Source organism: Paenibacillus sp. NAIST15-1, from assembly GCF_001894745.1.
GTDB lineage: Bacteria > Bacillota > Bacilli > Paenibacillales > Paenibacillaceae > Paenibacillus_B > Paenibacillus_B suaedae.
In genome coordinates this window covers 115344-346029 of sequence record NZ_BBYF01000003.1, presented here as the reverse complement: position 1 = coordinate 346029, position 230686 = coordinate 115344, and the positions used below count along the sequence as shown (strand labels likewise).

Sequence of the window (230686 nt, the reverse complement as noted above, 5' to 3'; positions counted from 1 at the left end):
ATTATGTCCGGCTGTGAGAAAGGCGAATTCTTCGAGACCGTACTTAACAAGTCGGTGGAGGAAGCCGAGCAAGTAGCAGAGTTTTATGACGTCCTTGAAATTCAGCCTTTGACGATGTATATGCATTTGGTAGAGAAGGGTTTGGTTGGATCGACGGCCGAGATCGAAGGCGCTATTCGCAAAATTGTTCAGATTGGCGAGAAGCAGAATAAGCTCGTCGTCGCAACAGGCAATGTGCATTACCTGCATCCACGAGACAAGATGTTCCGTGATATTACCATTCATGGAATTACGGGCTTCAGTCCACTGAAGGATATTCGCAAACCGGATGCGCATTTCCGCACGACGAATGAAATGCTTCAAGAATTTGAATTTTTGGGTAAGGAACAAGCTTACAAGTTTGTTGTGGAGAATACGAACACGCTGTTGGAACGATTTGAAGATTTCGATCTGTTCCCGAAGGAATTATTCACACCGAACATCGAGGGTGCAGATCAGGAAATTCGTGATAAGTGCTACAATAAGGCAATGAGCATTTACGGGGAACCGTTGAACGATATTATTGTGCAGCGTCTGGAGAAGGAACTGGTACCAATCATTAAATTCGGATTCTCCGCGAACTATCTGATCTCAGAGCGTCTTGTGAAGAAGTCCAATGAAGATGGTTACTTGGTTGGTTCACGGGGATCCGTAGGTTCTTCCGTCGTTGCGATGTTCCTTGGTATCTCAGAAGTTAATCCGCTGCCACCGCATTATTCGTGTCGCAATCCGGAATGCAAGCACAGCGAATGGTTCACGGACGGCAGTGTGCCGAGTGGATTTGACCTGCCGAACAAGGATTGTCCGGAGTGTGGCCAGCCAATGAAGGGCGATGGACAAGATATTCCGTTCGAGACGTTCCTTGGATTTAAGGGGGATAAGGTTCCCGATATCGACTTGAACTTCTCGGGGGACTATCAGCCTGTCGCACACAACTACACGAAGGTGCTGTTCGGTGAAAAGAGTGTATTTCGTGCGGGAACGATTGGTACGGTAGCGGAGAAGACGGCTTATGGATTCGCGAAGAAATATGAAGAAGACCACGGCAAGCGATGGCGCGGAGCAGAGCTTAACCGTCTAGCAGCAGGATGTACCGGCGTAAAACGCAGCACAGGTCAGCATCCGGGCGGTATCGTCGTTGTGCCAGACTATATTGAAGTGGAAGACGTAACACCCGTTCAATATCCGGCGGATGATACAACGGCTGAATGGAAGACGACGCACTTCGATTATCATGCCTTCGAAGATAACCTGTTGAAGCTTGATATTCTGGGTCACGATGATCCGACGATGATGCGGATGCTGCAGGATTTGACAGGCGTTGATCCGACGACGATTCCGATGAATGATCCGAAGGTCATGAGTATGTTCAACTCCGTTGACGCACTCGGCGTAACGCCGCAGCAGATCCGGACACCGGTTGCGACCTTTGGCGTACCGGAGATGGGAACACGCTTCGTGCGCCAGATGCTTGTGGAAGCACAGCCAAGCACGTTCGCCGATTTGCTGCAGATCTCTGGGTTGTCCCATGGCACGGGCGTATGGCTCGGTAATGCACAGGAACTGATTAAGAATGGGATCTGTACGATTAAGACCGTAATCGGTTGTCGTGACGAGATCATGTTGTACTTAATCTACAAAGCCGGTATGGACGCTGGGCTTGCATTTAAAATTACGGAGAGCGTTCGTAAGGGCCGAGGTCTTAGTGATGAATGGATTCAAGAGATGAAAAACTGCAATGTGCCGCAATGGTACATTGATTCCTGCTTGAAGATTCAATACATGTTCCCGAAAGCCCATGCTGCTGCTTATGTTATTTCCGCGGTACGTACAGCTTACTTCAAGCTGTACCATCCAATCGAGTTCTATGCGACTTACTTTACTGTTCGTGCGGAGGACTTCGATATCGAACTATGCTGCCAAGGTTATGATGCGATCAATAAGAAGATCGATGAGATCGAGGCAAAGGGCTTCCAAGCAACAACGAAAGAGAAGGCCATGATCTCGATCTTGGAGATGGCGGTTGAAATGACAGCCCGTGGGTTCTCATTCAAGCCAATCGATCTATATCGATCAGATGCAACGAAATTCCTTGTTGATGGCAACTCGCTCATCCCGCCATTCTCTGCAGTACAAGGGATCGGGGATAATGCGGCACGCAATATTGCGGCTTCTCGCGATGGGGTGGAGTACTTGTCCATCGAGGATTTCCAGATGCGTTCCAAGGCAACGAAGACGATTGTCGAGCTCCTGAATCAGATGGGGTGCTTCCGGGGACTGCCGGAGACGAACCAATTGTCTCTGTTTTAGTGCATGATCGGAGACACCCTTGCCATATTGTAGATGGCTATGATATAATTTTTTTGGTAATCATGTGGATAAATCCGTTACGTAAAGAGTGGGGAAACCCACTCTTTCATGTTTAGTATCGGGTTCTAACATAGAGGAACATCATTATTCCTAACATTCAGGAGGTTCTTGAATTTGAGCTCAGCCAATATCAAATCGACAGTTGAGGATATGATCACACCCTATTTGGAAGAGAACAACTTCGAACTTGTCGATGTGGAATATGTGAAGGAAGGCAGCAGTTGGTTTCTTCGCGTATTTGTGGACAAGGAAGGCGGCATTGACATTGAGGATTGCGGCCGTATTAGTGAAGTATTAAGCCAGAAGCTGGACGAAAACGATCCGATTACAGACGCGTACTTCTTGGAAGTATCGTCTCCAGGTGCGGAACGCCCGCTGAAGAAGACGAAGGATTTCGTTAAGGCGGTAGGCAAGCATGTGTATGTGACTACATACGAACCCATTGGCGCATTGAAGGAGTTCGAAGGGGTTCTCACTTCCTTCGATGAACAGACGGTTGTCGTTCAAGTCGGCAAGAAGGAACATGCAATTCCGTATGAGAAGGTAGCGAGCGCACGTCTTGCTATCGTTTTTTAGGACGATTGTAATCAACGATTGGATATCGTTCTGCTGAATGTAACATTATTGGAATGAAGCCGGATTCGGCTGAAAGGGGGAACTCACCAAATGAGTATGGATTTTATTGACGCGTTGTCGGAAATCGAAAGAGAAAAAGGAATTAGCAAGGAAGTACTCATTGATGCGATTGAAGCGGCTCTGATCTCGAGCTATAAGCGCAACTTCAATACTGCACAAAATGTACGTGTAGACATCAATCGGGCAACTGGAGTAATTAAAGTATATGCACGCAAGAACGTAGTGGACGAGGTGTTGGACCCACGTCTTGAAATTTCACTTCATGCTGCTCGCGAACATAATCCGAACTACCAAATGGATGATATTTGTGAGATTGAGGTTACACCACGTGATTTTGGCCGTATCGCTGCGCAAACAGCGAAACAAGTTGTGACACAGCGTATTCGGGAAGCTGAGCGTGGTCTTATCTATAACGCGTTCATCGACAAGTCGGATGATATCGTAACAGGTATTGTACAACGTCAGGACATGCGTAATGTGTATGTAGATTTGGGTAAAGTGGAAGCAGTTCTTCCATTGAATGAATTGATGCCGAATGAAAAGTTCAAGCACGGTGATCGCACCAAAGCATACATTACGAAAGTGGAGAACACGACCAAGGGGCCGCAAATTATTTTGTCCCGCACGCATCCTGGACTGCTAAAGCGCTTGTTCGAGCTGGAAGTGCCTGAAATCTTCGACGGCGTCGTTGAAATCAAATCGGTAGCTCGTGAAGCGGGTCAACGTTCTAAAATTGCGGTATACTCCCGCAACGAGGAAGTTGATCCAGTTGGTTCATGCGTTGGCCCTAAAGGTATGCGTGTCCAGACAATTGTTAATGAGCTGCGCGGCGAGAAAATTGATATCGTGCGCTGGTCAGAAGATGTAAGTGAGTATGTAGCGAATGCACTGAGCCCATCCAAAGTTGTTGATGTGGAAGTTCGTGAAGCTGAGAAAATGGCTCGTGTCATCGTGCCTGATTATCAGTTGTCACTGGCAATTGGGATTAAGGGTCAGAACGCTCGACTTGCTGCAAAATTGACTGGCTGGAAAATTGATATTAAAAGCGAGACTCAAGCTGATGAAGAAGGGCTTCCAATGTCTTCTGATGAGCACACACCAGATGACAGCATGGAAGTAAGCGAATAAACACTGAAGGCGCGACCAACGCCATATGAAGCGGTCGTCTCCTTCAATCAGGGATGTATGACCGAATCGTAAGGGGGGATTGAGTCATGAGAACAAGGAAAGTTCCACTTCGCAAGTGTGTCGCATGTCAAGAAATGATGCCGAAGAAAGAGCTAATCCGTGTTGTGAAGACACCACAGGACGAGGTTCTAATCGATTTGACAGGGAAGAAGTCTGGACGCGGCGCATACCTATGTGGGAAGTTGTCCTGCTTCAGACTTGCACATAAGTCTCGTGCGCTTGATCGGGCTTTGAAGCATCAGGTGAACTCTGCCATCTATGAACAGCTTGCTCAAGACTTCATCAAGGTGGAGGATGAATTCCACGCCTTGAAGGAGCAGGAGGACGATCATGAGTAAGGTCAAGTCGCAGCTAGGTCTTGCCCAGCGGGCAGGGAAGCTTGCGACTGGTGATGAGATAGTCCTCAAGGCGATTCGCAATAAGCAAGCACGCTTGGTGATTGTTGCGGCGGACGCTTCTGACAACACGAAGAAGAAGTTTCGAGATAAATGTAAGTCGTACGGGGTGCCACTTGCTATCGGATTTACGCGAACCGAACTCGGTGAGAGCATCGGGAAATTGCAACGGGTAGTATTGGCGGTAACGGATGATGGATTTGCGACCATGATGACGAACGGGCTGAAAACGATGTCGGAGGTGGAGTATATTGAGCAAACAAGAGAACACTAAGGACAAAACAAGAGTTTACGAATATGCCAAATCGCTTAATATGAGCAGCAAAGAAATTATTACGATACTCAAACGTCTTAACATACCAGTTAACAATCATATGAGCGTAATGGAGAATGATGCCGTGGGGAAAGTCGAATCGTACATGCGCACGATTAAGGAGAATGCGCAGGCGAAGCGGGAAAGCAATAGCACCCCACACCCGAAAGTGAACATCAGCCAGTCAAAAACAACAGAAGTACCAGATAGAACAGCTGGCCAATCGGCAGGAAATTCAAGTCAGGGCCGGTCGGATCAGCGCGACTCACGTGCTGGACAGCAGCAAATGCAACGTGACGGTCGCGACCATCAGCGCGAAGATAACCGAGGCGGGCGTGATGAACGTCAGGATCGCAGTAATCGCGGTGAAGGTCGTGACGGTCAAAAAGACCATAATAGACAGGGCGAGATAAACATTAATATGGATAATAGACAAGGAAACCAACAGGGGAATATGAACGGACAAGAACAACGTCGATCAGGTGAACAACAGCAAAACCAAGGTAACAGATCTAACGGCCAGCAAAGATCAGGCCAAGGCGCACCGCGTCAAGGCGGCGGCCCGCGTCAAGGACAGGGCGGATCGCGTCCAGGTCAAGGTGGCGGCCCTCGCCAAGGAGGCCAAGGTGGCGGTTCACGTCCAGGCCAAGGCGGACAACAACGTCCGGGTCAAGGTGGCGGCTCGCGCCCAGGCCAAGGCGGACAACAACGTCCAGGTCAAGGCGGCGGCTCGCGTCCAGGCCAAGGTGGCGGTTCACGTCCAGGTCAAGGCAGCCAACAAAGCAGTGGTCAAGCGCGCTTTGCACAAGGCGGCCAGCAGCGTCAAGGTGATCAAGCACGTACGGGGGGGCAAGGCGCTCAGCAACGTCCGAACAGAAACTTCGGTGAGCGTAGCGATGATTTCTCCGGTGGAAGAAATCAATCAAGAAACAACAATAATAATAATAAGAGACGCTTCGATGACAACCGTAATGGCGGAGGCATGCGCGGCCGCGGCGGCAAGAACAGAGGCAGAAATAATCAACAGCAGGTACAGCGTGAGAAGATTGACAATACGCCGAAAAAGATTATTGTACGCGGTGCAATGACAGTAGGTGAATTGGCAAAATTGCTTCATAAAGACGCTTCCGAGGTTATTAAGAAGTTCTTGCTCATGGGCGTTATGGCAACAATCAACCAAGAAGTTGATTTGGATACAATCCAATTGATTGCAGACGAATTCAAGGTTGAAGTTGATTTGAAGCTGCCTGTATCCGAAGATCCGTTCGAGGAAACAGAAGAAAAAGAAGAAGATGCAGCAGACTTGGTTGAACGTCCAGCAGTTGTTACGATTATGGGTCACGTTGACCATGGTAAAACGACATTGCTTGATTCGATCCGCAAGACGAACGTTACGGGTGGAGAAGCAGGCGGTATTACGCAGCATATTGGTGCATACCAAGTTGAGTTCAACTCGAAGAAGATAACATTCCTGGATACACCAGGCCACGAAGCGTTTACGCTGATGCGTGCCCGCGGTGCTCAAGTAACGGACATTACGATTATCGTCGTTGCTGCTGATGATGGTGTTATGCCGCAAACGGTTGAGGCAATCAGCCACGCAAAGGCGGCGAACTGCCCAATTATCGTAGCTGTTAACAAGGTCGATAAGCCAGAAGCCAATGTCGATCGCGTGAAGCAGGAATTGACAGAATATGAATTGGTTCCAGAAGAGTGGGGCGGAGATACTATCTTCGTTAACGTTTCTGCGAAGCAGCGTACGGGCTTAGAAGAATTGCTCGAAATGATTCTGCTCGTGTCCGAAGTAAATGAGTTCAAGGCCAACCCGAACAAGGAAGCTCGCGGTACTGTACTCGAGGCTGAGTTGGACAAAGGCCGTGGACCTGTTGCACGTATACTCGTTCAACAAGGTACATTGAAAGTCGGAGATCCATTCGTTGCTGGCACATGCTTCGGCCGTGTTCGCGCAATGGTGAACGACCGGGGTCGTCGCTTGAAAGAAGCCGGTCCATCTACACCGATCGAAATTACAGGTCTTACAGATGTTCCACAAGCTGGCGATATGTTTGTCGCGTTCGATGATGAGCGTAAGGCTCGTTCCATTGCTGAGAAGCGTTCGACAACTTATAGAGAGAGCCAATTGGGTGCGAATACTCGTGTAACGTTGGATGACTTGTTCAAGCACATTAAAGACGGCGAGATGAAAGAATTGAACGTAATCATCAAGGGTGACGTTCAAGGTTCTGTTGAAGCACTTCGCGGCTCGCTCGAGAAGATTGAAGTTGAAGGAGTTCGCGTTAAGATTATTCACTCCGGCGCTGGTGCAATTACAGAGTCGGACATCATCTTGGCAACAGCGTCCAACGCTATCGTTATCGGCTTTAACGTTCGTCCAGACGCACAAGCGAAGATTACTGCTGATCAAGAGAAGGTTGATGTTCGCTTGCATCGTGTCATCTACTCGATCGTTGAAGAAATCGAGCAGGCGATGAAGGGTATGCTTGATCCAGAATATAAAGAAGTTGTGATCGGTCATGCTGAAGTACGCAATACGTTCAAAATCAGCAAAGTCGGTACAATCGCAGGATGTATGGTTACAGAAGGTAAGATTTCCCGCTCTGCAGAAGTACGCCTTGTTCGTGAGGGCATTGTTGTTCACGAAGGCAAAATCGACTCGCTCAAGCGCTTCAAGGATGATGCGAAGGAAGTTGCGCAAGGCTACGAGTGTGGTATTATGCTTGAGAAGTACAATGACATGAAGGAAGGCGACATCATCGAAGCCTTTGTCATGGAAACCATCGAACGCAAATAGAATGGTTTCAACTCAGATGATGTTGTAAGCTATATATGAAATGAGGTGTTTCCCATGGCGAACTTTCGCTCCGGACGTGTTGGCGAGCAGATGAAGAAGGAACTTAGCCAGTTGATCCAAACCGAGATTAAGGATCCTCGAATCGGCTTCATTACGGTGACAGGCGTTGATGTAACGAACGATTTGTCACAAGCCAAAGTGTACTTGAGTGTCATGGGCAATGAAGAACAAAAGGAACAATCCATAAAAGCATTGGAGAAGGCGAGCGGATTCCTTCGTTCCGAGATTGGCAAGCGAATTCGTCTTCGTCATACTCCAGAGCTGCTGTTCAAGATCGATTCTTCAATCGAATACGGTAGCCATATTGAAAAGCTGCTTGGTGAAATTCGCGATCGCGACAATAACTAAGTCAGCAGCATAAGAACGCACAAGTGAATCGGGCCAAGGCTCGATTCACTTGTCTGTATGGAGGTTATTAATGACTGGACTAACGACGCAATCTTATGCACAGCAGATCGAGAGAGCTAGAAACTTTATTCAAGAGGGCAATCATTTTCTTGTGGTTGCACATGTTCAGCCTGACGGAGATGCGATAAGCTCAACGTTGGCGGTAGGCTGGCTGCTTCGTCAATGGAACAAATCCTATGTCATGGTGAATGAGAATGGAGTTCCTAATAAGCTAAATTATTTGCCGGGCTCTGATCAAATCAACGTACATGCAGAACTTGAAAACATTGCTGCCAAGCCATTTGATACCGTAATTTGTGTGGATTGTGCGGACTATGCGCGCATCGGAAAAATAGCAGAATGGATCGATAAGGATGCTCGTATTTTAAATATTGATCATCATCCAACGAATGACCACTATGGGGAAGTTGCAGTCATCCGCGAGGATGCTGCGGCGACCGTTGAGATATTATTCGATATGATTGCTTCCTACGGGCTTACACTCGATTTAGAGGTAGCGACAGTACTGTATACTGGCTTGCTAACTGACACGGGGGGATTCCGGTACAGCAACACGACACCACATGTGATGACGATCGCATCTGAGCTGCTTAAGCAGGGTGTTAACGGCAATGACATTGCGGATCGATTGCTTGAGAAGATGTCGATGGCACAGATGCAGCTTATACAACGCGGCCTGTCGAGATTGGCATTTAGCGAGGATCATCGAATTGCCTGGTTGTACGTGACTCCTCAGGATATGCAAGAGACCGGGGCGCTTAATGAAGATCTGGAAGGCTTGGTCAATTATCCACGCAATATCGATGGTGTAGAAGTTGGTCTCTTATTTAAGCAAGTAGATGACACAGGAGTAAAAGTGAGTATGCGTTCCGCAGGGCTTGCTAATGTGGCTGAGATTGCTCAATCCTTTAGTGGAGGCGGTCATGTCCGTGCAGCAGGCTGCAAGCTTACTGGTACTTTAGAAGAAGTCATTACCATTGTAATAGAACGGGTGAAGCAAGCTTTATGAGTAACTATCATGGTGTATTACCCGTATGGAAGCCTGAGGACTGGACGTCCCATGACGTAGTTGCCAAAGTACGCCGCCTTATTTGGGAGAAGCGTATTGGTCATACGGGAACATTGGATCCGAAGGTTGTTGGAGTGCTGCCGCTATGTATAGGCAAGGCGACACGGATCGTTGAGTATTTGCAGGAGATGCCTAAGCAGTATGAGGCAACCCTCCGATTCGGTGTATCAACAGATACCGAGGATCTAAGTGGAGAGGTACTGGAGCGCTCGGACGCTTCGCATTTGACGGAAGAGATGATTCGAGAGACGATTCTATCCTTTATCGGGGATATCGAACAAGTGCCTCCGATGTACTCCGCTGTTAAGGTAGACGGAAAGCGACTGTATGATCTAGCGCGTGAGGGGAAGACGGTGGAGCGTAAAGCGCGCCAAGTTACGATCCATAACATTGATCTTCTAGATGTACAGTTAGGCACCTCTGAACCGGAAGTACGTTTTCTAGTTGAGTGCTCCAAAGGAACTTATATCCGAACACTATGTGTTGATATCGGTCGTAAGCTTGGCGTTCCATCTACAATGGCGAAGCTGATGCGAACGGTATCTGCCGGGTTTGTTCCTTCACAATGTGTAACCTTCGATCAGATTGAGCAGGCTGTCGCGGATGGAACATTTGAAACGATGCTTCTATCTGTGGAGGATGCAATCTCAGATATGCCTAGAATTCAGGTCTCTGAGAAGTTTGCCCACTATGCATTGACCGGCCGATCAATTCCTTTGCATGCTTTACAGCCGAAACCTTTGACGAATGGTACGATTCGATTGTATGATGAACAAGGAACGTTCTATGGGATATTCCAAGTTCCACAGGGGCAATCGGTATTGCGTCCTGTGAAGGTATTTCTTCCGAACGAGTAATGTATATAATGCTGTGCGCGATTCGAGCAGGCAATTGACTCGGCTTGCGCTAGCTTTTGTCTACTCTTGTGAAAGGGAGAACATACTAGTAGGTAGGAACTTTGGTTTACTGTCCGTGTAACTGGATTGGGAGTTTAACCACAAATCGATAATACGCAGGGGCTCTGATTACAATGGAAACGATAGCATTACATGCAGCGCTCGATGATTCGAGCTGGCGACTGCAGGAGCAGCCGCAAGTATTAATATTAGGACATTTTGACGGTATTCATGAGGGACATGTACAGGTCATTCGGCATGCGTTGGACTACGGGAAGCAGCATCAATTGCCCGTAGGTCTGATGACTTTCCATCCACATCCCAAGGGAGTATTCGGCAAGCCGGAGTATGAACGATTCATTACGCCATTGTCGGAGAAAAAACGGATTTTGAGTCAGCTTGGGCTTGACCGTTTGTATGTTGTACATTTTGATTTGTCATTCGCTAAGGTTACCGCGCAGCAGTTCGCAGAAGCGATCTGCCGTATGAAGGTAAAACACGTCGTTGTCGGCTTCGACTATCGCTTTGGTCATGGTGGAGAAGGCACTGCTCAATTGCTGCAGGAATGGGGCAAGGGATGCTTTACTGTGGATATCATACCGGCACATAATGATGTTGAGACCGCAGTGAAGGTGAGCAGCACACGGATTCGCGAGAGTCTGCTGCAAGGTGATGTTGTCAATGCGAATCGACTGCTAGGCCGAACGTATATCATTCGCGGCGAGGTTGTTCACGGTGACGCCCGTGGTCGTACGATGGGCTTCCCAACTGCGAATGTCCGGGCAGAAGAAGCATATGTCATCCCAGCGAATGGCGTATATGCAGTGAAGGTGCTGGTTCACGGGACGTGGCATGATGGTGTGCTGAATATTGGCTTGAAGCCGACATTCAAGACGGGAGAAACCGTTCAATCGGTTGAAGCGCATCTGTTTGATTTTGATCAAGATATATACGGGGAGACCGTAACGGTTGCCCTGATGAGCTACATTCGTCCAGAGCGCAAGTTCAGCTCCATACAAGAGCTGATCGCACAGATTACTGCGGATTCAGAGGAAGCGCGCCAACGTCTAAGCACGATGGATAAGGCGCCTGCAGTAACAATTGGCGTCTAATATTGTGCACAATATTCTTAGCCTTCTATCTTTGTACGAATTGATTGCTAAGACTTGTTTTACTTTTGTAGATGGAGATGCTATACTAATAACGTTGTCGTGAAAAACGACCTGTCCATAGCTTGGTTATTCGATCTCACCGTCGATGACGAGGCTAATGGCGTAAACTAACACATATTTTAGGAGGTGAATAGGATGGCTATGACTCAAGAGCGTAAACAACAGCTTATTGAAGAACATAAGACGCACGCTACGGATACAGGTTCTCCGGAGGTGCAAGTCGCTATCCTTACTGAAAACATCGTAAACTTGACGGACCATCTTCGTACACACAAGAAGGATCATCATTCCCGTCGTGGTTTGATGAAAATGGTAGGTCAACGCCGTAAGTTGTTGGCTTATGTGAAGAACAAAGATGTTAAACGCTACAGCGCATTGATCGCAAAACTCGGTCTTCGCCGTTAATAGCACGAACCAAAGCAGCCTGGTTGTTCATTGCCGCTTCTTATCGCGGCATGCAACCGGGTTGCTTTTTAGTGATTGCATATGATGCTACATATTGTGATAGTAGACAAGCTTCCATCAGGACGGTATTTCAAATGAAATGCAGGAAATAATGGGAGTAGTAACGAAGAATATAAACTGAACCACTTAAGGAGGGATCCGATGAACCGCATCGAGATGGAACTTGGCGGCAGAACGCTTGTCCTGGAAACGGGTCGTTTGGCTAAGCAAGCAAATGCCGCAGTCAAAGTCGAGTACGGTGATACAGTCGTATTGTGTACCGTTACCGCATCGAAGGAACCTAAAGATCTAGATTTCTTCCCATTGACTGTCAATTACGAAGAACGATTATATGCTGTAGGTAAAATTCCTGGAGGATTCATCAAGCGCGAAGGTCGTCCAAGTGAGAAAGCGATTCTTGCCAGCCGCCTTATTGACCGCCCAATCCGCCCATTGTTCCCGGAAGGTTTCCGCAATGATGTGCAGATCGTGGATTTGGTTATGAGCGTGGATCAAGACTGCCCACCAGAAATCGCGGCAATGATCGGAACATCCGCTGCATTGACGATATCTGATGTGCCATTTAATGGCCCTATCGGCGGCGTGATTGTAGGTCGTATTGACGGTCAATTTATTATCAACCCAACCGTTGAACAAGAGGAAAAGAGCGATATTCACCTTGTTGTATCGGGTACAAAAGATGCGATCATGATGGTTGAAGCAGAAGCGAACGAAGTACCAGAATCGGTTATGCTTGAAGCAATCATGTTCGGTCACGATGAAATTAAGAAAATTGTAGCGAAGATTGAAGAATTCGCTGCGATCGCAGCTAAACCGAAGATGGAAGTGAAGCTGCATGCAGTTGATACAGATGTGAATACTGCTGTTCGTGCGTTCGCGCAGGAACGTCTCGTTGAAGCGATTCGTATTCCTGAAAAGCATGCGCGTCAAGATGCGATTGATGCAATCAATCAGGAAGCAGCTGCACACTTCGAACAATTGTATGTGGAAACGCCTGAGAATATGAGCGATGTGAGCGAAACCTTGTACGATATCGTGAAGGAAGAAGTTCGACGCTTGATTACACATGACAAAGTTCGTCCAGACGGCAGACAGCTTGAGGAGATTCGTCCGATCGATTGTGATACAGGACTCTTGCCCCGTACTCACGGATCTGGCTTGTTCACACGTGGACAAACGCAAGCACTCAGCATCTGTACGCTAGGCGCGCTTGGAGATGTGCAAATTTTGGATGGTCTTGGCTTGGAAGAGTCGAAACGCTTCATGCATCACTACAACTTCCCTCCATTCTCCGTAGGGGAAGCTCGTCCGCTTCGTGCTCCTGGACGCCGCGAGATTGGTCACGGTGCACTCGGTGAACGTGCCTTGTCCAAGGTGATTCCGCCAGAGAGCGAATTCCCGTATACAATCCGACTTGTATCCGAGGTCATAGAATCTAACGGTTCTACTTCCCAAGCAAGTATTTGTGCAAGCACACTTGCGATGATGGATGCAGGGGTTCCGATCAAGGCACCAGTTGCAGGTATTGCAATGGGTCTGATCAAAGACGGGGAACACTTCTCCATCTTGTCCGATATTCAAGGTATGGAAGACCACCTCGGTGACATGGACTTCAAGGTTGCTGGTACAGCTGAAGGTGTTACAGCCATTCAAATGGATATCAAAATTGATGGTATCGACCGCAGCATCTTGACACAAGCGTTGGATCAAGCACGTGCAGGACGTATGCACATCTTGGGTAAAATGAATGAAGTTATCCAAACTCCACGTGAATCCTTGTCACAGTATGCGCCTAAGATCTTGACGATGCATATTAATCCAGATAAGATCCGTGATGTTATTGGTGCCGGCGGTAAAGTCGTCAACAAAATCATCGAGGAAACAGGTGTCAAAATTGACATCGAGCAGGATGGCCGCATCTTCATCGCATCTACAAATGCAGAGTCCAATGAGCGTGCCCGTGAAATTATCGAGGGTATCGTGAAGGAAGTTGTCGTTGGTGAAGTATACACAGGAACAGTGAAACGCGTTGAGAAGTTCGGTGCATTTGTTGAAGTGCTTCCAGGCAAGGAAGGACTTGTGCATATTTCTCAATTGTCAACTGAGCGTGTAGAGAAAGTCGAAGATGTCGTGAAAATTGGCGATAAGCTTGAGGTTAAGGTTGTCGAGATCGACCAACAGGGACGCATCAATTTGTCCCACAAAGTGCTGCTTCAGCCTGCACAGACAGAAGGAACTGCAAGCTCCGAAGCTGCAGCTACAGAACGTCCACGCAGCAGCAGACCACCACAAGGGGGCGGCAATCGTCCACCTCGCGGACCGCGTCCGTCTAAGCCGCAAAGCTAAGTCGGATACAGCGAGCAAGACAAGCCTGAGAAGGCAACATACGTAGCAAGGAAAGAGGCAGACTGGTTTCTGGCTCTTTTTTTGATGCAAAAAATAGGTATTGATTGCATGATAGGCATTGATTGCTTCCAGACCGAATAACTCGTCCCGAAATCGCATAGAATCAAAAGGACTATCTTGGAAGGGAATGGACTGGATGCAGCCAATGTTAAAGAAATGGTTCGCCGTAACAGCAGGAGTTGTCATCGTGCTGGCAGCAGTAGCGCAGCCCGATGTGAGAAGCTATTTGCAGGAGAAGAAGGCAGAGCTCGCCGTGAGCTATGCTTACCAATCGGGGGTAGAGGATAAGGCTGCGAATGATCCATTAATGGCTCGAATCAAGGAGGAAGCAGCCAAACGATATATTGCTCCAATTAATGCCCGCATTGATCGGGTGTGGAAGGCAATACCCGGATACAATGGGCAGGAAGTAGATATTGAGCGAACGTACACTGCCAATTCGGGGAAAGATCGTTCGGCTGAATTGAAAATGGTCATGCGCGAGGTGAAGCCGGAGGTCTCCTTGACGAGTCTAGATCCACAGCCGATCTATCGAGGGAATCCGAATAAGCCGATGGCAGCGCTTATGATCAATGTCGCTTGGGGGAACGAGTACATCGATCCAATGCTGAAAGTGCTAGCAGATGAGAAGGTGCATGCGACATTTTTCTTAGACGGCAGCTGGTTGAAGAAAAATCCTGACATTGCGAAGCGGATTCAGGCGGCGGGACATGAGATGGAGAATCATGCATACTCTCATCCGAATATGAGCGAGCTAAGCGAGGGGCACCAGACGCAGCAAATTGAGAAGACGAAGCAATTGCTGAAGCAAACGCTTGGCGTAGAGAATAAATGGTTCGCTCCACCATCAGGAGATTTCAATATGTTGACGGTACGTACAGCACATGCACTCGGATTGAAGACAGTGCTGTGGACCTTTGATACGAGAGACTGGATGAAGCCCTCTGTGGCTACGATACTGCGTAGATTTCAAGAGAAGACAGAACCGGGATCACTGATCCTCATGCATCCAACGGAGCCATCCAGTACGGCCTTGAAGGAAATGATTCGGATATTGAAGCAAAAGGGCATTGTACCAGGTACGGTAGGAGAAACACTTTCTGAGAAGCGGGTGCCTCCGATTGAAGTTGAGAGGTGATCAGATTTCTGGTAGGATTAGAAAGGCATACTTGGAATGTACTTGGACGAGGAGGAATTGCCGGTGGAAAAAGTGCAGCTGTCTAACGGCCTTCGTGTCGTGATGGAGAAAATACCAACCTGCCGTTCCGTTTCATTTGGGATATGGGTTAAGACAGGTTCACGCAATGAGGATGAAACGACCAACGGGATTTCCCATTTTATCGAACATATGATGTTCAAAGGAACAGAACGGTTTGATGCGAAAGCAATCGCAGACTCCTTCGATGCGATCGGAGGAAGTGTTAATGCGTTCACTTCCAAAGAATATACCTGTTATTATGCAAAAGTATTGGATGAGCATTTGCCGATAGCGGTTGATGTGCTGTCCGATATGTTTTTCCGGTCATCCATGCTGGACGAGGAGTTGCAGAAAGAGAAAAATGTAATCCTTGAAGAAATTGCGATGTATGAGGATACACCGGATGATACGGTGCATGATCTGGTTACTCGTGCTGCCTTTGGCACGCACCCGCTCGCATATCCGATATTAGGAACGAAGGAACGCCTGACACCAATGGGGCCTGATCATCTCCGCGCATATATGAAGAATCATTATACGGTCTCGAATACGGTCATTGCAGTAGCAGGTAACTTTGATGACTCGATCATCGAATTGCTGGAGAAGCACTTCGGACAATTCACGAATGATGAGCCTGCGGCCATATTAACGGAACCAAGCTTCCATAGTGAATTCATATATCATAAGAAGAAGACAGAACAGAATCATATTTGTCTCAGCCTGCCAGGATGTTCGATGACAGATCCGCGCCTTTACGCTATGATATTGCTCAACAACTTGATCGGTGGCGGCATGAGCTCTCGCCTGTTCCAGGAAATTCGCGAGAAGCGTGGACTTGCCTATTCTGTTTACTCCTATCATTCGTCACATGCAGATAGCGGTCTATTCACGCTCTATGCAGGAACCGCACCGAAGCAGACGAAGGAAGTGCTTGATTTAACCTTGGATATGTTAGGTGAACTGGCAGTGAAGGGCTTGTCTGAGGAAGAGCTTCACAAAGGCAAGGAGCAGTTGAAGGGAAGCCTTATCCTCGGCCTTGAGAGCACAGGCAGCCGAATGAATCGATTAGGGAAAAATGAGCTGATGCTAGGCAAGCATTTCACGCTGGATGAGATCATCGCTCGAATTGAATCGATTAAGCTAGAAGACGTTACCTTTGTATTGAACCGTATGCTTTCCCATCCATTCGCAGGTTCAATGGTCGGAGCAAATGATAAAGCAATATCGGCTTTCAGGAGGGATCAACTTGTTACAACAATCACACCAAGTTCAAATTAAACGCCTGCCAGGCAATGAGGATGTACCGCTCCCTCAAAAAATGTCCGAACTCGCAGCAGGCTTCGATCTATATGCAGCGGTAGAAGAGCCGCTTACATTAGCACCCGGCCATCGCGCACTCGTGCCTACTGGATTTTGCATGGCAATGCCTGGATACTTAGAGGCCCAGATTCGTCCACGCAGCGGACTTGCCTATAAGCATGGCATTACTTGCTTGAATTCACCAGGAACGATTGATGCCGATTACCGCGGCGAGGTGAAGGTCTTGCTAGCCAACCTTGGACAGACTCACTTCACGATTGAGCGCAATGAGCGTATTGCGCAAATGGTGATTCAATTCGTTCCTTCTATTCAACTTGTCGAGGTAGACGAGTTGACTGATACGGAACGCGGAGATGGCGGCTTCGGTCATACCGGTACGAAGTAAAATAATGATCAAATAGGACGCAGTTGAATTACCGTTTTGGTAAATCAGCTGCGTTTTTTTGCGTCTTGAGATGGGCTTGCACATGGCTGCACCCTTTTTAGGCGTGCGCATAAGATGTTTTATACGCTGTGTGCACGTTTGTGAAAGGAGTGATCAGCGAGGATGTTGACTGGAGTTCAGGTCGTGTTTATTGGCGGAGATGCTCGCCAGCTTGAGATCATCCATAAGCTGACTGAATTAGATGCCAGTGTCACGATCGTTGGGTACGATCAACTGCAAAACCCATATCATGGCGTACAGCGCCAATCCCTCTCTATCGAGCTGTTGAAGCAGGCGGATGCTCTTGTGCTTCCTGCTGTAGGAACTGATGACAGTGGGAAGGTTCATGCCATCTTTACATCGGATGAATTGGTGCTGACGGAAGAGCATATTGCGGTACTGCCGGAGCATTGTGTTGTCTTTACGGGGATGGCCAAACCATATTTAAGCAAGCTGTGTGCGAAATACCGCCTCTCGCTTGTTGAATTGTTCGATCGGGATGATGTTGCAATATACAATTCCATTCCGACGGCCGAAGGCGCGATTATGATGGCGATTCAGAACACCGATATCACCCTTCATGGTTCTGAATCGGTCGTTCTTGGGATGGGGAGAACAGGGTTCACATTGGCACGCACCCTTCTTGGCTTAGGGGCTAATGTGCGGATTGGGGTGCGCAGAGATGAACATTTTGCCAGAGCGACAGAAATGGGTTTCAAGCCTTTTTTCATAGCAGATCTCGCGCGTCAGGCGGCAAATATCGACTTGCTTTTTAATACGATACCGACTATGATAGTCACAGCGCAGGTCATAGCGCAAATCCCTAACCGTGCCGTGATTATCGACCTTGCTTCCCTGCCGGGTGGCGTGGATTTCCGATTCGCGGAGAAGCGGGGGATCAAGGCTATGCTGGCACCAGGATTGCCAGGCATTGTCGCACCGAAGTCTGCTGGACGAATATTGGCACAGAGTATCACGCAGCTGTTGCTTGAGGACATGCGGAATCGGGGGAATGGACAATGAACTTCACGGGGAAGACAGTTGGCTATGCACTAACAGGCTCACACTGCACATTAGAAGAAGTAATGCCTCAGGTGAAACGCTTCGTAGATGCTGGAGCGCGCGTTATCCCGATTGCATCACATTCGGTCATGACGACCGATACACGCTTCGGGGAATCCGATCACTGGCAGAAACAGTTGAAAGAGATTACTGGTAATGATATCATTTCTACAATTGTGGACGCAGAACCGCTCGGGCCATCCAAATTGCTGGATGTGATGGTGATCGCGCCTTGCACAGGCAATACGACGAGTAAGCTGGCAAATGCATTGACAGAAAGCCCTGTCCTTATGGCAGCCAAAGCACAAATGCGCAACCAGCGCCCTCTTGTGCTTGCGATTTCGACTAATGATGGACTCGGTTTAAACGCAGCCAATATAGCCAAACTCCTTGTAGCCAAGAACATATACTTCGTTCCGTTCGGCCAAGATAATCCACAGCAGAAACCGAATTCATTGGTGGCGCGCATGGACTTGGTACCAGAGGCATGCTATGCAGCATTAGAAGGCAAGCAACTTCAACCGGTATTAATTGAACGGTTCTTATACTGAACATAGCATACCACGCAAATTATCATAATATAGATGTTTGAAAGATTGTGGGTATAGAGGGGAGAAACGACAGATGACGAATCAGAAGCGGTATAATGTTGCTGTAGTCGGTGCTACGGGTGCAGTAGGGGAACAAATCATTGCATTATTGGAACAACGTCAATTCCCCATTCAATCTTTGAAGTTGTTGTCTTCGGCACGTTCAGCCGGTAAGAAGATCGTATTTGACGGTCAAGAAATTACGGTTGAGGAAGCGAAACCGGAGAGCTTCGAAGGCGTTGATATTGCCCTGTTCAGCGCAGGCGGCGACGTTAGTAAAGAGTTGGCTCCAGCAGCTGTAGAACGCGGAGCGGTATGTATTGACAATACCAATGCATTCCGTATGGATCCCAACACACCACTCGTAGTTCCAGAAGTGAACATCGAGAAAGTGAAGGAACACCAAGGCATTATTGCCAATCCGAACTGTTCCACGATTCAAATGGTAGCAGCCTTGAAGCCGCTCTATGATCGCTACGGTATTTCCCGCATCATCGTGTCTACGTATCAAGCAGTGTCAGGCGCTGGCAGCAAAGCGATTAGCGAGCTGTTGCGTCAATCTACAGAAGTGCTTGCAGGCAATGAAGTTGAGCCGGACATTCTTCCAGTTGGTTCTTTGCCCGTGAAGCATCAAATCGCATTCAATGCTATTCCTCAAATCGATAAGTTCCAAGATAATGGATTCACGCTCGAGGAAATGAAAATGATCCGTGAAACCAAGAAGATCATGAATGATGATAGCCTTCAAGTGACGGCAACATGCGTCCGAATTCCGGTCGTATATGGCCACTCTGAATCTGTATATGTTGAGTTGAAGGACGACTTCCAAATGGAGGATGTGCGCGAGCTGTTGGCAAACGCGCCAGGATTGACGCTCGTCGATGAGCCTTCTGAACAGATGTACCCGCTTGCTACCGAATCTGCAGGCAAGCCAGATGTTTTCGTTGGCCGTTTGCGTCGTGATCTGTCTCAGCCACGCGCATTGAATATGTGGGTCGTATCCGACAATTTAATGAAAGGCGCTGCATGGAACGCGGTACAAATCGCAGAGTACATCGCTTCGGAGCGGCAGTAATTGGCAGGCCGCTCCTGCCTTTTTGTCTTACTTGACAAGGTGTGTTCAGCTTGGTCACTGCGTGATTCGTTGAATAGCCTTTTATTTCGTTCTGGCAGTCAGTCTTCATTAGTTGGGGGAAATAACACATGCGAATATTAGTACAAAAATTTGGTGGAACTTCCTTGTCTACACCCGAAGCCAGAGAAAGAGTCATACACCATATCCGTCGGGAACTGGCGCAGGGTTACCAATTAGCTGTGGTTGTATCAGCAATGGGAAGACGAGGAGAACCATATGCAACCGATACATTACTTGATTGGGCCGGTCAGAACGGGGACAGTTTGCCAGCACGTGAGAAGGATATGCTATTGTGCTGCGGCGAGATTATCTCGGCTACAACCCTGTGCAGCTTGTTGAACAGTGAGGGGATTACATCTACTGTGCTAACAGGTGCTCAAGCTGGTTTCAAGACAGATAGCCACTTCAATAATGCCCGTATTCTGGATGTTACTCCGGATCGGGTCGTTGATGCGTGGAAAGATGTACAGGTTGTAATTGTAACAGGATTCCAAGGCCAAACAGAAACAGGTGACTTTACGACTCTTGGCCGTGGTGGCAGTGATACATCTGCAACAGCATTGGGTGCGGCGCTGCACGCAGAAATTGTCGATATTTATACGGATGTTAACGGCATCCTAACGGCAGATCCTCGACTGGTAGAGGACGCGAAGCCGCTTACGATCGTTAGTTATGCAGAAATATGCAACATGGCACATCACGGCGCCAAAGTTATTCATCCGCGCGCGGTGGAAATTGCGATGCAAGCGCAGGTGCCTGTTCGCGTTCGTTCTACATTCAGCGATGAAGAAGGAACGCTCGTTACGAATCCGGAAGGGTTCCGAGATATGCAGCCTGACATCGTTGATCGCTATGTAACGGGAATTGCCTATGTCGGCAATGTAACGCAAATCACGGTGGAATCGCGCGAAGGCGTATATGATTTGCAATTAAAAGTGTTCAAGGCAATGGCACAAAATCAAATTAGCGTTGATTTTATTAATGTAACCCCTTCTGGCGCGGTTTATACGGTATTTGATAGCGATGCGCCGCGGGCACTGCATGTGCTCAAAGAGATGGGATTCGAGCCAAAATCGTTATCGGGTTGTGCGAAAGTATCTGTAATCGGTGGAGGCATCAATGGGGTGCCAGGTATTATGGCACACATCGTAGAAGCCTTGACAGAGCAAGAAATTCAGATTCTTCAATCCGCCGACTCCAATACAACGATTTGGGTTCTTGTACGCAAGGAAGATATGGTTCGGGCTTTGCGAGCGCTGCATGCGAAGTTCCATCTGAATCGATAGCACGCAGCGCTAGGGATGTCCGGGCCTTGCGCATAATGTCGCAGGAGGAGGAGTCTTTAGTGGATTTTGGTAGATTAATTACGGCGATGGTGACGCCTTTCAATGAACATAATGAGGTAAACTGGTCTGAGTTCGAGCGTTTGCTGAATGCTTTGATTGAAGAACAGAAGAGCGACAGTATCGTTGTGTGTGGGACGACAGGGGAATCTCCTACATTGACAGACGACGAGAAGATTGCGCTATTCCGTTTTGCAGCTCAGAAGGCAAATGGACGTGCACGCATTATTGCTGGTACAGGTAGCAATAATACAGCTCATTCCATTCATTTGACGAAGGCAGCAGAGGAAGCGGGCGTTGATGGCATCCTCCTTGTCGCCCCTTACTATAATCGTCCGACACAAGAAGGCATGTATCGACATTTTGAGGCCATTGCGAACTCTACCTCTTTGCCAATCATGCTGTACAATGTTCCAGGACGGACTGCATCGAGCATTTCTGTCGAGACGACGCTACGTTTGGCTGAACTGCCGAATGTAGTTGCTACGAAGGAGTGTGCTGGTCTTGAGCAAACATCGCTGATCGTTGCTGGTGCGCCCGCTTCATTTAGAGTGTACAGCGGCGAGGATTTTTTGACATTGCCTACTTTGTCCGTTGGTGCGTATGGAGTTGTCAGTGTTGCTAGCCATCTCGTAGGTGCACAGATGAAAGCGATGATTGAACATTATCTAGCTGGTCAGCATGAAGAAGCAGCTAGACTGCATCATGAACTGTTCCCTGTATTTAAGGGACTGTTCTTATGCCCTAATCCAGTTGGAGTGAAGTATGCTCTCCAGTTAGCTGGTTTCGAGGTAGGGAGCGTCCGTTTGCCGCTTGTTGAGGCAACTTCGGATGAGGCTGCAGCGATTCGTGAGCTTGTTCAATCCATTAAGAAATAATAGGGAAATAGAACTTTTACAATGTGCATAATAGCGCACTTACGAAGCCGATGCTGAGAACCAGCATCGGTTTTGTGTTTTTCGGCAACAATAGGAGGACAAATCGCCGACTTGTGTTTTTTACTTTTGTTCATGTATAATGGATATCAAGTGACTGGGTGCGGTATATTTTTCAAAAGAAGGATGTTCATTGGTACGACGGCCAATTGAATATAGGAGGTTAAGATCCAATTGTCGAAGAAAAACAACGTTGATAAATTGTCCATCTTCGCATTGGGCGGCGTAGGTGAAATCGGAAAAAATATGTACGTCGTCCAATACGGTAACGATATCGTCGTCGTAGACGCAGGGTTGAAGTTCCCGGAAGAAGACATGCTCGGAATAGATATTGTCATCCCGGATATTTCATACCTCACGGAGAATCGAGATAAAGTAAGAGCAATCTTGATTACGCACGGACATGAAGATCATATTGGCGGGTTGCCATATGTACTGAAGCATTTGAACGTTCCGGTATACGGAACAAGATTAACGCTCGGATTGATTGAGAGCAAATTGCGGGAAGCGAATTTGCTAGGTGAAACGAAGCGAATTCTAATTACAGCTGACTCGGAAATTCAGCTCGGAGCTATTCGTGCAAGCTTTTTCAAGACGAACCACTCCATCCCGGATTCGGTTGGTGTATGTCTTGATACACCCGAAGGATGCGTCGTTCATACAGGAGACTTTAAGTTTGACCATACGCCGGTCAACGGTCAGTATGCTGACCTGCAGCGTATGGCGGAAATTGGCCAGAGAGGAGTTCTTGCACTGCTGTCCGACAGTACGAATGCAGAACGCCCAGGCTTTACACCATCAGAAAGTAGTGTGGGTGTCGTTCTGGAAGATATCTTCCGGAAGGCAGAGCAGCGTGTAGTTGTTGCGACATTCGCTTCAAATATTCACCGTATTCAACAAGTCATTGATGCAGCATATGCAACAAACCGTAAATTAACAGTCATTGGTCGGAGCATGGTGAACGTCGTCACGATCGCTTCGGAACTTGGCTACTTGAACATACCTGATGGAATGCTGATCGAACCTGAAGAAGTGAACAAGATGGCTGCTGACCGGGTAGTAATCCTGTCCACAGGCTCCCAAGGCGAGCCGATGTCAGCCTTGACGCGCATGGCGCGTTCTACGCACCGCAAGGTTGATATTCTGCCAGGTGATACCGTAGTTATCGCAGCTACACCAATTCCAGGCAACGAAAAATACGTAGGTAGAACTGTCGATGAATTGTGCCGACTAGGCGCACATGTCATCTATGGCGGATCGAAGACTGGCGTCCATGTATCTGGTCACGGCAGTCAAGAAGAATTGAAACTGATGTTGAATCTGATGAGACCGAAGTACTTTATTCCGATTCACGGTGAATACCGTATGTTGCGCAACCACGCTGATTTGGCGGAAGCAGTCGGAATTGAGCGCGAGAATATCTTCATTACAGATATCGGTGATACTGTTGAAATTACAAATGGTGTTGCACGCCGTGGCTCTAAGGTTCAATCCGGTTATGTACTTATCGATGGTCTTGGTGTCGGAGATGTCGGCAATATCGTATTGCGCGATCGGAAGCTGCTTTCCCAAGACGGGATTTTGGTTGTTGTTGTTACACTCAGCAAGCAGGAAGGTACGATTTTGTCAGGACCAGACATCATCTCTCGCGGATTTGTCTATGTTCGGGAATCGGAAGGACTGCTTGATGAAGCGAACCGCATCGTCACTTCAACACTGCATAAGCTAATGAATGAAAATGTGAACGAATGGGCATCACTGAAGACGAATGTGAAGGATGCGCTTGGACGTTTCTTGTACGAACAAACGCGCCGTCGTCCGATGATTTTGCCAATCATTATGGAAGTATAGAACGAAGTGAGCGAGAATCCCAGTCACCAGTCATTCTCGCTCACGAACGTTATCAGCCGCCGTTCCTGCCGTAAGGTAGGGACGGCGGCTTTTTATGTTCCCGCTGCTGTATAAAACATCGCAGGGTGAAGCATGCTATGACGGCATTGTACCGGTCAATTGGAGGTAATGGAACATGATGAACGAACAGCCTTTAGATCCACAGGGACAGCCGCAGCAGCTACCCAAGGGTCCGCCAACGGTAGAAACGATCCAACAGCTGGGGACGGCATCGATTCCGTCAACTGGTGAGTCAAATATTTATTGCTTGAATATCATCGGTCAGATTGAGGGGCATATCGTATTGCCTCCACAGAACAAGACGACGAAATACGAACATGTCATTCCTCAGCTTATCGCAGTGGAGCAAAATCATAAAATTGAGGGTGTACTTATCGTATTAAACACGGTTGGTGGTGATGTAGAGGCAGGTCTGGCTATCGCAGAGATGATATCCTCCCTGTCCAAGCCGTCGGTGACCTTGGTACTTGGAGGAGGGCACAGTATAGGAGTGCCGATTGCTGTGTCTGCCAATGTGAGTGTAATCGCGGAGACAGCGACGATGACGATTCATCCGATTCGATTAACGGGTCTTGTCATTGGCGTTCCGCAAACCTTTGAGTACTTAGAGAAAATGCAGGAACGTGTCGTTCGTTTCGTTAAAGCTCATTCGAATATTTCGGAACACAAATTCAAGGACTTAATGTTCACAACTGGCGAGCTGACCCGCGACATTGGGACGACGGTAATCGGACAGGATGCTGTCAAGCATGGCCTAATTGATGAAGTCGGCGGAATTGGGACTGCATTGGAGCATTTGAATCGCTTGATTGAAGAGAAGCGTGCAGAGAGATGTTCGAAGGAGGGGCACCATGATCAAGGCCAACATAATCAAGGTCATCATGAGCACGTCCAGCCTGAACAAGCACAACATAATCAAGGTCATCATGAGCATGCCCAGCATGAACAAATACAACATGATCAAGGCCATCATGAGCATGCCCAGCATGGAGCACATTCGAATCATTGTGAACATCAGGCCAACACGTCTGAGCAGCCAATGCTATTAGGTGGACAGTGCGGGGCTAATCCGCAGCATACTGGTACACAGGCAATGTATGTGCCAGCAAAGGAGCGAGGATAATGCTGCACACAATTATTCCGATGGAGCAAGTGCTGCAAGGGATTGACAAGGAGCCGTCTTTTTTTGAAATGCAGTGGCAGGGACGCACCTTGCTTGTACAGCAGGTCGACAATACGACGGTTCGTATCGAACGATTGCTGAAAGACACAAGTATGCATGATTTTCTGGATCCGGGGTTTTCACCCGGTACGATTATTCCTCTACGCTAAGTGTTATCTTGTGCGATGTGGTCACGTGATCCATACTGATCCATATTTCTCATTTAGACAGAGCCTACCCGGACTCTGTCTTTTTATTTTTCTCAATTCCCTTGTTATGGAATGGTCATAGGAAGAACGGTTGTTCTGTGTTATAATGAGGGATGGAGGTGACGGCATTTTGGCCCGTAAGAAGAAGAAAAAGCAATCCTTCAGCAAGAGCCTGAAATACGAAATCTATGGCATATTGCTGATTACCTGTTCCGTCATTGCGCTGGCTGGCGGGGCGGCGTTCGGGCGCTCCTTATCTAAAATATCAGGCTTGCTGCTTGGTAAATGGTACTTTTTCATACCGCTCGTGTTCATATATATTGGATTGTCGGTAATGATTAAACGCCAGTGGCCTTCAGGCTGGAACTCCCGCAAGAGCGGCATCATGGTCATTATTCTTGCTTTGACGATGATAAGTACCGTGCACGCGGTAGAACAACGTATTTTGCCAACTGCAACGGATGAAGTAAGTGCTGGATACATATTGAAAGACATACATAATGCTTTGAACTTAGAACTCGTGCAAGCAACCGATACAGGCACGGCTGGAACGATGCTGCAGAAAGACATTAGCGGCGGATATATAGGTGCAATTCTTTATTGTACCTTATTTGTATTATTTGGTGCATTAGGAACAAAACTGCTCACCATCGTCATGCTCTTCATTGGTTTCATGCTGGCTACACAGCTTTCCTATGTTGAGCTTGTGAGGCTGATTCGTACCCAAGTGAAGAAATTCGCGGCTGTCATGAAGAAGAAGCGCAAAGCGCGTATCAATGAGCGCAAACGAATGGAAAGCAAGCAGCGTAAATCGGCGAAGAAGGACGCAGACGACGATTACATGCTCGATGATGCGCTTGATGATGAAGAAGATGATGGGAATTTACAAGGCCGCACACCTGTATTTATGCAGATATTCGGCAAAATCAGTGAGGCAAGCAAGAAGCGATTCCTCTCCACCAAAGAAGATGATGAAGAATACAACGAAGGTTCTGCTGTATATACAAGCAAGCCGCACGCGGCTAGATTGAATGAAGAGCACACTATACAGCCAGAGGCTGGAGCCGCTGCAATGAATACGGTAAGCAAAGCTTCGAAGCTGAACGCACTCCTTGCTCGTATTGAACAGGATGACGAACAATCCCATGCTCCATTGTTCCGTGATTTTACAGCAACTGCGGACGTCGATCATATTGATGATTCGGATTCCCAAGAGGATGTAGCAATCAGTGGATTTACCAAGCCGCACACTTCTCCTATTGATGAGGCAGCAGACGACATTGAAGATGATTGGAACAATGAGAACCAAGCTAAGTCGAAAGACATGAAGCACGGGCAGATTGAGCATAACCATGCGGATGAGCTTACAGGTGATGAGGGTGATATCCATCTGGAGACAGAAGGATTGCTCAGTGACGGTGAAGTCTCAGGGCAGGCAGTCGTTGTCCAAAAGCCGCCTCCGAAGCCGTACAAGATGCCTCCATTCAACCTGCTTGCGAAGCAGCAGGGAAATGGGAAGGGCGGCGATCAAGCCGACTTCATGCAGACAGCTCGCAAGCTGGAAGCTACGTTGGAGAGCTTCGGCGTTCGAGCGAAGGTACTGGAGGTCGTTCGAGGGCCGGCAGTTACCCGCTATGAAATCCAACCTGACATCGGGGTTAAGGTTAGCCGCATTGTCAGCCTGTCTGATGATATCGCACTTGCCTTAGCAGCGAAGGACATTCGGATGGAAGCACCCATACCAGGGAAATCCGCGATTGGAATCGAGGTTCCGAATAATGAAGTATCAATCGTTACGATGCGAGAGGTCATGGAGACACCAACTTTCATTGATGCTCCGTCACGGTTGTCCATTACATTAGGCCGTGATATTGCCGGGACGCCGATTGTAGGCAACCTTGCTCGAATGCCTCACTTGCTCGTTGCAGGTGCTACAGGTTCGGGGAAATCGGTATGTATCAACGGGATTATTACGAGTATCTTGTATAAGGCGAAGCCGGATGAAGTGAAGTTCCTCATGGTCGACCCGAAAATGGTGGAACTGAATGTATACAATGGCATCCCGCATCTTCTTGCGCCAGTCGTTACTGATCCAAGACGCGCTTCGCTTGCTTTGAAGAAAATCGTTGTTGAAATGGAAAAGCGTTATGAGTTGTTCTCCAAATCGGCGACTCGGAATATTGAAGGGTATAACAAGCTGGTTGCAGATGAGCCGGACAAGGTACTTCCTTATATCGTCATTATTGTCGATGAGCTCGCGGACTTGATGATGGTCGCTGCCAATGATGTAGAGGATTCAATATGCCGATTAGCTCAAATGGCGCGTGCAGCTGGTATCCATCTGATTATCGCGACCCAGCGCCCATCGGTTGACGTTATTACCGGGGTTATTAAAGCTAATATTCCGTCTCGTATCGCGTTCGGTGTATCGTCCCAGGTGGATTCACGAACGATTCTGGATATGGCAGGCGCCGAGAAGCTGCTCGGACGTGGGGACATGCTATTCCTACCGATGGGTTCATCCAAGCCGATTCGTGTGCAGGGCGCATTCCTGTCCGACCAAGAGGTCGAGGCAGTCGTTGGATTCGTAAGCGGTCAAGCGCAAGCGGAATACAACGAAGAGCTGGTGCCGGAAATCGATGAGAGTGGACACGCTTCTGATGAACCGGTCGATGAGTTGTATGATCAAGCGATTCAAATCGTGCTCGAAGCGCAGCAAGCCTCGGCATCGCTGCTGCAGCGCCGGATGCGCATCGGATATAACCGCGCCAGTCGTCTGATTGATCATATGCATATGCAGGGCTTGATTGGCGCGCATGAGGGCAGTAAGCCGCGTGAAGTGCTGATCACATTGGAACAATATCAACAAAGCAAAATTTCATCCTAAATAGGATACAGAAAGAGAGCGCCCTGCGCTCTCTTTTGCTTATGCAGTAGGTGTTGGCTGTAAGTGCATAGATCTCTATCCGTTATCTCATAATAAAGTTGCCAATCCTGTTAAATTCACAAGAGAGAGGTAGACGTTAGGCATGAGAAAACGGATGATTTGGATCACGATATGTATTGTATTCATGCTAATTGGAGCGTTCCAGTACAAGCATATGGGCAAGACGGAAGCCACATTTAGCAATGCAACACTGCAGCAAGGCTCCCAAGGCCAAGATGTGAAGGAGTTACAAGGTCGATTGAAATTCCTTGGTTACTATGATGGCAAGACAGATGGAATCTTTGGTCCCGCGACGAAGAATGCAGTGACCTGGTTCCAATGGAAGTTCGGCATGAAGTCAGACGGAATCGTTGGATCGAAAACCAAAGAAATGCTAGTAAAAGCTTCGAAAAATTGGAAGCCTGAAACTTCGGGCGGAACGGCACCTAACAAGCCATCTGGCTCAACAAATAATAATGTTAGCGGCTCCAACAATTTAGGGTTGTCGGAGAATGATTTAAAATTTATGGCCAATGCCGTGTATGGCGAAGCGCGCGGTGAGCCTTATGAGGGACAAGTAGCTGTAGCCGCGGTAATATTGAACCGTGTGAAGTCGCCAAGCTTTCCGAAGACAGCATATGGCGTAATTTTTCAACCAGGGGCATTTACTGCAGTAGCGGATGGACAGATTTGGCTGGAACCGAACGAGAATGCCAAACGAGCGGTGAAGGATGCCATTAATGGCTGGGATCCTTCTGGTGGCTGTCTGTACTATTTCAACCCTGAGACGGCAACTTCGAAGTGGATTTGGACTCGACCTCAAGTCAAAACAATTGGCAAACATATCTTCTGTATGTAATCAAGTGACCGAAAAGCGACGGTTGAGATGAGACGGTACGGGATGCTACATACAGAAGCGGGATGAAGAAGCAATGGCGTTCAGTCCATTTGCTTCTTTGTTTCCATTTCGGTATGTTAGGGATGTTGAACGATTGATCATATGTGTACGGAAGCGAGAAGGTATACATTGGATTATCACTGAATATAACATGCAACATGGTTGCAATTCACCGTGACAATCACGGAAGAAATGGGGTTAGATATGGTGAGCAAACCGACATTTGAACGGGGAAAGGTTAAAGGCATGCGTGTTCATGTTATGCCGACAAAGCGCTTCAAAACGTTCGCCATCTCTGTGTATGTGGGCATTCCACTTCAAGAGGATACCGTAACGAGTACGGCACTTACGCCTTTTGTATTACGGAGAGGGACGGCTTCTTATCCAGAGACGATTCGGTTCCGCGAGCGACTTGATGAGCTGTATGGAGCGGGCTTCGGCTTCGATGTGTTCAAGCGAGCAGATTATCAAATTATCCAGTTCCGCATGGACGTTATTAATGATGCATTTGTAAGTTCATCTGAGTCTTTGCTTGCCCAAGCATTTCAGTTTATGGGTGAAGCCATTACAGCACCAGTTATGGACAATGGAACATTGCGCAATAAGTATGTAGAAGAAGAGAAGCAGACAGTGCGTCAGCGGATTGAATCTATTGTCAACGATAAAATTCGCTACGCAGCAGAACGATGTGTGGAAGAAATGTGCAAGAATGAACCGTATCGACTGCATGCGCTTGGTAATCGGGACGATCTGGATGGAATTGATGCAGCGACCTTAACCGATAAGTATCGCTGGCTGCTTGAGCATGCGGCGATTGACGTATATGTTGTTGGAGATACGTCCTATGAAGAAGTAGAACGCTGTGTCGAGGCTTCATTCCGTATCGATCGAAACGTGGAGACACCATATGCACGTTCTATTCCAGTACCAAGTATTGGTGAACCGAACACCGTCATTGAACGTTTGGAGGTAAGCCAGGGCAAATTGAATATGGGGCTTCGATCTACGATTACGTATGCGGACGATGCTTACCCTGCCGTGCTTATGTACAATGGCATATTAGGCGGTTACCCGCATTCAAAGCTGTTTATAAATGTACGGGAGAAAAACAGCCTTGCATACTATGCAGCTTCTCGCTTTGAAGGCCACAAGGGTATTTGTACCATTCAGTCAGGTATTGAGTTCGAGAACTTCGACAAAGCCCGTCAAATTATTATCGAGCAGCTGGATGCGATGAAGGCTGGGCAGCTGCAATTGCTTGAAATTAGTCAGACGAAGGCCATGATTGCGAATCAATTGCGGGAGATTGATGATTCTTCGTTTGAGATGATTGGCTTTGATTTCAATCGAGTGTTATCGGGAAGAGAGCGCACAACATCCCAGCTCATTGATGAGGTAGAGCATATTGAAGCTGCACATATTCAAGAAGTCGCGCAGACCTTCCACTTGGATACCATTTATTTCTTGCGCAATAAGGAGGAGGCCTAATCGATGGAACAACGTCAATACTCCAATTTGCAAGAAACTATATATTATGAGCGGATGGACAATGGTCTAGATGTGTATGTTCTGCCAAAAGCGGGATTCCAGAAAACATACGCAACATTCTCTACAAAATATGGCTCCATCGACAATCACTTTCAAGTAGAAGGACAAGAAGAGGTTCAAGTCCCCGATGGGATTGCCCATTTTTTAGAACATAAAATGTTCGAAGAGCCAGAAGGGGATATATTCGCGAAGTTCGCTGAACAGGGGGCATCTGCGAATGCCTTCACTTCATTTGATCGTACGGTCTATTTGTTCTCTTCCACTTCACACATTGAAGAGAGCCTGCAGACATTGATTGATTTCGTGCAGAGACCTTATTTTACAGATGAAAATGTAGAAAAAGAAAAAGGCATTATTGGCCAAGAGATTAACATGTATCGCGACAATGCAGCGTGGCGAGTGTACTTCGGCCTCATTGAGGCAATGTACCACATCCATCCTGTACATATCGACATAGCAGGCACAATCGAATCGATTGGAACCATTACGAAGGAGACGCTCTATACGTGCTACCATACCTTCTATCATCCTTCCAATATGCTGCTGTTCGTTGTAGGCGGTGTTGATCCGAAGGGCATCTTCGAACTTGTTCGGAGCAATCAAGCGGCCAAATCATTCGAGCCACAGGGCGACATTCGCCGGATCTTTGAAGAGGAGCCTGTTGAGGTTAAGGAAGCAAGACGTGTGGCGAAGCTGCCCGTTTCTCTGCCGCGTTGTCTATTTGGCTGCAAGGAACCGCGTCCGGGCTTAGAGGGCAGAGCGCTTTTGGAATACGAAGTGACAACCCGCCTCATGCTGGATTTGATGATGGGCAGTAGTTCGCCGTTGTATCAGACCCTGTATGAGGAGGGTTTGACGACGGATTCATTTGGCAGCGAATACACCTGCAGTCCGGACTATGCATTCTCCATTATCGGCGGTGAATCAAAAGACCCTGATGGTCTAGTGAAGCGGGTGCAGGAGCTAATTGATGAACGCAAGGCGTCGGGCTTTGAGCAGGCAGCATTTGAGCGTATTCGCAACAAATCGATTGGCTCATACTTGCGCATGCTTAATTCACCTGAAGCAATTGCCAATGAATTTACGAAGTATAAGTTCCGTGATACCGATTTATTTGATATACTTTCGGTATACGAGACGCTAACGTTAGAACAAGTTCATCAACGGTTGAAAGATCATTTTGATTGGAATCGGCTGGCAGTATCTATTGTCGAACAACCGTAACATACGAAGGCGTGCCTATCAATAGGTGCGTCTTCTTTTTTTATCTAAAGAGAATACTTGTCCATAGGGGGAGAACATGTATGAAAGCATTGTCAGATACTTCTGTTCTTATTACCGGAGCAAGCCGAGGAATTGGGGCTGCGATTGCGGAGCGCTTCGCCCAAGTCGGCATGAAAATTGTTATTCATTATTTGCATTCACATGAAGCAGCAAATGAGGTAGCCCGTAAATGCATCAATCACGGGGCGCAAGTAATGACGATTTCAGCTGATTTAAGAGATATGGAACAGCTAGATCGAATGAAGGACAAGCTTGATGAACTGGGGTTTACACCCGACATCTTGGTTAATAATGCTGGGGTTGCCTATTACGGATTGTTCACGGATGTGACAGAACAAGAATGGACGGACTGCATGGATATCAATCTGAAGGGGATGTTTATGTGCACCCAGCGGTTCGCGCCTCACATGATTACGCAGAAGTACGGTCGAATTATCAACGTATCTTCAATCTGGGGAATCACTGGAGCATCTTGTGAAGTCATGTATTCGATGGCCAAAGGCGGGGTTAATGCGTTTACGAAAGCTTTGGCCAAAGAGCTGGCTCCTTCTGGTGTAACCGTAAATGCAGTAGCTCCAGGGGTAGTGGATACCGATATGGTGAAGCATCTGGATAAACAAGAGCGAATGGCATTGCAAGAAGATATTCCGTTAGGACGGCTTGGAACCCCTGAAGAAATAGCCTCCCTTATCTACTATTTGGCATTGCCGGAATCCGGTTATATTACAGGACAGATTATTAGTCCCAACGGTGGATGGCAGATGTAAGCAATCTGTTTGCAGACAGAACGTATAATTCCGGCGGCAGAGGCACATATTACGACTGATGAATTCACACTAGCCACAAGGAGGGCGTTCTCATGTCATCAGTACTTGAAAACTTCGACTCGTGGAAAAAGTTTCTTGGTGAGCGTGTCAAGCAAGCAAAAGGGCTAGGCATGTCTGAAGAAACAATTTCCAAGCTTGCTTTTGAGATCGGATCATTTCTGGAAGAAAAGGTTGATCCTAAAAATGCAGAAGAAAGTGCATTGAGGGAGTTATGGAATGTAGGCTCTGATGAAGAGCGGCAAACGATTGCTCGTTTGATGGTAAAATTGGCTGATCAAAACGGGTAATTCGTCATTTTGTCCATATATCTAAAGAAAGGAAGTTCTGGTACGAACTTTCTTTCTTTTCATACCCACAACCAGGCGCAAACGACATGAATACATGCTCAGAACCTGCTATAATGGTACTTAATCGGAGAAAATAAGAAAGTATTGCGTTTTTTCTCGTTTTTTAGCCATACTCCGGTGGAATTTGTGTCCCATGTATTGTAGAATGGAAAACGGCGGATAACCGTGGATGAGGTGTGTCATGGAGTACAAACAGTGGTATATGGAATATAAGATACATAAGAACCGACCTGGTCTTCTTGGAGACATTGCTTCGCTGCTTGGTATGCTTGAAGTGAATATCTTGACGATTAATGGTGTGGAAGACAAGACAAGAGGAATGCTTCTACAAACCGATGATGATGAGAAGATCGAAATCATGGGACAGATGCTGAAAAAGGTTGACAATATTACAGTGTCCGCATTACGGCAGCCGAAGTTGGTTGATATTCTGGCTGTACGCCATGGCAGATATATTGAACGCGATTCTGATGATCGGAAGACGTTCCGCTTTACAAGGGATGAGCTTGGCTTGCTGGTTGATTTTCTGGGGGAAATATTCAAGCGGGATGGCCATCAGGTTATCGGACTTCGAGGAATGCCCCGGGTTGGCAAGACAGAGTCCATCATTGCTGGAAGTGTGTGTGCGATGAAGCGCTGGACGTTTGTATCTTCGACGCTGCTAAGGCAGACCGTACGCAGCCAAATGTCGGATGAAGAATTGAATCCAAACAATATCTTTATTATCGATGGTATTGTCAGTACAATTCGTTCAAATGAGAAGCATGCTGGATTGCTAGATGAAATTATCAACATGCCATCCACAAAGGTCATAGAGCATCCAGACATATTTGTTCAAGAAACCGGCTATAGTTATGATTTCTTCGATTATATTATTGAATTGCGCAGTAACCCGGATGAGGAAATTACGTATGAATCGTTTACGATAAATTATAACGAAATTTAACATAAAGCAGTACGCAAGTGCAGCTTGGATTAAGGACAGGAGGTGAAGTTGTGTCAGAATTAGGGCAATTATTGAAAAAAGCAAGAGTGGAGAAGAATCTCTCTCTGGATGATGTGCAAGAAGCAACGAAGATACGTAAACGTTACTTGGAAGCGATTGAAGAAGGGGACTATAAGGTTCTGCCGGGTTCGTTCTATGTACGTGCTTTCGTGAAGACGTATGCAGAGACGGTAGGCTTGAATCCTGATGAAGTATTGCAGTATTACCGCAATGACATCCCAACGCCGGAACCAGAGCCAACAATTGAACCGCTAATGCGTACGAAGAAACGTAGTGTACAAGCGCCGTCTGATCGATTCGGACGCTGGGCATCGACGCTGCTTCTATGGGCATTCATCATTCTTATTGGTGTCATAGTATATTTCTTCGTCGTGATGAAAGTGAATCCGAGCACAACGGATAACACTTCTGATGATACGAATATTACAGAGACACAAAATCCATCAACAGGCTCAGATGGAGCGGCGAATGGCGACAAAGCAGGACAAAACAATGCAGGTGGAGCGGTTCAGCAGCCGGTTAAGCCTGCTACGCCGGAACCTCCAAAACAGGTGGAGAAGCCAATCGTCATGTTGGAATCCTCCAAGCGTTCTGAGGATGTATACACCGTATCGGCTCCAGCAAACACGCCAGTGAAGGTAGAGATTAAAGCGGCAGGCGACAGAAGCTGGCTGGCTGTTCATGAGAAGAGCAGCAGCGGGAAGAAGCTTCATTATGCAACATTGGAGAAAGATCAGACCGTTACGTTCGATATGACCGAACAAGGTATGTTCATTCGTGCAGGCTATGCCAAAGCAATTGAAGTGACAGTTGCTGGCGAAGCATTGACGAAATCCGATAACGAAGGCTCCAAAAATATTCGTCTGCAGTGGGTATCTTATGAGGAAGCTCAGAAGCTGCAAACGGAGAAGCAAGGTCAAGCCTCAACGAACAATGCGAACCAAGGCTCACGTTAAGTAAGCGGTCTTTCCTTAGGTACTTGGTGTGAATTTCATCATGATACATGACATATTCACTTTGCGAGAGGAGACAATAATAGCTGCGGCGATCATTGTTGTTCTCCAATAAAATAAAGTGAGGTGTCGAGCGATGGCAACCAGTTGGATCGTTACCGGAGCAGGTATTGTGGTCAGCTTGTTAGGGTATTACTTGACGCCAAGTGTTTGGGGGTACGGTGTGTTAGGCTTCGGACTGGCTCATATTTTGCTGGGCATTATTGATATGTTCCGAGCGCCAGCACGTGTCCGTTTTTAGACAATCGCATGCTACTGGGGCATTCTTTTGCAGGCTTAGGTCTGTGTAAGAATGCCTTTGTGTATATACATAACTATGATCATACAAAGGGTTTGATTTGACAGCAGTATTTTGTAAAGGGGGAGCTAATGATGGCGGACAGTTCATTTGATATTGTATCCAAGTTGGATCTACAGGAAATGAATAACGCGATTACACAAGCAATGAAGGAGATCGAATCTCGATACGATTTCAAAGGGAGCAAAAGTAAAATTACACTTGAGAAGGATGAAGTGATAATTGTCTCGGATGACGAGTACAAACTGAAAAATGTCATTGATATTTTACAGTCCAAAATGGCCAAGCGCGGCGTAGCCATTAAAAATATGGAGTTCGGCAAAATTGAACCTGCAGCTTCTGCTGCGGTACGGCAGCGAGCGAAATGCAAACAAGGAATCGACCAGGATGTAGCAAAGAAAATTAACATTATGATCCGTGATTCGAAGTTAAAAGTAAAGAGTCAAATCCAAGGTGATCAGATTCGGGTTACTGGGAAAAGTAAAGATGATTTGCAAGCTGTTATGACGCTGTTACGAGGTGCAAATCTGCCGCTAGATCTACAGTTTACGAATTATCGCTAAACGATAGCCCATCATCACTAAGCTGCAAGAGGGAAGGATGCTGGGCTCTTTTTGTTTTTTTGACTCCAAAGTCATGCCTGTATTATACTTGATGAGGTACATAGACATACGGATGTGAAAATACTCCAATGGGAGTCTGCCTTATGGGGGATGTAAAATGACAGAAAAGATTAAAATCGTAACGTTGGGCTGCGACAAAAACTTGGTTGATTCCGAGATTATGTCCGGCTTAATTTATGAGCGTGGATATGAACTGGTGGAAAACGAAGAAGAAGCAACGGTAATCATCGTCAACACATGTGGATTCATTGATGCTGCTAAGGAAGAATCGGTTAATACGATCTTAAGACTAGCAGATTTGAAGGAAACTGCTGACTTGAAGGCACTTATTGTATCCGGATGCTTAACGCAGCGATACAAGGAGCAGCTGCTTGATGAAATGCCGGAGATTGACGGTATCGTTGGTACCGGTGATTTTGACAAAATCAATGATATTGTTGATGAAGCCCTGCAAGGAAGCAGGCCGATTCGTGTTGGCAATCCCGTATTCGATTATGATCGCATCCTTCCACGCAAAGTGGCGACTCCGCGCTATACGGCATATGTCAAAATAGCCGAAGGCTGCGACAATAACTGCACATTTTGCAGTATACCAATCATGAGAGGCAAGTTCCGCAGCCGTACAATGGAATCCATTCTTGCTGAGGTAGCTCAGCTTGCAGGACAAGGGGTCAAGGAGATTAGCCTAATTGCCCAAGATTCCACGAATTATGGTGTAGATTTATACGACGGTTTCAAGCTGCCGGAGTTAATGAATAAAGTAAGCGAAATTCCGGGTGTGGAATGGGTTCGTCTGCACTATGCGTACCCTGGATTTTTTACTGAGGAGCTTATGGATGCGATTGCGAGCAATCCGAAGATTTGCAAGTATATCGACATGCCATTGCAGCATAGTGAAGATAGCATTTTGAAGCGCATGAGACGTCCTGGTCGCCAGCGTGATTCCCGAGAGCTGGTGAACAAAATTCGTGAACGAATTCCTGGTGTAGCGTTGCGTACGTCTATTATCGTAGGGTTCCCTGGAGAAACAGACGAAGACTTTGACAGACTATGCGACTTCATCAGGGAGATGAAGTTCGATCGGCTTGGCGTATTTACCTATTCTTCCGAAGAGGACACGCCTGCAACGAGGCTGCCAGACCATGTGTCTGATGATGTTAAGGAGTGGCGTGCGAATACCCTTATGGAAATTCAGCGCCAAGTATCTAAAGAAGTAAGTGAAAAGCGTATTGGTGATATATTGGAAGTCCTTGTTGAGCGTTACGATGGCCGCAATGATGTGTTCATTGGCCGCTCGCAATTCGACGCCCCTGAAATTGACGGGGAAGTATTTATTTCCGGCCAGCCATTGAGTATTGGGGAAATTGCCAAGGTAAGGATTACTCATGCGCTTGAATTTGACTTAGCCGGGGAGGGTCTCGCGTGAATCTGGCGAACAAGATAACGTTAGTCCGTATTTTTCTTGTGCCAATAATGATGTTCTTCCTATTGGTGAACTTTGATTATTTGCCTGCGATTGAACTAGAGGGTTTCTCGATTACTTACAACCAGATTATTGCGGCCTTGATCTTCATTATTGCTGCAAGTACCGATGGATTGGATGGTTATATCGCCCGTAAACGCAAAATGGTTACAAATTTAGGAAAGCTTCTTGATCCACTTGCAGACAAGCTGCTCGTAGCGGCGGTTCTTATCTCACTTGTTGAGATGCAAAAATGTGATGCGTGGATTGCGGTTGTTATTATTAGCCGTGAATTTGCGGTTACTGGCCTAAGGCAAGTTGCCTTGCTCGAAGGAACTGTTGTTGCTGCAAGCAAGTGGGGGAAATGGAAAACAGCAACCCAAATTACGGCGATTGCAGCGATGCTGCTGAACAATTTCCCATTTGCGTTCGTTCATTTCCGGTTTGACATCTTGGCGACTTGGGTCGCTGCGTTAATTACCGTATACTCGGGAATTGACTACTTTGTAAAAAATAAAAATGTGCTTCACCTTTCGGATTGATAACGGAAGCTGATAGGTCAATAGGTGCTTTTTCCATAGTTCCGGCTCTCCGGGCAGGAAGGGGCACCTATTCGCATGTATAGACTAGTAAAATGCTTGATAACGACTTATAGGGATGGTGGTTGGCATGAAAGCAGAGATCATTGCAGTTGGGACAGAACTGCTGCTGGGACAAATCGTCAATACGAATGCGCAATATATTTCGCAGCGACTGGCAGTGGTTGGTGTAGATGTGTTCTATCATACGGTTGTTGGGGATAATGCTGTGCGGATTCGACAATGTATTGAAACGGCATGCAAGCGTTCCGATCTGCTTATCTTCACGGGTGGTCTAGGACCGACGATGGATGATCTGACGAAGGATGTGCTAGCGGAGATGTTGGGCCGCAAGATGACCTATGATGAGCCCGCAATGGCCAAGATGACCGAGATGTTTGCGGGGCGCGGCATACAAATGGTCGAAAGCAATAAGCGTCAGGCGAATGTGATAGACGGCGCTGATGTGCTGAAGAACTCGACTGGGCTTGCTGTAGGAAATGCCCTGCGGCATGATGGTACTACATATGTACTGCTTCCTGGACCACCTCGTGAAATGAAGCCGATGCTCGATGATGAGGCGATTCCGTGGTTGAAGAGACAGCAGCTCATTGATCAATCTTCATTATATACACGGATGCTGAAATTCGCAGGCATCGGTGAATCTGGGCTTGAGAATGCTCTTCTAGATCTCATTGAACAGCAGACGGACACAACGATTGCCACCTATGCTAAGGAAGGCGAGGTTCTCGTTCGATTAGCCGTCAAAGGGACAGATCAGCACGAGGCAGATGTGAAGCTTGATCAGGTTGAACGGGAAATTCACAACCGATTGGGGATGCATTTATATGCTGCCAAGGATGTATCTTTGCCAGAGGTGTTGGTGGAGCAGTTATCGCAGCTTGGCCTGACCTTGGCCGCAGCAGAGAGCTGTACGGGCGGGATGTTCGCGGACATGATCACAGCTGTTCCGGGAAGCTCGCAAGTATTTGCGGGCGGGGCGGTAACCTATTCGAATGAGATGAAAGAGCGCATTCTAGGCGTGCCTCATGAACTGCTCGAGGGTGAAAATGCGCCTGGTGCGGTCAGTGAGCCAACAGCCAAGGCAATGGCTGAAGGGATGCATGATATTGCAGATACGGATTTCACGGTTGCCATAACAGGCGTAGCAGGACCAGCTCACTCCGAGCGGAAGCCTGTAGGCCTCGTTTATATTGCGATTGCGGAGAAGGGCCGGGAAATCGTAGTGGAGGAGCTTCGTTTGAACGGAGATCGAGAAGGAATCCGCCGCCGTACTGTATATGCTATTATGTATCGATTGTGGAGAAGGCTGCAGGATCGAACTGTACATATCTTTTAACAAATGTTGACAAATGTAGTGGTGGAGGATACAATCGAATCATAAGATACGGAAGAACCGTAACGAAGTGTATATACACGCTTTGTTGCGGTTTTTTTGTTGTCGCACCAGATGTTGGTATATGGATAATGTGTAAATAAAAGTAATAAACGTTCGTAAAAAACGAATGTATGTTCGAAAAAATGCTTGGCAAACTGAATAAAACACGTTATGATGTATATATCAAACGAATCAGTGAAGGAAGTGAGTTTGTGTCAGATCGTCGCGCTGCGTTAGAAATGGCTTTGCGTCAAATTGAGAAACAATTCGGTAAAGGTTCGATCATGAAACTTGGCGAATCCAATCACATGCAAGTGGAGATTGTGCCAAGTGGATCGCTTGCATTAGATATAGCTCTAGGAATCGGTGGTTTGCCGAGAGGTCGTATTATTGAAGTATATGGACCGGAATCTTCCGGTAAGACAACGGTTGCACTTCATGCGATCGCAGAAGTACAGAAGACAGGTGGACAAGCTGCATTTATTGATGCGGAGCACGCATTGGATCCAGCATATGCGAACAAGCTTGGCGTTAATATCGATGAGCTCCTGTTATCCCAACCGGACACAGGGGAGCAGGCGCTTGAAATCGCGGAAGCATTGGTACGAAGTGGTGCAGTAGACATTATCGTTATTGACTCTGTTGCTGCACTTGTGCCGAAAGCGGAGATTGAAGGCGAGATGGGTGATTCCCATGTCGGCCTGCAAGCACGTCTAATGTCGCAGGCTTTGCGCAAATTGTCTGGTGCAATCAGCAAGTCGAAGACGATTGCGATCTTCATTAACCAGCTTCGCGAGAAGGTTGGCGTTATGTTCGGTAACCCTGAGACGACTCCTGGTGGCCGTGCCTTGAAGTTCTATTCCAGCGTTCGTCTTGATGTGCGTCGTGTTGAGACCATTAAGCAAGGTACGGACATGATTGGTAACCGCACTCGGATTAAGGTCGTTAAGAATAAGGTTGCGCCTCCATTCAAACAGGCGGACATCGATATTATGTATGGTGAAGGTATTTCTCGTGAGGGAAGCATCGTCGATATTGGTACAGAGATGGATATCGTGCAGAAGAGCGGTGCATGGTACTCCTTCGAAGGTGAGCGTCTGGGTCAAGGCCGCGAGAATGCCAAGCAATTCTTGAAGGAACATTCGGAGATTGCCCTTACAATCGAAAATCAAATTCGTGCAGCAAGCAATCTGACTACAACAATCCCTGATAAGGGTGTCAGTGAAGATGACGATGATGCATTTGAATTGGAATTAGGTGACGACGAATAATTTGTTGTTAGCTCAAGCACCTTCGCGTTAAGCGAAGGTGCTTCTATGTATTTGTATGGAGGAGAGTCGTTTGAAGGATAGCGAACGCATCGTAACGATTACTCGTGTAGAGCGAATCGAGAGGCAGGCAGGCCGTTATAAGATTCATTTCGATGGAGCGGAACCGCTAGAAGTGCATGAAGATGTGATGGTAAAGTTTCGGTTATTGAAAGGTACTGAGTTGTCTCTGGACTCGCTCACGGAGATATTGCGCGCAGACGAAGGGAATAAGGCCTACGTGCAGGCGATCAAGTATTTGCAACGCAAACCACGTACTCGCATTGAACTCGCCCGTAACCTAGCTCAGAAGGGCTATGAGGATGGGATTGTGCAAGAGGTGCTTGATCGTCTGGAACGTGAGTGGCTTGTCGATGATAAATCATATGCGATGCAATGGGCGCATCAGCGCTTGAATCGACATATGAAGGGGCGCCGATGGATTCAGCATGAGCTGAAGCAGAAGGGAGTACAAGAGCGGCATATTGAGACAGCTCTTCATTCGATAGACCCAGATGAAGAGTGGAACAGTGCATTGTCCGCAGCTCGCAAAAAATGGCGGCAGACAAAGGGAGAGCTGCATCTGCGCAAGCAGAAGGTCGCCGCATTCCTTGCACGTAGAGGCTATCCAATGGATATGGCTAGGCGCGCAGCTTACACTACAGCAGATGAGCGCAGTGAAGAAGAGGAAGTTTCCCCCGACATCGAGGAATAATAAAATGACCACTCACGTCATTTGCTTGACAATATCTTTTCTTGAATAATAAAATGAACATGTATCTTTATTTTCACGAGATCAATCTCCTCTTCCAGAGATTGATTTCTAATGATTCATTTCGCCAATTTACTGATTTCCGATTGTCGCCTCAAGGCGACGCCCGTGTATGCGCAATGCATACACATAAGCTGGCGTATTCGCGCCAGTCCATTGAGTTAATTGATGAATAGGGAAACTTGAAAACCACAAATGTAACCTGTCCCAAGCAGTGCTTGGAGGAACCAACGGGGAGGTGAGGCAATGAACGTTCAACTTTGGCTCGCGATCGTTCTCGTTGTGGCCGCATTGTTCTTGGGGTTTGGAATCGGATACCTGATTCGCAAATCGCTTGCCGAAGCGAAGATAACGAGTGCTGAACACGCCGCGGAACAAATTATGGATGGCGCACGCAAGGAAGCTGAAGCACTGAAGAAAGAAACGGTGCTTGAAGCAAAAGACGAAATCCATAAGCTTCGCAATGAAGCGGAGAAGGACATCCGCGAACGACGGAACGAAGTTCAACGACTCGAAAGACGCTTATTGCAAAAAGAAGAGTCGTTGGATAAAAAGTTAGAAGCGCTGGAACGTAAAGAAGAACAAGTAGCTGCTAAAGAGAGACGAATCGAAGAAACACAAGAACAGGTCGATCAAATTTGTCAGCAGCAAGTTACAGAATTGGAACGCATTTCGAATCTGACGATGGAAGATGCGCGTACAATTATTTTGACGAATGTAGAGCAAGAAGTGCGTCATGAAACGGCACAAATGATTAAAGAAATCGAGCAGCAGGCTCGTGAGGAATCGGACAAGCGCTCTCGTGAGATTATTACGATGGCTATCCAACGTTGCGCTGCAGATCATGTCGCAGAAACGACGGTATCCGTTGTTGCATTGCCGAACGAAGAGATGAAGGGCCGCATCATCGGACGCGAAGGACGCAATATCCGCGCGCTTGAGACATTGACAGGAATCGATCTCATCATTGACGATACACCTGAAGCGGTTATTCTGTCCGGATTCGACCCGATTCGCCGTGAAATTGCAAGAACATCTCTTGAGAAGCTCGTTGCGGATGGACGTATTCATCCAGCACGCATCGAGGAAATGGTGGAGAAATCGCGCAAGGAAGTGGACGAGCGTATTCGCGAATACGGAGAACAAGCTACGTTCGAAGTCGGTGTGCACGGATTGCATCCTGATTTGATCAAAATATTGGGACGTTTGAAGTTCCGTACAAGCTACGGACAAAACGTACTGAAGCATTCTATGGAAGTGGCTTATCTTGCCGGTTTGATGGCAGGAGAGCTCGGAGTGGATGTAACGTTAGCCAAACGTGCCGGGCTGTTGCATGACATCGGAAAAGCGTTGGATCATGAAGTGGAAGGATCTCACGTCGAAATTGGCGTAGAGTTGGCGAAGAAGTATAAAGAACATCCTGTAGTCATTAACAGTATCGCATCCCACCATGGCGATTGTGAAGCAACATCCGTTATCGCTATGCTGGTCGCTGCGGCTGATGCCTTGTCAGCAGCTAGACCGGGAGCTCGTAGGGAAACGCTTGAAACATACATCAAACGACTTGAAAAACTGGAAGAGATTTCGGAGTCGTTCGAAGGCGTTGAGAAATCATACGCGATTCAGGCGGGACGTGAGGTTCGCGTAATGGTACAGCCGGATAAGATTGATGATGCGGAAGCGTATCGCCTCGCTCGCGAGATTACGAAGACAATTGAGGGCGAATTGGATTATCCGGGGCATATTAAAGTTACGGTCATTCGCGAAACCCGAGCGGTTGAATATGCGAAGTAAGATGCACATATAGGATTTGGAGAAGTGGCCTTATTAGGCCACTTCTCCCTTTTAGGAGATATAAAGCGGCCTCTGCGATCGATCGTACCGATCAGACTCGAATAGAGGTTGCTGCAAGGAGGACTCAGGCTAGATGAAAGTAATGTTTATCGGTGATATCGTCGGAAATACAGGACGCAAGGCTTTGAAGCAGCTTCTTCCGTCGCTCAAGCAAAAGCATAACCCGCATATTATCATTGCGAATGCTGAAAATGCAGCAGGAGGCAGAGGCGTTACGGCGGCCATTGTCAAGGAATTCGCTGATTTAGGCGTGCATGGTTTTACGATGGGAAACCATACATGGGACAACAAGGATATATTCGAATGGATTGACGACGAGAAGCGCATGATTCGCCCTGCGAACTTCCCGCCAGGAACACCAGGTCAAGGCCATGCGGTCATTAAGGCCAACGGCAAGGAGCTGGTGATTGTCAACGTGCAAGGGCGCACATTCCTGCCGGCGATTGATTGCCCCTTCCGCAAGACTGACGAGATCCTTGAGTCACTCGGCAAGAAGCCGCGTGCCATTCTTGTTGACTTCCACGCTGAGGCTACATCGGAGAAAATCGCGATGGGATGGCATCTGGATGGCCGTGCATCACTCGTTGTAGGAACGCACACGCATGTTCAGACGAATGATGATACAATCCTGCCAGGTGGAACGGCATACTTAACAGATGTCGGCATGGTTGGATCCAAGGAAGGCGTACTCGGCATGGAACGGGAAGCTGTACTGCGCAAGTTCAAGACACAGCTGCCTGTCCGCTTCGTTGTTGACGAAGGGAAATGGCAGTTCCATGGACTTGTCGTCGAGATCGATGAGACAACCGGCAAGGCAGTTAAGCTTGAGAAGATCCGCGTCCGCGAAGACGACTGGATCATGGAATAGGAATACGAAAGCGTAAGCGAGGTGAGTGCGTTAGCACTGGGCCTCGCTTTTTTATGTACAGAACCTGTTTCGTTATCTGAACGGACTATGTCGCTGACTTGATGATTTGCCGATTACTTAGATGGGAATTTGCTGATTATCGCTAGGAAGTGAAGGAATCTGCATTGTGAAGGAATTTTTAGGACTTTCACGAATATGTTTTAATAATGGAGTCTAACCTTAACAATCCCGAGGAGGTACTTTCCATGGAAGTATTAAAAGTTTCAGCAAAGTCCAATCCTAATTCGGTAGCTGGAGCGTTAGCAGGGGTTTTGCGTGAACGGGGAGCAGCCGAACTGCAAGCAATTGGCGCAGGTGCCTTGAATCAGGCGATTAAAGCCGTTGCCATTGCACGGGGATTCGTTGCGCCGAGCGGTGTGGATCTGATTTGTGTTCCCGCTTTCACGGATATTGTCATCGATGGAGAAGATCGGACTGCAATCAAACTGATAGTTGAACCCAGATAATATACGTCGACAGTGGTGCGTAAGTAATGAATTTATTCAGCCTGTTTACAACGTAAGCAGGTTTTTTGCTTTGTTCTACCTCGGGAGCAGATGGGTTAGAGATGAGATGCAATGGGACAAGCGCAGCTTGGTAACTAGAACTGGAACATAAACAGCTGCCTTCACCGGATTACGAATAAAGAAGCTGAGAAGGGGACGTAGAATTATGAGCCAACGGATTATTGATTTTCATTGTGATGTTCTGTACAAGATGCTGTATGAAGGCAAGTTGGATTTTATGAGCAAGGATGCATTAGATATTACGCTGCCGCGCATGCAGGCCGGTCAGGTAAGCATGCAAGTATTTGCGGTATTTCTGGAAGAAGCATTAATTAGCGGTCAGCCACAATTTTCTCAAATCTTGCGCTGTATTGACCTGCTGCGTGAACGGATATGCTCGCTGCCTGATGTGTCCCTCATTCGATGGCGTGAAGATGTAGAGCATTGGGAGCGTTCGCCACAGTTAACGGGTGCTCTGCTGTCTATAGAAGGCGCTGATGGGCTGGAAGGCGACATGGTGTATGTGCGGACTGCATATGAGCTTGGGGTTCGCTTTCTTGGCTTGACATGGAATCATTCGAACTGGGCTGTGGACGGAACAATGGAGCCAAGGCAGGCTGGGTTTACGAACAAAGGGCGGCAGCTTATTCGCGAATGCGACAAGCTGGGGATACTCGTTGATGTATCCCATTTGAATGAAAGAGCATTCTGGGAACTGCTAGAGCTTACTGAGCGTCCAGTGTTCGCTTCCCATTCCAATTCGGCACATGTGCGTAAGCACCCAAGAAATCTAAGTGATGAACAGATCAGAGCCATAATCGATCGGAATGGTAGAATCGGAATCACCTTTGTACCTGCCTTTATTGCAGATAGCCAGCAAGTGACTATTGAGCATCTGCTTAGCCATATTGATCGGATCTGCGAGCTCGGCGGTGAACAGCATATTATGTTCGGCTCGGACTTCGATGGCATTGATGACAAAGTTCAAGGTCTGGAGCATGCTGGACAGTACGGAAATTTGCTGGAAGCAATAGAGCGTAGATATTCGTCGGAATTTGTCAATCGAATTGCTCATAGCAATGCTCTGCAATTTCTGAAGACGAACCTTCCTGCCCGAGAAGGATAATTGTCCATTCATCTCATGAAGGTATCATATCCATCGAATCTTGCTATCGTGGACATCGGCGAAAACGCTTGCTTTTTCCAACCTCTGCACATAGAATGAGAGTGACTCAACCATTACAATATTTTACTTGTTACAATTTAGCGAATTTTGGTGGCATCCGTCGTGGTGCATATGCGAGTCACCTTTCAAAAGGAGTGGGCGAGCTTGATTAGTCAATTGTCTTGGAAAATCGGGGGTCAGCAAGGGGAAGGCGTAGAAAGTACGGACCGTATTTTCTCGACGGCATTGAATCGTCTTGGATACTATTTATATGGGTACCGTCATTTTTCTTCTCGTATTAAGGGTGGTCATACGAACAACAAGATTCGAATCAGCACGAAGCCAATTCGCGCAATTTCGGACGACTTGGACATTTTGGTTGCATTCGATCAGGAATCCATTGATTTGAACGTTGGTGAACTTCGTCCAGGCGGCGTTATCGTCGCAGATGCCAAGTTCAATCCATCCGTTCCAGAAGGTGTGGATGCACGTCTCTTCGCGGTTCCTTTCACATCGATTGCTGAGGAACTCGGTGCTTCTCTCATGAAGAACATGGTTGCTTCGGGCGCATCTTGGGCATTGCTTGGATTGCCGCTGGAAGTCTTCAACAAAGCTCTTGAAGAGGAATTCAGCCGCAAGGGTCCAGCAGTTGTGGAGAAGAACGTTGAAGCTGCACGTAGAGGTGCGGAGTTCGTACTGGAGCAAGCAGGCGGTCCGCTTGACGATTTCAAGCTGGAGCCGGCTGACGGCAAGCAGAAGCTGTTCATGATTGGTAACGATGCAATTGGCTTGGGTGCGGTAGCGGCAGGATGCCGTCTGATGGCAGCATATCCGATTACGCCTGCATCCGAGATTATGGAATATTTGATTAAGCGTCTGCCGAAGTTCGGCGGCACGGTTATTCAAACAGAGGATGAGATTGCGGCAGTTACGATGGCGATAGGCGCCAACTATGGCGGCGTACGTGCACTGACTGCATCCGCAGGTCCTGGTCTTTCCCTGAAGACGGAAGCAATCGGTCTTGCTGGCATGACGGAGACTCCGATTGTTATCGTGAATACACAGCGCGGCGGTCCAAGTACTGGACTTCCGACGAAGCAGGAACAAAGTGATATGAACGCGATGATCTACGGAACGCATGGTGAGATTCCGAAGATTGTAATTGCGCCAAGTTCAATAGAAGAGTGCTTCTTCGATACAGTAGAGGCATTCAACCTGGCTGAGCAGTACCAATGTCCGGTTATCGTCTTGACGGATTTGCAGTTGTCTCTCGGTAAGCAAACTTGTGAGATGCTTGATTATGAGCAAATTACAATCGATCGAGGTAAGCTGATGAGCGATGTTCCTCCATTAGAGGCGAATCAACAGTTTAAGCGCTATGAACTTACGGAAGACGGAATTTCTCCACGTGTTGTTCCGGGGGAGAAAGGCGGACTTCACCACGTAACTGGCGTTGAGCACGACGAGATCGGCAGACCGTCTGAGAGTGCAGTGAACCGCAAGAAGATGATGGACAAACGGTTGAACAAACTAAATGGACTGCAGGTGACGAATGCGATTCACGCAGATGTGCCGCATGAAGAACCAGATCTACTTATCGTAGGCATGGGCTCCACTGGCGGTACAATTGATGAAGCACGCAGACACTTGGAAGCGGATGGGGTAAAGACCAACCATATTACGGTTCGTCAAATTTATCCATTCCCAACAGAGCTGTTCACACCGCATGCGCAGAAGGCGAAGCAAATCGTCGTTGTTGAGAACAATGCTACCGGCCAACTGGCTGATCAAGTAAAATTGAACGTTGGATTCGGAGAGAAGCTTCGCCGAATTAATAAATATGATGGAACTCCGTTCCTGCCTTTGGAATTGTACAAACAAAGCAAGGAGTTGGTCTAGTATGGCAACGTTCAAAGAGTTTCGCAACAATGTGAAGCCGAACTGGTGCCCTGGCTGCGGCGACTTCTCGATTCAGGCAGCCATTCAACGCGCAGCAGCCAACGTCGGACTGGAACCTGAGAATTTGGCTGTTGTATCCGGGATTGGATGTTCTGGCCGGATTTCCGGTTATATCAATGCATATGGCTTCCACAGCATTCACGGCCGTGCGCTGCCAATTGCACAAGGGTTGAAGCTAGCTAACCGTGACCTGACTGTTATTGCATCCGGTGGAGATGGAGACGGCTTCGCAATAGGGATGGGACATACCGTACATGCGATTCGCCGGAACATCAACGTTACTTATATCGTCATGGATAACCAAATCTATGGATTGACGAAAGGTCAGACTTCGCCACGTAGTGCGGTTGGGTTCAAGACGAAGAGTACACCAGATGGCGCAATCGAGAACACATTAAGTCCGCTTGAGATTGCACTGTCTGCGGGAGCTACCTTCGTAGCACAGTCGTTCTCTAGTGATTTGAAGCAGTTGACTTCTCTGATTGAGGAAGGCATTAAGCACGAAGGCTTCTCTTTAATCAACGTATTCAGCCCTTGCGTAACATTCAACAAGATCAATACGTATGACTGGTTCAAGGAAAACATCATCAATCTGGAATCCGTAGAAGGCTATGATCCGTCCAATCGGATCGCAGCAATGACGAAGTTAATGGAAACAGATGGAATGATAACAGGTCTTATCTATCAAGATAAATCGAAGAAGAGCTACGAGAATCTTGTATCTGGATTCCGTGATGAACCGTTAGCGAAGCAAAATATTCGCCTTTCTTCTGAAGAATTTGACAAATTGGTGGCAGAATTCAAATAATTGTTGAAAAGGCATGCGTCTTTAGGCGCATGCCTTGTTGCATTTCGTAGTATAATATGATTTGGTACTAGCTAGAGAGAACACATACGTGAGGTGGAAGAGAAATGAAAAACGTACCTGTCGGCGTATCCGCTCGCCATATTCATTTGACTCAAGAACATATCGAGATTTTGTTCGGTAAAGGTTATCAATTGACGGAGTTCAAGCCATTGTCCCAACCAGGACAATTTGCTGCGAACGAAACAGTTGAAGTTGTAGGCTCCAAAGGATCCTTCAATAAAGTTCGTATTTTGGGACCAGCACGTCCTGCATCCCAATTGGAAATTTCTCGCACTGACTCCTTCGCAATTGGTGTAAAAGCACCTGTTCGCGAATCTGGAGATATCGAAGGTACACCAGGCGTTCTTGTAAAAGGACCTGCAGGTGAAGTTGAATTGCAAGACGGCGTTATCGTAGCTGCTCGTCACATTCACTTCCATACTTCTGATGCAGAAAAATGGGGGATTAAAGACAAGCAAAAGCTTCGCGTACGTGTAGGTGGAGAGCGCGGTGTTGTATTTGAACACGTGGTTGCACGCGTATCTGAGAATTTTGCATTGGACATGCATATCGACACAGACGAAGCGAATGCTTCTGGCGTGAAAAACGGCGATACTGCTGAGATCATTGATTAATTATTGAATCATACTTTTCAAAATGAAAGGTGCAGTCCTTATAGGGCTGCGCCTTTTTGCATGGAGTCTCTTCTTCGTTCGCATAAGAGTCATACTAATTATGGTAAGTCATCTGTCCGGACGGCAGACGGATCCCTGAACCGGGATCGTGTGGCTGTTAAGCGACAGATTGACATGACTTGTGGCGTACTAAGCGAAAAGCAGATATCAAGCATATTAAAAGCCATGTCGAATGTATTTTTCGATTTCACATTCCCAGACCCAATGGCAGGGGGGAGCCTCATGAAGAAAATGTATATCGGCAACCGGCCAGACCGGGAATTTATCGTCAAGGCAACCGTAGGATCAGAGGAATTTGATAATACCAGGTTCGTAGATTTTAGTATCGAGAATAGCTTGAGCCTGACAGGTGGGTTCCAGCTCGGAACGGCCATTACGTCCAAACTCACCATTAAGCTACGAACAAATTATATTGTGCCGCCGAATGCACGAATCGTGCCGTATCTGTCCTTGTCTATGTCGGGCTTAACCTGTATCCTTGGCAGGACGTGGACATTAACTGGAATGGCACTAGTACAAACTGGCTGCCGCTTGGTGAGTTTTATGTAGATTTCCGTGAACGAGTTAACGACGTTGGGGCTTACGTCTGCTATGACAAGCTAGTTTTTGCAGATGTACCTTATATATCCGCTTTGAAATATCCAGCAAGCCAGAAAGCAGTTTTTGATGAAATATGCGGTCGGCTAGGCTGGCCCTATGACAGCAGTGTGGTGATTAATCCGTCATACAAGATTGGGGTCGGATCAGCAGGCTACAGTATGCGTCAGGTGCTGAGTTACATCGCTGCTGCCAATAGTGCAAGCATCTACATCGATAAAGCCGGCACAATCAAATTTAAGCGGTTTATGGCCAACGATGAGCCTGTCTTTGCGATGACTACGGCTGATTATGTCAGCGCGAAGCAGACCAATCCAGTTAAGACGTATACCAGAATAGTGGCCACGTACAGCAGGTGGAACACTTACTGGTACTCTTCGTGGAGTTGATGGAGACTTCAGCTGCGAGCTGCGAGCCTCGCCTTTAGACTTGGACAAGGGAGAATTTCTAAACAGGAAAATCACTTTTCACCAAATGGCAGAAGCGATCAGTTGTACTATGATCATTATCATGGCGGAGATGATTCTAACCGAGTAACAGGTCATATTTTCTTTGGTCCATACGGTCGACCGGGTATTAAACCGTAATCTGTGATAAGGTATAGCTAATACTAAAAAACCTCTAGTACCTACTCAAGTAAATTCATTTAAGAAGGGGACAGAAAATTGCGGCCAGACATCTTAACTTTATATGAAAAATTCTTGTTATTAAGCATTCCTAACCCATTTACATTGAGTGATATTGATAGACGGTTGAAGACAAAATATTTTGCTGAAGATGTCGATTTAGGTCAGTTTGAAGGATTAAAGAAAGATCCATATGCTCATTATGAGTCTATTGTTAAAGCTTATACATTTCGTGATGAAAGAGGATTTAATCAGCTTGTTAAGCTTAATCCTTCAGAATATTTGAGTTCAGAAGAAATCAACCTGCTTATTAATTCTGACGACAACATTTATATGTCAGGGGGAACTACGCAAGGAACATCGTTTTTACTGGCTCTTGAAACAAACATATTTGGTGGAATAAAAAAGGAAAGCATGGTCTTAGGGAATGAGGAATTTGAAGACTATTTAAAAGCTCTATATTTAACAGGATATATTGATCTTGAAGATGATTTCTTGTTGGAAAAGGCTCATGAGCGGTACAGAGAGGGGAATGTGTTAAAGTATTTCGGGTACACACAAGGAGAATCAAAATTTTGAGTTACATGAGCAAGTGCCGTTGAGGAAAGAATCCCACGGCACTTTGTTGTTTATAATTTTTAGAAACCTATGTCTTCTACTTTCTTCAACGAAAAACACCGATAGTTGTTGGCTCGAATGCCAACCTGCTGATTTAATGAGACATGTTCCTGATAACGCTTGAAAGCCCCGGATTGCTCCGAGGCTTTTTTATAATTAGCTATTTATCATTCACATCTCCGGCACTAAACATAATTCCGATTTCTTCAGAGCCTTTAACACGATATTTTATACCATTTCTAACAGTGTTATTGTCTATCGTTGTGAAATCGACACCTTCATCAAGTAGACCAAGTTCTTTGAGTATCTTACCACGATCTTCTGTCGATATTTCGGGATTGGTTACAGTAATGATTAATCCCATAGAAATAATAATGTCAGCAGCGGATTCCTGATCCCCGAAACCGTTTCCTATTAGCAAAACGTCCCGGATTTTCCCGCCGTTTTTATTGACGGTGCCAACGATTCCGAGTTTATTTGTAAACATGTATTTGAATGTGTCCTGAAGTTCTCCCTTTTCGACCGAAATTTTATTTATCCGAAGATCAGATTTAAATTCTTTTGCGCTATTGTTAAATGCTTTTTTAAACTCTTCTGGTGATAAGCCGATGGTTGCAGGAGGAGCTTCTTTCTTTACATCATTTTCTTTATTATCATTGTCCTTATTTTTGTTTGTATTTACTTGTTTTTGAGGTGTTGCAACCTTATTCTCTATTGGTTCCTTTTTGTTCGTATCAACAGAAGCGGCAACAGGTTGTACATTCTCAGTCTTTTTTACAGATTGATCCGACTTAGTATTTCCAAATACCCCAGCTACAATAATTAGGGCTAGGATCCAGAACCACCAACGTTTGTAGATAGGTTTTTTAGCTTTACTAGCAGTCATTAGTACTTTCCTCCCGATATTATTTTCAAGGCATATTGTACCATCTTTAGGTCGGTGGAACTATGTAATAACTGGTAAATAAATTAAAAAGAGCTAGAATTTCTCCGAGGCTCATTTCCATTAAAACAACTTTTTGAGAAGTGCTTTATAAATCTTATCATCGACTTCCAGTAATGATTTCTTCCCGTCTTTAAACTCCAACGCAATTATGTAAACACCTTTCTTTTTAGCAGAAAGTCCGGCCAAAAGTCCAACCCACACTATACCCACAAAATCGATGTCAAACATTGGATCACGTTGTCCAACTTTGTCTATAGCGAAAGCTCAGAAAACCGCACCATTTCAGTGTTTTGGACAACATAGGGCAATATTGTACACCCCGTAATAACTAATTATGGAAGTTCATTCTTGGCTCTCCACTTCGGATGATGGTATAATTTGAAGTAATGTTCATGTACATAGATAACCTACAGACTACAGAATCGAATGAGAAGAAGGAGTGCCGACCAATGAACAAAGAGTCGAAAGATTACTCCAAATATTTTGATTTCTCGAATGCCAAAGTCATTTCCGAGGATGAACAAGGTAAACGGATTCGTATAAATGGTCGTGAAATCAACATTATTTCGGAGCCTAACCAACGTCAGGAGAAGCAGAGGGGCAAGCAGGATATTCAGGTACACTATGATCAGGCCGTGCCTGAGGAGCTGCAGGGACTAGGCGTTGGGAAGAAATATATTATTTATACATTTGGCTGCCAAATGAACGAGCATGATTCCGAGACGATGAGCGGCTTGCTTGAACAGATGGGCTATGAAAAAACGGAAGACCGAAAACAAGCAGATATTATCTTATTAAATACATGCGCGATTCGTGAAAATGCAGAAGATAAAGTATTTGGTGAGCTTGGACATTTGAAGACATTGAAGCTGCAAAGACCGGGGCTTATTCTTGGCGTGTGCGGTTGTATGTCCCAAGAAGAAAATGTCGTGAATCGCATTATGCAGAAGCATCAATTTGTTGATATCGTATTCGGTACGCATAATATTCACCGCTTGCCGATCTTGGTGCGCGATGCCTTGTTCAACAAGGAAATGGTCGTGGAAGTGTGGTCTAAGGAAGGCGACATCATCGAGAATTTGCCGAAGAAGCGGGAAGGGATGCGAGCATGGGTCAACATTATGTATGGTTGTGATAAGTTCTGTACATATTGCATCGTTCCTTATACCCGTGGCAAAGAACGCAGCCGCCGTCCGGAAGATGTAATTGCCGAAGTAAGAGACTTGGCTCGTCAAGGATTCAAGGAAATTACACTGCTTGGTCAAAACGTCAACGCTTACGGCAAAGACTTTACGGACATCGATTACTCGTTCGGCGATCTGATGGACGAAATTCGAACGATTGATGTGCCGCGTATCCGCTTCACTACTTCACATCCAAGAGACTTTGACGATCGATTAATTGAAGTGCTCGCGAAGCGCGGCAACCTGGTTGAGCATATTCATCTTCCTGTACAATCGGGAAGCACGGAAATATTGAAGAAGATGAGCCGCAAGTATGATCGGGAGCGCTTCCTGGAGCTGGCATTTAAAATCAAACAGGCGATACCGGATGTTGTCTTTACAACGGATATTATTGTAGGGTTCCCTGGCGAGACGGACGAACAGTTCGAAGAAACGATGTCACTTGTACGGGAGGTAGAGTTCGACTTTGCCTATACATTCATCTATTCCCCGCGCGAAGGCACACCGGCGGCAGGGATGGAAGACAATGTTCCGATGGAAGTGAAGAAGGAGCGCCTGCAGCGCCTGAACGCCCTGCTGCAGGATCAGAGCCGTCGAAGCAATGAAAGGCTGCAAGATCAAGTGGTGGAGGTGCTAGTGGAAGGGGAGAGCAAGAATAACCCGGACATTTTATCCGCTCGGACGCGCACGAATAAGCTTGTCCATTTTGCAGGATCGGCGTCGTTGATCGGTCAAATTGTTCATGTTAAGATTACAGATGTGATGTCCTATTACATCAAGGGTGTGCTTGTCACACAACCGATGCAAATGACTTCTTAACCTTTTCTTTATTTTCGGATACAATAAACGAGAAGAGATAGATTTTACCAATATAATTCAGGCCGAATAGATGGGAGAGGTTCTCATTGACGCAACAATCACAATCTTCGAAGGTGAATTCGGAACACGCAGAACACTCGGAGCATGAGGAGCACGTCCATCGATCGGGATGCGGTATACCGAAGTTCAATACGCGGGATTTGCTAGTACGAGAAGATATTATGGCGAAGGCGAAGCAGTTGTCTGAACTCATCATTACAACGGATGAGGTTCGGCAATATCAGCAAGCTGAGAAGCAAATTCAAACGCATACTAGGGTACAAGAGCTGATCTCAACGATTAAGAAGAAGCAGAAGGAACTGGTTGCGTTCCAATCGTTCCAAAACGCGAAGATGGTAGATAAAATCGAGAATGAGATTAGTGAGCTCCAGGATGAACTGGACAATATTCCACTCGTTGTGGAATTCCAGCAGAGTCAGAGCGATGTGAATTACATGCTGCAACTGGTTATGTCGGTTATTCGTGATACGGTATCTGATAAGATTGAAGTAGAAGCAGCAACCCCTGAAGCGCCAGAATCATGCGACTAAGCACGGATGAATAGAAGAAGGTTTCCTACAGATGATGTGGGAAACCTTCTTTTTCTTATGCACGGAGAGGGGATCATAGATTATCTTTCATAGTAGGCAGCATTGCTCCAAGGTACACAGACGACGTATGCGGCATAGGAGCAGTATAGTCGTCAGCGAGATAGAGCCGTTGGCAGCCTGCGAAACAATCAGGAGAGCAGCTTGCGGAATTGTTCGGTAAGCAGCGGCACCACCTCGAATAAATCACCGACGATCCCGTAATTCGCTACTTTAAAGATAGGGGCTTCAGGATCGATATTAATGGCAACAATGATTCGAGCTTGACTCATTCCTGCGATATGCTGGATGGCTCCACTAATCCCGCAGGCAAAATAAATCTCAGGTGTAACAACCTTACCCGTCTGTCCGATCTGCAACGAGTAGTCGCAATAGCCCGCATCACAAGCTCCGCGCGAAGCGCCGACTGCTCCATTCAGCACACGTGCCAGCTGTTCCAGGGGCTTGAACCCTTCGGCACTTTTCACACCTCGACCGCCAGAAATAATAATTTTGGCCTCTGACAAATCAACGGAGCCGCTCATCTTCGTGACGACTTCGTGGACAACCGTCCGTAGGGATGGGGCGGGGGCAAGCAAGGAATCAACTTGCGGCTGCTGAATGCTCTCGTGAGTCGGAAGTAAACCCGCTTGTTGAGTAACAGGAGTGAAGTTGTTAGGTCTAACCGTGATGATCCAAGGTCGTGCTTGATTGGCGAAGCGTCTAGTTTCGAATGCTTTGCCTGCATAGACAGGCCTTAGGAAGGTCGTGTCGGAGTCATCCGCACGAATCGATACGACATCGGATATTTGACCTGTATGGAGCTGAGCTGCTAGCATCGGCGCGAGATCACGTCCCATCGCTGTATGCCCAAGCAGCACGACGTCCGGCGATTGCTGCTCTGTAAAGGCATGCAGTGCCGCGAAATACGTCTCCGCCTCGTAATATTTATACCTCTCATCATCTGCGCAGCTAACTTGCGCAATTCCTGGAATCATCAAGGACTGGATTGTGTCCTCTGCAAGTTGAAACCCAATGACAAGCACAATAATTCGATCATCAGGCTTCGCCATTTGCGCGGCAGCACCAAGCGCTTCGAATGTAACCTGGCGCAATCGATCTCCGCGTATTTCAGCAATAACAGCATATGTGCGGCTCATAGCAGCACTCCTTTCCAGTCGATAGCACGCTTGCGGCTTCATGTTAAGGCTCAATCGTTACAAGTAAGTGCATGTTCAATTTGCAACCTAGTTAGAAAGAGTTAGAAGAGAGAGGAAGTATCGCGTAGCGATTGAACCAATTGCTCTACTTGCTCCGATACAGTGCCCTTCAATATCTGCCCCTCCTGTCTTGGGGGAGGAAGCTCGAGGGCTACTCGCTCTGTGGCAGGAGCATAAGATTCATTCTGAAGCTGTTCGGTAGCCGACCGCTTTTCGATAGGCTTCCGCTTCGCCTTCATAATGCCTGGTAGAGTCGGATATCTGGGCTCGTTCAATCCTTGCTGTGCCGTAAATAATGCAGGCAAGGTCACTTTGAGATTCTCGTTATCACCTTCTGCGTCACGACTGACCGTTACCTGCGAATCATCGATACGCTCGATCGAAGTGATCGCAGCGACATGTGGCAGGTCGAGCAGGCTGGCGACACGGACAGCAACCTGGGCACTGCCTTGATCAACAGAGAAGTGACCAGAGAAGATTAGATCCGGCTGTTTCTCCTGCAATGTCTTTGCGAGCAAGTGAGAGATTGTGAATTCATCCATCTTCCCTGTTTCACTTGGCGACAGAACAAGATGTACGGCTTCGTCTGCTCCCATTGCGAGCGCTATGCGAAGCGCTTCCTCGGAACGATCAGGACCGGCAGTCACTACGGTGACTACGCCGCCATGATTTTCTTTCCATCGTACGGCTTCTTCGATGGCATATTCATCATAGGGATTTATTATCCATTTTACTCCGTCTTCAGAGAGCAGACCATCTGTAATTATGACTTTTTCTTCTGTGTCGAACGTTTGCTTCATAAGCACCACTAAATTCAAGGTCATCACCCCAAGTTCCGGCTTCATTACGATTATTGTATGGAGAAATCTTCGGACTTATCTCTACTACTTTTATTCGAATTTCATTAACCAGTGGTCATAAAAGGCAAGAACGTATTTTTTCATGTCCCAACTCATATCCATCAAACATAGTTCATTACGAACAGCTATGTTGAGCAAAACGAGATCAGGCATGTATCACCCAAAAGGGAGGGGAGGTATGGTGCTGATTTATGTAAAATGGCTTGTCTTTCTCTTCGTTGTTGCGATAGGCATCGGCTTGACCGCTGCTGCAATTCGACGACGAGTCAGCTACATAGGCTTGGGGCTGGCAGGCACGAAGCCAACCGAGCAGGCGAGGCGAACCATGCGTGCCATAGGACAGACGTTCGGTCAAGGCAAGCTGTGGAAGGATCCGCGAAGTGGGTTTATGCATGCAGTAATGTTCTACGGATTCCTCCATTTGCAGGTCGGAGCACTAGATTTGATTTGGAAGGGGTTGACTGGCCACTCACTGCCCCTGCCAGCCCATCATGTCTTCATCGTGGCTCAGGAATGGACAGTGCTCATGGTGCTCGCAGCAGTATTGTTTGCAGTCTATCGACGCTACGTGGAGAGGCTGCCACGCTTGAAGCGGGGGTGGAAGCCCTCAATTGTACTGTTCTTCATCGGCGGATTGATGGTGACTGTCATTGGCACCATGACATTCGATTATGCGCTAGAGGCCATGAATGGAGTTGGAGGGCCTAATGGTTCGATTTCGGCAGGAATTGCATCGGCTATCGTAATGCCCTTGTCAGTTGGCGCACATGCAGAACTGTGGCTCACCGTCGGATATGAATTATTTTGGTGGTTACATTTGCTGATTTTGTTTTCATTTCTCATATATGTGCCACAATCGAAGCATTTCCACTTGATAACTGCACCGATCAATCTCTGGCTGAAGCGTCCAGAGGAAGAGACAGGGAAGTTGAAAATGATCAATTTGGAAGACGAGGAGGCAGAATCATTCGGGGTTGGAGCAATCGAGCAATTCGAGCGGAAGCAGCTGCTTGATCTGTATGCCTGCGTGGAATGTGGGCGCTGTACGAATGTGTGTCCTGCATCGCATACGGGCAAGCTGCTCTCTCCTATGCATCTCATCTCGAAGCTGCGTGATCACTTAACCGAGAAAGAGGCAGCCGTAACTTCGACCAACCCGTGGGTACCAAGCTTGGCAGCACCTGGGTCGCTGCCGTTCCATCGCATGGCGGAGGAAGGTGAGCAGCAGGCCGGAGGCGCATTTGACGAGCCAGCTGCGTTGCAGCGATTTCAGTCAGGGATGCAGGGGACGATGGCTAAGCAGCAGGAGAGATGGCAGAGAAACATGCCTGATGGGCGGCAACAGTCTGCTCAGTCAATCGAGTTGATCGGTGATGTTATTACCGAGGAAGAACTGTGGGCATGTACAACATGCCGCAACTGCGAGGATCAGTGCCCAGTCGGAAATGAGCATGTCGATAAAATTGTAGACATGAGGCGCTATCTGGTGCTGACACAAGGGAAAATGCCTGTGGACGGACAACGAGCGCTGCAAAATATTGAGCGTCAGGGCAACCCATGGGGGATCAGTCGCAATGACAGATTCAAATGGGCCGCAGAGTGGACGAAGGAAACAGGCATAACTGTGCCGACGGTTAAGGAGCGTCCAGATTTCGAGGTGCTGCTGTTCGTGGGAGCTATGGGTTCCTATGATATGCGTACACAGCACGTAACGAAGGCACTAATTCGTCTTTTCCATGCAGCTGATGTGGCATTTGCTGTTCTTGGCAATGAAGAGCGGAGCTCAGGAGATACCGCGCGGCGTATGGGCAATGAATTTTTGTTTCAGCAGATGTGCGCAGAGAATATTGCAACGTTCCACAAATATGGTGTCCGAAGGATCGTTACCGCTTGTCCGCATACGTATCACACATTGAAGAAAGAGTATCCGGATTTTGGGTTGGATTCAGAAGTGCAGGTATATCATCACACAGAATGGCTGTATCAGTTGTGGCAGGCGGGGCGTATTCGCTTCGTTCATCCGGTTCACGAGAGCGTCGCTTGGCATGACTCCTGCTATTTGGCACGTTACAACGGGATTATTGACGTCCCTAGAGAACTGCTGCGTGCAGTGCCGGAACTAACGGTGCTTGAATTGGAACGAAGTGGGGCTAATGCGATGTGCTGCGGGGCAGGCGGTGGTCAGATGTGGATGGAGGAAACGTCTGGGACGCGCGTCAATGTGGCGCGGGTAGAGCAGGCGCTTCAGGTTCAGCCTTCTGTGATTGGGTCTGCATGTCCATATTGCCTCGCGATGATGGAGGATGGTGTCAAGGCGAAAGAGCGAAGCGATGTGCGCAGTGCCGATATTGCTGAGCTGCTCGTCAAGTCTGTATGTGGAACCTAATGTTCAGGGAGGTGGAGTGAAGCATGGCATGCTTGTATGGCCGTTCTTCTACGCTGCGTTAGCTGATTAACAATTAACATACGAGGCTTGCTTATGGTGGCCTGGGGTGCGTCTGAGAAGGAGTGAGGCATATAGAAGGACAGATTGCGGGGAAGTGTGTCCGTGCAAATGAAAGGCAGCTAGGCTATACCATGCACATGCAGTAGGAGGGGTACCGAGGTGAAACGATGGAATGAGGTTCAACGGGCAGCTGTTATTGGCTCAGGGGTAATGGGAGCCGCCATCGCAGCTCATTTGGCGAATGCAGGCATACGATGTCTGTTATTAGATATCGTGCCAGAAGAGCTGACGGAGGACGAAGTGGAGGCAGGCAAGACTCTGGAGCATCCGGATGTCCGCAGCCGCCACGCTAATCAAGCGATTGCGCGATTGAAGAAGTCGAGTCCAGCACCGCTCTATATGGAAGCGTTCGCAGAGCGTATCATACCGGGTAATACAGCGGATCATTTGCAGGAACTTGCGCAGGTAGATTGGATTATTGAGGCGGTCACGGAACGAGTGGACGTGAAGCGCACGGTGCTGGCGCAAATAGAGCGCCACTGGCAAGAAGGGACGCTGATCAGCTCGAATACGTCAGGCATTTCCCTTGAATCCATGTTGGAAGGGCGATCAGAAGCATTTAGGCGTTCATTTGTCGGCACTCATTTCTTTAATCCGCCACGATACATGCATCTGGTGGAGCTTATACCGAATGCATTGTCGGATCAGTCGGTATTAGAAGGGGCCAAGGAATGGTGTGAGCGCAGACTGGGCAAGGGAGTAGTCATTGCCAAAGACACGCCTAACTTCATTGCCAATCGAATTGGGACGTACGGCTTGGTGATCACGCTTCAAGAAATGGAACGGTACGGTCTTACCATCGAGGAGGTCGATGCCTTAACAGGGCCGATTATCGGGCGGCCGAAGAGTGCTACATTCCGAACGCTGGATATCGTCGGACTAGATACATTCCTCCATGTAGCGAACAATGTGGCTGAGCATGCTGAGACAGAAGCGGAGCGGAATACGTTTACTCTGCCGCATTGGTTCAAAGAAATGGTAGAACGAGGCTGGCTAGGAGAGAAGAGCGGCCAAGGATTCTACCGCAAGGTACGCAGCGGTTCACCTGGAGAAGATCCGATCCATGCACTGCGTTGGCAGGATTGGACGTATGAGCCGAGGCAGCAGGTTGCTTCGGTGACGCTGCAGCAGGCGAAGCGGGAGAAGGGAACGGCAGCCAAGCTGAGAGCTGCAATCAGCGGCCGTGACCAAGGTTCACAGTTCATCTGGAGCATGATGAAGCAGGTATTGTGCTATGCAGCTTCCAAGGTAGGGGAAATTGCAGATCATATCGAGGATATTGATAAAGCAATGCGATGGGGCTTCAATTGGGAGCTGGGCCCATTTGAATGCTGGGATGCGATTGGTCTTCGGGACAGTGTCGCACGCATGAGGGCAGAGGACACAGAAGTTCCGGTCTGGGTGGAGGCATGGCTGGAACAAGGTCACGAGCGGTTCTATGAGCAGCGAAGCAGCGGATTGTTCTTCGCCGCGGCAGGAGAATGGCAGCAATCCGTAGAGAGTGAACAATCGATATTGCTTCGCTCTTTGAAGGAACAGGGAAGGACAATCGCACGCAATAGCGGTGCAAGTCTTATTGATGTCGGCGATGATGTGGCCTGTCTGGAATTCCATTCTCCGAACAATGCCATCGGGGAAGATATTTTATCCATGATCGAGAAGAGCGTAGATATCGTAGCGCGTGACTACCGAGGTCTTATTGTTGCGAATGAGGGACGCAACTTCTGCGTTGGGGCAAATGTGATGCTTCTGCTCGGCGAGGCTCAGGCCGAGGAATGGGACGAAATCGACTTCATTATCCGCCAATTCCAGCGAGCGATGATGAAGCTGAAGGGCTTGCAGCGGCCCGTCGTTGCTGCACCGCACCGAATGACACTTGGCGGAGGTGTGGAGGCGTGCCTGCCGGCCGATATGATTGTGTTCAGTCCAGAGACATACTTCGGACTAGTGGAGACCGGAGTTGGACTGATTCCTGGTGGGGGAGGCTGCAAGGAAACGGCGATTGCGCTCTCACATCGGCTGCCGCATCCCGATGATGATCTGAACGCATCACTTGTGCGCGCATTCGAGACGATCGCCATGGCCAAAGTGTCGAACAGTGGTCATGATGCACTGCGACTCGCCTATGTACGATCCCAAGATCGTGTGCTATTCGCGGAGCAGCGCCGCATCTATGAAGCGAAGCAGGCCGTTCTCGCTATGGATTCGGCAGGGTATGTAGGGCAAGTGCAGGAAGCTGGTCGACCATCTATACGCGTAGCTGGACGGGAAGGCTTTGGCGTTCTGCAGTTAGCCGTATCCAATATGCTGGAGGGCGGCTACATAAGTGAGCACGATGCGTTAATTGCTCGCAAGCTCGCACGTGTACTTACAGGTGGAGACGTGCCTGCCAATCGCCTCTTATCTGAATCGCATCTGCTCGACTTGGAGCGGGAAGCTTTCTTATCTCTTTGCGGAGAACGGAAAACACAGCAGCGGATGCAGCACATGCTGAGCAAGGGGAAGCCGCTGCGCAATTAGGGCATATCGAATTAGACATCATACTGGCAAGCAGGGTCGGAGCAGTGTTTGGATAGCAGCAAAGAAACAAAGAAGCAACCAGTAATGGAACAACAGAACAGTAGAACAACAGAACAGTAGAACAACAGAACAACAGAACAGCAAAACAGCAAAACAGCAAAACAGCAGAACAGCAGAACAGCGAGAGATGGCATTGGTTTCTGTTGCTGGAAGGCAATTGGGTGAGAGGGGGATATGCATGGTAGCGGATACGCCTGCAAAAGCATTAAGAGAAGTGGTCATCGTTGCGGCAGCAAGAACAGCAGTAGGCAAGGGAAAGCGTGGAGCACTGGCTGACACGAGAGCGGAGGATTTGGGACGAACCGTCATTGAGGCGGTGCTGGAGCGAACCCCAGGACTAGAGAAGCATGACATAGATGATGTCATTCTAGGTTGTGCGATGCCGGAGGGGGAGCAGGGGCTGAATGTAGCGAGGACAATCGCGCTTTATGCAGGGCTTCCCCATACGGTTCCCGGGGTCACCATCAATCGATTCTGCTCATCCGGTTTGCAGGCAATTGCCTATGCAGCGGAGCGGATTATGACAGGAGCTGCGGATGTCATTATCGCCGGAGGCGTAGAGAGCATGTCACATGTTCCTATGACAGGCTTCAAGCTGTCTCCTCATCCGGTTATCTCTGAAGAACGTCCTGAGATCTATATCAGTATGGGTCACACAGCGGAACGGGTCGCCAAGCAATTTGGCATAACCCGCGAGATGCAGGATGCATATGCGACAAGGAGCCACCAACGTGCCGTTCAAGCCTATGCGGACGGGAAATTCAACGATGAAGTGGTGACCGTTCAGGCTAAGCGAACTTGGGAGGAAGCAGGCGGCAAACTGAAGAGTACGACCATCGATTTTCGAATAGATGAATGCATTCGCCCAGAGACAAATGAGGATACGTTGCGCAAGCTGAAGCCGTCTTTTGCCGCACAGGGCTCTGTAACAGCTGGCAATTCCTCGCCGTATAGCGATGGAGCGGCCGCGGTCATGGTAATGAGCCGGGAGCGGGCAGAAGAACTAGGGTTGGAACCGCTCGCGGTATACCGTTCGTTTGCCGTTGCGGGCGTCCCGCCTGAAGTGATGGGCATCGGACCAGTTGAAGCTATCCCGAAGGCGCTTCGCCTTGCAGGAATCACGAAGGAAGACGTAGCGCTCTATGAGGTAAATGAGGCATTTGCCGCACAGTGCCTTGCGGTCATTCAGGAGCTGGGACTTGATGACAGCATTGTGAATGTAAATGGTGGAGCGATTGCGCTTGGTCATCCGCTTGGCTGCACGGGCGCGAAGCTGACCACAAGTCTCATTTATGAGCTGCGCCGCAGAGGTGGTGGTCTGGGTGTTGTGTCCATGTGCATCGGCGGCGGGATGGGGGCTGCAGGCGTATTTGAGGTTTTGCCGCCGCGTGAGGAGAATGGTGAGGATTTTGCAGTCGCATCGAAAGATACCGTTGGGGATTAACGGCACATAGACTTGTCTGCATGAATTGTACCAGACGGGAAGATGGCGGGTACAAGAATGAGGATGGATCGGAGGAATGAAGCATGGAAGCTGCGTCTACGACGCGTGTAAGAGGCGGTGGCTTCGTCATTGACGAGCCGAATCTGGAGTGGGTAGTGACACCAGAGGATTTCACTTCGGAGCAGCGATTGTTCGCGGACACGACCCAGGCATTTGTTGAGGGAGATGTGCTGCCGCATGATGAGGATATTGAACATCTTAATTATGAGCTGACTGTTCAATTGATGCGGAAGGCAGGAGAGCTTGGACTGTTAGCGACAGATATCCCAGAAGCCTATGGGGGGCTTGGTCTCGATAAGGTAAGTTCTACGATTGTCAATGAGAACTTGGCCCGTGCATCTTCCTTCGCATTGTCCATTGGCGCTCATGTTGGCATCGGCACTCTGCCGATTGTGTACTTTGGAACGGATCAGCAGAAGCGTACGTATTTGCCTGAATTGGCGACAGGCGCTAAGATCGCTGCCTATTGTCTAACAGAACCAGCATCCGGTTCTGATGCGCTCGGCGCACGAACAACGGCTAAGCTGTCTGATGATGGTACTCATTACATTCTGAGCGGATCGAAGTTGTATATTACGAATGCAGGTTTTGCAGATATTTTCATTGTGTATGCCAAGGTAGATGGTGTGAAATTTACAGCATTTATTGTGGAGCGAAGCATGGAAGGATTTACGGTTGGGCCGGAAGAGAAAAAGATGGGGATCAAGGGCTCATCCACCTGCCCGATTTACTTCGATAATGTCCGTGTTCCGATTGAAAATGTGCTTGGCGAAATCGGCAAGGGGCATCTGATCGCATTTAATATTTTGAACATAGGCAGATTCAAGCTGGGGGCAGGTTGTTTGGGTGCGGCGAAGGAGACGATCCAGTTGGCTTCCGCATATGCGAATGCTCGCACACAGTTCGGCAAGCCAATCAGCAGTTTCCCGCTTATTGGGAAGAAGCTCGCGGAGATGAATACGCTGACCTACGTGTTAGAGAGCATGGTATATCGAACATCAGGATATATTGATGCGATGCTGCAAGACGTCAATGATGGCTCTTCTAGTACGGGAGCGCAAGATTCAGCCCATGCAGGCGTATCTCCGGCCAAAGCAATCGCGGAGTTTGCGCTTGAATGCTCCATTATTAAGGTATTTGGCAGTGAAGCACTGAACACGATTGCGGATGAGGGCGTGCAAATCCATGGCGGTTATGGCTACATCCAAGAATACAAGGTCGAGCGGATCTATCGCGATGCACGCATTAATCGGATATTCGAGGGCACGAATGAGATCAATCGACTGCTTATTCCTGGAACCTTGTTGAAAAAAGCATTAAAGGGCGAGCTTCCGTTAATGGAGCGCCTAGAGCGGCTGCAGGAAGAGGTTCTGGCATTCAGCCCTTCACTTGGCGATGAAGAAGATGGCCCAATGGCTGAACTTTATAAGTTGTTGAACCAAATGAAAACTGCGTTTCTCGTTGTGGGCGGAACGGCGGTTCAGAAGTATGGTACGCGCATCGAGCAAGAGCAGGAGGTTCTTTCCGCTCTCGCAGACATGATGATTTATATTTACGCAGCAGAAAGTGCGATTCTACGAACGGATAAGCTGGTTAGCCGCTTAGGTGAAGAGAAGGCTGAACTTGCTCTGCAAATGACACAGGTGTTCGTTCGTGATGCGCTTCAGGTAATTGAACAGAGAGCCAAAGAAACGCTTCAAGAAGCAGCATCAGGAGATACCCTTCGCACGCAGTTATCGCTGCTCAAGAAATTCAGCCGCGCCACTCCATTATCCTTGACCTCGCGGAAGCGGGCTATCGCTGCACGCATTATTGCGAACGAGCGTTACACCGTTGTCTAGATTAACAATGAGCAGCAATGCAATCAATATGCGCTGATGCATGCTGAAGCGCAACTAGAACGAGGAAGGGGAGTAGCATCATGAATGCCTATTCTGATGAAAGGCCATGGCTGCGCCATTATCCCGAAGAAGTAGCACCGTCGTTCGACTATCCGAAGCATAATGTGGCCCACCTTCTAGAGAAGGCTGCGGCAGAATTCCCCGAGCGCGCAGCTATTGAGTTTATGGGAAAGACGCTTACGTATCGTGAACTACTCGCTTCTGTCTATCAATTTGCTGGAGGCCTGCGCTCACTTGGTGTGAGTGCAGGAGAGCGGGTTGCCATCATGCTGCCGAATTGCCCGCAAATGATCATAGCCTATTACGGCACATTGATGATGGGTGGAATTGCGGTGATGACGAGTCCGCTGTACATGGAGGGAGAATTGACCCACCAACTGGAGGATTCCGGAGCAACCGCGATCATTACATTGGATTTGCTGTTTGCTCGTGTACTTCATGTGAGGCAGAAGACGAAGCTGAATCACATGATTGTTACTTCTATTCGGGATTATTTGCCATTCCCAAAAAATTGGTTGTATCCATTGAAGATGAAGAAGGATGGCCAATCGCTCGCAATTCCTGATGTTCCGGGTGTTGTTCGCTATAAGCGATGGCTCGCATCAAGTGCGCCCCTAACGAAGGCGCATTCTGTGGATGCCGAACAGGATGTCGCCATGATTCAATATACAGGAGGCACAACCGGAAGAGCGAAGGGAGTGATGCTGACGCATTATAATTTGATTGCCAATACGGTGCAGACGTCAAATTGGTTCTATCGCGCGCAGCGCGGCAAGGAAACGTTCCTTGCGGCACTCCCATGCTTTCATGTGTTCGGCTTGACGGTACTGCTCAATTTAGGAATTCATCTGGCAAGCAAGCTTATTCTGCTGCCTCGGTTCGATACGATGCAGGTGCTCGAGTGCATTCATAAGGAAAGAGCAACGATCTTCCCAGGAGCTCCGACGATGTACATTGCAATTAACCACCATAAGGAGGTAGCACGGTACGACCTATCGTCTGTGCAGGCGTGCGTGTCTGGCTCTGCACCACTCCCATTGGAGGTGCAAGAGCGGTTCGAAGCCATTACAGGAGGCCGGTTGATTGAAGGTTATGGCTTAACGGAAGCTTCACCGGTTACACATGCGAATCCGCTCTGGGGATATCGGAAGATCGGAACCATTGGCATTCCATTTCCCGATACAGATGCTAAGATCGTCAATCCAGACACTGGAGAGTCGATGCCAGTCGGCGCCATTGGCGAACTGGCTGTACGAGGGCCGCAGATCATGAAGGGATACTGGAATCGACCTGAGGAGACGGCAGATGTGTTGAAAGAGGGGTGGCTGCATACTGGCGACATGGCCAAGATGGATGCCGACGGGTTCTTCTCAATCGTCGATCGGATGAAGGAAATGATCAATGCAAGCGGATTTAAAGTGTTCCCGCGCGATGTGGAAGAAGTGCTGTTCGAGCACCCGCAGGTAAAAGAGGCAGCTGTCATCGGTGTGCCGGATCCTTATCGGGGGGAGACAGTCAAGGCCTTCATCGTGCCAGTGGAAGGAGCTGCGATTACAGAGAAGGAACTGGAAGGATGGTGCCGGGCTAAGCTCGCTGCATTCAAGATTCCGCGGCAAATTGAATTCCGAGCGGAGCTGCCTAAAACAATGGTTGGCAAGGTGCTAAGGCGCAAGCTAGTGGAGGAAGAGGCCCAGCGCCGGCTGCAGCGCGATGGCCATCGGGATGGGATCGCATCAGATGATACAGACAAGGACAAAGAGTAGATGCTGCGCAATATGCATGCATTGTGATAAGATAGAAGGGGAAGGCCGGTCGTTGATAGAGATCGGCCTTCTCTACTTTTAACATTTTGTTAGTGAAGTAAGGGCATAATGTTAGTATACTATTAGGTAAATAATGGCGGAAGAATCGAGAGGTGGCTAACATGAGCAATGAGCAGAATCTGCAGTGGGATGAATTAGAGGCACGTGCGCAGTCTTCGTTCTGGGGATATTTGGGTTGTGAGCTCGTTCAAGCGGATGAGAAGGAAGTGATCCTCCGGCTAGATGCGAAGGCTCACCATTTGAATATGATAGGCATTGTACATGGGGGCGTGTTGTCCTCCCTGCTTGATAATGCGATGGGAATCGCCGCTTCCGCATACAAGCAAGATCCGAATATTGTTACCGGAAGCCTGAATGTGAACTTTCTGCGACCAATGAAGGCAGGCATATTGGAAGTAAGGGCGCATGTCGTTCATGCAACGAAGCGCGTGCTCACGCTTCAAGGCACGGTAGTGAATGAGCAAGGGGAGCTTGGCACGATGGCAACGGGGACTTTCCACGTGAGAGGTCAACGCGCGGGAGGTTGACATTTAGCACCGATTTGTCATAATGACGTTAAGCTAACTATCGGATATCAGGTCTCGGAGAGGAGATGGATTCGGAATTGAAGGCATTGATTGTCATAGATTATACGTATGATTTTGTATGGGGCCGACTTCCATGCGGGGAACCGGCCGTACATATTGAGAATCGTGTTGCGGAGTTGGTAGATTCCTTCGTGAATGCTGGAGATTTCGTGACGATGGCGGTTGATCTGCACGAAGAACAAGATCCCTACCATCCTGAAACGGCTCTGTTCCCGCCGCATAATATTAGGGGCACGGATGGGCGCAATCTATACGGTCAAGTAGCTGAAGTATACGAACGCCATCAATCCGAAGTATACTGGATGGATAAGACCAGATACAGCTCATTCTGCGGCACGGATCTTGATATGAGACTGCGAGCAAGACAGATTGAAGAAGTCCATTTAGTTGGAGTATGTACGGACATCTGCGTGCTTCATACAGCTGTAGATGCTTATAATATGGGATATAAGATTATTGTCCATGAGGATGCTGTCGCCACCTTCAATGAGCATGCGCATGAATGGGCGCTACAGCACTTCCGCAATTCACTCGGTGCTCAGATTATAAGTGGGTACCGCACAGAATAGTTAATGCCGCATACTGTATGACTGGTAAGTGGTAGAAAGAGAGATGACCTGATGAATACATCAATGGCCCTACACACAGATAAATATCAAATTAATATGATGTATGCACACTGGAAGAATGGCACTCACAATCAGCAGACTGTGTTCGAAGCTTTTTTCCGCAAGCTGCCCTTCCATAACGGGTATGCTGTGTTCGCTGGCCTTGAGCGCATCGTTGAATATATTGAACGCTTGCATTTTACAACAGAAGATATTGAGTATCTCGGCATGCAGGAGGAGCAGTACGAGGAAGCATTTCTGGAGGAACTGCGCAACTTCCGCTTTACGGGACAGATCGATGCGGTTCGGGAAGGTACGCTTGTATTTGCGAATGAACCGCTTATTCGTGTTGAAGGACGCGTGTTCGAGACTCAGCTGATTGAGACGGCACTGCTGAACTTCATGAACTTCCAGACACTCATTGCAACGAAGGCATCGCGCATTAAGCATGTTGCCTCCACTGATATTCTGATGGAATTCGGCACACGTCGTGCACAGGAAGCCGACGCAGCTCTATGGGGGGCACGCGCCGCTTACTTGGCTGGCTTCCATGCAACGTCCAACATGCTGGCAGGCCGCAGATTCGGCATTCCGACAAAAGGTACGCATGCACACGCATGGGTGCAGAGCTTCGAGAGCGAGGAAGAGGCATTCCAAGTGTTCGCTGAAGCATTGCCTGATCAGGTGACGCTGCTCGTTGATACGTATGATACGCTGCACAGTGGAATACCGAATGCCATTCAGATTGGTATGGAGTTGGAGAAGAAAGGGAAGAAGCTGCAAGCCATCCGACTCGATAGCGGCGATATTGCCTATTTGTCGATTCAAGCCCGCAAGTTGTTGGATGATGCTGGTTTGAAGGATGTACAAATATGTGCGTCCAATGACCTGGATGAATATACCATCTCAGACTTGAAATCACAGGGTGCCCGCGTGGATATGTGGGGAGTTGGTACGCAGCTTATTACTGCAGCGGATCAGCCATCTCTTGGCGGAGTGTACAAGCTCGTATCGCGTGAAGTGAACGGCGAGATGAAGCCGACAATCAAGATTTCGGCTAATCCTGAGAAGGTAACGACACCAGGCAAGAAAGATGTATACCGCATTATTCATAAGAAGAAGAAAAAAGCAATTGCGGATTACATTTGCCTCTCTGAAGAAGATGAGGTAAAACGTCGGGCAAAGATTAAGTTATTCGATCCGATTCATCCATATTTGCACAAGTATGTAGAGCACTATGAAGCAGAACTGCTGCTTCAACCTGTATACCGGGACGGCAAACTAGTCTATGAGCGTCCGAATCTGGAAGAAATCCGTAATTACCATAAGGAGCAGCTTCAGCTGTTCTGGCCGGAATATTTGCGTAAGTCGAATCCGGAGCAGTATCATGTTGACGTAAGCACGAAGGCTTGGGAACTGAAGCGCGACATGATTGAATCACATGTTCAAGAGAAGGAAAAATGGCGTACATTCCAAATGGATGCCGGTGATATGGAAGATCATGATTAATTAGCGGGAACAATTGTTGGACAAGTATCATTCATTGATTCATTTATACAATCTTTACAAGCTTCTAGAAGTTCGTGTTGAGAGTAATGTAGATTCAGGCTAGGAAGCGGGGATAGAATCGCTGTCATGCTGCCAGGGCAACTGTGATAGCGATTTGCTTCTGTTCAGTCCTATCACTTGCAAGATCGTTAACGTTGTAATGATGTACATGCGAATAGGGAGAGTGAGATTGCATGAATCAGACGTTTGATGGATCCGGAATTCAGATGCGAAGCAGTGAGGTATTTACGCCACAGCATGGATTTACACAGGGCATAGAGGGGCCAGCTTGCGATAAGGAAGGCAACTTGTATGCTGTCAATTATGAACGACAAGGCACGATTGGCAAGGTAACGCCAGAAGGCGAATGCTCCGTATTCTTGGAGCTGCCTGAGGGATGCATTGGCAATGGTATACGCTTTACTCGCAATGGGGACATGTGCATTGCGGATTATGCAGGGCATCACGTATTCCGCTATTCCTTCGTGACGAAGGAACTGCACGTTCTGGCACATGATCCAACGATGAATCAACCGAACGATATTGCGATCATGGCAAATGATATTGTGTTTGCCAGCGATCCGAAGTGGGCCGATGATACAGGGCAAATCTGGCGTATTCGTCCAGATGGAGAAATGACTCTCCTGGAATCAGGGATGGGCACGACCAATGGCATCGAGGTTAGCCCAGATGAACGCTTGCTCTATGTCAATGAATCGGTTCAACGACGGATCTGGGTATATGATCTCCAGGAGGATGGCAGCATCTCGAATAAGCGTCTGCACCATCAGTTCCCTGATTTTGGATTGGATGGCATGCGATGTGATGTTGACGGCAACCTGTATGTCGCACGCTTCGGCAAAGGAACAGTCGCGGTTCTTGCTCCAGACGGAACCGTGACAGAAGAGATCCGCCTCCATGGAAGCAACTGCACGAATGTAACATTCGGCGGCGAAGACGGCTGTACGGTATACGTCACGATCATGGATCAAGGTAATGTCGAGCGATTTCGAGCGAATCGTCCTGGCCGCTGCCGACGTCTATTCGGACTCGTATAATTAATTCATAATAAGAGGAGCCCTAGCAGCGGGCTCCTCTCTCTTCTTGTGAACGGAATGGGGCTTGGGTAATAACTTGTAGATGATAGTTGCGGCTTAGACAGAACTCGAGGATTGTAAAGCCTATTATTTCTCGGGAAAGCGCAGAATTAGGCATGAATCGGCATGAATGTACAAAGTTCGACGAGTCACCTGCGAGGTACGGGCATCATGTATGTCGTATGATTCTCACAGCGGGTCGCTTCATGCATCATCGAATCATGAGAACCGGATATAGACATCTAACAACGGTGACAGAAAAGGGTGCGAATATGCAATCTTCCCATTGGAATATCAAACCTGGGGGCAAGCCTGCTCGCTATCCTGGCGCAATCACGGATGTACCAGGTATTGTTGTCGGGCATGCGCATGATAATGAGGCACATACAGGCTGTACAGTCATTGTAGCAGAACAAGGGGCTGTATGCGGCGTTGATGTCAGGGGATCAGCGCCTGGCACCCGTGAAACGGAGTTACTGCAGCCAACCGCTCTCGTTCAGCATATTCATGCATTGTGTCTCAGCGGCGGAAGCGCATTTGGACTCGCTGCTGCACAAGGGGTTATGCAGCGCTTGCAGGAGCAGGGGATTGGGCTTGATGTCGGCGTTGCCAAGGTGCCAATTGTTCCATCAGCTATTTTATTTGACTTGGCGATAGGCAATCCGACAGTCGTACCAACTGCAGAGATGGGTTATTCGGCTGTTGAGAATGCGACGTCTGAAGCGATTGCCGAAGGCAATGTAGGTGCTGGCGCAGGTGCAACGCTTGGCAAGTTCGCGGGAGTGGAACGAGCAATGAAGGGCGGATTTGGTACGGCTTCTGTACAATTGCCAAATGGTCTTGTTATTGGTGCGGCTGTTGCTGTCAATGCAGTTGGCGAAGTGAGACATCCGAAGCATGGTATAACATTAGCTGGGGCAAGAGCGGATGAGAAGGGACAGTTCATTGATCCGTTGTCTTTCCTAACGCAATTGGCTAATCCCTTCCAAGCGACGATGAAGCCGGGGACAAATACGACAATTGCCGCAGTCGCTTGCAATGGAACATTCACAAAGACCGAAATGACGAAAATTGCACAAATGGCGCATAATGGCTTGGCTCGTACCATTTATCCTGTCCATACGATGTATGACGGAGATACAGTGTTCGCGATGACAACAGGCGGAATAGACGCCTCTGTTGATCTGGCGGGCATGTGGGCAGCAGAGGTGCTCGCTTATGCCGTCCATAATGCCATCATTGCAGCGAACTCCGTTGAGGGTGTGCCTTGCTCACAAGAGTGGCTTGATTGACTGGTTTGATAGAATAGCTTGATAGTCTAGCTTGATGTGCATAACAGGAATGATTTAATAATGGCATTTTACATCGATACGTTGTAGAGGGGAATTACATCACATCATGAAATTCATACGAACATTGATTTGGTTTATTTATTTTTGGCTTTATTTACTTTTCATTATTCCTGGGATGTGGAAGGCCAATCGACTATACAAGCAAGGTCGGTATGAAGAACTGGATGCGTACACGGCCAAGCAGGTCGGAAGATGGGCGCGGTCATTGCTGCGTGTAGCCGGTGCGAAGGTAACGGTTCGTGGATTGGAGCATATCCCAGAAGGCGGAGCCGTCTTTATCTCGAATCATCAAGGGAATTTCGATGTGCCGATCATGCTTGGGCATGTTGGCAAGCCGAAGGCGCTGATGGCCAAGGCAGAGCTGGCGAAGCTGCCGTTCATTCGTGTGTGGATGAAGTACTTGCGCTGCATTTTCGTTGACCGCAGCAACGTACGCCAAGCCATGAACAGTCTGAATGAGGCGGGCAAGCTCGTAGAAAGCGGGCATCCGATCGTCATCTTCCCTGAAGGAACACGAAGCAAGAGTGAACACATCGGTGAGTTCAAAAATGGCGGCTTCCGCGTCGCTACGAAGACAGGGTTCCCTATTGTGCCTGTTCGGATATCTGGTTCTTACAAGCTGATGGAGGCGAATGGGAATTGGATTAGTCCTGCTCATGTGGAGGTAACCGTTCTTCCTCCAGTATCGACAGCTGGCCTGTCGAAGGAGGAGGCTGCGGAGCTTCCAGAGCAAGTACGTACAATGATTGTGAATGCGTAATAGAAAGGCGCACCGTCTACGGACAGTGCGCCTTTCGTTTATTCAGAATCAACTACCAACACTATTTCGGGAATACCGATGATATTGCTTGCTTAAGCACGCCTGCGGAATGATGAAGCTTCTGCATCTCGTCTTCAGACAGGTGAAGCTCGTATATATCGCGGATTCCTTGGCGATTTACGACGGCAGGAACGCCGATGTACACATCATCCAGACCATATTGTCCGGTCAGCAAGGCAGATACGGACAACACAGAGTTCTCATTCTTCAGAATAGCCTTTGTCAAGCGAGCCAAGCCCATTGCGATTCCGTAGTAGGTAGCCCCTTTACGCTCGATGATGTGATAAGCAGCATCGCGTACATTCAGGAAGATATCATCCAATTCTTCCTGTGTCGGCTCTCCATGCGTCTTGCGATAGTGCTCGAGCGGTTGGCCGCCAATGCTGACATTGCTCCACGCAGGGAGCTCAGTGTCTCCATGTTCGCCCATAATGTAGGCATGGACGTTGCGCGGATCAACGCCGATTTTTTCGCCGAGCAAATAACGCAGACGTGCGGTATCCAAAATTGTACCAGAGCCGATGACGCGGTGAGCAGGCAGACCTGAGTATTTCCAGGTTGCATATGTAAGAACATCGACTGGATTTGTTGCAACCAGGAACAATCCATCAAAGCCGCTCTCCATGACGGAAGTAACGATCGATTTGAAGATGTTCGCATTCTTGCCGATTAGATCAAGACGTGTTTCTCCTGGTGCTTGGTTCGCACCTGCTGTAATGACAACGAGGTCAGCATCCTTGCAATCGCTATAGTCTCCAGCCCATATGCGCATATTGGATGCGAACGGAAGACCATGATTCAAGTCCATCGCATCTCCTTCTGCTTTTTTGCGGTTAGCGTCGATAATGACTAGCTCAGCGGCCAACCCTTGATTGAACAACGCGAACGCGTAACTGGAGCCAACAAAGCCCGATCCGATCAACGCGACGCGGGACACTTTTGTCATTTGGGTCATAATAAGTGTGCCTCCTCGAAAGTAATAACAATAAGTTCATCTGTTAGACAATGGGCCTGAAGCCAGACTAACACTTAAATTTTAACCATTTTCCGAAGAAATAACCAACCCTAATTTACCATAGCGAGAAATTTGAGTTAGCTGAAGAAGCAACCTTCAAAAAAAGGGCTTGCATAGGGTAGGGGGGTATAGTATAGTTGATGCATGAGGTGGTGATACACAAATGTCAAACGAACGTATCGATGAACAAGTCGATGACGTGATGACCGCTGCTTTTGGTACAGAAGATGCTTGCCATGCAAGTGAAGAAGGGTGCGAGCACCACACTCCAGACGGGAAGCGGAAGAGTCATCACTCGGATGAGATGAAGAAGAAGCTGGTTCACCGCTTGAATCGCATTGAAGGTCAGGTGCGAGGCGTGAAATCCATGATTGAAAAAGATACCTACTGTGACGATGTGCTGAATCAAATCGCATCCATCCAGTCTGCACTTCATTCAGTTGGCAAATTGCTGCTCGAAGGGCATATGAAGAGTTGTGTCGTTGAGCGATTGCAAGACGGGGAGCCGGAAGTCATTGACGAGCTGCTAACAACGATTCATAAATTACTAAAATAAGAACATGGCCTGTTCCCTTAAGGAATGGACGACAGAGGAGGAAGTATGATGGTTAACGAAACATGGACAGTAGAAGGGATGACATGCGGGCACTGCAAGCAAGCAGTAGAACGTGCAGTAGAAGGTACAGGTGCAACTGCACAGGTTGATTTGGCTGCGAAGCAAGTAACCGTATCTTATGATGAGTCCAAAGTAAAGCCGGAACAAATCCGTGAGGCAATTGAGGATCAAGGTTATGACGTCGTTTAATGATTAGGCGCCGATTCTCATATTATGCTGAATACGCTGATTGATTACTGCAAAGAACACTCCTTCAGAGGAGTTTTCTTTTGGAATCAAATATAGGGTATAGGGGTATGTTTGAGAAGGATAAGGAGGACATGACAATGGCAGAAAAGCAAGCAACGTTGCCGATTGAAGGAATGACCTGTGCCGCATGTGCAACACGAATTGAAAAAGGCTTGAATCGTATGGACGGCATCGCAGAAGCATCTGTCAATCTTGCTTCAGAACGAGCGGCCGTGCAATATGACGGTGATGCAGTAACCTTGCAGCAAGTCGTTGATAAGATCGAGCATCTCGGATACAAGGTTCCGGTAGAAACGTTGGATTTGCAAATTGAAGGAATGACTTGTGCCGCTTGCTCCACTCGCATTGAGAAGGGGCTGAGCCGTATGCAGGGAATACAGACGGCAGCAGTCAATTTAGCAACGGAGACGGCGAAGGTCACCTATATCGGACTGAAGCAAGAAGATATATTGAATAAGATCTCCCAGCTAGGTTATACGGGGCGGCTGAAGAAGGAAGAAGGCGAGAGTGAACAGGAATCGCCAACACAGCGGAATATGCGTCGATTGCGTAATACGTTCCTCGTCTCTGCCCTATTGTCCATTCCACTACTGTGGTCCATGGTGGGACATTTTTCTTTCACTTCATGGATTTGGGTGCCGGAATGGTTCATGCACCCTTGGGTGCAAATGGTACTGGCAGCGCCGGTTCAATTTATTATAGGGGCACGCTTCTACGTTGGGGCATTTAAGGCACTCCGCAGTGGGAGCGCCAATATGGATGTGCTTGTTGCGCTCGGTACGACCTCAGCCTATGTGTACAGTGTGTACTTGGCGTGGCAATGGCAGATTGGCGAGCTTCACCATCCTGCGATGTATTTTGAGACGAGTGCTGTTCTCATTACGCTCATTCTTCTGGGGAAATGGCTGGAGGCTTCAGCTAAAGGGCGGTCTTCTCAAGCGATCCGAGCTTTGATGGGGCTGCGTGCCAAAACGGCAACCGTTGTGCGCGACGGTGAACAAGTGGAAGTGCCTGTGGAAGATGTGGCAAGTGGGGATCTCGTACTTGTTCGCCCAGGTGAGAAAGTACCGGTAGACGGCATTGTAGTTAGCGGGACATCGACCGTGGATGAATCCATGCTTACCGGTGAAAGCGTCCCTGTTGAGAAGCAAGCTGGCGATAATGTATATGGGGCTACCGTGAATGCGCAGGGGGCATTTACGATGAGAGCGACTCAGGTCGGCTCCGAGACGGCGCTCTCGCAAATTATTAAAATCGTTGAGGAGGCGCAGGGCTCCAAGGCTCCGATTCAGCGGATCGCTGATAAAATATCAGGCATCTTCGTGCCGATAGTCGTTGGAATTGCGGTGCTTGTATTCTTAATTTGGTATTTCGCTGTTGAACCAGGCAACTTCGGTGTAGCCTTGTCTCGTACCATTGCCGTACTCGTAATTGCTTGCCCGTGTGCGCTCGGCTTGGCAACGCCAACGTCGATTATGGCGGGAACCGGACGTGCTGCGGAATATGGTGTACTATTCCGTGGCGGCGAACATCTGGAAGGTGCCTATCGGGTGCAGACGGTTGTGCTCGACAAGACAGGAACCGTAACAGAAGGGGCTCCTTCGCTTACAGATGTTGTACTGCATGATGGGAATGAAGACGAGAAGACAGAACTCTTGACCTTACTGGCATCTGCTGAGAAGCAGTCCGAGCATCCATTGGCACAGGCGATTGTGAAGGGATTGTCGGAGCAAGGAATCAGCACGGTTGAACCGGATTCATTCCGAGCTGAACCTGGATATGGAATAGCGGCTGAGGTGAATGGGCATCAGATCATTGTCGGCACACGCAGATGGATGGAGAAGAACGGGGTAGCAAGCGGCGATGCGGAGGAAGCATTGCAAGACATGGAGCAGGCAGGCAAGACGGCAATGCTCATTGCGGTTGATGGCAGCTGGAAAGGCATAGTTGCCGTTGCCGATCAAGTGAAGGCTTCCTCGAAGAAGGCCATCGAGCGGCTGCATCAAATGGGGATACGCGTTGTTATGATGACAGGAGACAACACCCGCACGGCCAGAGCAATCGCGTCACAAGTAGGGATTGATGATGTATTTGCAGAGGTGCTGCCTGAACAGAAGGCACAGCATGTGCGCGAGCTGCAGCAGAGAGGCAGTGTCGTCGCCATGGTAGGCGATGGAATTAATGATGCGCCAGCTCTGGCAGCAGCGGACATTGGGTTCGCGATCGGTACAGGTACGGATGTAGCAATGGAGACGGCAGGCGTAACCTTAATGCGTGGCGACTTGAACGGCATTGCGGATGCGATGGAGATGAGCCGCCGTACCATGCGCAACATTAAGCAGAACTTGTTCTGGGCACTCGTATACAATACGATAGGCATCCCGATTGCAGCAATCGGATTGCTTGCCCCGTGGCTTGCAGGAGCGGCTATGGCCTTCAGCTCGGTATCCGTTGTACTGAATGCACTGCGGCTTCAACGCATCAAGCTGTAACCTGGCACAATTTCTCGGTAGAGATCGTGATGTTCCTAAACAGAAGGTAGCATATAAACATATCGCCGAACGTATTATGCGGTAATGATGATGCGGATCATTGACGAACTGTCAACTTTGGTGTTAACAAAAGTGGCGGCCACATGGTATGATCAAATCGGATGAAAGGTATGATTAAGGAGGTCTGAACATGCAATTACGCGTTACAGCGAAGGCAGTCGAGCGTTTTTTGGCTGATTGGGGATTCACAGCAGGAGACTCAGTACGCATATTCGTCCGCTACAGCGGATTCAGTGCTTCAGGACCTTATTCATTCGGCATCATGAAAGACAGTCCGCAATATCCAGCAGTGACGGAAGTTGTGAACGGCATTACGTTCTTTATGGAGCAAAATGATGTATGGTTCTTGGATAATCGTGAATTGACGCTAGATGAGAAAGGTGAAGATATTGTCTTTCTGCATGAAGGAATGGTCATCTAGCGCATCAACCCGTAATCATCAATAGGCGAGCCGAGAGGCTCGCCTATTGTGCATGGATAGAAGCTTAGTGAATCGGAGTTTAATGAAGATAATGTGACAGCTCCGGGATTTGTTTATTTTGGTTAGAGATGAGAAAAAATCCTTGTCATTCGTTCTGGTTAGATATATAATCGTTCTCAATTGGGGGAAGCGTGACTGCGACTTTCAATGCAATTGAATAGGAGGAAACAGGTGCTTCGGGTAACGTCGAAGCTTAATAGGGAAGCCGGTTGAAAATCCGGCGCGGTCCCGCCACTGTGACAGTTGAGGTATTGCGAGAGAGCCACTGGTCGTAATCGATCGGGAAGGCTGCAAAGGCCAATGAAGCTGAAGCCAGGAGACCTGCCTGTTTTGACAACACTGTTCGTACCTACGGGAGATAGGGAAGTGTTCGTAAGCATGGATATCGGTTTTCGATTCCTCTTAGCATGAGGGCAGTCTGCTAATGAGACGGAAGGATCGATCTATTCCACTATGACTTCATGGACGTTTACGAGACATTTCTGTTGTTGGACAGGAATGTCTTTTTTGCATATTGGGATGCAATGAAATTCTGAAGTCTGAGTGATAAAGTCACATATGGTGGGATAGAGCGCTCAACTGCAATCTTAATTCCGTGTTAAGCGATGGAAATTGTCCAATTATATCCCGTACGGCAAAATGACTCATGGAGAGGGGCAGTATGATGACAGTTCATTCAATCAAGACAAGCACAGCAGGTTACCCTCGGATCGGATACGACCGGGAATGGAAGAAGGCATTGGAGCAATATTGGGCTGGGAATAGTTCTGTTCAGCAGCTGGAAGAAGAATTGGCGCGCATCAATGATGTTCGGCTGAAGACGATGCAGGACGCTGGCATTGACCTGATTCCAGTAAATGATTACTCCTGGTATGATCATGTGCTTGATATGACGGCCACATTCGGATTGATTCCGTCACGGTTTGCATATGATGGTGGAGAAGTTAACGCAGATTTGCTGTTCGCCTTGGCTCGCGGTACACAGGATGCGGTAGCTTGCGAGATGACGAAGTGGTTTAATACGAACTATCACTACATTGTGCCGGAATGGGAAGGCAAGGCGCCGCAGCTTACGGTCAATCGCCCGCTGCAAGCCTATCGCCAAGCGAAGCAGATTCATGGCATTGAAGGTAAGCCAGTCATCATCGGGCCATATACTTATGTCCGCTTTATTAAAGGGATTAAACCGGAAGAGCGCCTGAACGTTCTTCGCCAATTCGTAGGGGTATACGGACAGTTGCTTAGCGAGTTGGAGGGTGAAGGTGTGCAGGCTGTGCAATTGGATGAACCTGCATTCGTGCTGGAAATGCCAAGTGAGCATTGGGCTGCTGTGAAGGAAGTCTATGCCGAATTGCGCAAGGCAGCACCAAGCTTATCGTTCTGGGTTCAGACCTACTTCGATGCGGTGTCCGACTACGAAGCGTTCGTATCGCTTCCGGTGGATACGCTCGGATTAGACTTTGTTCATGATAAAGGGAGAAATGAAGCAGCGCTTCGTCAATTCGGATTCCCTGCGCAGAAGCAGCTTGCTGTCGGCATTATTGATGGCCGCAATATTTGGCGTACGGACTTGGCGGCTGCTGCAGTATGGCTGGAGTCTGTGGAAGAGATTGTACCGAAGGAACGCTGGATTATTCAGCCATCATGCAGCCTGCTTCATGTACCACTCACGGCGGAGCGGGAAACTGAGCTGCCAGCACCAGTGCGCGAGGCATTGGCATTCGCGGATGAGAAACTGGATGAGACTGCTCTGCTTGCGCGCCATTTCTCAAGCCCGAGTGAAGAGACACGTGCAGCGTTAGCAGAGAGCGGTGCTCGTGTTCAAGCATGGCGGACGGAGCCGTCAAGACAGCGTCCGCAAGTCGTTCAAGCGTTGGAAGAACTGCTTCGTACGGAGAAGGAAAAAGGAATTGAACGTCTTCCATTCGAGGAACGCAAGGAGCTTCAGCGCAAGCGCTGGCCATCGCTTCCGCTGCTGCCGACCACAACGATTGGCAGTATGCCGCAATCGGCGGATATCCGGCGCGCGCGCCTTCGCTTCCGCAAGGGAGAATGGGATGCGAAGACGTATGAAACCTATTTGGAAGAGGAAATGACACGCTGGATTCGCATTCAGGAAGAGATCGGCATTGACGTGCTGGTACATGGTGAATTCGAACGCACGGACATGGTCGAATACTTTGGCGAGAAGCTGGACGGATTCGCATTCACGAAGTTCGGCTGGGTTCAATCCTATGGCTCGCGCTGTGTAAAACCACCGGTTCTGTACGGAGATGTGGCGTTCACAGAGGCGATGACGGTGAAGGAAACGGCATTTGCACAGTCCTTGACGTCTCAGCCGGTTAAGGGGATGCTTACGGGCCCTGTAACGATCTTGAACTGGTCGTTCGTTCGTGACGACATTCCTCGCGAGCAGGCGGCATTCCAGCTGGCGTACGCGCTTCGCCAAGAGATTGCAGCACTGGAGAATGCAGGCATTGGCATGATCCAGGTCGATGAGCCCGCAGTGAAGGAAGGTATGCCGCTTAAGGCGGAGGATGCTGTCTATTATACGGATTGGGCAGTGCTTGCTTTCCGGCTTGCAACATGCGGAGCAGCGCCTGAGACGCAAGTACACACGCACATGTGCTATTGCGACTTCTCCGACATGGTCGATACGATCCGCAAGATGGATGCGGACGTGATCTCGCTCGAAACGGCACGCAGCGGCGGCGATATGATTGCTACACTGGAGGAGCAGAGCTATGAGCTTGGCATTGGTCTGGGTGTATATGATATTCACAGTCCACGTGTGCCTGCTGTAGAAGAGATTGATCGGATCATCGAGCAGGCGCTTCGTGTCCTGCCGGTTGAGACGTTCTGGATTAACCCAGACTGTGGTCTGAAGACGCGCCGCGAGCCGGAGACGGTAGCTGCACTGCGCAACATGGTAGAAGCAACGAAGCTTGCTCGCGCACGCCATGAAGCGGCAGTATCGACTGAAGCATAAGAACTGATCCTCGCTAGTTTTCATCGCCGCACATAGACCTTCCATATTTCTTCATTATCATAGGGAAAGGCCATCTCTTGCAGTCATCGCGACTGCCATGCAGAGATGGTCTTTTTTTATAACGTGAAACCTTCAAATTTAAAATACGTAATATATGGTAAATCGACATTTTTCTTTTCCTGCACGTGAGTGAATGAGATGAACATTGGTTATTCATATGTTAAAGGAATACCGGAGCAACCAAACATGTCGATTAATGAAAATTATGTTATAATAGAGATGTAAGCGGATACATGATTCCTGCTTCCATCTTCCTTATCATACGGAGGCAGAAAGGTGGGATCTGATATGCGTTGGTTCACACAATGGTTCAAACGGGATAAGAAAAACTCTAAGGTAGCTCTTGAAGCGGTGCATGTAACGTTAGAAGATGTCCGCAGAGCGGTGCTTCAATACGAGAAAGATATGCCAAAAGAGATTAAACGAACGACCCTGCTCCTAGGGGATCAAAGCATTGATTTGAAACGCCTGCGCCGTTATTTAGGTGGAGAATCGGATCAGAAGTTCTATATGTCCCATTACACGTACGAAATATTTGAAGAGAAAGACAAGCACATTCCGATATATCTAGATATGGTTCAGGCGGCGGTCGATGATTATTTGGATGAACATGATGATCTTCCTGTACTCACGGGAACACGCAACCGCCAAGTCCATTATGACCTGCTCATGCAGCGCCATTATTTAAAAGAGAAGCCGCCTATCTCTTTCTACTTAACGACAGAGCAATTTTTACTGACTCACGAAGAGGATTGGCATAAATCACAAGCAGCGATTCCAATTGATTTGTAATTGAATTGGCACGAATAACAAGAGCTTGCCCTCATTGGCTGAGGGTGAGTTCTTTTTGTTTATTTTCCAGTTAAAATTCTGGGGTGATTAGTGGTATCCTATTACAGGGTATGTCTACATTAGATGTAGTCGAATAGCGAGGTGTGCAATCATGGATATTATCGGATGGATGGCAGAGCAGAAGATTCAAGAGGCAATGAATGAAGGTGGATTCGATGAGCTGCCAGGCAAGGGGAAGCCTCTGGTGCTCAAAGACTTGTCGCATGTTCCTGAGGAATTGAGACCAGCTTATTTGATGATGCAGAATGCGGGCCTGTTGCCGGAAGAGCTGCATGTAGGACGCGAAGTCGTTCGCTTGGAACAGCTTCTCGCTGCATGCACTCCCGAAGATGAACAGAAGATTGGTGACACACGCAGGCAGCTGAATGAACGGAAGCTGCGGCTGCAAATGATGATGGAGGAGCGGGGATGGGCTGTTGTACCTGCGTTCGCCCAGTATGAATCACAGATTGTGAACAAGGTTTCGCGTGTTAAGGAGCCTCAGCGTGAGGACTAGAGTACAGGCTGGACAGCATAACATGCTGACGCATGTGAACCCGCTAACCAAGAAACGATAGATATAACCATATATATCTCATCAGCGAGATGCTGATATGTTCATCGCAATGTTGGTTGAAGGAAGGAAAGGTGTACATTACGTATGACGACCTATTGGCAGCAACTTAGAAGAGAGCTCCCTCATTGGGTAGAGGAGAGCCGGACAGTATCACAGGATGGAGAGGTCGCTTCATATATACCGGGGCTTGCAAATGCTCCGAAGGATGGGCTGTGCATATCCTTGTTCGGTATTCAAGGTGAACAGGTGCATGCAGGCGATTGCAAGTTCAAGTTTACAATGCAAAGCATATCCAAGGTCTTCTCACTGCTCTTGGCCTTGCTCGATAGCGGCGAGGCAGTTGTATTTAATAAGGTAGGGATGGAGCCCACCGGTGATGATTTCAACTCGATCTTGAAGCTTGAGCTCGTTGACCCTGGGAAGCCGTTCAATCCCTTTATCAATGCAGGGGCGATTACTATCGCCTCGTTAATTGAGGGGGGAACGCCTGAGGAAAAATCAATGCGCATGCTTGAATTCATTCGAGAATTGGCGGATGACCCTACCATCACGTGGAATGAGGAAGTATACCAATCCGAGAAGGATACGGCACATCGGAATCGTTCATTGGCTTATTTCTTGAAGGATAATGGTGTACTTGAAGCGGATGTGGAGGATACGCTGGAGGTGTATTTCCGCCAATGCGCAATTGAGGTAAATACCGATCATCTTGCGCGTATGGCTCTTGTATTGGCAAATGGCGGCTGCAATCCACAGACAGGACGCTGCTACATTCCGAAGCATTATGTGCAAATTGCGAATTCGTTCATGGTGACGTGCGGCATGTACAATGCCTCGGGAGAATTTGCGATTCAAGTGGGCATCCCGGCCAAGAGCGGTGTGTCTGGCGGTATTCTTGCAGTCATTCCTGGCAAGATGGGAATCGGTGTCGTTGGGCCTTCCCTGAATAAGAAAGGCAATAGTGTAGCAGGGGTACATCTGCTTGGCGCTTTGTCCGAACGATACGATTGGAGCATTTTTTAGCACGCCGCTAAGCCGCAATGAAGAACACGAAATGTGCTCCTCTTACATAGGCTGACATAGTACCTTCTTCGTACGGACTACTTAGAAACGAGGGATGTGTAAGATGTCGTCTAATGAACCAGAGATTACGTGTCGGGTAGGATCATTGCAATCCATCATACGAGTGCCTTCTGTCCGACCGGTATCGGGTAAGCGGGATCGTATTCCAGAAACCTATCCGCCTATGGATTCGAGCCTATTTGTAACCTCAGCAGCCAGTACCTATTCCCTAGCGGAGCAGGCGGTACGTGTGCTTGATCGACTGAGGAGCTCGCATTCTCTGGCGACTGCCGTTATGGACGCAGCGCAGCGGGGCAACAAGGCTGAGGTGATACGGCTTATACGCGAGATTGGGGTACAGTCGAGGTTGGATGTGAAATTTACGCCAGATGGTATCCAAATCATTTTTAATACGGATCCTGCGGCGGGACGATGCTGCGAGCTGGAAGTGAAGATGCGCTGGAATCCGAGCTAATCCTAAGCAATAGAGAAAAGCGCCACATCCATGGGATGGGCGCTTTTGTATTTCATTGTGCTCAAAAAATAAGGATCATATCTTATTGATTCGCTGGGAATGATTCATGGAACACCGTACGCTGCAATGGCAAGCGGCTTGTTGCATGTGCAGGTGCAGCTGCTTTGCCAAGTGTAATAAGCATCACCGGCACATAGCGGGACGGGATGTTGAATTCCGTAACGAACTGCTCCTTGCTAAAGCCGCCCATTGAGCAAGTGTCCCAGCCTTTAGCTTTGGCAGCAAGCATCAATTGCATGGCAGCAAGTGAACTGTTGAGGATCGCTGCTTCGGTGCCAACCTGCTCGGAAGATGCATAGGCGCGGTTAATGTTGCCTACCAGTGTATCATGCACTTGCTGCGAGATGTTGCCTGCTTGCAGCTGCTCGCCATACAATTCTGACGCCATCAGGTTCGCTTGTGTGTCGCCAAGCACGGCAATGACAGCCGAGCAGTCAACAACCTGCTGCTGATTATAGGCGATGGGCAGTAGCTTCTGCTTCGTATCTTCCTGTTGGAAGACGAGGAAGCGCCAATGCTGCAAGTTCCAAGCAGATGGTGCGGATCCGGCAAGCTCCAAGATCTCGTTCAATTCGGAAGAGGCAATTGGTGTATGTGGAACATATTTGCGAACAGAGTGGCGTGACAGCATAGCTTCGCTTGCATTCATTGATGTAGTCATCGTATTTAGTCATCCTTTCAAGGCGATATACGCATATAGGGTATAATATTCTATTTCTAGCTTTTGCTAACAAATATATAGTAGCATAATTATCGTTATTGAAGCAACGATTCAACGATCAAGATGTTGAATGCGGAGACCGCTTATCTCACTTATAGCGTGTACATTTGTTATCTTGTTATGAGTATATTTTTCAGAAGAAGGTTGTTTTGGCACGAAGGGGCGTAATGTACATAAGTTGCAGAACTGAAATTGATATGTATCATGATGAGTAAGGAAATATTGTCCGATGGTTAGACGTTTATGAAGAAGACATGAATAAGGCGTGTACATAAGAGCAATTGAAAGGTATGAAAGGAGTCGGGGATGGAGCATCATCAGATTGAAGTTGGTCTAGCGGGCTGGGGGGATCAAGATGCGCTGTATGGGCCGGGGACAAGAGCTGCTGAGAAGTTAAGTGAATATGCACGGCATTTTTCCATCGTCGAATTGGACAGTTCTTTCTATGCAGTTCCTTCTCCTGAGCGAATGCTGGGTTGGTGCGAACAGACACCTGAGCACTTCGGATTTATCGTTAAGGCGTATCAGGGGATGACAGGGCATTCTCGCGGTAAGCATCCTTATACGAGTACGAAGGAGATGTTTCACGTGTTCCGTCAATCCGTCGAGGCGCTCCAAGAAGCGGGCAAGCTTAGAACAGTGCTGTTTCAGTATCCTCCCTGGTTCCATTGCGACCGCAGAAATGTAGACATCTTACGGCGTACGCGGAAATGGATGGAGGGCTTGCCTGTTGCTCTTGAATTCAGACATCAGAGCTGGTTTGTGGAACCAGTGCGTGAGCGGACGCTTGCATTTATGCGCGAGGAAGGCTGGATTCATAGTATTTGCGATGAACCACAGGCAGGTGAAGGAAGTGTGCCAACGGTACTTGTACCGACACAGGCAGAGGCTACCATGATTCGGATGCACGGCCGCAATGAATCTGGCTGGAATGCAAGCGGTCAGCCGAATTGGCGAGATGTTCGTTATTTGTACCGTTATGATGAGCAAGAGCTTACAGAGTGGAAAGGACATATCCAATCTCTCTTGATGAATACGAACCGCTGCTGGATGATCTTCAACAATAATTCGGGAGGCGATGCAGCGCACAATGGGAAGCAGTTCAAGCGTATGCTTGGACTGGAAGATCCGCCGCTCCCAGCTGAGCAGCTGACATTATTTGATTAAGAAGATAGGAACAGTTATTTTCAGAAATTGTTACTTCCTTTCAGTAAAAAAATGAGGTATACTTACCGCTACAATCATAAAGCAGCGTCTTCTCGTATAGGTGCAGGAATTGGCCTGCATGTTTCTACCCAATCACCGGAATGATTGGACTACGGGGAACCAGCGTGCCGCACATTATGTCGTGGATTTGGGTGAATACGTCCGTATTCCGTAATACTGCAGCGCGGCCGTTTCTTTCAGTGATTCTGCTGGGAAACGAGGTTCACAGTCGATAGCTTGCATGTTTGTTAGGCTGACGATTCGAATCGTACAAGCACTAACCAGCATTCAGGTTTCGTACAACCCGATTCCAATCACCTTCCTGCAGCGGAGGGGATTGGAATCGGGTTGTTGTCGTATTAGAGAAGAGAGACGTTCAACTGTATACGTCGAAAGGGGAACTGGACATGAAACAGCTTCAGGATAAGATTACTCAAGAGGGATTAGTGCTCGGCAACAATGTATTGAAGGTGGACTCGTTCCTTAATCATCAGATGGATCCAGCGCTTATGCAAGCGGTTGGTCAAGAATTCGTGCGTCGTTATGCAGGTGAACGTATTACGAAGGTACTTACCATTGAATCTTCCGGGATCGCCCCAGGTTTGATGACAGCACTGGAGTTGAATGTACCGCTCATCTTCGCTCGCAAGCAGAAGTCATTGACACTGCGCGAAGACATTATTGTGGAGAAGGTATATTCCTTCACGAAGCAAGAGACAAATGAGGTGACTGTGTCGAAGCGCTTCTTGTCTGCTGATGATCGTGTACTGATCATTGATGATTTCCTTGCAAATGGTGAAGCGGCTTCTGGTCTGGCTCGAATTGTGGAACAGGTAGGAGCAAGTGTAGCTGGTTTTGGAATCGTTATTGAGAAGTCATTCCAACCAGGACGCCAAATGCTGCTCGATGCAGGATACCGTGTTGAATCCTTGGCTCGCATTGCTTCCCTGTCAAATGAGGGCGTAACATTCGTGGATGAAGCTGCGGAAACGACATCGGAAGCGGTGCAGCAATGAGCCGAGTCGATAACCGTATTTTTGTAAAAAATCGGCATCCGCTGCAAACCTTCTCGCTCGGCTTGCAGCATGTGCTCGCTATGTATGCCGGAGCGGTTATCGTTCCGCTCATCGTGGGCGGCAATTTAGGATTCAATCAAGAGCAAATTACGTACTTGGTTGCCATTGATTTATTTATGTGCGGGATCGCCACACTGCTGCAAGTATTTGCGAATCGGTGGTTCGGCATTGGGATGCCTGTCGTGTTAGGCTGTGCGTTCCAAGCCGTTACGCCAATGATCGCAATCGGGAAGGATTTTGGCATTTCGTATATTTACGGAGCCATCATTGCAATGGGCATATTCGTCATCTTGTTCGGGGGCTTATTCGGCAAGTTAATTCGTTTATTCCCGCCTGTCGTAACGGGCTCTGTTGTAACGATTATCGGTGTAACGCTAATTCCTGTTGCATTCACGGATTTAGGAGGAGGCCAAGGCAATCCGGACTTCGGCAGTCCAACGAACTTGCTGCTTGGCTTCGGTGTACTCATATTTATCGTTATTATGAACAAGCTGTCCGCTGGATTTATCCGTGCGGTATCGATCTTATTAGGGCTTGTCATTGGCACAACGATCGCAGCGCTCATGGGTCAGGTTGATTTCACTCCCGTAGCGGAGGCATCCTGGTTCCATGCAGTACAGCCATTTTATTTCGGCGTTCCGAAATTTAATATGACGGCTATCCTGACTATGATTATTGTAGCAATGGTCGGCATTGCTGAATCTACAGGCGTGTTCATGGCTCTAGGCAAAATTATAGACCGCGACGTGGATTCGAAGGATCTGGCACGCGGCTATCGGGCAGAAGGCCTGGCGATAACGATTGGCGGTATCTTCAATGCTTTTCCATATACAACGTATTCGCAAAATGTCGGGCTTATCCAAATGAGCCGTGTGAAAACACGTGATGTGATCGTGGTAGCGGGCGGATTGCTGATGCTGCTTGGACTTGTACCGAAAATTGCTGCATTAACGACGCTGATTCCGAGTTCAGTGCTCGGCGGCGCCATGGTTGCCATGTTCGGTATGGTTGTGTCGAGCGGTCTGCGGATGCTCGGCTCTCAAGTTGATATGAATCGGCATGAGAACCTGCTCATTATTGCCTGCTCGGTAGGGATGGGACTGGGTGTAACGGTAGTGCCTCAATTGTTCGCGAGCCTGCCGTCAACAGTTCGAATCTTAACGGATAACGGAATCGTAGCAGGAACATTTACCGCGCTGGTAATGAACCTGCTCTTCAACGGTACGAAGCAGCAATCTGATGGAACGCAGAGCGAGGAAGAAACTGAACATTCTGTAGCTTCTTAGGCTCTGAACAAGCTAGTCTGACAATAACCAATAGTTACGGCCCATTGGATGAATTCCAATGGGTTTTTTGCTATGCGGTATGTGTGCTCAATCATCGCCATAAGGCTCGAGCCTTTGGTTTCATGCAGGTCATTAACAATGATATTCAATAAAGCAATTCATAAAGCTGTGTAATTAATACATGCAATTAAGCTATTCATCACAAGCATTTTACATAAGCCACTCAAACCGTACTCGCACGAAATTGTCACATTTAAAGGATGGTGCATACTAGACAAAATTGTGAAGAAGATTGGATAATTATGTTATTCATGTGATTGGGGGGATCGCAATGGGTTGGTTCCGAAAGGAAAGTAAGCAGTCAGCAGAAGTTAAGCCGATCAAATCGGAAATCGCAGAGGACGCACCGCAAACGATAGCAACTGAACGAATGATGAGCAATTGGTTGGATGATGTCTTTACCCAATATGAGAAGAAGGGCGGATTGGAAGGTTTGCCTGGCAAGGGCAAGCCGCTAGAGGTACGAGGCGGAGATCCGTTGAATGGGGTGCTGCACAACGCGAATGTTGTCCCTTCCTGGCTTGCGCTTCAGCATGAGATTAGAGATGAACTGCAGCGTATTATGAAGCTGAGGAAGGATCAGCCCCAAGCCGACGTATCGGCTGCGATGTCCGATGTGAATCAGAAAATCGTGAAATATAACGCGAGCGTGCCATCTACATTATTCCAGAAATCCAAGGTTACATTAGATACGATAGAGGATCAATTGGCGAAATGGATGTAACAATAGTCCAGAAGCTGACATAAGAAGCAGATGCCCGCAGGATCGGTTAGCGCCGATTGTGCGGGCATCTTTATTGTTCAAGGAGCGAGTGGATTCGTCTCCTGCATCTTCAATTCCAGGGCAGCTGTTGAAACCTTTATGCGGAATAGGATTTATTCGGGAAGAAGAGCGCTAATGTTCCTGGGCCTGAATGAGCGCCAACTGCGCAGCCAATGGAACTAATCAGGAAGTTCGTCATCCCGAAGCGTTCAGTAATCATCGACTTCAACTGCTCCATCGCTTCTGCGTCATCACCATGGGCGATGCCGATGACCTGCTGCTTATCTTCGAGATTCGCTCGCTCCTCCATCAGCTCGACAAGGCGCTGAATGGATTTCTTTCTGCCTCTTACTTTATCGACGGGAATGAGTTTTCCATCCTCAACATGAAGCACGGGCTTAATATTGAGCAGTCCGCCAATGATGGCTGATGACTTGCTGACACGTCCACCACGATACAAATATTGCAGGTCATCGACCGTGAACACATGCTCCATTTGCCGGGCAAGCGATTGTGTGCGTGTAATAATCTCTTCCCTAGGCAATCCCTCATGAGCCCAGAGCGCAGCCTGTCGAACAACAAGGCCAAACCCAAGTGAAGCGCATTTGGAATCGATAATACTGCAAGTGAAGGACGGGAAGTCATCTTGTACCATATCATGCATAATGCGGGAAGAGGCATACGTTCCTGACAGTTCCGACGAGAACGCAATATAGATAGCTTCCTCGTTCGCTTCGGCAATCGATTGGAAGGTTGTCTGCAATACTTCCATCGAGAGTTGAGAAGTCTTATATACATTGCCTTCGCGCATGCCATCGAGCATGGCTTTCGGCGTAATAGTTACTCCGTCCTCATATTGTTCATTGTCTATAGTAACGATTAGCGGCATGACCGTAATCCCCAACTCGTCAATGACAGATTGAGGGAGGTCAACCGCGCTGTCGGTAAGAATGCGAATTGCCATAATCATTCTCCTTTTCTTCTTTCATGTTCATACCGAAGTACTTATCTCCATCATACCATGAGTTGCAGGGAAAGCGGTGAAGGAATGTGTCTATCATGCATTGTGAGATGTTGGGATTTATTAGTAATAATGAAGCTGAATCATCAGTCATATTTCCCCTCCTTCATACATAAGGGTAGGAGAACGAATGAATTGACAGGAAATGAGGGGATAGAATGGCGAAGAACAAACGCGGTAAATCATTGTGGAATCTGCCTTCACGTGGCCGAGGTACATGTCCGGTCTGCGCCAGCACTCGCATTAAGCTGCTGTATAATCGGACAAGAGGGAATGGTGTACAGATTAAGGTATGCAAGAAATGCTTTCAAGCACCGCAGGAACGAATTGATGCTTCATAATGGCAAGTCCAGATCCGATCGTAAAATGCCATTGATTAAGAATAAATATTCTTCCTTTAGCTTCGCTTCTTAGGGATCGCTGTTCTTATCGATGTGCCTACAATAGGTTGCCGCCCAGCGGGGGAGTGATTGACTGCCTGCGCTAGGGCGGCTTCTTCATGTGAGGCATGCCTTCACTTCCATGCTCTACTTCCTGTACAATAGACAGTAATGGAGCAAAGCGCGAGGAGGAGAAGATATGATATTAACTATCCAGGAACGGGATGAGATGTTATCGCAGCTCAATGACAACCAACGTGAGTTCCTGAATCACTATCTCGTTCGCTCTCGCCGCACGGCGTTCGCCAATGCGATGGCGAAGGAGAAGGGGCATCATGTTCCAGATCATGCGGCACCAGAGGACATCGAGGCGCTGTTAGATGATTGGATTTATACGGGGTATAAAGATGCGGGGACGATAAATCCAGAGCTGCGATGCGAATGCGGCCGTTCTCTTCGATATCAGCATGAGGTGAAAAACAGGAAAACAGGCGAGATCAAAAAATTCGGCATTGAGCACTTGAAGGAGCACTTAGGGATTGATGCTGCAATCGTGGCGACAATTAAGAAGGGATTCGAGGCTATTGATTATGAGCTTGATGAAATCTTATTAAAAATAGCCAACGATTGGCGACCTGCTCCAGATGCCTATTCTGTGGCAGATTTGCCTGAACAGCTACAACGGCAAATGTCGCTTGGACTGCCCTTGTTGGACAAGCAGATCAATATGCTGCGACGCAAGCCGGTGGTGAGGAATGCATCACCTTCGCCTAAGATAAGCGAATCGAGCGCTGCACCTGCTCCTGAACCTGAACCTGCTCCTGCACCAATTCTAGAGGAGTTCGACTTATGGTCATGGACGGAGCCCGAGCCTGCTGCTGCGGTTCAAGAAGGTAGTAATGCTGAGAATGGGCTTACTGCTGCTGAACAGGCGGCCGTGAAGCAATATGTGGAGAACGGTGTTGGCAGTGCGAGAGTAATCAGTGAATTGTTAATACGTGATCATGGTACGCCAGATCGCCGGTATATAACAGGCAAGCCTCTAATCTATCCGGATGTGTGCCAATTTATTGAGCAATCTTATCTAGACATTTCGGTCGAATTGAATGGAACTGAGGATCGCAAGTATACAATGCGGTAATCGAAGCTGGACGGATAGTAGTAGAATGAGTCTCGGATTTGATGTGAATCTCAACTGGTTATGACGTTATGTACTCGAATGGCGGCAGAGTAAGGAATATTTTTCTGAAGTAATACATGTGATAGGTTGATTTTTCCTAATTGTTCTGGATATAATGTGTAAAATGAAAATCGACGCAACAACGATGAACGGGAGAGTACTCTGCACAATCCGTGCTGCAGCGAATCGGGATGGTGGAAGCCGATACGGAATGGAGAGGAAGCGGACCCGGGAGTTGGTTCTGTGAACTGCCTCATATGAGGCCGTAGGAGAGCCCGGCGACAGCCGTTATTTATCGAGTGGACTCTTTTCGGAGCAGCAAGTTTCCGGGTAGGGTCAAGTAGAGTGGTACCACGGGGATTCAAGCCTCCGTCTCTTTGTAGACGGGGGCTTTTTGACGTGTTGCGAACCGTAACCAACAACAGGAGGAGAACGAACTTATGCTAAAAGAAATTGCCGCGCAAGTACTAGAACCTATTATGAACATGAACGGGGCAGACATCGAACGTGCCTTGGAAGTACCTCCGCAGAGCGAGCTCGGCGACTTGGCGTTCCCTTGCTTTCCATTGGCGAAGCAGTGGAGACGTTCTCCACAGCAGATTGCGGTGGAGCTTGCAGAACGCATCAATCAAGAGAGCGATAACATTCGGATACGAGCGGAAGCCTCTGGCGGATATGTGAATGTATGTTTTGATCAAGATTACTATGGCGAGGCTTGTCTTGCCCGCATGCAGGAGCCGTTGTTCGGCAAGTTGTCGATCGGAGAGGGGCAGCGTGTCGTTATTGATATGTCGTCCCCGAATATTGCGAAGCCGTTCAGTGTCGGTCATCTGCGTTCTACGATGATTGGAAATGCGCTTGCGCACCTGTACGAAGCTGCAGGATACGAGGTGTTGAAGGTGAATCACCTTGGGGATTGGGGTACCCAATTCGGCAAGCTGATTACGGCCTATAAGCTGTGGGGGGATGAGGACACGCTGCGCCAAGATCCAATCCGTGAGAGCTTGAAGCTGTATGTAAGATTCCACGAGGAGGCGGTTCAGCGGCCGGAGCTGGAAGACGAGGCGCGCGAATGGTTCCGCAAACTTGAAGCGGGCGATGCAGAGACCGTACAGCTGTGGACGTATTTCGTTAACGCAAGTATGGTCGAATTCAACCGCATGTACGAACGACTCGGCGTTCACTTTGACCACGTTCTTGGCGAGAGCTTCTACAATGACAAGATGGATGCGGTTGTCGCTCATTTGCAGCAGCTTCAATTGCTCGAAGAAAGTGATGGGGCGATGGTCGTTCGTTTGGATGATGAGGGTATGCCGCCATGCTTGATTTTGAAATCAAACGGCACAACGATTTACCCGACACGTGATTTGGCAACGGCGATCTATCGTAAGGAAGTCATGAAGGCTGACAAGCTGATTTATGTAGTTGGCGCGGAGCAGCAGCTGCACTTTCAGCAGGTATTCGCCGTGCTTGGCAAGATGGGATATGAGTGGGCACAGGAATGTACTCATGTTCCGTTCGGCTTAATGACATTTGAAGGGAAGAAGATGTCTACGCGCAAGGGCAAGGTTATCTTCCTTGATGAGGTATTGAATGAGGCAGAGAATCGCGCGCTGCAAATTATCGAAGACAAGAATCCATCTCTGCAAGAGAAAGGCAAGGTGGCATCGAAGGTTGGGATTGGTGCGATCATCTTCGGTGACCTGAAGAGCAGCCGTATGCTGTCTGTTGACTTCAACCTGGAGGATGCGCTGCGCTATGAAGGCGAAACCGGCCCTTATGTACAGTTCACACTCGTTAGAGCGAAGAGCTTGCTCGTCAAAGGGGGATGGACGTCATACTCTGATTGTCTAGCGGATACCGCGGTGCTTGGCAAGGATGCAGCGGAGTGCGAAGGTGAGCTGCTGGGCAAGAAATCAATTGCAACAGGAGGAGTAAGTCAAGAAGCATGGATCTGCTTGAAGTCTCTCAGCAAGTATGAGCGTGCTCTTCAGATGGCGGTGGCTAGCAATGAGCCATCCATCTTCGCCCGGTATTTGCTTGATGCAGCCAAGCAGTTCAACCGTTATTACCATCAGGAGCAGATTCTCGTGGAGAATGAGATCGAGCGCCGCCACAAATTGCGTATCGTCGCAGCGGTGGCACATGTGCTTGAAGCGGGGCTGAACCTGCTTGGCATTGAAGCGCCGGAACATATGTAGGGCGTTATATCGATGTGAGTTGTGAAAAAGAGAATCGCATCATCTGTATCACTTCATTGATTATGCGTATGTTAGGCATGAATTTCGTAGGGGTGGTGGGTTGGTTTGTACTCGCAATCTGAACCTGTCTATCTGTAGACGACAGAAGAGCCGCGGAGATAGCGTCTCCCGGCTCACGCACAGGTCACATACAGGGGTCATGTACAGGTCACGCACAGATCATTTATAGATCATTTACAGGTCACTTGCAGATTAGGCTTGATGCTACTGTTATTATCGCAATTTTTCTAAATTCTGGAGCGAGAAGCGGGAGGTTCATCTGTTCAATGGCTGCTGTTGTATCCTATATAGCGTTCAGTCCCTTTTTATCGGAAAATGGGATCAGGTTTTGCTTCGCACTTTTGGATGTCATTAGGATAAACATTTGAACTTTCTGTTCGTCATTTGTAGGCAGAGTTGCTTTATCCTTTTCTCGATAAGCCTTGTGAAGTTCTGATAGAGAAGATGTATCGTATTTAAAATATATAAAAGGATATTTAACTATCGAACTCGTGATTGACAAAGGAGAAGAGATGTGAAAAGATGTACCTAACGAATATTAGTTAGGGGGGGTGTGTCATCGTATTATATGTGTGGAATGTTGCATGCATTGCCTAACGAATATTAGTTAGTCTGAAGGAGATGAGTAGAATGACAGCTAACCGAATTATTGAGGTCGCGTTGAATCATTTTGCAGAACATGGCTATGAAGGGGCTTCCCTTGCGAATATCGCGGAACAGGTAGGCATCAAGACGCCATCTATTTACGCTCATTTCAAAAATAAAGATGATCTGTTTGTTAGCATAATCCGCCGTGCAGTACAAGAGGAAATGGGACACTTGCAGCGGTACATTCAGACACACCGCGAGCATCCGATTAAGGATGTGCTGTACGGATTGATTCAACAATATGAGGCACGCTATGAAACGAGCAATCAATTGAAATTCTTGCTGCGGGTGATGTTCTTTCCGCCTGTTATCATGCAGGAGCGAGTTATGGAACTGGTCAACGCCCATCTGGATCAGATGGAACGGGAGCTTATGGCCGTGTTCAAGCTAGGAGTGGAGCGAGCGGAGATTGATCAATTGGATATGGAGATGATGACCGCTTCTTATATGTGTCTTGTTGATGGCATTCTCGTTGAAATGCTGCTTGGCGGCCCGGACAGATTCCGACGCCGCTTCGATGCTTCATGGCGCATATATTGGCGCAGCCTGACACGAGACTAGTTCGTGAAGTGGTATGAACAATGAATCTCTTGTTGAGAAGAAATATAGAAAAAAATAAGAATGGTGTAAGCTGCATCTGTGGGATGCAGTGCATGGAATAGTGCTCGTTATAGAGATAGCAAGGAAGGGAGAGAACAACAAATGAATAAGCATTGGATCTACGTATTTATCGCAGCCTTCTTCGAGGTTTTCTGGGTGATCGGATTGAAGCACGCGAACAATGTATGGGAATGGGGAGGTACGGCCATTTCAATTATTGTCAGCTTCTATGTGATGATTATGGCAGGCAAGAAGCTCCCTGTAGGGACGGTATATGCCGTATTCGTTGGACTTGGAACTGCTGGAACTGTATTGGCAGAGATGGCTTTCTTTGGAGAACCGTTCAAGATGATCAAGGTGCTGCTTATCCTTGTGATGCTAGCAGGTGTGATGGGATTAAAGCTGGTGACGAATGAGAACGAAGCGAAGGGAGCTGAATCCTAATGGCTTGGATAAGTCTCATTGCAGCAGGATTATGTGAAATGCTTGGTGTGGCGATGATTAGTAAACTGAACAAGGATCGCAACTGGCAATCCTTCGTCTTTATGGCGGCAGCATTCAGCGCTAGCTTCATTTGTCTGTCTATTGCGATGAAGTCGCTCCCGATGGGGACGGCGTATGCGATATGGACGGGAATTGGCGCATCTGGGGGTGCCATCCTCGGGATGCTCTTCTACGGGGAGTCCCGCGATTGGAAGAGAATCTTATTCATCTCCATGGTACTCGGAGCAGCAATTGGGCTGAAGCTAGTTTCTTAATGTTGAAGCTGACAGGGCAGCGTCGGGGCATTTGTGCAATTGGAATAGTCAGATCGTGATCCGTCACAAATGAGGAACAACTCCATACCTTAATTAATCTTGTAAAGCGCCTCTCGCTATCAGCATGGGAGGCGTTTTTGTGACGTTGATTAGAAAATGAAGGAAACCCTGCCATAGATATCGAAGTCAGTAACGACGTAGTACTCACTAGTAGAGTTCATCTTCAGAGCAGCAAGCTGTGAAGAACATGGGAAGGGGATAAGACCGTTATGGAGTTGGCAGCTTGGGTGGATCAATTGTTAGAGAAGCAGGGATATAACGGATCGATCTTGCTGGCGTCACAGGGTAAGATTGTCATAAGTAAAGGGTACGGCCTAGCGAACGTGGAAGAGAGGCAGCCCATTAATAAGGATACAGTATTCAAAATTGCATCAATTGCCAAGCAATTTACGGCAACAGCCATTATGAAGCTGCAGGAGCAAGGGCTGCTTCGTGTAGAAGATAAGCTTGCGAAGTATGTACCTGAGTGTACAAGGCTTGCAGATGTTACGCTCCATGAGCTGCTCACTCACTCCTCTGGATTGGACGAAGATGCGTTAATTGATTGGAATGTACATGAGGATCTAAGGCCATTGCATACGCTGGCGCTCGATACCGTCACGCCATCCGGTGCAAAAGGGGCGTATCGTTATAGCAACTTCGGTTATGCGCTGCTTGGACTGATTGTAGAGAGACTGTCGGATCAACCGTATGAAGCGTATATCGAGAAGGAATTCTTCGAGCCATTCGGTATGACAAGAACAGGCGGACGTATGGATATACTTCGCAGTGAGCCGAACATGGGGATCGGCTATAGAGGGGGAGAACTCGCTTGGAAGGAAGATATACCAAGCCATAACAGTGCAGGAAGCATTGTCTTCTCCACTACCGAAGACCTGTTCCGCTGGGATCGTGCCCTTCGCTCAGGCCAAGTGGCGAATGCGGAGTCAATCGATGCGATCTTCACGCCGCAAGCTCGAATTGATGAGGAACGCAGTTATGGCTACGGATGGGTCGTATATCCGGATCGACCGCATATCTCGTATCATAATGGGGGATTATCGGGCTACAGCTGTACGATGATTCGGGATGCGAAGTCGGATTCGGTGCTTATTGCCTTGAGTAATTTAGCGGATATCGGCATGCAGCCTATTGATGTACTGAAGCAGGGCTTGCAGGAGCATTTCCCAGCGTTCATGCAGCTGTAGCAGTAGCAGTAGCCTAGCTGCTAAAGGAGCGTACAGGTTATTCGGAACGGATTGTGTCAATTTGCAATTGCTTTACAACGGAATCAGTGCGTATTCAAGATTTGGCTGGGTAACGGAAGGAGTGCATCGCGCATGGCGATCCAAATATGCAGCAACTGTGGGTATTCGAACGAAAAGTCCGCATCAGTATGCATCGTCTGCAGTCACTCCCTGAAGGACGCCTCCTTACAGGGAACGCCAGAGGAAGATAAGCAATACAACGGCATCTTGGCTGTGAAGCAAGTGGAGCTTACATGCTCTGAGTGTAATGGAAATGTAGAGCAAGGCTCCACGGAGTGTAAAAATTGTGGTTCCATGATTTCGAATCAGATTGCCAGTGAGAAGTCAGATGATCAACCTAGCGAAGAGCAAGCGTCAGAGCGCAATATAGGCTGCACTTCACTCTTGATCGTACTCATAGCCACCGCTATTTATCCAATTGTCGGAATCTTAGTGGGAGGCGTATATGCCTTCAACAACGACAAAGAGAAGCGGGGAGTCGGTATCGCGTTATTGGTACTGGGTTTATTGTTGAAGTTGGGCTACTGGGTGATGCGGTAATCGGGTATCAGTGGATGAGATACTTGACACCGAGTAACAGAACATGTAATTTATTTAGAAAATATAACCGCGAAAAGCGACGACCAAAGACATGAGAGTGAACGAGATGCACGTACAGAGAGGAGTCAACTTGGTGCAATGATTCCCTTGCAGCTTCATTCTTCCTACTTTGCAGCTGCAGATTCGATCTGCCGGGCGCAAGCCCGTTATGGAACATGTGAGAGCTGTCGGTATATGCCGACTGCTGAATTAGGGTGGTACCACGACAACGCATTCGTCCCTTATGGGATGGGTGCGTTGTTTTATTATGGAGAGAAGAAGAGGGGGATTGAGATGAAACAGAGTGAATTGTTCCTATCTACGATGCGGGATATGCCTTCAGATGCGGAGACTGCCAGTCATCGGCTGCTGCTGAGAGGCGGTTACATGCGGCAAGTTGCGGCGGGCGTATACTCGTATTTGCCGCTTGGATGGAAGGTGCTTCGGAATTTACAGGAGCTGATTCGAGAAGAGATGGAGCGGGCAGGTGCTCAGGAGATGCTCATGCCAGCGATGCAGCCTGCAGAACTGTGGCGGCAATCGGAACGGTATGCGGTATATGGTGAAGAGCTAATGCGGCTGTGTGATCGCCATGAACGTGAGTTCGTACTCGGCCCGACACATGAAGAAGTCGTTACGGCACTGGTGCGAGATGAAGTCAATTCGTATAAGAGACTGCCGCTTACACTGTATCAAATTCAGACGAAATATCGTGACGAACGACGGCCTAGACATGGCTTATTACGATGCAGGGAATTCATCATGAAGGATGCTTACTCCTTCCATCTGGATGCAGATTCGCTTCAAGCTCAATATGATCGAATGGTTGACGCATACCATCGGGTGATGCAGCGTCTGAATCTAACGTATTGTGCAGTGGAGGCAGATGCAGGAGCGATTGGCGGAAGCGGACGAACACATGAATTTATGGCACTGACCAATATTGGTGAAGATACGATTGTGTCTTGTGGGCATTGCGGATACGCCGCGAACCTTGAGAAGGCTGTTAGTCAGTCTGACTCTGCATCTGCGGCGAATATCGAAGCTCCCGATTCGGTCGAAGCTGGACATACGAAGGATGTCGACACGAAGGCTGTCCAAATTGAGGAAGCACGTTTAACAGGAGAGGCATCGACAGCAAATATGCCTGCACGTATCCATACCCCTGGGGTGAAGACAATTGATGAGTTGACAGCCTATTTGCAAGTGGAACCGTCCCAAACGATAAAGACATTGTTATATGTGGCAGATGGTGAGCCAGTTGCAGTGCTCGTTCGCGGGGATCATGAAGTAAATGAAACGAAAGTCATGCGAGCATTGACAGCCAATCAGCTGGAACTCGCAGATGCCGAGACGGTAATGCGATTAACAGGCGCTCCCACAGGATTTGCAGGGCCAGTTGGTTTGACGATCAAGTGCATAGTCGATAAGGATGCGGCTCATGTGGAAGACGCGATTGTGGGAGCGAATGAGCAGGATTACCATCTGATGCATGTGATGGCTGGGAGAGATTATGAACTCACTATGGTAGGCGATTATCGGAATATCGTGGAGGGAGAACGGTGCGTACATTGTGGTCATGTACTGTCGTTCCATCTTGGAATTGAGCTAGGACATGTCTTCGAGCTCGGAACGAAGTATACGGATAAGCTGGGCGCACAGGTGATGAACAAGTCGGGTCAAATGCAGACACTTCTGATGGGTTGCTATGGTATTGGCGTTTCCCGCATGATGAGCGCAATGGTGGAGCAGATGCAGCATGAACGAGGGCTGCGCTGGCCGGTGTCTATCGCGCCATACTTGGTGCATGTCATTCCAGTATCAATGAAGGATGCGGCACAAGCTGAAGCAGCATTGAGATTGGCTGAGGATATGAGCAGCTTCGGTGCGACTGTGCTGTGGGATGATCGCGATGAGCGGTTCGGTGTGAAACTGGCCGATGCGGATCTAATTGGCTGTCCAATGCGTATCGTTATCGGCAAGCATATTGCTGAAGGGAAGGTAGAACTTGTACATCCAGACGCCAGCACATCAGCTCTGGTAACGATGGAGCAGGCGGTTCATACGGTGAGAATGTATGCAAATCGGTCATGATCGGACGGTATGAGACATAAGGTGGAAGTGTGTGACATTCGAACAGAATGGAGGTCGTATGCTATGAATGCTTCGAAGCCATCATCCGATCAGCCGCTTCCATCTCAAACCGAGCCGCAAGTTATATATCAAGCGGATGGCTCTCACTTGCAGTGCTTGCGAGATACTCGTGAAAAGTTGCATCATATATGCCATTCGTATATGAATCGACCCGTCCGTATTCAGACAATAGACGGATTTATCTGTGATGGTGTTATTGTAAATGTGGATCGGGGAATTGTGTACGTACAGACGCAGCAGCCGGTTATGCAGCGAGGATTATACAATGCTTACATGTATAATAACGTTATCTTGCCGCTGGTGCTGTATGAATTATTGGTCATTACGCTGATGGTTACATAAGTCCACTTGCGCTTAACAGGCTGTCTGCATCCGTGAACAATTACAATTAGCCCTTGCTGTCGAAGCAAGGGCTGTTCGTGTATGGAAAGATAAAAACCGTGAATAGAGGTTGTAAATATTGGTTTAGTACTGTATAGTACTAATTATGAATGAGAGAAAACGAATACCACCATTATCGAATCGAGATCGAGTCATTGGCACGGCTGCAGCGCTATTTTTGCGCCAAGGGTATGCCTATACGAGCATGGATGAGATTATGCATGCGAGCAATGTGTCTAAGTCGAACATCTATTACCATTTCAAAAGCAAGGAGGAACTACTTGGTTCAGTGCTCGTCTATTGGATGGGACAATATGAACAGCTGTTAGGAAGCCTGCTTGAACGAACCGATCTAACCGTAGAGGAGCGAGTGGTGGCATTCGTGGATGCTGTTTCGCAGCAGCATGAGCAGTGTGATGTTCAAGTGGGATGCCCCTTCATGTCGTTATTCATGCAGAGCCCGCTTGATGCGGTTCAGGTTCGTCAGCAGATCGGACAATTCTTCGCTCAGCAGCTGCCTTTGTTCGAGCGGATGTTCGAGCAGGCAAGAGCAAGCGGAGAGATTGCAAGCCATCATCATCCGTATGGATTGGCAGTTGTACTGCTATCCGCGATAGAAGGGGCACTGCTGCTAGGTGATACAGAACCAAGCCTGCCGCGTGTCCGGCATACGGTTGCACATTTTTTTCAACTGCTTCGCTGAGGCGAGGCTTTTTTTTGACGTGAATTAGAACTGAGTAGTACTAATTATCAGAGGGGGCAATAACATGATGTACAACAAGGAAACGATCTTGATTACGGGGGCAACGGGGTTTATTGGGAGAGAGGTAATCCGGCAGTTGAAGGATGGTGATGAAAGGCTGCTTCTTCTCGTACGTTCCGCGACACGAGCAGAAAAGCTGTTCCAGCAGTACTCAGAATCGGTAAGAAGCCGTATTGTATTCATCGAGGGGGATTTGGAGCAGGAATGTCTGGGATTGAAGAAGGAGGATTGGCAATTAGCGAGGCAATCAGATGTATTAATCCATGCCGGTGGAGCGATGCAGATTACTCAATCAAGTTCAACAGCAGAGCGAACCTTCCTTCACGGTGCTCAGGCAATAAGTCGGTTAGCGGAAGAGATTCATGGTAGCAAGGGACTTCGACGCTTCATTCATGTAGTTGGCTATATGAGCCCCTTTCAACAAGACACGAATGTTAGCGGGCTTTCCATTGATGATGTGAGTCGGTTCGTGCCGCCCGATGCTGCCCCTTACGAACGTATGAAGTTCATGGCGGATCTGTGGATTCGTCAAGAGGCTTCTCGCGTTGGCTATTCGCTATCTGTTGTCAATCCTAGCACCGTTATTGGTGCTAGGCCAACTGGAAGTACGCCGCAGCTGGATGGCCTTGGGATCTTAGTGAAGGCGGTTCGCAGCAGATTGATGCCGGTCGTTCCAGGAGGGAAGCATTATTGGCTGCCTCTTGTAACGAATGACGAGGTCGCAGAAACTATTGTGTTGCTGGCTAGGGATCAGGCGAATTCAACTCGTCAATCAGCAACATACAATCTTGTTGGTGATAAGGCCGAACAACCAAATATGAAGGAGCTATTACGCGAAATTGCTCGGCAGCTCCACGTAGGAGCGCCAGTGATGTCTATGCCAATCCGGTTGCTATCGGCCATTATGAGATATGGTGGGGAAAAACTGACGGGCATTCCGACGCAATCATTGGCGTTCGTAACAGATCGCAGCTTCAATAATGATTCGGCGAAGCAACTGCTGCGTCAGAGCTCGATACGTCAGGGTTCGAATCGTACACCGCTGGATTGCAGAGACATATTACCGTTTGCTATTGCAGATATGGATTACCGTCTCACATTTCCGGAAGACAAAGGGGAGAGAAGCTTCGCCAGAGGTCGCTTCGGTTCGATGGCTGCGTGGATAAGGGAAGGATGCGGAGTGCCGATTGTACTGCTGCATGGCTGGCTTAGTCAAGCAGACGATCTGCTTCCGTTGGCAGCTGAACTGTATCAGCGAACGGGCCGTCCACTAATTGTTCCTGACTTGCCGGGGTTCGGTCGCTCACCTTCAATTGATGGGGCTGACCGAAATCTGGCTGCGGGCATTGTGGACAGCGTTGCGGCGGCCATTCAGCTTCAAGAGCCCGTAACCCTGATAGGTCATTCTTATGGTGCGTGGGTAGCGAATGAATGTGCCATTCGGTTACATGGCAGTGTGGAGGAGCTGATTATGCTGCAGCCTGTGCTGCAGCGGCCGCGTGGTGCTGTAAGGGCGTTTATCAGCCGCGGACGCACACTTGCAGCTTTTATGCTGAAGCACATGCCTGCTTCGTTAATGAATAAGGCAATGCTACGCGAGGGAGTGTTCGAACATGCATCGTCAATTCCACACGGGTATGTGTCAAGAATGAAGGCTAGTTTTCGTTCTCCTCGGATTGCTAATGCGAATGCTTCTATCATGCAAGCCATCTATCATCAATTGCCGAAAACGATGACTTCGCCCAAAGAAGTAAAGCTGGCTAGTTCGCTCGTAGGAATCGTATGGGGGGAGAAGGAGAGGCTGCATCAGCTGCCTGCCTTACTCGAGGGAGATGAGCGTCTAGTTCGCTTGCCGTACGGGCATCATTTTCCCTTATCGCATTCAGAAGCAGCTGCGTCGACTATCGCTGCGGTGCTGGGCGAAGAAACAACAACAGAGCAGAATATTTAGGCGTGATCCATTTTATTAGCCGCTTACCTTGTCTTGAAGCAGGATGGATTCGTGTATACAATAAGGGAGTGTGAGTGCCGTCTAGCAGAATGGAGGGATTGAGGATGGCATTCGGAGCCAGAGTGCTGAAGACAGGGATTGCGGTTACGCTAGCGTTGTTCATTAGTCAAATATTCCAGTTCAAAACCCCGGTCATCGCCGCCGTTGCCGCGATATTTGCGATGCAGCCTTCGATTTATCGTTCATGGAGGTATTTTCTTGAACAGCTCCAGACGAATACATTGGGCGCTGCAATCGCCTTATTGGCAGGGATGTATTTCTCGCATGAGCCGATAGCCGTCGGTATTGTATGCGTACTGGTCATTATGATTTGTCTGAAAATGAAAATGGAAGAGACAGTAGGGTTGACGCTCGTGACCGTCATTGCCGTTATGGAAGCATCAGGTCAATGGGATTTCGCCCTGCTTCGCTTCGCGCAGATATTGATCGGGATTGGTTCTGCTTGTCTTATTAATATTTTGTTCTTCCCGCCGAATCCGAAGGCACAGTTCATTACGTTGATTGAATCATGCTTCAGTCGAATGTCGCTGCTGCTGAGAACCGTCATCTCAGATGAAATGAAGGAATCCGTGTTCCAGGAAGAGAAGCAAAGTCTGGTGGATTCATTGAAGGTACTCGCCGATAAGTATAAGCTGTTCGAAGAAGAGACGAAGAAGCTGAAGCGAGCGAAGTATAGCCGCTCACGCGAGTTGGTTGTATATAAGCAGCTGCTGCATACGCTCCGCAGCGGAATTGAGGTGCTGGAAGCTATCGATGAACATTACTTCCAAGCAGCCCGTGAGCCGGAAACGAATCAAATGTTCGATCAACACTTGGAAATGTTGATTAAATGTCATGAGCATGTACTGTTGAAGTTCGAAGACAAGGTAAAGCCGAACAGCTTGGAACTGGATAAGATGGAGGAAGATAATGAGCAGTTCATGCAGATCACGATGAAGCTATGTTCCCAAGATGGCAGTGAGATGCTAAGGTTGTCCATTGTTGCCGCGGCCATGTATGAATACGGCTTCCAAATTGCAAGATTGGATCGCCTTGTCGGCCACGTCGAGAAAGATTCAGATGCGTAGCGGCAGATGGTGTGCAGCATATTGAATCTTTTCGCACCGTGCGAGCTCCCAGTGCGCGGTATTCCGCTGCATGACGGCGGTCAGTCGACCACAAGGTTCACATGAATAGCAGAATAAATAACCGATGATCGTACCAAGGGGGAAGACGGCTGATGACAGCTGTCTTCTTTCTTTTTTCATCAGCAGGATTCAATAACGCTGTACTCCCATGCTTTTGTGCCGCGCGAATGAATTTCACACAGGACAGCTTGGATATATTGATGTGAGACACAAGGACGGAACATGCAATCAATTTTAGGAAAGCTTAGGAAGGATTTCATTGTAAATTCATAATTTTAGGCATTGAACTGATGGCAAGAGCGATATATGTAAGGAGAAAGGTTGACTCTTTTATTCAGATTGGAGTGAAGTGTAGTGGAATCGGTTCATTTGGAGCATGAGGTGCTAAATAGTTTCCAAACTTGGAGAGGATGGGTAATCGAAGTTTTGAATAAGGTAGACGTGGAAATTGTCGATACGATCCCAGCAGGGTGCAATAACTCTATCCGTTGGCATGCGGGTCACCTTGCTGTGGCATGGGATCAAGGAATTTTCCAGAATGTCTTTAAGGAAAAGCACTTGCCTGAACATTATGTGGGCTATTTCGCCAATGGAACAAGTCCTTCGCAATGGAATGGGGATGCTCCTGCACTGGCGGAGATCATCACCCATTTTGAGGCACAGCGTCATATGATCGGTGAGCGAATTGTGGGAAACTGGGATCTCGACTTGGTCAATCCTTTTCTTCAATTTACGAAGGCTAGCCAAATGTTCTTCTTCTTGTTAAGTCATGAAGCCATGCATTTCGGCCAGATCAGGACATTTATCAAGACGCTTGAAGCATCCCAGCCGAATCCAATCTAAGTACTTCGTCGATAAAAGCATATACCGATGGGCAATGTCATTATGCATGTCAGAAAGGGATCAAAGAAAAAAGAGCCGTGTATCGGCTCTTTTGACAATAAACCTGTCAAATAGGAAGATGCGTAGTTAGGTAGTTAGGTGATTCCGATTGTAATGTTATTTGCGCTTTGTTTTTGGACGAACGCCGCGAGTGCCAACAGTACGCTTGCCATTTTTCACGCTTCTGATTTCTACAGGGCCTACAACTTCCTCTCTTTCGACAACCGTGAATACATGCTTAGGAATCGGGCAGCAATGATGACGGTTGATCACTTCGATCGGATGAATGATAGGCAGTATTTGAGGATGGAAGAAATCACGAATTACTGGTCTTGGCGGACATACGATTGGTTCTGCTGGCGGGCAGAACGGACGAGGACATGTCATGAATAACAACTCCTTCTGTTAAGATGGTACATTATATTGGGGAACTTGGAATTGAGTCTGTACACCTGTACTGTCTCGTGAGAAAAATGCACAAATATGGGTGGGAGACCAGCAGTGCATTTGTGTATGTCGGCTCGCTTTGAGCGTGTTATTGAACAGCGGGTAAACGTGCAAATGTGCATAGATCGAGCGGAGAAAGGGTATCTTTACCTCTATATTCGTTACGAGGTGAGACTGATGCCCAAGAGGCTTATTAATGGAATTCATCTGCACTACCATACGTATGGCACAGGTACACCCATATTGTTTATTCATCCGCCACTGTTGACCTCGGCCAACTTTCGATATCAAGCGGCGCAATTATCGTCTACTCATCAAGTCATCACCTTCGATATTCGCGGCCATGGGGAGAGTGATGCTTCCAAGGAACCCATTACGTATCCGCTCATTGTCCAAGATATGGTGAAGCTGCTTGACGAGCTTGGCATTAAGCAGGCCTATATTTGTGGATACTCGACTGGCGGAGCCGTAGCGCTTCAGGCGCTACAATCACATCCGCATCGATTCAAGGGCGGCATTCTTGTGAGTACGATGGCGGAAGCAAGCGATTACTGGCTAAGAGGAAGAATTGCGCTTGCGATCGCACTGACGGCGATGAGGGCCAAGTCATTGCTTGCGTGGGCTATTTCGTTCGGAAATGCGGACAGCCGGACGACATACCGGAACTTGAAACGTACGGCGATGCGTGGGGATGTATCGAATTGGAAGCAGTATTATCAAGCGTCATTGAAGCATCGCTGCACAGAGCAGTTGAAGAGCATTCAGGCGCCTATGCTGCTGATTTATGGCGAGAAGGACAAAGGTTTCCATCGTTATGCGGTCAAGCTCCAGCGATATTTGCCGCATTATCATTTGTATTGGCTGAAGGGGGCCAAGCACCAAATTCCGACGAAGCAAGCGCGTGAGATGAACGGGATTATTGCACGGTGGGTGCGGAATCAAGAGCTGGCATCGGAAGTGAAGGAGGAGCTTCTTGCGAAGCGGACTGTGAAATCAATGCCGAAGCAGGAGGATGCGAATACTCAGTCTGAATGGGATGGAGCCGCAAGCGAGGTGAACTCTGCAAATGCGGTGGAACCACCCTGGTACATGGAGGAAGAAGACTTGCGTACAGCTGATGCACTGCATGTTCTAACTGCAGCGGAAGCAGGAGAAGTAGATGATCATCATGCGGATGAACTGCATTGATTGGCAAGCATAAGTTGGAGATCGAGCAATGGGAAATAGAAGTGAGATATGGACTGCGACTGGATCATGGCTTATACAAATAAATGTTGGAGAAGACGCGCAGCTGTGCTTGGGGCATTGGCGCGTCTTTTTTGCTGCATATGGAAGGTCAGAGCACGAGAAAAGGATGAATGGCAGCTAGCACATTCCTTCAATAATAATAGATTTCTTTTAATAGTTATTCCAAATATAGTGAGTTGAAGGTATAATTTATGGAAATATGCAGCAGTACTATGTTTCTATTACTCCATGAAATCAGGTGACGACTATGATTGCAGTGAAGAAGGTACGATGTGAGAACAAAGAGAATCCCATTGGGATTGGACTAGGATTGGTGTCGATAAGCTGGCAGTTAGATTCAGATCGTAGAAAGGTGCTGCAGGCTGCTTATCATATTCAGGTCGCGTTGGATGATAGTTTTGCAGTTATTTTGCTGGATACAGGGAAGGTAGAGTCTGAACAGTGTCTGTGTATTCCATTAGAAGAACTGCAGCTAGAGCCAGTGACACGTTACTATTACCGGGTAAGCGTGTGGGATCAATATGGTGAATCATCAGCTTGGTCTGATTTGGCTTATTGGGAGACAGGATTGGAAGCTGAAGAAGGCTGGGTTGCCGACTGGATTGCGTCTCCACAGGAACAGACGCAGGTAATGTCATTTGAGAAAGATATTGCTGTTCATAAGCCGATACGGCAGGCACGTCTCTATATAAGTAGTCTAGGAGTATATGAAGCTTCATTAAATGGGGAGCGTATCGGAGACAGCTACTTCACGCCAGGCTGGACAAGCTACGATCGTCATTTGCAATATCAGACCTATGAAGTGACGCAGCAGTTGGGGCAAAATAATAGATTGCACGTACTGATCGGCAATGGTTGGTACAAAGGGCGACTCACGGTGCGCAGCGGCCGCAACAATTATGGGGAACGGCGGGCATTGATCGCACAGCTTCATATTTGGTACGAGGATGGAACTGAAGAAATCATTGTTACGGATGAGAGCTGGACAGTTGCGGAATCACCGATATTGATGTCGGAAATCTATGATGGGGAAGTATATGATGCGCGACTAGAACAGCAGGTTCATCGATCCTCTGCGTGTGTAGAAGTAATTGACCATGCCAAACACATATTAACGCCCCAAGTGAATGAGCCGATTCGCGTCACGAAACGGCTGAAGCCTGTTACAATCACGAAGCTGCCGAACCATGAATGGTTAATTGATATGGGTCAGAATATGGTGGGTTGGGTTCGTTTCACAGTTTCCCATGTTTATGCTGGCGCTCGCATTGTACTACAGCATGCTGAGATATTGGACAACAACGGAGTATTCTATACAGGCAATCTTCGGAAGGCGAGACAGCAGATCGTCTATATCGCCAAGGGGGTAGAGGAGGAAACCTTTGAGCCGCATTTTACGTATCAAGGCTTTCGTTATGTGAAGGTCAGCGGCATGTTCCAGCCTCCGAAGCTTGAGGATTTCGAAGGGGTGGTGCTGCATTCGGATATGCCTGTGGCCACTGCTTTCGAGACATCGAATCCGCTGCTGAATCAGCTCCATCATAATGTGGAATGGTCGCAGCGGGGAAACTTCTTCGATGTGCCAACAGACTGCCCGCAGCGGGATGATCGGCTTGGTTGGACGGGGGATGCTCAAGTCTTCATCGGTACAGGCGCACATCTAATGGATGTCAATTTGTTCTTCGCTAAGTGGTTTAAGGATGTTCGTCTGGAGCAGCATGAGAATGGCGCCGTTCCGGTTACGATACCGGATATTTTCAGCAAGTGGGAGGATTTCGATTGGGATACCTCGGCTGGCTGGGGGGATGCCGTAGTAATTATTCCATGGGTGCACTATTTGCACTATGGGGACAAGTCCGTACTGAAGCAGAACTATCATAGTATGAAAAGGTATATCGACTACATACGCGAGCAAGGAGACAACGAGTATATATGGGATACCGGCTATCATTTGGGAGATTGGCTTGCACTGGATGCGAAGCCCGATACTTATGATGGCGCCACGGATAAGAGTTTTATCGCGACTGCTTACTATGCATATTCGACCTCCTTGGTGCAGCGGATTGCGGTTATTCTGGGCGAGGTGGAGGATGCTCAATACTATAGCAGCTTGCACGGGCATATTCTTCAAGCGCTTCAGGATGAGTTCATTACGCCGAATGGCAGACTGGCGTCTGATACGCAGACCGCACATGTACTGGTATTGATGTTCAATCTAGCTGGTGAGCGCGTGAAGGAACGCGCTGTGAAACGCTTGGTAGAATTGTTGAAGCATGAGAAGGATCATTTGACGACCGGATTTCTAGGGACACCGTACTTGAACCTCGTCTTGAGTCAATGGGGACATCACGAGCTTGCGTACAAGCTCTTATTCCAAGAGGATTATCCGTCATGGTTCTATCCGATCAAGAAAGGCGCAACCACCATATGGGAGCATTGGGACGGCATTAAGGAGGATGGCTCGTTATGGAATGACAGTATGAATTCCTACAACCATTACGCCTACGGTTCCATTATCGAGTGGGTGTACCGCTATGTAGTAGGCCTGGAAATCGATGAGGCGCAGCCTGCGTATAAGCATTTCTATTTGCAACCGCACTTCGGTTATGGGCTAGATTGGCTGCGAGTGAAGCGGGAGACAGCCTACGGTGAGATTGCAATCGAGTGGAAGCTGGAGGATGGTATGGTCGAACTGACAGTGAGCATTCCAGCCAATACGACTGCGACACTGCGAATCGACAACCAGATCTGGGAGCCTGTTGAAGAATATGAAACGACGCTCGGTTCAGGGACGCATCGGTTGCAGTACCGTCATCTAGATGACCGGATTTGATCGAGGAAGTTATGTATATTGGGGGTAGGTGGATGTGCCCTTTTGTTCTGTGAGGATTATATTTCCAATAAGAGGTTTCGAAGTTATACTTAGAAAAAGGAAATTCTTGAAGTCCTATTATTGAGGTGAATCTGAGATGTCAGTAGTCAACGTTGAGTTGAATCAGAAAATAATTTTAAAACACCTGATGACATTGTTTCTTCATGACTTATCGGAATTTAACGAAGAACAGGAATTTAATCAAGAGAGTGGTTTATTTGAATTTGATGCTTTTGAATGGTTTTTTGAGAAGGAAGGTTTATTTCCATTTTTTATTAAGCATGAGGATGATATTATCGGTTTCATTTTACTTCAAAGCTCTCCATATACGAATCCAGAACGATATGATTATTTGATTAATTCGTTTTTCATTTTAAAGAAATATCGTAGGAAAGGCTTAGGGAAACAGGCTGTTCAAGATTTATTTCAACAATGTCCTGGAAGGTATGCAATAGGCCAACTATCTAATAATATTCCCGCAATTCAATTTTGGAGAAAAATTTATGAATATATGAATGTCGAATTTCAAGAAAAAGAAGAGATGGAAGAAGGTCTTAAGATAAGATATCAATATTTTGAGATCTGATTTTGTAAAAAAGATTATTACGAATATCAGGAAGGCATAGATGCCAAAAGGTTATAAGAAATCATCGTAAATAAATTTCAACAGAAGAGATGTTACTACTCATTATATATAGTTATGGATAAGTGTTTGTAATATCTGCATTAATTAATCCTAAGAGGTGATGATATTATGCGAATAAGAAAAGCAACGATAAACGATGCAGAAGGAATTGCAAAAGTTCATGTGGATAGTTGGAGAACAACTTACAAAGGTATTATCCCAGATGAGTTCTTGTCTAAATTATCATATATAAAAAGAACTGATTTATGGATCGAAAATATTGAAAAAGAAGATAATTTTGTAGTTCTAGCAGAGAACCCAGAAGGAGAAATTATTGGATTTGCAGCTTGTGGTAAGAGAGAAACAAATACAGTTCCTAATGCAGGTAACTTAACATCTATATACATACTTAAGGAATATCACGGAAGAAGTTTAGGAAAAGAACTACTCAGACAACTGTTTCTACAGTTTAAATTTTTAGGATATCACAACATTTATGTTGATGTTCTAGAAGATAACAAGACCCGTTATTTTTATGAACATTATGGTGCTAAATTATGTGATTCAACTCAGATAATAATTGGGGGAAAAGTTCTGAATGAATTAATTTATGAATGGGATAACATTGACGAGGTTATAGCGAAATTATTAAGCCTCTCGGTTCGTGAATACTGAGGCCGCTAGGTTAAATCTGTGTTGAGTAGTAAAAGGACAAGTAAAACAAAAGGGACAAAACTCATGCAAGCATATAATTTGTATTATCTAGATGATAGTGAACGCGGTATCTGGGAAGCTGAAAGTAAAGGATACAGAAGTGATGTATATATAGAGCTTCAAGATGATGTATTTCATATAAACGTGTATGATCAAATACGATTGATTCAAGACTTTGAAGAAGAAATTAAACAGTATGGATACTATCAGATCGAACCAAACATAGTATTGGTTCAGACAGTTAATGAAAAAGAAATACTGAACACTATAAATAATTTAATAAGAACGGACTATTTTCAAAACATAAAACCAGTGGAAAAAGAAGAAATAAAAAAAATGAATTTAATAAAGAGAATAAAATGAAGTTTCTGGAGCATTTCGGGGATGACACAGACTGCAGATAACATGATTTTCACGCTGCGGGGCTACGCTCCTTGATCCGCTTCGAGGAATTTCCGAGAAGTTGGATCAGGCGGACACATTTGTACCGACTAACCGCATCGCGCCCAGGGACTTTGTCGTCTCAAGTCGGTGGGGTCGTGAATACAAGAACGTTATAAGTAATTGCCTAATGCAAAGCATGATAAAAGAAGAAAGGAACATAAACGTATGTGGGTTCCTTATGAGACATTAAGAAAACATCCTCCAGATTTTCTTGTTAAGTATCGATTTTTTATGCCTGAAGAAGGTGGAAGACAAAATCTTCCTTATCAAGGTTATCGAAGTGATTTTGCTATAGAATCAGATTTTATGAATAATACAATAGATTTAAGGGTGATACACCCTGAATTTGAAGATGAGTTTGGAAATCTTATTATGGACGAATCAAAGCAAGTAAATATAAGTGGAACAGCAAGGATGTGGATTCTATTTCCTAGTTCTAGAGCACGTCATAGAAAAACATTAGAAGTAGGAATGAAGGGATATTTTATGGAAGGACCTAAAAAGGTAGCAGAAGCAGAAATAGTTCAAATCATCGGACTATTAACAAATTCTTGTATTGAAGATCATTGAATTTTGGAAGCTGGATTTACGAACACATCTGACTTCATCGGACGTCCTGAATACAGGAACGTTAGTATGAATTGGGGGGATATACAGTTAAGATCCCATTGAATAGTCTAAAAGCAATTATTATTCCCATTGTTCTATTAGTGGTAATATATCTCTGGTTTGTTGATTCGAACAATGTCACAAAGGAGATTCAAATAAAACAAATCACAAGTACTGAGATGTCCAAAGCGGTATATACAAAAGAAGGATCTGGTGCATTCATCAATTGGGTAGATATTAAATTAAGGCAAGACGAAGTTGAAAATATTGCAAACTGGATTAATTCCGTACCTGAATCAGAAATTATAGAGTTGAACCAAATACCTTCAAATAGAAGCATTAATGCAGGGATTGTGTTTAAATTAAAGACCAATAAAGAGATACGAATTCAATACGATCTTGAAAAGATATATATAACGAGAACAGATCTGAAAAAAAGCCAGGTTGTTTATTCAATTAATCAAGAAGAATTAAAGAAATTCTTTGATACACAGCTTAAGGGTTTTTATTTTGGAGAAGACAAAGTAAAGGATTTCTGAAAGAATATCACCCAATAGAGAACTTTTTATTTGAGAGGTAAAGAATGAACAAAAAACTAAGTAGAGATGAATTGATTATTCTCGTAAGAAAAATTATGAATTGTGAAGGATCAGAGCACGAAATAGATGAGATGATGAATTTACTTGAAAGTAATGTGCCAGATCCTCATGTCTCAGATTTAATATTTTGGAGTGATATCGAATATAGCCCAGAAGAGATAGTCGATAAAGCAATGAGCTACAAACCTATTATTTTGTAAAGTATATATTATTTTGCGATACTAGAAGTAATTGATGGCTATAGTAACATAAGTTTCGAAATAGATTTGATTGATAAAGAGACCAAAAGCTCAATAAGAGAGGGTATCGAACTGCATGATAAATATATGGAAATGACTTAACGGGGTATCTTACACATTTCGTGATTTCTTAAATGAGCCAGCGTTTGTATTTGAAGAAACAACATGTATTATTTGGACTCAATATGAGAAAGAACAGTGGTTGGGTAGTAAGGATTATAGTGAAGAATATTGTGGCTTATTACAGATCTTGTTAGGTGGGACCGAATATTATCATTCTTGGGCATCTCAGTATTATGAAATTGATTTAGAATTAGCTCTAGTTAGAAGGTTGTTTGAATTAGAACCAATAGATAATAGTGTGCTTAAGCAACTTAATAAAGATCTAGAGATAGCAGATATTGTAGATGATCTTGAAGAGATTGGGTACCCGTATGTTAAATAGGCATTGAAATCAATCAAAAATAGAGGTGATTTTTGTGCTTGTGATCCGAGGGACTAAAAAATTATTACAAGACTTGAAAATGGAAAGAACAATAACAAAAATAGACAGTTCTGATTCTTTTTTTAGCTGGCATGCGAATGTAGTTGTAGTAAATAGGAGAAAGCACCTTATCTTTATGAATGATTTATCAAGACTTAGTTTGACGATAGTAGGAGTAAGGAGTACTCAATATAAAAACCTAAAAAATATCTTTTTGAAAGAATTAACCGACTATTTAATTAGTGAAAACCTTGATGAGGCAAGAATAAATCAATATATAAATGATTGTGCAGATATTATATTTACAACCACAAATAACAGAAGTGTAATAAGCACAATGAATGACGTAGTGTTAATAATGCAGAATATAAGTTTCGATTTTGCAAATTATATTGAGCTAAATAAATGGAATAATGATAGTTTTTATAAACCGATTAATTACTCCAAGCCAATAGAAGTATTTAAACAAGAGATCGAAAATCGATATTCGAGGGAATGATAGAGTTGGATTTGTTTTTTTGTTTCCAATATAGGAACACTTGTACGCAGATGTGAAAAAAGGTAAAATATAACTACAGTTGAATCTTAGGTGGGCGTAGCTTTACTTCGGATAATTGTGGGCTAAAATATGTACCAATCCAGGTACACGGAGGGGAAATATGCTATACGGACAACGAGTAACATTAAGGCCAGTTGTTGAAGAGGATTGGGAACAACGATATGCATGGCTGTCTGATCCTGTAGTTAACCGAACGTTACCATCAGGGAGTGGTATGCCCCTAACACCTGAAGTGGTAAGAGAACGTACACGGAGGTACGCACAAACAGATCTATCAGCTGTCTATTTTACCATAATAAAAGAAGACTGCATCGCGATTGGCAATACCCAATTGTTTAACATCCATCCTTGGTCCAAGCATGCTGAATTTGGTATTTGGATTGGGGACAAAACGGTATGGGGGCAAGGGTACGCTACAGAAGTGACAGGTGTTCTCCTGGGTTTTGCGTTCGAGCGTTTAAACCTTCATAAGGTGTATTTGACGGTAGATGCTGATAATCCTGGTGCTATTCGGAGTTATGAAAAGGCTGGTTTCAAGAAGGATGGCATACTAAGAGACGAAGTCTATAAAAATGGCCAATATGTAGATCGTATAATGATGAGTATTTTGAAGCATGAATATTTAAAGCTATCTAATTGTTCCAAGTAACAAAGCGTTCAGGATACTTAAAAAGGATATACAGGAATATGAATTATAATGAGTAGAATAAAAGCAATCATTATTCCCATTTTTCTATGAGTTGTAATATATCTCTACTAAAAAAAGCCAAGTTTTTTATTGAAAGAATATCACCCACATCATATAGCACTGTATTCACATTGCAGGGCTATCGCCCTTCGGTTATCAGATGTATAATCATGGAAGTCGGTCAGACAACAAACGCCCCACCCTAAGATATGAGCTTTCTAGGGCTGGGGCGTTTCGTGAATATAAAACGTTAGATAAGACCACATTTTAGGAGTGAAGAGGATGAGCGATGCTTTTCTAACGAAATTAGAACACATGCAAATTCCAGTCAAAGACTTGGATGAATCAATTGAGTGGTATGTATCGCACCTTGGATTTAAATTATCAGGGAAATCTAAAGAGCATCATCATGCCTTTTTAACATTGCAAGAAGGGCCAATGTTAATGTTGTGGGAAACCAATGAGATAACAAGTGCTAACTTCATATTTAATGGACAAGAGATGCCTGTATTGCTCTACAACACCAAGCAAATTCATCAGTTCCATGATTATCTGAAAGAAATTGGAGCTGAAATTACTTTTTATAAAGATGAAGGATTCGGATGGGTTCTTAAATTCGTAGATCTCAATGGGAACATGTGGGGAGCAATTCAATTAAATGAATAGCAAATGAAATTGAAAGCGGAGTCTGAGTGGGGTCGTCTAACAACACAATATCCACGCTTTGGGCCATTCGACCCTTGGTTCACCCGGAGTTAGATGCGGATTCGGATGTAGTTGGCAAGGAAGCGTAATTAGCGGCACCTTTCGCTCCACCTAACCGCATCGCGGTTAAGGTGAAGGCACGTCGTGAATACAACGTTATCTGAAAGCCCCAAGAGCGAATTACTAACGAAAGGAGATTCATATGAAACAAACTAGAATTATTCTTTCTATAGTTTCAATATTCTTAGGAATCATTATTATTTCAATTTCAAAGATTGTTGAAGAATTCGTAATCAAACTCGGTCGAGTTGCATACCAAGCAGCAGCCGCAGGATCATACAATCCGCAAGACTATGAAATAAATCTAACTATCAATTATTGGTTAGGATTTTTTTGTATTATTGTTGGATTAATATTTCTTTTTAAGGAATCAATCCAGAAATATTTTAATAAAGTTCTAGAGTCTTCGGAGCCGTAAGGTAGTGAGGTATCGTGAATACAATCACGTTATCTGAAATTCAAAACATTCACTTTAAGCAATTCAAGGATGGAGATCTCAATTTGAAAGAAGTTTATCAAACGCTTGTAATCGAAGAAGTAAGTAAAGACACACAAGAAGATGCTAAACGTATTGTTTTAGCTGGACTAAGGGAGAGGTTTGGAGCGTTGGATGAATCATTAAATCAAGATCTCAATGAAATCGTCCTTAATTATAGTAGTAGGGGAAATCACTTTTTGGTTGGCAGAATAAATACAAAAGTTATTTGCACTGGTGCATTAATTCGTGAAGAGGTTGATACAGGGAGAATTGTTAGAATGTCGGTACAAAAAGAATATCGAAGACATGGATTAGCTCAAAAAATGTTAAAAGAGCTTGAAAGAAGATCACAAGCTAAAGGATTCAAGAGAATTGTGTTAGAAACGACAAATTCCTGGCACGATGCAATTTCTTTTTATAAGAAAAATGAGTATAAAGAAATTGCTAGAAATGAATATGAAGTACATATGGTAAAAAATTTATTCGGCCGACTTCGGCCTTAAGGTAGTGAGGCGTCGCGAATACCTAACTATGAAACTAGCGCAAACCATAAAACAAAATTGAGAGGTAAGTTCAAAGATGAGAATCATAGTAACAGGAGGAGCCATAATTCGGGACAAAGATAACAGAATATTACTTCAAATGCGTTCTGATTATGGTGATTGGGGTTTACCAGGTGGGGGAATGGAGCCAGGAGAAACGATTGAAGAAACAATGAAACGAGAAGTTCTTGAAGAAACAGGTTTAGAAGTTTGTAAAAATGAACTTTACGGGGTATATAGTGGACCTAGAATGCAGTATCGGTATCCCGATGGGAATGAAGTCGTATTTGTAATGTTTATATTCAATGCACTGGTAGATCTCACTGGGAAGATAGGGAATGATGGAAATACCGTAAAATTCAATGATCCTAAAAAGGAATCTTTAAGACTTGAATTTAAAGCGTTAGAAGAAATCGACATTTCAAACATTAGTACAGTACAAAGACCTATTTTTGAAGATTTACTGATAATGAAAAAAGAAATATTAAGGGCCTAATATTGTCAGAACAATTAATTTGGAGGGAGCTAACAATGATTTTTGAGATGACTACTCAATTTCGGGTATCAAATATGGAAGAAGGACAGAAGTGGTATGAAACACTCTTACATAGAAAGCCTGATTTTATTCCACATGAAGGGTTTGCGGAGTGGGAACTGATTCCCGGATGTTGGCTGCAGATTGCAGAAGGAACACCTACTGAAGGTAATGGGCCATTACGTTTGGGAACAACGAATATTGAAGCTGAAAAAGATAGACTTGCTGAAGTGTTAGAAATAGATGATTTTGAAATTTACTCAAGACCAGAGGTTCCGGTCAAATGGGGAACCTTTACAGATCCTTGGGGGAATCGACTTGGATTTTTTGAGTACCTGGATAAGAACGAAGAACGAGAACGTATAAAGATGATCATTGGAACGAAAGATTCTTAATTAAAGAATCTGGGACAGTAAATAAAGGAACTGATTCGTGAGCGATCGAAGAAGTAGGGGAAATCTGCCAACAACGTATTCACACATCGGTGCTACCGCCCATTGATTATTAGATGTATAATCATGGAAGATGATCAGACGACAAACGCTCCAGCCTAAGATAAGAGTTATCGGCTGGGGCGTTTTACGAATACAGAAACGCTAGCTGAAATGCGGTGGTAAGTTCGAAATGAGGATGAAGTCTTGAAAGATACGAAGATCTATAAAGAAGTAAATAGTTGCTCTATAAGTGCAGATATTTATTATCAAGGTAGAAAATCCCCAGTGATCTTGTATATCCATGGAGGAGCGTTAATTTTTGGGGCAAGATCATGGCTTTCCTCCGCTCAAATTGAATATTTCAGACGATCTGGCTTTAGTATAGTCAATATTGATTATCGACTTGCTCCTGAAACTGGATTAGAGGAGATCATTGAAGACATAAAAGACGCAATTAATTGGGTAAGAACGAAAGCAATCGAATGGTTTGATTTCGATGTAAGTAATATTGCAGTTATGGGTAGCTCAGCTGGTGGCTATCTCAGCTTATTAATTGGAACAATGGATATTAGACCTAAAGTGATCGTTTCATTTTATGGTTATGGGGATATTCTTGGGGAATGGCTCTCTAAACCGAGTGAATACTACTGTCAGAAACCGACTATAAATAAGGAGACAGCTTGTCAGCATGTCGGGGATCGTGAAGTTACGAATGGCCAATGGGAACGATTTAATTATTATTTATATTGCCGACAGCATGGTGTCTGGTTAAAAGAAGTAACGGGAATCAACAATGAACATGATTATACTAAATTAATTCAATATAACCCAATCAATAATATAACGGTAGAATTTCCCCCAACATTATTTCTTCATGGTGATCAAGATACAGATGTTCCCTACGAACAATCAGTATTAATGCACAAGAAGTTAAAGGAAAAGGGAGTAGCTACAAAGTTAATAACTATAAAAGGAGCGGATCATGTTTTTGATCAGAACTTTAGTGACCTACAAGTTCAAAGCGCCTTTGAAAATGTGATTGATTTTTTAAGAACACATCTTTGTAAATGAGGTATCCTATGAGGCATCAATTAAAAGGCATTGTATTTGATATGGATAATACGATTTTAAGCTCAAAAATTGACTTCCAAGCCATGAAGTATGAAACCTATCAATTTCTCGTATCGAAAGAGATCCTACCCGCTGGATATAATCTTGATTACCATACAACATCAACAATTGTTGAGGAAGCAATACAAACGAATCGAATGACTGAAGAGTTACTGAATGAAATGTGGGATATTGCGAAGAAGCATGAAGTGTGTGGAATGCAGGGGGCAGATTTGGAGCCCGGTGCAGTGGAGATCCTTAATAAACTTCAAGGTAGATATCACCTTGCAATTGTAACAAATAATTCTGTTGAAGCTGCAGAAATCGCATTAAGAGATAATGGTATTTATGAATATTTTGATTTCATTATTGGTAGGGAGTTAATGAAATCATTGAAGCCTTCACCGGATGGATATTTGCGAGTGTTGGATGAATTTAAGAACTCAGCGAATGAATGGCTCTCTATAGGCGATTCATGGATAGATGGTATGGCATCTATTAGCGCAGGGATAAGGTTTATAGCTTATCGATCCGATAAAGAAATGTTGAAGCAGATGAAGGTGAACCCGACTGCAGAACTGTCCGATCTCTTGGAATTGATGAGTCTGATTGAGCAAATCGAAGAAGGCTCAGTGTGAAAACTTGTGCAAGAGCTACTAAATATGATAGGAGGATATGATTTGACCTTAGAGTACTTAATGAGATCGAAAAACATTCAATTTAGGAGAGCCAAAATAGAGGACTTAGACTTCATTATCTCATTAGAAAAACATCCAGATAGCAAGAAATATATTATTTCTTGGACCAGGGATAAACACCAGGATGCATTGGGAAGAAGCAATGATTTTATATATATGATTGTAGAGAACTCAAATAGTCAGAAGATTGGGTATTTCATATTATCAGGACTATCAAATCAAAATGGTTGTATTGAATTAGTTAGAATTAATATAGGTGAAAAGGGTAAAGGTTATGGGAAGGAAACAATGAAGCTGGTACAAGAATACGTGTTTAATCATCTTAAAGCGCATAGGCTTTGGTTGGATGTTAAAGAACATAATAATAGAGCAAGACACGTATATGAGTGGGCCGGATTTAAGGTAGAAGGCTTGTTAAGGGAATGTATTAAATCAGAAGAAAATTATGAGTCCTTGGTGATAATGGGAATGTTGGAGAATGAATATAGAGGAAGACTTTCGGCTTCGATCTCTAGTTAGTTTCATTATAATGTGTGGAGGTATTTTGTCTCCGACAGGACTTGCACCTAAATGGATATATTTTATTACGTTTTTACCAGGTAGTATCTTATTCTTGATCATATATTGGTATGAATTAAAGACATTCAAAGGCATCCGGAGGGAGTAATAAAATGGACATCACGTTAATCAAATCAGGTCTTAATGAAGCAACGATGATTCACGAAATGCAAATCAAAGCATTTATGCCGCTGTTAAATACATATCAGGATTATGAAACCAGCCCTGCTAATGAATCTGTGGAACAAATAATAGATCGATTAAATCAATCGTTTACGGATTACTACATTATAAAAAGTTCAAATATTTCAATAGGTGCAATTAGAATTGTAAGGAAAGAGAATAAAATCTATCGCGTCAGCCCAATATTTATTTTGCCTGAACATCAAGGGAAAGGAATTGCACAAAAGGTATTTTCTATAATCGAAGATATATATAACGATGCGCGAATTTGGGAACTGGATACCATATTACAAGAGCAGGGGAATTGTTATCTCTATGAAAAATTAGGTTATCAAAAGACAGGGGAACTCATACAAATTAACGATAAAATGACAATTGTGTTTTACGAAAAACGTTTGATTTAGCATTAAGACGCAACATCAATCAAAGCCCCAGCCTGAAGAGCTATCTAAGGCTGGGGTTTTTCGTGAATAGATGTACATTATCGGAAATTAATACGTGAGGAAGTGAAAGAGGGATTCGAAAGTTCAACTTGACACTGTAAAGATTGTTTATTATGATCTTTACAGTGTCAAGTTATGTGAAAGGAAGTATATATCAAATGAAAGAAAAACCATATCACCACGGTGATTTGCGAAATAAACTTATAGAAGCTGGTATAGGGCTTATTAATGAAGATGGGTTAAAAGGTTTTTCCCTGCGTAAGGTCGCAGCGAAATGCAACGTCAGTCATGCCGCACCATACAGTCATTTTAAAGATATAGACGAGTTAATTTATGCTATGGGCGAGCATGTAACGGAGCGATTTATGGATAAGATGCGTACATCAATTCGTGGACAGGAAAACAGTCTCGAAGCAACCTCGCTGCTAGGGCAGGCTTATATTTCTTTTTTCATTGAAAATCCGCAATATTTTCAGTTCCTTTTCTATCACTCAGGATTAACCATTGATTTGGACAATGAGAACGCCAATGATTATCCGCCATTTGCTTTATTCAGGACAACGGCGTATCAAATGTTTCACAGCATAGGATTGCCAGAGGAAGCTTACTCAGAAAAACTGATTGTTCTTTGGTCAATGGTACACGGCATAGCCTCGCTGCTTACCAATCAGGGTATTCGATATTCCGGGGACTGGATTCATGTTTTTATAAACAATTGTATTAAGGAGATAGAATGATGAAAATGATTATCCATGATTTGAATCAACAAGAATTCATGGCGTTGTATGATAACCCAAATACAGACGTAACGGTTATATCAGACAATGGCACAATCCGTAAATGCATTGGTTGCTTTGGATGCTGGATCAGAACACCGGGAGAATGCGTTATAAAGGATGGTTATGACAATATGGGCGAGCTTCTTTCAAAATGTCATGAGCTGGTTATTATCAGTAAATGTGTTTATGGGAGCTACAGCCCCTTTGTGTGCAATATTGTGGATAGGAGCTTGCCATATCTCCTTCCTTATTTTGCAATCAAAAATGGAGAAACCCATCACCGATTCCGGTATGATAACAAATTTACTCTATCGGTTCATTTTTATGGAAATGACATAACCAAAGCAGAAAAGGAAACCGCACAAGCTCTGGTTGCGGCGAATAGCGTGAACTTAAATTCCATAGGAAACAAGACGTATTTCCATAACAGCTTACAAACAATTAAGGGGGTTATATAATGAGAATCGCTATGATAAATGGAAGCCCCAAGTTAGGAAAGAGCAATTCGGGCAGGATGCTCAAAGCACTCGAACCCCTGATAAACTCTGAGTATGAAATATCACACTATAACATGAATAAAAAACCGCTTACCGATGAGCAATACATCGAGCTTTGCCACATGGATACACTGATTATTGCATTTCCTCTATACTTCGATGCAATACCGTCGCATTTATTAAGGATGCTGACTACGCTTGAAGGGTATATGAAGGCAGAACGGAAAAAGGAAATTTACGTTTATGCCCTTGTAAACAATGGATTTTATGAGGGGAAGCAAACTTGCATTGCTCTTGAAATCATCAAAAATTGGTGTATACGATCCGGCCTTCATTTTGGACAAGGAATCGGACAAGGCGCTGGTGAAATGATGGGTTTTATCGAAAAGGTACCACTTGGCCAGGGCCCTTTAAAAAATCTAGGAAGGGCAATGGAGAGTCTGGCAAAAAATATACATTCGCAGGGAAGTGATGAATCCTTGCTGTTCAGCCCCAATTTCCCACGCTTTGCCTGGCGATTTGCAGCGACACACTCTTTTTGGCATGCAAAAGCTAAAAAGAATGGTCTAAAGAAGAAGGATATTATGAAAAGGCTTTAAGAAGGCACAGTTCTCCCTGCGTTATCGATTTGGAACAGCTTTTCTTATTTATAAACCAAATCGGAAAGACAAAGCGAAGACGTCAGCCCGTAGATGGTCTGACGTCTTGTGCGTGTCTATGAATTGCAATACTCAAACTCGTTGTCGAGCGCGTCGAAACTAATCTCCTGTTTTAACACCTGTTCTAATTCATCGTTTGAGATTAACCCTTCCAGTTGCAACTCAAGCCCTGTTGAGGTCGTTTCTATGTATTCAAGAACATCTCTACCATATATTTCTTCCAACTTTTCAACTTGACTATGCTTCAAATACTTTCGGTGTGTTCTTAATATGTTGGCAGAATTGACTTTCAAATCGCCACTTGCTGTATGGGAATACTTCATACTCGTTAAATCTTCAAGCAAGTCCCGAAAAATAAAATCCTGTAAATTTTTCGCCAAAACAACAGCGGTAATATCATCGTGGTAAACCAACGTAACAGGTACATCCTCACCGTTTTGTCTATCAAATTGGAACACATACAAATCTCCGTTTTTTTGTCGACCAAATGGAACAAACTGAAACTCTGGTTTCGTCTGACGATAATCGTTAGGGTCTTTGAATGCTTCGATTTCTTCAACGATACTGTTCCATTTCAGCAACTCAAAGTCAAAGCCGAAAAACAGCATAGGCGGGTTTTGGGCTAATTTGGCATAATACTTTGCGTTCCAATCCTGCCCATATTCTCCGCCCGAATCCAACATACCGTCTAAATACAACTGTCTATATAGTTTCGGGTACGTAAAATTGTACTTATGTTCAATCTGCTCTAATTCGTTCATACTATCCTCCCAAAACCACGATATTTGCTATCAGTATAGCAAACGCGAACTTGTTATTAAATACCACAGAAAAACATTGTGCCGATTGCATGGAAAGGAGCGCGAACGTGGCTATCAGCCATCACAGTATGATAATCATCAGCCGAGGCAACGTTATCCGAAATTAAAGTCTCGTTACCAAACGAAGTAATAATTGACGTTCAAGGAGTCTAAGGATTAAGTGCTATTTCGAGCTCAGAGTCCCTTTGAATTCTAAAGGAAGATCAACGCTCGCTGTGGGTTTTCGTTAGATTTAAATCGTCTTTCAAGTGAGGTGGGGTTGAAAATGATGAAGGCAAATCGAGATCAGCGCATTCCCTATGCAGTTTTCGAGAATGATACTCAATTACCTATACTGGATATTACTCATCCCCTTTTCACCGGAAGTATTGATGAACAGGCGTATCATTTGAACTGTCTCAAGTCAGCCCGGAGTATTGAATCATTAAAGAAGATGCCTCGCTTTATTCAGAACATATTTGTGAAAATGTCGAGTGTTGACAATTCATATCTTAGCGGCATGCGTACCCTGGTGTACAAACTTGGTCCCGAGTTAAGCCGGGGAACGCTTCTATGGTCTGGACATTACCCTCAATATCATTCATTATGACTGGAGCCAACCAGAGGAACTGCTGAAGTTGAGTTTGGAACGAGCCGGATGGATTCAGATCTGTTCATCGGAGGGCGGGCTATTTGAGTACGGTTCGGATTCAGATATCATTGAGAATCTAAACCATTTGTTTACCACCTCCCCAGCAGATGCCCGGGTCACGGGTTCCTTAATTTTCGATCGGGCACATGTAAATCCGGGATACCTTGGATTTACAGAGTTTATTGGCGTGCAAATCCGCTATCTTGGGCTGGAGGGGTTGCAGCAAATTTTAACTAAAACCTCGTGGGTTTTGGAAGAATTCCATGAAATTGAATCGATCTATATTCTATTTTCATTGAGGAAAGCGTGACTCACGATTGGTGCATTCGCCCCACGATACGGTTGGCGGTTGAAGAGTATCCGACTGGCAACTGAGATGCAGAGAAGCGAGAGCAGCTGGACACATCGATTTTCCTAAGATAGAAGCGCTATCCAAGGGAGATTGATGTCATGAATACTGATACCAGTGCAAGTGCCTAAAAGAAGATTTAGAATATAAAACAGAACATACATTCTTGTATTGTGGTATAATTTCCCTAGATGAATTTACAAAGGGGAAAGAAAATGAGACTACAATTAATTTCTGAATTAGATGAATTTGTGTCGTTCGTAGAATCTTTAGATAACGTAAAGGATGAAATATGGTTTTCACCCCTTGGTGAAGGGAAATGGAGAATTCATGATGTTATTACCCATATCATGAAATGGGATGATTATTTTAATAACGTCACATTCCCAAATTTATTAAAAAGTAAATCTCCTGAATTAAGAGAACATCCAGACTATTTAGGATTTAATGAACAATCCATTATTTATGGAGAGGGAAGAAATAAGAAAGAAATCATCGAAGAAACAATTAAGAATCGCCAAATAATGATAAATAATTTAATGAAGCTGGAAGACAATCAATTTTCTGTAGTTTACCCGGGAGATCGGGGATTCACTATTGGAACATACTTAACAGAATTCTTTATATCTCATGAAAGATATCATATGAAACAAATTCAAGATTTTTTGATGACGAAACAGATAATGTAAGATCTTTCAAAGTCGATCCGAAGAAGGCACTAGCTTCTTTATTGGGGAGGAACCTCAAACAATGGCACATCAGCCTTGTTCGAGGTTCTTTATTTGTCTAATCAATTGAAATGTAAATGAAAGAAACACATGAAAATGGGACGATTTTTTCATTAATTCCCTAAAAATTAAATAGAATTGAGCCGATAAATGGAGAGGTTACACTTTTATGGACATCTGTCCATATTTTCTTGGCAGCTAAGAGTAACAGGAGGGCAATATGTATAAAAAGGTTAGGTCAGAAGAAGATTTGTATGAATGGCATCGGATCAAAAAGATTTCTTGGGACGAAAAAGGTTTTGACATGGAGTATGCAAAACCAAATTCAGACCAGTACCTATTCTTCATTGACGGGAAAGCAGGCGGGACTTTTGAGTTTACACCTTATGAATATGTTTCAGATTATATAAGAGGCATATTTGATGATGTATTAACGCCTAATATGAGAGTTGTTGAGACAGATAGTTTTGCTGTATTACCAGAGTTTAGAGGGAGACTAGGGCGTGAAATCATTTGCATGATGGTAGCTTACGCGGGGTGGCATGGATTTACGCACTCAATAGGACTTTCTGATCCTGGAGTGTTTCATTCTTTTAACAACAGCTATCATATTGAGGCAGAGCGCGTAGGGGAAAACTTGTTTTACAAAGGTGCCACGGCAATACCGACTGTATTCCATTTGGGAAAGGCGTATTCAAATCTATCATTGTCTCAATATTCCTGGTACACACAACCTAAAGAATTACAAGGAGACTTACTTCATGCTAAATAAAACAGAATTAGTTAGAAAGAGAAACAACTGGGTTGGTTTAGTATTTGCTCTGATTATTACATTTAACCAAGTTGTAAATTTAATCATAGGGATACCACCTTCATTTGTATTTTCAGTTCTAGGTATCATATATTTACTTATGCTACCCGTTCTATATATAGCGAATCGGCCGCGTTTTAGAGGGAAAATAGAGAGCTATGTTACTTATTATATTCTCGCAGTAATCGGTGGCTTTATGTTCTATATCAATAAATTAGATCCACATATGATCAATATAATGACGATATTCTTTTTTGTTGCTGTCATGGGGATTTATCAAAGCAAACGCATCAATTTTTTGACTATATTTATTACTCTATCTATTGTAAGTTATTACTTTGTGACGCAAGGTGAAATCATTTTTCATTCAACGGCCTATCTAGATTTATATTTCTACTTAGTAACATTTTGTTTTGTTGCTATCACAAATCTCTTGCAAGCAAGATTCAATAATACACTTCAAAAAACTGCAGATGAAAAGACACATGAAGCAATAAAGAGTAGGGAAGAAACGGTAGAGGTACTCAGACTTATCAATGAGTCTATTAACACATTAAAAGAGTACCAAACTGAATTGAACCAAACCACCGGCAACGCAAACACGCGATCAATAGAGTTAGTATCCAGCATTGAAAATATGTTGGCTTCATTTGAGATGCTGAACAAACAGGCCTTAAACTTGCGCACCGAAATGAATGAGACTACCGATAATATCGATAATGCTACACAGTCTGTAGTTGAAATGCATACATATGTCGTTTCTACAAAAGAGGCAACTGCAGAGAGTGGAAAGTGGATTGGCTATTTGGAGAATGACCTTGTTGAATACAATAGCAACATCGAGAGTACCTCACAAATCATGGACAAATTAAATTCTGAAACTGAGGAGATTGAAAGAATACTCTCTGTTATTGGAGAATTGGCCAATCAGACAAATCTTTTGGCCCTTAATGCTGGTATTGAAGCAGCTCGAGCTGGAGAGCAAGGTAAAGGTTTTTCAGTAGTGGCCCAAGAAGTTAAAAAGCTCGCAGAACAGACTAAGGTGTCGTCGGAATCTATTACTGGTGTTCTTCTTCGAATAAGAGAGTATGTTGGGTCTGCAACAGACAAGGTTCGAAGTTCGCAAGGGGCTATATCCAAAAATCGTGATGGTATGCGTGAAGTTAAAACCATCTTCTTAGAAATCGAGCAATATATAAATAACTTCTCTGACCGAACAAAAGTCCTTCAGAACTTTATGGAGAATGTTCGAGGAATGGTGCAGGAGACTGGCACATCGGTTGAAGAAAGTGCTGAAATTACTGAAAAGAATACTGAGAACCTTAAGGAAATATTGTCATTAGTGACTACACAACAAGCGGAGATAGAAGGAATATCAGAAGGGTTTGAAGTGTTGGAAAAACAGGTATCTGCTATAGCGAGAAACTAAAACGATGAATAAGTCCCCTCATGGAGATGTCAGTTTGGACTAGCTTACACAGGAGCTCATGCCATATCTCAATGGGGGATTTTTTGATTCAGGCTCATCTAAGGAATCAGTCTTTCATTCATCCATCCCCTCAATCATTTTCTAAATGATTCCTCTAGTATCCACAAGAGGGTACTGCTAGTAAATTAAGAAGCATGCTAGAATGAAGGTATGTTCAACAAGAGAGTAACAGATTTTATTAGACATAACTCCTGAAGAAAGGAAGCAATAAAATGAAATTAGTCTTATTTGGTGACAGCATTACTGCGAGAACGGAAGGTCATGAACGTCCCCTAATATCAATAAAACTGGAAGATAAATTAAGAGGAAATTGGGAAATCATTAACGCTGGCGTGCCAGGTAACACTACGTCCGATGCTCTCGAAAGAATCGAGAAAGATGTGTTAATTCATAATCCAGATTTCGTGACGGTTTTATTCGGAGCGAACGATGCTGCATCCCACACTAGGGTTCAACTGAATGACTTTGAAAGGAACCTGACTAATATTGTAACGGCGATAACTCCTCAAAAAACGATACTTATAAGTCCAGCACCAGTTGACGAAGGATTACAGCATACGAGAACCAATGCCGTACTTAAGCAGTATGCAGAGGTCGTGAGAGCAATCAGTCTAGCAACTGGCAGTCATCATATAGATTTGTTCACAAGCATGGTCAGTCTTCAAAATTTGTCAGAAATTTTGAGAGGACTTTTGAATGATGGACTTCATTTTGGTGAGCTTGGTTATGACTATTTATCCAATATAATAAGTGACGAGTTACTGATAATTTCTGGGAAATCATCAGCTAGCGGGATACAATAAATTAATAACACATCTTGTTGAGCAGGCTACCGCAGCCTGCTCATTTTACTAGCTTACGGACAGTTTAGTTATAAATTGTTTACTACCTTCTATATCATTTGTGAGATGCTATAATTGTAAAATATAAGTAAATGCGTGGGGTTTTTAATGAGTTATTGAATCCCAACATAGTTAATGTCACAGATTTGGATAGGGGCGTATGTAGGTTAAATGGTGGAAAAATTTTGATTTCCGTGTAATTATGAAAGTGGAGAACATTCTTCTAGCAGCCGGAGGAGCGTATATTATCCAAGATTAAGAGAATGAAGAAAAGGGGAGCATTTATGATAGCACTTAAGGAAATAGATCGTAGTAATTTTTTTGATGTCATTAAGTTGAGTGTCGCTGATGAACAAAGTGACTTTGTAGCGACAAATTTGTTTTCGCTCGCACAGGCTAAGGCATTCCCAGAGTGTGTCTGCTTGGCTATTTATCATGATGAAGTTCTAGTGGGATTTACGATGTATTGTATAGATGAAGAAGATCATGAATATTGGATTTATCGGTTAATGATAGATACTAAGTATCAATCAAAAGGTTATGGGAAGGCTGCTATGCAGCTGCTCATTGAAAGGATTAAAGAAGACATACAGCATCGGGTTATATACATAAGCTTTGAACCAGAGAATACTTGGGCAAAACAGCTATATGGAAAATTAGGATTTGAAGAAGATGGCCGAGTAATAGATGGGGAAATTGTTTATAAACTGGAGTATTAAGAGTGTTCAAAGCCCATACTAAGATGGTGGGGCGTCATGAATAAGAGAGACGTTATCGGAGATCTTCGAAATATATTAATATGGAGGGCTATTCAAGTTGGGTTTGAGACCAGTGATTATTGAAGATTATAATGATGCATGGCCTGTGATGTTTAATGAATTGAAAAATATATTAGGAAATAAATTAGGAGAGTTAGCTTTAACCATAGAGCATGTTGGAAGCACCTCTGTTCCAGGCCTTTCTGCCAAACCAATTCTTGATATAGATATTGTAATAGACTCTATGACATTACTTCCTCAGGTAATTGGAAAGTTGAGTGAATTAGGTTACTTTCATGAGGGTAATTTAGGGGTAGAGAACAGGGAGGCTTTTGCAAGAACTGATGACATAGTTCCCCATAATGAAGAGATGAATCAAAAACCGAAACATCATCTTTATGTCTGCAACAAGGAAAGTGATGCATTACAGAAGCACATAACATTCAGAGATATATTAAGACAACAGCCGGATTTAGTAGCCGCTTACTCATCTTTAAAGAAAGAACTCGCAGAGAGATTTACTAATAATCGTACGGCATATACGGATGGAAAAACCCATTTTGTGAATACTGTTTTGGACAAATACAAGAGTATTTTGTAGGTGACTAAGCCGCGAGCTTCACATAACACTGTATTCGCGTATTGGGACTACTGCATCTTGGTTTCTAGATGTATAATATCAGAAGATCTCAGTCAACAAACGACCCAGCCTAAGATAAGAGCTATCTAAGGCTGGGTCGTTTTGTGAACACTCGAACATTATTAGATATTGCCACGAACCATAAATGAAAGGATGAAGGGGATGAAAAGATATGCCTAGAGAGACCCAACAGGGTTAACAAGGCAATCTGTCTTGCGAGACGAATCCCTTCTTGTCAATTTGAAGTAATTTCAAAAATGATCATAGCCTTTTTACGGAGGCATTATTTCCATCAAAAAGGGTTCGTAGATACCAGAACGATAGGCGAAATCATTTTAGAAGGAAAGGGAAACCAAATCAATGAACATTAAAGGAGTAATTCTCGAAGGATATTCCAATGCTGGTAAGACATCGCTACTCAAAGCGATAAAACAATCTCAAGCACTCGATGAATCCGCGGAGTTGAGTGTCATAATACTTGGGGAACATTACTCTCAGATTCTGAATAATGTTCAAGGCGAATTTGTTCGATTATCAAGAGGCCAGCATCTCGAACTTCTGCGAAATAGAGTTGGTATGCTAAAGAATCTAAATGAATGGGCAGCCTATTTAGGTCCAGGGAAAAGAAAATCAAGAGGTCTATTCTTTATCTTAGAGCGGTTCCATCTAAATCACCGAGTCGCATTCTCGGATTCAGACGATGCAGAAATAACAAGTATAGAGCATGATTTAATCAAATTAGGAGCTAAGTGTTTATTGCTGACTGTTTCCGACGATATAGTCGAGGAAAGAATAAAAAGTAGAAACCCTGAGGTTTGGATTAACAAATCAAGGGAAGAAATCGATCTGGCATGCAAAGAATTGATTGATACGCAAAATAGTCTTAGGATTCAAGCGTCCAAATCAATGGTACCGACAATCGAAATAAATACGGATAATAAAGAATGGGACAAGTATGCAGGATTAATCATGGAAGACAATGACTTCGCCTAACAAAGTAGTCTCGAATACAAAGGAGAGTTAATGAATGACAATCGTTGGTCTTCTTGGGACGATTCATAATGAAGAAATTAGAAACCGGGTGAGTTGCACTTTAAGCCTATATAGGGACATAAGAAAGGATGATCTATTATGACAATCACATTGGGTAACAAGATTGGGGAAGGAGGCTGCTCTGAAGTTTTCGAAATTGGAAACAATCAAATCATTAAACTTGCCAAGGAAAATACGAGTATTGAAGCTGCAAAGAGGGAATATCTCAATAATTCCATCGCTTGGGAATGTGGTCTCTCTGTGCCTCAACCTTTTGATGTAACAGAAGTGGATGGCAGACCAGGGATTATAGTTGAACAAATTATTGGTGAGACAATTATGGAACGTATTATGAAACAGGCTGGCTATAACGCTGAAATTATCCAGGATGATATTCGACGGACAGCTCAACAATTATATAGCGTACACAAAATTTTATGTGATGGGCACGAATTGCCGAATCAAAAAAGGGTTATTAAATCGCACATTTTGAGTGTGAACTACTTAACAGCTCATGAAAAAGAGAGTGTAATCTCATTACTTGATTCTTTGCCAACCAGACAATGTATGTGTCATGGTGATCCGAATCCAGGAAATATAATCATTGAGAACGATGGGAAGGCGGTCATGATAGACTGGAGTAATGCTACAGTTGGCAATCCTGAGGCTGATATAGCGGAATATATTCTTATGATTCGTTATGCGATTTTACCTCCTCATTTTCCAGAGGCGCTAATTCATGAATTTGAATTCATCCGAGAGAAATTAATTACTTTTTTTATGGATGAATACACAAAATTATCAGGGATTACTTATGATGATGTGGCTCCTTGGTTAACACCGATTGCTGCTAGAAAATTATCTGCAGATGCTGTATCCGATTTGGAAAAAGAGAAGCTTCTTGAAGAGATTAGAAGGACTCTAATGGAGAAAAAAGAGTAGTTATATCAATGAAGATGCGACATCAGCTAACACAACGAGATATTCGATCAATTAAGTGAACAGGAGTGCACAAAGTGAAAGAATCATGGGAAAGATCAAGTAAGAGTAGTATGCACATCGAATATGAGACTCTTAATAGTATGATTAGCCAAGTTTTCGATGGCAAACGACTCATAAAAGCTGAACGAACACAAACGGGACTTAGTAATGGTACCTATAAAGTGGAGATTGAAGGAACTACTACACCCTACTTTTTAAGGATCTTTGCTAGAGGTTCAGACGTAGCTTCAAAAGAAAAAGCAATCGCTGAGAGATTGCGCGGCGTCGTGCCAGTTGCCGATTATATATATCTGGATGCGAGCAGAAAGCTAATTGAATATGATTGGGCAATAATAGAGTGGAAAGAGGGAGTGTTGCTGCGTGATCTTCTACAAAGAGGAGATGAACGCCAGATTGCAAAAGTTGCGGAATCTGTCGGCAGTGTACTAGCTCGTATTCACAGTCATGCATTTGGATGTCCAGGTTTTTTTGCAGGGGATCTTACCATCTCCACCCCATTTAACATGGATGAGAACGAATTTATCTCTTTTATTTCCGAAAGCTTGGATAAGGGGGAAACTGGGGAATGGCTGGGAGCGGAAGCAACGGAGAAGGTTCGATTATTCTGTGAGTCGCACCGTTCACTAATATCCGAAATTCATGAACCGCCAGTCCTCGTTCATTCGGACTTCAATGGTCTAAATCTTTTGGTGATTGAAAGGCCAGATGGGTTCGAAGTATCGGCGGTATTGGATTGGGAGTTCGCCTTCTCAGGAAGACGCTATGTTGATATCGGGAACATGCTTCGGTATGAAGACGACAATTCCTTGTTCGAACGTCATTTTATAAAGGCATACCGGGGTTCAGGTGGATTCCTGCATGAGAATTGGGTTCTATTATCTAAGCTGGAGGATTTGATTGCCTTGTGTGATTTACTGAATCGTTCGACTCCAGAAATGCCGAACAGAATCGCGGATGTGAGGCAACTTATCATTAAGACTGTACAATAAAATTCGACTAACGGAAACATGATAATAACTTCCCTAAAGGATTGAAAAGGGGGCTAAACCCATTAATAAGCTAAATACAATCAATTTATTTGTACTTTTTATTGTAATGAATTTGATATCAGGATGCAGTTTACAAAATAACAGTGATCGCAACAATCAAGACGTTAGTAGTATTAAGCTGGAATGTATACAACTTTGTTTAAGGATGAATGAAAAGCCATTTGAAGAAAAACAGTTTAAAGACTTAGATTCAATAGCTCTTTTTATGCAGGCTATTAATGAATCGAACAAAATGAATGGAATTCTGGATTATGGAGCAATATTTCTTATGACCGTGTATTCTGTAGATGGAACTCAACGTACCTATCATTTGAATATAGAGAATATTGAATATCCGCAAAAAGGTCTCCTATTAAAGCTTCCCAATACGGAACAAGGTTATGAAATCCCAGAGAACTTAAGTAAAGATTTGAAAGACCTAATATACAAAAGGTGATGACAAGTGAGAAAAGCAACGGATGAAGAAGTTTCAAATCTGATAGAAACTTTTAGTGTATTGGAAGTTGAAGAAATTGAAAATCCAAATTCTTTATTTACAAACGTGGGGATTCTAGATGTGTACCCTAAATGCTTATCGATTGAAGATGCGGCCATGTTGCTAGGTGCAGAACATAATGCTAGATATGAGCATAGATTTGTGGAGTTCTTTCAACGTTGTGTAGAAATGATTCCTGGATCAGTATATGTATTACAGCGTCCCATTTTTAGTGAACCAAAGCATTCTGAAAAAGCAATCTTCAGAATTGAAGAAAGTAATGATTTATTGAATATCCTTACTTTTATGACGAGAGAACAGTGTTTCTACAATATTTATTTTATTGAAGCCAAGACTGCAATTATAGGGAACTTTGATTTATCTTGGCCAATATATAGCAACTCAGATAATTATAATATATTCAATGAAGTAGCCAGAGATGTAAATTTATATATTAGAACTAGTTGAAGAGATCAGAATATTAATACCTGAACGAGGATGATGGATATGTATATTGTCAAAGCATCGAACCAGCGGCATCAATGGATATCAGGAATATTCAAAGAGGACTCGATACCAAATGATTTAAAAAACAATCAGATCATTATTGAGCTTCCGAATACGAATTATCCATTTTACATTATTGAAAAAGAGAATCAATTTGATTTCATAGAAGTAGAAGAGTTGTTACAGAGGATTAATGGAATTGAGACAACAGAAGAAGAAAATAGAGTTTATTTCAATGTTTATGTAATAGAAACGGATTTTGTACCTAATAAGCCAGGGACAGATTATATGGGGATAATTAAGCACGAACATGTAACTAATGATTTTATTGGATGGTACAAGAGAAAGGGGAATAGTTTCTTAATACAAAGAGGTATCTTGTAAGTTGATAAGTGAATATGTGGAAGATCGAACCCCTCAAATTTGAACATAATTGGAGGTCATAGTTATGACAGCAACAACATTAATTGATAACAAGTTTTTACCGTTAATTTCATATACAGAAGAAGCGGGAAAAAAGTTTGGATCTTCCGCTGCTTCGATAGTGATTATTCAGGACAACAAAGTGTTAGCAGAATGGTATGCGGGACATCATCATTTTAAGAAGGGAGCTCTCGCCGTAGCAACTGATTCTATGTTTAACTTATATTCACTAAGAAAGACATATGTCGGACTTGCTACAGCAATCGCGGTTGTAGAAGGCAAGTTGTCCGTAGACTGTAAGGTTTCTGAAGCTCTCAAGAATAAACCTGAATACGAGTTGGGCAGTACGACAATAAGAGATTTAGCAACCAAGTCAGGCGCTAAATATTTTGGACCAAACCGTATTGAGCGTGAGGAAGTAGCTTGCGACCTCATTAGAGAACTGACGGGATGTAATATTGCGGAACTGCTTACAGAACGTATATTTAAACCGATGGAGTTAACGGATACAGAATGGGCTTCGGTACCAAAAGAGAAATTAGTTTGTGATTTTCAAGCTGCAGACGGCTATGCGTCCGTTCGAATTGAGTCCAATGAGGGTCATGAAAGAAATCTGTATTCAAGTACGAGAGACCTGGCACAGTGGGGAAATTTACATCTCAATAGAGGTTTCATCAATCATAGTCAGTTAATACCTGCTGACGTATTCACATTCATTGAACGATTGCGGATGGATACGGAGGATAAGAAGCGTATTTTTGGATGGTACTATCAGGATAAGTGGTATTATGCATCAGGTGCAGCAGGTTGCCACTGTGTAGTTGTGCCAGAGTATCAAGCGGTAGCGGTTCGAATGTTCAATAAATATACGGTGGACTACACGGAAGATCAGAATTCATTTAATGAAATATTCTATACTTGTCTTCAAGGGTCTAAACGAAAGTGAAACAATAAATGGTCGAGGGTGTGAATCATATGCAGAAAATACGGAGAACAAAAGTAGTAGAAGGTGTAACAGTTCCTGGGATCATAAATAATGGTGGTTCTTATTTTTATATTAATGTTGATTTGTATGAGGATGGGATGTCAAATTGCTGGGAACTTGTAGATTTGAATGGGCTTCAAGAAAAGCTTCGTTCTGATTGGTTAACTCCAACAATCCCAGAACAGGAAGAACTCTCTATACATGGTCTAGGAATGTATATCGTTCAAGAAGCCGAATGGAAATTTGATAAGCCCGCATACTACAAGCACATAGAAAGCAAAATTAGAACGATTAATCCTAACTTCGAAAATATCTATGAAATCACTTCTTGGCAAAAAGAATTGGCGGAGAAACGACGAATTACGTATTCGCCTACAGCTATTAATTTTTATGTTGTTCGTGAAATGTTCTATGAAACAATAACTGGCGATGAGTTCTCTATCTTCATGAAGTACGAAGATAATAATCATTTGGTAAATCTAGTTATTTACGAAAATGGGGTAGTGGTTTGCTATTTCCAGGAGAATGAACTGACTTATCGTTTAGAGGAGATTGCTGAACTTTTTAGAAATGGCACCTTCTTCACTGACTTTAATGAACCAACAAAAGTTATATTATCTGATTTAGGTGAAGTAACCTTCTCACAAGCCATCTATCCAACAAATATCGAGGATAAATATAACGAGCTGATCGATATGTATAAAAAAGCTAAAGGCGAGAAGACATCTTTAGAAGAGTGTAGAGAAGCATATTACCAATATCTAGAGGATCCGATTGAGTTTTACCGCCAAAATCTAAAAGTAAAATATGAGCTTGTACCAGAGCATGAGAGAATGTACTTAGGTGATATGGATAGTAAAGATTGGGATTATCGGAGAATCATCTACAGACCCGATGAGAAGCGTGAAGTGTAATTGAGCATGTACAAGCTATTGAAACACTGCAAGTGATATACCGAGAGTATGAAAGAGTACATATGTAGGGAATACATGCATGAGAATGAGGAGCTAGTTTTCCTTCCTTCAGGATGGTTGTTGAGCAATGCGGTAGGAAAATACAATCATGTAAATAAGGCGCTGAGTGAGATGGATAAAGAAATGGCATATGGAGGAATTGTATTTAATACAGAAGGTAAAGTGCTCATGCGGAGCCCGAAGAATCATTGGGGTGGATATGTATGGACATTTGCAAAGGGAGGCCCGGATGTAGAAGATATGACTCCCGAAGAAACAGCAAGAAGAGAGGTGCAAGAAGAAACGGGGTATGCATGTAATATTATAGCTTCAGTTCCTGGGGAATATGAATCGGATACGTGTAGGACAAAATATTTCATGATGGAACCAACAGGCGTGGTGACGGAGCATGATACTGAGACTCAAGAGGTACGCTGGGTTGATGTAGAAGAAGCATTTGAGATGATTCATCTGACAAAATCCATTAAAGGAAGAAACAGAGATAAGAGTGCTTTAGAAAGTGCAATAAGAGTAAGAGATGCTTTGAAAAGATAAAGGGATTTTTGTATCGTGATTCCCTGTGGTGAAGTGGTAGTAGGGCTACGTGTTTGGGTCTATCCTCCTTTGGATTTAGGATGTATAATCATGGAAGCAGCGCAGAGAAACAGCGCCTCAGCCTAAGATAAAAGCTATCTAGGGTTGGGGCGTTTCGCAAATTCAAACGTTTTATGAATGTATTGCTCCATAAATATACTTCGAAGGAGTGTCTCCGATGAAAATTGGATTTCTAGTCATTGATATGCAAGCCATTCACCTGCAAGACGTTGAAGAGAAAGTTGTAAACAGAGCATGCGAGTATATCAATTATGTAGCGGGTATGATTCGTTCTCATGAGCATGTTGTCGTTCATATTCAAGACATCGAAGGGATTACGGATACAAATCGTGATGACTATCGTACGATTTCGGAAATTGAAATTCAAGATCAGGATATCATTTTGACAAAAGAGAATCCCAATGCTTTTTGGGACACAGAACTTGAGCAGATTCTTAAGAATCATGAAATTGAATTCATCGTCCTGGCAGGGTATGCGGCAGAACATTGCGTATTGTTTACCTATAATGGCGCTCGTGAAAGAGGCTTTAATGCGGTGATATTACAAAATGGAATTGTAAGCAGACATCAGGATGTAATCACATCAACGTATAGAGATCGGGATATCATTTCGTACCCCGTAATTCAATATATGATCAATAAATGAAATAAGGGTATTTAATGAATCCCCCGACTTTGGACAGATTGATGGATACAACTACTCTAGGAAAAAACGGCTATTAAGAAACCTAAGAAAGACGGTAATGTTATGGCATTCTGTATTGAATTCAAATTACTTGAAATGAATGATAACAAAGCCATCTATGTGTATGGGGATTGTTCAGAGAATTTTGAGGGGATATTTGAATTAGAGTTAGAAAAGTTATTCACTGGTGAGATTCCTAGTGATACGAGCATGACACAAATAGTGAAAGTAATTCGACCCTGTCTAAGTGACGGAGCTTATCAGCATAAAGCAAACAGGGCATTTAGTAAGATCTATAAGCATTATAAAGAGACAGGAACCTATTTAATAGAAGGCGGCTATTACGCATAGCATAGAAGTAGGAAATTACTAATTTCACAAATTAGTACATCATAAGCCTAAGGAGATCATCATTATGATTCAGAACTTATATGAGACACATTTACAAGTGAAGAACCTGGATAAATCGATTGAATTCTATAAGAATCTAGGTCTTGAACTATCTTTACTCGATGGAGAAAGAAGAGTTGCCTTTTTTTATATCGGGAAGGATCGACAATTGCTTGGGCTTTGGGAAGTTCCGGAGAGTAATGAGGTGCAAAGAAGACATTTTGCATTCGGAACAGATGTGGAGCTATTAACAACAGCAATTGACTGGTTAAAGGAAAAAGGGATAGAGCCGATTCAAGCTTTTGGCAAAGAGCCAACGGAACCGATCGTACATACATGGATGCCAGCGGCAGCCATTTATTTCAATGATCCTGATCATAATGAACTTGAACTGATTGCATGGCTGCCAGATCAGCCTCAAGATATCGGATATGTACCTTATTTAAGTGAGTGGAATAAAATTGCGAAAACAAGCAAAATTACATTGTTACAATCATAATTGAAGGTAAAAAGGTTCATTCTGGATGAACTTAGGTCAATACAAATAACGCCCCAGTCCGAGATAACAGCTATCAAAGGCTGGGTCGTGTTGTATTTACAGCACCGATATAGTCAATTAAGAAGTGAGGATGCTAATGGAAATAATGTACCGCCGTCACAATTGATTGAAAAGCAGTTTGAACCCTCCATGTTGCAAGAATTTATTGAATTATTTGATCGGGGATACCTCCAATTACAGCTGGAAAATGCTCAGATAACGGATTGGCATAGCTCTAATCGGGTAGAGTTCCTTAACTTGCTTCAAAACAAGACACGCAGCGATGAACTTCGTTCATTTTGGCTAGAGAATCAATTGATCGGTTCTTATCTCATCCATAACAATTACATTCAAGACTTGGTAGTGAATCCAGATTACCAGAATTGTGGGTATGGCGGTGTGATATTGGCACACTGTGTTGCACATATGAGAGCGAACAAGGGGATAGATAGTGTTTGTCTGCGTGTGGCGAAATCCAACTGGAGAGCTAAACGATTCTATGAACGAAATCACTTTGAAGAACTGGCCAGTTTTGCAGAGCATACTTACATTCCAGGTTAAGCAGAAACAATTTGCAAGCGATAAATTCTAGCTGAGGGAGCGTGTATGATGGCGACTTGGGTTACGCATTTTAGAATTGCTGAAGCATTGATCAGTAGAAATCTACCGGTATCAAAAATTGATTTTCTAGTAGGGAATATCGGCCCAGACTGTGGGCTCATTGGTGAGGATGGAAAACCTACGCCCCCGAAGGAAATTACTCATTTTAAAATTAATCGTGTCATAACCGCCGAGTCATTTTATGAGCAGTATCTTGCAGATCCTATTGATATCTCATCCCCCAAGGACTCCTATTATTTAGGCTATTATTTTCACTTGGTGACGGATGAAGAGTGGATCAAACTCACCAATCATAAGAAGAAGGAAGAGGTATTTCAATCCATAATAAATACACCAGAATATACTTCATTAGTTAAGAAAGATTGGTACGGGCATGACTTCGTATATCTTAAAGAGAATAAAGAGAGTATTTTTTGGACTGACTTTCAGCATATAGATGAATATCCAGAGTATTTGAGCTTTTTTCCTGCAGGTCAAACGAGTCAGCAGATCAAAAATATAACGGAGTTTTATCATGAGAACTCAATTGCTGAAGATCATGAGTTTATCTATCTGACACGAGAAGATATTGATGGGTTTGTGAATCATACCGTTCATTTGTTATGCGAAATCGTGAGTCAGAGGATGAATATGGGAGGCTGTATGTATGAATAAGACATGGTCGAAGGATATGCCTGCTGTTCAATTTCGAGTGGCAAGGCCCACCCATCAATTACAGAAGATTGTTGAATTCTACTCGGAAGGTCTTGGTCTCGAAGTTGTAGGTTCATTTGTAAATCATAATGGCTACGATGGCGTAATGATCGGTCTTCCGGATGTTCACTATCATTTGGAATTTACGCAGGAAGTACATGCAGTGCCTGTACCGCCCCCCTCTTCAGATAATTTGCTGGTGTTCTATATACCAGACGTACAGGAACGGGATGATATCGTTTCTAGATTAGTCACCATGGGCTACCCAATTGTGGAACCAGAAAATCCTTACTGGCAGCAAAATGGGATAACCATTTGTGACCCAGATGGATGGAGAATTGTGTTGCAAAATACGACAGGGCTTTCATAAGGCGGATGGAGATGAGTGATGTAGTGGTGATCAGATTAATTCCGACTACACGTGAGAATTGGAAAGATGTATTAAACTTGCAAGTTCAAGCACATCAAAACCATTTGTCCCATCAGTAGCAGTGTCTTTAGCCAAGGTACATATCCGTCCAGATGGCGATGAATATCAATATCTACCATTTTGTGTGTATAATGCAGAGGGTCGATTAGTGGGCTTTGTCATGATTACGGTAGATGATACAACAACCCAATCCTATTGGCTAAATGGATTGATCATTGATAAAAATGAACAAGGTAAGGGATATGGAAAGGAAACGATCAATTCTGCAATTCGTTACATAAAAGAAAATTACTCGCAAAGCGTGTGTGTGAATCTAACAGTATGTGTAGATAATGTAGCAGCTAGAAAGCTATATGAAAAGCTCGGGTTTTGTGAGACTAGGGTTGTATATGAGGATGAGATTGTTTATCGATTCACTTTTTAATTACATCGATAGATAAATGAAGAAAACGTTGAACGAATCTAAGATGCGCTTAGAAATTGTGACGAAGTGAACAGTTAAATAGACTAGTGACATTTCGAGAGAAATGGGGCAGGAGAATGAATATACGAGTTCTTCAAGAGAGTGATGCACAGGCTTATCAGGAGCTTAGATTGACAGGGCTGCAGACAAATCCTGAAGCATTTGGTTCTACTTATGAGTGGGAAGCGAATTTCACACTGGAAACGGTAATGGAGCGAGTCAAATCAAGTAAGGACAAATTTGTGATGGGTGCGTTTGATAACGAAGGATTGTTACTAGGAATAGCTGCTTTTGTACGAGAGAATGGGATGAAAACTGCCCACAAAGGAAATGTGTTCGGGATGTATGTGAGAGAAGAAATGCGTGGGAAAGGGGTATCGAAAAACTTGCTGCTTGCTTTAATTGCGAGGGCGAGCGAAATTCATGGCGTAGAGCAGATCAATTTAACAGTGGTATCAAGCAATGAACCAGCTAAGAGGCTGTATTCCACGGTCGGATTCCAGACCTATGGCATTGAGCGCCGTGCCTTAAAATATAATGGGCAATATTTCGATGAAGACTGGATGGTCTTGCAGCTACCTTAAGAGTAACTAGCAAGCGCTGTGAATGGCAAGCGAAATAATATTGTTCCTCATGTCGATCGGATGGTGACCATAACTTAGATGGAAGGTGTGAAGAGCATTGTTATTGGCGATTGGCATATCTCTGTTATTGACGTTCTCTTTCATAATCGTTCAGAGCATTTTGAAAGTAGTAACTCAAGTTGATGTCGAGAAATCAACAATCATTTTTTGGGGAATGACCGTAATTGTAGTATCTGTACTATCTCTATGGTATGGGGAGCAGTATATTTACAAAATACCAGAACGCGTCATGCCAGTTATGACATTATTCTTCATTGTTGCAATCGTAAATGTATTCTTGGCTCAAAGATCAGGATATCGTCCGATCGGGATTTACGATACCATTCACTTTTGTTTAACTTACCCTCTGCTTGAAGAGATGGTATTTCGAGGATTAGTGCTTCCGCTATTAAGCAGCAGCTTGCCCACAAGCTCATCTTTAACCATAATGGGGTTATCTGTTACCCCTGCTGTTCTGATAACAGCTTTTCTTTTTGCCATCTGCCACCTTCAATATTATAGGTTGTCACGCATGAGTATCCGATTTATGCTATTTGCATTCTTTGGCGGTATTTTCTTCGGCATAATCGCTGATCATACCCATTCCATATGGTTGCCTCTTATGCTGCATATCGAGTTTAATGTACTAAGTGTCTATTTTAGCAGAAGAAGAATGTCGGTAGGCAGTTGAAAAGGAGAATGATAGATGATATACCCAGAACTTGAAACGGAAAGATTGAGTATGCGGGAATTAACGATGGAAGATGCGGATGCCGTATATAGACATTTTTCCATCCCAGAAGTTACGAGATTTATGGAGATAATATTCAATCGCAGAGGCTGCTTAAGAAAATGGGATTTGATCAAACGAGTCAATTGAAGGACAATCTCATGTACTTTACATTAAGAGCAGCTATAGATTGATCCAAGGCGTAAGCTGTTGAAGTTCACATACGATTTGAGTAATATGCAGTGAAAATAGGAGTGATCCCTGATGAATCAGTTGGATAAACGATACCCCATTGGTAGCTTTGAGCACACCGGAGAGATTTCGTCTTCGCAACGCGATCTTTGGATCAACGAGATTGAAGAGTTCCCTGTCAGACTGAAGGATGCCGTAAGAGACTTATCTGAAGAGCAGTTAGACCTGGAATATCGCGAAGGTGGATGGACAATACGCCAAGTTGTACACCATCTTGCAGATAGTCATATGAATAGTTTTATCAGATTCAAGCTTGCTCTTACGGAAGATACACCTGAGATTAAGCCCTATTATGAAGAACGATGGGCTGAACTGCCGGACTCGGTACATACAAATATCCAATTATCGATTCAGTTGCTCGAAGCATTGCATCAGAGATGGGTTGTGTTACTGCGATCGTTATCTGAGGCTGATTTTCAAAAACAGTTTTACCACCCGGGTTCCAAAGAAGTAATTCGATTAGATTATAATGTGGGATTGTACGCTTGGCATGGCAATCATCATATCGCCCATATTACCGGATTGAGAAAAATACATAATATATAAGTGTACATGATGCAAGAAGATGAAACGTATCCAAGTAACCGTACTATCGGGTTATCGGGGTACGTTTTCTATTTGATAGAGGAAAATGAGAGTGAGGATCGAACATGTTCTATAGGAATATAATGGGTATCGATGGCCAGTGAGTGTTGCCACTTCATGGAGGACGAATATGGAACTGTTGGTTGTTGGTGATGTGCATGGTTCACATCCAGACAGCGTGTTGTGGAATCGAGGGAAACTCAAGAATATTGGTAAATTGCAAATTATCGGACACACGCCTTGCAAGTTAGGGAAAGCGGAATTTGATCGTATAAGCAGTACGTTGATTACAGGGGCATATCGACCTGTTGGGCTTACAGCAGTCAAAGAGGATCAAGATGGCGAAATCGAAGAAATCATATTCGAACCAACGCTCTTGATTGATGTGATGAGCGAGAAAGGCTGAAGGTGTAATCATGAATAGAACTGTAATGTTTCCCGATCCATCGCTGCATCCTGAGTGGATACAACCGCATAGCCCTGAGTGGTATGCAGAGCTGAATGATATCGTAGGAGAATACCAGTATCCGTGGAAATCTACCTTTGAAGAGCCAACAGCGGAAATGATTTATGAAAAGGAGATAATGTCGCATCTCACTAGTGATTCACGGATATTAGATGTTGGATGTGGGCACGGTGAATTTACTAGACGTTGGAATCATAGAGTGAAGGAAGCTGTTGGGATCGATAATCGAGAGAATTTTATCCGACAAGCGCGGCAGCTTAATGAAAGTGAATCGGTACATTTCATGCTCGTAAATGTGGAGGATGCATTGCTGCCCTTTGGAGACAACACGTTCGACCTCGTTTATACGAAGAAAGGGCCTTGGTTATACGAGGAGGCATCTCGAATTCTAAAGCCGAATGGGATGATGATGGGTTTATATCATGGAGGGACAGATGGTGGGCTTAGAAGCCTGTTCCCTGGATTGTTTACCCCGCTATCTTATGATCCTTACGATTTGGATGATTTGGTCACGAGATATCAGTTTCAGCGAACAGCCGGATTGACCGATTTTCAGGTTCAACTGGTTGAGGAAGTAGAGTATTTGACAAGGCCAGAAGATGTGCTCATGAAGAAGTGCTTTGGACAGAGGAAGGAAGTTCGTGAATATGTCTGGTCAGCTTGTCTTCGGGGCGTTGAACAGGTATTTGCAGAGCATGCAACTGACAAAGGATTAAGAGTAATCAATTTTCATTATGTAGTTAAGGCAAGAAAATCGTGACAGGTAACTCCGTTTACATGAATGGCAGAATCATGACCAGCTGCTAGTTGGACAGACTGATGTGGAGTATCAAGAGTGAAACAAGATGAAGAATATATCATGTGCATGGAAAATGCATGGCAAACTCTTATTTTTAATCGATTCGTGAGAATCGATTTTTTTTGTTCTATTTTGTCCCACGCAATAAAAATCGATTTACATAAAATAAAAGGAGCGATAGCGATATTGTTCAATCGCTAGGTAGTAGATTCCTATTACATGGTACGTTTTCACAATCTATCAGGAACTACTTTCCTGAGGGAGGGAAGCTGGATGTCAAATCCCAATATACCGAACATTACACCCCAAATAAGTATTACTAGAGACGATGCAATCAATTTATTGCTTATTTCAATGGCTATGGAAGAACTCTCGCTTAGTCATCTAGTGAACGCGGAGGCAGAGAAAATTCAATATGTCCTTGGGACGCTTCCTGGGTTAGAAGCTCCTGCAACGATTAGCGATGTATTGCAAACCAATGCCAGCGTTCGCAGCGTGTTGGCGGCGACGATTCAAAAGGAATTGATTATTGAGGACAAACTGGAGCAGGTACTGAATGCGGCAGCTGCTCCGCAAATGGGGGCGACGGGGGCTACTGGCCCAACAGGGCCTACCGGCTTATCGCCTACCGGAGCTACCGGAAGCACGGGGGCAACAGGCGAGACTGGTTCAGCGGGGGCATTGGGCCCGACAGGGCCAACTGGGCTGACCGGAGCGACAGGGGCAACTGGATTAACAGGTGGAACTGGAGCCACCGGGGCTGCGGGTACGGCTGGATCAACAGGCGAGACTGGCCCTACAGGGGCCATCGGAGCGACTGGTGCAGCTGGAGCAACGGGAACGACCGGGCCAACAGGTGTTACTGGAGCAACGGGCGATACGGGTGCAACAGGAGCAACAGGAGTCGCCGGTGCAACCGGAGAAACGGGAATTACCGGGCCGTGTCCGGTTTGTCCACCAGGGCCGACCGGAGCGACGGGTCCTAATGGGGTTGGCGCTACAGGAGCAACGGGAGCGGCAGGTGTGACTGGAGCAGTCGGTGCGACTGGAAGCACCGGAGCCACCGGAGTAGCTGGAGCCACCGGAGGCTTGATTACGGTGAACAACGCCGACTTTGTCACTGTCGGAACACAAACGGTAGCGGACGGCGCTCCGCTTATATTAGAAACGAATTTAACTGTAAATGGTACATTAATCACACATGTACCTTTGACACCCACAATCGTACTTGCTCCAAATCATACGTACTTCGTTGATTACGAGACGCAGGCTACGACTGCTGGAACGACAGCATCCGCGACTCTGCAATTCAATGGAATTAATGTCATCGTCACGACTGCAAGTTACGATACCGTTGCAGGTGTAATCGTAGAGTTGTCCTCACACACGATCATTCAAACCGGGGGGACTCCAGGTACGTTAGAGCTTATCAATACGTCAGGTGTGGCAACGGATTTTACGAATGTGTCGATATCGGTAATTGCTATATTGTGATTTATAGATGAGGCTCAGTATTTTCCCATATGGCGAGCACATCAGCTATGATGGTAGGTCTCTTATTATGGCACTTCATAAGGGGTGAGTGAAATGTCGCAAGCAAACATACCCAATATTACACCTACTATTTCGATTTCCAGGGATCAAATAATTCCTCTATTGCTCTCTTCGATCGCATTGGAGGAATTAGGGCTAAGTCATATTCTTAACGCTGAAGGCGAGAAAATTCAATTTGCATTGGGAACAATTCCAGGCTTGACCACAGTGCCTACAATTCCAGAACTGCTAGCGCTGAACAGCAGTACACTAGATACATTAAAAGTGGTCGTGCAGCAGGAAATTGTGTCACAGATGAAACTCGATAGAATTGTAGAGGGGCTTGTTCCCTTGCTAAGCTCTGGTGCTACGGGATCCATAGGATCCACAGGGGTTAATGGACCGACTGGTGCAACTGGGGTTACAGGTCCATCTGGAGCAACTGGGCTTACTGGCATCACAGGGCCTGTCGGTGCGACTGGAGCAACTGGAGCAACCGGTTCTTCTGGTGTAACCGGAGCAATCGGCACGATAGGTGCTACTGGGCCAACAGGTCCAACGGGAGCGACCGGAGCAACGGGCTCGATCGGAGCAACCGGCACTACAGGCGTGATAGGTGCAACTGGCTCTACTGGTCTAGCCGGATCAATCGGGCTCACTGGTAATACAGGAGCTGCAGGTCCGGTCGGTCCTACTGGCCCTACCGGTATAACAGGCAACGCCGGCCCTGTGGGCCCTACAGGTGTCTGCCCTACTGGCTGCCCAACGGGAGCGACAGGGGCAACAGGAATACCGGGTTCAACCGGAGCAACGGGAGCAACGGGTGTGATCGGAGATGTGGGTTCCACTGGAGCCACCGGAGCGACAGGGGCAACAGGGGTAACTGGGGCGATGGCGCTAGCTACGGCGAATTTCGCGAGTATCATTACACCTGGACCTGCTGGAACGTTAGGATTTTTGGAGTTCGCTACGGCAAGATTGCTGAGCGGCAGCTTAATCTCGTTCACTCCGGGTTCGAGCACGATATTGCTTCAACCCGATCATACGTACTATATCGTGGCACAAGTTGATATTGATGCGAGCAACCCTTCAGGAGGACTCGATGTGATTCTGACTTTTAATGGGGAAAGCATCCTAACGATATTTATGAGTACCGTTGCGGGGGATTTCGCAACGTTAAAGGGGAGCGTTATCGTGAATGCACCATCCGGAGCACCGTCCAGCATCATGCTGTTCTCACGCTCCAACAGCAATCGAAACGTAAATATAAGCATTATTGCGCTAAATTAGCAATCTGATGATGTCAGCAAGGGAGTGAGAAATCGTGTCGCAAGCCAATATCCCTAATATTACGCCGAATATTTCTGTGTCGACGAACGAAGCGGTGAATTTGCTGTTAGCCTCAATAGCGTTAGAGGAGTTAGGACTAAGCCACATTGTTAATGCGGAGGCAGAAAAGCTCCAATTCACGCTAGGAACGCTGCCGGGATTAACTACGCCTGCTACAGTGAGTGATGTACTGGCAGTAAACGACAGTATCGTGAATACGTTGCGAGAAGCGATTAAGCTCGAATTCGTGCTTAATAACAAGCTGGAAGAGGTGCTGCAGATACCAGTCGGTACAAGAGGGCCAACCGGAGCAACCGGAGCAGCGGGCTCGACGGGTTCAACTGGCGCAACCGGAGCTACTGGCCCTACTGGGTCAATTGGGGTGCCCGGAGCGACCGGAGCAACGGGCGATACAGGTGCAGCTGGCATTGCTGGATCGACGGGCTCAACCGGAGCTACTGGCAGTACGGGGGCGGGAGGCGCTGCAGGAGCAGCTGGTTCTACTGGGGTAACCGGAGCAACTGGACTTCCTGGCAGCACAGGCTCAACGGGGCCAACCGGAGCAACCGGAGCAACTGGCGCACAAGGTGCCGTAGGTATCACAGGTAGTACAGGCCCAACTGGCGGTACAGGCCCGATTGGAGCGACAGGCTCAACTGGGCCAACTGGAGTATGCCCTTGTGTTACTGGGCCAACCGGAGCGACTGGGGCAAGTGTGACTGGAGCAACAGGAGCTACAGGGGCGACCGGAGCAACCGGAAGTACCGGGGCAACAGGGGCAACTGGAGCAGCCGGAGCGACCGGAGCAACCGGAGTGCAGATTACGGCGAACAACGCATTCATCCGTTCCCCTGGTTCTATTCTGGTTGCGTCTGGCAGCGCAATTCCATTCGAGGAGAATTTCACGTTGAACGGCACCTCCATTACGCATACTCCTGCCTCGACGGATATCGTGTTGGCACCGAATCAAACCTATTATATCGCCTACCGGACGAAGGCAGAGCTGCTCACAGCGGGTAACATTACCGCACATGTTGCTCTGCAATTGGACGGAACGACGATTCCGGGAACAGATTCACAGATGCAGTCCTTGCCAGGAGCTTCTCAAGCCATTACGTCATTGTTATCGAATACGATCATTAATACAGGAGCTAGTTCAAGTATTCTGACTTTAGTTAATCTTGAACCCAATGATAGAACCTTCGACCAGACGTCGATTACGATCATTAAGCTACAATAGCAGCTGGGGGCGAATAGAGATGGGAAGCAGTGCGAATATCGGTTGTTCGGCCGGCTGTGGATCGATTCCGGTCAATGGCGCCCCTGCGATGTTATCAGTCATTGTCCAGAACGGTACCTCCATACGGCTGCAAGGAATGACAAACATTCTTCTTGATGCGAGTAAAGCTTATTTAGTCGAATATAATGCTGATTTTACCACGGCATCGAGCAACCACATCATCGCTACAGAGCTTAAATTGAACGGAAAGCTAATACCAGGGTCGCAAAGCTTCTCATTTCCTACCACAATTCCATTCGGACAAAATACGCCTACTGCGAATGCGACCGGAGGAGCTATTTTCAACACTCCTTCCAGTCCGAACCCGAGTATTTTGCAGCTGATTGGCTTTTCACCAGTTGAAGCTTCTGGATCGAATTTTAGCGGCGTTAACATACGTGTGACGGAAATCGACAATTTTGCATCTGCTGGGGTGACAAGGAATAACGCTGCAATTTTTAGCTATGGCTATGAAAATGTAGGGCCGGTTTCACCGGTTCCCTTCTTAGCGGCGAAGGTGACGAATGGCAGCGGCATAACGTTCTCTACGAACAATCGGACAGTGATTGATTTGGCTCCGAATGCAACCTACTTTGCATCCTATAGCTTCATCGAGAGTCCATTAATGGCTAACTTGTCTGTCCTTGTTCAGTTGACATTGAACGGGATTCCATTGGATCAGAGCTTATCGGTCGCCCCATCATTAGCGGACGGAGTATCCCGATCAGGTGGAGCGGGCAGCGCCGTATTCAATACAGGGCCAGGAACTAATAAACTGCAGCTTATGAATATGAATGTACAGGAGATTAAGTTTGTCTCTGCAAATGTAAACATTATCCAAATTGGTTAAACAAATTTCAAGTTCTACATCAGTAGTTTTTATTACTCTTGTGGGATGATTTCTGAAATGGAACAAGGTCGAGTTTAGGAGAGCGGTATCCTCCGAACTTGGCCTTGTTCTTTTTGTTGCCATATGCGTATACCTCTTATTTTTGACGTGAGATCAAGGTCATGGAAGCGAGTGGTCTCCCGCAACAAGTATTGTCATGTTGGATGGAATCGTGTTGGCGAATATTGGCAAGGCAAATATAATAGAGACAAGGATATTCATTGATGAGAGGAGGGGAGGAATGCGCACGATAAAAATCATCTTTGTTGCGGCTATGTTCCTCGTAATTACCTCTTGCACCTTTCTGAAATATGATCAGCTCTTTATTGTTCAGCAAGGCGATACAGCAGACGTTCCATTTCAGGAAAAGAAGAATGGCAGAGTTACCGTTGTTTACAATGGAGCTACTGTAGATTTTGTTGTGTCGGCCAGAGGACTTCAGGCAGGGAAGGGATATAACATATCGGTAGCAGATGCCAATGAGAAAGGGGTAATGTTTGGCCCGAAAGAAAATGTAGTGATACGGCTAGGAACCATCGAAGATGAAACGATATTTAAGTCGAATGGAAAAGGGAATCTGTTTGTTTCCATGATCAATCCCGTTCGAATTGCTGAGGCCCGAGAAATGGTGCTGCAGATTAAGGCTGCAGATGGAACAGAAATCATAAAGTCCCGCCCATTTCGGTTGGAAAATTGAGAGACTATAGTTGAGGCGGAGGATTGAAAATTGTTTGTTATGCGTAAATTTAGACGTACGGGAGTAGGTCAGATTGCAGCGGAGCATATATTTCAGCAATATGGCGGCGAGTGGGAACTGCATCAATTAGAGAATAACGTTCCCGCACAGAGGTTCTGGGACAAAGTTATCGACGAGATATCTAATGGCACAATAACGGTAAAAATGGAGAACGGAAAAAGATATCAACGCTTTGCCTGCAAGTAGTTGTACAGGTTGTGCTGGTTCGTGTTGGCTATATGACGTAGCAGAGAATACGCTTGGAATGCGGGGAACATGTGGACAAAAATCTTAGTGAGGTGGGATGTTGATGGCAGCGAACATAGTGCAGCTCATTGATTATCATGTATGGGCGAATGCTAGAATCATGAATCATCTTGCCGGATTACCTAGTGAAGCTTTTATCAAACCAGTGGATCTTGGATTCGCAACGATTGCAGCTGTAATCCATCATATGATGTCTGCTGATGCCCTCTGGTTTGCCCGGATTAGGGGAGATCGCACATCTCCTGAGGAGGGTAACCAATTTGCTTCGCTTCAGGAAGCAATTGATTACATGAATAACATATACACTCAAATGCGTGCATATGTAGGTTCGATTCCTGATCCAGAGAAGATCATGACCTACCGAACACGGAGGGGAGTAGAGGTTCACAACACGATTTCCGACATCGTGTACCAAATCGTGAATCACGGTTCTTACCATAGAGGCAACATTTCTATCATGCTAAGACTGTTGGGACACGAAGGGGTATTGACTGATTACATTGCTTACATCCATTCGAGGGAACAGAAGTAGAAACGTATGTTGACTATAGATTCGAACATTGAGGTGAGAGAAATGATCGTAACAGAGTCAGTCCGCATTCCAAAGCATATCGCCATTATGATGGACGGGAATGGAAGGTGGGCCACGAAGCGGGGATTGCCCCGGACGGCTGGGCATTATGCGGGAATGAAAGCCATGAGAAAAGCAATTCGAAATTGCAGCGCTATAGGGATTAAGTGTGTGACGCTATATGCCTTTTCAACGGAAAATTGGACGCGTCCTGAGGAAGAAGTCAATTATTTGATTCACTTACCCAAACTATTTTTTCAAGACGAAATGATTCGGGAGCTAGTATCGAATGACATATGTATTCGATTTATTGGTGATTTATCTCGTTTTCCAGCTTCCATACAAGACATTATGCAGCATGCAGTTGAACTGACTGCAAATCATACAGGGATGATTGTGAACTTCGCTATGAATTATGGAGGTAAGGCGGACATTGTTCAAGCAATTCAGCGATGTATTCGAGATGGGATTGCCTATGAGGATATTACAGAAGAGAATTTTCAAGTATTATTATACACGAAGGATTGGTCTGAACCTGAGCTTGTCATCAGAACGAGTGGAGAGCGAAGATTAAGTAATTTTCTGTTGTGGCAGTCGGCTAAATCAGAGCTTATGTTCATTGATAGTCTATGGCCGGATTTTAACGAAGCACATTTGAAACAGGCGATAGTGGAGTACCAAGAGCGGCTGCAGAGAGCGTAATTAATATGAGGAATGTCAGGACATCCTGCTTATACAAGGAGGTACTCGTATGTCTTATGAACCCAACAGATTTACCAAATATCCGATGGTGCAAATTCCAGGCGGAGAGGAAGATTTGCGAGATGATCGCAAAAAGCTTCAATGGAAAGTAACCATTCCACCCTTTCTTCTTGGAGCTTATCCGGTTACGAACGGGTTATATGAGGCGGTTGTAGGAGAATCGGATACCGCTGCTAATTCTTCACATTCTCATCACATGCCCGTAGTGAATATTTCGTGGAAGGACGCTGTTGTCTTTTGTAATCTACTATCACAAAGATCCGGATTGACGCCATGCTACTCGATAGGGAGCGATGGGGAGACGGTTCAATGGAATGTGGAGGCAGACGGCTATCGCCTACCGAACGAAGCAGAGTGGCAATATGCATGTAAAGCAGGGAATTCTGGCTACCAGTATGGCAAGCTAGATCAGATTGCTTGGTACAATGATAATTCACAAGGCTTGCTCCATGAGGTTGGGAACAAGGAGCCGAATGCATGGGGATTGTACGATATGCTCGGCAATGTATGGGAATGGTGCTGGGATATTTATGATGAGCAGGTGTACGGCTCTTATCGAGTCTTTCGAGGTGGAAGCTGGGCTGAAGAAGCAAGAGGATGTGGAGCAACCTGCCGTCGGCGCAGCCATCCCGCATTCCGTATCGAGGATCTTGGATTCCGCCTAGCAAGGTCGTTGAACCGTTAGCACCCCTGTGTGATGCAAGCGTATGATGGCAGCTGTATTCAGCATGAATGAGAAGGAATAGCGGATTGAGCGAACATGTGGAGGTTCAAATGGGAAATTACTGGTTGCTGCTGGTGATTATTGCTTCATTATCGCATGCATTCTGGAACATCATGTTGAAGCAAAGTGAGGACAAAACGATATTTCTGTGGTCGCTACGGGTATGGTCTGTCATCTTATTTCTACCCGTTAGTATAGTGTTGTGGCCTATGGACGAACACATAACTTGGGAATGGGTACTTATGGGGCTCGGTAGTATTTTGCTCCATAGCTTCTATGCCCTTATCCTCTCTAAGGCATACGAGAAGAATGACTTTACCTTAACATATCCTATAGCTAGGGGGCTAGGCCCGCTAATCGTTGTGGCAGTTGGGGTTATGCTGCTCAAAGAACCTTTTACATGGATGAGTATCGTAGGAAGTGTACTTATTTTTACAGGGATCTTTGTGTTGTACACTGGTCTTGGCCGCGGGGGACAGTCGATTCGTTCCATGTTCACTTCGCCCTATCCGCTACTAGTCGGCCTTTCCATTGCTGGTTACACCTTATTCGATAAGCTGGCGGTCTCTATCATACACCCGGTATCCTTAAATGTAATCGAAAATATGGGACAGGTGCTCTTACTAGGGAGTCTGCAAGTGAGAGGGTGGGAAAGAGTTCGTACACATTGGAAAAAATACTGGGGCAGTATGGCGATTGCAGGGGGATTAGCTGGATTATCGTATGTTCTCGTATTGATCGTTCTGACTGAAATTCCTGTTAGTTATGTAGCGCCAGTGCGAGAAACCAGCATTGTTATCGGCTCCTTCCTTGGCATTTATTTCTTGAAGGAACGATTTCAATCGCAGAAAATATGGGGGGCCGTTCTTATTTTTGCTGGTGTAGTGTGTATTGTGATGTGAGAAAGCTTATTTTCATTAATGACACGACTGGGAGGAGTTATGGAGGAAGTAATTACAACGATATACATGGTTCGTCATGGAGAATCGCCTAAGACGGAAGGAACTGAAAGATCGCGTGGCTTGACAGAGAAAGGCAAGGAAGATGCTCGTATTGTCGCGGATATCCTACAAGAAGAGGGGATAGATACGTTCGTATCTAGTCCATATTCGAGAGCAGTCCTCACTTTGGAAGGTCTGGCGAAGTCCCAAGGGAAAGAGATTCACGTCTTTGAAGATTTGAGAGAAATGGTGTTTGTCCCTGGTGATCGCATTGTAGCGAACGATGAGCTGTATCCTGTGGTCAGAAGGCTGTTTGCGGATGCCGCTTATTCGCTGCCTGGAGGAGAAACGATTGCGGTTTGTCAGGAGCGGGCTATGCGTGTATTACAACAAATCGTACATACCCATAGAGGCAAAAAGATTGCGATTGGCACGCATGGAGCTATCATGACATTGATGATGGGCGGCTTCGATAGTCGATATGATGTAGATTTTCTGTTCCAGACTTCTAAGCCCGACATTTACAGAATGGAATTGAATGAGAAAGATGAGTGTATAGGTGTTCAGAGAATGTGGAAGGTTGCTGCACGTTGAGCTATGAAGTAGAGCAGTATTAACAATCACTTAATCAAAACGAGTTCCTTGAACATGTTAAAATAATATGTTGACACGGATTATCTGGAGCGATAGAATCGATTTGAACATGTTAAACAATAGAGGGGAGGTGTTTATGATGGACAAAACAAAATCTGCAATACTTCATTCCGCGCTGACCCTCTTTCTTGAAAATGGATATAAAAAAACCACAATACGGGAAATTGTAAATCACTCAGGTGTATTGATTGGCAGCATCTACTATTACTTTAAAAACAAGGATGATATATTTCGCTCATTGATTGTGGATCTTTTTAGTTTAGTTGATGAATATACAAATATATATATATCGCCTATCAATAGCCCTGTATGCAAATATGCCGTTTCCTGCACTCTGGAGTTGTATATCGTTGATATGAACGAGCGCGCTGCAGAATTAATATTTGAAGGGTATAATTCTCCTAGCATATTAGATAGTTTGGTGAAGCACGCAGCAATGCGTTCGGAAAAGATATTTGAGGAATACAACCCTGCATTTAACTCTTCCGATTATCGCCGTCTGACATTGGCTATTAAAGGTGTAACCCGCAACTTTGTCGAAAATCGGTGGAGCAATGATTCATTTTCACTGGAATCCGTTATTGATACTTTGTTGGATATTAGCCTTCGTGCATATAACGTTCCGGCGGATGAAATAGTGCAGACCAAGCAATACATAAAAAACAATGAAGAACAAATTAGGAAGGCGGCAAATGCCTTGATCCACCAAGCCTTGCCGAGCAAATAATGAGGGTCTAACTGCACATCAGCGTTATACAACGCCTTGGGCAGTTTTTTTACCAATTAATTTGAACATGTTCAACGATCATTATCCCGAAAGGATGGCGGCTGGTCTAATGATGAAATAGAACAGATGGGCGTACATGCCGTCACTCATGCCTGAAACGATGATAATAAGAAGGGAGCAGTTGATATGAAGCTAGTAACTTTTGTCCTTAAAAATGACCCTACACAAACAGAAATCGTTGGCGCTTTGACCCAAGACGAACAGCAAATTGTTGAATTGCAAAAGGCATGTAAGATTCATACGGGCAAGCTGAGCAAGTATTTTGATAATATGATTGAATTTCTGACCGGTGCTGAGGAAGCGCGCGCTTTGGCTGCTGAATTGTTGGAAGATGCTGGTGCTGACTACAAGGTGAGTATGGAGGATGTGCAGTTATTGGCTCCGGTTCCACGGCCTCGTGTAATGCGGGACTGTGCCTGTTTTGAGGAACATCTTATTGGGTGTAATCGCCGTGGGCGCATGATGCAGGGTGAGGATCCCGCAAGTATTGACCCTGAAAGCGTTAAGCCGGATGCCGGCTGGTATGCCGAACCCCGTTTTTACAAAGTGAATGTCAATTCCATTGTCGGCCCCGGTGTGGACATCGCTTTCCCGGGCGGAGAGATGTTTAAGGACTATGAACTGGAACTGGCCTTCTACATTTGTAAGGAGGGCAAAAATATCAGCCACCACAACGCCATGGATTATGTTGGCGGCTACACCATATTTAATGATTTTTCGGCAAGAATGATTCAAATGAACGAAATGGCTCCAAATAGTTTCAATGTTGGACCCGGCATCGGCAAGGATTTTGCTAATGCAATGGGGCCTTGTATGGTGACGCCAGATGCTTTTGACTATACCGATGCAAAGATGACTGTTCGAGTGAATGGTGAGGTGCGTGGTGGCGGAAACCATGGTGCAGCTTACCACAAAATCCCTGATGTCATTGAATACATCTCAAACGCGACAACCTTATATCCTGGCGATGTCATTGCGACAGGAACAGTGGGAACAGGGGCTGGCATTGAAACAGGTATTCCATTGAAAATTGATGATGTTGTTGAATTGGAGATTGAAGGGATTGGCAAGTTAGCGAACCGGATTATTATTCCAGACGCCACCAAACAAAGGAATAAGGGCGAGGCGTTCAAACGCTTGGTGTGCGGGCCAGTTGATGGTAAGTCATCCTTTGTTATTGACGATTATCCCGACAAATGGAGAGGCGGCGCTTCTAAGAAGCCGACGGTTGATGTCTGGAGGATAAATGAAATGCCTGCGAAAGAATCGGCTACTGCCAATGTGGATATGGGGAACCTGCCTATCGAACATGAACCACAGGCCGGCAGGGGTCAATCCATTTTCCGACATGTTCCTCTTGATATTCCGCAAGGTCCTAGATTTGAGAATTTGCCACCTAATGTTCGGAATTTGCATAGAGGGATGTGGGTGGAGGCACACAAAACCATTGGCACTAAGTATATTCCCACCGAAGAAGATATGAAAAAACATGCGTCCATGCATTGGACTGAGACAATAAATATGTTCTTCTGTGCTGATGCAGAACTCGAATTGGTATCACTTAATGATTTGGATGATGCGCCCCTGAAAACGGGGGATGCACTTGTGCAGATGGCTTGTATGCATGGTTGGACAGGCACCGGGGTTATTGGTGGTATTCTGGCTTCTGCTGACATGAGCACCCACATACAACTGATTGACAAGCCCAAGCCAGCATTGGTATCCAAACTTAACCGCTTCAAGCGATATGTAGCTGCAAACATGAAGAGCAATGAAAAAGAAATTGGGATGTCGGATGTTGTGATAGATGACTATTCTCCGAATGAGAGTGAGATTTTCGACAATGAGGGAAAACAGATCGGCTATGCGGGTGACATTTGGCGGATGTTAGCCCCAAATGCAGATGTATCGGTAAGTGCTGATACGATTGTTGGTCCTATGGAGCCAACACCACCTAAAAATGGCATTACATTCCGGATGGTGGATTTGTTGCCCGGTTGCACATTTGAAACTGACGCCAGTTTCATGAGTTACTATTCGGTCATCATCGGCCAGCTGGAGGCTGTTTGTGATGAAGGCCGTGCCACAGTGCCGACCACGGGTGATTTGGTACAGTTGAAAAACGCAAGTCTGAAACTGGTAAACACGACCGATGAAATTGTGCGCTTTGCATACTACATGATCGATACCGAATAGCCGAAAGATGTAAAAATCGTTTTTGGTCTGTTTATTATCTCCCACCAGCAAGGAATGAGGGTTACAATCCATATACGGATGCGACGATTATCCAGCATTCCACCTAGAAAATAGAGCAGCATGTGTGAGGGATGACAAGGAGCATCGCAAGTATATAAATGATTTGTAAAGCACGATCAGAGTGAAAATATTCTTGCGTGTTCCATTGCAAATATCGAACATCATTCCGTGCTCCCGGCGGGCATTACGCTCAAAAGTTTGGATGCAGAAACAGACGTATATAAGCACAAGACCGTGCTGTGGAAAGGCTTCGATCACGATGGCCCAGTTTCCATAGATGATGTAACCATACAGAAGCAGAAAGCGATGCTATCTGCAACTCATATGAACCCATCCTTGCATATTGTTGCGGTTAATGAGGACGGGGAATTTGTGGCTTATTGCGGATTATGGTATAGTCCCCAAACCGATTATGCGTATGTCGAACCTGTAGTCACTATTCCGAGTTATCGGGGGATGGGACTTGGTGCTGCGGTTGTAGTAGAAGCATTAAAGCGCAGCAGTGTATTAGGAGCGAACAAAGCGTATGTCATTTCGGATCATCCCTTTTACAAGGCGATAGGATTTGTTCAGCATTCACAGTACTCCTTCTATTGGCACAATAACTAACGGACAGCGTACAGCGTAACGTAATCGTTTCATGCGGGTTTAGCAGTACAGATGAATGGGCTGGGCATATCATACATATTCATGTCATGAAGGGAAGGGCTGTGATTTTAGGGACGGCAAGCAGATGCGGGGAGCAGTGAGTGACCAGTTATTATCATTTTGTGCTACAACGACAGTAAGGGGATCGCATTGAAAAAATATATGGGAATCGGTAGGAAAGAAGGATAACGATGATTACAATAAGGTCAATTAAGGAAAATGAGCTGTTGGCATTAAGCCGACTCTATCAAGAGCTAATGGGGCAGCAGACGAACCAAGCGAAGCTGGAGCAGGTATACCGAACGATTCAGCATAATGAACAATACATCATTCTGGGAGCATTTGACGAGGAGCAGTTAGTAGGTTCCTTGATGGGCATTATTTGTCATGATCTTGTGGGAGATTGTAAGCCATTCATGGTAATTGAGAATGTGATTGTATCCCCATTGGTTCGCAGACAAGGTGTCGGTAAGAAGCTGATGCAGGAAATTGAAAATATGGCAAGACAGCGTGATTGTTACTACATCATCTTTGTATCTGGCGAGCAGCGCAAAGAGGCGCATCAATTCTATGAACGGCTCGGCTTCAAGGATGAGAAGGTAGAAGGGTATCGGAAGCATCTAACTTAGAGCGCTGATATCGTACATGAGAGAATGTTTTGGCAAATAAAGTGCGTTATTGTTACGATCTCACAAGGTAAGAAGAAGAAGCGATTCATGGCTGACTGTCTGAAGATTGATATTCACGTATTAATCATGAAACAGGAGTGATCTGGTATGGGTATGGCTATGTTTTTTTCTTTTTTATCTTTTGTCTTCTACATAGGAGCATTTGTCATCTCAATCTATTGTCTTGTTCTCTTTATTAAGCTAGCACGGCGGGGAATCAGAGCATTGGATCTGTACATTCAGGAAAAGGAAAACGGGATCGAATGAAAGGACAAATGAGTCCGCGAAGAGAATGGTGATGGGATTGCAAAACACAGCAGCTCTATATGGTGGAACAGAGCGGAAAGGAGCGATTCACAGATGAATGCATCACCTAGGCATACACTTGTTGCAGCCGTGATTGTAAGGAACAGCAATCATGACATTTTGCTCATTCGTGGTGCGAAGCGGGGATGGGAGATTCCAGCTGGACGGGTGGAAGAAGGGGAATCTATTACAGCTGCAGCCGTTCGCGAAGCTAGGGAAGAAACAGGCATCGACATTGAGATTATCAAGTACTGTGGACTATTTCAACATGTAAGGGATTCCGTGTGTACAGCGCTGTTTATCGCGAAGCCTATTGGAGGAATGCCCCAAACGTCCGAGGAAAGTGACGAGGTCGGGTTCTATTCTGTAGAGGAAGCGCGAAGCAAGATCACTTGGCCAGGGTTTCGAGATCAGATTGATCTCTGCTTGAATCAAGAGGAGCCATTCATGATAGAGTTTCATCGTTGATATTGAATTGATATGCATACCGATTCCTACGCACCATTTTACATCACGAAATGAGCAGGCGTATGAATGGAAAAATAAATTGGCTAAGAGAGAGGAGTGATTCAACATGACAACTTATCATTTCCACCCAATGACGAAGGAGCAGGCAGCTATCATTTGTACATGGAAATATGAGGGTATCTATTCCTTGTACAGTATGGATGGGGATGACGAGTCCATCAATGAGATGCTAGAAGAAGAATTCTATTATACCGTCGATGACGAGAATGAACTAATCGGCTACATCTGTATTGGCAACTCTGCACGTGTTCCGGGAGGCTATGCGGCTGGTATCTATGAAGATGAGCAAGCAATTGATATCGGACTCGGACTTCGACCCGACTATACAGGGCGGGGAAAAGGGGTGGAGTTCCTAGCTCAGGTTATGGACTACATTCGGAAGCTGAATCGAGGAGAGAAGATTCAATTGGTTGTCGCTGCCTTCAACGAAAGAGCGATTAAAGTGTATGAGCGTACTGGGTTTGTTAGGGGAATCTCGTTCACAAGTAAAATAGGGGAGCAGGACACTGAATTTGTAGTGATGAGATATTCTCTTGCATAGTAAAGCCAAATAGAGCGAGTGAAGGAATGATACAGCTTTTATGATTGAAGATTCGCTGCATGTCAACTGGCAATAGAATCGCAACTGGAGGGGATGCAATGCAAGCTACAGTGGTTACACTACAGGCCATGCAACTTATAGGATATCAGATTGAGGCCACGATAGAGGAGTTCGAATCGGGTCTTGGCAGGCGTACCTATCAAAAGCTAGTGACACAAAAAGATGAAATTCAATATCGCAACAATGATGATGTGCTTATGGTGCAGATCTATCCTGAGAAATCCGACTTTGATCCACTCAAGGATCGGTTTATTCAAATTTTTGGATATGAAGTGGCGAGTCTGGGAACGATTCCTCCGCAAATGATAAGCCATAACATCCCTGAGAGTAAGTATGTGACTTGCACACACTATGGTCTCGAATCCGAATTAAGTCGGACGTATGAGTTCTTATATGGCGAATGGATGCGTGAGACAGGCAATGCAGCGCGCTTCTATGATTTTGAGAAATGGGATGAACGTTACAAGCCTAACAGTCAGGACAATGAAATTGATATATTTATCGCATTGGTATGATCTGTTCCTTCGCAGATTCGCCATCTGCTTCGTGAAAATGGTATAGTAGAGATACTACTCTATTCGACGAAAAGGAATGCTGACAGATGAACTATAAAATGATCGTACTTGATTTGGATGATACATTGCTGCGTGATGATCGGACGATATCCCCGCGCACGAAGCAAGCGCTTCTTGATGCGCAAGCCGCCGGGGTGAAGGTAGTGCTGGCCTCAGGGCGACCAACCTATGCCATGATCGCCATTGCAGAGGAATTGGAGCTGGATCGATTCGGCAGCTTTATTTTATCGTTTAACGGTGCCAAGATTACGAATTTCTCGACGAAAGAAGAACTGTTCAGCAGTACACTGCCAGTAGAAACAGTTCGTGATATATACGCGCTTAGCCAGCAAGAGGAAATGTCTGTCTTGACCTATGTGGGCGATGATATTGTAACGGAAGCTTGCAATGAATACGTCGAGAAGGAATCCGAAATTACTGGCATGCCGATCTTGGAAGTGGATAGCTTCGTAGATGCAGTCCAACAGCCTGTTGTAAAGGTGTTGATGGTCGGGAATGCGGACAAGCTTGCCATTATCGAGAAGAAACTGCAGAAGCAGCTGGAGGGGCAATTAAGTGTCATGCGCTCTAAACCGTTCTTCTTGGAATTCACCGAGCATGGTGTGGACAAGGGCACGAGCCTTCATGAGCTGATTCAGAAATTAGGAATTCGGCAGGAAGAAGTCATTGCAATGGGTGACAGTTATAACGATGTTGCCATGATTAAGTTTGCTGGTCTCGGTGTAGCCATGGGAAATGCTCCGGCAGATATTCAAGCGTTAGCGGATTATGTAACGGATACGAATATGAACGATGGCGTAGCCAAGGTTGTTGAGAAGTATGTGCTTGGCGAGCTTGTTGCGAAGTAAGGGTCAGCGTATCGAAGGAGAACCTTGTGAGGGTTCTCTTTTTTTTATCACCCTTAAACTAAAAACTGAGATTTTGGTTCTGTCGGTAATTATGGTACCATTCATAAGATAGATTCGGTTACGATTGCCGTGCCAACAAGGAGTAAGTTGTAGATGATTGGCACGGTTACTATGACATATAGAGAGCAGGGTTGCAAGGAATGGAAGATAGACAACAACGATACCGCTTTAGCGAAGCACCAATATGGGATTTGCAGCGTGCATACTATGAACGCAAAGGGCTCAAGGCATGGAATAATGATCAAGTCCCCCAATACATCACAAGCAATCCGATGATTGCTACTGGATATGCGGACATTATATTCGGTTTTCTTCGGGATCGGGCTGAACGAGGAGAGCGCTCGGAACCCGTTTTCATTATGGAACTGGGAGCGGGAGCAGGAAGGCTTGCCTTTCATATTCTTCACAAGCTGTGTGAACTTCGTGATGATGCAGGAATCTCGCTGCCTCCATTCCGGTATGTAATGACGGATTTGGCAGCCAAGAATGTGGAAGGTTGGCGGGAGCATCCTCAATTGAAGCGCTTCGTGGAACAGGGGATACTCGACTTTGCCACATTCGACGCAGTTCATGATAAGGAACTGAATCTCACCATTGCTCAAGAAACGATTCGTCCAGGCGATTTGACACAGCCGCTGCTTATTTTGGCGAATTATTTCTTTGACAGTATCCCGCAAGAGCTGATTTATGTAGGGAATGGCGAGATCTATGAATGTGATGTTCTCGTTGAGTTCAAGGAAGAGGACGATGCTGTTCAAGTAGATCCGCTTAGAAATATGACGCTGACCTATGAGCATCGCCGTGCTCCGGCATACGAAGATGAAGCCTATCCTTATCGAGAAGTAATCGCGCTGTACCAGCAGGAGCTTGAGGATTCTCATGTCTTGTTCCCAGAGGTAGGATTGAGATGCTTGGATAGACTAAATAAGTTGTCCCAGCAGGGATTTGTGCTGCTTACTGCAGATAAAGGCGATCACAGACTGGATAACTGGAAGTTTAATGAACCGCCTGAAATCGTTCACCACGGCGGCAGCTTCTCACTGACAGCGAACTATCATGCGTTCCAATATGCATTTGAGCAGAGAGGCGCTCTGGCGCTGTTCCCGCCAAATCATTATAAGGATATTAATGTCGGTTGCATCTTCATGCTGGAGGATCCCAACAATTATGTGAATACCCGATTAGCGTATCGTCAAGGAATTGAACGATTTGGGCCGGATGATTTCTTCAGTCTGAAGGTATGGGTGGATCGGCATCTGGATACGATGGACTTGCAGCATATTTTAGCCTTCTGGAGACTAGGCGGCTATGACGCAGAATTCTTCATACAGAGCGCGAAGCAAATTTCAAGCTTGCTCCCTGATGCAAATGATGAGGAGATGCTCGATATTCAGCAGGGTATTCACATCATGTGGTCCGCTTTTTATTTCATGGAACAGAAGTATGACGTGGCTCTGGATTCAGGACTGATCCTCTTTGAAATGGGGATGTATGAGGATGCGAAGCAGTTTTTGGAGACGTCTGTAGCAAGTGATGATGATCCTGTTGCGACTGTAATATTCTGCTTGGCGATTTGCTGCTATGAGCTCGGTCAGGAGGACACAGCGCTGAAGTACACTCGCGAGGCACTTGTACTGGAGCCAGATCATGAAGAAGCACTGGAACTGCTGAGATGCTTCGAGTAAGGAAAGCTTGCTTCATGAATAGAGTATACGTAAGGTGAAGTAGCAGTGCATGATAGTAAGATGGGAAGAATTCCATGTACCATTTGAGGATAAAGGGAAAACGTTTATGATGAGCCGGATCAGTCGCTCCGTTGGAGGAGTGGACTGATCCGGTTATTTGGTTAGGACTTCTAGTAAGCGATTGCATATTGAGTGTATAATATTGTTAATTCGATAGAGAGGTGAGGGTGGTCACCGATGAACATATCTAACATTTCCAATGAAGAATATGAGTTAAGTGGATTAACGTTTAAGGGTCTTATGAATCAGCAGTATTGTGTGTTTGATTTTGAAGGAACCGGCATCGACCATCATCTCGACCATATTACTCAAATAGGTGCATTGAAGATGGATGCAAGGGGGATTCAGGAGGAGGAACCCTTTGTAACACTTGTGCGTTCGCCGAAGCCAATCCCTGAGCATATTGCAGAACTTACGGGAATCACGAATGAGGCGATTCATGAAGCGCCAGATTTTGCTCAGGTCTATGAGGCATTTACGCAGTTCATTGGCGAACGAATTCTCGTGACGCAGGCGGGTTATGAATACGATATTCCTCTGTTGCGCAAGGAATGTGAACTAGCCGGATTACCGATGATTAACAATGTCGTATTGGATACGAAGGCCATGTTCACGAACATTCATGCAGAGCTTGCCGATATCCCCTCAACTGATTTCCTCATCCAGTACTATCAGATTGACGATACGGACATAGCCAGACATGATGCAGTGGGAGACAGCGTTCTAATCAGTCGACTTTTCGTCAAGATTCTTGAAGAGTATAAGGAACGAGGACTGGATGATTTGATTATAGAAGATGCTCTGCGGGTGAAGAGGTTTAGGAGACCGTATTAAGGTCACTAGGGTTATATACATATCTATCATTGAGTAGTAAATTGCTGCATACGAGAAAGAGGAGATTGTAAGTATGTCCAAGGTTAAGTTGACGAATATGTGCATGATCTATAATCCTGACACAAATCAGGTGTTGGTGCAGGAACGTGTGAAATCGTGGAAAGGCCTTTCGTTTCCAGGAGGACATGTGGAAGAAGGCGAGAGTCTGGTAGATTCCACGATTCGAGAAGTGAGAGAAGAGACAGGACTTACGGTATCCGACTTGAAACTATGTGGAATCGTCTATTGGTACAACAATGAAACAGGCGATAAATACTTCGTCTTCAGCTATCGGACGAGTGTGTATGAAGGACAACTGATAGAGCGGACGGAGGAAGGCCCTATATATTGGGTGGACAAGGATGAACTGCCGAATTTGCCGCTGTCAGAAGGGTTGAAGGAGAGGCTCCCGATGTTTTGGGATGATAACCTCTCTGAGGCATTCGGGGTGTGGAATGAGCAGGATGCAGGAGTATTGAAGCTGCGATAAGAAGCTGCGATAAAGCAGATTCGAGCGAATCGTTGATAGCAGGTGCAGCCCGGTTAGATATTGCAGAACTTGTCAATGAATAGGATTGAACCTGATAAGAGTTAACAGGGTAGTCAGTCTCTGCAGAAATGATTTATTTATTGGTGTGCGGGTGTGTTATGACGAATCTGTGGGATGGGTATGCATAAAGGAGGCGGTAGAATGATTTACGTAGTTCGGCATGGTCAAACGGATGCTAATAAACATGGAAGAATTCAGGGGAGAATGGGACTCCCGTTAAATGAAATTGGGGTGAGACAAGCGAAAGAGCTGCGAGACATTCTTCAACCGATTACATTTGATTACGTATTCTCCTCGCCGCAAGAGAGAGCTGTGCAGACCGCAGAGATTGCGACAGGGATAAATCCCACAATTGATTCAAGACTGGATGTGTATGATTTAGGGGAAGCCGATGGTCTGCTAAAGAATGAGGTAAAGCTGCTAGGGGGGATTCCTGATCCCAATGTATATGGAGGAGTCGAAGAACCACGCAGTTATGCGAAGAGGGTATTTGCATTCATGAATGAGCTGATGGAGGACGAAAGTCTCCAAGAAGTGAATATTTTAATTGCTGGTCATCGCTGTACGACTGGATGCATTGGCGCGTATTACAATGGGGTGCCGGATGATTGGAACATCTTGAAATATTCATCTGGTAATGGCGAGTACAAGATGTATCCGTTTCAGGCTAAGCGAAAGGTGCATATTTAAACGTACGCGGAGCCCATACCTGTTAAGGGTTGCCGACACTTGGGGGAGCAAGTGATGTTGAGAACAACCATTTATGTCGATTGGAACGGACATCATATGAAGCTGACGTGGATTCCTTATGAAGAAGCACCGGATATTACGAAGTTCATCCGTTCTCTAGAGAGAATGAAACGACAACACGAATCTGGGTGAGCCGACCGAAGTTCCCTTCGCCATTCAGGAGTATGAATGAGCCTTGCTCGTGCTTCAAGAGGCTCTAGCAATTGATGCGTCTGTAAACTGAATAATAAGCATCAAAACGTGATCAAGAACATAATCAAGGACGTAATCTAGAACGTGATCAAGAACTTTATTAAGCATGTAATCGAACCCAAGCGTTGCGCAGTCTGCAAGATTGCAAAATGCTTGGGTTTAATCATGTAAGCAGCTCCCAATCGCTTATTGCGGGACTGATTAGTATTTCATTCATTGGATTAGCGATGTACACCATGACCTCAACGATCCAGCTGTACTTTATTGATCTGGCTAATCAACAATTTCCGTCTGCTAAAGATTTCGCATCATCGTTAGCTCCCGTATCTGTGAATGTCGGGATCGCAATCGGATCGGCATTGGGTGGCTTCGTTTCGACGAACATGAAGCTTATCGATGTCTCATGGGTTGGAGGAATTGTAGCAATCGCTGCCTCACTTCTCGCCTTTATTAGCTACTCGCTTGATCATAAAGCGTTATCGATGCGTGCGAAAAGCCTTCCTGTGCAGGGCCATTGTGATTCAAAATGTTAATGAAATGAATCGGCTGAAGGTTATTTTCATAACTAGTCAATAAAATAAGGACTATCCACAGAAGCGGGATTTGTAATCCTAACGCTTGAGGGGTAGTCCCTTTCGAATTTTACTAATTTTCAATTATAGGAATCGCGTAGGATGTTGAACGTTCGATCTCTTGTTGTTGTCGAACATGATGATCGATATCGAAACAACTGCCATTACAACAGCAGTGATGATCGCTGCCATTACGGATGATTTTACGATAAATACATTCGCTAAGGCGTTGGAACAGCTATGGAATAACACACAGAGCCAGACGCTATTGCTTATCTTTCGAATACATGCCAATGCGAAGCTTAGACCGATGATTTGAAAAGTAAATACAAGAAAACTTTTTCCGTATTGTCCTGTTCCTACGATAAAAAAGAGTGGCAAATGCCATACCGCCCAGATCACACTAGTTACAAGCGTTGCAGGAATAAAGGACATCCTCTTCTCGAGTGCGGGCTGCAAAATATATCTCCATCCGGCTTCTTCCAAGCCACCTCCAATCACCATCGCAGGTATCAAAAGCATGACATAATACCAAGGCATCACGATATCAACATCTGAAAGAAATCCTCGAATACCGAAATGGAGAAGCAAAAATAATGGCAGCAGTAAATACAACTTTAGACTATGCTTAACGTCAAAAAGATTGCGCAGCCATTCTCTCAAGGAAGAGACTTGCCCGTCTCGTTTTAAAACATAATACGAGACGATCGTAGGAGACCATCCTCCGATAAGAATAAATAGATACATCCACGAAGCTGTTTTGGTCGTGAACCCCGAGTAACCGAGAGCAATTGCGAGTCCGCCTGCAAGTGCCATCAGCATATAGGTGAAGAGAACAAACTTTACGTATGTCTCACTGCCTTTTATTCTGGTAGGTAACACATCATCCCTCCGTAGTCATTCATTCGACTTGTCCGAAATCAATTGCATTTGTTGAAATAGGAAAAATTTGCGCACTTAATCAAGTATATGAATATCTATCAATATTTCAAGGTCTATCTGCAAGTGTGCGCAGAAGGAGATTTAGAATAAGGGGCGAATGGAAGAAGATAGAATAAGGAAGCTGGTAAGCTGGAATCCTCTCATCAAGAGTAGAAAGGTAGAAATGAAATGACTGAAATCAATGAAATATTGGAGCAGCTAAAAGCGGTTGGTGTGCATCATCTGAAAAGCGATGCTGCTGTCATGCTGGAAATGTTACATAGCACACAGGATGCGGATACAATCGATACTCTGATCAATAAGCTATTGTCTAGCATGACAAGCAATAAACTGCAATCCATATTGCTTGAATGTCCTCACACTTTATTACATGAGCTGCCCATCGTTAAGCAAAAAATGAGCGTCATTGGTGAACGAGCGATGTATACTAGGGAACTTAGAGAACAGTTAGGCATATCTATTCCCGCCTATGAAGTTTGGTCCATAACGGAACCTAAGGCTATCGCGTTTCTCGCTGAAGTTATGAATAAGAGTAGTTATGATGCAGCAAAATTCCTTGACACTATGAAGATTGAACTGCCATCTCAAGTTGATAACATGTATACCGTTTACATGCTCAATAATGAGCCCGTAGGCGTCGTGTTTCCTCATATCGAACCAAATACGAATCAAGAAGGACGCCTATTTTGGATAGGCATTCATCCTTCGTATAAGGGGAAGGGATTGGGGAGAGGGTTACATACAATCGGGCTGTATCGTTTGCAGCATGATTTTCAAGCAAAATCGTACCTCGGGGCAACGCAAATCGAGAATGCACCGATGCGAAAGATTATGGAAGCCAATGGATGCGTGCAGCAAGCAACGGTGGTCTCGCTGAAGTATTCCATTGCATAACTCAAAGCGAGAAGGTGGAAATAAATATGATTCTCGAAATGGCCGCTTTACATATCATTCCGGGGCAAGACTCAGCGTTTGAGCAAAGCTTTAAACAGGCTTCCAAGATCATCTCTCGTATGAAGGGATACATCGATCATGAGCTGCAGAAGTGTATGGAGCAAGAGAATAAATTTATATTGCTAGTCAGATGGGAGACGCTTGAGGATCATACGGTCGGATTTAGAGGCTCTGAGGAATATCAGGAATGGAAGTCTCTCTTGCATCATTATTATGATCCATTCCCGGTAGTCGAGCATTACGAGAAGATCGAGCTCGGATAACGTTTACGCACATTGAGAATAAAGAACAGGCCTTTCGGAATATATATGCTTCACTAAAACTCGGCGGATATTTGATTTTGTCGGTAAGCAAGGATTCGGAATGGTTTGAGTTCAACGATAGGAAATTGCAGCTCTATCCTGCTAGCGTTGATACGTACAGGCAGTTGTATGAGCAGACAGGGTTCCTACTAGAGATGGTAGAAGAGACAGAGAGCAAGTATGCAACTATAATGAAGGGCAAGAAGATATAGAAAGGAATGGACGAACATGACCGCATACGCTGTAAAGCTAGCCACAATCGAAGATTTGCATGAGCTTGCGGAGATATTTAATTTGTATCGCGTTTTCTATGGTCAGGACTCAAATGTAGAGCAAGCCAGTCGTTTTTTATTCGAGCGGTTTGAGCATCGGGAATCGGTTGTTTTTATAGCCCGAGATCATGATACGAAGGAAATAGCTGGTTTCACGCAATTATATCCCTCCTTCTCATCGATTTCGATGGAGAGAACTTATATTCTGAATGATCTATTTGTGCGGTCTGAACATCGGAAGCAAGGGATTGGACAACTCCTGTTGAAGGCAGCGGAGAAGTATGCACAACAGATGTATGCCAAAGGACTTGGACTGTCGACAGCCATTGATAATGAACAGGCACAGAGATTGTATGAGCGTAATGGGTTCGAGAGAGATGAAGAGTATTTTCATTATTTTCTGCGAGTTAGGAAATAAAGGGAAAGCGAACAGATCGCGGCCTAGAATGAACAGGGGTTCCACGAAATAAAATGGCTGTATGACATAAAGATCAGCAAGACTCAAACGGAGTTAGTCTTTAATGAAGAGAGGGATGTCGGTGAATAGGAAAGAAGAAGTTGCTTCTATTGAGGAATATGTGAGAGCTTATAATTCATTCGATATAGAAGGGATAGTCGAGCTGCTGCATCCAGACATCGTATTCCGGAATGTTGCCAATGGAGAAGTAACCGTAGAGACACATGGAATCGAACCCTTCCAACAGCTCGCGCAACAATCAGCGGGATTATTTTCGAGTCGCCGACAAACCATTTTACAGTATATAGAGAGTGATGGCAGCATTGAAATAGAGATTGACTACGAAGGCACCTTGGCTCTTGATCTTCCGAACGGATTGAAGGCTGGAGATAAGATTCAGCTAACAGGGAAATCCATTTTTACATTCACTAACGGGAAAATATCAAGTATTGAAGATCATAGTTGACGATGGTATATGGGCAATTAATCGCATTTAACTTTGAAAAAGTCGTCTCTTTCAAGTTGTGCTGAGCAATTCGTGCAGCCGATTTCGGAAAGGCGGCTTTTATGTGTGAAAGTCAAAAAAATGCATATAGGGGTCAGAATTATATCCTGTGCCAAGGCATGTTCTCTACTATAGTAGAAGAAATCAATATGCTTAGTAATCAGTGACGGAGGTTGGCGTACATGAGGCAGAAATGCTTTATGTGTGCTGATCTATTTCTCATTGGGCAAAATTATGCACAATGAAGTCAAAATAAGACACACACTCCTTTTGGTCAGATCGCTTATAGTTGAGCTATCTATTCATGATAACGCTTACAAATAAATCATCAAACCATTGGGAGGAAATACATAATGAAACAATGGCCACATCGCGTTATTCGTGTCACGTTAGCGGTGTTCTTGCTGTGCTCTCTTATTCCCGTTATGGGACTGCCAAATGCTAGAGCGGAAGCAGGCAATCTGCTTAACGGCAGCTTTGAAGCGGGACAGCCTCCAGGGGGACCTTGGAGCGCATTGCAGCCCAGCTACTGGAGTGAGTGGGTTCCATCCGGAAAGCCGATCCTGTCCTTAGATTCGGATATCTATTATGAAGGGGAGCGGTCGCTTACTATCAGCAGTGCTGAATCTGCGCGGGCAGACGTTCTGCAAACCGTTGACGTAACGCCAGGCGAATCGTACACACTTACGGGGTGGCTGCGGACTAAGGACTTGCAGTCGAGTGTTACTTACGGCGGAGCCTTTATTCGCACGCAATATTTGAACAGCTCGAATGATAAAATCAGTTCGGGTCCATCTTCATCGCCGCTGCTCGGAACGCATGATTGGACGGAGCAGCGTTTGGAGCTGTCCATTCCGCAGCAGGCAACCCGCTTGAAGGTGGAGCTGTTCTATGAGAGTGCGGCTGGGGAGGCATGGTATGATGCGATTCACCTAAGCAATAACGGCAGCGAAGCTGCCAATCCTCCAGCAGATGCAGCACAATTCAAGGCTGTGCGCGACAAGCGCATTCAGCAATTGACCGGCAATGCCAGTTATCATTCGGCGGATTCGGATATGAACGCGGCGATTGCTTCTTTAGTGGAGAATGTAAGCAATGGCAGCGGCACTGGATTCTGGAATACGATGAACAAGCAGGCAGATCGCAGCTCGCTATGGAGTGATCTGTCCAGCCGCACTGAATCGTCTCATGTAACGGGCGCATTTCAACGCCTGCGGCAAATGGCGCTGGCATACGCGACACAAGGCTCATCGCTGTATCACGATCCGCAGCTGCGAGCCGATCTCATAAGCGGACTCGATTGGATGTATGCCAATCGCTACAATGAGCGTGTCGCTCCTTATAAAAACTGGTGGGATTGGGAGATCGGCTCTCCACAATATTTGAACGATATTACGGTGTTGCTGTTCGATGATCTGTCTGCCGCTCAAATCAACAGCTACAATCGCGCGATTGATGCGTTTGTCCCAGACCCGACAAGAAGAACGGTGCAGCCCAGCCTTATCGAAACGGGCGCTAACCTAGTAGACAAGGCCTTCGTTGTGATCCTAAGAGGAGCGACGGGTGCTTCGGATGCGAAGCTGATGCAAGGCCGAGACGCGATAAATCCGGTATTCCCATATGTAACTCGGGGGGACGGTTTCTATGCGGATGGCTCATTCGTGCAGCACGATGTCATTGCATATACAGGCAGCTATGGGACGGTATTGCTGGATCGGCTGTCCGAGATGCTCTATTTGCTGAATGGATCGCCATGGCAGGTTATCGATCCGCAGGCGGCGAACATATTCCGCTGGATTGAGAATTCCTTCGAGCCGCTTATATACAAGGGCGCTATGATGGATATGGTACGCGGCCGTGCAATATCCCGCGAACTGTCGACCGATCACACTGCCGGCCGCGGCGCGATCAAGAGCATCCTGCGGCTGTCCGAGGCTGCTCCTGCTGCGGAGTCTACTCGCATGAAGTCTGCCGTCAAGGCCTGGCTACAGCAGGATGATTCCTTCGACAATTACTATGTTGGCTTAGGAACGTACGATATCGCTTTAATGAAGAACCTGCTGCAAGATTCCTCCATTTCACCGCGGGAAGATTTGGTCAAGCATCAGGTTTTTGCGGGCATGGATAGAGTCATTCATTTGCGGCCAGACTTTGGCTTCGGTATCAGTATGTCTTCCAAGCGAATAGCGAGCTATGAGTACGGCAATGGAGAGAACAAGAAAGCATGGCATACGGGGAACGGTATGACCTACTTATATAATGATGACATTACCCAATACAGCGACGGTTACTGGGCTACTGCAGACATGCTGCGATTGCCGGGCACGACCACAGACGGTTCATCCAGTGCCTTGCGCGACTGGAAATATTACCTTAGTTCGAAATCATGGGTAGGCGGAGCCTCCCTCGATGGTCAGTATGGGGCAACCGGGATGGAGTTTGCTGTGGAGAACAGTTCTTTAACGGGGAAAAAGTCATGGTTTGCCTTCGACAATGAAATCGTGGCGCTTGGTACAGGCATTACGGGCGGGGATGGACGTCAAGTCGAGACGATTGTCGATAACCGCAAAGTAAGTGAAGGTAGTGGGGCACTAACTGTAAATGGTACCGTTCTACCGGTACAACCAGGGTGGTCGGAGAAGTTTTCTGACGTGTCATGGGCTCATTTAAATGGGAACGGAAAGGGGGATATTGGCTACTATTTCCCGAAAGCAGCTATGCTTCAAGGCAAGCGCGAGGCTCGTACGGGAGCGTGGAAGGACGTCAATAACGGCGGCTCCGCATCACCAATTACGAGAGACTATGTCAGTCTTGCCTTCGATCATGGCGCGAATCCGAATATCGGCTCCTATTCGTATGTGCTGCTGCCGAATCATGATGCGCAAGCGACGCTTCACTACAGCCAAGCACCGGACATTACCGTGCTGAGCAATGGCACGAGCGTGCAGTCTGTTCGCGAGCATAAGCTGGGTATAACTGCGATCAACTATTGGCTGCCTGCGGTTGTGGACGGAATAGCGTCCAAGCAACCGGCCTCCGCACTGGTGAAGGAGACGGATTCGGAGCTAATCATTGCCGTATCCGATCCTACCCAGAACCAGTCGCAAGTCGTGATGGAATTGAATCGCAAGGGATGGAAGCTAGCGTCAGCAGATTCGACGATTACGGTGCAGCAGACAGAGCCTTCGATTAAACTGACGGTGAATACTGCGGGAGCCAAGGGGCGAACACATACTGTTCGTTTTACGAAGTAGAGACCTCGGTTCAGTAGCATCAACTGCAAGCGGCAATAGAGCAAGTTCTAATCTGCAACGAAAGTAACTTCATATGCGTAAATCCAAAAGTCCTTACGTACATCAAGCATCGCTGATGTGTGTAGGGACTTTTTTCAATGCAACAAGGTGATAGGCAAAGAATTGGAAATATGAACGTTAAGCGGATGGTAGCACTCAAATCTACCACCTATGCCCCCAAATCCGCTGATCCCGTTGTTGCTACTGCTTAGGAATGCCAATTGGCATTATAAATACCTCTTAGGGATAACTGTTAAATATGAATGATACCTCCGTCATCGTTTGCACAAATAAGAGTCGCCCTCATCTGCCTTATATATGCTTGACCTTAACGCTGGGATAAAGTGTATGTTGTAAACAAGAAATATCGTCGGCAATTGGAAGGAATGAGGGGACGAAATTTCTTAGTATAATGACATCCTATTAATGAGGTGAGAGGGAATGAATGAAAAGCAGGTTGTTCGAATCGGAAGTAGAGTTCGTTTACGCAATATTACATTAGACGATATACATCAATTATACTCGTTCATATACGGTGAAGCAGCGCCGGAATGGAAGAAGTGGGACGCTCCGTACTATCCTCTTGAGCGCAAGAGTTATGAAGAATATCAATAAGAGATGACGAGATTTTTAGATATGGATCCGAAGCCTACGCCTGAAATGTTAATAGAAGTGAACGGCGAGATAATCGGCTTTGTGAGCTATTACTGGGAACACAAGCCATCCAATTGGCTGGAGATCGGCATTGTAATCTATAATCCACAGTATTGGAATGGAGGATACGGAACAGAAGCATTGCGTTTATGGATCGATCATTTATTTGCCGAACTGCCGCTCGTAAGAATCGGTCTGACGACCTGGTCCGGGAACGAGAGGATGATAAGGGTCGCCGAAAAGCTTGGCATGACATGCGAAGGGAGACTTCGAAAGTGCCGGTTATACAATGGGTTATATTACGATTCTATTCGTATGGGCATGCTACGCGAAGAGTGGGAGCAACAGGGCTGAGCTCAGAATCGATCATTTTCTATAATGACATGGAAGGATTCAGGGTCAATGTCATTTTTGAATCGAAGTATGCACTTTGTTTTGGATAATACTCGTGTATACTCAAGATATATGCTGTTTGAGCTTATGCAGAAATGTAGGCACTAATCTATGAAAGATGGGGGCTATGAGATATGCCAGATAACTACAGTGTTTCACATGGTACAACCGAGGAAGCTGAATATGTACGAAATAAACTGATCGAGTTCAATAAAAAGATTGTCCCAAATGTTAGATTTGAAGAGGTTCATCTTTGTGTCAAAAATGATACAGGCGAAATTATCGCCGGACTTAACGGTATCGTATGTTGGAATTGGATGGAGATCGATATTTTGTGGGTGGATGAAGGACATCGTGGTGAGGGCCACGGCGCGCAATTGCTGCAGGAAGCAGATCGCATCGCTAGAGAAAAGAACTGCACCTTCATAACCTTGAATACGTTCAGCTTTCAGGCGCCGGAATTTTACAAAAAGTATGGTTATGAAGCACTTGCAATTATTGAGGACGCGCCGATTGGCTATCGGCACCACTTCTATAAGAAGGATTTGTTAGCAAAATGAGAGGGCGTTAACGACAGAACCCTGATGCAAAGGACAAATCATAATGGAGCATGCGAAATACCTGATAATTCCATTCGTTCATCGATTGCGAACATGCGGCACTACTAACTACGGTGTAACAATAAATCGACGATAGATTGGAGAATGGAACATGTCTTACATATATCGCAGTTTAACGATTGATGAGTGTGAACGAATCCAAGAAATTAATCCGTCTCAGTACATCAAAAGGGCATGGCGGGAAGTTGATGGTGTACGACAATTAATCGAAATCAATTATCAAGAGAATGATTGGCCTGATGGCTATGAGCACTACCTCTCGAAATTGAAACAAACTATCAATCAGGATGGCTGTGCGGTTGGCGTATTTGAGGATACTGGGAAGTTGGTCGGATTCGGAACGATTAATCGAGAAATGTTTGGGCAAGCATACAAGTATGTACTGCTAGACTCTTTATTTATTTCTTTAGAGTATCGCAATAAGGGGATCGGCACACTATTATTCCGGACTTGTGCAGAAACAGCGAGAGAATGGGGAGCGGATAAAATTTATATTTGTGCCGGCTCTGCAGAGGATACAATCGCTTTCTACTTTGCATTGGGATGTAAGGAAGCAGCGGAAGTAAATGAAAAGCTGTATGAGAGCGATCCGAGAGATATGCAACTGGAGTATCATCTATCATCATAAATACGAATCCCTCCCGAGCTAAGGTTGCGGATATGAATGCAAGGTTGGCAGCATTACGAATTGAGCTGAGAGCGGACTCCTTTCGTTCCGTCTGTTCGGCCATTCGCATCAAGTTATGGTGCATCTCCTAATGGGTGGATTTTCGACATGCTTACATTAGAGCAATCTGAAACGGCAATCTGTCTCTCTGTTTCATGAGAGCAGATTGCCGCTTTTTTTATGATAAGAGTACAAGGCCATGGTCACTATTCAATTTACCCTGTTCGCTATGCTAGCCTGTGAGTCCTTATAAGATTGATTGAATAGGATTGAGTGCTGGAATCATGCATTTGCTAGTGTAGATCATGATGCGGTATGCTTTAGATTAGAAATAAGATCCAAATACAACCCTAGGAATATAACGATCCTATTGAAGATATAGAAAATATCTATTAGTTTCTTGTTTTAACAGCTAAACCACTAAACGATATTGGCCCAACGATATCGGCTCTCGTATTTGCAGTACGGTTTTCTGCTGTGACCGTATAAACGTGTGTGCCTGTTCTTACATTTCTATCTTCGGCCTGGAAGGTAACTACGTAATTTTGTTCAGAACCGGCGGATTCGATTCCTTGCTGCGTATTGAAAATTTCTCTACCATCGCGGAATATGCGAAACAGGATTTGCGCAATTCCAGTCACACCTTTAACCCCTACGGTTGCTACCAAGTCTACGCGATTCGGTTGAGAGTTCATTGGAATTCGTATCGAGATTGTAGCGAGTCGAGTTCTTGTTCTTCGGATCGTAACTGCGTTTGCTGGGTTGAATCTACTGCGTGGCTGAGCCGCAGCTTTATCAAGAATACGTGCCAAACCTATCAACTCCTTTTGTTTGATAGTAGTAAGATATGCTGAACTAAGAGAGAATGCTTGGACAATTTTGTGTGCGGTTTGGAAGAGTAAGAGGAATTCATGTAATGGACTTGGTGAAATGATATCATTTGAGGAGATATCACATGAGAACGATTAAGCTAGGCATGATTGGCAGCGGGCATGTGAGCAACCGCTATTTTGAACAAGCAGCTGGGCTGGAAGGCGTGCAATTTGTCGCTACTTATTCCAGAAATCTGTACAATGCAGAGAGAAAAGCAGACGAATATGGAGTTCCTAGCTGGTATGATGATTATCGTGAAATGATGGACAAGGAGCAGTTGGATGGCGTTGTCGTCACAACCCCTCATTCAGTACATGCGGAACCCGTGCTCGCTGCACTTGAAAGAGGGCTCCATGTGCTCAATGAGAAGCCAATGGCAACCTCGCTGGAAGAATGTCGGCGTATGGTTGCTCTAGCTGTAGAGAAACAAGTGATATTGATGAACTTGCCTTATGATTTGCATCCCGTCTATCTGACGGCTGCCGATTATGTGAATGAACGATATATTGGGAAGATCACTGGTGCGGAGGCGCAGTTGTCTTTGCCGGGGCCATGGAGAGACAACTGGTATTATGATAAATCTGTCGCGCATGGCGGAGCGGTTCTGGATTGTTTGGTATATCCACTTAGCCGCCTAATCGGCCTATTAGGCCCTGCCGTCAGTGTTATGGCAGAAGTGAATACACTGATACCAAATCGAATCGTTGGTGATGGCAAGAAGGTGTCCAGCGATGTAGATGACAATGTGACGCTGATCCTGCAATTTGCCGAAGGACAGCATGCGGTTATTCGCTCCTTATGGGGGATGGCATTTAAGCAGAACAATACGATCATTTACGGCCGCAAGGGGACGATAGCATTGAATGATAGTGGCTATCCGCTTGTGATTCATTCGCCTGATCAAGTAATTGCGGGGGCGGAACAAGTATGCTGGCGAGGTCTTGAGAATTGCTATCTCCCACGAGACGAATTCGCACTGCATCAAAGTGAAAGTGTAATCGGTTACTTTGCTCATTGCCTTCGTACAGGAGAACAGCCTATTCAATCCGCGAAGCAGCAGTTGCATGTCCACGAGATTATGTTCGGGGCTTATCGTTCTGCAGAATCCGGACAGCGGTATCCGTTGACTACAACCTTTACTCCGTGGAGTCAATTGGATACTGCATTATTCGATACTCGCAGCGGTTATTTATAAATATACATATAGAAGCAAAGGTTGAATTAGCATCATGTGTAGCGGCCTGTATACCAATAAAAGGGGGAAGAAGACAATGGATATGGAAAAGTTATTTCTGATCACTGATATTGATGGTTTTACTCCAGAAATCAGCAGGCTCGTTTCGATGATGAATTATGCGCGCTACACAACGATGAATACGGTAGAGGGATTAAGTCAGGCGCAATTGGATTATGTGATGGATCCACACAGCAATTCCATTGGAGCGCTGCTATACCATATGGCTGCTGTTGAATTTGCGTATCAAGCATTTACATTCGAGCATCGTGAATTAACCGAGCAGGAACTGCTAACGTGGGGAGCCGCATTAGAGTTAGGGGAGAAAGGCCAGCAGTTGATTAAGGGGCATGATCTGAACTTCTATTTAACGTTGTTGGACGAAGTTAGACAGCGTACACTCGATGGATTCAAGAGCAGAAATGATGAGTGGCTGCATGAAGAAGCTCCCTTCTGGCATGGTAAACCTACGAACAACTATTTCAAATGGTTCCATGTGTTTGAGGATGAAATTAATCACCGAGGCTAGATGAGAATTATCAAAAAGAAACTCCCTCAGAGCTTGTAGCTGATTGAAAACACATGATCGTGAAGTAAATCTTCTGTATTCAGGGAGATCTAGTAGATTGGAGAATGGTAAATGAGCAGAAACTATACAATAGAGACGAGAATTCCGACTGTAATTGAATATGAGAAAATATGCAGTGCAGTCGGATGGAAAGAGTACATGAACTTTGATGTTGTTGGAGAATCGCTCCGCAATTCATTGTTCGGCGTCGTTGTGCATGATCAAGAAGAAATCGTGGGAATGGGAAGAGTTGTAGGGGACGGACAGATTTATTTCTATATCCAGGATATTGCTGTAGCTCCAGAGCATCAGGGTAATGGAGTCGGCAAACTGATTATGGAGACGATCAAAGCCTATCTGGAAGAAACGGCACCAGATAAATCGTTCGTTGGATTATTTGCTTCGAAAGGGAAAGAGGATTTCTATGAGCAATACGGCTTCCATAACCATGATGGAATGACCGGGATGTTCGGCGTGATTCACGATCGAAAGTTGCAATAATAACTGACAAACATGCCCTGGGGTGAGGGCATGTTTTTTTATGCGCATTCCTATCCGCACCTCAACTTCCGGTTTATGAGTATAAGAGCTAGGTGTAGTTCATACTCTCTTCGGATATTTTTTTTCGTTTCTTCTTGATACATAACGTAGAGAAGGGTATGATGGAAATTGAGGAAAACAAATTGTTTTAAATGTTTTCCGAGGCGTTTTTCTTTACATCATTTTCAAGGAGAGAGTAGAATGGGGAAAACATTGAAAGGTCTTATGCTGTTCACTGATATTGGGTTTATTGTCTATTGGACGATTACGTTCATGGGATGGATTCCGAAGGAGTATCTCTATCAAGATTACAAGAATGAACTGCTCGTAGCATGGAATATGTCTTTCATTCCGTTGGACTTGTTCATATCAGTGACGGGGATTTTAAGTATTTACTACTTTCACAAGAAGAAGCCAGTTTGGTCAGCGCTATGCTTCACCTCGTTGCTGCTTACTTCCTGTTCGGGGTTACAAGCCATCGCATTCTGGTTCATTCGGCAAGATTTCGATATGATGTGGTGGACACCGAACCTGTTTCTTCTCATCTATCCACTATTCTTTTTGGCGAAAGTAATGAAAAGGGAGCGCAATTGTTATGCATGATCGTATCGCAGGAGCTGCGATTGAAGAGATTAAAATTCGAGGCATGAAGTTTGCCATCCGCAATGTAGCAAGCCGGCTCGGAATTAGCACGAAGACATTGTATCAGCATTTTGAATCCAAGGAACAACTCATTACGTGTTTAATTGAGCGATCGATTCAAGAGATGAGAGATTCTGAAGCGCGCATGATGCGAGACGAATCCTTATCGATTGTGCAAAAGCTTGAGCAAGCCCTGATGATGCTTCCGAGCGCGTTTGCGTTTACAGACATTCGTACACTGGACGAGTTGAAGAAGCTGTATCCTGAACAATGGAAGCTTGTAGATGCCTATGTCCAAGAAGGCTGGGACAATATTCGATTATTGATAGAAGAGGGCATCCAAGCGCAAATCATTCGCCCATTCGATATGGAGTTATTCATTGACATGTACATAGGCGCGTTATATCAATTGATGGATCGTAGGACAAGGGAAGGAAATCAGTTGTCATTAGAGGAAGCGCTGCGAAGAACCGTAAAAATGCTCATGTACGGAGTAATAGAGAAATAGAGTGGAGAGCAGGCAGCTCTTGCAGGAGAACGTTGAACACGTGAACTGTGAGCGGCTGCTTTTTTTATAAGCTGCTTCACTCATACCCAGTTGCTTAATACTAGTTAGTTTGAGAAAAGGAGCGGCTTGGACAGTCGTTTCCAATATTATGAATTTGCGTTATACTTAATGGTAATGTGAGTTAGCTATTCTCCGACCGTATTGTGATGCGACAGGACAGGCAGCAGCTATGACTGCATATTCTTTATCGTCATATCCGATAAAAAGAGTTCTTAGACGCCTTTATGTGATTCGATCGTGAATACGAAACTACGAAATCTCAGCGCATATAGAGAACTATTTTCCTCTCAATTATACATATCTTATTTCGTTTCGAATAACTAGCAGCCTTCATGAATGGGAACAGAAGCCATTGTCTCTACTCGTGAAGGCTTGTTTTTTCATAACCCAACATACTTCATATCAAGCAGCAGAGAAAGTACGAATCAAGATGGAAATGGAGGCGTGAGATGTCAACCATTTTTCAAACCGAGAGATTAGTCATGAAGCAAATTGATGAAGTCCATGCCAAACAAGTGTTGGACTACATGGTACGAAATCAGGAATTTTTGTCAGCGTGGGAGATTAAGAGAGAGCCCGCCTTTTATACGATGGAGTGGCAAACAAAAGTGCTGCGAGAAGAACGCATTCAATATGAGAGAGGGTGTTTGTTCAAACTATGGATATATGAATTAGACGATACGGAGCGAATTATTGGCTCTATAGCACTTAGTAATATCATTAGAGGGGCATTTCAATCCTGCCATCTAGGTTATAAGCTGGATAAGGATTTGCAAGGAAGAGGGTACATATCCGAAGCGTTGACCGTGATGATTGAAATTGCATTTCGTGATTTGAAGCTCCATCGTATCGAAGCCAACATCATGCCGCATAACAAGGCTTCACTCAGAGTGGTGGAGAAGCAGGGATTTCAATTCGAGGGATTAGCCAAGAAATATCTTAAAATTAATGGGAAATGGGAAGACCACATCCATATGGTGTTGTTGAATGAGGAGATGGAGTAGGGAATGAAGATTGGGCTAGTGAGACATTTTCCCGTTCAGTGCAAACCGGAGAAGAAGTGGATGAGCTCCGCGGATTTCAATCATTGGGTTGAGCAGTATGATCAAGCAGAGGTCATCCTTGCTGATCCTCCAAATGACACCACAGTGTGGGATCTCTGTGTGTCTAGTGATTTATCAAGAGCAGTGACAACCGCTGAACATATTTATACAGGCAGGATTATCACAACCCATCGTCTTCGAGAGATTGGAATGCGTTCCGTGTTTCAATCGAACGTCAAGCTGCTGCACATTGTATGGATGATCTTGTCACGATTGGCATGGCTATGCTCTCATTCTTCACAAGAGGAGACGAAGCAGCAAACATTATCAAGGGTTAAAGAAGTTATCGATTGGATTGAAGCGGAAAATCAGTCGAATGTTCTTGTCATATGTCATGGGGCATTGATGAAGGTTGTGCATAAAGAACTTGTCCGAAGGGATTACAAAGGGAAAGCGGAATGGAAGCCCCAAAACGGGAAACTGTATGTATATGTGAAGGGTTAGGGCGGATTGGAGGCGTAGAAGAGGCAGTTATCCTTGAAATGCAATAACGAAGATAAATGTAAGATTAGAAAAAGAGTGATCAATAAGATACTAGGCTTTCTTTGATAAGGATGAAAGTACTACAATAATAAGGGGATATGCTGTGTCGAATGAGAAAGTTACCTTAAGAGATCTCGTTTTGGATAAACCATTTGCATATAAATTAAGTATGATGTTGGAAAGTAGATTAATCGGGTATAAGCATTTTTATCTGTTCTGTGATGAAATCATTGACGTCTATACGAAGCCACCATATTGGATCATTCAATTAGCAGTAACAAAATATCAGGCAAGTGCGATTAGTATTGTGAATCATTACCTTTATTCCGAACCATTTATAGAAAACGATCCCAAGCTCTATGATCAGTACATTGCATGTTTATATCTCAGATATGCAAGAAACGAATTATCATGGGCTTCCTTCTTATGCAAATCAGGGGAGTATTCGGATGGGACAGGAAGCGTAAAGGAACCTTGTGAGTATTTTTATGACTTATTGAATGAATTGGAAGAATAGGAATATAATAGTGAATTGGAGAAACACCAATTGTTCGGAGTAGTTGAGAAATTCAGAAGTGATATTGATGCCATGAATCCAATTTATCAGATGTTCAGAGGATACTACAAAAAATATGTGAATCGTAATCTTTGCTCTTATTACCTAGGAAATAAACGCTAGAAATGACCTAGCATGGCTGTCTTTAAATTGTAATCGAATCAACGATTGTTACAATGAAACAGGACAGATCGTAAATGTCTAGTGTTCCAAATGACCTAAAATTGATATGGAGGGATCGCCCTGCAGACCTTTTTTCGTTATAACTGGACGGTTCGAGAACAATGGTATCGATGGTGTGAAGATATCCCTTACGAGGAACTGGTTCGTCCGCGAATAGGTGGAGTCGGCGGAATCTTGCCCACGCTGTTTCATGTTGTTGACGTGGAGTGGAGCTGGATTCGTGTATTGCAAGGAAAGAAGGACTTCGAAGAAGGATTCGAGAAGTACAATACGCTTGAGAAGATCATTCAACTAGATGAACAGTTTCGGCCTGAAGTAGAAGAATTTGTTCGCTCATGGAATGACTGCATGGAGATCCGTCCTTTTTATGATCAGCGTCCAGACGGCACTGTACTTGTGTATGCTTGGGGAGAAGTGATGCGGCATACCATAGCCCATCACATTCACCATGTCGGACAACTATCGGTCTGGGCAAGGGAAGTCGGGAAGCAGCCAGTGTCGGCTAATATGATTCGAAAAAAACTTATTCAACCAAACATGATCGCAGATCATTTGTAATAGATATGTTACCTACAGCAATGGTACGAAGAAAGAACAGCCAGTTTCCAGCCTGTTATATTGTACGAAGCTATTGCATGTCAACAAAAGAGGTAGTTGAGTGAAGACAATCCATTCGAGGCGTTCGAAGGGTGCGTCTTTTTTTATTGAAATACGTGAACCATGTATCTCCCCTCAAATGTTTCCCTAAGGAAAAATAATTTACTATATACAAAAGTTTTGGGTAAATATATAATTAGAGGTATATCCGGATATACGAACCAAGAAGGAGATGATTACATGAGCGTATTTACTTTGCCAGAACTTCCGTATGCATACGATGAGCTGGAGCCTCATCTGGATGCAAGAACGATGGAGATCCACCATGGGAAGCATCATGCCACTTATGTGGCTAATTTAAATAAGGCGTTGGAAGGCCGTACGCAATTTGCAAATGCTTCGGTTGAAGAATTGATCAGCAACTTGAACGATGTACCGGAAGAAATACGTGCTGCGGTTCGCAACCAAGGCGGGGGACATTACGGGCACAGCTTATATTGGTCGATTATGAGCCCGACTGGCGGTGGTAATCCTTACGGAGACATCGCGAAGGGCATTGAGAAGCACTTCGGCAGCTTCGAACAGATGAAGGATGAGCTGACGAAGGCGGCAATCAGCCGATTCGGATCTGGCTGGGGCTGGCTCGTCGTGAACGGAGATAAGCTTGAGGTGATGAGTACACCGAATCAGGACACACCACTAATGGAGAACAAAACGCCTATTCTGGTGGTGGATGTGTGGGAGCATGCTTACTATTTGCAATATCAGAATCGGAGACCGGACTTCGTGTCCTCCTGGTGGAATGTAGTGGATTGGGAAGAAGTGAACCGTCGCTACAATGAAGCCGTACGTTAACAACGATGTGCGTAAACGTTGCGGAAGCAGGACGCTGCTTCTGCAAGGTGTGGGCTGCATCACAGCGATGGAATACACGGCGCTTGGAGCATTGAATGATTAGGGAAAGGAGCATGCGCATGAGTATGAGCCTAAAGAGGAGTGTAGTAAATCTTTCCGGCCAAGACAGCACCTCCAGAGAACAAGTATTGTTCTGGCTGAAAAAGCTCGGTACAGTCACAGTTCAGGATCTGATTGATCGGATGGATGTGACAGGCGTTGCAATTCGGCGATATCTAACGGAACTGCAAGAAGAGGGGCACATCGTAACGAAGGTGCAGCGCCATCAGGTTGGCAGACCGACACATTATTATCAACTGACTGATTCTGCATTAGAGCTGTATCCACGTCAATATGATGAACTAGCGACTGAACTGTTCGATGAGCTTGAGGCGCTGTACGGGGAAACGGGTGTGGCTTTGTTCTTCGAACAGAGAAGCACTAAGCTGAAACGACGATATGAAGATACAGTTACTGGAGAAACGCTAGAGGATCGGTTGGAGGCGCTCGTTCGAGTGCAAAATGAACAAGGCTACATGGCAAACGTGCATCCGAATGCAGATGGCTCCTTTTCCTTCGAAGAGAAGAACTGTCCGATTGCCAAAGTGGCGTGCAGGTACGGCCATGCCTGCCGCTGCGAGCTGCAATTATTTCGTTCCTTGCTCCAAGTCCAAGTAGAGCGTACAGCATGCATGGCTGAAGGTGGAAGTGTGTGCAGTTATCACATTATGCAAGATTCGTAAATGTAAAATCAATATTGGAGCATGTTCAATAAAGCTTCCCTAACAGGCTTTTCGAGCATGCTTTTTTGTTATCTTCATATTTAACTCATAACATCGGCATGTTTCGAATTATGACACTATCGTTAGCGCATGAATGGATGTATAATAATGGATGATGTTTTGCGGAAACCTTTTGCGGCCAATCTGCATCCAAGTAGTAGAACTATTGCATTAATAGCGCATTGCAATAATAGATTAGCATCTAAGAGGGAGGTGAAAGGGTAATCCATAATTGTAGAATCAGGATTCTAATGGCTGCCCGTCCTGCATTTTGCCTGAATGCCGCATGATAAGTCGCAGTTGGTTATACCAGCTGATGAAAAGCGATTTGGAATGACACATTCACGCAAAAATAGGAGGAAGTACAATGATAAACTATCAAGTAATGACGGAAGCTCAAGTGGACAAATTGAAGGAAATCGATCGCTCGGAGCATATTGAGCTGATTTATGAGATGCATGACGGCAAGATGACGGAAATCCATGCGAACCACGAATGTCCGAATTGGGACATCGAGCAGCTGCAGGAGATGGAAGAACGATATGTATACGAACTGCAGAACGGCGGTATGGCCGTCGGTGCTTTCGATGGAGACACCTTAGTAGGCTTCGGCGTATTGGCTCATCAATGGCGCGGGGAGCAGCACGACCAGCTTCAGGTTGATCTCATGTATGTATCTCGGACTCATCGCAGACAAGGGATCGGATCGCGCATTATGAATGAGCTGGCGGAAGAAGCGAGAAGAAGGGGCGCAAAGCACCTCTATGTTTCTTCAACGGAAACTCGCTCGGCGGTATCCTTTTACAAGAGCAATGGCAGCCAGTTGACGGATGAAGTAGATCCTGAGCTCTTCCAAAAAGAGCCGAAAGATATCCATATGCTGATTACGCTTTAGAAGTTATGTTACTTCGATAGGATTGTACGATGAAGTGCTGGCGCAATTTGCCAGCACTTTTGTGTTTGTAAGTTTTCGTATTTATATGAACAATGTAGCCGAAAGTGAAATCGAAGCAGCTTTTAACCGATGAAAGGATAGTAAGAAATATATAGAAAAAAGAGGGGGAAACGAAATTGAAAAAGATGGACAGGCAATCGGCTTACTGTTGGGAATCCAGAAGGCAGCATGGAGAGGAACAATCACATTTCTAATGGAGGTCGACAATGAAACGATTAATGTCAGCGTTGCTATGCCTTATGTTAGTCCTTACAGCTCATTCAGGTTCGGTTCAAGCCAAAGGGAATGATGTAAGTGCCCTTAGCGAACAGCAATATACACGTATCGGCGAGGATTACGACATTCTTGACGACAATGTGCTGCTGGAGAAAAAGAACGGCGGCGTTTGGACTTGGGTCTTGAACAAAGATTATTTAAAAACTTTAGATTTCTATGTAGGTGAAATGTACCACATTCCGGGCTTGCAGGATGTAAAGCAATTTAGGTACAAATCGCGTGAGATGGACGGTAGAGATATTATTAACTATGTTGCGTTAAAAAAGGACGGAACCGTATGGTATTGGGACTCCAAAACTGGCGAAGCCGACGCCACTATTATACATAGCCCTATGAATACTCCGTCGCCCATCAAAGATTTGGATAACGTAACTTCACTCGTCGCTGATTTTTTCGACAGTTCTAACTTCAAGACCTTGTTCGTATTAAAATCAGACGGTTCGGTGTGGAGTTGGGGAAGGGAAATGGGCAATGCCTCTTCGATTCCAATTCAATCCAAGTTGCTTGATGATGTCGCATCCATAAATTCTGCGAACGGTTTCGCATATGCGGTTAAGAAAGACGGTACGGTATGGAGATGGAGTACAAGTTCGTACCTTCCGGATTATATCTCGAAAAACAAAGGTCCCGAGCAGATCAAAGGACTTGTCAATATCGTCAACATACAGATAAGCAGTTATAAAAACTTTGCATTCAAGCAAGATGGAACGGTCTGGTCTTGGCCAGCGTATAATCCTGAAGCGATTCCCAAGCAATTAGACATAGCAACAGGCGCTCGAGCTATGGTTGAGTTTAGCATGATGTTGCGAGATCAACCATTAATAGATCAATTTATTGACACCATGTATTTTTTGCACACGGATGATCAGCTTTGGTCCGTGTACAACGACGATAAAGTATTCCCTGAGCTTACGGATATCGCTACCATATACTTTAAGCATCGGGACAAATATTCTACATGGTATTATGCTTTAAAAAAGGATCAGACTTTGTGGGCGTGGGATGATTATGATGCTTCCTTGCCAAAGCTTGTTGTGTTCACGAAAGGCATAGCAGCTGACATTCGCTCTGAGACAACAGAAATATCAAAAAGTAAACGTCCAAGCAGAACACAAACCCCGAATGGTGAACGTTCTGGAACAACAGAAATACCAACTGAGAAGCGTCCTGAGGCAGTGGTTCAGCCAGAAAAACGAACATCTCCTGAAATCAGCCTGTATCCGTTCATCACGATGCTGCAGCCTGGCGAGCTACAGCCTATAATCGCAACCAATGTGGTTCCCGGAACTCGGATCACGTATACGATTGAGAATCCGGGCATCGGGACCTTGGCGAATGTAAATGGCGTACCGGTTGTGAAAGGGATCACCCCGGGACAAACCATTGTACGAGCTACCATTAGCAGACCTGGCTTACCGAATGAGACGACTTATGTATTGTTGTATGTCATGGGTGGCAGCATGCAGTCCAATACGTATCTCACAGCAGTCCGTTCACTTCCTGACATTGACAAGCAGAATCCGCAAATGGTAGAAGGCTTGACACAAGCAGGAGAACTTGTGATTACAGCTGCAAGCAGCGAGAAGCTGACTCCTGTTAACGGCCAATTCGTGATAACATCCGAGCTGCTTGCACGTTTAGCTGGAAATGCGTCTAAGCAGAAGTCAGCAATTCAGCAGACGCTATCAGAGAATAAGATTACACTTGTGAGAGAACTGATTGTGAATGCGGAAATTGTGACAGTGTCCAATCAAAATGAATATGTGTTCAAACTTAATAAGGAGGGCTTAATCGGCCGTAAGGATATTGACTATATTACCGTTCATGCAGGGGATGCGAAACTCGTGTTCAATGTAGCGACCGCAGAGCGACTGTTCCAATCGCAGCCGGTTATCGTCATTCGTTTTGTAAAAGAGAGTAACGGCGGATATCGTGTACAGTTTCAAAATGAGCAAGGGCAGGAGCTTTCGGGCATACCAAGTAATATTCAGCTCATTCTGCCTACTAGCCAAATAGATGCGACAAACACAAGTGTGTTCTATGTGAATGGGAAGGCTAGGGAGCCGATCGGCGGGAAGTATAATCCGTCCAAAAACGGCATGGAAGCGGAAATCAATCGTTCTGGAACCTATCTTGTAGAAGAGAATTCAAAATCATTCCCAGATATGAACGGCAGAGATCCAGAGTTGATGCAAGCGGTACAATTTTTAGGCTCCAAAGGAATCGTTTCTGGAAAAGGAAACGGCAATTTTATGCCCGATTCTCTGCTAACCCGTGCAGAGTTCACGGCTATGCTGGTAAGAGCGTTTAACGTTATGGATGAAACGGCGAAGGAAAGCTTCTCGGACGTGGAGCCGTCGCAATGGCATCATCCATTTATCGCTTCTTCCGAAAAAAATCATATCGTCGAAGGTTATCCTGACGGCACATTTAAGCCGGATCGTACGATAGAACGGCAAGAAATGACCGCTATCGGCGCAAGATTCCTGCATGAAAGGAAGCATTATTATTATCCTTCGAATCCGGAGGAGTACTTAAATCTATTTGTAGATAAAGAAACGGTATCCAAGTGGGCCAAGCCCACGATGTCCTTGGCGGTGAAGCAGCGCTTGATCGATGTTCCCGCCAATAAACAGATTAAAGCACGCGAGGCTGTTACACGCGGGGAAGCCGCACGAATGCTGTATCGTCTTTATTTGCAGCTGTAACCTTAACATATTGATCGCTTTTTACTGACCGCTCCTTAAAGAGTGGTCTTTTTTTATTGCTTGTTTATCCGTACAACCGCCATCTTACTCCGTCTGCTGGTGGTCAGGAAGAAACGGAAGGTAGTAACATGATTCTATTGATAATGATTCTCACTATTATCATTGATCAGTTTAGAACTCGCAAAGGGGAAGTAGAGAAGATGAAAACAATGAAACGATTCACGGTAATGTTATGTGCATGTCTGCTGCTGATTACAGGATGCGGCAATCATGATGCCAAGGAAAATGCAGACAAAGAGAAAGAAGTGGTACAGCAGACAGCTGCGGGCAATAAAGCAGCATCAGCGGCAGCGTACCCGCGAACGATTACACATTTGTCCGGCAAGACGATCGTGGAAGCGAAGCCGCTTAAGATCGCAACGCCTTATATATCCTTTGTCGATTATATGGCCGTATTGGACACGTATCCGATTGCCGGTCAAGGAATTGAGATTATTGAGCGAAATTTCCCCAGCTTGAGCAAGCGAATTGCAGGCAAAGGAATTCAGGACTTGGGTATGGAGACCAATCTCGAGAAGCTGCTGGCGGTTCAGCCGGATTTGATCATAGCGGCAGATGATATGAAGGAGCAGTATGAGCGATTGTCGCAGATCGCCCCGACGGTTATTTTCCCGCAGGCTGGAGAATGGCGAGAAACGCTGAAGCAAATTGCTGAAGTCATTGGCGAGGAGGAGAAGGCTGAGCAGGTGCTCGCGGAATTCGATCGCAAGAGCGCGGAGTATAAGGAAAAACTGGCGTTCCGCCAGAATGAGTCCGTTCTATTTACGATGTATAGCGGCAAAGAGATGTTTGTCATGTGGAATGACGGTCGATTTGATCCCTTCTATAAGGGACTTGGATTGAAGCCGGTAGAAGCTGCACAGGCGAACGGACAGATAACGCTCGAAAGCCTTGCTGCCTTGAACCCGGATCACTTGTTCGTCATCAACAACTGGCAGAATCCGATCCAAGGCGGTGTTAGGGAAGCGATGAAGATCAGCAAGGTGTGGAACAGCATGAATGCCGTCAAGAACAACCGGGTGTATGAGCTTGCAGACCCTTCACTGCCTGGGCCAATGGCATTGGCGAAGATCGACGGGATCGAAGAGATCATGCAGGCTATGGGGAAAACGGATCAGTTAGATTAGCGGGGTTCATAGTTCCAGTTATTTGCTGTTCCTTTTTAGATTGACTGTTAAGGATAAGGAAGGGAGATGCTGCATCATGGCAACTACACCATTGCCGTTTATGCTGCGGCTGGTACAGAAGCAGCGCGTCAAATTAATCGCCTCCTGTATCTGCTCCGCGGCAGGCGCTGTATTTGCTTTGGTTCCGTACGTGCTTGTGTTCCGCATCACGGATCTCTTGCTGCGCTCGACTGTGGAGTGGCACGACATACGTTGGCTCATTCTTATGGCCTTTATTTCGATATTGCTGCGCTTCATCTTGATGGGGGCTTCGACGATGCTGGCGCATGCCGCAGCATTTCATGTGCTTTATGATTTGCGTGCGTGCTTGATCGATAAGCTCGGCAAACTGCCGCTTGGCTTTTTCAGTGAACAACACTCAGGACGTGTAAAAAAAATCGTAGCCGATGATGTGGAGCGAATTGAGTCTTTCATCGCTCACCATCTTCCGGATTTGACGGCTTCCCTTGTGGCACCATTGTTAACGATAGCATACTTATTCAGTGTGGACTGGAGGCTTGCGATCGCCGCCTTGCTGCCGATTCCAGCAGCTTATGCGGTTCAGGGCATTATATTTTTGCGTGGAAGACGCTCAGAGGATATGAAACAGATGCATCATTTATCGGAAACGATGAACGGCGCAATTGTTGAGTTTGTCCATGCGATGCCTGTCATTAAATCGTTTAATCAAACCGTACATTCTTTCGCCCGCTATCGCAACTCTGTTGAAAGCTATGCGGCCTTATGGGGCGAGATTGCCCGTAAAAAAACGCCGCTGTATACGCTGTTCCTGCTTCTATTGGAATCGGGATTGCTGTATATTATGCCGCTGGGAGCTTGGTTGTACGGTCAAGGAAGTGTAACCTTCCCTGTGCTTGTATTGTTTCTGCTGCTCGGTGTCGGATTAACTGCACCGCTGCGCCAGATTTCTACCTTGGCTCATATGATGCAGAACAACATGGAAGGGGTTCGGCGTATTCAACAGCTGTTAGCGGAAGAGGAGCTGTCATCCTCCATGACCGTCTGCACGGGGAACATGCCAACCACCCGATTCGATATTTCCTTTCAAAATGTCACGTTTGCGTATGAGAACCGGCAAGTGTTACACGACATTCATTTTACGGCAGAGCATGGTAAGGTGACCGCACTTGTTGGGCCTTCAGGAGCGGGCAAGTCAACGGCAGCTCAATTAATCGCTCGTTTTTACGAGGTTTCAAGTGGAGCAATTCAGGTTGGAGGAATTGATATCCGCTCGATCCCACCAGAGCAATTGATGGATATGGTGTCGTTTGTGTTCCAGGATGTTCCCATCGTGAGCGATACGGTCGCAGCTAATTTGCGAATGGGGAAAGGGGAAGCTCAGGATGATGAGCTGATATCTGCTGCTAAAGCCGCGCAGGCGCATGAGTTCATTATGGCGATGCCAAACGGCTACAATACGTTGATTGGAGAGGGCGGCGTGCACATCAGCGGCGGAGAACGACAGCGCATCGCGATTGCACGTGCCATTTTGAAGGATGCTCCGATACTTATTCTAGATGAAGCCTTTGCATTCGCAGATGCGGAAAATGAAGCGAAAATTCAGGACGCGCTGAGCAGACTGATGCATCAACGGACAGTCATCGTGATTGCGCATCGACTGTCTTCGATAACAGATGCCGATTGTATCGTCGTCTTGGAGGATGGACACATATCCGGCATAGGCACGCATGACGAACTGCTTGCGCACAATCCGCTGTATGCCGGCATGTGGATCGCGCATCGCGAAGCAGACGATTGGTCGCTGGAAGGAAAGGACGGGGCCTATGTTTAACACTATACGCTTCATAACCGGTCGTTCGGGAGCCTTATTCACTCGAGCAACACTTTTCACCATCGTGGAAATGGTCGCGAATGCCGCGCCAATGGGGCTGCTATTCGTAGTATTGGTATCCTTGTTCAACGGTACGCCTACGGCCTTGGAAATTGGCTGGTGGCTGGCGATTCTGCTGCTGTTATTTTGCGTCCAAGCGATATTTGCGAGTATGGGCCAGATCGATGCACAGTGTACAGGCGCATTGATCATGAAGGATGTGCGGCTGCGCCTGGGCGAACATTTGCGCAAGCTGCCGATGGGGTACTTTTCACGGAAGGATCAAGGGGATATAAGTCACACGCTCTTGGCAAATGTGGATGAAGTGGAAATGATCCTGACGCATCTATTCAATCAATTCATTGGAGCGATTACACTGCCTATCGTAAGCGGACTGTTCCTGCTGCTTGTCGATTGGCGATTAGCGCTCGCTGTATTTGTATCCGTGCCCTTCGCCTTGCCATTATTATTCTGGTCGCAGCGAGTGATGGCAAAGCGCAGCAAGCTGCGGCAATCAGCCGCAGTGGCTGTGAACTCTCGTCTATTGGAATACGTGCAGACGATCCGACTAATGAAGGCACACAATCAAATTGGCCAGCGCTTTAGGAGATTGGAGCAAGCCATGGCGCGGCTGCGAGATGACAGTATACGAGTGGAGGCGATGACGTCACCTGTTGTCATGCTGTTCTCTATTGTGCTGGAACTTGGGTTTATCCTGCTGCTTATGGTGGGCTGCTACTTGCTGGAAGGCGGGGTTATCGATGTCTCTGTGCTGCTTATTTTTCTGGTTGTCAGCATGAAGTTCTATCAGCCGCTTCGTGTGGCAGGCGCTTCACTGATTCAAATTCGCTATATGGCTTCTGCTGGGGAACGGATAAGGGATATTTTTGAAGAGAAGCCATTGGTAGAGTCTGCACAGCCCCTGCTTCCTCAAGCATACGGGATTGAATTTGATCACGTATCGTTCAGTCACGGGGATGCTGAAGTATTACAGGATATTTATTTGCATATCCCTGAAAATAGCCTGACCGCTATCGTTGGGCCTTCCGGTGCAGGCAAGTCTACATTAGCGGGCTTGGTGTCACGCTATTGGGATGTAACGAAAGGTGCTGTAAAAATTGGCGGCGTAGATGTGCGTGCGATAAGAAGCGAGAAACTGTTAAGCCGAATTAGTACGGTGCAGCAGCAGCCATATCTCTTCAATGAAACGATTGCAGCCAATATTCGAATGGGCAAGCTGGATGCATCGGATGAGGAAGTGGTGAAGGCAGCTAAGGAGGCTTATTGCCATGACTTCATTATGAAGCTTCCGCGCGGTTACGCTACGATTGCTGGAGAAGGCGGGGCAATGTTGTCAGGAGGAGAAAAGCAGCGATTTGCGATCGCTAGAGCCATTCTCAAGGACGCACCAATCATCATTTTGGATGAAGCGACGGCCTCGCTGGATCCGGAGAACGAGATGCATTTGCAGCGCGCGATTAAGAAACTGACGCAGCGCAAGACGGTGCTCGTCATCGCTCACCGCCTGAAGACGATCCGCGGAGCGGATAACATCGTTGTGCTGGAGCAGGGTCGGGTTGCGGAGCAAGGCACACATGAAGAACTGCTTGCGCATGAAGGCACGTACTATCGCCTATGGCATGAGCAGCAGAAGATTGGCGGCTGGAAGATTGGGAGAGGGGTTGCAGGAAGAAGGGAGAAATTAGAAGAGTAGAGGAGTAGGGGAATGAGGATAGCGATTACTTCATAATGTCCCATTGATTCTTGGGCTTAGCCTTACGCAAGTTATTGATTGTTGATACCAGGATCGGGTCAGAAAGGATAGAGATATTCGATCTAGTAACACAAAGAGCTAGATAACTTCACGAAAACATCAAATGAACCGTTCTAAAGTAAAAGGGACTGTAGTACCCATTTACATTGGAGCGGTTTTTTTACATGCAAGATGCAGGTTTCTGGAGGTTCTTGTCTACAATTCGTACGCTAAAATGATATACTAGGTAAGCTAATGTGGATTATTTTATCATTAAAGATGGGAGAAATGTGTCATGCAATCAAATATCCTAATTCTTGAAAAAACGTCTTCAGGAGAACTGGTGAAAATAGACGAGCGTGCATGGACTACCAGTATGGTGCAGCTGCTTGAACATGCGAATTATTTGCTCGTGAATGATGCGGAATATGAGATGCTGGAGGGCCGGCTGAATGTGAACACCGGCAATTTTGAATTGCTCGTCGAGTCAGTTCGAAAGCCTTGAAAATATATCGGAAAGCAGGGAAGGATTAATGGAACGAAATGAACAGGAGCAGAAGACGACAAGTCCAGAGACGACTGAATCCTGTGCGACTTCGGCAAAGCCGCTCAAGGTATTAAGCACCTCCCTGGGCGTTGCGCTTGCCGCCAATCTGCTTATGAGTTCGTCAGCGATGGGTCAACAGAGTGCAGCTCCGTCTGATCAGGCGAAGCTGGTTGAGTGGTCGACAGAGGAAGTGAAGCAGTATTTCGATGCCAATATGGACTGGAACATTCCACTGCCAGAGGAGAAAGAATCAGAAAGCAGTAGTGTTGGCGGGAGCACTGGCAGCTCATCTGGAGGAGGCAGCTCGTCAGGGGGAGGGTCATCTCATACGACATACGTCCATCACGGAGGATTTGGCTGGGATGACATGCTGCTCTATCACATGATCTTCAATCGAGGAAGCGCCTATTCCTCTACGAGTTGGTCTTCAGGCGGAAGCGTGTATGATACGCGGACGAATTCGCCATATCGGACGAAATCGTTCTCCTCGGATAGTTTTCAGAATCGTCCTGTCGTGAATTCGAGGGTTCGACCTACTACTTCGAACGGCTCGGGTTCTATTATTCGCAGATCGTCGGTTGGATCAAGTAAATCAAGTTCCTCATCGCCTGGAGGAATCGGCGGTAAATCAAGCAGCTTTAGTTCGTCAGGCGGTTCCAAAAGCGGAGGGTGGTTCGGCGGATAATGGGATTTGAAGTCATTGGTCAGCCGCATCCGAATCGAGCAGAACGTGTCGCGCAATTGGCAGAGCTAGGATTCAACTGGGCGAATATCGAAGAGGAACAATACTGGGTAGATCAGGTCATTGCAATCAATGCGGGCATGAGCCAGGAGCTGCATGTGGTGTCGGCGAAGCTGTGGAGCATCTTTGACAAGGCTGCCCGTTTTATAATCGGTCGCAGAGACCTCTATGAACTCTTATCGATTCCGGAAGTGTTATGGGACGGCTTGGAGCAGATTGAGCCTAATGAAATAGGCAAGCTGAGTCAATATGCTCGGTTTGATTTTGCTATTGATCATAATGGATCGATCAAGCTGTTGGAGTTGAATGCAGATACCCCAACTGGGTATGTAGAAGCAGCAGTCGCTACACCGTGGATGTGCAAGCAATACGGACTTGAGACACCGAATAGCGAAATGTTAAAGCGAGTGAAGGAAGCTTGGGCGAGTAATCCGCCTGAATATGCTGCATGTGTAGGTTATGGTGAGCATGCAGAAGATTCGGGTACGATTGACATGCTCGTTAAGCATTCAGAGTTGCCAATACGATGCATCGATTGTCTGGATTTATGGGTGGATCAAGGGGAGCTGAAGGTAGGAGAGCAGACGATACGCAGTCTGTTCGCGCTGTACCCGAAGGAATGGATGGCCATTGACGAAGGTGGAGAAGCACTTGCTTATTCCATTGAAAATGGATATACAACGATACTGAACTCACCGCATGCGATCATTTTGCAATCGAAGGGACTGCAGGCGGTTATCTGGGCGATCCATGAACTGGGCTCAGAAATGTTCACACAGGAAGAGCATGCAGTTATTGCGCATTACATGCTGCCAACGTACAACAAAGCTGTCTTTGACGGTAGCTATGTATCCAAGTCGATGTTCGGCCGCGAAGGTGGTTCTGTGCGGCTATTTGATTCGCAAGGAAATGTAGAAACCGAAGATAAGGATGGATTTGATACAAGTCGATTCTTCAGCAGAATCTATCAAAAACGTGCCAAAATGGCACAAGTGGATTTGCATCACGGCTCCTTTCATTTATTAACGGGTGTGTTCGTCATCAACGGGGTGCCATGCGGGATACTTGGCAGAGTTGGCGGACTTATTACCGGGAATAACAGCCATTTTATAGCGATTGGAGTGAAAAAATAATGAGCCTGAATCGAAATAGCGGGAGTCGAAATCACGACATTCGTGTTCAGCAGCAAAAAAAGAAACGAATGATCAACAATCTGCTTGTGCTAGGGATATTTGCCTGTCTAATTATTTTCTTCGTGTACATCATTAATCTCGGAGCTGAAGGAAACGACAATTCCATAGATACAGCAACGGTACCTTGGGATTATAAGATTGAGAGCGCTAAGGTAGGAGACATCATCGGAGGAGATATGACAATCCTGCCGGATAATCAACTGCTGCCGAATGACAACAATTATGCGACTGGTGATCAAGTATGGACGCTCAAGTATATGACAGCTAATATGCTCCCTATTAACGAGAAGGGGAACGATATTAATTTGTCGTCATGGGAACCGATTAAATCGTACTCATCCAAGGAAGCGGCCGAGAGAGATTTGAAGGAGCTGAAGCTCAACTTGAAGGCCGAGGTTGAATTAGTGGGTGTGTACAAAACCGAGTACCAGGGTAAACTCCGTCAATTCGCCGTGATCACCCTTCCATCCGGACATACAGTGAAGCAGCCAATTGATGATGTTCGTTATCAGAAGTTCAAAAACAAGAAAAAGGTCAACGTGATGCTGGAAGAAGTTCATGATTTTGTGGACTATGATTTAGCGATGGCCAAATTCCGGGGGTGGGCAGAATGATATTTATGAATATTTTGATCAGTATTCTCACGATCATGGCGTTACAATTTATCGGCATGTATGTGTTCAGTGTGCTGACGCCATTTAATGATTTCGAAGAATTGAAGAAGGGCAATGTTGCAGTAGGGCTTGCGATGGGCGGCAAGTTCATGGGCACGGCAATTGTGCTCGGTGTGTCGGCTTTTACGAACTCATCCATTATCCATATGGCACTATGGTTTGGCGTTGGATACATCTGTTTGATCGCAACGTATTTGCTGTTTGATCTCGTTACTCCGAAGATGAGTGTAGCTGAGCAGTTGCAGAATCGGAATACTGCAGTTGGTATATTATTGTGTTTCCTATACATTGGCATGGGATTCGCTATTAGCAGTTTAATCATATAATCGCTTGTGTACACAAGGACTCCCTGATTAGTAACTTAGGAACATGAACTTTTGTTCTATAGAAGGGAGTCTTTTTTTTCGTGTGGTTGTCTCAAGGCCAAGAATGGCACCTTCCTTTACGTAATGATTATGTTCATGATGTATCTATGAATTGCCTAGTTAACTCGAACCTAGTAAACTGTATACAAGATATGGAAGATGAATCGAGGTAGTTAGTGATCAACTATGCACATCTAGTCGGGAAAATAGTAGTGGTCATGTAGTTATTCATCCTACTAACGGGGGGAGGTTATATCGTGAATCAGCTTATCATTCAGGATGCTAGAGAAGTAGCAATCGAGGCGGCTCGACAAGCTGGACTGGCGATTAAGCAATTGTTCGATCAAGTGGCACACGTAGAAATGAAAGATGAGCATGGAGACGTCGTTACAGAGGCTGATTTATTAGCGGAAGCAATCATTGTAAAGGAAATACAGGCTGCCTTCCCTGATCATCAAATCCATAGTGAGGAAGCTGGGGTTATTGGAGTCAGCAGTGATTGGCAATGGCTCGTAGATCCGCTGGACGGAACAAATAATTTTGCAATTGGTATCCCGCTCTTCTCCTGCTCCATCACCGTTATGTATCAACAAGAACCGGTTGTGGGCGTGGTGTATGAGCCGATGACGGATCGACTATTTCACGCAGCAGTTGGGAATGGAGCCTATTGCAATGACCAGCGAATGCAAGTAAAGAGCTGTCCTAGTTTGCACAAAGGGAATATTGGCTGGATTCAAGGGCATAAGGTACAGCAGGATCCTATCGCAGTTGGCTTGCGCCATTATATTGACACAAGATGCAAGCGAATGATGCGCCTATGGGCTCCAACCTTGCAATGGTGCATGCTTGCCAAGGGAGATTTGGATGGAATCGTTCTGTATAAATCTGAAGGAGATGACTTGTATTCAGGCATTCTGATGGTTAAGGAAGCGGGCGGATCCGTCATTGATTTTAATGGGGAAACGTTTACTGGGATGAATTCAGAGCCATACCTTATCGCTTGTCATCCAGACCATGAACAAGAGCTGTTGCGAATGGTGCGAACGGGCATATCAGTCCCAGTACGACCGTAACTCCAAGCGATATCAATGCTTTTATAGATATAAAGCTATGTATTTTAGGAGGTAAAGATGAAGCCAGAGATGAAATTATTTTGTTTCCCGTATGCAGGAGCGTCTGCCATGATTTATAACAAATGGAAAGCCCATTTGGCAACGGGCATTGAACTGATTCCCGTAGAATTGGCCGGCAGAGGCAAGTATTTTGGAACCCCGTTCTATGACAGCTTCGAAGACATGATCGAAGACGTGTATGGCAAGATCGAAAGTCAGCTTGATGAAGGCCCCTACTCGATATTCGGGCACAGTATGGGAAGCTGGATTGCTTATGATCTCGCGCACAAAATATCGGAGCTGAAGCGACCTGAGCCCAAGCATATCTTTTTCTCCGGGCGTAGAGCACCGCATATCGAAAGCAGACGGACGAAATATTACGATCTCCCGGACGATGAGTTTCTGGATGAGATTATTCGATTAGGGGGAACGCCCAAAGAGCTGCTCGAGAATAAAGAGCTTTTAACGCTGTTTCTTCCCGTATTGCGGACGGATTTCAGACTTGTGGATTTGTATCAATATGAAGAGCGTCTGGGCAAACTTTCCTGTAACATTTCTGTATTAAGCGGGGAGGAGGATGCAATCTCCTTGCCGGATTTGCAAGCTTGGAAGCAGCACAGCTCCGCCGATTGCACCGTACATATGCTTCCAGGCGGCCACTTCTTCCTTAACGAGTACACCACGAAGGTAACCGATATATTAAATCGTACCTTACTTCCTGTTCTCACCGTGTGATAGATAAAAGAACTGTAATGAGTATGACCGACGTCTGATTGAGGACGTCGGTCATCTTTGTTTTTGGATGGAACAAGGAGCGAACATTAAAGAGGAGGAAAAAGATTTTTTCCCATTACTAAAATGAGGGTTCATAGGTTGAAAGTTTATCAATACACATTCGGTTGAAGATGAGGTGAAATTGATGAATAAATGTAAAATATTAACTTAAAATTTGTGCGTAAAGCGAAATTTTATTTGTAAATAGAGTCTAAATAGCAAAAAAAGAAAATATTTACTTAACATTTTTTTGAGAGATGATATACTAATTGAGGAATTTTGGTGGAAGATCCATGATTATGATAGGAGAGAAGAGCATGCAGACCAAAATGATCATATTTGAAAAGACCTCTTCGGGTGAACTAGTCTTGCTCGATGAGCGGGAATGGAACGCTGCGATGATTCAATTGCTGAATCACGCCAACTATTTGCTCGTGAACGACATGGAATATGAGATGCTGGAAGGGCGCTTGAATGTAAATTCAGGTAATTTCGAGCTGCTCGTCGAAGCGGTACATCAACCATGAGTAAGCAGTAATAGGGGGCTGGATGGAATGGAAGAGAAAGAGAAAGAGAAAGAACTGGTACATACGCAGCTAAAAGTATTGAGCACATCGCTTGGCGTTGCCTTGGCCGCAAACCTGCTCATGATTCCGTTCGGAACGGGACAAGCAATTGCCGCGCAGGCGGAAACACCCAAATTGACCGAATGGTCGACGGAGGAAGTCAAGGCCTATTTTGATCCAAGCGCAGACTGGAATATCCCTTTTGTAAAAGAAGAAAAGAAGGTGGGACAAACTGGCGAAAGCGTACCTTCTTCAGGAGGATCGAACAGTGCGTCTGGAACAACTGGATTCAATGGTACTGGCGAATCATCTCAACCGATTGTCATTCGCGATGGAGGATTTGGCTGGGACGATATCCTTTTGTACCACATGATTTTCAACAGCGGCAGACCCTATTCCTCGTCCAGCTGGGCGACAAGCGGGAAAGTCTTTGATACTCGCACGAATAAGCCTTATCGAGCAAAATCGTTCTCGAGCGATACTTTCCAAAACCGCCCGGTCGTGAACTCAACCGTACGTCCGTTTACCTCGAAGGGAACGGGAACTGTGACGCGTAGATCGTCGAACGGAAGCGGTACCGATAAAGCGAAGGCCGGCAGCACTTCTGTCAGCAACGGTTTAACGAGCAAGCAGCAAAGCAAGAGCGGTAGCGGCATCGTATCTGGAGGGAATTCGTCGACAAGGAGCAAATCGAAGAGCGGTAGCGGATCAGGAACCAGCAGCAAATCGAAGACTGGCAGCAGCTCGGTGAGCCGAGGTTCAACGAATAATTCATATCGCGTGAGCGGTAGCGGATCAGTATCCAATAGCAAATCGAAGTCCAGCAGCTCTGGCTATAGCAGCTCATCGACTCGTAGCAGTTCATCAAGCCGCAGCAGTTCGTCATTCGGCTCGTCTAAATCAAGATCTACATCTGTTGGTGGCATCGGTGGGAGATCAAGCGGATATAGCTCCTCAAGTCGTTCATCAAGCAGCGGGGGGTTCGGCGGATAATGAAATTCGAAACGATAGGGCAACCGCATACGGATCGAGCGGCGCGCGTAGACCAACTGAAAGAGCTTGGATTCACATGGGCGGATATCGGGGAGGAGCAGTACTGGATCGATCAGGTGATTGCGATAAGTGAAGGCATGGCTCAGGAACTTATGGTCGTATCGGCCAAGCTCTGGAACATCTTCGACAAGACGGCGCGCTTTGTTCTCGGGCGAAGGGACTTATATGCATTATTATCGATACCGGAAGTGCTCTGGGATGGCTTGGATAGCATAGAGCCGAAGGAGTTCGGCAAGCTAAGCAAATATGCGCGCTTCGACTTCGCCATAGATGATGATGGGGCGATAAAGCTGCTGGAATTGAATGCAGACACTCCTACAGGATATGTGGAAGCGGCGGTTGCGACGCCTTGGATGTGCGAGCAATACGGACTCGCTACGCCGAACGTTGGAATGGCAAGACGAATAAAGGAAGCTTGGGCCGATGAGCGGCCGGAATATGCGGCTTGCGTCGCGTATGGTGAGCATGCCGAGGATTCAGGAACGATCGAGATGCTGGTCAAGCATTCGGAGCTGCAAATAAGCTGCATGGATTGCTTGGATATGTGGATCGATGAGGGTGAAGTCAAGGTGGGACAGCAGACGATACGAAGTCTGTTCGCGTTGTATCCAAAGGAATGGATGGGTATCGACGATGGCGGAGAAGCGCTCGCTTATTCGATCGAAACAGGCCAAATTCAGATCCTGAATTCCCCGCATGCCATCATTTTACAATCGAAAGGGCTGCAGGCTGTCATATGGGCTATTCACGAATTAGGCTCAGAGATGTACACGCAGGAGGAGCATGCCGTTATTGAGCATTACGTGCTGCCCACCTACAATAAGGCCGTATTTAATGGAAGCTATGTGTCCAAATCGATGTTTGGGCGCGAAGGAGGCTCCGTACGCTTATTCGATGGACAGGGCAACATGGAAGTCGAGGATAAGGACGGATTCGATACGAGCTGCTTCTTTAGCCGCGTATTCCAGAAGCGAGCAGACCTGGCGAGCATCGAGCTAAGCCACGGCACGTTTCGGCTGCTGACAGGGGTATTCGTCATTAACGGCGTTCCGTGCGGAATTTTAGGCCGTGCCGGCGGGTTAATCACGGGCAATAACAGCCAATTCATCGCGATTGGAGTGAAAAAATAGATATGAGCCGCAAACCCTATAACTCTCGTAAAATATTGACGATCGTAATAGCAATCGCCATTATTATTTTAGTCGCAAACATGTGCAATCATCGTTCGGGAGAGAGCGTGGGCAACGGTAAGAGTACTGCCAACGTGAACGCAACGACGGTGCCATGGGATTATAAAATCGAATCTGTCACGGTTGGTGATCTCATTGGAGGAGACATGACGCTTTCTCCCGATAACGAGCTGCTGCCGAACGATGGCAATTATGCAACCGGCGATACGATCTGGGCGCTGAAATATATGACGGCCGACATGGTCGTCAAGGACGGCAAGCGGAATGATGTGCATCTGTCTCCATGGAAGGCGATCAAAACCTATTCTTCCAAGCAGGCAGCGGAAAAGGAACTGAAAAATGTAAAGCTCAGCCTGAAGGCAGAAGTTGAATTGATTGGTGTATATAAAACGGAATATCAAGGGAAATACCGTCAATTTGCGGTCATGACGCTGCCATCCGGGCACACGATTAAGCAGCCGATCAATCAGGAACGGTATTCCAAAATGAAAACTAAGAAAAAGGTTGCGGTATTGCTGGAAGAAGTACACGATATGAACAATTACGACCAAGCGATGGCCAAATTCAGGGGATGGGCAGATTAAATATCTAAATAAATCTGTGATATAATACTGACCAGCCATACGAATTGTAATAACGGGTGGGGACACATATGAAATTGGAGCGATTGATCTCTATCATTTACAAGCTGCTGAACCATGACGTGTTGTCTGCCTCCATGTTGGCCGAAGAGTTTCAAGTTTCCCAAAGAACCATCTACAGGGATATCGAAGCGATCTGTGCCGCGGGCTTCCCGGTCGTATCGTATCAAGGAACGAATGGCGGATATGGGATGATAGATGGATACAAAATGGTTAAAAGTCTGCTCGGTTCATACGATGTCAATTCTCTGATTACCGTGCTCAGAAGCCTTTCCACCGTATTTGATGATGAGCGTGCGCTGGGGACCATCGAAAGACTGCAGACGCTTGAATCGGAGGATCGCGCCACGACTCTGTCCGTGGACCTGGAAACCTGGCGCACGGAACCCGATGTGCTTCGTTGTTTACACATGGCCATTGCCCAGCGAAATATCGTCCGCTTTGATTATATCAATGCAAAGAATGAACGCACGACCCGTGAGCTGGAACCGCTGCGGCTTCATTTTAAATATCGGAATTGGTACATGTACGGGTTTTGCCGAGCTCGGCAAGATTATCGGGAGTTCCGACTGTCGCGGTTGATGAATTTGTTCGTGACACAGGATACTTTTCAACCGCATCAAGAAGTGCCGGAAGAGGCTGCTTCTTCAAACAAGGGATGGCAAGATCAGTTGGAGGATGTAGTGATCCGGGTGCGGCCGGAGGCATTGGCGGAAGCGCTGGATCAGTTTCACCAGATTGATAAGCAATTTCATGTCGATGGAAGTATGACGATGCGGATTCCTGTTTATCAACCGTTGGAAGCACGATGGCTTTGGACAATTCTGCTTGGTTTTGGCAGTGGCGCCGAAGTTCTCGAACCTTATGCACTGCGAGGCATCTTAAAAGCACAGCTTCAAAATGCGCTCAAGCTTTATGAAGATGTATGACAGACTGTTGTCATACATCTTTTTTTATACTATCAACAGAGAATGGCTCCGAAGTAAGCCGATTTGATTTAAGCAAGCCATTCTGCTTAACAATCCAATGGCCGGAATCCGTCAAACACGCATATCAGAAATTGTGCCGCGTCTGGCCAGTAATGTCGATGATATCAAAGGCCATAGGCTCTATAATGAATTCAATAACCCAAAACATGAGAACGGAGAATGTGTGTAATATATGGAAATCGGAAATTTAATTACGGCAAAATCGAGAGAAGATTTGAGGGAGTGGCTGCAGGAGAATAGTAAGACTGAAACCTCTTGTTGGGTCGTAGTTCGGTTGACGCCAATCCCGGATACGCTGCTATATTTGGACGCGGTCGAAGAAGCTTTATGTTTTGGATGGATCGATGGAATCAAAAAGAAAATATCTGAAACACAACTGGCGCAGAGACTGTCTCCCCGAAGCAAAAGAAGTTCATGGACTGAATTGAATAAGGAACGTGTCCGCCGCCTCGAAAAGTTGGGCTTAATGAGAGACGAAGGAAGAAAGGTATTGCCTGATATGGGCCACGATTCTTTTAAAATAGATAAGGTTATAGAGCAAAGGCTAAAAGAGGAAAAGCAAGTATATGAGAATTTTATGGCATTTCCGGATCTCTATAAAAGAGTTCGGATCGATACGATCCAAGGCTGTAAAAATCAACCAGAATTATATAGGAGCAGATTAGATAAATTCATAACAAACACCAGAGAGAACAAAATGTACGGTCAATGGCATGATAATGGACGACTCCTCGATTATTAAGTGCGCTCGGATATGTTTCAAAGAACGGACATGGCGAAAATTTCGGTTCGGAATTCATAACGTTCGTGTATTTGACTTTATAGGTTGGACAAGTTACAAAGAAAAGTAATAAACAGCCTAGAAGGAGATAACACGTGACGAAAATATTGCTGGTAGACGATGACGCCCATATCCGGGAGCTGGTGAACTTGTATTTGACCGACGAAGGGTTCGAAATAATCGAAATGGCTAACGGCGAGGATGCATGGAAATACGTTGCCGAAGGACGCCCGTTCGATATGGTCATTCTCGATATTATGATGCCCAAGCTGGATGGATGGGAGTTATGCCGCAAGCTGCGCGAACACGGGGAGTTTCCGATATTGATGATTACTGCCAAAGGCGAGCAGGATCATAAAATCAAAGGGTTTCATCTGGGGACGGACGACTATTTGACGAAACCGTTCGATCCGCTCGAGATGGTGCTGCGGGTAAAAGCGCTGTTCAAACGTTATCGCATTGCGTCCTCCCAGCAGATAGAACTGGGTGATCTAACGCTTGATAAGCTCGGGTATCAGATTTTCGACCGCTCGAATCAGGAGACAATCACGCTCCCGCGCAAGGAATTCGAACTGCTCTATCAGCTAGCGAATCATTCGGGACAACTGTTTACCCGCAGGCAATTGATCGATCAGATATGGGGCATGGATTATGAAGGAGACGAAAGAACGGTCGATACGCATGTAAAAAAAATCCGCGAGCGCTTCGCCGATCATGAGTCTTTCCGAATCGTCACCCTGCGCGGGCTTGGTTACCGGCTGGAGGTGGCGCGTGATTAAGTCGCTTTATTTCCGGGTCGCGTTAGTGTTCATCGGGATTGTTATCGTGAGTCTTATCGCTGCCCTGTCGGTATCGACGACGATTTATACGAAGCAGATCAAGGGCTCGATCGAAAATGAAATCATTGCCTATGGAGGCAAGGTGATTCGAATGCTTCAGAGCTCTCCGAAGGGAGAGGCAGAGGAGTATATGAAGCAAGCTGCCAATCTGTCGAACTTGAACATAGGCATTTTCGATACGTCCAAACTCTTGATTTATCAGAATAAAAATATTGGAAGCGTCGATGCTTCAAAGCTGCAGTCTGTATTGAACGGTGGTGTTTATCGGGGAACAATTCACGTCAATGAGAGTGGACGGGAGGAGGAGCATCTATTGATCGGGCTCCCTTTCCAGATCGATTCTCGTTCTTATGCGTTGTTCCTCTCGCCTCGCTTCCAAGAGATGATCAAAACCTTCCAAGAGGTTACCCGCACGGTGCTGATCATTGCCCTAATCATCGGTAGTGTACTCATCTTGATCGCGGCGCGTTATATCGTCAGGCCTTTGCGCGTCTTAACGGAAGGAACTCGCAAGATTGCTGCCGGCAATTTCAATGTAACGATCCAGTCGAAAAGCAAGGACGAGGTCGGGCAACTGACGAGCAGTTTCAATGACATGACCAAGCAGCTCGCCGCACTGGATCAGATGCGAAGCGAGTTCGTCAGCAATGTGTCCCACGAGATTCAATCGCCGCTTATGTCTATATCCGGTTTCACCAAAGCCCTCAAGAGCAAGAAGCTGAATGAGGAGCAGCGCGTGCATTATTTGACGATCATTGAGGAAGAGAGCGAGCGCTTGTCCCGCATGGGTCAGAATCTGCTGCGGCTGTCTTCTCTTCAATCCGAGCATCCGGCCGTCATTCCGCGGAAGTTCCGCTTGGACGAGCAGCTTCGAAGTACGGTGATTGCGAGCGAACCGCAGTGGAAGGCGAAGTCGCTTGAGATCGAACTCGAGCTGGAAGAAGAATTGATGATCGAAGCGGACGAAGATTTGCTCAATCAGGTATGGACGAATCTGCTGAACAACGCTGTTAAATTCACGCCTAAGGGAGGACGTATTCAGATCTCGCTTCAACGTTCCGGCCAATGGGCGATCGTTCGCATAGCGGACAGCGGAATTGGCATCGCGGAGGAAGAGCGGACATTCATTTTTGTACCTTTTCATAAAACGGATAAATCCAGGGACACAGCGGTCAAAGGAAACGGGCTCGGACTGTCAATCGTCAAGCGCATCGTAGATCTGCATCATGGCGACATCACGGTTGGCGGAGCCCTTAACGAGGGAACCGTTATGACGGTGAAGCTGCCGCTGGCCTTCGAACAATTGTAAAGCTGAGAACACATTCGGGACAAATTCAGATGGTATACTCCTTTCGTAATAGAAAGGGGACTACGCATGAGTTACTTAAGCAAGCTGAGCTTGAAAAATGGAGTGGCGGTCATTATTTTATGCATTTTGGTGACCTCCCTTGGACTTTATTCAACCACGACGATTAAGCAGCAAACGTATCCAGATGTCAGCTTTCCTGCCGTGTTCGTGCAGGCGATCTACCCTGGGGCATCGACGGAGGAAATCGAAACGGATGTCACGACTCCGATCGAGGACAGCTTGAAGGGGCTGGAGGGGTATGACACGTTAACGAGTACGACGTCTGAAAATACGTCAGCCATTTTCCTTCAATATCCGTTCGGCAAAGACATGGATAAGATTGCTGCGGATGTCGAATCGGCAGTCTCGAAGGTAAACCTGCCGGACAAGGCGAACGTGGCTGTTAAACGACTGGCTGCCAATGAAATGCCGATATATACCGCGGCGATTTTTTCATCGAAAAATGATCCCGAAGGGCTGCAAAAGCAACTGGAAACGGAAATTGTTCCGAAGCTGCAAAAGTTAGAGGGTGTGAGCTCGGTCGAGCTGCAAGGGACAACCTCGAAGCATCTGAACATTGTCGTTGACAAAGAGAAGGCAAGCGCATATGGTATTTCGCTGAGTGCGATTCAGAGCGCGCTGCAAGCGCAGAACTATGCGGTTCCTCTCGGTTCCGTCAATCAGCAAGACAATACGATTCCGATTCGGCTCGTTGGCAAGGTCAACGCGGTTCAGCAAATCGAGAATATGAAGTTGCAAGCAAGCGGCGGTCAAAGCGCGCAAGCACCGGGCCCAATGAATCAAGGCCAGATGCCAAAGCAAACTCAATCGGGTCAAGCAGGCAAAACGGGACAACAACTGTCTGCTTCTTCGACATCTTTGCTTTCATCCGTGAAGCTATCGGACATCGCCGAAGTGAAGACCATATCGAAGCAGGATCAAATCTCGCGCTTTAATGGCAAAGAAAGCTATGTCATTCAAGTCATGAAATCTCAAGACGCGAACACGGCAGATGTTGCCGACGCCGTCAAAGACGTGCTAGCTGATCATGAGAGCAAGGCAGGCATGGACATCCATGTCATTAACGACCAAGGTGCGGACATTAAGGAATCAGTATCCGGCTTGGTTCGCGAAGGCTTGTACGGGGCGTTGTTCTGCATTCTGATAATATTCCTATTCCTGCGCAACGTAAGGGCAACGCTCATTTCGATTCTTTCGCTGCCGATCTCGATTTTTGCGACGATTGCGCTATTGGATCAGATGGGATATACATTGAATATTATGACACTAGGCGGCATCGCGGTATCGGTAGGACGCATCGTTGACGACAGTATTGTCGTGATCGAGAATATTTACAGATGGCGCCAAGAGAAGGGCACTGAAATGGGCGGCAAGGAGCTTGCCTATAAGGCTACGAAGGAAGTGATCAGCGCTGTTGGATCTTCCACGTTGGCGATGGTGGTCGTGTTCCTCCCGCTGGCCTTCGTCAATGGCATCGTCGGCGAGTTTTTCCGTCCATTCTCGATTGCGGTATGCATCGCAATTCTCGTATCGCTGCTCGTTTCCATGATGCTTATCCCCGTGCTCGGCGCGAAGTTTTTCAACAAAGTGAAGCCGCATACGAAGGAAAGTATCCTCGTTCGCGGTTACGAGCGCTTGCTGCGCGGCGCGCTTCATCGTAAGGCCCTTGTGATTGTCGCGTCCATTGTTCTGCTCCTTGGATCTTTGGCAACAATCCCGCTGCTCGGCATCTCTTTCTTGCCGACAGGTGCTGCACCAGCGATTCAAATCGAAGTCAGCATGCCAGCCAAAGAGGGGCTGGAGCAAATGAACAGAGTCAGCAAGCAAGTGGACAAGTATTTGGAGTCGGTAGATGAGGTAGAGAATTATCAGTTGTCGATTGGTATGGGGGGAAGCGGGGGTCAAATGCTGCTAGGCGCTTCGTCAGCCAATAAAGCGACTTACACCGTCACGCTTCAAGAAGGAACGGCTACGGACGAATTGATTGATAAAGCGACAAAAGAAATTACGAATTCCGTTAACGCGATCGTTCCAAATACGGAAGTCATGATCAAGGAATCGCAAGCGCAAGGCCCGCCTTCCGGCAATAATATCGATGTCAGCTTGTATTCTTCCGATGCCGTGGCGCTGTCCAAGGCAGCCCATCAAGTGGAGATGCTGATGAAACAGCGGGACGATTTGAAAAATATTACGAACAACTTGAACGGAGTCGTTCCGAAGTGGGAGCTGTCGATCAACCAGGCAGGCAAGGATGCCGGTATTTCCTACTTCCAGATCATGCAGGTCGTTAGTGAGCAATTGAAACCGACCAATGTGGGAACGTACATGTTGGACAATAAGGAATGGGACTTGACGCTCTCTTATAAGGAGCAAATTACGTCGAAGGATCAGTTGGAGAATGTGACGATTCCTTCAGCAGCTGGAATGAAGAAATTAAGTGATATCGCCGATATTCACGAAATTACCGCACCTGTATCCGTCAGCCACGATAACGGAAAAACGTATGCGAAGGTAAGCGGGACAATCAAGGGCACGGATACTGCCGCGATCACGAAGGAAGTGCAGAAGGACATTGACAGCCTGACGCTTCCGGAAAATGTGGAAGTGAATTATGGCGGCGGATTGTCGATGATCAACGATGGATTCCAAAGCATATTGCTTGCCATGGTTGGAGCGATTGGCCTCGTTTTCCTCGTGATGAGCGTAACATTTGGCGGGCTGCGGACGCCACTGATCATCCTGTCTTCGCTGCTGTTCGTTCCAATCGGCTCGTTCGGCGCCTTGCTCATTACCGGACAGACGTTGTCCATGAGCTCAATGATCGGTGTGCTGATGCTCGTCGGCATCGTCGTCACGAATGCGGTCGTCATGCTGGATCGCGTTGAACGGAATGCCAAGTCTGGCATGGAGCTGCAAGAAGCGATCGTCGAAGCTTGCGCGACGCGTCTCAGACCGATACTGATGACAGCCTTTGCCACCATTTTGGCACTGATGCCGCTGGCTTTGTCGCATTCGACGACAAGCTTGATTTCGGGTGGACTAGCCATCACGGTTATCGGCGGTTTAACGACATCAACGTTGTTGACGCTTATCTTCGTTCCGGTGCTATATCTATTGACCGGGCGCAAACGAAAGTTTATCGAAGAAAGCTTCTAAGAGAGAATGAAGTTATTGTATAATAGTGGAATATGACATAGCGACGCGCGACCCGACTTGAGATAATCTTATCTAAGTCTGGGTCGCGTTATTGTTAAGGGGGTGGGAAGTACGGCAATCGGAATTCAGGCGAAACCGATCGTGGACATGGCAGTCGGCGTAAACGATCTTGGGGACATATCAACATTTAATGATAAACGCCTGAGGACGAAGTCGTGTATGCCAAATTTTCAAGCCTCGAAAATCTGGTTAAGACTCACTTTCTGCATGTCGTTGTTCATAATAGCGAGAAATGGAATGCGCTACTTATATTCAGAGACCAATTAAGAGCCAATCCGAATCTTGCACAAGAATATGTCGAGCTAAAGCAAAGCCTCGCAGCGTTATACAGCAATGACGAACTTGCTTACACCGCAGGAAAAGAAGCATTTGTGAAGAAGGTAATACAGGATTTTCGTTCGAATAACTCTTAGATCAGAGAGGGAAGTGATTCAGTATGAAATCTCCTGGCGGATCGATATTTCCTTACTATTACAAGGGGGGGGAAATCCACTGCCTGAAGTACGGAAGCCATTATTCGGATACAGAAAAGCTGTTCGAATTAATGAAGCAAGAAGAGGAATTTATCCTTCACACCAACAGGAGATTGAAGATATGGGTGGATTTTTATAAGACCACGATTACGGAACAAGTGCTGCAGCAATTTATCGCGCATATTACGAATTTACATGCACGCATTGATAAGCTGTCGATAGTAGGGTTAACAAGATTCAATATGTGGAGATTGAAAAGAAGAATAAAAAAGTCGGGAATCAGACTGAATATGTCCTTCTACGAAGATCCTGAAGATGCAAAGACATGGCTCGTAAGCGATTAGAAAGAATTCTATTAATAGATATAAGAGGGGGGGGATTAGAATGAAATATACTATTAGACCAATAAGGGAACAAGACATCTCTTTTTTATGGATAACGCTATATGAATCTTTGTATGTACCGGAAGGCAAGGAATCCTTCAGCCTTGATATTATTAACGAACCTTCCATTTCGAAATATGTGGAAGATTGGGGCAGGGAAGGCGATCTGGGTTATATCGCTGAAAATGCCGAAGGAGAATCCATTGGCTCTATCACGGTGAGATACTTTAGTGAGGATAAACGAGGGTACGGATTTGTAAGCAGCGAAGTGCCGGAACTGGGAATGGCGATTCTACCGGCTTATCGTGGTCAAGGATTAGGAAGCGCTTTAATGAAGAAATTATTTGCTGGATTGAGCGAGCAGCGAATTGATCGCGTATCCTTAAGCGTAGATCCAGACAATGCGGCAGCCGTGAAATTGTATCAGCGATTCGGGTTCAAGGCAGTAGGTGAGGTGGGAACGTCCATCACGATGCTGGCTCAAGTAAATAGGGCATGAACAAAGGAATATGAATAGGAAAGAGATACATAACGTACTTGATAACTAGACTAGCATGAGGAGATCAACTATGAAAAAACTATCTATCCATCCTGTCACGCGGGATAATTGGGAGAACGCCATTCAAATCAAGATTCATGAGGAGCAAGTGCCTTTTGTTCCTTCCATTTATGAAGCACTGACGTATGCATATATCAAGCCATGGGATGAGGCGCTGGATCCCTTTCTTGTATGTGATGAAGGGATTACGATCGGATTTTTCTACATCAGTTATACGCCGAATAGCGCAGATAATTACTGGATTGGCGGCTTTCAAATCGATAAGTCTTGCCAAGGAAAAGGATACGGCAAACTGGCATTGGGAGGAATCATTGAATTTATTCAAGAGACTCATCCCAAGTGCAGGTTGATCTCCTTGACGGTCGAGCAGGACAATAAGCGGGCTCAGCGGCTTTATGAAAGCTTCGGCTTTGTAAACCAACAGGAGCATAATCAAGACGACGAAGTCATTTACCAACTGGTTCTTGAAGGATCGTAACGCATGAGACCTCAGATCATGTTACATCTCTTTTCTTCGCTGGATGGCAGATTGACGATATCTCCTTACCGCAATGTCAGCGAATGGATGGCGTCGGGATCGATGGATGATTCAATTAATAGCGGGTGACAGCTATTTTGCGTGCTAGAAATCAGAATGAATGGAGAGGATGCTATGAAGTATTTTTTCGGAATTGTTCCGCCTTTGAGCATTTATGAAAAATTGATGTCGGTGCGCAATCAATACCATTACTCTGGGGTCGAACCGCATATTACCGTTAAACTTTCGTACGGGACAGGAACGATGTTGCCTGTGAATTGGATGTCTGAGTGCAAGAGTATAATAGAAGGATTTCGTTCGTTTTCCGTATCCGTTGGCGAGCTTCACTATTTCGGTGATAAGGACGTGTTATATATAGGGGCTCATTCTCCTGAATTAATCGAATTACATCGAAAGCTTGTCGCCGTTTTTGAGCCGACTGAAGAACAAACGAAGCGTTGCTTCGAATTGAATTTGTATATCCCTCATTTAACGGTTGCCAAAAAAGAAAGTTTGTCGGAAGAGATTCTCGAAGAAATGGAGCGAACACTATTTCCACATTTTCAGGATAGACAAACCTTTGATGTTCATGAGATCCGGCTGTATGCGCGGGACGATCAGAATAAGACATTTCAGAAATATGAGGACATTCAGATGACACGGTAAGTTAACTTAGAGCTGCCCACTAAATAATCATAAAGGAAGATGCCTCATGAAGTTGGAATCGCCACGATTGCTTATCCGTGATTTGCAGAGAGACGATTGGATGGACGTACACGCCTATGCCTCCAATCCAGAAGTAACGAAATATATGCTCTGGGGCCCGAATTCTGAAGCGGATACGAAAGCATATATGGAGGAACAGCTCGAGCAGCAGCAAGCTGCCGAGCGAAGCCATTATGAGTTCGGCGTTATATTGAAGGATACGAATACATTCATTGGCGGCTGTAGTATATACCCGCAGGGAAGTAATGCCGAAATCGGGTATTGCTTCAATCCTGATTTTCATGGGAATGGATATGCGACAGAAGCCGCGCATGCTTTGCTCAGGTTTGGATTCGAAACCCTACATATGCATCGCATTTATGCCACTTGCCGTCCTGCTAACATTGCCTCCGCAAATGTCATGAGAAGAATCGGCATGAAGCAGGAGGGGCATTTGAGGGAGCATCTATGGAGCAAAGGGATGTATCATGATTCCTATTTATTCTCTATTTTGGAGTGCGAGTACGATTATTCGAACAATCCTGGGAGCTAACCTTCTTGTAAGCAGATCGGCGGCTCGGTCCAAGGCTCTGGATGACTTGTCCTGTATCGGGGTCAATCGCAACTGAAAAATCATAAAAGTGATCGCTGAACCCTTCCATCCAGTCTACTAGATCCTCCGAATAGAACCAGAACGAGAGGATGCGGGAATCGGACTGTTGTGCCAGACGCTCCTCCCGACAGTCTATGGAACAATTGCTGAGATCCAGACCCAACTCATCCGCCTTCGCCTGAGCCGCTTCGATCGCCTTCATCAGATGTGCGGTATAGGTACGATCAATATTAAAGATACTGTTTGGAAATTGCCTATTTTCACATGTCATCGCTATCTCCTCCAATTGTGTCAACTCTCATGCTACTTCTGTTTATTCAAGTTTTCTGGTTACAACTTTCTATTTTTTATAGTAAAGGATAGAAGGCCAAATGAGAAGTAATGGGTTAAAACGCTATTAAGGCTGCATGAGAAGGGGGAATTGAATTTGAATCAATTGAGAACGGAACGAGAAATGATGGACATGTTCATCGAGTTTGCCAAGCAGGATGATCGTATCCGATTAGTGACCTTGGAGGGCTCGCGCACGAACAAAAATATAATCCCTGATACATACCAGGATTACGATATTTCTTATTTTGTGACCAATCTCGATTCCTTTAAAGCAAACGATCAGTGGTTGGACGTCTTCGGAGCTCGCTTAATGATGCAAAAACCAGAGGCCATGGAGTTGTTTCCGCCCGAACTTGGTAATTGGTTCTCCTATCTCATCTTGTTCGAGGACGGCAACAAATTAGACCTGACACTGATCCCACTGAACGAGGTCGAGGCTTATTTTGCTAATAGTGACGGCTTGGTTGAGGTGCAGCTTGATAAGGATACGCTTGTTCCTAACGAAGTTGTGCCGAACGACCACCAATACTGGATTAAGAAGCCGACCGCAAGAGAATTTGATGACTGCTGCAATGAATTCTGGATGGTATCGACCTACGTCGTAAAGGGGTTGGCGCGCAAAGAAATCCTGTTCGCCATTGATCATCTGCATGAAGTCGCCCGGCCTAATTTGCTGAGAATGATGGCTTGGCACATTGGCGCAGAACGAGGTTATACCTTTAGCGTGGGGAAAAACTATAAGTTTATAGATCGTTACTTGCCACCTGAAGATTGGGATACGTTACTCGCATCTTATGCTGAGAGCAGCTACCCAAGCATGTGGCAATCTTTATTTACGTGCTGCGAGCTATTCCGAAAATACTCGAAGGCTGTGGCTGAGCATCACGGATACCCGTATCCGGATTATGAGGAAGTGATAACAACATATATGAGAGAAATTTACGAATCGTTGTCTTGATGACCGCTACTATACCTAATAATGAACATCAAAAAGCAATTATTTGAATGAAGATGCGATTTCTGCAAGTGAGATCCATGAGCCATCCTAATAAGTACACATTGATATATTGCGAAGAGAATACGGTATATCTGTTATTCGTACGGCCCGTTTTTCCCATAAAAAAATCCCCTCTGGTCTCCAACGTTTAAGTCTATCTTACCAGAAGACTTTTTTACGTTGTCTACCATGAGGGGATAATAGGGGATAATACCACATTAGGCGGTTTATTCTGAACTAGTTTCCCGTTAGCATATTGCAAATCACTGGCAGTGAAACATAGTTTAGTGCTTCAAACTTTTACTGACTTGTGTTGATTGACCTCCTTACTCTTTTTTCTTTATTTCTTGTGCCCTGTATAATGAAAGCGGCATAGATTAAGATGGCGATCGAATCGATTAACGTATTCGTAAGTGCCGAAACATCATAAAATGCGGTTACACCGAGAATGACCATTAGACGGATGAGCAGAAGTGACACGATCATCCACGCAGCAAACAGGATCTTAGATTTCTCGCTTTGAAAAGACAGGATAATGAACACGATGCCGAAAACCAGATTCTCAGCGGTGATAATGTGCCAGACATACGTAAATGTTATCCGTGTATCCAAGGCTATATTATTCACTAAGAGCGTCGGCAGTACAGCGGATTGCCCGTTCCATGCGTGCGTAACCGCAAAAAGTATTGCAAGAACACCGGCAATCAAACAATAATAATTCTTAATTCTGATGCCCATCACAATCCTCCATAATTATTTGAGGTTCCTTCTTGTGAAGATCCCTGTAAATCTCCCGAACAAACATTGCCAGCCGCTCGTCACTTTCATGATTAAAGTCCCTTAGCGTTTTAACTGCTACGTCGAGCAACTGACAGACCTTTTCAAGATGTGCGATTTTATTGTGTGTTTCTGCTTTCTTGGCATCAAGGAATTCAGCGACATCCTGGCAATAAGCAGGATCTACACTCTGCATTCTGTGGAACTGAAACTTCCCCTTGATTTCTTCTAGAGAAAAGTCCGCATACTGCATGATTTGAATATTCATCAAATCGACGATGTCGTCCCTAGAATACCTGCGATAAGAATTGTTTCCTCGAGACGGCGATACGATTCCAATACGGTCATAATACCGGAGCGTATCCTTCGGGATATCTAGTATCCGTGAAACCTCTTTTATAGAATATTGTTTTTCCATACATTCAAAATAACATTGGAGTAAACTCCAATGTCAATCGTTTTTTACTATCTTTTTGCACGCGGTAATCATGCAATCCATGCAACTATGCTGTCCATTACTTCAATAAAAAAATTAACAACACAGTTTAACAAAGCCTATTTATAAGAAGTAATGAAATAAGAAAGGCAATGGGTTACAATTCCAAATAAGGACTTGAATAAGGGCAACGCTATACGCAATTCCTAATGAAAGACTATAAAAAACGACAAAACATAGTAAGGAATGATCATTTTGAAGCATAACGCTCAATTTACAGTATACGAAGGGCAGGTCAACTACATTATTAGCAGTATGGAACAAGCCGTAGGGAAGTTACAGATAACGGAAGAAAGTATCAAATTTAAGTCATACAAAGTGACTATGATCCAAGAATCCTTTGAAATAAGAAGAACTGATATCAAAAAAGTTGAGAAGAAAAAAACGATGTACATAATGCGAAACAAACTAAAGATTTATTTGAAGAGCGGTAAGGACTATACAATAACAACATGGGAACAAGAAAAAATATATAACATATTAACTAAAGACGATAAAGGCAAAGAACAGTTGAAAGTATATCAGGGGAGTTAGGAACTGCGTATAACAACATCTTCACGCCGCGGGGGCTTTTAGCCCTTGGTTGTCAGATGCTGAAAAGCCAGACAACACACGGCCCGACCTAAGATAAGAGCTATCTAAGGTCGGGTCGTAGATACGAGAACGATAGACGAAAGTTCTACAAGAGATTTATATCAAGGGATCAAATGGAGGGGCTCATATGTTTATTCATAAGATAAACGATGATATTCAATTAAAAATACTCGAAATACGAGATGCGAATGAACTGTTTCTTTTATCTGATAAGAATCGGGAATATTTAAGAGAATGGTTACCCTGGGTTGATAGAACTGTAAGTGTAGAGCAAACAAAGGAATATATTCAGTTTTCTCTAAAGCTATTTGCTGAAAACAATGGATTTAATTTGGCTATTTTTTATAAAAGTAGAATTGCTGGTTGTATTGGATTACATAGTATAGATTGGAGTAATAGAAAGACTTCAATAGGTTACTGGCTGGGAGAAGAATACCAAGGAAATGGAGCTATGACAAGTGCATGCAAAGCACTAATTAATTACATATTTAATGATCTGGCTCTAAACAGAGTAGAGATTAGAGCAGCTGTATTAAATACGAAGAGCAGGGCAATTCCTGAAAGACTTGGATTTCTTAATGAAGGGACAGTTAGGCAAGCTGAATGGCTTTACGATCATTTTGTAGATCATGTAGTCTACGGGATGCTGAAAGAAGAATGGAATAAAGAAGTAAAGTAACTGCTTTATAGCGTATTCAAGAAGGCAGAACATTCGTCTAACAACATATTCACGCTTCGGGCCACTCGGCACTCGGGATCAGGTGGACACATCTGCGAGGCAACTGCGCTTCGCGCAGCCGGTTCGATCATGGCCTCACCTATCTTTTCATACCTTAAGCCTCTCGACGTCGTGAATACAAGAACGTTATATGAAACCAGTCGAAAGACATTTGAGAAAAGGAGTAATAAAAAGATGATCATAAGGGAAGTAACTCAAAAAGATGCAAGTCAATTAGTTGTTTTGCATAAACAATTAGATAAAGAAACGAAATATATGTTATTTGAGCCTAACGAAAGAGAATTGGATGAAAATCAACAATTAAAGGTGATTACGTCGTTTCTTGAATCTGATAATTCAAATATCTTTGTTGCAGAGTACAACGATAGAATAATCGGACATTTAACGGTAATTGGAGGACATGCAAAGAGAATAAAACATAGAGCGTATATCGTTATTGGAATATCAAATGATTTTACTGGTAAAGGAATTGGAACTGATTTATTTAAAGCTATGGAGAAGTGGAGATTAGCAACCAATATTACGCGAGTGGAACTAACAGTTATGACGCATAATGATAATGGAATAAAATTATATAAGAAGACGGGATTTGAAGTAGAAGGGGTAAAGAAAAATTCGATAATAATCGATGATAGATTTGTAGACGAGTACTACATGGCTAAGATTTATTGAGCTAACTCTGAGAAGTGGCTGGCATCAAGTTTCTCATCTATTAACGCTCTAATTGATCATTTCTGAACACTACTCAACTCACGCAGGTTTTAGATAAACCACTATTCGTAGATTTTAATCATAGCATTGAGATCAATATTGAAACGTGAAAAGTATGTTCTTATAGAGATGTTATTTAGGGACCAGCCCGTAGGAGTTGGGATTACTGACCAAAAGGGAGAAGGTCTCCAGGCATTTATTGATTACTTTGATTTATATGGTCAATGCCGTATACATTTCAAATGTGTTGAAACATCCCAGCTTTTTGTTATCGATGGTATATCTAAAGTTTGAGGGGCGCATTTCCGGATTTTCTAATAGTGATCGTGAAAGACAGAGACACTATTCGTTCATGATATTATTAAATATCCCATTTTTATTGGTAGTTGACTTATGAGGGATAATATGTTATTTTTTGTTATGTATTTTTAATTAGATTAGATAGACCATGTCAGAGATAGGACTTAACTTTTGAAGTAAAATACTTAATCGTTGTTAAGGCACGTTAAGTGTTTAATTGCAAACTATGTAATATGTAGTGCGAGTGAATTCGCGCGAACGGGCGAAGCTATGCTCGTTGGCGATTTTTGAGCTTTGATGCTTAATGTATAAGAGAAAAGAGTTGAAACTTAATAATTCATTTAGAAGTAGAACTAGGCATCGATTGTTGGTCATGAACTAACAGTTTAATCCTGGTTTTTTTGCGTTAATGGACTATTTTCACAGATCTTCAGATATTACGAGGGAGGCACTTTTCAGGATCAGTGGATTTGGAAATGCTTTTATCATTTTCATAATTAATCAATCATTTGGTAGAGAAGACAATCTGACGAACGGTCTTCTTTTTTTATTTTGGGCTCGGAATTTTGATGTATGCTTATGGTCAACGTTATACAACTACCAAGCTTGTTACATTAACTAGCAATATGGTCTATGAAAAAAGAGCGGATCTGATAAGGGAATAGGGGCTGTAGCCTTTTTATTTCCGGTTATGTTTCCAAACTTACTTTCTTCCACGATTTAAACATATGTCTTTGTATTTCTGTACATGACGGGGCCGGTCAATGGGATTTTGAACGCATATCCGACATTGTTGCGGTGTCGCATTTTATGGAACTGTATAAAGGTGCTTTCTGCTGAAATAAAGCAGCTTCAGGCTAATTTGATTGTTATGTAGCTACAACATGAGTATGGAGCTGTCGTCTGTGAAGAGGGTAAGCGAATCAATTCATAGATAGAGCTAAAAATCTCCATTGCCATTTCCACTGTTAACATATATCCAAGTTTATTAGTGATCAGTTCAAGTATCTCTAGAAAGGGGAACTAGCCTTGATTCAAAATAATATTTTAAATCTTGTAGGAAATACACCCTTATTGAAACTTGCGATGTCAGAACTTAAGCAGCTCAATATATTCGCAAAGCTGGAGATGTTTAATCCAACGGGAAGTGTGAAAGATCGAGCAGCGTCCTATATCCTTAAAAAATTGCTAGAAGATGGAACTATAAACAAAGACACAGTTATCATTGAGTCTTCTTCTGGTAATTTTGGACTTGCTCTCTCGGCGGCTTGTCGTTGGTTAGGCTTAAAGTTTTATTGTGTAATTGATAAAAATACAATGCCTGACAATGAGTTGTTGATCTCTGCATTAAGCGATAAAGTATTCAAAATCACGGAACCAGATGAGTATGGGGGATATCTTCTGAATCGGATCAAAAAAGTAAAAGAGTTGGTAGAAACTATTCCCAACTCTTATTGGATCAACCAGTATGAGAACCCGCTAAATGCCGAGGCTTATTATCATACACTGGCTAGTGAACTAATAGAGTCTGTAACAAAGATTGATTATGTATTCATGGGGGTGAGTTCAGGGGGGACGATAACTGGGGTTTCTAACCGTATTAAAGAGTATTTTCCTGAATCGCGAATTATAGCTGTTGATATTTATGGTTCGGTAATTTTCGGGTCACAACCTAAAAAAAGGAGTATTCCGGGAATTGGATCTAGCAAGTACCCATTGATACTTAATAAGGCCAAAATTGATGATCATGTAATGGTTAGTGAGTTGGAGACGGTTAATATGTGCCAGCGTTTGCTAAAGGAATATTTTATTTTGGCAGGGGGGTCTTCGGGGTCTGTAATGTCAGCTATCTTAAAGTACTTCACACAAAATTTACCCGACCGCGAAATCAATGTAGTTACAGTTTTCCCGGATCGTGGAGATCGATATACAAGCACTATCTACAACCCGGATTGGAAATTGACTAGTGAGAAGGAGATTGAACACGTTATATCTAAATGAGGAGGATTTTTTATAAGCATTGGAATGGAGGGTGAGCCATATAACTTCTCAATCAATCGGAACTATTGGGACAGGAACGATGGCAAAAGTTTAGCAGCAGACTGCATACTTCCTCTATCGCAAAAAAATGGCTTATGCCGGGAGATTAGATTGTAAAAGAACGATCTGCAGTTGAAAGAGTCAATGCGTAGGACTATCAATACAGGAGCATATGCTTCGCCCATCATCATGCACAAGTAGCATTGTCAAAGAAGAGAAGTATTGTTAACCAGGAAAAGGGTTCTGCTCTGAACCAAGTCCCCTATCTGCAGCTTCCAGTTTTTCCATCAAGCATCGAAATTCTCAAGCGGGATTTGTGTATTATTCCCAGGGATTCTCGATGATTTTGTCTTTTGAAGCTATCCATAAAAATAGAGGATGATGACAATGATGTTAGTGATTGTAAAGGTTATTGCATACTTCTTCCTTTGGACGCTGTACTCGTACAGCGTACATCGGCTAGCACATATTCCCCATAAGAAAAATTTCTTATATAAAATTCATATCGTACATCATCGTGTCAAATATGGGGATTCGAATTGGCCCGAGTTTTCAAATTATTTCTTCTGGTTCGGAAGTTTTAAGGCTTCGCTGGATATTTGGCTTACTCTGACGGCACCCTTAATTGTCCTCGTCTTCATCGACCCGGTTCCAGGGGGTATATTGTTAGGATTTCATTATCTTTATGAAGTGTTTTTGGCTGGCAAGGTAGTCGATCACAATCCAAGGATAAGGGGTATCATCACCCGATGGCTGTCGATCGGCGCCTACCATTTAAAGCATCACGATCTATATAAGTGCAACTACTCTTTTTTCATTACCTTGTGGGACCATATCTTTCAAACAACCGACAAGAAATTTTTGGGGGTACGAAGTGCGAAGGAGAGAAGAGAAAATCTTGATGAGAGATACTGACCATAAAAACATTCCAGACGTTATATTCTAGAAGTTAACCGGCAGGAACTCGCGCCTATTCTGATAAGGAAAGGTTTGAAAATTCGTGATCATACCTCATTATGCTGATTATCATTATCCGCTAAGTCATCCTCAGAAGAGAATCTGGTATACCGAAAAACTATATCCCAATACTAATATTCATCATATTTGTGGTATCGCAAATATCTATGGACAGATAGACGCGGATATGTTGATGCAGTCGATTCGGTCGGTCATCGCTCGCAATCAGGTATTTCGGTTAGTCATCTCAGAGGAAGATGACGCCCCCATGCAGACCGTATCCAAGGATGGTCAGCACGGGCTGCAGTTTACGGATTTTAGCACAAAAGCCAACCCACAACAAGTGTTGGATCAATGGTTGCAAAATCAACTTCGTTTGCCGCTTTCGCTAGATGGACAACAACCCCTTTATCGATTTGAAGTGTACCGGCTAGATGAGAAACATTACGGTATTTTTGCCAAGATACATCATTTGATTTTTGACGGCTGGTCGCTTCCACTCCTGACGGCAGAGATTTGCAATCATTATGAGCGGTTATTTCGCGGCGAGGATGATGCGATACAGGAAGATCAAACGTATTTACAGTTGATAAATCAAGAACAGAAATATGCACAATCTTCTCGTTTTGCGAAGGACCGTGCTTATTGGTACGAAAAGTTTCAGACGATTCCTGAGCCTGTTTTTCATATGGGCTCCGACCGACTTGAAGCGCAGCGGGCATCCTATGCGCTGGACAGGGAAATCACTTCGTCCATACATGATTGGACACAAAAATATAACTGTTCACTGAACGATTATTTTGTTCTATTAATGAACCTCTACATATTCAAAATGTATGGTCAGACAGATGTAACGATAGGTTTGCCTGTATACAACCGTTCCGGTCCAGCAGATAAACAAACTATTGGCATGTATACAAGCACAATGCCCGTACCGTTCCATATTCAACCGGAGGTTGCGGTGTTGGAGCTGTTATCCGCTGTCAAGCGCGAAATTCGCACCGGTTATGTTCACCAGAAGTATCCGTTCGACTTGTTGATGCAGGATTTACAGTTGAAGAAAAGAGGCTACGAATCCTTGTTCCAACTGTCGGTCAATTATTATCCATTTGTACCGAGCAATCAATTACTTGATCAGCCATTCGAAGTCATACAATTGCATTCGGGCTATCAACAGCTTCCATTGCAGTTGGTGATAAAGGAATGGGCAGAAGGAGAGTTGATGCTGGAATTTGATTATCGATGCGCCATATTCAGCAAACAGGATATAGATCTAATGTTTGATAGAATAATGAGGATCGCTACGCAAATCATGAATCATCCGCAACTGATGATTCAGCAAATTTCTCTTTTATCGGAAGACGAGCGGTATAGGTTGTTGGTTGAATTTAACGATACAACGCAATCGTATCCCGCAAACCACAATGTTGTGGAGCTGTTTGAACAACAAGTGCAATTAACGCCGGAACGCATAGCTATCAGTATGTATACCAAGACATGGAACTATCAGGAACTGCATCGGCAGGTTCTGCGACTAAGTGTACGCTTGCGGCAGCTCGGCATAGGTTCCGGGCACAAGGTGGGTGTGTATGGAACGCATTCGATGGAGCTGGTGGCCGGAGTGCTGGCTATTTTGAAAGTCGGAGCTGCCTATGTGCCTATCGATCATGCATATCCAAGCCGACGTATTAATGATATTTTGCAAGATAGCACCATAAACTGTATGGTACTGAATCGGGAACTGCCAGCAGATGTGGATTACAGCGGGACTATTCTTTGGCCGGAGCAACAGGATGAAGATGACGCAGCAGTTTGGACAATTACCGGACCGTCGGCAGGTCCGAGCGAACTTGCTTATATGATTTATACTTCCGGTTCAACCGGCAAGCCGAAGGGCGTTATGATCGAACACAGCAATCTGACGAATTACATCTGGTGGGCTCATAAGGTTTACGTGCGGCAAACACCGGAAGTCTTCGCTTTATATTCTTCATTGTCATTTGATTTGACGGTTACGTCTATCTTTACACCGTTAATAGGTGGGCATGAGCTGAGAATTTATAGTGAATCAGACCATGGTTTTGTATTGTATGATATCTTGCGAGATAACAAGGTTACTGTACTGAAACTGACGCCTGCGCATTTGTCTTTACTACGTGAGCAATCGTATACACAGAGCTCTATACGCACTCTGATCGTAGGCGGTGAGAATCTGAACACCTCAATCGCCAAGGAAATAAATGATTGCTTCGGTGCAAATATTCATATTTATAATGAATACGGTCCGACGGAAGCTACGGTAGGCTGTATGATTCATAAATATGACCCCCTAGAGGATACTGATGTTTCTGTACCGATCGGCAAGCCGGCGGCTAATGTGCAGTTGTATGTGCTGGATGAGCATTTGCAGCCTGTACCGACAGGCTGCATTGGAGAATTGTTCATATCAGGTGCAGGAGTGGCAAGAGGTTACTGGAACCGGGAGCGATTGTCGGAAGCAGCCTTTATACCAAATCCGTTTCATTCGCAGCAAAAGATGTATCGGACAGGCGATTTGGTCCGTTTTACGGAGCGCAATCATCTGGAATACATGGGCCGCAAAGACCGTCAAGTCAAATTGAATGGGTACCGTATTGAAATAGGTGAAATCGAAACGGCATTATTGGAAATTGATGAAATTTCCAATGCAGCCGTGCTGGGATACCGGATGAACGATGCGGAGCATACCGATCAACAGACTGTAAATGCAGGTAAGAGTGACCAACGAAGTAAGCTTTGCGCCTATCTGGTAATGAAAACGCCTGTAGAACTGGCAATGATCAAAACAAAACTTGCCGCCAAGTTGCCGTTGTATATGATTCCACAGCTAATTGAAGTGAACGAAATCCCGTTAACGATTAATGGTAAAATCGATTTTTCCAAATTACCAGTGCCGATAATGGAGCTAGAAGTATCTGTGGAGTCTAACAAGGACGAGCTTCAGTATCTGTATTCAGTGGAACAACAGTTGTTAACCGACACGCTGCAACAGCTTTTGAATATTCCGGTTGTACGATTGGAGCACGAGTTTTTTCAATTAGGTGGCGATTCCATTAAGGCGATTCAGCTATCTTCCAGAATGAAAACAGCAGGATATGTCCTAAAGGTCAACGATATTCTGACATATTCGCGAATCGGCGATATGGTGGCTTACCTTGTCAAAGATAAAGGCGCAGAACAGGAAGATCGTCATCGAATAGCGGAGGGGGTCTTGAAGCGTTCTCCCATACACGAATGGTTCTTTGATCAGCAATTGACTCAGCAGGATTATTATCATCAATCGGTACTATTGTCGCTGGATGCCTCGGTTACATTGGAAATGATAGAATCGGGCCTGCAAGCGCTAATTGTTCATCATGACAGTTTGAGATTAAATCTGAATGATGATCGTGTTCTTTTTTATAATCCTGTTCATCTGGATCTTCCTCTTCAGGTGCAACAACTGGATTTGTCGTCCTTGTCGTATGATCAGCAGCTGGAAAGGATCGAAGCGGCGGGCAGTACATTAAAATCGTCATTTGACTTGCAGTCTGATCTGCTGTTCAAGGCGATTTTTTTTGAACTCGGGAGTCAAGGCGCAAGGTTGCTGCTAACAGCACATCACCTAGTAGTTGATGGTGTTTCTTGGCGTATCTTACTGGAGGACTTGATTACCATCTTAACGGCAAAGAAAGACGGTCATGAAGCTGTACTGCCAGCTAAAACATCATCCTACCAGCAATGGACAGAGGAATTGGAACACTATGCTGCTTCGTTGACTTCCACAAGCATATCTTACTGGACCGAAATATTTGATGACTGGAGTGGAGGAAACGCACCGAACATCCGAGCGGTGGAAAATCGCCACACAGCTACCGTGACCAAACGGTTAAGCGCAGATTGGACGAGTCAATGGCTGCTTCGCACCAATTCCGCGTATCACACGGAACCAGTTGATCTGCTAATTATCGCACTAGCACAGGTAGTGCAACAACTGGATACTGGTTCTTGCATTCTGCTGGAGCTGGAGGGGCATGGAAGAGAGAGGTTTAGCGAGGCCGTGGATGTATCTCGAACGGTAGGCTGGTTCACAAGCATTTTCCCAGTTCGGATTGAACTGCCTGCCGCTGATCTAGAGCAGCAGATCAAACTAGTCAAAGAACAGCTACGCAGTGTGCCGAATAAAGGTTTCGATTATTTGATAAGTCGGCATTTACAGCCTTCATCCATTCTTTCAATGTTAGAATCACCAATCGGGCAGATGATCCGATTTAATTATCTTGGTGATTTTGTTTCCTTATCCGCTCCTGGTCTGTTTGCACTGGCGGAAGAACAAACCGGTCATAATAATGGGCTGTTCAATGCCTTTTCGGTCCGACTGGATGTTAATGCGATGACGATTGGAGGCCAGCTTCGCCTTTCGGTGACTTATGTAAAAGAACACTTTACTACGGAAGCGATGGATCAGCTAATTCATGCCTGGCATGACCAGTTGATTGCCATTATCACACACTGCACAGCCCGGCAGTCGGCAACATATACGCCCTCTGATTTTGAGACGATCGGGCTGGACCAAGCAGAGCTGGATTCTTTGTTTATAGACTGATTAAATTTGTATATAGAAAGGAATACTTCCATGTCAAACAACTCGTACTACAAGGATAAATTTGAGAATCTGGAAATGTACCAACGCTTGATTCAGTATTGGAGTATTTTGTTTGATAGACGTGAATCAATGAACATATTGGATAATATGAACTTTAATGTTCATCTCTTTCCAGAAATCTTCACCATGGACGAAATTTCTGCTTTGCATCAGATAGAGCCGGGTTACACATCTCCTGATGGTTATACCGAGATGAATGCGTTGATCCGTAGACTGGAGCTGGCAAGACTGTTACAGAATGCCCCCCAGCGGGCGGAAATTAGCTACAGGCTGGTAGAGCAAGCCGGTATAGGCTGCGGGAACGGTTGCACCAATGTGATGAACGGTGTTATTAATTCAATTTTGAAATTAAAACAGGTTGAAAAAGGGCTGGAGCATCCGGAAGTAATTCTGATTTTGCCCAACTATACGGTCTATGCTGCCCAACTGTCGAATCTGAACGACAAGGCAACCTCTAAATACGTATATACACAACGAGAAAATAATTATCTGCCCACCAGTTGCGAGATTCGTAATGCGATTACACCCTCTACAGTCGCGGTAATCATCACCTACCCTAACAATCCTGCCCAATCTACCTATGAGGGCGAGAATGTAAGGGAGTTGCAGCAGATCGTAGAATTATGCCAGGCCAATGAGATTTTCTTGGTGGTAGATAATATCTACCAGGACTTGATCTTCCCTAAAAGCCGCGGCTTTACAGAAATTTTTAATCTGACGGATAAGCTTGATTACGTGATTAAAGTATATGGTTGTTCCAAAGATACACCGTTTTATTCCGGTTTCCGTACGGGATACTGGTTTGGTGATCCGCGGATTGACGAGAAATACAAATATTTTATTTCATCGATGGAAAATAGCATGAATACCCACTCGTTGGTCTATTTTGCGCTCAATCTGTATTTCAAATATAAGCTGATTACCGGAGAAGAACCGGCGCTGGAGGATATGAAATTATTTGACCAGGGACTATTCGGCTGGAGTCAGAATGTGGATGAACATCTATTGTTTAAAAAAATGCAGGAGCTTAAGCTGTTTGCGAAATATCAATCCCGCATTCAGCTTTCGGATAACATACAGGCCGATGCGCTTCGACGTGTGACCGAGTATGTGAAAGGATCGAAAGTATTTGTGGATTATACCAATCAACAGATTGGCAATGTATTCTTCATTAAAGTGAATCCCGAGTACCGGTTTGACAATGATGATGAATTCTTCAAGAAGCTGTTTTATGAAGTGAACTGTGGCATTCTTCCCGGCAATGTATTTGGTATTTTGCAACGGCCTGATGAAATTTGGTTCCGTATTACACTGATTCATGACCGTGTGGACAATATTATTCGCTATCTAAGCAAGATCGAAGACGTTTTTGCCCATTCAGCAATTATTTAATCACGCAACTATACGGGAGGTCAGTATGGCCCAAAAGGTAAACAATCAGAACATTGAAGATATTATTGCGCTGTCGCCTACACAGGAAGGCATTTTGTTTCATTGTTTAAAAGAACCAGAGGTGCCGCTCTATTTGAGTCAAGTGGCATTGCATATTACCGGTGAACTGGATGCAGAAATATTGCAGAAGGCACTGAATTGGATGGCAGTGGATAATGACTGTCTTCGCTCTGTCATTCGCTGGGAGAATCTAAGTCAGCCTGTTCAAATCGTATTAAAGCAGCAAAAGTTGATCCTGAGCCAAGAGGATCTGTCCACCTTGTCTCCGGCCGATACAGAAGCCAGGTTGAGTGAAATTGGACGTCGGGAGCAGAATAACGGCTTCGATCTCACAAAAGGTCCGCTGCTGCGCACTGTATTGTGCAAGAAAGATACGAACAGCTATACCATTCTATTGCAATTTCATCACATTATACTGGATGGCTGGTCATTGGGGCTGTTTTTGAGTGAATGGCTGCAAACCTATGAATTGCTACTACATGATCAACATGTAACCCGCAGCAGTAAGCCTGCCTATAAGGCGTACATCAAATGGCTGCAACAATATGATCATGAGCAGGCTCGCCAATTTTGGCAGACCGAATTGGAATCTTTAAGCTCGTATACGAAACTGCCGTATGCGCAGCAGACGAGAACACAGGGTGGCGACATTCATAAGGTAGAAATCGATCTTCATAGCATTTTCCCTCAAGTAGAGGAATTCTCGAGAGCGTATAGCGTATCGGCCAGTTCTATAATGAATGCTGCTTGGGCACTTCTCTTGCAACGGTACAACGACAGTAATGAGGTCGTGTATGGCCTGACCGTTTCAGGCCGCCCGGATGAACTTCCTCAGGTGGAGCGGATGCTAGGTTTGTTCATCAATACCATTCCTGTCATTGTAAGTGAAGCTAGTGATTTGTCGGTAATTGATTATATTCGACACATACATAATAAGCTAATTCACTATAAAAAGGCCGAAAATCTACCACTAAGCGATATTCAAAGTATTTCCCGGATGAAAGGCACGGATACGCTGTTTAACCATATTCTGGTGTTTGAAAACTACCCTCTGGATATGCAATTGCTGCAGGGCTCTTTTAGCAGCTTCAACATTATCGGATATGAAGAAGCCGAGGTTAATCATTACGATATGACCGTATCCTTCCTGCTGGCTGGAAGGCCGATGCTGAAGCTGGAATATCATTCTGATCTGTTCGAACAATGGATCGTACACAAGATGGGAGAGCATTTTATTTCGATATTGCAACAATTCATGAATCAGGCTGAACTGCCGGTTGCTGGAGTGGAGCTATTGACGGAAGTTGAGAAACAACAACTGCTGGTGGAGTTCAACCAGACGGCCCGAATGGACTTGAAGCAGGACAAAACCGTATATCAATTTTTTGTTGAGCAGTCTCAAGCCACGCCCGAATATACGGCTGTGGTCTTTCAAGAAAGCAGGCTGACTTATTGTGAGCTGGCCCAACAGGCAGAGCGGCTGGCTGGTTTTTTGCGTGATCGGGGAGCAGGCGAGGGCAGGATTATCGCTTTGCTGATGGACTGGTCGACTGATTTAATTACCGCCATTATGGGAGTGCTTGGTTCGGGGAGTGCTTATTTGCCGATTGATCCAAGTTATCCGGAGGAACGTATTCGTTATATTGTCGAAAGTAGCAAGGTTAGCATTATTGTAACCATGGAGCAGTACCAGGGGGTTGCTGCCGCGATGGTTAGGACTACAGTAGTGCTGGAGCAGGGCCACTGCCGGCTAGTTGAGAATACTGCCGCTGGTCAATCAGTTGCAGCAGATCATGAGGGCGTTGATTTTCCACTGGCGTATGTCATTTATACATCTGGTTCAACTGGTACGCCCAAAGGTGTAATGATTGATCAGCGTTCTTTCACTGAATTTGTATTATGGACGCTAGAAGAATATGATCATACCCCAGGATATCAGGTGCTGTTGTCCAATTCCTACGCATTTGACAGTTCCATTCAGCAGATTTTCTCGCCGCTTGTTTCAGGTGGAACACTGCACTTGCTTCATCCGGACGTACGCAAGAATGCCGACCAGTATATGGACTATTTGCAGAAACACCGGATTAACAGTATTGATGAAATACCAGTGCTGATGAATATGCTGGTGGAGCAAGCAGAAGAACGGAGCGAGCGCCCTGTATTGCCTGATCTGACCTCATTGTCTCTGGGCAGCGAATATGTGCCGATCAGTCTGGTGCGCAAATGTCGCGAGATATTGAATCCTACCGGGAAAATTATTAACGGTTACGGCCCTGCGGAGACAACGGTAGAAACAAGCACCTATCATTTTGACGGTAATTCTGAGCATGAGATTTCATTGATAGGCAAACCGCGTTCTAATCTAAAAATATATATAGTGGACCGGAACAACCGCCTGTGCCCGATCGGCATTCCCGGTGAAATTTGTGTTAGCGGCACAGGGCTGTCGCGCGGATATTTGGGCCAGCCGGAACTCACAGCCGAGCGCTTCATTCCGAATCCGTTCAGCGATATTCCTGGAGATAAAATGTACAAAACCGGTGATGTGGGCCAGTGGCAAAAAGACGGCAATTTACAGTACCTCGGTCGTGTGGATAATCAGGTTAAAATCCGCGGTTATCGGGTAGAGATCGGAGAAATTGAAGAAGCATTGCTACAGCACCCGCAAATTCAGGATGCAGTAGTCGTGCTACAGGGAAAAGCTCTGAATAACCCTGTATTATGCGCTTTTCTTAAATCTCGAACAGAGCCATCAACAGCGGAATTGCGGCAGTTCTTAGCGGATAAGCTGCCGAGTTATATGATCCCCTCCTTTTACCAATACAGTGAAGCCTATCCGTTATCACCGAACGGTAAAATTAATCGCAAAGCATTGGAAAACACTGAAATTGTTCGCACGGGTGAAGACTACAGCGAACCGCGTCATGAATTGGATCAGAAGCTGGTTGATATCTGGAAGAATGTGCTGAACCTCTCCCATGTTGGGATTCAGTCCAACTTTTTTGAACTTGGCGGAAATTCAATTCAGATTATGCGGCTGTACAACCTGCTAAAAAAAGAACTGCCTGAAATAAAACTAGAAATCAGTGATCTGTTTTCCTACAACACTATTGCTCAACTGGCAGATTATATTATGCAGCCAGCTGATGACATTCTTTCGGCACCCAAGAATAAAGATCGATTGGAACAATCTGTGCAACCGGGCGAGGGTAAGGAAACTTCGAAGGCCGGGCAGGATATTGCCATCATTGGTATCGGAATCCACCTGCCTGAAATAGATGGCCCGGACCAATTCTGGGATATGCTAGTGAACGGTCAAACGACCATCAGGGAAATTCCCTCATCCAGAAAATTGCTGGACCCTACCGGTTATAGGGATAAAAATTATTTGCGCTACGGTTATCTTGAAGGGATCGATGAATTTGACCCGCAGTTTTTCGGTATTTCACCAAAACTGGCCAAATCAATGGACCCTAACCAACGTATCATGTTGGAAACGGCCTACCATACGCTAGAAGATGCCGGTTATACACGCGAAGAACTGCATAATCGTCCGGTTGGTGTTTTTATGGCAGGAATAATTCCGACGTATTATCAACACCTGGATCTAAAAATAGATGAGTTAATGTCAAGCAATTTGCCTGCTAATCTGGCGGGAAGATTATCGTACCATTTCGGTTTCAATGGCCCTTCCATGGTGATTGAAACGGCATGTTCGTCTTCGTTGACAGCGGTGCATACAGCAGTACAGGCTTTACGAAACGGAGAGTGTGAGCTGGCACTTGCCGGGGGCATCCATCTGGATATTGAGCCGATTGAGCGTGAACTTGCTATGGAATCTAATATTGTTTCACCTAGCGAGTGCTGTCGGGCATTCAGCGAACAGGCGGACGGAACAATCGGTGGAGAGGGCAGCGTATGTATTCTTCTGAAGCCATTGGAGCAAGCGGTACGTCATAACGATCGTGTATATGCAGTTATTAAAGGCAGCGCTATTACTCAAGACGGTGCAAGATCGAACGGCATCACTGCCCCAAGTCCTGATGCCCAGGCTGAAACCTTATTAAAAGCTTGGAGCAATGCTAATATTGATCCAACAACGATCTCTTATATCGAAGCGCACGGAACAGGAACCCGGTTGGGCGATCCGATTGAAATCAAAGGAATTCAAAAAGCATTTATGCAGTATACGGATCGTAAGCAGTTCATCCGACTCGGTTCGCTCAAGTCCAATGTAGGCCACCTTGACAGCGCGGCGGGATTGGCTGGACTAGTCAAGACGGCGCTGAGTTTGCAGCATAATGAGTTGCCAGCTTCACTCCATGCCACACCGCTAAATTCGTTAATTCCATTTGAACAGACACCTGTCCTTGTAAACGGTACATTAAGTTCTTGGCAGCCAGTCGCTGGAGAGCCGCTTCGTGCCGGTGTGAGTTCATTTGGGCTGAGTGGTACGAATGTGCATATCATTCTGGAGAAATTCGAACCTCAATCGGTGTTGGACGGTCCACAGAATGGACCTG

Annotated in this window: 235 protein-coding genes, 3 pseudogenes, 2 riboswitches and 1 other annotated feature (2 of these 241 only partly in view); of the genes and pseudogenes, 222 read left to right on the top strand and 16 right to left on the bottom strand. The window is 45.5% G+C overall.

What is annotated here, in order from left to right:
• The 48 genes and pseudogenes from PBN151_RS09175 to PBN151_RS08945 all read left to right on the top strand — a co-directional run.
• Positions 1–2349, top strand: the 3' portion of a protein-coding gene (locus tag PBN151_RS09175; RefSeq protein WP_072728978.1) for a PolC-type DNA polymerase III. 1977 nt of this gene lie to the left of the window's left edge; only the last 2349 of its 4326 coding nucleotides appear in the window; its start codon lies beyond the left edge, outside the window; it ends in the stop codon at positions 2347–2349.
• Between the two features lie 174 nt (positions 2350–2523).
• The gene (gene rimP, locus PBN151_RS09170) at positions 2524–2985 is read left to right on the top strand and encodes a ribosome maturation factor RimP (RefSeq protein WP_072728756.1); all 462 of its coding nucleotides are present in this window, start codon (positions 2524–2526) and stop codon (positions 2983–2985) included.
• A gap of 90 nt (positions 2986–3075) precedes the next feature.
• On the top strand, positions 3076–4173 hold the full coding sequence (nusA, locus tag PBN151_RS09165) for a transcription termination factor NusA (protein ID WP_021256514.1): 1098 nt from the start codon (positions 3076–3078) through the stop codon (positions 4171–4173).
• 86 nt (positions 4174–4259) lie between these two features.
• Positions 4260–4571 carry an RNase P modulator RnpM gene (gene rnpM, locus PBN151_RS09160; protein WP_021256513.1) on the top strand — a complete coding sequence of 104 codons (312 nt, stop codon included), beginning with the start codon at positions 4260–4262 and terminating at the stop codon, positions 4569–4571.
• Entirely contained in the window at positions 4564–4902 is a 339-nt protein-coding gene (locus PBN151_RS09155) for a L7Ae/L30e/S12e/Gadd45 family ribosomal protein (RefSeq protein ID WP_021256512.1), read from the top strand. The genes rnpM and PBN151_RS09155 overlap by 8 nt, the downstream gene beginning before the upstream one ends.
• Positions 4880–7753, top strand: coding sequence for a translation initiation factor IF-2 (infB, locus tag PBN151_RS09150; protein WP_072728755.1), 2874 nt, complete (start codon positions 4880–4882; stop codon positions 7751–7753). Before PBN151_RS09155 ends, infB begins: the two co-directional genes overlap by 23 nt.
• 54 nt (positions 7754–7807) lie before the next feature.
• The gene (rbfA, locus tag PBN151_RS09145) at positions 7808–8161 is read left to right on the top strand and encodes a 30S ribosome-binding factor RbfA (protein WP_072728754.1); all 354 of its coding nucleotides are present in this window, start codon (positions 7808–7810) and stop codon (positions 8159–8161) included.
• A 70-nt stretch (positions 8162–8231) separates the two neighbouring features.
• Positions 8232–9230 (top strand): DHH family phosphoesterase, encoded by a 999-nt coding sequence (locus PBN151_RS09140; protein ID WP_072728753.1) that lies wholly within the window; start codon positions 8232–8234, stop codon positions 9228–9230.
• Entirely contained in the window at positions 9227–10147 is a 921-nt protein-coding gene (truB, locus tag PBN151_RS09135) for a tRNA pseudouridine(55) synthase TruB (protein WP_021256508.1), read from the top strand. The genes PBN151_RS09140 and truB overlap by 4 nt, the downstream gene beginning before the upstream one ends.
• Before the next feature lie 173 nt (positions 10148–10320).
• Positions 10321–11298: a bifunctional riboflavin kinase/FAD synthetase gene (locus PBN151_RS09130; RefSeq protein WP_072728752.1), complete on the top strand. Its 978-nt coding sequence runs from the start codon at positions 10321–10323 to the stop codon at positions 11296–11298.
• Positions 11299–11493: 195 nt separating this feature from the next.
• A complete protein-coding gene (rpsO, locus tag PBN151_RS09125) occupies positions 11494–11763 on the top strand; it encodes a 30S ribosomal protein S15 (protein ID WP_065292596.1) in 270 nt (89 codons plus the stop codon).
• Between the two features lie 201 nt (positions 11764–11964).
• Entirely contained in the window at positions 11965–14169 is a 2205-nt protein-coding gene (gene pnp, locus PBN151_RS09120) for a polyribonucleotide nucleotidyltransferase (protein ID WP_072728751.1), read from the top strand.
• Between the two features lie 205 nt (positions 14170–14374).
• The gene (locus PBN151_RS09115) at positions 14375–15367 is read left to right on the top strand and encodes a polysaccharide deacetylase family protein (RefSeq protein WP_227774550.1); all 993 of its coding nucleotides are present in this window, start codon (positions 14375–14377) and stop codon (positions 15365–15367) included.
• A gap of 63 nt (positions 15368–15430) precedes the next feature.
• Positions 15431–16705, top strand: coding sequence for a M16 family metallopeptidase (locus tag PBN151_RS09110; RefSeq protein ID WP_065292594.1), 1275 nt, complete (start codon positions 15431–15433; stop codon positions 16703–16705).
• Positions 16674–17132: a dUTP diphosphatase gene (gene dut, locus PBN151_RS09105; RefSeq protein WP_072728750.1), complete on the top strand. Its 459-nt coding sequence runs from the start codon at positions 16674–16676 to the stop codon at positions 17130–17132. Before PBN151_RS09110 ends, dut begins: the two co-directional genes overlap by 32 nt.
• A gap of 162 nt (positions 17133–17294) precedes the next feature.
• Positions 17295–18194, top strand: a complete 900-nt coding sequence (gene dpsA / locus PBN151_RS09100; protein ID WP_021256501.1) for a dipicolinate synthase subunit DpsA — start codon at positions 17295–17297, stop codon at positions 18192–18194.
• The gene (locus PBN151_RS09095; protein ID WP_021256500.1) at positions 18191–18784 is read left to right on the top strand and encodes a dipicolinate synthase subunit B; all 594 of its coding nucleotides are present in this window, start codon (positions 18191–18193) and stop codon (positions 18782–18784) included. The genes dpsA and PBN151_RS09095 overlap by 4 nt, the downstream gene beginning before the upstream one ends.
• 73 nt (positions 18785–18857) lie before the next feature.
• On the top strand, positions 18858–19898 hold the full coding sequence (locus PBN151_RS09090) for an aspartate-semialdehyde dehydrogenase (protein WP_072728749.1): 1041 nt from the start codon (positions 18858–18860) through the stop codon (positions 19896–19898).
• Between the two features lie 128 nt (positions 19899–20026).
• A complete protein-coding gene (gene dapG / locus PBN151_RS09085; protein ID WP_072728748.1) occupies positions 20027–21244 on the top strand; it encodes an aspartate kinase in 1218 nt (405 codons plus the stop codon).
• A gap of 59 nt (positions 21245–21303) precedes the next feature.
• Complete coding sequence (gene dapA / locus PBN151_RS09080) at positions 21304–22179, top strand: 4-hydroxy-tetrahydrodipicolinate synthase (protein ID WP_227774549.1); 876 nt, start codon at positions 21304–21306, stop codon at positions 22177–22179.
• 231 nt (positions 22180–22410) lie between these two features.
• Positions 22411–24087 (top strand): ribonuclease J, encoded by a 1677-nt coding sequence (locus tag PBN151_RS09075; protein ID WP_021256496.1) that lies wholly within the window; start codon positions 22411–22413, stop codon positions 24085–24087.
• 175 nt (positions 24088–24262) lie between these two features.
• Positions 24263–24973: pseudogene (locus tag PBN151_RS09070) on the top strand (ClpP family protease); the annotation flags it as partial.
• Between the two features lie 296 nt (positions 24974–25269).
• Positions 25270–25479, top strand: coding sequence for a YlzJ-like family protein (locus tag PBN151_RS09065; protein ID WP_021256494.1), 210 nt, complete (start codon positions 25270–25272; stop codon positions 25477–25479).
• 169 nt (positions 25480–25648) lie between these two features.
• Complete coding sequence (locus PBN151_RS09060) at positions 25649–28405, top strand: FtsK/SpoIIIE family DNA translocase (protein WP_175560684.1); 2757 nt, start codon at positions 25649–25651, stop codon at positions 28403–28405.
• Positions 28406–28547: 142 nt separating this feature from the next.
• Positions 28548–29303: a spore cortex-lytic enzyme gene (sleB, locus tag PBN151_RS09055; protein WP_072728745.1), complete on the top strand. Its 756-nt coding sequence runs from the start codon at positions 28548–28550 to the stop codon at positions 29301–29303.
• A 246-nt stretch (positions 29304–29549) separates the two neighbouring features.
• Complete coding sequence (gene yfmF / locus PBN151_RS09050; protein ID WP_175560683.1) at positions 29550–30830, top strand: EF-P 5-aminopentanol modification-associated protein YfmF; 1281 nt, start codon at positions 29550–29552, stop codon at positions 30828–30830.
• A gap of 3 nt (positions 30831–30833) precedes the next feature.
• A complete protein-coding gene (yfmH, locus tag PBN151_RS09045) occupies positions 30834–32114 on the top strand; it encodes an EF-P 5-aminopentanol modification-associated protein YfmH (RefSeq protein ID WP_072728743.1) in 1281 nt (426 codons plus the stop codon).
• Between the two features lie 80 nt (positions 32115–32194).
• On the top strand, positions 32195–32941 hold the full coding sequence (gene ymfI / locus PBN151_RS09040) for an elongation factor P 5-aminopentanone reductase (RefSeq protein ID WP_065292585.1): 747 nt from the start codon (positions 32195–32197) through the stop codon (positions 32939–32941).
• A 92-nt stretch (positions 32942–33033) separates the two neighbouring features.
• A complete protein-coding gene (locus tag PBN151_RS09035; protein WP_021256488.1) occupies positions 33034–33288 on the top strand; it encodes a DUF3243 domain-containing protein in 255 nt (84 codons plus the stop codon).
• Between the two features lie 241 nt (positions 33289–33529).
• Positions 33530–34294, top strand: a complete 765-nt coding sequence (locus PBN151_RS09030) for a DUF3388 domain-containing protein (RefSeq protein ID WP_021256487.1) — start codon at positions 33530–33532, stop codon at positions 34292–34294.
• Between the two features lie 50 nt (positions 34295–34344).
• Complete coding sequence (locus PBN151_RS09025) at positions 34345–35310, top strand: helix-turn-helix domain-containing protein (protein ID WP_072728742.1); 966 nt, start codon at positions 34345–34347, stop codon at positions 35308–35310.
• 133 nt (positions 35311–35443) lie between these two features.
• Entirely contained in the window at positions 35444–35608 is a 165-nt protein-coding gene (locus tag PBN151_RS31185; protein WP_021256485.1) for a hypothetical protein, read from the top strand.
• A gap of 128 nt (positions 35609–35736) precedes the next feature.
• Positions 35737–36228, top strand: coding sequence for a YajQ family cyclic di-GMP-binding protein (locus PBN151_RS09020; protein ID WP_036592415.1), 492 nt, complete (start codon positions 35737–35739; stop codon positions 36226–36228).
• A gap of 157 nt (positions 36229–36385) precedes the next feature.
• Positions 36386–37714, top strand: a complete 1329-nt coding sequence (rimO, locus tag PBN151_RS09015; RefSeq protein WP_072728741.1) for a 30S ribosomal protein S12 methylthiotransferase RimO — start codon at positions 36386–36388, stop codon at positions 37712–37714.
• On the top strand, positions 37711–38292 hold the full coding sequence (pgsA, locus tag PBN151_RS09010; RefSeq protein ID WP_021256482.1) for a CDP-diacylglycerol--glycerol-3-phosphate 3-phosphatidyltransferase: 582 nt from the start codon (positions 37711–37713) through the stop codon (positions 38290–38292). Before rimO ends, pgsA begins: the two co-directional genes overlap by 4 nt.
• 127 nt (positions 38293–38419) lie before the next feature.
• A complete protein-coding gene (locus PBN151_RS09005) occupies positions 38420–39688 on the top strand; it encodes a competence/damage-inducible protein A (RefSeq protein ID WP_072728740.1) in 1269 nt (422 codons plus the stop codon).
• Positions 39689–39939: 251 nt separating this feature from the next.
• Positions 39940–40998: a recombinase RecA gene (gene recA / locus PBN151_RS09000; protein ID WP_036592478.1), complete on the top strand. Its 1059-nt coding sequence runs from the start codon at positions 39940–39942 to the stop codon at positions 40996–40998.
• 70 nt (positions 40999–41068) lie between these two features.
• Positions 41069–41749, top strand: a complete 681-nt coding sequence (locus tag PBN151_RS08995; RefSeq protein ID WP_072728739.1) for a regulatory protein RecX — start codon at positions 41069–41071, stop codon at positions 41747–41749.
• 303 nt (positions 41750–42052) lie between these two features.
• On the top strand, positions 42053–43600 hold the full coding sequence (rny, locus tag PBN151_RS08990; RefSeq protein WP_021256478.1) for a ribonuclease Y: 1548 nt from the start codon (positions 42053–42055) through the stop codon (positions 43598–43600).
• Between the two features lie 133 nt (positions 43601–43733).
• Positions 43734–44528, top strand: a complete 795-nt coding sequence (locus tag PBN151_RS08985; protein WP_021256477.1) for a TIGR00282 family metallophosphoesterase — start codon at positions 43734–43736, stop codon at positions 44526–44528.
• A 245-nt stretch (positions 44529–44773) separates the two neighbouring features.
• Positions 44774–45034 carry a stage V sporulation protein S gene (locus tag PBN151_RS08980; protein WP_005550495.1) on the top strand — a complete coding sequence of 87 codons (261 nt, stop codon included), beginning with the start codon at positions 44774–44776 and terminating at the stop codon, positions 45032–45034.
• A gap of 205 nt (positions 45035–45239) precedes the next feature.
• Positions 45240–46199, top strand: coding sequence for a dipeptidase (locus tag PBN151_RS08975; protein ID WP_072728738.1), 960 nt, complete (start codon positions 45240–45242; stop codon positions 46197–46199).
• A 204-nt stretch (positions 46200–46403) separates the two neighbouring features.
• Complete coding sequence (locus PBN151_RS08970) at positions 46404–48137, top strand: 2-oxoacid:acceptor oxidoreductase subunit alpha (protein ID WP_044357684.1); 1734 nt, start codon at positions 46404–46406, stop codon at positions 48135–48137.
• Position 48138: 1 nt separating this feature from the next.
• On the top strand, positions 48139–49005 hold the full coding sequence (locus PBN151_RS08965; RefSeq protein ID WP_021256474.1) for a 2-oxoacid:ferredoxin oxidoreductase subunit beta: 867 nt from the start codon (positions 48139–48141) through the stop codon (positions 49003–49005).
• Positions 49006–49109: 104 nt separating this feature from the next.
• Positions 49110–49679: a phosphate propanoyltransferase gene (gene pduL / locus PBN151_RS08960; RefSeq protein ID WP_072728737.1), complete on the top strand. Its 570-nt coding sequence runs from the start codon at positions 49110–49112 to the stop codon at positions 49677–49679.
• A 282-nt stretch (positions 49680–49961) separates the two neighbouring features.
• Positions 49962–50288: a hypothetical protein gene (locus PBN151_RS31855; protein ID WP_227774548.1), complete on the top strand. Its 327-nt coding sequence runs from the start codon at positions 49962–49964 to the stop codon at positions 50286–50288.
• Positions 50228–50725 carry a hypothetical protein gene (locus PBN151_RS31175; protein WP_175560674.1) on the top strand — a complete coding sequence of 166 codons (498 nt, stop codon included), beginning with the start codon at positions 50228–50230 and terminating at the stop codon, positions 50723–50725. The genes PBN151_RS31855 and PBN151_RS31175 overlap by 61 nt, the downstream gene beginning before the upstream one ends.
• A 276-nt stretch (positions 50726–51001) precedes the next feature.
• Positions 51002–51541 carry a pyruvate kinase gene (locus PBN151_RS08945; protein ID WP_072728735.1) on the top strand — a complete coding sequence of 180 codons (540 nt, stop codon included), beginning with the start codon at positions 51002–51004 and terminating at the stop codon, positions 51539–51541.
• Positions 51542–51740: 199 nt separating this feature from the next.
• Here PBN151_RS08945 and PBN151_RS08940 read toward each other — a convergent pair whose 3' ends face one another.
• Together PBN151_RS08940 and PBN151_RS31850 are read right to left on the bottom strand one after the other, a co-directional pair.
• Positions 51741–52466 (bottom strand): hypothetical protein, encoded by a 726-nt coding sequence (locus tag PBN151_RS08940; protein ID WP_072728734.1) that lies wholly within the window; start codon positions 52464–52466, stop codon positions 51741–51743.
• A gap of 120 nt (positions 52467–52586) precedes the next feature.
• Positions 52587–52754, bottom strand: a complete 168-nt coding sequence (locus PBN151_RS31850) for a hypothetical protein (protein ID WP_227774547.1) — start codon at positions 52752–52754, stop codon at positions 52587–52589.
• A gap of 221 nt (positions 52755–52975) precedes the next feature.
• Between PBN151_RS31850 and miaB the strand changes: the two genes are divergently transcribed.
• Together miaB and PBN151_RS08930 are read left to right on the top strand one after the other, a co-directional pair.
• The gene (gene miaB / locus PBN151_RS08935; RefSeq protein ID WP_227774546.1) at positions 52976–54529 is read left to right on the top strand and encodes a tRNA (N6-isopentenyl adenosine(37)-C2)-methylthiotransferase MiaB; all 1554 of its coding nucleotides are present in this window, start codon (positions 52976–52978) and stop codon (positions 54527–54529) included.
• A gap of 86 nt (positions 54530–54615) precedes the next feature.
• Positions 54616–55119 carry a YlbF/YmcA family competence regulator gene (locus PBN151_RS08930; RefSeq protein ID WP_065294129.1) on the top strand — a complete coding sequence of 168 codons (504 nt, stop codon included), beginning with the start codon at positions 54616–54618 and terminating at the stop codon, positions 55117–55119.
• A gap of 188 nt (positions 55120–55307) precedes the next feature.
• Here PBN151_RS08930 and PBN151_RS08925 read toward each other — a convergent pair whose 3' ends face one another.
• Both PBN151_RS08925 and PBN151_RS08920 read right to left on the bottom strand, forming a co-directional pair.
• Positions 55308–56315 carry an electron transfer flavoprotein subunit alpha/FixB family protein gene (locus PBN151_RS08925; RefSeq protein ID WP_072728732.1) on the bottom strand — a complete coding sequence of 336 codons (1008 nt, stop codon included), beginning with the start codon at positions 56313–56315 and terminating at the stop codon, positions 55308–55310.
• A 101-nt stretch (positions 56316–56416) separates the two neighbouring features.
• A complete protein-coding gene (locus tag PBN151_RS08920; protein ID WP_072728976.1) occupies positions 56417–57193 on the bottom strand; it encodes an electron transfer flavoprotein subunit beta/FixA family protein in 777 nt (258 codons plus the stop codon).
• A 220-nt stretch (positions 57194–57413) separates the two neighbouring features.
• Here PBN151_RS08920 and PBN151_RS08915 point away from each other — a divergent pair, with 220 nt between their 5' ends.
• The 11 genes from PBN151_RS08915 (at position 57414) to PBN151_RS08865 (ending at position 73501) form a co-directional block, all read left to right on the top strand.
• Positions 57414–59621, top strand: coding sequence for a (Fe-S)-binding protein (locus tag PBN151_RS08915; protein ID WP_072728731.1), 2208 nt, complete (start codon positions 57414–57416; stop codon positions 59619–59621).
• 219 nt (positions 59622–59840) lie between these two features.
• Positions 59841–62261: a 3-hydroxyacyl-CoA dehydrogenase/enoyl-CoA hydratase family protein gene (locus PBN151_RS08910; protein WP_083545077.1), complete on the top strand. Its 2421-nt coding sequence runs from the start codon at positions 59841–59843 to the stop codon at positions 62259–62261.
• 238 nt (positions 62262–62499) lie between these two features.
• Entirely contained in the window at positions 62500–63765 is a 1266-nt protein-coding gene (locus PBN151_RS08905; RefSeq protein ID WP_072728729.1) for an acetyl-CoA C-acyltransferase, read from the top strand.
• Between the two features lie 83 nt (positions 63766–63848).
• The gene (locus PBN151_RS08900; RefSeq protein WP_072728728.1) at positions 63849–65666 is read left to right on the top strand and encodes an acyl-CoA dehydrogenase family protein; all 1818 of its coding nucleotides are present in this window, start codon (positions 63849–63851) and stop codon (positions 65664–65666) included.
• Positions 65667–65746: 80 nt separating this feature from the next.
• Positions 65747–67489 (top strand): long-chain-fatty-acid--CoA ligase, encoded by a 1743-nt coding sequence (locus PBN151_RS08895; RefSeq protein WP_072728727.1) that lies wholly within the window; start codon positions 65747–65749, stop codon positions 67487–67489.
• A 161-nt stretch (positions 67490–67650) separates the two neighbouring features.
• Positions 67651–68076: a PaaI family thioesterase gene (locus PBN151_RS08890; protein ID WP_072728726.1), complete on the top strand. Its 426-nt coding sequence runs from the start codon at positions 67651–67653 to the stop codon at positions 68074–68076.
• A gap of 77 nt (positions 68077–68153) precedes the next feature.
• Complete coding sequence (locus PBN151_RS08885; protein WP_072728975.1) at positions 68154–68705, top strand: cysteine hydrolase family protein; 552 nt, start codon at positions 68154–68156, stop codon at positions 68703–68705.
• Between the two features lie 51 nt (positions 68706–68756).
• Entirely contained in the window at positions 68757–70253 is a 1497-nt protein-coding gene (locus PBN151_RS08880) for a nicotinate phosphoribosyltransferase (protein ID WP_021256460.1), read from the top strand.
• 233 nt (positions 70254–70486) lie between these two features.
• The gene (locus PBN151_RS08875) at positions 70487–71350 is read left to right on the top strand and encodes an SMP-30/gluconolactonase/LRE family protein (protein WP_072728725.1); all 864 of its coding nucleotides are present in this window, start codon (positions 70487–70489) and stop codon (positions 71348–71350) included.
• A gap of 311 nt (positions 71351–71661) precedes the next feature.
• Positions 71662–72681 (top strand): P1 family peptidase, encoded by a 1020-nt coding sequence (locus PBN151_RS08870; RefSeq protein WP_072728974.1) that lies wholly within the window; start codon positions 71662–71664, stop codon positions 72679–72681.
• 106 nt (positions 72682–72787) lie between these two features.
• Complete coding sequence (locus tag PBN151_RS08865) at positions 72788–73501, top strand: lysophospholipid acyltransferase family protein (protein ID WP_072728724.1); 714 nt, start codon at positions 72788–72790, stop codon at positions 73499–73501.
• A gap of 61 nt (positions 73502–73562) precedes the next feature.
• Here the strand turns inward: PBN151_RS08865 and PBN151_RS08860 are convergent, their stop codons facing one another.
• The gene (locus tag PBN151_RS08860) at positions 73563–74516 is read right to left on the bottom strand and encodes an L-lactate dehydrogenase (protein ID WP_065292260.1); all 954 of its coding nucleotides are present in this window, start codon (positions 74514–74516) and stop codon (positions 73563–73565) included.
• 223 nt (positions 74517–74739) lie between these two features.
• On the opposite strand from PBN151_RS08860, the gene PBN151_RS08855 reads away from it, so the two are divergent.
• The 9 genes from PBN151_RS08855 (at position 74740) to PBN151_RS08815 (ending at position 84468) form a co-directional block, all read left to right on the top strand.
• Entirely contained in the window at positions 74740–75132 is a 393-nt protein-coding gene (locus tag PBN151_RS08855) for a metal-sensitive transcriptional regulator (protein WP_083189303.1), read from the top strand.
• A 48-nt stretch (positions 75133–75180) separates the two neighbouring features.
• The gene (locus PBN151_RS08850) at positions 75181–75381 is read left to right on the top strand and encodes a cation transporter (protein ID WP_021262381.1); all 201 of its coding nucleotides are present in this window, start codon (positions 75181–75183) and stop codon (positions 75379–75381) included.
• Positions 75382–75518: 137 nt separating this feature from the next.
• Positions 75519–77933 carry a heavy metal translocating P-type ATPase gene (locus PBN151_RS08845; protein WP_072728723.1) on the top strand — a complete coding sequence of 805 codons (2415 nt, stop codon included), beginning with the start codon at positions 75519–75521 and terminating at the stop codon, positions 77931–77933.
• A 190-nt stretch (positions 77934–78123) separates the two neighbouring features.
• On the top strand, positions 78124–78414 hold the full coding sequence (locus tag PBN151_RS08840) for a HesB/YadR/YfhF family protein (protein ID WP_021256452.1): 291 nt from the start codon (positions 78124–78126) through the stop codon (positions 78412–78414).
• Positions 78415–78626: 212 nt separating this feature from the next.
• A riboswitch (cobalamin riboswitch) is annotated at positions 78627–78817 on the top strand.
• 321 nt (positions 78818–79138) lie between these two features.
• On the top strand, positions 79139–81463 hold the full coding sequence (gene metE, locus PBN151_RS08835; protein WP_072728973.1) for a 5-methyltetrahydropteroyltriglutamate--homocysteine S-methyltransferase: 2325 nt from the start codon (positions 79139–79141) through the stop codon (positions 81461–81463).
• Between the two features lie 348 nt (positions 81464–81811).
• On the top strand, positions 81812–82315 hold the full coding sequence (locus PBN151_RS08830) for a DUF3939 domain-containing protein (RefSeq protein ID WP_072728722.1): 504 nt from the start codon (positions 81812–81814) through the stop codon (positions 82313–82315).
• 151 nt (positions 82316–82466) lie between these two features.
• Complete coding sequence (locus PBN151_RS08825; protein ID WP_072728721.1) at positions 82467–82871, top strand: DnaJ family domain-containing protein; 405 nt, start codon at positions 82467–82469, stop codon at positions 82869–82871.
• 144 nt (positions 82872–83015) lie between these two features.
• Positions 83016–83954: a glutaminase A gene (gene glsA, locus PBN151_RS08820; protein WP_072728720.1), complete on the top strand. Its 939-nt coding sequence runs from the start codon at positions 83016–83018 to the stop codon at positions 83952–83954.
• A gap of 103 nt (positions 83955–84057) precedes the next feature.
• Positions 84058–84468 (top strand): YuzC family spore coat inner layer protein, encoded by a 411-nt coding sequence (locus tag PBN151_RS08815; protein ID WP_083545076.1) that lies wholly within the window; start codon positions 84058–84060, stop codon positions 84466–84468.
• A gap of 82 nt (positions 84469–84550) precedes the next feature.
• On the opposite strand, the gene PBN151_RS08810 is transcribed toward PBN151_RS08815, so the two are convergent.
• Positions 84551–85189: a nitroreductase family protein gene (locus PBN151_RS08810; RefSeq protein WP_072728719.1), complete on the bottom strand. Its 639-nt coding sequence runs from the start codon at positions 85187–85189 to the stop codon at positions 84551–84553.
• A 366-nt stretch (positions 85190–85555) separates the two neighbouring features.
• On the opposite strand from PBN151_RS08810, the gene PBN151_RS08805 reads away from it, so the two are divergent.
• Entirely contained in the window at positions 85556–86416 is an 861-nt protein-coding gene (locus PBN151_RS08805; RefSeq protein WP_072728718.1) for a DUF72 domain-containing protein, read from the top strand.
• Between the two features lie 72 nt (positions 86417–86488).
• A riboswitch (purine riboswitch) is annotated at positions 86489–86588 on the top strand.
• A 2-nt stretch (positions 86589–86590) separates the two neighbouring features.
• Here PBN151_RS08805 and PBN151_RS31170 read toward each other — a convergent pair.
• Positions 86591–86743, bottom strand: coding sequence for a hypothetical protein (locus PBN151_RS31170; protein WP_175560673.1), 153 nt, complete (start codon positions 86741–86743; stop codon positions 86591–86593).
• 119 nt (positions 86744–86862) lie between these two features.
• On the opposite strand from PBN151_RS31170, the gene PBN151_RS08800 reads away from it, so the two are divergent.
• From PBN151_RS08800 to PBN151_RS08790, 3 genes are all read left to right on the top strand, one after another.
• On the top strand, positions 86863–87471 hold the full coding sequence (locus PBN151_RS08800; protein WP_072728717.1) for a xanthine phosphoribosyltransferase: 609 nt from the start codon (positions 86863–86865) through the stop codon (positions 87469–87471).
• Positions 87468–88817 (top strand): nucleobase:cation symporter-2 family protein, encoded by a 1350-nt coding sequence (locus PBN151_RS08795; RefSeq protein ID WP_072728716.1) that lies wholly within the window; start codon positions 87468–87470, stop codon positions 88815–88817. Before PBN151_RS08800 ends, PBN151_RS08795 begins: the two co-directional genes overlap by 4 nt.
• A gap of 331 nt (positions 88818–89148) precedes the next feature.
• On the top strand, positions 89149–89601 hold the full coding sequence (locus PBN151_RS08790; protein ID WP_083545075.1) for a DnaJ family domain-containing protein: 453 nt from the start codon (positions 89149–89151) through the stop codon (positions 89599–89601).
• Between the two features lie 136 nt (positions 89602–89737).
• On the opposite strand, the gene PBN151_RS08785 is transcribed toward PBN151_RS08790, so the two are convergent.
• Positions 89738–90604 carry a DegV family protein gene (locus PBN151_RS08785; RefSeq protein WP_072728715.1) on the bottom strand — a complete coding sequence of 289 codons (867 nt, stop codon included), beginning with the start codon at positions 90602–90604 and terminating at the stop codon, positions 89738–89740.
• A gap of 215 nt (positions 90605–90819) precedes the next feature.
• Here PBN151_RS08785 and PBN151_RS08780 point away from each other — a divergent pair, with 215 nt between their 5' ends.
• From PBN151_RS08780 to argS, 3 genes are all read left to right on the top strand, one after another.
• On the top strand, positions 90820–91002 hold the full coding sequence (locus PBN151_RS08780; RefSeq protein WP_021256440.1) for a hypothetical protein: 183 nt from the start codon (positions 90820–90822) through the stop codon (positions 91000–91002).
• 238 nt (positions 91003–91240) lie between these two features.
• A complete protein-coding gene (locus PBN151_RS08775) occupies positions 91241–92182 on the top strand; it encodes a DUF3895 domain-containing protein (RefSeq protein WP_072728714.1) in 942 nt (313 codons plus the stop codon).
• Between the two features lie 175 nt (positions 92183–92357).
• Positions 92358–92601, top strand: a binding site (T-box leader).
• 60 nt (positions 92602–92661) lie between these two features.
• On the top strand, positions 92662–94422 hold the full coding sequence (argS, locus tag PBN151_RS08770) for an arginine--tRNA ligase (protein ID WP_072728713.1): 1761 nt from the start codon (positions 92662–92664) through the stop codon (positions 94420–94422).
• Between the two features lie 343 nt (positions 94423–94765).
• On the opposite strand, the gene PBN151_RS32510 is transcribed toward argS, so the two are convergent.
• Positions 94766–94984, bottom strand: a complete 219-nt coding sequence (locus PBN151_RS32510; protein ID WP_072728712.1) for a M60 family metallopeptidase — start codon at positions 94982–94984, stop codon at positions 94766–94768.
• 128 nt (positions 94985–95112) lie between these two features.
• Here PBN151_RS32510 and PBN151_RS08760 point away from each other — a divergent pair, with 128 nt between their 5' ends.
• The 11 genes from PBN151_RS08760 (at position 95113) to PBN151_RS08710 (ending at position 105653) form a co-directional block, all read left to right on the top strand.
• Positions 95113–95691 carry a TetR/AcrR family transcriptional regulator gene (locus PBN151_RS08760; protein WP_072728711.1) on the top strand — a complete coding sequence of 193 codons (579 nt, stop codon included), beginning with the start codon at positions 95113–95115 and terminating at the stop codon, positions 95689–95691.
• A 141-nt stretch (positions 95692–95832) separates the two neighbouring features.
• Entirely contained in the window at positions 95833–96174 is a 342-nt protein-coding gene (locus tag PBN151_RS08755) for a DMT family transporter (RefSeq protein WP_072728710.1), read from the top strand.
• A complete protein-coding gene (locus PBN151_RS08750) occupies positions 96174–96488 on the top strand; it encodes a DMT family transporter (protein ID WP_072728709.1) in 315 nt (104 codons plus the stop codon). Before PBN151_RS08755 ends, PBN151_RS08750 begins: the two co-directional genes overlap by 1 nt.
• A gap of 269 nt (positions 96489–96757) precedes the next feature.
• Positions 96758–97735: a serine hydrolase domain-containing protein gene (locus tag PBN151_RS08745; RefSeq protein ID WP_072728708.1), complete on the top strand. Its 978-nt coding sequence runs from the start codon at positions 96758–96760 to the stop codon at positions 97733–97735.
• 132 nt (positions 97736–97867) lie between these two features.
• Entirely contained in the window at positions 97868–98335 is a 468-nt protein-coding gene (locus PBN151_RS08740) for a zinc ribbon domain-containing protein (protein ID WP_072728707.1), read from the top strand.
• Positions 98336–98668: 333 nt separating this feature from the next.
• Positions 98669–100468, top strand: coding sequence for a proline--tRNA ligase (locus PBN151_RS08735; RefSeq protein WP_072728970.1), 1800 nt, complete (start codon positions 98669–98671; stop codon positions 100466–100468).
• A 63-nt stretch (positions 100469–100531) separates the two neighbouring features.
• Positions 100532–100870, top strand: coding sequence for an acetyl-CoA acetyltransferase (locus PBN151_RS08730; RefSeq protein ID WP_072728706.1), 339 nt, complete (start codon positions 100532–100534; stop codon positions 100868–100870).
• Between the two features lie 145 nt (positions 100871–101015).
• Positions 101016–101612 (top strand): TetR/AcrR family transcriptional regulator, encoded by a 597-nt coding sequence (locus tag PBN151_RS08725; RefSeq protein ID WP_028531150.1) that lies wholly within the window; start codon positions 101016–101018, stop codon positions 101610–101612.
• A 64-nt stretch (positions 101613–101676) separates the two neighbouring features.
• Positions 101677–103623 carry an alpha/beta fold hydrolase gene (locus PBN151_RS08720; protein WP_083545074.1) on the top strand — a complete coding sequence of 649 codons (1947 nt, stop codon included), beginning with the start codon at positions 101677–101679 and terminating at the stop codon, positions 103621–103623.
• Between the two features lie 104 nt (positions 103624–103727).
• Positions 103728–104750 carry an FUSC family protein gene (locus PBN151_RS08715; RefSeq protein ID WP_021254930.1) on the top strand — a complete coding sequence of 341 codons (1023 nt, stop codon included), beginning with the start codon at positions 103728–103730 and terminating at the stop codon, positions 104748–104750.
• A 414-nt stretch (positions 104751–105164) separates the two neighbouring features.
• Positions 105165–105653, top strand: coding sequence for a DinB family protein (locus PBN151_RS08710; protein WP_072728705.1), 489 nt, complete (start codon positions 105165–105167; stop codon positions 105651–105653).
• A 156-nt stretch (positions 105654–105809) separates the two neighbouring features.
• Here PBN151_RS08710 and PBN151_RS08705 read toward each other — a convergent pair whose 3' ends face one another.
• The gene (locus PBN151_RS08705) at positions 105810–106079 is read right to left on the bottom strand and encodes a hypothetical protein (RefSeq protein WP_021254928.1); all 270 of its coding nucleotides are present in this window, start codon (positions 106077–106079) and stop codon (positions 105810–105812) included.
• A 237-nt stretch (positions 106080–106316) separates the two neighbouring features.
• On the opposite strand from PBN151_RS08705, the gene PBN151_RS08700 reads away from it, so the two are divergent.
• The 23 genes from PBN151_RS08700 to PBN151_RS08590 all read left to right on the top strand — a co-directional run bounded on the left by PBN151_RS08700 (position 106317) and on the right by PBN151_RS08590 (position 122841).
• Positions 106317–107327: an alpha/beta fold hydrolase gene (locus PBN151_RS08700; RefSeq protein WP_072728968.1), complete on the top strand. Its 1011-nt coding sequence runs from the start codon at positions 106317–106319 to the stop codon at positions 107325–107327.
• 307 nt (positions 107328–107634) lie between these two features.
• The gene (locus tag PBN151_RS08695; RefSeq protein WP_072728704.1) at positions 107635–110220 is read left to right on the top strand and encodes an alpha-L-rhamnosidase; all 2586 of its coding nucleotides are present in this window, start codon (positions 107635–107637) and stop codon (positions 110218–110220) included.
• A 136-nt stretch (positions 110221–110356) separates the two neighbouring features.
• Complete coding sequence (locus tag PBN151_RS08690) at positions 110357–110845, top strand: GNAT family N-acetyltransferase (RefSeq protein ID WP_072728703.1); 489 nt, start codon at positions 110357–110359, stop codon at positions 110843–110845.
• A gap of 168 nt (positions 110846–111013) precedes the next feature.
• Positions 111014–111559: a GNAT family N-acetyltransferase gene (locus PBN151_RS08685; protein WP_072728702.1), complete on the top strand. Its 546-nt coding sequence runs from the start codon at positions 111014–111016 to the stop codon at positions 111557–111559.
• Positions 111560–111580: 21 nt separating this feature from the next.
• Positions 111581–111961, top strand: coding sequence for a hypothetical protein (locus PBN151_RS08680; protein WP_175560672.1), 381 nt, complete (start codon positions 111581–111583; stop codon positions 111959–111961).
• A 201-nt stretch (positions 111962–112162) separates the two neighbouring features.
• Positions 112163–112612 carry a hypothetical protein gene (locus PBN151_RS08675; protein WP_227774545.1) on the top strand — a complete coding sequence of 150 codons (450 nt, stop codon included), beginning with the start codon at positions 112163–112165 and terminating at the stop codon, positions 112610–112612.
• 218 nt (positions 112613–112830) lie between these two features.
• Positions 112831–113190: a hypothetical protein gene (locus PBN151_RS08670; RefSeq protein WP_227774544.1), complete on the top strand. Its 360-nt coding sequence runs from the start codon at positions 112831–112833 to the stop codon at positions 113188–113190.
• 44 nt (positions 113191–113234) lie between these two features.
• Complete coding sequence (locus tag PBN151_RS08665; protein WP_072728698.1) at positions 113235–113450, top strand: bacteriocin immunity protein; 216 nt, start codon at positions 113235–113237, stop codon at positions 113448–113450.
• A 241-nt stretch (positions 113451–113691) separates the two neighbouring features.
• Positions 113692–113934 (top strand): hypothetical protein, encoded by a 243-nt coding sequence (locus PBN151_RS08660; RefSeq protein WP_072728697.1) that lies wholly within the window; start codon positions 113692–113694, stop codon positions 113932–113934.
• A 25-nt stretch (positions 113935–113959) separates the two neighbouring features.
• Complete coding sequence (locus PBN151_RS08655) at positions 113960–114472, top strand: DUF6933 domain-containing protein (RefSeq protein ID WP_227774543.1); 513 nt, start codon at positions 113960–113962, stop codon at positions 114470–114472.
• 160 nt (positions 114473–114632) lie between these two features.
• Positions 114633–115181: a GNAT family N-acetyltransferase gene (locus PBN151_RS08650; protein ID WP_072728695.1), complete on the top strand. Its 549-nt coding sequence runs from the start codon at positions 114633–114635 to the stop codon at positions 115179–115181.
• A gap of 321 nt (positions 115182–115502) precedes the next feature.
• Entirely contained in the window at positions 115503–115886 is a 384-nt protein-coding gene (locus PBN151_RS08645) for a VOC family protein (protein WP_072728694.1), read from the top strand.
• A gap of 241 nt (positions 115887–116127) precedes the next feature.
• Positions 116128–116403, top strand: a complete 276-nt coding sequence (locus PBN151_RS08640) for a hypothetical protein (protein ID WP_072728693.1) — start codon at positions 116128–116130, stop codon at positions 116401–116403.
• A 14-nt stretch (positions 116404–116417) separates the two neighbouring features.
• Positions 116418–116966 (top strand): GNAT family N-acetyltransferase, encoded by a 549-nt coding sequence (locus PBN151_RS08635; protein ID WP_227774542.1) that lies wholly within the window; start codon positions 116418–116420, stop codon positions 116964–116966.
• A gap of 76 nt (positions 116967–117042) precedes the next feature.
• Positions 117043–117501, top strand: a complete 459-nt coding sequence (locus PBN151_RS08630) for an NUDIX domain-containing protein (RefSeq protein ID WP_072728692.1) — start codon at positions 117043–117045, stop codon at positions 117499–117501.
• A 35-nt stretch (positions 117502–117536) separates the two neighbouring features.
• Complete coding sequence (locus PBN151_RS08625; RefSeq protein ID WP_072728691.1) at positions 117537–117935, top strand: VOC family protein; 399 nt, start codon at positions 117537–117539, stop codon at positions 117933–117935.
• A gap of 243 nt (positions 117936–118178) precedes the next feature.
• Positions 118179–119045, top strand: coding sequence for an alpha/beta hydrolase (locus tag PBN151_RS08620; RefSeq protein ID WP_072728690.1), 867 nt, complete (start codon positions 118179–118181; stop codon positions 119043–119045).
• Positions 119046–119053: 8 nt separating this feature from the next.
• Complete coding sequence (locus PBN151_RS08615) at positions 119054–119722, top strand: HAD family hydrolase (RefSeq protein WP_072728689.1); 669 nt, start codon at positions 119054–119056, stop codon at positions 119720–119722.
• A 42-nt stretch (positions 119723–119764) separates the two neighbouring features.
• Positions 119765–120301, top strand: coding sequence for a GNAT family N-acetyltransferase (locus PBN151_RS08610; RefSeq protein WP_227774541.1), 537 nt, complete (start codon positions 119765–119767; stop codon positions 120299–120301).
• Positions 120302–120453: 152 nt separating this feature from the next.
• On the top strand, positions 120454–120927 hold the full coding sequence (locus PBN151_RS08605) for a GNAT family N-acetyltransferase (protein ID WP_072728687.1): 474 nt from the start codon (positions 120454–120456) through the stop codon (positions 120925–120927).
• Between the two features lie 197 nt (positions 120928–121124).
• Positions 121125–121703, top strand: a complete 579-nt coding sequence (locus tag PBN151_RS08600; protein ID WP_072728686.1) for a TetR/AcrR family transcriptional regulator — start codon at positions 121125–121127, stop codon at positions 121701–121703.
• The gene (locus PBN151_RS08595) at positions 121700–122203 is read left to right on the top strand and encodes a hypothetical protein (RefSeq protein ID WP_083545072.1); all 504 of its coding nucleotides are present in this window, start codon (positions 121700–121702) and stop codon (positions 122201–122203) included. The genes PBN151_RS08600 and PBN151_RS08595 overlap by 4 nt, the downstream gene beginning before the upstream one ends.
• Positions 122203–122841, top strand: a complete 639-nt coding sequence (locus tag PBN151_RS08590; protein WP_083545071.1) for a flavodoxin family protein — start codon at positions 122203–122205, stop codon at positions 122839–122841. Before PBN151_RS08595 ends, PBN151_RS08590 begins: the two co-directional genes overlap by 1 nt.
• A gap of 116 nt (positions 122842–122957) precedes the next feature.
• On the opposite strand, the gene PBN151_RS08585 is transcribed toward PBN151_RS08590, so the two are convergent.
• Complete coding sequence (locus PBN151_RS08585; RefSeq protein ID WP_072728683.1) at positions 122958–123662, bottom strand: SMI1/KNR4 family protein; 705 nt, start codon at positions 123660–123662, stop codon at positions 122958–122960.
• Positions 123663–123987: 325 nt separating this feature from the next.
• Here PBN151_RS08585 and PBN151_RS31845 point away from each other — a divergent pair, with 325 nt between their 5' ends.
• The 54 genes and pseudogenes from PBN151_RS31845 to PBN151_RS08325 all read left to right on the top strand — a co-directional run bounded on the left by PBN151_RS31845 (position 123988) and on the right by PBN151_RS08325 (position 165891).
• A complete protein-coding gene (locus PBN151_RS31845; RefSeq protein ID WP_227774540.1) occupies positions 123988–124311 on the top strand; it encodes a hypothetical protein in 324 nt (107 codons plus the stop codon).
• 34 nt (positions 124312–124345) lie between these two features.
• Complete coding sequence (locus tag PBN151_RS31840; RefSeq protein WP_227774539.1) at positions 124346–124663, top strand: hypothetical protein; 318 nt, start codon at positions 124346–124348, stop codon at positions 124661–124663.
• 254 nt (positions 124664–124917) lie between these two features.
• A complete protein-coding gene (locus PBN151_RS08575; protein ID WP_072728682.1) occupies positions 124918–125391 on the top strand; it encodes a DinB family protein in 474 nt (157 codons plus the stop codon).
• A 259-nt stretch (positions 125392–125650) separates the two neighbouring features.
• Positions 125651–126202, top strand: coding sequence for a hypothetical protein (locus tag PBN151_RS08570; RefSeq protein WP_072728681.1), 552 nt, complete (start codon positions 125651–125653; stop codon positions 126200–126202).
• Positions 126192–127670, top strand: coding sequence for a methyl-accepting chemotaxis protein (locus tag PBN151_RS08565; protein ID WP_072728680.1), 1479 nt, complete (start codon positions 126192–126194; stop codon positions 127668–127670). Before PBN151_RS08570 ends, PBN151_RS08565 begins: the two co-directional genes overlap by 11 nt.
• Before the next feature lie 272 nt (positions 127671–127942).
• A complete protein-coding gene (locus PBN151_RS08560) occupies positions 127943–128533 on the top strand; it encodes a GDSL-type esterase/lipase family protein (protein WP_072728679.1) in 591 nt (196 codons plus the stop codon).
• A gap of 323 nt (positions 128534–128856) precedes the next feature.
• Positions 128857–129291 (top strand): GNAT family N-acetyltransferase, encoded by a 435-nt coding sequence (locus PBN151_RS08555; RefSeq protein ID WP_072728678.1) that lies wholly within the window; start codon positions 128857–128859, stop codon positions 129289–129291.
• A gap of 97 nt (positions 129292–129388) precedes the next feature.
• Positions 129389–129931, top strand: coding sequence for a GrpB family protein (locus PBN151_RS08550; RefSeq protein WP_072728677.1), 543 nt, complete (start codon positions 129389–129391; stop codon positions 129929–129931).
• A 399-nt stretch (positions 129932–130330) separates the two neighbouring features.
• Entirely contained in the window at positions 130331–130963 is a 633-nt protein-coding gene (locus PBN151_RS08545; protein WP_072728676.1) for a hypothetical protein, read from the top strand.
• A gap of 138 nt (positions 130964–131101) precedes the next feature.
• Positions 131102–131944, top strand: coding sequence for a phosphotransferase family protein (locus PBN151_RS08540; RefSeq protein WP_072728675.1), 843 nt, complete (start codon positions 131102–131104; stop codon positions 131942–131944).
• 110 nt (positions 131945–132054) lie between these two features.
• Positions 132055–132993 carry a phosphotransferase family protein gene (locus tag PBN151_RS08535; protein ID WP_227774538.1) on the top strand — a complete coding sequence of 313 codons (939 nt, stop codon included), beginning with the start codon at positions 132055–132057 and terminating at the stop codon, positions 132991–132993.
• A gap of 205 nt (positions 132994–133198) precedes the next feature.
• Positions 133199–133489 carry a YhfM domain-containing protein gene (locus tag PBN151_RS08530; protein WP_072728673.1) on the top strand — a complete coding sequence of 97 codons (291 nt, stop codon included), beginning with the start codon at positions 133199–133201 and terminating at the stop codon, positions 133487–133489.
• 6 nt (positions 133490–133495) lie between these two features.
• Positions 133496–133996 carry a hypothetical protein gene (locus tag PBN151_RS08525; protein ID WP_072728672.1) on the top strand — a complete coding sequence of 167 codons (501 nt, stop codon included), beginning with the start codon at positions 133496–133498 and terminating at the stop codon, positions 133994–133996.
• A gap of 39 nt (positions 133997–134035) precedes the next feature.
• The gene (locus tag PBN151_RS08520) at positions 134036–134419 is read left to right on the top strand and encodes a hypothetical protein (protein WP_072728671.1); all 384 of its coding nucleotides are present in this window, start codon (positions 134036–134038) and stop codon (positions 134417–134419) included.
• Between the two features lie 64 nt (positions 134420–134483).
• The gene (locus PBN151_RS08515) at positions 134484–135404 is read left to right on the top strand and encodes a serine hydrolase domain-containing protein (RefSeq protein WP_227774537.1); all 921 of its coding nucleotides are present in this window, start codon (positions 134484–134486) and stop codon (positions 135402–135404) included.
• 29 nt (positions 135405–135433) lie between these two features.
• Entirely contained in the window at positions 135434–136357 is a 924-nt protein-coding gene (locus PBN151_RS08510) for a DUF7638 domain-containing protein (protein WP_072728670.1), read from the top strand.
• Between the two features lie 48 nt (positions 136358–136405).
• Complete coding sequence (locus tag PBN151_RS08505) at positions 136406–136951, top strand: NUDIX hydrolase (RefSeq protein WP_083545069.1); 546 nt, start codon at positions 136406–136408, stop codon at positions 136949–136951.
• 217 nt (positions 136952–137168) lie between these two features.
• Positions 137169–137657 carry a cysteine hydrolase family protein gene (locus PBN151_RS08500; protein WP_072728669.1) on the top strand — a complete coding sequence of 163 codons (489 nt, stop codon included), beginning with the start codon at positions 137169–137171 and terminating at the stop codon, positions 137655–137657.
• 454 nt (positions 137658–138111) lie between these two features.
• On the top strand, positions 138112–138585 hold the full coding sequence (locus PBN151_RS08490) for a VOC family protein (protein ID WP_072728668.1): 474 nt from the start codon (positions 138112–138114) through the stop codon (positions 138583–138585).
• Positions 138586–138774: 189 nt separating this feature from the next.
• Positions 138775–139185 (top strand): GNAT family N-acetyltransferase, encoded by a 411-nt coding sequence (locus PBN151_RS08485; protein ID WP_139295309.1) that lies wholly within the window; start codon positions 138775–138777, stop codon positions 139183–139185.
• A 45-nt stretch (positions 139186–139230) separates the two neighbouring features.
• Positions 139231–139899, top strand: coding sequence for a hypothetical protein (locus PBN151_RS08480; RefSeq protein WP_139295308.1), 669 nt, complete (start codon positions 139231–139233; stop codon positions 139897–139899).
• The gene (locus PBN151_RS08475) at positions 139892–140308 is read left to right on the top strand and encodes a VOC family protein (RefSeq protein ID WP_072728665.1); all 417 of its coding nucleotides are present in this window, start codon (positions 139892–139894) and stop codon (positions 140306–140308) included. Before PBN151_RS08480 ends, PBN151_RS08475 begins: the two co-directional genes overlap by 8 nt.
• 11 nt (positions 140309–140319) lie before the next feature.
• Positions 140320–140792, top strand: a pseudogene (locus PBN151_RS08470) (GNAT family N-acetyltransferase).
• A gap of 116 nt (positions 140793–140908) precedes the next feature.
• Entirely contained in the window at positions 140909–141415 is a 507-nt protein-coding gene (locus tag PBN151_RS08465) for a GNAT family N-acetyltransferase (protein WP_072728664.1), read from the top strand.
• 214 nt (positions 141416–141629) lie between these two features.
• Positions 141630–142145: a CPBP family glutamic-type intramembrane protease gene (locus tag PBN151_RS08460; RefSeq protein ID WP_155987241.1), complete on the top strand. Its 516-nt coding sequence runs from the start codon at positions 141630–141632 to the stop codon at positions 142143–142145.
• A gap of 15 nt (positions 142146–142160) precedes the next feature.
• The gene (locus tag PBN151_RS30675) at positions 142161–142334 is read left to right on the top strand and encodes a GNAT family N-acetyltransferase (RefSeq protein ID WP_227774536.1); all 174 of its coding nucleotides are present in this window, start codon (positions 142161–142163) and stop codon (positions 142332–142334) included.
• Between the two features lie 114 nt (positions 142335–142448).
• Positions 142449–142982 carry a YfiT family bacillithiol transferase gene (locus PBN151_RS08450; protein ID WP_139295307.1) on the top strand — a complete coding sequence of 178 codons (534 nt, stop codon included), beginning with the start codon at positions 142449–142451 and terminating at the stop codon, positions 142980–142982.
• A 169-nt stretch (positions 142983–143151) separates the two neighbouring features.
• Positions 143152–143427: a hypothetical protein gene (locus PBN151_RS08445; RefSeq protein WP_072728663.1), complete on the top strand. Its 276-nt coding sequence runs from the start codon at positions 143152–143154 to the stop codon at positions 143425–143427.
• Between the two features lie 10 nt (positions 143428–143437).
• Entirely contained in the window at positions 143438–144247 is an 810-nt protein-coding gene (locus PBN151_RS08440; RefSeq protein ID WP_072728662.1) for a class I SAM-dependent methyltransferase, read from the top strand.
• Between the two features lie 312 nt (positions 144248–144559).
• Positions 144560–145780, top strand: coding sequence for a collagen-like triple helix repeat-containing protein (locus PBN151_RS08435; protein WP_072728661.1), 1221 nt, complete (start codon positions 144560–144562; stop codon positions 145778–145780).
• A gap of 93 nt (positions 145781–145873) precedes the next feature.
• Positions 145874–147109 carry an alpha-helical endospore appendage domain-containing protein gene (locus PBN151_RS32435; protein ID WP_083545067.1) on the top strand — a complete coding sequence of 412 codons (1236 nt, stop codon included), beginning with the start codon at positions 145874–145876 and terminating at the stop codon, positions 147107–147109.
• 34 nt (positions 147110–147143) lie between these two features.
• Positions 147144–148388 (top strand): alpha-helical endospore appendage domain-containing protein, encoded by a 1245-nt coding sequence (locus PBN151_RS08425; protein WP_083545066.1) that lies wholly within the window; start codon positions 147144–147146, stop codon positions 148386–148388.
• A gap of 19 nt (positions 148389–148407) precedes the next feature.
• Positions 148408–149277: a hypothetical protein gene (locus PBN151_RS08420; RefSeq protein WP_072728660.1), complete on the top strand. Its 870-nt coding sequence runs from the start codon at positions 148408–148410 to the stop codon at positions 149275–149277.
• Positions 149278–149557: 280 nt separating this feature from the next.
• Positions 149558–150013 carry a hypothetical protein gene (locus tag PBN151_RS08415; RefSeq protein ID WP_072728659.1) on the top strand — a complete coding sequence of 152 codons (456 nt, stop codon included), beginning with the start codon at positions 149558–149560 and terminating at the stop codon, positions 150011–150013.
• Between the two features lie 39 nt (positions 150014–150052).
• On the top strand, positions 150053–150259 hold the full coding sequence (locus tag PBN151_RS08410) for a hypothetical protein (protein ID WP_175560668.1): 207 nt from the start codon (positions 150053–150055) through the stop codon (positions 150257–150259).
• A 103-nt stretch (positions 150260–150362) separates the two neighbouring features.
• Positions 150363–150851 carry a DinB family protein gene (locus PBN151_RS30375; protein ID WP_175560667.1) on the top strand — a complete coding sequence of 163 codons (489 nt, stop codon included), beginning with the start codon at positions 150363–150365 and terminating at the stop codon, positions 150849–150851.
• Positions 150852–150857: 6 nt separating this feature from the next.
• The gene (locus PBN151_RS30370; RefSeq protein ID WP_083545064.1) at positions 150858–151592 is read left to right on the top strand and encodes an undecaprenyl pyrophosphate synthase; all 735 of its coding nucleotides are present in this window, start codon (positions 150858–150860) and stop codon (positions 151590–151592) included.
• 49 nt (positions 151593–151641) lie between these two features.
• Positions 151642–152337: a formylglycine-generating enzyme family protein gene (locus tag PBN151_RS08400; RefSeq protein ID WP_072728657.1), complete on the top strand. Its 696-nt coding sequence runs from the start codon at positions 151642–151644 to the stop codon at positions 152335–152337.
• An 89-nt stretch (positions 152338–152426) separates the two neighbouring features.
• Positions 152427–153278, top strand: a complete 852-nt coding sequence (locus tag PBN151_RS08395) for an SMR family transporter (protein WP_072728656.1) — start codon at positions 152427–152429, stop codon at positions 153276–153278.
• A gap of 39 nt (positions 153279–153317) precedes the next feature.
• The gene (locus PBN151_RS08390) at positions 153318–153911 is read left to right on the top strand and encodes a histidine phosphatase family protein (protein ID WP_072728655.1); all 594 of its coding nucleotides are present in this window, start codon (positions 153318–153320) and stop codon (positions 153909–153911) included.
• Between the two features lie 136 nt (positions 153912–154047).
• Positions 154048–154698 (top strand): TetR/AcrR family transcriptional regulator, encoded by a 651-nt coding sequence (locus tag PBN151_RS08385; protein ID WP_175560666.1) that lies wholly within the window; start codon positions 154048–154050, stop codon positions 154696–154698.
• Between the two features lie 186 nt (positions 154699–154884).
• On the top strand, positions 154885–156954 hold the full coding sequence (locus PBN151_RS08380) for a fumarylacetoacetate hydrolase family protein (protein WP_072728653.1): 2070 nt from the start codon (positions 154885–154887) through the stop codon (positions 156952–156954).
• Positions 156955–157212: 258 nt separating this feature from the next.
• Positions 157213–157623, top strand: a complete 411-nt coding sequence (locus tag PBN151_RS08375; protein WP_227774533.1) for a GNAT family N-acetyltransferase — start codon at positions 157213–157215, stop codon at positions 157621–157623.
• 230 nt (positions 157624–157853) lie between these two features.
• Positions 157854–158291, top strand: a complete 438-nt coding sequence (locus tag PBN151_RS08370) for a GNAT family N-acetyltransferase (protein WP_072728651.1) — start codon at positions 157854–157856, stop codon at positions 158289–158291.
• A 399-nt stretch (positions 158292–158690) separates the two neighbouring features.
• Entirely contained in the window at positions 158691–159104 is a 414-nt protein-coding gene (locus PBN151_RS08365) for an NUDIX hydrolase (protein ID WP_072728650.1), read from the top strand.
• A 106-nt stretch (positions 159105–159210) separates the two neighbouring features.
• The gene (locus PBN151_RS08360; RefSeq protein WP_072728649.1) at positions 159211–159705 is read left to right on the top strand and encodes a GNAT family N-acetyltransferase; all 495 of its coding nucleotides are present in this window, start codon (positions 159211–159213) and stop codon (positions 159703–159705) included.
• A 59-nt stretch (positions 159706–159764) separates the two neighbouring features.
• On the top strand, positions 159765–160280 hold the full coding sequence (locus tag PBN151_RS08355) for a GyrI-like domain-containing protein (RefSeq protein WP_227774531.1): 516 nt from the start codon (positions 159765–159767) through the stop codon (positions 160278–160280).
• An 86-nt stretch (positions 160281–160366) separates the two neighbouring features.
• Positions 160367–161188, top strand: a complete 822-nt coding sequence (locus PBN151_RS08350; protein WP_072728647.1) for a Cof-type HAD-IIB family hydrolase — start codon at positions 160367–160369, stop codon at positions 161186–161188.
• Between the two features lie 200 nt (positions 161189–161388).
• Positions 161389–162933: a hypothetical protein gene (locus PBN151_RS08345; protein WP_072728646.1), complete on the top strand. Its 1545-nt coding sequence runs from the start codon at positions 161389–161391 to the stop codon at positions 162931–162933.
• Positions 162934–163170: 237 nt separating this feature from the next.
• Positions 163171–163827 carry a 3'-5' exonuclease gene (locus tag PBN151_RS08340; protein ID WP_072728645.1) on the top strand — a complete coding sequence of 219 codons (657 nt, stop codon included), beginning with the start codon at positions 163171–163173 and terminating at the stop codon, positions 163825–163827.
• A gap of 73 nt (positions 163828–163900) precedes the next feature.
• Positions 163901–164356 (top strand): 8-oxo-dGTP diphosphatase, encoded by a 456-nt coding sequence (locus PBN151_RS08335; protein ID WP_021256409.1) that lies wholly within the window; start codon positions 163901–163903, stop codon positions 164354–164356.
• Between the two features lie 201 nt (positions 164357–164557).
• Positions 164558–165106 carry a histidine phosphatase family protein gene (locus PBN151_RS08330; RefSeq protein WP_072728644.1) on the top strand — a complete coding sequence of 183 codons (549 nt, stop codon included), beginning with the start codon at positions 164558–164560 and terminating at the stop codon, positions 165104–165106.
• 54 nt (positions 165107–165160) lie between these two features.
• On the top strand, positions 165161–165298 hold the full coding sequence (locus PBN151_RS31165; RefSeq protein WP_175560665.1) for a hypothetical protein: 138 nt from the start codon (positions 165161–165163) through the stop codon (positions 165296–165298).
• A gap of 209 nt (positions 165299–165507) precedes the next feature.
• Positions 165508–165891 (top strand): MFS transporter, encoded by a 384-nt coding sequence (locus tag PBN151_RS08325; RefSeq protein ID WP_072728643.1) that lies wholly within the window; start codon positions 165508–165510, stop codon positions 165889–165891.
• A 123-nt stretch (positions 165892–166014) separates the two neighbouring features.
• Here PBN151_RS08325 and PBN151_RS08320 read toward each other — a convergent pair whose 3' ends face one another.
• Complete coding sequence (locus PBN151_RS08320; RefSeq protein WP_072728642.1) at positions 166015–166812, bottom strand: CPBP family intramembrane glutamic endopeptidase; 798 nt, start codon at positions 166810–166812, stop codon at positions 166015–166017.
• A gap of 228 nt (positions 166813–167040) precedes the next feature.
• On the opposite strand from PBN151_RS08320, the gene PBN151_RS08315 reads away from it, so the two are divergent.
• The 9 genes and pseudogenes from PBN151_RS08315 to PBN151_RS08280 all read left to right on the top strand — a co-directional run bounded on the left by PBN151_RS08315 (position 167041) and on the right by PBN151_RS08280 (position 174950).
• Positions 167041–167766: a GNAT family N-acetyltransferase gene (locus tag PBN151_RS08315; protein WP_227774528.1), complete on the top strand. Its 726-nt coding sequence runs from the start codon at positions 167041–167043 to the stop codon at positions 167764–167766.
• A 26-nt stretch (positions 167767–167792) separates the two neighbouring features.
• A complete protein-coding gene (locus PBN151_RS08310) occupies positions 167793–168089 on the top strand; it encodes an antibiotic biosynthesis monooxygenase family protein (protein ID WP_072728641.1) in 297 nt (98 codons plus the stop codon).
• 77 nt (positions 168090–168166) lie between these two features.
• Positions 168167–168340 (top strand): hypothetical protein, encoded by a 174-nt coding sequence (locus PBN151_RS31160; RefSeq protein ID WP_227774526.1) that lies wholly within the window; start codon positions 168167–168169, stop codon positions 168338–168340.
• A 16-nt stretch (positions 168341–168356) separates the two neighbouring features.
• Positions 168357–168818 (top strand): GNAT family N-acetyltransferase, encoded by a 462-nt coding sequence (locus PBN151_RS08305; protein WP_072728640.1) that lies wholly within the window; start codon positions 168357–168359, stop codon positions 168816–168818.
• A 121-nt stretch (positions 168819–168939) separates the two neighbouring features.
• Positions 168940–169323 (top strand): nuclear transport factor 2 family protein, encoded by a 384-nt coding sequence (locus tag PBN151_RS08300; RefSeq protein WP_370510409.1) that lies wholly within the window; start codon positions 168940–168942, stop codon positions 169321–169323.
• A 392-nt stretch (positions 169324–169715) separates the two neighbouring features.
• Positions 169716–172616 carry a polysaccharide lyase family 8 super-sandwich domain-containing protein gene (locus PBN151_RS08295; protein WP_072728639.1) on the top strand — a complete coding sequence of 967 codons (2901 nt, stop codon included), beginning with the start codon at positions 169716–169718 and terminating at the stop codon, positions 172614–172616.
• A gap of 480 nt (positions 172617–173096) precedes the next feature.
• Positions 173097–173663 (top strand): annotated as a pseudogene (locus tag PBN151_RS08290) (GNAT family N-acetyltransferase).
• Between the two features lie 173 nt (positions 173664–173836).
• Entirely contained in the window at positions 173837–174262 is a 426-nt protein-coding gene (locus PBN151_RS08285; RefSeq protein ID WP_072728638.1) for a GNAT family N-acetyltransferase, read from the top strand.
• Between the two features lie 151 nt (positions 174263–174413).
• A complete protein-coding gene (locus PBN151_RS08280; protein ID WP_072728637.1) occupies positions 174414–174950 on the top strand; it encodes a GNAT family N-acetyltransferase in 537 nt (178 codons plus the stop codon).
• Between the two features lie 431 nt (positions 174951–175381).
• Here the strand turns inward: PBN151_RS08280 and PBN151_RS08275 are convergent, their stop codons facing one another.
• Positions 175382–175801: an exosporium protein C gene (locus PBN151_RS08275; protein WP_072728636.1), complete on the bottom strand. Its 420-nt coding sequence runs from the start codon at positions 175799–175801 to the stop codon at positions 175382–175384.
• 143 nt (positions 175802–175944) lie between these two features.
• Here PBN151_RS08275 and PBN151_RS08270 point away from each other — a divergent pair, with 143 nt between their 5' ends.
• From PBN151_RS08270 to PBN151_RS08080, 39 genes are all read left to right on the top strand, one after another.
• A complete protein-coding gene (locus tag PBN151_RS08270) occupies positions 175945–177057 on the top strand; it encodes a Gfo/Idh/MocA family protein (protein WP_072728635.1) in 1113 nt (370 codons plus the stop codon).
• Positions 177058–177139: 82 nt separating this feature from the next.
• Complete coding sequence (locus tag PBN151_RS08265) at positions 177140–177625, top strand: DinB family protein (protein ID WP_072728958.1); 486 nt, start codon at positions 177140–177142, stop codon at positions 177623–177625.
• 111 nt (positions 177626–177736) lie between these two features.
• Positions 177737–178165, top strand: coding sequence for a GNAT family N-acetyltransferase (locus tag PBN151_RS08260; protein WP_072728634.1), 429 nt, complete (start codon positions 177737–177739; stop codon positions 178163–178165).
• Positions 178166–178405: 240 nt separating this feature from the next.
• The gene (locus PBN151_RS08255; protein ID WP_072728633.1) at positions 178406–178807 is read left to right on the top strand and encodes a DUF5360 family protein; all 402 of its coding nucleotides are present in this window, start codon (positions 178406–178408) and stop codon (positions 178805–178807) included.
• Positions 178800–179354, top strand: coding sequence for a TetR/AcrR family transcriptional regulator (locus PBN151_RS08250; RefSeq protein ID WP_072728632.1), 555 nt, complete (start codon positions 178800–178802; stop codon positions 179352–179354). The genes PBN151_RS08255 and PBN151_RS08250 overlap by 8 nt, the downstream gene beginning before the upstream one ends.
• Before the next feature lie 509 nt (positions 179355–179863).
• Complete coding sequence (locus PBN151_RS08245; RefSeq protein ID WP_072728631.1) at positions 179864–180418, top strand: GNAT family N-acetyltransferase; 555 nt, start codon at positions 179864–179866, stop codon at positions 180416–180418.
• Between the two features lie 3 nt (positions 180419–180421).
• Positions 180422–180961, top strand: coding sequence for a histidine phosphatase family protein (locus PBN151_RS08240; protein ID WP_072728630.1), 540 nt, complete (start codon positions 180422–180424; stop codon positions 180959–180961).
• A 142-nt stretch (positions 180962–181103) separates the two neighbouring features.
• Positions 181104–181517 (top strand): hypothetical protein, encoded by a 414-nt coding sequence (locus tag PBN151_RS08235; protein ID WP_227774523.1) that lies wholly within the window; start codon positions 181104–181106, stop codon positions 181515–181517.
• Positions 181518–181799: 282 nt separating this feature from the next.
• Positions 181800–182297: a DinB family protein gene (locus PBN151_RS08230; RefSeq protein ID WP_072728629.1), complete on the top strand. Its 498-nt coding sequence runs from the start codon at positions 181800–181802 to the stop codon at positions 182295–182297.
• A 279-nt stretch (positions 182298–182576) separates the two neighbouring features.
• On the top strand, positions 182577–183191 hold the full coding sequence (locus PBN151_RS08225; RefSeq protein WP_072728628.1) for a superoxide dismutase: 615 nt from the start codon (positions 182577–182579) through the stop codon (positions 183189–183191).
• Between the two features lie 125 nt (positions 183192–183316).
• Complete coding sequence (locus tag PBN151_RS08220) at positions 183317–183973, top strand: helix-turn-helix transcriptional regulator (RefSeq protein ID WP_072728957.1); 657 nt, start codon at positions 183317–183319, stop codon at positions 183971–183973.
• A 406-nt stretch (positions 183974–184379) separates the two neighbouring features.
• Positions 184380–184907, top strand: coding sequence for a GNAT family N-acetyltransferase (locus tag PBN151_RS08215; RefSeq protein WP_072728627.1), 528 nt, complete (start codon positions 184380–184382; stop codon positions 184905–184907).
• Between the two features lie 266 nt (positions 184908–185173).
• Positions 185174–187951 carry an S-layer homology domain-containing protein gene (locus tag PBN151_RS08210; protein ID WP_072728626.1) on the top strand — a complete coding sequence of 926 codons (2778 nt, stop codon included), beginning with the start codon at positions 185174–185176 and terminating at the stop codon, positions 187949–187951.
• Positions 187952–188151: 200 nt separating this feature from the next.
• Positions 188152–189138: an ABC transporter substrate-binding protein gene (locus PBN151_RS08205; RefSeq protein ID WP_072728956.1), complete on the top strand. Its 987-nt coding sequence runs from the start codon at positions 188152–188154 to the stop codon at positions 189136–189138.
• Positions 189139–189214: 76 nt separating this feature from the next.
• The gene (locus PBN151_RS08200) at positions 189215–190990 is read left to right on the top strand and encodes an ABC transporter ATP-binding protein (protein WP_083545059.1); all 1776 of its coding nucleotides are present in this window, start codon (positions 189215–189217) and stop codon (positions 190988–190990) included.
• A complete protein-coding gene (locus tag PBN151_RS08195; RefSeq protein WP_072728625.1) occupies positions 190983–192743 on the top strand; it encodes an ABC transporter ATP-binding protein in 1761 nt (586 codons plus the stop codon). The genes PBN151_RS08200 and PBN151_RS08195 overlap by 8 nt, the downstream gene beginning before the upstream one ends.
• Positions 192744–193077: 334 nt before the next feature.
• Positions 193078–193287 (top strand): hypothetical protein, encoded by a 210-nt coding sequence (locus PBN151_RS08190; RefSeq protein ID WP_028532274.1) that lies wholly within the window; start codon positions 193078–193080, stop codon positions 193285–193287.
• A 28-nt stretch (positions 193288–193315) separates the two neighbouring features.
• Entirely contained in the window at positions 193316–194014 is a 699-nt protein-coding gene (locus PBN151_RS08185) for a hypothetical protein (protein ID WP_072728624.1), read from the top strand.
• Positions 194014–195204, top strand: coding sequence for a glutathionylspermidine synthase family protein (locus tag PBN151_RS08180; protein ID WP_072728623.1), 1191 nt, complete (start codon positions 194014–194016; stop codon positions 195202–195204). The genes PBN151_RS08185 and PBN151_RS08180 overlap by 1 nt, the downstream gene beginning before the upstream one ends.
• Positions 195204–195878 carry a hypothetical protein gene (locus tag PBN151_RS08175; protein WP_072728622.1) on the top strand — a complete coding sequence of 225 codons (675 nt, stop codon included), beginning with the start codon at positions 195204–195206 and terminating at the stop codon, positions 195876–195878. The genes PBN151_RS08180 and PBN151_RS08175 overlap by 1 nt, the downstream gene beginning before the upstream one ends.
• On the top strand, positions 195875–196264 hold the full coding sequence (locus PBN151_RS08170; RefSeq protein WP_072728621.1) for a DUF350 domain-containing protein: 390 nt from the start codon (positions 195875–195877) through the stop codon (positions 196262–196264). The genes PBN151_RS08175 and PBN151_RS08170 overlap by 4 nt, the downstream gene beginning before the upstream one ends.
• A gap of 296 nt (positions 196265–196560) precedes the next feature.
• The gene (locus tag PBN151_RS08165; protein WP_072728620.1) at positions 196561–197376 is read left to right on the top strand and encodes an inositol monophosphatase family protein; all 816 of its coding nucleotides are present in this window, start codon (positions 196561–196563) and stop codon (positions 197374–197376) included.
• Between the two features lie 57 nt (positions 197377–197433).
• Complete coding sequence (locus PBN151_RS08160) at positions 197434–198150, top strand: thioesterase II family protein (protein ID WP_083545058.1); 717 nt, start codon at positions 197434–197436, stop codon at positions 198148–198150.
• Between the two features lie 356 nt (positions 198151–198506).
• Positions 198507–198716 (top strand): hypothetical protein, encoded by a 210-nt coding sequence (locus PBN151_RS08155; RefSeq protein WP_072728953.1) that lies wholly within the window; start codon positions 198507–198509, stop codon positions 198714–198716.
• Between the two features lie 27 nt (positions 198717–198743).
• Positions 198744–199748, top strand: a complete 1005-nt coding sequence (locus PBN151_RS31155) for a hypothetical protein (protein WP_072728619.1) — start codon at positions 198744–198746, stop codon at positions 199746–199748.
• Positions 199748–200938 (top strand): glutathionylspermidine synthase family protein, encoded by a 1191-nt coding sequence (locus tag PBN151_RS08145; RefSeq protein ID WP_072728618.1) that lies wholly within the window; start codon positions 199748–199750, stop codon positions 200936–200938. The genes PBN151_RS31155 and PBN151_RS08145 overlap by 1 nt, the downstream gene beginning before the upstream one ends.
• A gap of 2 nt (positions 200939–200940) precedes the next feature.
• Entirely contained in the window at positions 200941–201582 is a 642-nt protein-coding gene (locus PBN151_RS08140; protein ID WP_072728617.1) for a hypothetical protein, read from the top strand.
• A gap of 68 nt (positions 201583–201650) precedes the next feature.
• Complete coding sequence (locus PBN151_RS08135; RefSeq protein WP_072728616.1) at positions 201651–202568, top strand: helix-turn-helix transcriptional regulator; 918 nt, start codon at positions 201651–201653, stop codon at positions 202566–202568.
• Between the two features lie 232 nt (positions 202569–202800).
• Positions 202801–203370 (top strand): YdeI/OmpD-associated family protein, encoded by a 570-nt coding sequence (locus PBN151_RS08130; RefSeq protein WP_072728615.1) that lies wholly within the window; start codon positions 202801–202803, stop codon positions 203368–203370.
• A gap of 134 nt (positions 203371–203504) precedes the next feature.
• Complete coding sequence (locus PBN151_RS08125; RefSeq protein WP_072728614.1) at positions 203505–204188, top strand: response regulator transcription factor; 684 nt, start codon at positions 203505–203507, stop codon at positions 204186–204188.
• Entirely contained in the window at positions 204181–205557 is a 1377-nt protein-coding gene (locus PBN151_RS08120) for a sensor histidine kinase (protein ID WP_072728613.1), read from the top strand. Before PBN151_RS08125 ends, PBN151_RS08120 begins: the two co-directional genes overlap by 8 nt.
• A 66-nt stretch (positions 205558–205623) precedes the next feature.
• Positions 205624–208773: an efflux RND transporter permease subunit gene (locus PBN151_RS08115; protein WP_072728612.1), complete on the top strand. Its 3150-nt coding sequence runs from the start codon at positions 205624–205626 to the stop codon at positions 208771–208773.
• A 102-nt stretch (positions 208774–208875) separates the two neighbouring features.
• A complete protein-coding gene (locus PBN151_RS32645) occupies positions 208876–209100 on the top strand; it encodes a GrpB family protein (RefSeq protein ID WP_072728611.1) in 225 nt (74 codons plus the stop codon).
• Positions 209019–209246, top strand: coding sequence for a GrpB family protein (locus PBN151_RS32640; RefSeq protein ID WP_483311008.1), 228 nt, complete (start codon positions 209019–209021; stop codon positions 209244–209246). Before PBN151_RS32645 ends, PBN151_RS32640 begins: the two co-directional genes overlap by 82 nt.
• Before the next feature lie 23 nt (positions 209247–209269).
• Positions 209270–209650, top strand: a complete 381-nt coding sequence (locus PBN151_RS08100) for a hypothetical protein (protein ID WP_072728609.1) — start codon at positions 209270–209272, stop codon at positions 209648–209650.
• Between the two features lie 40 nt (positions 209651–209690).
• Positions 209691–210188 carry a GNAT family N-acetyltransferase gene (locus PBN151_RS08095; RefSeq protein WP_072728608.1) on the top strand — a complete coding sequence of 166 codons (498 nt, stop codon included), beginning with the start codon at positions 209691–209693 and terminating at the stop codon, positions 210186–210188.
• A 70-nt stretch (positions 210189–210258) separates the two neighbouring features.
• Positions 210259–210726, top strand: coding sequence for a GNAT family N-acetyltransferase (locus PBN151_RS08090; protein ID WP_072728607.1), 468 nt, complete (start codon positions 210259–210261; stop codon positions 210724–210726).
• A 174-nt stretch (positions 210727–210900) separates the two neighbouring features.
• Complete coding sequence (locus tag PBN151_RS08085) at positions 210901–211431, top strand: 2'-5' RNA ligase family protein (protein ID WP_072728606.1); 531 nt, start codon at positions 210901–210903, stop codon at positions 211429–211431.
• Between the two features lie 46 nt (positions 211432–211477).
• Positions 211478–212023, top strand: coding sequence for a GNAT family N-acetyltransferase (locus tag PBN151_RS08080; RefSeq protein WP_072728605.1), 546 nt, complete (start codon positions 211478–211480; stop codon positions 212021–212023).
• Here the strand turns inward: PBN151_RS08080 and PBN151_RS08075 are convergent.
• Positions 211977–212354 (bottom strand): hypothetical protein, encoded by a 378-nt coding sequence (locus PBN151_RS08075; protein WP_072728604.1) that lies wholly within the window; start codon positions 212352–212354, stop codon positions 211977–211979. The two genes, PBN151_RS08080 and PBN151_RS08075, sit on opposite strands and share 47 nt — an antisense overlap.
• 165 nt (positions 212355–212519) lie before the next feature.
• On the opposite strand from PBN151_RS08075, the gene ant(6) reads away from it, so the two are divergent.
• On the top strand, positions 212520–213374 hold the full coding sequence (gene ant(6), locus PBN151_RS08070; protein ID WP_072728952.1) for an aminoglycoside 6-adenylyltransferase: 855 nt from the start codon (positions 212520–212522) through the stop codon (positions 213372–213374).
• Between the two features lie 339 nt (positions 213375–213713).
• Here ant(6) and PBN151_RS08065 read toward each other — a convergent pair whose 3' ends face one another.
• Positions 213714–214151, bottom strand: coding sequence for a hypothetical protein (locus PBN151_RS08065; protein ID WP_175560662.1), 438 nt, complete (start codon positions 214149–214151; stop codon positions 213714–213716).
• Positions 214135–214608 carry a MerR family transcriptional regulator gene (locus PBN151_RS08060; protein ID WP_072728603.1) on the bottom strand — a complete coding sequence of 158 codons (474 nt, stop codon included), beginning with the start codon at positions 214606–214608 and terminating at the stop codon, positions 214135–214137. Before PBN151_RS08060 ends, PBN151_RS08065 begins: the two co-directional genes overlap by 17 nt.
• 333 nt (positions 214609–214941) lie before the next feature.
• Here PBN151_RS08060 and PBN151_RS08055 point away from each other — a divergent pair, with 333 nt between their 5' ends.
• From PBN151_RS08055 to PBN151_RS08015, 8 genes are all read left to right on the top strand, one after another.
• On the top strand, positions 214942–215220 hold the full coding sequence (locus PBN151_RS08055) for a PH domain-containing protein (protein ID WP_227774521.1): 279 nt from the start codon (positions 214942–214944) through the stop codon (positions 215218–215220).
• A 187-nt stretch (positions 215221–215407) separates the two neighbouring features.
• Positions 215408–215959 (top strand): GNAT family N-acetyltransferase, encoded by a 552-nt coding sequence (locus PBN151_RS08050; protein ID WP_072728601.1) that lies wholly within the window; start codon positions 215408–215410, stop codon positions 215957–215959.
• A gap of 234 nt (positions 215960–216193) precedes the next feature.
• Complete coding sequence (locus tag PBN151_RS08045; RefSeq protein WP_072728600.1) at positions 216194–216691, top strand: GNAT family N-acetyltransferase; 498 nt, start codon at positions 216194–216196, stop codon at positions 216689–216691.
• 1368 nt (positions 216692–218059) lie between these two features.
• On the top strand, positions 218060–219031 hold the full coding sequence (sbnA, locus tag PBN151_RS08035) for a 2,3-diaminopropionate biosynthesis protein SbnA (RefSeq protein WP_227774518.1): 972 nt from the start codon (positions 218060–218062) through the stop codon (positions 219029–219031).
• A 417-nt stretch (positions 219032–219448) separates the two neighbouring features.
• On the top strand, positions 219449–219985 hold the full coding sequence (locus tag PBN151_RS08030) for a sterol desaturase family protein (RefSeq protein ID WP_370510408.1): 537 nt from the start codon (positions 219449–219451) through the stop codon (positions 219983–219985).
• An 85-nt stretch (positions 219986–220070) separates the two neighbouring features.
• Complete coding sequence (locus PBN151_RS08025) at positions 220071–224651, top strand: non-ribosomal peptide synthetase (protein ID WP_083545054.1); 4581 nt, start codon at positions 220071–220073, stop codon at positions 224649–224651.
• 129 nt (positions 224652–224780) lie between these two features.
• Positions 224781–226103, top strand: coding sequence for an aminotransferase class I/II-fold pyridoxal phosphate-dependent enzyme (locus tag PBN151_RS08020; RefSeq protein ID WP_227774516.1), 1323 nt, complete (start codon positions 224781–224783; stop codon positions 226101–226103).
• Positions 226104–226128: 25 nt separating this feature from the next.
• Positions 226129–230686: the 5' portion of a non-ribosomal peptide synthetase gene (locus PBN151_RS08015; RefSeq protein WP_072728597.1), read on the top strand. Its footprint extends 2792 nt past the window's final position; the window shows 4558 of its 7350 coding nt (coding positions 1–4558); the start codon lies at positions 226129–226131; its stop codon lies beyond the right edge, outside the window.

What these genes read in the sequence shown, in the direction of transcription:
- PBN151_RS08345 (WP_072728646.1), top strand. Translation starts at nt 161,389, where the DNA reads ATGGAAGATAGACAACAACGATACCGCTTTAGCGAAGCACCAATATGG.
- PBN151_RS08915 (WP_072728731.1), top strand. Translation starts at nt 57,414, where the DNA reads ATGGTGCTGATTTATGTAAAATGGCTTGTCTTTCTCTTCGTTGTTGCG.
- PBN151_RS08465 (WP_072728664.1), top strand. Translation starts at nt 140,909, where the DNA reads ATGAATATACGAGTTCTTCAAGAGAGTGATGCACAGGCTTATCAGGAG.
- PBN151_RS08295 (WP_072728639.1), top strand. Translation starts at nt 169,716, where the DNA reads ATGAAACAATGGCCACATCGCGTTATTCGTGTCACGTTAGCGGTGTTC.
- PBN151_RS08795 (WP_072728716.1), top strand. Translation starts at nt 87,468, where the DNA reads ATGAGCCGAGTCGATAACCGTATTTTTGTAAAAAATCGGCATCCGCTG.
- PBN151_RS08490 (WP_072728668.1), top strand. Translation starts at nt 138,112, where the DNA reads ATGATTCAGAACTTATATGAGACACATTTACAAGTGAAGAACCTGGAT.
- PBN151_RS08505 (WP_083545069.1), top strand. Translation starts at nt 136,406, where the DNA reads ATGAAAGAGTACATATGTAGGGAATACATGCATGAGAATGAGGAGCTA.
- PBN151_RS08785 (WP_072728715.1), bottom strand. Translation starts at nt 90,604, where the DNA reads ATGGCAATTCGCATTCTTACCGACAGCGCGGTTGACCTCCCTCAATCT.
- PBN151_RS08775 (WP_072728714.1), top strand. Translation starts at nt 91,241, where the DNA reads ATGATATTAACTATCCAGGAACGGGATGAGATGTTATCGCAGCTCAAT.
- PBN151_RS09035 (WP_021256488.1), top strand. Translation starts at nt 33,034, where the DNA reads ATGTCATCAGTACTTGAAAACTTCGACTCGTGGAAAAAGTTTCTTGGT.
- truB (WP_021256508.1), top strand. Translation starts at nt 9,227, where the DNA reads ATGAGTAACTATCATGGTGTATTACCCGTATGGAAGCCTGAGGACTGG.
- PBN151_RS08250 (WP_072728632.1), top strand. Translation starts at nt 178,800, where the DNA reads ATGCATGATCGTATCGCAGGAGCTGCGATTGAAGAGATTAAAATTCGA.
- PBN151_RS08420 (WP_072728660.1), top strand. Translation starts at nt 148,408, where the DNA reads ATGGGAAGCAGTGCGAATATCGGTTGTTCGGCCGGCTGTGGATCGATT.
- PBN151_RS08350 (WP_072728647.1), top strand. Translation starts at nt 160,367, where the DNA reads ATGAACTATAAAATGATCGTACTTGATTTGGATGATACATTGCTGCGT.
- PBN151_RS08575 (WP_072728682.1), top strand. Translation starts at nt 124,918, where the DNA reads ATGAGACTACAATTAATTTCTGAATTAGATGAATTTGTGTCGTTCGTA.
- pduL (WP_072728737.1), top strand. Translation starts at nt 49,110, where the DNA reads ATGAAAAACGTACCTGTCGGCGTATCCGCTCGCCATATTCATTTGACT.
- PBN151_RS08175 (WP_072728622.1), top strand. Translation starts at nt 195,204, where the DNA reads ATGAGCCTGAATCGAAATAGCGGGAGTCGAAATCACGACATTCGTGTT.
- PBN151_RS08085 (WP_072728606.1), top strand. Translation starts at nt 210,901, where the DNA reads ATGAAGTATTTTTTCGGAATTGTTCCGCCTTTGAGCATTTATGAAAAA.
- PBN151_RS08500 (WP_072728669.1), top strand. Translation starts at nt 137,169, where the DNA reads ATGAAAATTGGATTTCTAGTCATTGATATGCAAGCCATTCACCTGCAA.
- PBN151_RS08245 (WP_072728631.1), top strand. Translation starts at nt 179,864, where the DNA reads ATGTCAACCATTTTTCAAACCGAGAGATTAGTCATGAAGCAAATTGAT.
- PBN151_RS08695 (WP_072728704.1), top strand. Translation starts at nt 107,635, where the DNA reads ATGATTGCAGTGAAGAAGGTACGATGTGAGAACAAAGAGAATCCCATT.
- rimO (WP_072728741.1), top strand. Translation starts at nt 36,386, where the DNA reads ATGACAGAAAAGATTAAAATCGTAACGTTGGGCTGCGACAAAAACTTG.
- PBN151_RS08900 (WP_072728728.1), top strand. Translation starts at nt 63,849, where the DNA reads ATGGAAGCTGCGTCTACGACGCGTGTAAGAGGCGGTGGCTTCGTCATT.
- PBN151_RS08340 (WP_072728645.1), top strand. Translation starts at nt 163,171, where the DNA reads ATGAACATATCTAACATTTCCAATGAAGAATATGAGTTAAGTGGATTA.
- PBN151_RS08510 (WP_072728670.1), top strand. Translation starts at nt 135,434, where the DNA reads ATGCAGAAAATACGGAGAACAAAAGTAGTAGAAGGTGTAACAGTTCCT.
- rny (WP_021256478.1), top strand. Translation starts at nt 42,053, where the DNA reads ATGAACGTTCAACTTTGGCTCGCGATCGTTCTCGTTGTGGCCGCATTG.
- dpsA (WP_021256501.1), top strand. Translation starts at nt 17,295, where the DNA reads ATGTTGACTGGAGTTCAGGTCGTGTTTATTGGCGGAGATGCTCGCCAG.
- PBN151_RS08060 (WP_072728603.1), bottom strand. Translation starts at nt 214,608, where the DNA reads ATGGAAAAACAATATTCTATAAAAGAGGTTTCACGGATACTAGATATC.
- PBN151_RS08975 (WP_072728738.1), top strand. Translation starts at nt 45,240, where the DNA reads ATGAGCCAACGGATTATTGATTTTCATTGTGATGTTCTGTACAAGATG.
- PBN151_RS30375 (WP_175560667.1), top strand. Translation starts at nt 150,363, where the DNA reads ATGGCAGCGAACATAGTGCAGCTCATTGATTATCATGTATGGGCGAAT.
- PBN151_RS09140 (WP_072728753.1), top strand. Translation starts at nt 8,232, where the DNA reads ATGACTGGACTAACGACGCAATCTTATGCACAGCAGATCGAGAGAGCT.
- metE (WP_072728973.1), top strand. Translation starts at nt 79,139, where the DNA reads ATGACAGTTCATTCAATCAAGACAAGCACAGCAGGTTACCCTCGGATC.
- PBN151_RS08860 (WP_065292260.1), bottom strand. Translation starts at nt 74,516, where the DNA reads ATGACCCAAATGACAAAAGTGTCCCGCGTCGCGTTGATCGGATCGGGC.
- PBN151_RS08750 (WP_072728709.1), top strand. Translation starts at nt 96,174, where the DNA reads ATGGCTTGGATAAGTCTCATTGCAGCAGGATTATGTGAAATGCTTGGT.
- PBN151_RS08880 (WP_021256460.1), top strand. Translation starts at nt 68,757, where the DNA reads ATGAATACATCAATGGCCCTACACACAGATAAATATCAAATTAATATG.
- PBN151_RS08805 (WP_072728718.1), top strand. Translation starts at nt 85,556, where the DNA reads ATGGAGCATCATCAGATTGAAGTTGGTCTAGCGGGCTGGGGGGATCAA.
- PBN151_RS09065 (WP_021256494.1), top strand. Translation starts at nt 25,270, where the DNA reads ATGCTGCACACAATTATTCCGATGGAGCAAGTGCTGCAAGGGATTGAC.
- glsA (WP_072728720.1), top strand. Translation starts at nt 83,016, where the DNA reads ATGACGACCTATTGGCAGCAACTTAGAAGAGAGCTCCCTCATTGGGTA.
- PBN151_RS08690 (WP_072728703.1), top strand. Translation starts at nt 110,357, where the DNA reads ATGTCAGTAGTCAACGTTGAGTTGAATCAGAAAATAATTTTAAAACAC.
- PBN151_RS08665 (WP_072728698.1), top strand. Translation starts at nt 113,235, where the DNA reads ATGAACAAAAAACTAAGTAGAGATGAATTGATTATTCTCGTAAGAAAA.
- PBN151_RS08780 (WP_021256440.1), top strand. Translation starts at nt 90,820, where the DNA reads ATGGCGAAGAACAAACGCGGTAAATCATTGTGGAATCTGCCTTCACGT.
- PBN151_RS08905 (WP_072728729.1), top strand. Translation starts at nt 62,500, where the DNA reads ATGGTAGCGGATACGCCTGCAAAAGCATTAAGAGAAGTGGTCATCGTT.
- PBN151_RS08540 (WP_072728675.1), top strand. Translation starts at nt 131,102, where the DNA reads ATGACAATCACATTGGGTAACAAGATTGGGGAAGGAGGCTGCTCTGAA.
- PBN151_RS09030 (WP_021256487.1), top strand. Translation starts at nt 33,530, where the DNA reads ATGGAGTACAAACAGTGGTATATGGAATATAAGATACATAAGAACCGA.
- PBN151_RS08585 (WP_072728683.1), bottom strand. Translation starts at nt 123,662, where the DNA reads ATGAACGAATTAGAGCAGATTGAACATAAGTACAATTTTACGTACCCG.
- PBN151_RS08840 (WP_021256452.1), top strand. Translation starts at nt 78,124, where the DNA reads ATGCAATTACGCGTTACAGCGAAGGCAGTCGAGCGTTTTTTGGCTGAT.
- PBN151_RS08440 (WP_072728662.1), top strand. Translation starts at nt 143,438, where the DNA reads ATGAATAGAACTGTAATGTTTCCCGATCCATCGCTGCATCCTGAGTGG.
- PBN151_RS08365 (WP_072728650.1), top strand. Translation starts at nt 158,691, where the DNA reads ATGAATGCATCACCTAGGCATACACTTGTTGCAGCCGTGATTGTAAGG.
- PBN151_RS30370 (WP_083545064.1), top strand. Translation starts at nt 150,858, where the DNA reads ATGTTGACTATAGATTCGAACATTGAGGTGAGAGAAATGATCGTAACA.
- PBN151_RS08395 (WP_072728656.1), top strand. Translation starts at nt 152,427, where the DNA reads ATGGGAAATTACTGGTTGCTGCTGGTGATTATTGCTTCATTATCGCAT.
- PBN151_RS08390 (WP_072728655.1), top strand. Translation starts at nt 153,318, where the DNA reads ATGGAGGAAGTAATTACAACGATATACATGGTTCGTCATGGAGAATCG.
- PBN151_RS08980 (WP_005550495.1), top strand. Translation starts at nt 44,774, where the DNA reads ATGGAAGTATTAAAAGTTTCAGCAAAGTCCAATCCTAATTCGGTAGCT.
- PBN151_RS08255 (WP_072728633.1), top strand. Translation starts at nt 178,406, where the DNA reads ATGGGGAAAACATTGAAAGGTCTTATGCTGTTCACTGATATTGGGTTT.
- PBN151_RS08605 (WP_072728687.1), top strand. Translation starts at nt 120,454, where the DNA reads ATGGACATCACGTTAATCAAATCAGGTCTTAATGAAGCAACGATGATT.
- PBN151_RS08565 (WP_072728680.1), top strand. Translation starts at nt 126,192, where the DNA reads ATGCTAAATAAAACAGAATTAGTTAGAAAGAGAAACAACTGGGTTGGT.
- PBN151_RS08870 (WP_072728974.1), top strand. Translation starts at nt 71,662, where the DNA reads ATGCAATCTTCCCATTGGAATATCAAACCTGGGGGCAAGCCTGCTCGC.
- PBN151_RS08800 (WP_072728717.1), top strand. Translation starts at nt 86,863, where the DNA reads ATGAAACAGCTTCAGGATAAGATTACTCAAGAGGGATTAGTGCTCGGC.
- PBN151_RS08745 (WP_072728708.1), top strand. Translation starts at nt 96,758, where the DNA reads ATGGAGTTGGCAGCTTGGGTGGATCAATTGTTAGAGAAGCAGGGATAT.
- PBN151_RS08670 (WP_227774544.1), top strand. Translation starts at nt 112,831, where the DNA reads ATGTCCAAAGCGGTATATACAAAAGAAGGATCTGGTGCATTCATCAAT.
- PBN151_RS09020 (WP_036592415.1), top strand. Translation starts at nt 35,737, where the DNA reads ATGATGGCGGACAGTTCATTTGATATTGTATCCAAGTTGGATCTACAG.
- yfmH (WP_072728743.1), top strand. Translation starts at nt 30,834, where the DNA reads ATGGAACAACGTCAATACTCCAATTTGCAAGAAACTATATATTATGAG.
- PBN151_RS09005 (WP_072728740.1), top strand. Translation starts at nt 38,420, where the DNA reads ATGAAAGCAGAGATCATTGCAGTTGGGACAGAACTGCTGCTGGGACAA.
- PBN151_RS08210 (WP_072728626.1), top strand. Translation starts at nt 185,174, where the DNA reads ATGAAACGATTAATGTCAGCGTTGCTATGCCTTATGTTAGTCCTTACA.
- PBN151_RS08225 (WP_072728628.1), top strand. Translation starts at nt 182,577, where the DNA reads ATGAGCGTATTTACTTTGCCAGAACTTCCGTATGCATACGATGAGCTG.
- PBN151_RS08095 (WP_072728608.1), top strand. Translation starts at nt 209,691, where the DNA reads ATGAAATATACTATTAGACCAATAAGGGAACAAGACATCTCTTTTTTA.
- argS (WP_072728713.1), top strand. Translation starts at nt 92,662, where the DNA reads ATGCTAAAAGAAATTGCCGCGCAAGTACTAGAACCTATTATGAACATG.
- PBN151_RS08195 (WP_072728625.1), top strand. Translation starts at nt 190,983, where the DNA reads ATGTTTAACACTATACGCTTCATAACCGGTCGTTCGGGAGCCTTATTC.
- PBN151_RS08480 (WP_139295308.1), top strand. Translation starts at nt 139,231, where the DNA reads ATGATGGCGACTTGGGTTACGCATTTTAGAATTGCTGAAGCATTGATC.
- PBN151_RS08855 (WP_083189303.1), top strand. Translation starts at nt 74,740, where the DNA reads ATGTCAAACGAACGTATCGATGAACAAGTCGATGACGTGATGACCGCT.
- PBN151_RS08045 (WP_072728600.1), top strand. Translation starts at nt 216,194, where the DNA reads ATGATCATAAGGGAAGTAACTCAAAAAGATGCAAGTCAATTAGTTGTT.
- PBN151_RS08115 (WP_072728612.1), top strand. Translation starts at nt 205,624, where the DNA reads ATGAGTTACTTAAGCAAGCTGAGCTTGAAAAATGGAGTGGCGGTCATT.
- PBN151_RS08080 (WP_072728605.1), top strand. Translation starts at nt 211,478, where the DNA reads ATGAAGTTGGAATCGCCACGATTGCTTATCCGTGATTTGCAGAGAGAC.
- PBN151_RS08600 (WP_072728686.1), top strand. Translation starts at nt 121,125, where the DNA reads ATGAAAGAAAAACCATATCACCACGGTGATTTGCGAAATAAACTTATA.
- rbfA (WP_072728754.1), top strand. Translation starts at nt 7,808, where the DNA reads ATGGCGAACTTTCGCTCCGGACGTGTTGGCGAGCAGATGAAGAAGGAA.
- PBN151_RS08140 (WP_072728617.1), top strand. Translation starts at nt 200,941, where the DNA reads ATGAGCCGCAAACCCTATAACTCTCGTAAAATATTGACGATCGTAATA.
- PBN151_RS08435 (WP_072728661.1), top strand. Translation starts at nt 144,560, where the DNA reads ATGTCAAATCCCAATATACCGAACATTACACCCCAAATAAGTATTACT.
- PBN151_RS08090 (WP_072728607.1), top strand. Translation starts at nt 210,259, where the DNA reads ATGAAAAAACTATCTATCCATCCTGTCACGCGGGATAATTGGGAGAAC.
- rnpM (WP_021256513.1), top strand. Translation starts at nt 4,260, where the DNA reads ATGAGAACAAGGAAAGTTCCACTTCGCAAGTGTGTCGCATGTCAAGAA.
- PBN151_RS08180 (WP_072728623.1), top strand. Translation starts at nt 194,014, where the DNA reads ATGGGATTTGAAGTCATTGGTCAGCCGCATCCGAATCGAGCAGAACGT.
- PBN151_RS08280 (WP_072728637.1), top strand. Translation starts at nt 174,414, where the DNA reads ATGTCTTACATATATCGCAGTTTAACGATTGATGAGTGTGAACGAATC.
- PBN151_RS08200 (WP_083545059.1), top strand. Translation starts at nt 189,215, where the DNA reads ATGGCAACTACACCATTGCCGTTTATGCTGCGGCTGGTACAGAAGCAG.
- PBN151_RS08360 (WP_072728649.1), top strand. Translation starts at nt 159,211, where the DNA reads ATGACAACTTATCATTTCCACCCAATGACGAAGGAGCAGGCAGCTATC.
- PBN151_RS08615 (WP_072728689.1), top strand. Translation starts at nt 119,054, where the DNA reads ATGAGGCATCAATTAAAAGGCATTGTATTTGATATGGATAATACGATT.
- rpsO (WP_065292596.1), top strand. Translation starts at nt 11,494, where the DNA reads ATGGCTATGACTCAAGAGCGTAAACAACAGCTTATTGAAGAACATAAG.
- PBN151_RS08450 (WP_139295307.1), top strand. Translation starts at nt 142,449, where the DNA reads ATGAATCAGTTGGATAAACGATACCCCATTGGTAGCTTTGAGCACACC.
- PBN151_RS31185 (WP_021256485.1), top strand. Translation starts at nt 35,444, where the DNA reads ATGGCAACCAGTTGGATCGTTACCGGAGCAGGTATTGTGGTCAGCTTG.
- PBN151_RS08865 (WP_072728724.1), top strand. Translation starts at nt 72,788, where the DNA reads ATGAAATTCATACGAACATTGATTTGGTTTATTTATTTTTGGCTTTAT.
- PBN151_RS08315 (WP_227774528.1), top strand. Translation starts at nt 167,041, where the DNA reads ATGACTGAAATCAATGAAATATTGGAGCAGCTAAAAGCGGTTGGTGTG.
- dapG (WP_072728748.1), top strand. Translation starts at nt 20,027, where the DNA reads ATGCGAATATTAGTACAAAAATTTGGTGGAACTTCCTTGTCTACACCC.
- PBN151_RS08890 (WP_072728726.1), top strand. Translation starts at nt 67,651, where the DNA reads ATGAGCAATGAGCAGAATCTGCAGTGGGATGAATTAGAGGCACGTGCG.
- PBN151_RS08940 (WP_072728734.1), bottom strand. Translation starts at nt 52,466, where the DNA reads ATGACTGCTAGTAAAGCTAAAAAACCTATCTACAAACGTTGGTGGTTC.
- PBN151_RS32435 (WP_083545067.1), top strand. Translation starts at nt 145,874, where the DNA reads ATGTCGCAAGCAAACATACCCAATATTACACCTACTATTTCGATTTCC.
- PBN151_RS08965 (WP_021256474.1), top strand. Translation starts at nt 48,139, where the DNA reads ATGGCAACGTTCAAAGAGTTTCGCAACAATGTGAAGCCGAACTGGTGC.
- PBN151_RS08730 (WP_072728706.1), top strand. Translation starts at nt 100,532, where the DNA reads ATGAATGCTTCGAAGCCATCATCCGATCAGCCGCTTCCATCTCAAACC.
- PBN151_RS08155 (WP_072728953.1), top strand. Translation starts at nt 198,507, where the DNA reads ATGCAGACCAAAATGATCATATTTGAAAAGACCTCTTCGGGTGAACTA.
- PBN151_RS08595 (WP_083545072.1), top strand. Translation starts at nt 121,700, where the DNA reads ATGATGAAAATGATTATCCATGATTTGAATCAACAAGAATTCATGGCG.
- PBN151_RS08830 (WP_072728722.1), top strand. Translation starts at nt 81,812, where the DNA reads ATGCGTTGGTTCACACAATGGTTCAAACGGGATAAGAAAAACTCTAAG.
- PBN151_RS08055 (WP_227774521.1), top strand. Translation starts at nt 214,942, where the DNA reads ATGGAACAAGCCGTAGGGAAGTTACAGATAACGGAAGAAAGTATCAAA.
- PBN151_RS08460 (WP_155987241.1), top strand. Translation starts at nt 141,630, where the DNA reads ATGACCGTAATTGTAGTATCTGTACTATCTCTATGGTATGGGGAGCAG.
- PBN151_RS08130 (WP_072728615.1), top strand. Translation starts at nt 202,801, where the DNA reads ATGGAAATCGGAAATTTAATTACGGCAAAATCGAGAGAAGATTTGAGG.
- PBN151_RS08985 (WP_021256477.1), top strand. Translation starts at nt 43,734, where the DNA reads ATGAAAGTAATGTTTATCGGTGATATCGTCGGAAATACAGGACGCAAG.
- pnp (WP_072728751.1), top strand. Translation starts at nt 11,965, where the DNA reads ATGAACCGCATCGAGATGGAACTTGGCGGCAGAACGCTTGTCCTGGAA.
- PBN151_RS08520 (WP_072728671.1), top strand. Translation starts at nt 134,036, where the DNA reads ATGTATATTGTCAAAGCATCGAACCAGCGGCATCAATGGATATCAGGA.
- PBN151_RS08265 (WP_072728958.1), top strand. Translation starts at nt 177,140, where the DNA reads ATGGAAAAGTTATTTCTGATCACTGATATTGATGGTTTTACTCCAGAA.
- PBN151_RS31855 (WP_227774548.1), top strand. Translation starts at nt 49,962, where the DNA reads ATGAAGAAAATGTATATCGGCAACCGGCCAGACCGGGAATTTATCGTC.
- PBN151_RS08570 (WP_072728681.1), top strand. Translation starts at nt 125,651, where the DNA reads ATGTATAAAAAGGTTAGGTCAGAAGAAGATTTGTATGAATGGCATCGG.
- PBN151_RS08485 (WP_139295309.1), top strand. Translation starts at nt 138,775, where the DNA reads ATGTTGCAAGAATTTATTGAATTATTTGATCGGGGATACCTCCAATTA.
- PBN151_RS08330 (WP_072728644.1), top strand. Translation starts at nt 164,558, where the DNA reads ATGATTTACGTAGTTCGGCATGGTCAAACGGATGCTAATAAACATGGA.
- PBN151_RS08760 (WP_072728711.1), top strand. Translation starts at nt 95,113, where the DNA reads ATGACAGCTAACCGAATTATTGAGGTCGCGTTGAATCATTTTGCAGAA.
- PBN151_RS08325 (WP_072728643.1), top strand. Translation starts at nt 165,508, where the DNA reads ATGCTTGGGTTTAATCATGTAAGCAGCTCCCAATCGCTTATTGCGGGA.
- PBN151_RS09090 (WP_072728749.1), top strand. Translation starts at nt 18,858, where the DNA reads ATGACGAATCAGAAGCGGTATAATGTTGCTGTAGTCGGTGCTACGGGT.
- PBN151_RS08725 (WP_028531150.1), top strand. Translation starts at nt 101,016, where the DNA reads ATGAATGAGAGAAAACGAATACCACCATTATCGAATCGAGATCGAGTC.
- nusA (WP_021256514.1), top strand. Translation starts at nt 3,076, where the DNA reads ATGAGTATGGATTTTATTGACGCGTTGTCGGAAATCGAAAGAGAAAAA.
- PBN151_RS08415 (WP_072728659.1), top strand. Translation starts at nt 149,558, where the DNA reads ATGCGCACGATAAAAATCATCTTTGTTGCGGCTATGTTCCTCGTAATT.
- PBN151_RS08590 (WP_083545071.1), top strand. Translation starts at nt 122,203, where the DNA reads ATGAGAATCGCTATGATAAATGGAAGCCCCAAGTTAGGAAAGAGCAAT.
- PBN151_RS08790 (WP_083545075.1), top strand. Translation starts at nt 89,149, where the DNA reads ATGGGTTGGTTCCGAAAGGAAAGTAAGCAGTCAGCAGAAGTTAAGCCG.
- PBN151_RS08515 (WP_227774537.1), top strand. Translation starts at nt 134,484, where the DNA reads ATGACAGCAACAACATTAATTGATAACAAGTTTTTACCGTTAATTTCA.
- PBN151_RS31165 (WP_175560665.1), top strand. Translation starts at nt 165,161, where the DNA reads ATGTTGAGAACAACCATTTATGTCGATTGGAACGGACATCATATGAAG.
- PBN151_RS08645 (WP_072728694.1), top strand. Translation starts at nt 115,503, where the DNA reads ATGAGCGATGCTTTTCTAACGAAATTAGAACACATGCAAATTCCAGTC.
- PBN151_RS08825 (WP_072728721.1), top strand. Translation starts at nt 82,467, where the DNA reads ATGGATATTATCGGATGGATGGCAGAGCAGAAGATTCAAGAGGCAATG.
- PBN151_RS08270 (WP_072728635.1), top strand. Translation starts at nt 175,945, where the DNA reads ATGAGAACGATTAAGCTAGGCATGATTGGCAGCGGGCATGTGAGCAAC.
- PBN151_RS31845 (WP_227774540.1), top strand. Translation starts at nt 123,988, where the DNA reads ATGATGAAGGCAAATCGAGATCAGCGCATTCCCTATGCAGTTTTCGAG.
- PBN151_RS08810 (WP_072728719.1), bottom strand. Translation starts at nt 85,189, where the DNA reads ATGACTACATCAATGAATGCAAGCGAAGCTATGCTGTCACGCCACTCT.
- PBN151_RS08100 (WP_072728609.1), top strand. Translation starts at nt 209,270, where the DNA reads ATGAAATCTCCTGGCGGATCGATATTTCCTTACTATTACAAGGGGGGG.
- PBN151_RS08875 (WP_072728725.1), top strand. Translation starts at nt 70,487, where the DNA reads ATGAATCAGACGTTTGATGGATCCGGAATTCAGATGCGAAGCAGTGAG.
- PBN151_RS08640 (WP_072728693.1), top strand. Translation starts at nt 116,128, where the DNA reads ATGAAACAAACTAGAATTATTCTTTCTATAGTTTCAATATTCTTAGGA.
- PBN151_RS08735 (WP_072728970.1), top strand. Translation starts at nt 98,669, where the DNA reads ATGAAACAGAGTGAATTGTTCCTATCTACGATGCGGGATATGCCTTCA.
- PBN151_RS08310 (WP_072728641.1), top strand. Translation starts at nt 167,793, where the DNA reads ATGATTCTCGAAATGGCCGCTTTACATATCATTCCGGGGCAAGACTCA.
- PBN151_RS08630 (WP_072728692.1), top strand. Translation starts at nt 117,043, where the DNA reads ATGAGAATCATAGTAACAGGAGGAGCCATAATTCGGGACAAAGATAAC.
- PBN151_RS08220 (WP_072728957.1), top strand. Translation starts at nt 183,317, where the DNA reads ATGAGCCTAAAGAGGAGTGTAGTAAATCTTTCCGGCCAAGACAGCACC.
- PBN151_RS08135 (WP_072728616.1), top strand. Translation starts at nt 201,651, where the DNA reads ATGAAATTGGAGCGATTGATCTCTATCATTTACAAGCTGCTGAACCAT.
- PBN151_RS08170 (WP_072728621.1), top strand. Translation starts at nt 195,875, where the DNA reads ATGATATTTATGAATATTTTGATCAGTATTCTCACGATCATGGCGTTA.
- PBN151_RS31155 (WP_072728619.1), top strand. Translation starts at nt 198,744, where the DNA reads ATGGAAGAGAAAGAGAAAGAGAAAGAACTGGTACATACGCAGCTAAAA.
- PBN151_RS31170 (WP_175560673.1), bottom strand. Translation starts at nt 86,743, where the DNA reads ATGCTGGTTAGTGCTTGTACGATTCGAATCGTCAGCCTAACAAACATG.
- PBN151_RS09115 (WP_227774550.1), top strand. Translation starts at nt 14,375, where the DNA reads ATGTTAAAGAAATGGTTCGCCGTAACAGCAGGAGTTGTCATCGTGCTG.
- PBN151_RS08850 (WP_021262381.1), top strand. Translation starts at nt 75,181, where the DNA reads ATGGTTAACGAAACATGGACAGTAGAAGGGATGACATGCGGGCACTGC.
- sleB (WP_072728745.1), top strand. Translation starts at nt 28,548, where the DNA reads ATGAGAAAACGGATGATTTGGATCACGATATGTATTGTATTCATGCTA.
- PBN151_RS08285 (WP_072728638.1), top strand. Translation starts at nt 173,837, where the DNA reads ATGCCAGATAACTACAGTGTTTCACATGGTACAACCGAGGAAGCTGAA.
- PBN151_RS31850 (WP_227774547.1), bottom strand. Translation starts at nt 52,754, where the DNA reads ATGTTTGACATCGATTTTGTGGGTATAGTGTGGGTTGGACTTTTGGCC.
- PBN151_RS08020 (WP_227774516.1), top strand. Translation starts at nt 224,781, where the DNA reads ATGAACATATTGGATAATATGAACTTTAATGTTCATCTCTTTCCAGAA.
- PBN151_RS08030 (WP_370510408.1), top strand. Translation starts at nt 219,449, where the DNA reads ATGATGACAATGATGTTAGTGATTGTAAAGGTTATTGCATACTTCTTC.
- PBN151_RS08215 (WP_072728627.1), top strand. Translation starts at nt 184,380, where the DNA reads ATGATAAACTATCAAGTAATGACGGAAGCTCAAGTGGACAAATTGAAG.
- PBN151_RS30675 (WP_227774536.1), top strand. Translation starts at nt 142,161, where the DNA reads ATGATATACCCAGAACTTGAAACGGAAAGATTGAGTATGCGGGAATTA.
- PBN151_RS08740 (WP_072728707.1), top strand. Translation starts at nt 97,868, where the DNA reads ATGGCGATCCAAATATGCAGCAACTGTGGGTATTCGAACGAAAAGTCC.
- PBN151_RS08205 (WP_072728956.1), top strand. Translation starts at nt 188,152, where the DNA reads ATGAAAACAATGAAACGATTCACGGTAATGTTATGTGCATGTCTGCTG.
- PBN151_RS08190 (WP_028532274.1), top strand. Translation starts at nt 193,078, where the DNA reads ATGCAATCAAATATCCTAATTCTTGAAAAAACGTCTTCAGGAGAACTG.
- PBN151_RS08700 (WP_072728968.1), top strand. Translation starts at nt 106,317, where the DNA reads ATGCCCAAGAGGCTTATTAATGGAATTCATCTGCACTACCATACGTAT.
- PBN151_RS08535 (WP_227774538.1), top strand. Translation starts at nt 132,055, where the DNA reads ATGCACATCGAATATGAGACTCTTAATAGTATGATTAGCCAAGTTTTC.
- PBN151_RS08305 (WP_072728640.1), top strand. Translation starts at nt 168,357, where the DNA reads ATGACCGCATACGCTGTAAAGCTAGCCACAATCGAAGATTTGCATGAG.
- PBN151_RS08720 (WP_083545074.1), top strand. Translation starts at nt 101,677, where the DNA reads ATGATGTACAACAAGGAAACGATCTTGATTACGGGGGCAACGGGGTTT.
- PBN151_RS08755 (WP_072728710.1), top strand. Translation starts at nt 95,833, where the DNA reads ATGAATAAGCATTGGATCTACGTATTTATCGCAGCCTTCTTCGAGGTT.
- PBN151_RS08335 (WP_021256409.1), top strand. Translation starts at nt 163,901, where the DNA reads ATGTCCAAGGTTAAGTTGACGAATATGTGCATGATCTATAATCCTGAC.
- PBN151_RS08845 (WP_072728723.1), top strand. Translation starts at nt 75,519, where the DNA reads ATGGCAGAAAAGCAAGCAACGTTGCCGATTGAAGGAATGACCTGTGCC.
- PBN151_RS08355 (WP_227774531.1), top strand. Translation starts at nt 159,765, where the DNA reads ATGTCAACTGGCAATAGAATCGCAACTGGAGGGGATGCAATGCAAGCT.
- PBN151_RS08400 (WP_072728657.1), top strand. Translation starts at nt 151,642, where the DNA reads ATGTCTTATGAACCCAACAGATTTACCAAATATCCGATGGTGCAAATT.
- PBN151_RS08385 (WP_175560666.1), top strand. Translation starts at nt 154,048, where the DNA reads ATGATGGACAAAACAAAATCTGCAATACTTCATTCCGCGCTGACCCTC.
- PBN151_RS08685 (WP_072728702.1), top strand. Translation starts at nt 111,014, where the DNA reads ATGCGAATAAGAAAAGCAACGATAAACGATGCAGAAGGAATTGCAAAA.
- ymfI (WP_065292585.1), top strand. Translation starts at nt 32,195, where the DNA reads ATGAAAGCATTGTCAGATACTTCTGTTCTTATTACCGGAGCAAGCCGA.
- PBN151_RS08185 (WP_072728624.1), top strand. Translation starts at nt 193,316, where the DNA reads ATGGAACGAAATGAACAGGAGCAGAAGACGACAAGTCCAGAGACGACT.
- PBN151_RS08240 (WP_072728630.1), top strand. Translation starts at nt 180,422, where the DNA reads ATGAAGATTGGGCTAGTGAGACATTTTCCCGTTCAGTGCAAACCGGAG.
- PBN151_RS08650 (WP_072728695.1), top strand. Translation starts at nt 114,633, where the DNA reads ATGCTATACGGACAACGAGTAACATTAAGGCCAGTTGTTGAAGAGGAT.
- PBN151_RS08545 (WP_072728676.1), top strand. Translation starts at nt 130,331, where the DNA reads ATGAACATTAAAGGAGTAATTCTCGAAGGATATTCCAATGCTGGTAAG.
- PBN151_RS08370 (WP_072728651.1), top strand. Translation starts at nt 157,854, where the DNA reads ATGATTACAATAAGGTCAATTAAGGAAAATGAGCTGTTGGCATTAAGC.
- PBN151_RS08555 (WP_072728678.1), top strand. Translation starts at nt 128,857, where the DNA reads ATGATAGCACTTAAGGAAATAGATCGTAGTAATTTTTTTGATGTCATT.
- PBN151_RS08715 (WP_021254930.1), top strand. Translation starts at nt 103,728, where the DNA reads ATGGCATTCGGAGCCAGAGTGCTGAAGACAGGGATTGCGGTTACGCTA.
- PBN151_RS08445 (WP_072728663.1), top strand. Translation starts at nt 143,152, where the DNA reads ATGGAACTGTTGGTTGTTGGTGATGTGCATGGTTCACATCCAGACAGC.
- PBN151_RS09130 (WP_072728752.1), top strand. Translation starts at nt 10,321, where the DNA reads ATGGAAACGATAGCATTACATGCAGCGCTCGATGATTCGAGCTGGCGA.
- PBN151_RS08625 (WP_072728691.1), top strand. Translation starts at nt 117,537, where the DNA reads ATGATTTTTGAGATGACTACTCAATTTCGGGTATCAAATATGGAAGAA.
- PBN151_RS08705 (WP_021254928.1), bottom strand. Translation starts at nt 106,079, where the DNA reads ATGACATGTCCTCGTCCGTTCTGCCCGCCAGCAGAACCAATCGTATGT.
- PBN151_RS08560 (WP_072728679.1), top strand. Translation starts at nt 127,943, where the DNA reads ATGAAATTAGTCTTATTTGGTGACAGCATTACTGCGAGAACGGAAGGT.
- PBN151_RS08925 (WP_072728732.1), bottom strand. Translation starts at nt 56,315, where the DNA reads ATGAGCCGCACATATGCTGTTATTGCTGAAATACGCGGAGATCGATTG.
- PBN151_RS09155 (WP_021256512.1), top strand. Translation starts at nt 4,564, where the DNA reads ATGAGTAAGGTCAAGTCGCAGCTAGGTCTTGCCCAGCGGGCAGGGAAG.
- PBN151_RS09095 (WP_021256500.1), top strand. Translation starts at nt 18,191, where the DNA reads ATGAACTTCACGGGGAAGACAGTTGGCTATGCACTAACAGGCTCACAC.
- PBN151_RS08160 (WP_083545058.1), top strand. Translation starts at nt 197,434, where the DNA reads ATGAAGCCAGAGATGAAATTATTTTGTTTCCCGTATGCAGGAGCGTCT.
- PBN151_RS08380 (WP_072728653.1), top strand. Translation starts at nt 154,885, where the DNA reads ATGAAGCTAGTAACTTTTGTCCTTAAAAATGACCCTACACAAACAGAA.
- PBN151_RS08530 (WP_072728673.1), top strand. Translation starts at nt 133,199, where the DNA reads ATGAATGAAAAGCCATTTGAAGAAAAACAGTTTAAAGACTTAGATTCA.
- PBN151_RS08050 (WP_072728601.1), top strand. Translation starts at nt 215,408, where the DNA reads ATGTTTATTCATAAGATAAACGATGATATTCAATTAAAAATACTCGAA.
- PBN151_RS08475 (WP_072728665.1), top strand. Translation starts at nt 139,892, where the DNA reads ATGAATAAGACATGGTCGAAGGATATGCCTGCTGTTCAATTTCGAGTG.
- PBN151_RS08410 (WP_175560668.1), top strand. Translation starts at nt 150,053, where the DNA reads ATGCGTAAATTTAGACGTACGGGAGTAGGTCAGATTGCAGCGGAGCAT.
- PBN151_RS08815 (WP_083545076.1), top strand. Translation starts at nt 84,058, where the DNA reads ATGTCGTCTAATGAACCAGAGATTACGTGTCGGGTAGGATCATTGCAA.
- PBN151_RS08260 (WP_072728634.1), top strand. Translation starts at nt 177,737, where the DNA reads ATGAGCAGAAACTATACAATAGAGACGAGAATTCCGACTGTAATTGAA.
- PBN151_RS08895 (WP_072728727.1), top strand. Translation starts at nt 65,747, where the DNA reads ATGAATGCCTATTCTGATGAAAGGCCATGGCTGCGCCATTATCCCGAA.
- miaB (WP_227774546.1), top strand. Translation starts at nt 52,976, where the DNA reads ATGAACAAAGAGTCGAAAGATTACTCCAAATATTTTGATTTCTCGAAT.
- PBN151_RS08065 (WP_175560662.1), bottom strand. Translation starts at nt 214,151, where the DNA reads ATGGGCATCAGAATTAAGAATTATTATTGTTTGATTGCCGGTGTTCTT.
- PBN151_RS08145 (WP_072728618.1), top strand. Translation starts at nt 199,748, where the DNA reads ATGAAATTCGAAACGATAGGGCAACCGCATACGGATCGAGCGGCGCGC.
- PBN151_RS08075 (WP_072728604.1), bottom strand. Translation starts at nt 212,354, where the DNA reads ATGACATGTGAAAATAGGCAATTTCCAAACAGTATCTTTAATATTGAT.